Annotated in this window: 206 protein-coding genes, 1 tRNA gene and 1 pseudogene (2 of these 208 cut by a window edge); 102 read left to right on the top strand and 106 right to left on the bottom strand. The window is 64.2% G+C overall.

Annotated elements, in window-relative coordinates; translation table 11 throughout:
* Positions 1-1,225, bottom strand: the 5' portion of a protein-coding gene (locus E4P09_RS12040; RefSeq protein ID WP_137389836.1) for an amidohydrolase. Its footprint begins 443 nt before the window's first position; only the first 1,225 of its 1,668 coding nucleotides appear in the window; its start codon is at positions 1,223-1,225; its stop codon lies off the left edge, out of view.
* Between the two features lie 167 nt (positions 1,226-1,392).
* On the opposite strand from E4P09_RS12040, the gene E4P09_RS12035 reads away from it, so the two are divergent.
* Positions 1,393-2,442, top strand: a complete 1,050-nt coding sequence (locus E4P09_RS12035) for a lytic transglycosylase domain-containing protein (protein WP_170984433.1) — start codon at positions 1,393-1,395, stop codon at positions 2,440-2,442.
* On the opposite strand, the gene E4P09_RS12030 is transcribed toward E4P09_RS12035, so the two are convergent.
* From E4P09_RS12030 to E4P09_RS12015, 4 genes are all read right to left on the bottom strand, one after another.
* A complete protein-coding gene (locus E4P09_RS12030) occupies positions 2,439-3,686 on the bottom strand; it encodes an MFS transporter (protein WP_170984388.1) in 1,248 nt (415 codons plus the stop codon). The genes E4P09_RS12035 and E4P09_RS12030 overlap by 4 nt on opposite strands.
* Before the next feature lie 174 nt (positions 3,687-3,860).
* Positions 3,861-5,021 carry a M20 aminoacylase family protein gene (locus E4P09_RS12025; RefSeq protein ID WP_137389834.1) on the bottom strand — a complete coding sequence of 387 codons (1,161 nt, stop codon included), beginning with the start codon at positions 5,019-5,021 and terminating at the stop codon, positions 3,861-3,863.
* A 171-nt stretch (positions 5,022-5,192) separates the two neighbouring features.
* The gene (locus E4P09_RS12020; RefSeq protein WP_137389833.1) at positions 5,193-5,999 is read right to left on the bottom strand and encodes a PRC-barrel domain-containing protein; all 807 of its coding nucleotides are present in this window, start codon (positions 5,997-5,999) and stop codon (positions 5,193-5,195) included.
* A gap of 90 nt (positions 6,000-6,089) precedes the next feature.
* Entirely contained in the window at positions 6,090-6,695 is a 606-nt protein-coding gene (locus E4P09_RS12015) for a TetR family transcriptional regulator C-terminal domain-containing protein (protein WP_137389832.1), read from the bottom strand.
* Positions 6,696-6,802: 107 nt separating this feature from the next.
* Between E4P09_RS12015 and E4P09_RS12010 the strand changes: the two genes are divergently transcribed.
* Both E4P09_RS12010 and E4P09_RS12005 read left to right on the top strand, forming a co-directional pair.
* Complete coding sequence (locus tag E4P09_RS12010; protein ID WP_137389831.1) at positions 6,803-8,002, top strand: pyridoxal phosphate-dependent aminotransferase; 1,200 nt, start codon at positions 6,803-6,805, stop codon at positions 8,000-8,002.
* A gap of 36 nt (positions 8,003-8,038) precedes the next feature.
* Positions 8,039-9,379 (top strand): aspartate aminotransferase family protein, encoded by a 1,341-nt coding sequence (locus tag E4P09_RS12005; protein WP_205042091.1) that lies wholly within the window; start codon positions 8,039-8,041, stop codon positions 9,377-9,379.
* 18 nt (positions 9,380-9,397) lie between these two features.
* Here E4P09_RS12005 and E4P09_RS12000 read toward each other — a convergent pair whose 3' ends face one another.
* A complete protein-coding gene (locus tag E4P09_RS12000) occupies positions 9,398-11,236 on the bottom strand; it encodes a glycoside hydrolase family 15 protein (protein ID WP_338049004.1) in 1,839 nt (612 codons plus the stop codon).
* Positions 11,237-11,270: 34 nt separating this feature from the next.
* Positions 11,271-12,839, bottom strand: coding sequence for a TerC family protein (locus tag E4P09_RS11995; protein ID WP_137389828.1), 1,569 nt, complete (start codon positions 12,837-12,839; stop codon positions 11,271-11,273).
* A 441-nt stretch (positions 12,840-13,280) separates the two neighbouring features.
* Here E4P09_RS11995 and E4P09_RS11990 point away from each other — a divergent pair, with 441 nt between their 5' ends.
* From E4P09_RS11990 to E4P09_RS11970, 5 genes are all read left to right on the top strand, one after another.
* Positions 13,281-13,601 (top strand): NIPSNAP family protein, encoded by a 321-nt coding sequence (locus tag E4P09_RS11990; protein ID WP_137389827.1) that lies wholly within the window; start codon positions 13,281-13,283, stop codon positions 13,599-13,601.
* 73 nt (positions 13,602-13,674) lie between these two features.
* On the top strand, positions 13,675-14,547 hold the full coding sequence (locus tag E4P09_RS11985; protein ID WP_137389826.1) for a hypothetical protein: 873 nt from the start codon (positions 13,675-13,677) through the stop codon (positions 14,545-14,547).
* A gap of 23 nt (positions 14,548-14,570) precedes the next feature.
* Complete coding sequence (locus E4P09_RS11980) at positions 14,571-15,071, top strand: cupin domain-containing protein (protein ID WP_137389825.1); 501 nt, start codon at positions 14,571-14,573, stop codon at positions 15,069-15,071.
* Between the two features lie 3 nt (positions 15,072-15,074).
* On the top strand, positions 15,075-15,884 hold the full coding sequence (locus tag E4P09_RS11975) for an alpha/beta fold hydrolase (RefSeq protein ID WP_137389824.1): 810 nt from the start codon (positions 15,075-15,077) through the stop codon (positions 15,882-15,884).
* A complete protein-coding gene (locus tag E4P09_RS11970; protein WP_137389823.1) occupies positions 15,881-16,807 on the top strand; it encodes a 3-hydroxyacyl-CoA dehydrogenase NAD-binding domain-containing protein in 927 nt (308 codons plus the stop codon). Before E4P09_RS11975 ends, E4P09_RS11970 begins: the two co-directional genes overlap by 4 nt.
* Positions 16,808-16,843: 36 nt before the next feature.
* On the opposite strand, the gene E4P09_RS11965 is transcribed toward E4P09_RS11970, so the two are convergent.
* The 3 genes from E4P09_RS11965 to E4P09_RS11955 all read right to left on the bottom strand — a co-directional run bounded on the left by E4P09_RS11965 (position 16,844) and on the right by E4P09_RS11955 (position 19,042).
* On the bottom strand, positions 16,844-17,638 hold the full coding sequence (locus tag E4P09_RS11965; protein WP_137389822.1) for a galactosyltransferase Lgt5: 795 nt from the start codon (positions 17,636-17,638) through the stop codon (positions 16,844-16,846).
* Between the two features lie 93 nt (positions 17,639-17,731).
* Positions 17,732-18,523: a galactosyltransferase Lgt5 gene (locus tag E4P09_RS11960; protein ID WP_137389821.1), complete on the bottom strand. Its 792-nt coding sequence runs from the start codon at positions 18,521-18,523 to the stop codon at positions 17,732-17,734.
* Positions 18,524-18,583: 60 nt separating this feature from the next.
* Entirely contained in the window at positions 18,584-19,042 is a 459-nt protein-coding gene (locus E4P09_RS11955) for a DUF3237 domain-containing protein (RefSeq protein WP_137389820.1), read from the bottom strand.
* Between the two features lie 108 nt (positions 19,043-19,150).
* On the opposite strand from E4P09_RS11955, the gene E4P09_RS11950 reads away from it, so the two are divergent.
* The 11 genes from E4P09_RS11950 (at position 19,151) to E4P09_RS11900 (ending at position 29,995) form a co-directional block, all read left to right on the top strand.
* Positions 19,151-19,897, top strand: coding sequence for an SDR family oxidoreductase (locus E4P09_RS11950; protein WP_137389819.1), 747 nt, complete (start codon positions 19,151-19,153; stop codon positions 19,895-19,897).
* Between the two features lie 102 nt (positions 19,898-19,999).
* Positions 20,000-20,755 carry a GntR family transcriptional regulator gene (locus E4P09_RS11945; protein ID WP_137389818.1) on the top strand — a complete coding sequence of 252 codons (756 nt, stop codon included), beginning with the start codon at positions 20,000-20,002 and terminating at the stop codon, positions 20,753-20,755.
* 92 nt (positions 20,756-20,847) lie between these two features.
* Entirely contained in the window at positions 20,848-21,846 is a 999-nt protein-coding gene (locus E4P09_RS11940; RefSeq protein ID WP_137389817.1) for a thiamine pyrophosphate-dependent dehydrogenase E1 component subunit alpha, read from the top strand.
* A complete protein-coding gene (locus E4P09_RS11935; protein WP_137389816.1) occupies positions 21,846-22,823 on the top strand; it encodes an alpha-ketoacid dehydrogenase subunit beta in 978 nt (325 codons plus the stop codon). The genes E4P09_RS11940 and E4P09_RS11935 overlap by 1 nt, the downstream gene beginning before the upstream one ends.
* Positions 22,823-24,007 carry a dihydrolipoamide acetyltransferase family protein gene (locus tag E4P09_RS11930; RefSeq protein WP_170984387.1) on the top strand — a complete coding sequence of 395 codons (1,185 nt, stop codon included), beginning with the start codon at positions 22,823-22,825 and terminating at the stop codon, positions 24,005-24,007. The genes E4P09_RS11935 and E4P09_RS11930 overlap by 1 nt, the downstream gene beginning before the upstream one ends.
* A gap of 27 nt (positions 24,008-24,034) precedes the next feature.
* Complete coding sequence (locus E4P09_RS11925; RefSeq protein WP_137389814.1) at positions 24,035-25,150, top strand: branched-chain amino acid ABC transporter substrate-binding protein; 1,116 nt, start codon at positions 24,035-24,037, stop codon at positions 25,148-25,150.
* 61 nt (positions 25,151-25,211) lie between these two features.
* Positions 25,212-26,156, top strand: a complete 945-nt coding sequence (locus E4P09_RS11920) for a branched-chain amino acid ABC transporter permease (protein ID WP_137389813.1) — start codon at positions 25,212-25,214, stop codon at positions 26,154-26,156.
* Complete coding sequence (locus E4P09_RS11915; RefSeq protein WP_137389812.1) at positions 26,156-27,154, top strand: ABC transporter permease subunit; 999 nt, start codon at positions 26,156-26,158, stop codon at positions 27,152-27,154. The genes E4P09_RS11920 and E4P09_RS11915 overlap by 1 nt, the downstream gene beginning before the upstream one ends.
* A complete protein-coding gene (locus E4P09_RS11910; protein ID WP_137389811.1) occupies positions 27,151-27,990 on the top strand; it encodes an ABC transporter ATP-binding protein in 840 nt (279 codons plus the stop codon). The genes E4P09_RS11915 and E4P09_RS11910 overlap by 4 nt, the downstream gene beginning before the upstream one ends.
* Positions 27,905-28,642 carry an ABC transporter ATP-binding protein gene (locus tag E4P09_RS11905; protein ID WP_137389810.1) on the top strand — a complete coding sequence of 246 codons (738 nt, stop codon included), beginning with the start codon at positions 27,905-27,907 and terminating at the stop codon, positions 28,640-28,642. The genes E4P09_RS11910 and E4P09_RS11905 overlap by 86 nt, the downstream gene beginning before the upstream one ends.
* A gap of 21 nt (positions 28,643-28,663) precedes the next feature.
* Positions 28,664-29,995, top strand: a complete 1,332-nt coding sequence (locus E4P09_RS11900; protein WP_137389809.1) for an NAD(P)/FAD-dependent oxidoreductase — start codon at positions 28,664-28,666, stop codon at positions 29,993-29,995.
* A gap of 190 nt (positions 29,996-30,185) precedes the next feature.
* Here the strand turns inward: E4P09_RS11900 and E4P09_RS11895 are convergent, their stop codons facing one another.
* From E4P09_RS11895 to E4P09_RS11820, 16 genes are all read right to left on the bottom strand, one after another.
* The gene (locus E4P09_RS11895) at positions 30,186-31,832 is read right to left on the bottom strand and encodes an FAD-dependent oxidoreductase (RefSeq protein ID WP_137389808.1); all 1,647 of its coding nucleotides are present in this window, start codon (positions 31,830-31,832) and stop codon (positions 30,186-30,188) included.
* A gap of 11 nt (positions 31,833-31,843) precedes the next feature.
* The gene (locus E4P09_RS11890) at positions 31,844-33,622 is read right to left on the bottom strand and encodes a cobalamin-dependent protein (RefSeq protein ID WP_137389807.1); all 1,779 of its coding nucleotides are present in this window, start codon (positions 33,620-33,622) and stop codon (positions 31,844-31,846) included.
* A 5-nt stretch (positions 33,623-33,627) separates the two neighbouring features.
* Entirely contained in the window at positions 33,628-34,440 is an 813-nt protein-coding gene (locus tag E4P09_RS11885) for an aspartate dehydrogenase (RefSeq protein WP_137389806.1), read from the bottom strand.
* A 125-nt stretch (positions 34,441-34,565) separates the two neighbouring features.
* A complete protein-coding gene (locus E4P09_RS11880; protein WP_137389805.1) occupies positions 34,566-35,672 on the bottom strand; it encodes a cis-3-hydroxy-L-proline dehydratase in 1,107 nt (368 codons plus the stop codon).
* 88 nt (positions 35,673-35,760) lie between these two features.
* Positions 35,761-37,035 carry a DEAD/DEAH box helicase gene (locus tag E4P09_RS11875; protein WP_137389804.1) on the bottom strand — a complete coding sequence of 425 codons (1,275 nt, stop codon included), beginning with the start codon at positions 37,033-37,035 and terminating at the stop codon, positions 35,761-35,763.
* A 228-nt stretch (positions 37,036-37,263) separates the two neighbouring features.
* A complete protein-coding gene (locus E4P09_RS11870) occupies positions 37,264-38,445 on the bottom strand; it encodes a YbfB/YjiJ family MFS transporter (protein ID WP_239025147.1) in 1,182 nt (393 codons plus the stop codon).
* A gap of 27 nt (positions 38,446-38,472) precedes the next feature.
* Entirely contained in the window at positions 38,473-39,045 is a 573-nt protein-coding gene (locus tag E4P09_RS11865; RefSeq protein WP_137389802.1) for a biotin transporter BioY, read from the bottom strand.
* 12 nt (positions 39,046-39,057) lie between these two features.
* Positions 39,058-39,708 carry an energy-coupling factor transporter transmembrane component T family protein gene (locus E4P09_RS11860; protein WP_137389801.1) on the bottom strand — a complete coding sequence of 217 codons (651 nt, stop codon included), beginning with the start codon at positions 39,706-39,708 and terminating at the stop codon, positions 39,058-39,060.
* Positions 39,705-40,385, bottom strand: coding sequence for an energy-coupling factor ABC transporter ATP-binding protein (locus E4P09_RS11855; RefSeq protein WP_137389800.1), 681 nt, complete (start codon positions 40,383-40,385; stop codon positions 39,705-39,707). The genes E4P09_RS11860 and E4P09_RS11855 overlap by 4 nt, the downstream gene beginning before the upstream one ends.
* A gap of 40 nt (positions 40,386-40,425) precedes the next feature.
* The gene (locus tag E4P09_RS11850) at positions 40,426-41,517 is read right to left on the bottom strand and encodes an ABC transporter ATP-binding protein (RefSeq protein ID WP_137389799.1); all 1,092 of its coding nucleotides are present in this window, start codon (positions 41,515-41,517) and stop codon (positions 40,426-40,428) included.
* 3 nt (positions 41,518-41,520) lie between these two features.
* Positions 41,521-42,441, bottom strand: coding sequence for a polysaccharide deacetylase family protein (locus E4P09_RS11845; RefSeq protein ID WP_205042090.1), 921 nt, complete (start codon positions 42,439-42,441; stop codon positions 41,521-41,523).
* A gap of 16 nt (positions 42,442-42,457) precedes the next feature.
* On the bottom strand, positions 42,458-43,258 hold the full coding sequence (locus E4P09_RS11840; RefSeq protein WP_205042089.1) for an ABC transporter permease: 801 nt from the start codon (positions 43,256-43,258) through the stop codon (positions 42,458-42,460).
* Positions 43,255-44,151, bottom strand: a complete 897-nt coding sequence (locus E4P09_RS11835) for an ABC transporter permease (protein WP_137389798.1) — start codon at positions 44,149-44,151, stop codon at positions 43,255-43,257. Before E4P09_RS11835 ends, E4P09_RS11840 begins: the two co-directional genes overlap by 4 nt.
* Positions 44,152-44,174: 23 nt before the next feature.
* On the bottom strand, positions 44,175-45,296 hold the full coding sequence (locus E4P09_RS11830) for an ABC transporter substrate-binding protein (RefSeq protein ID WP_137389797.1): 1,122 nt from the start codon (positions 45,294-45,296) through the stop codon (positions 44,175-44,177).
* A 20-nt stretch (positions 45,297-45,316) separates the two neighbouring features.
* Complete coding sequence (locus tag E4P09_RS11825; RefSeq protein ID WP_239025146.1) at positions 45,317-46,090, bottom strand: MBL fold metallo-hydrolase; 774 nt, start codon at positions 46,088-46,090, stop codon at positions 45,317-45,319.
* A gap of 2 nt (positions 46,091-46,092) precedes the next feature.
* Entirely contained in the window at positions 46,093-46,788 is a 696-nt protein-coding gene (locus E4P09_RS11820; protein ID WP_137389796.1) for a cysteine hydrolase family protein, read from the bottom strand.
* A gap of 138 nt (positions 46,789-46,926) precedes the next feature.
* Between E4P09_RS11820 and E4P09_RS11815 the strand changes: the two genes are divergently transcribed.
* The 5 genes from E4P09_RS11815 (at position 46,927) to E4P09_RS11795 (ending at position 51,490) form a co-directional block, all read left to right on the top strand.
* Positions 46,927-47,565 carry a TetR/AcrR family transcriptional regulator gene (locus E4P09_RS11815; RefSeq protein WP_137389795.1) on the top strand — a complete coding sequence of 213 codons (639 nt, stop codon included), beginning with the start codon at positions 46,927-46,929 and terminating at the stop codon, positions 47,563-47,565.
* Positions 47,562-48,305 (top strand): SDR family NAD(P)-dependent oxidoreductase, encoded by a 744-nt coding sequence (locus tag E4P09_RS11810; RefSeq protein WP_137389794.1) that lies wholly within the window; start codon positions 47,562-47,564, stop codon positions 48,303-48,305. Before E4P09_RS11815 ends, E4P09_RS11810 begins: the two co-directional genes overlap by 4 nt.
* Positions 48,306-48,320: 15 nt before the next feature.
* Complete coding sequence (locus tag E4P09_RS11805) at positions 48,321-49,325, top strand: dimethylarginine dimethylaminohydrolase family protein (protein WP_137389793.1); 1,005 nt, start codon at positions 48,321-48,323, stop codon at positions 49,323-49,325.
* Positions 49,326-49,344: 19 nt separating this feature from the next.
* Positions 49,345-50,346, top strand: a complete 1,002-nt coding sequence (locus E4P09_RS11800; protein WP_137389792.1) for an arginase family protein — start codon at positions 49,345-49,347, stop codon at positions 50,344-50,346.
* 127 nt (positions 50,347-50,473) lie between these two features.
* Positions 50,474-51,490: an AI-2E family transporter gene (locus tag E4P09_RS11795; RefSeq protein WP_137389791.1), complete on the top strand. Its 1,017-nt coding sequence runs from the start codon at positions 50,474-50,476 to the stop codon at positions 51,488-51,490.
* A gap of 6 nt (positions 51,491-51,496) precedes the next feature.
* On the opposite strand, the gene E4P09_RS11790 is transcribed toward E4P09_RS11795, so the two are convergent.
* Genes E4P09_RS11790 through E4P09_RS11780 form a run of 3 tightly spaced genes read right to left on the bottom strand, consistent with a single transcriptional unit; the run spans position 51,497 to position 56,899 of the window.
* Positions 51,497-52,570: an endonuclease/exonuclease/phosphatase family protein gene (locus tag E4P09_RS11790; RefSeq protein ID WP_137389790.1), complete on the bottom strand. Its 1,074-nt coding sequence runs from the start codon at positions 52,568-52,570 to the stop codon at positions 51,497-51,499.
* Positions 52,571-52,579: 9 nt separating this feature from the next.
* Complete coding sequence (locus E4P09_RS11785; RefSeq protein ID WP_137389789.1) at positions 52,580-55,669, bottom strand: efflux RND transporter permease subunit; 3,090 nt, start codon at positions 55,667-55,669, stop codon at positions 52,580-52,582.
* 21 nt (positions 55,670-55,690) lie between these two features.
* Complete coding sequence (locus E4P09_RS11780; RefSeq protein ID WP_137389788.1) at positions 55,691-56,899, bottom strand: efflux RND transporter periplasmic adaptor subunit; 1,209 nt, start codon at positions 56,897-56,899, stop codon at positions 55,691-55,693.
* A gap of 126 nt (positions 56,900-57,025) precedes the next feature.
* Between E4P09_RS11780 and E4P09_RS11775 the strand changes: the two genes are divergently transcribed.
* On the top strand, positions 57,026-57,589 hold the full coding sequence (locus E4P09_RS11775; protein WP_170984386.1) for a TetR/AcrR family transcriptional regulator: 564 nt from the start codon (positions 57,026-57,028) through the stop codon (positions 57,587-57,589).
* Positions 57,590-57,593: 4 nt separating this feature from the next.
* On the opposite strand, the gene pbpC is transcribed toward E4P09_RS11775, so the two are convergent.
* The 5 genes from pbpC to E4P09_RS11750 all read right to left on the bottom strand — a co-directional run bounded on the left by pbpC (position 57,594) and on the right by E4P09_RS11750 (position 68,230).
* Complete coding sequence (pbpC, locus tag E4P09_RS11770; protein ID WP_137389786.1) at positions 57,594-59,711, bottom strand: penicillin-binding protein 1C; 2,118 nt, start codon at positions 59,709-59,711, stop codon at positions 57,594-57,596.
* 15 nt (positions 59,712-59,726) lie between these two features.
* Complete coding sequence (locus E4P09_RS11765; protein ID WP_137389785.1) at positions 59,727-65,078, bottom strand: alpha-2-macroglobulin family protein; 5,352 nt, start codon at positions 65,076-65,078, stop codon at positions 59,727-59,729.
* A gap of 78 nt (positions 65,079-65,156) precedes the next feature.
* Entirely contained in the window at positions 65,157-66,080 is a 924-nt protein-coding gene (locus E4P09_RS11760; protein WP_137389784.1) for a DMT family transporter, read from the bottom strand.
* Positions 66,081-66,226: 146 nt separating this feature from the next.
* Positions 66,227-67,429, bottom strand: a complete 1,203-nt coding sequence (locus E4P09_RS11755; RefSeq protein WP_137389783.1) for an ABC transporter substrate-binding protein — start codon at positions 67,427-67,429, stop codon at positions 66,227-66,229.
* Positions 67,430-67,492: 63 nt separating this feature from the next.
* Positions 67,493-68,230: an ABC transporter ATP-binding protein gene (locus E4P09_RS11750; RefSeq protein WP_137389782.1), complete on the bottom strand. Its 738-nt coding sequence runs from the start codon at positions 68,228-68,230 to the stop codon at positions 67,493-67,495.
* Between the two features lie 527 nt (positions 68,231-68,757).
* Here E4P09_RS11750 and E4P09_RS11745 point away from each other — a divergent pair.
* The 15 genes from E4P09_RS11745 to cysN all read left to right on the top strand — a co-directional run bounded on the left by E4P09_RS11745 (position 68,758) and on the right by cysN (position 93,491).
* Complete coding sequence (locus tag E4P09_RS11745; protein ID WP_137389781.1) at positions 68,758-70,839, top strand: tetratricopeptide repeat-containing sulfotransferase family protein; 2,082 nt, start codon at positions 68,758-68,760, stop codon at positions 70,837-70,839.
* 56 nt (positions 70,840-70,895) lie between these two features.
* Positions 70,896-71,468 carry an invasion associated locus B family protein gene (locus E4P09_RS11740; protein ID WP_170984385.1) on the top strand — a complete coding sequence of 191 codons (573 nt, stop codon included), beginning with the start codon at positions 70,896-70,898 and terminating at the stop codon, positions 71,466-71,468.
* Positions 71,469-71,542: 74 nt separating this feature from the next.
* The gene (locus tag E4P09_RS11735; protein WP_137389779.1) at positions 71,543-72,301 is read left to right on the top strand and encodes a hypothetical protein; all 759 of its coding nucleotides are present in this window, start codon (positions 71,543-71,545) and stop codon (positions 72,299-72,301) included.
* Positions 72,302-72,774: 473 nt separating this feature from the next.
* Positions 72,775-78,924: an autotransporter outer membrane beta-barrel domain-containing protein gene (locus E4P09_RS11730; protein ID WP_137389778.1), complete on the top strand. Its 6,150-nt coding sequence runs from the start codon at positions 72,775-72,777 to the stop codon at positions 78,922-78,924.
* A gap of 650 nt (positions 78,925-79,574) precedes the next feature.
* Positions 79,575-81,092 carry an acyl--CoA ligase gene (locus tag E4P09_RS11725; protein ID WP_239025145.1) on the top strand — a complete coding sequence of 506 codons (1,518 nt, stop codon included), beginning with the start codon at positions 79,575-79,577 and terminating at the stop codon, positions 81,090-81,092.
* Between the two features lie 9 nt (positions 81,093-81,101).
* Entirely contained in the window at positions 81,102-82,079 is a 978-nt protein-coding gene (locus E4P09_RS11720) for a 2-dehydropantoate 2-reductase (RefSeq protein ID WP_137389776.1), read from the top strand.
* 374 nt (positions 82,080-82,453) lie between these two features.
* Positions 82,454-83,062, top strand: a complete 609-nt coding sequence (locus E4P09_RS11715; protein WP_170984384.1) for a transcription termination/antitermination NusG family protein — start codon at positions 82,454-82,456, stop codon at positions 83,060-83,062.
* Positions 83,063-83,429: 367 nt separating this feature from the next.
* Positions 83,430-84,878, top strand: coding sequence for a mannose-1-phosphate guanylyltransferase/mannose-6-phosphate isomerase (locus E4P09_RS11710; RefSeq protein WP_137389774.1), 1,449 nt, complete (start codon positions 83,430-83,432; stop codon positions 84,876-84,878).
* 200 nt (positions 84,879-85,078) lie between these two features.
* Positions 85,079-86,392, top strand: a complete 1,314-nt coding sequence (locus E4P09_RS11705; RefSeq protein ID WP_137389773.1) for a lipopolysaccharide biosynthesis protein — start codon at positions 85,079-85,081, stop codon at positions 86,390-86,392.
* Complete coding sequence (locus E4P09_RS11700) at positions 86,389-87,339, top strand: sulfotransferase family protein (RefSeq protein WP_137389772.1); 951 nt, start codon at positions 86,389-86,391, stop codon at positions 87,337-87,339. The genes E4P09_RS11705 and E4P09_RS11700 overlap by 4 nt, the downstream gene beginning before the upstream one ends.
* 164 nt (positions 87,340-87,503) lie before the next feature.
* On the top strand, positions 87,504-88,823 hold the full coding sequence (locus E4P09_RS11695) for an O-antigen ligase family protein (protein ID WP_170984383.1): 1,320 nt from the start codon (positions 87,504-87,506) through the stop codon (positions 88,821-88,823).
* On the top strand, positions 88,726-89,667 hold the full coding sequence (locus tag E4P09_RS11690; RefSeq protein ID WP_170984382.1) for a glycosyltransferase family 2 protein: 942 nt from the start codon (positions 88,726-88,728) through the stop codon (positions 89,665-89,667). The genes E4P09_RS11695 and E4P09_RS11690 overlap by 98 nt, the downstream gene beginning before the upstream one ends.
* On the top strand, positions 89,664-90,527 hold the full coding sequence (locus E4P09_RS11685; RefSeq protein ID WP_137389769.1) for a WecB/TagA/CpsF family glycosyltransferase: 864 nt from the start codon (positions 89,664-89,666) through the stop codon (positions 90,525-90,527). The genes E4P09_RS11690 and E4P09_RS11685 overlap by 4 nt, the downstream gene beginning before the upstream one ends.
* A gap of 121 nt (positions 90,528-90,648) precedes the next feature.
* Positions 90,649-91,554 carry a sulfate adenylyltransferase subunit CysD gene (gene cysD, locus E4P09_RS11680; protein ID WP_137389768.1) on the top strand — a complete coding sequence of 302 codons (906 nt, stop codon included), beginning with the start codon at positions 90,649-90,651 and terminating at the stop codon, positions 91,552-91,554.
* Positions 91,554-93,491, top strand: a complete 1,938-nt coding sequence (gene cysN / locus E4P09_RS11675; RefSeq protein ID WP_137389767.1) for a sulfate adenylyltransferase subunit CysN — start codon at positions 91,554-91,556, stop codon at positions 93,489-93,491. The genes cysD and cysN overlap by 1 nt, the downstream gene beginning before the upstream one ends.
* A 32-nt stretch (positions 93,492-93,523) precedes the next feature.
* Here cysN and E4P09_RS11670 read toward each other — a convergent pair whose 3' ends face one another.
* On the bottom strand, positions 93,524-94,294 hold the full coding sequence (locus E4P09_RS11670; RefSeq protein WP_239025144.1) for a metallophosphoesterase family protein: 771 nt from the start codon (positions 94,292-94,294) through the stop codon (positions 93,524-93,526).
* A gap of 316 nt (positions 94,295-94,610) precedes the next feature.
* On the opposite strand from E4P09_RS11670, the gene E4P09_RS11665 reads away from it, so the two are divergent.
* Positions 94,611-96,020, top strand: a complete 1,410-nt coding sequence (locus E4P09_RS11665) for a DcaP family trimeric outer membrane transporter (protein ID WP_137389766.1) — start codon at positions 94,611-94,613, stop codon at positions 96,018-96,020.
* A 316-nt stretch (positions 96,021-96,336) separates the two neighbouring features.
* Here the strand turns inward: E4P09_RS11665 and E4P09_RS11660 are convergent, their stop codons facing one another.
* Positions 96,337-96,696 carry a septal ring lytic transglycosylase RlpA family protein gene (locus E4P09_RS11660; protein ID WP_137389765.1) on the bottom strand — a complete coding sequence of 120 codons (360 nt, stop codon included), beginning with the start codon at positions 96,694-96,696 and terminating at the stop codon, positions 96,337-96,339.
* 360 nt (positions 96,697-97,056) lie between these two features.
* Here E4P09_RS11660 and E4P09_RS11655 point away from each other — a divergent pair, with 360 nt between their 5' ends.
* The 4 genes from E4P09_RS11655 to E4P09_RS11640 all read left to right on the top strand — a co-directional run bounded on the left by E4P09_RS11655 (position 97,057) and on the right by E4P09_RS11640 (position 102,367).
* Complete coding sequence (locus E4P09_RS11655; protein ID WP_137389764.1) at positions 97,057-97,986, top strand: diacylglycerol/lipid kinase family protein; 930 nt, start codon at positions 97,057-97,059, stop codon at positions 97,984-97,986.
* Positions 97,987-98,086: 100 nt separating this feature from the next.
* Positions 98,087-100,525 carry a glycogen/starch/alpha-glucan phosphorylase gene (locus E4P09_RS11650; protein ID WP_137389763.1) on the top strand — a complete coding sequence of 813 codons (2,439 nt, stop codon included), beginning with the start codon at positions 98,087-98,089 and terminating at the stop codon, positions 100,523-100,525.
* A gap of 91 nt (positions 100,526-100,616) precedes the next feature.
* Entirely contained in the window at positions 100,617-101,048 is a 432-nt protein-coding gene (locus tag E4P09_RS11645; RefSeq protein WP_137389762.1) for a hypothetical protein, read from the top strand.
* A gap of 242 nt (positions 101,049-101,290) precedes the next feature.
* Complete coding sequence (locus E4P09_RS11640) at positions 101,291-102,367, top strand: AbrB family transcriptional regulator (RefSeq protein ID WP_170984381.1); 1,077 nt, start codon at positions 101,291-101,293, stop codon at positions 102,365-102,367.
* A gap of 104 nt (positions 102,368-102,471) precedes the next feature.
* Here E4P09_RS11640 and rnd read toward each other — a convergent pair whose 3' ends face one another.
* Positions 102,472-103,662, bottom strand: a complete 1,191-nt coding sequence (rnd, locus tag E4P09_RS11635; RefSeq protein ID WP_137389760.1) for a ribonuclease D — start codon at positions 103,660-103,662, stop codon at positions 102,472-102,474.
* Positions 103,663-103,850: 188 nt separating this feature from the next.
* Here rnd and aspS point away from each other — a divergent pair, with 188 nt between their 5' ends.
* Together aspS and E4P09_RS11625 are read left to right on the top strand one after the other, a co-directional pair.
* Complete coding sequence (gene aspS, locus E4P09_RS11630; RefSeq protein WP_137389759.1) at positions 103,851-105,629, top strand: aspartate--tRNA ligase; 1,779 nt, start codon at positions 103,851-103,853, stop codon at positions 105,627-105,629.
* 78 nt (positions 105,630-105,707) lie between these two features.
* Positions 105,708-106,814, top strand: a complete 1,107-nt coding sequence (locus E4P09_RS11625; protein WP_170984380.1) for a glycosyltransferase family 2 protein — start codon at positions 105,708-105,710, stop codon at positions 106,812-106,814.
* An 11-nt stretch (positions 106,815-106,825) separates the two neighbouring features.
* On the opposite strand, the gene bcsS is transcribed toward E4P09_RS11625, so the two are convergent.
* On the bottom strand, positions 106,826-107,623 hold the full coding sequence (gene bcsS / locus E4P09_RS11620) for a cellulose biosynthesis protein BcsS (protein WP_137389757.1): 798 nt from the start codon (positions 107,621-107,623) through the stop codon (positions 106,826-106,828).
* A 413-nt stretch (positions 107,624-108,036) separates the two neighbouring features.
* Between bcsS and E4P09_RS11615 the strand changes: the two genes are divergently transcribed.
* From E4P09_RS11615 to spt, 5 genes are all read left to right on the top strand, one after another.
* Positions 108,037-108,573 (top strand): hypothetical protein, encoded by a 537-nt coding sequence (locus tag E4P09_RS11615; protein WP_137389756.1) that lies wholly within the window; start codon positions 108,037-108,039, stop codon positions 108,571-108,573.
* Positions 108,574-108,908: 335 nt separating this feature from the next.
* Positions 108,909-110,729, top strand: coding sequence for a fatty acyl-AMP ligase (locus tag E4P09_RS11610; protein WP_239025143.1), 1,821 nt, complete (start codon positions 108,909-108,911; stop codon positions 110,727-110,729).
* 225 nt (positions 110,730-110,954) lie between these two features.
* Positions 110,955-111,989 (top strand): NAD-dependent epimerase/dehydratase family protein, encoded by a 1,035-nt coding sequence (locus tag E4P09_RS11605; protein WP_137389755.1) that lies wholly within the window; start codon positions 110,955-110,957, stop codon positions 111,987-111,989.
* Positions 111,990-112,032: 43 nt separating this feature from the next.
* Positions 112,033-112,293, top strand: coding sequence for an acyl carrier protein (locus E4P09_RS11600; protein WP_137389754.1), 261 nt, complete (start codon positions 112,033-112,035; stop codon positions 112,291-112,293).
* Complete coding sequence (gene spt, locus E4P09_RS11595; RefSeq protein ID WP_137389753.1) at positions 112,290-113,513, top strand: serine palmitoyltransferase; 1,224 nt, start codon at positions 112,290-112,292, stop codon at positions 113,511-113,513. Before E4P09_RS11600 ends, spt begins: the two co-directional genes overlap by 4 nt.
* Here spt and E4P09_RS25915 read toward each other — a convergent pair whose 3' ends face one another.
* The 7 genes from E4P09_RS25915 to E4P09_RS11560 all read right to left on the bottom strand — a co-directional run bounded on the left by E4P09_RS25915 (position 113,514) and on the right by E4P09_RS11560 (position 120,563).
* Positions 113,514-114,443, bottom strand: coding sequence for a hypothetical protein (locus E4P09_RS25915; RefSeq protein WP_170984379.1), 930 nt, complete (start codon positions 114,441-114,443; stop codon positions 113,514-113,516).
* A complete protein-coding gene (locus tag E4P09_RS11585; RefSeq protein WP_137389752.1) occupies positions 114,430-115,398 on the bottom strand; it encodes a diacylglycerol kinase family protein in 969 nt (322 codons plus the stop codon). The genes E4P09_RS25915 and E4P09_RS11585 overlap by 14 nt, the downstream gene beginning before the upstream one ends.
* Positions 115,395-116,657: a CDP-alcohol phosphatidyltransferase family protein gene (locus E4P09_RS11580; RefSeq protein WP_137389751.1), complete on the bottom strand. Its 1,263-nt coding sequence runs from the start codon at positions 116,655-116,657 to the stop codon at positions 115,395-115,397. The genes E4P09_RS11585 and E4P09_RS11580 overlap by 4 nt, the downstream gene beginning before the upstream one ends.
* 76 nt (positions 116,658-116,733) lie before the next feature.
* Positions 116,734-117,807: an LptF/LptG family permease gene (locus tag E4P09_RS11575; RefSeq protein WP_170984378.1), complete on the bottom strand. Its 1,074-nt coding sequence runs from the start codon at positions 117,805-117,807 to the stop codon at positions 116,734-116,736.
* Positions 117,807-119,030: an LptF/LptG family permease gene (locus E4P09_RS11570; protein WP_137389749.1), complete on the bottom strand. Its 1,224-nt coding sequence runs from the start codon at positions 119,028-119,030 to the stop codon at positions 117,807-117,809. Before E4P09_RS11570 ends, E4P09_RS11575 begins: the two co-directional genes overlap by 1 nt.
* Before the next feature lie 42 nt (positions 119,031-119,072).
* Positions 119,073-119,507, bottom strand: a complete 435-nt coding sequence (locus tag E4P09_RS11565; RefSeq protein WP_137389748.1) for an HIT family protein — start codon at positions 119,505-119,507, stop codon at positions 119,073-119,075.
* A 99-nt stretch (positions 119,508-119,606) separates the two neighbouring features.
* A complete protein-coding gene (locus tag E4P09_RS11560; RefSeq protein WP_137389747.1) occupies positions 119,607-120,563 on the bottom strand; it encodes a metallophosphoesterase family protein in 957 nt (318 codons plus the stop codon).
* 96 nt (positions 120,564-120,659) lie between these two features.
* On the opposite strand from E4P09_RS11560, the gene E4P09_RS11555 reads away from it, so the two are divergent.
* Positions 120,660-121,388 carry a phosphocholine cytidylyltransferase family protein gene (locus E4P09_RS11555; protein WP_170984377.1) on the top strand — a complete coding sequence of 243 codons (729 nt, stop codon included), beginning with the start codon at positions 120,660-120,662 and terminating at the stop codon, positions 121,386-121,388.
* A 4-nt stretch (positions 121,389-121,392) separates the two neighbouring features.
* On the opposite strand, the gene E4P09_RS11550 is transcribed toward E4P09_RS11555, so the two are convergent.
* The 4 genes from E4P09_RS11550 to E4P09_RS11535 all read right to left on the bottom strand — a co-directional run bounded on the left by E4P09_RS11550 (position 121,393) and on the right by E4P09_RS11535 (position 125,966).
* Entirely contained in the window at positions 121,393-122,211 is an 819-nt protein-coding gene (locus tag E4P09_RS11550; RefSeq protein ID WP_137389745.1) for a nucleotidyltransferase family protein, read from the bottom strand.
* Positions 122,195-123,322 (bottom strand): GNAT family N-acetyltransferase, encoded by a 1,128-nt coding sequence (locus tag E4P09_RS11545; RefSeq protein WP_137389744.1) that lies wholly within the window; start codon positions 123,320-123,322, stop codon positions 122,195-122,197. The genes E4P09_RS11550 and E4P09_RS11545 overlap by 17 nt, the downstream gene beginning before the upstream one ends.
* Before the next feature lie 34 nt (positions 123,323-123,356).
* Positions 123,357-125,075, bottom strand: coding sequence for an ABC transporter ATP-binding protein (locus tag E4P09_RS11540; RefSeq protein ID WP_137389743.1), 1,719 nt, complete (start codon positions 125,073-125,075; stop codon positions 123,357-123,359).
* 63 nt (positions 125,076-125,138) lie between these two features.
* A complete protein-coding gene (locus E4P09_RS11535) occupies positions 125,139-125,966 on the bottom strand; it encodes an aspartyl/asparaginyl beta-hydroxylase domain-containing protein (RefSeq protein ID WP_137389742.1) in 828 nt (275 codons plus the stop codon).
* A gap of 132 nt (positions 125,967-126,098) precedes the next feature.
* Between E4P09_RS11535 and E4P09_RS11530 the strand changes: the two genes are divergently transcribed.
* Positions 126,099-127,340, top strand: a complete 1,242-nt coding sequence (locus E4P09_RS11530; RefSeq protein WP_137389741.1) for an aminotransferase class V-fold PLP-dependent enzyme — start codon at positions 126,099-126,101, stop codon at positions 127,338-127,340.
* 3 nt (positions 127,341-127,343) lie between these two features.
* Here E4P09_RS11530 and E4P09_RS11525 read toward each other — a convergent pair whose 3' ends face one another.
* Positions 127,344-128,282 (bottom strand): DMT family transporter, encoded by a 939-nt coding sequence (locus E4P09_RS11525; protein ID WP_137389740.1) that lies wholly within the window; start codon positions 128,280-128,282, stop codon positions 127,344-127,346.
* 216 nt (positions 128,283-128,498) lie between these two features.
* On the opposite strand from E4P09_RS11525, the gene E4P09_RS11520 reads away from it, so the two are divergent.
* A complete protein-coding gene (locus E4P09_RS11520; RefSeq protein WP_239025142.1) occupies positions 128,499-128,972 on the top strand; it encodes an NUDIX domain-containing protein in 474 nt (157 codons plus the stop codon).
* On the opposite strand, the gene E4P09_RS11515 is transcribed toward E4P09_RS11520, so the two are convergent.
* Complete coding sequence (locus tag E4P09_RS11515; RefSeq protein WP_137389739.1) at positions 128,973-129,950, bottom strand: glutathione S-transferase family protein; 978 nt, start codon at positions 129,948-129,950, stop codon at positions 128,973-128,975.
* A gap of 257 nt (positions 129,951-130,207) precedes the next feature.
* On the opposite strand from E4P09_RS11515, the gene E4P09_RS11510 reads away from it, so the two are divergent.
* Positions 130,208-130,807 (top strand): GNAT family N-acetyltransferase, encoded by a 600-nt coding sequence (locus E4P09_RS11510; RefSeq protein WP_137389738.1) that lies wholly within the window; start codon positions 130,208-130,210, stop codon positions 130,805-130,807.
* A 154-nt stretch (positions 130,808-130,961) separates the two neighbouring features.
* Here the strand turns inward: E4P09_RS11510 and E4P09_RS11505 are convergent, their stop codons facing one another.
* From E4P09_RS11505 to E4P09_RS11490, 4 genes are read right to left on the bottom strand one after another with little or no spacing between them, the layout of a single operon-like run.
* Complete coding sequence (locus E4P09_RS11505) at positions 130,962-133,061, bottom strand: hypothetical protein (RefSeq protein ID WP_137389737.1); 2,100 nt, start codon at positions 133,059-133,061, stop codon at positions 130,962-130,964.
* A 19-nt stretch (positions 133,062-133,080) separates the two neighbouring features.
* Positions 133,081-135,954, bottom strand: a complete 2,874-nt coding sequence (locus E4P09_RS11500; RefSeq protein ID WP_137389736.1) for a DUF4159 domain-containing protein — start codon at positions 135,952-135,954, stop codon at positions 133,081-133,083.
* 6 nt (positions 135,955-135,960) lie between these two features.
* Positions 135,961-136,896: a DUF58 domain-containing protein gene (locus tag E4P09_RS11495; protein WP_137389735.1), complete on the bottom strand. Its 936-nt coding sequence runs from the start codon at positions 136,894-136,896 to the stop codon at positions 135,961-135,963.
* Between the two features lie 4 nt (positions 136,897-136,900).
* The gene (locus E4P09_RS11490) at positions 136,901-137,899 is read right to left on the bottom strand and encodes an AAA family ATPase (protein ID WP_137389734.1); all 999 of its coding nucleotides are present in this window, start codon (positions 137,897-137,899) and stop codon (positions 136,901-136,903) included.
* Positions 137,900-138,064: 165 nt separating this feature from the next.
* On the opposite strand from E4P09_RS11490, the gene E4P09_RS11485 reads away from it, so the two are divergent.
* From E4P09_RS11485 to E4P09_RS11465, 5 genes are all read left to right on the top strand, one after another.
* Positions 138,065-138,655, top strand: a complete 591-nt coding sequence (locus E4P09_RS11485; RefSeq protein ID WP_137390282.1) for a DUF1285 domain-containing protein — start codon at positions 138,065-138,067, stop codon at positions 138,653-138,655.
* A gap of 101 nt (positions 138,656-138,756) precedes the next feature.
* Entirely contained in the window at positions 138,757-139,332 is a 576-nt protein-coding gene (locus E4P09_RS11480; protein WP_137390281.1) for a CoA pyrophosphatase, read from the top strand.
* 3 nt (positions 139,333-139,335) lie between these two features.
* Positions 139,336-140,586, top strand: coding sequence for a CCA tRNA nucleotidyltransferase (locus E4P09_RS11475; protein WP_137389733.1), 1,251 nt, complete (start codon positions 139,336-139,338; stop codon positions 140,584-140,586).
* 87 nt (positions 140,587-140,673) lie between these two features.
* On the top strand, positions 140,674-142,998 hold the full coding sequence (locus tag E4P09_RS11470) for a xanthine dehydrogenase family protein molybdopterin-binding subunit (RefSeq protein ID WP_239025140.1): 2,325 nt from the start codon (positions 140,674-140,676) through the stop codon (positions 142,996-142,998).
* Entirely contained in the window at positions 142,998-143,348 is a 351-nt protein-coding gene (locus tag E4P09_RS11465) for a cupin domain-containing protein (protein WP_137389732.1), read from the top strand. The genes E4P09_RS11470 and E4P09_RS11465 overlap by 1 nt, the downstream gene beginning before the upstream one ends.
* A 103-nt stretch (positions 143,349-143,451) precedes the next feature.
* Here E4P09_RS11465 and E4P09_RS11460 read toward each other — a convergent pair whose 3' ends face one another.
* From E4P09_RS11460 to lgt, 6 genes are all read right to left on the bottom strand, one after another.
* Positions 143,452-144,306 carry a transglycosylase SLT domain-containing protein gene (locus E4P09_RS11460; protein WP_137389731.1) on the bottom strand — a complete coding sequence of 285 codons (855 nt, stop codon included), beginning with the start codon at positions 144,304-144,306 and terminating at the stop codon, positions 143,452-143,454.
* A gap of 320 nt (positions 144,307-144,626) precedes the next feature.
* Positions 144,627-145,559 carry a ribose-phosphate pyrophosphokinase gene (locus tag E4P09_RS11455; RefSeq protein ID WP_137389730.1) on the bottom strand — a complete coding sequence of 311 codons (933 nt, stop codon included), beginning with the start codon at positions 145,557-145,559 and terminating at the stop codon, positions 144,627-144,629.
* A 168-nt stretch (positions 145,560-145,727) separates the two neighbouring features.
* Positions 145,728-146,960, bottom strand: coding sequence for a hypothetical protein (locus tag E4P09_RS11450; RefSeq protein WP_137389729.1), 1,233 nt, complete (start codon positions 146,958-146,960; stop codon positions 145,728-145,730).
* Between the two features lie 131 nt (positions 146,961-147,091).
* Positions 147,092-147,889: a peptidoglycan editing factor PgeF gene (gene pgeF / locus E4P09_RS11445; RefSeq protein WP_137389728.1), complete on the bottom strand. Its 798-nt coding sequence runs from the start codon at positions 147,887-147,889 to the stop codon at positions 147,092-147,094.
* A gap of 9 nt (positions 147,890-147,898) precedes the next feature.
* Positions 147,899-149,038 carry a class I SAM-dependent methyltransferase gene (locus tag E4P09_RS11440; RefSeq protein ID WP_239025139.1) on the bottom strand — a complete coding sequence of 380 codons (1,140 nt, stop codon included), beginning with the start codon at positions 149,036-149,038 and terminating at the stop codon, positions 147,899-147,901.
* Positions 148,987-149,820: a prolipoprotein diacylglyceryl transferase gene (gene lgt, locus E4P09_RS11435; RefSeq protein WP_137389727.1), complete on the bottom strand. Its 834-nt coding sequence runs from the start codon at positions 149,818-149,820 to the stop codon at positions 148,987-148,989. The genes E4P09_RS11440 and lgt overlap by 52 nt, the downstream gene beginning before the upstream one ends.
* Positions 149,821-150,046: 226 nt before the next feature.
* Between lgt and E4P09_RS11430 the strand changes: the two genes are divergently transcribed.
* The 5 genes from E4P09_RS11430 (at position 150,047) to E4P09_RS11410 (ending at position 153,441) form a co-directional block, all read left to right on the top strand.
* On the top strand, positions 150,047-150,388 hold the full coding sequence (locus E4P09_RS11430; RefSeq protein WP_137389726.1) for an accessory factor UbiK family protein: 342 nt from the start codon (positions 150,047-150,049) through the stop codon (positions 150,386-150,388).
* Positions 150,389-150,623: 235 nt separating this feature from the next.
* Positions 150,624-151,124, top strand: a complete 501-nt coding sequence (locus tag E4P09_RS11425) for a type III secretion system chaperone family protein (protein WP_137389725.1) — start codon at positions 150,624-150,626, stop codon at positions 151,122-151,124.
* Positions 151,125-151,258: 134 nt separating this feature from the next.
* A complete protein-coding gene (gene proC / locus E4P09_RS11420) occupies positions 151,259-152,074 on the top strand; it encodes a pyrroline-5-carboxylate reductase (protein ID WP_137389724.1) in 816 nt (271 codons plus the stop codon).
* Positions 152,075-152,366: 292 nt separating this feature from the next.
* Positions 152,367-153,080, top strand: coding sequence for a TetR family transcriptional regulator (locus tag E4P09_RS11415; RefSeq protein WP_170984375.1), 714 nt, complete (start codon positions 152,367-152,369; stop codon positions 153,078-153,080).
* A gap of 4 nt (positions 153,081-153,084) precedes the next feature.
* Positions 153,085-153,441, top strand: coding sequence for a tRNA-binding protein (locus tag E4P09_RS11410; protein ID WP_137389722.1), 357 nt, complete (start codon positions 153,085-153,087; stop codon positions 153,439-153,441).
* 18 nt (positions 153,442-153,459) lie between these two features.
* On the opposite strand, the gene E4P09_RS11405 is transcribed toward E4P09_RS11410, so the two are convergent.
* The 3 genes from E4P09_RS11405 to E4P09_RS11395 are packed head-to-tail and all read right to left on the bottom strand — an operon-like array spanning position 153,460 to position 156,049.
* Complete coding sequence (locus E4P09_RS11405; RefSeq protein ID WP_137389721.1) at positions 153,460-154,848, bottom strand: ATP-binding protein; 1,389 nt, start codon at positions 154,846-154,848, stop codon at positions 153,460-153,462.
* Positions 154,849-154,889: 41 nt separating this feature from the next.
* Positions 154,890-155,576 carry a response regulator transcription factor gene (locus E4P09_RS11400; RefSeq protein ID WP_137389720.1) on the bottom strand — a complete coding sequence of 229 codons (687 nt, stop codon included), beginning with the start codon at positions 155,574-155,576 and terminating at the stop codon, positions 154,890-154,892.
* Positions 155,577-155,608: 32 nt separating this feature from the next.
* Positions 155,609-156,049: a MarR family winged helix-turn-helix transcriptional regulator gene (locus E4P09_RS11395; protein WP_428977705.1), complete on the bottom strand. Its 441-nt coding sequence runs from the start codon at positions 156,047-156,049 to the stop codon at positions 155,609-155,611.
* Between the two features lie 329 nt (positions 156,050-156,378).
* On the opposite strand from E4P09_RS11395, the gene E4P09_RS11390 reads away from it, so the two are divergent.
* The 4 genes from E4P09_RS11390 (at position 156,379) to E4P09_RS11375 (ending at position 160,312) form a co-directional block, all read left to right on the top strand.
* Positions 156,379-157,281, top strand: coding sequence for a branched-chain amino acid aminotransferase (locus tag E4P09_RS11390; protein ID WP_137389718.1), 903 nt, complete (start codon positions 156,379-156,381; stop codon positions 157,279-157,281).
* 147 nt (positions 157,282-157,428) lie between these two features.
* Positions 157,429-159,072 carry a L,D-transpeptidase family protein gene (locus tag E4P09_RS11385; RefSeq protein ID WP_137389717.1) on the top strand — a complete coding sequence of 548 codons (1,644 nt, stop codon included), beginning with the start codon at positions 157,429-157,431 and terminating at the stop codon, positions 159,070-159,072.
* Between the two features lie 6 nt (positions 159,073-159,078).
* Positions 159,079-159,492 carry a DUF1489 family protein gene (locus E4P09_RS11380; RefSeq protein WP_137389716.1) on the top strand — a complete coding sequence of 138 codons (414 nt, stop codon included), beginning with the start codon at positions 159,079-159,081 and terminating at the stop codon, positions 159,490-159,492.
* 289 nt (positions 159,493-159,781) lie between these two features.
* Positions 159,782-160,312 (top strand): hypothetical protein, encoded by a 531-nt coding sequence (locus tag E4P09_RS11375; protein WP_137389715.1) that lies wholly within the window; start codon positions 159,782-159,784, stop codon positions 160,310-160,312.
* An 18-nt stretch (positions 160,313-160,330) separates the two neighbouring features.
* Here the strand turns inward: E4P09_RS11375 and E4P09_RS11370 are convergent, their stop codons facing one another.
* From E4P09_RS11370 to uvrC, 4 genes are all read right to left on the bottom strand, one after another.
* Positions 160,331-160,777, bottom strand: coding sequence for a hypothetical protein (locus tag E4P09_RS11370; RefSeq protein WP_170984374.1), 447 nt, complete (start codon positions 160,775-160,777; stop codon positions 160,331-160,333).
* 48 nt (positions 160,778-160,825) lie between these two features.
* Positions 160,826-161,077, bottom strand: a complete 252-nt coding sequence (gene moaD, locus E4P09_RS11365; protein ID WP_137389713.1) for a molybdopterin converting factor subunit 1 — start codon at positions 161,075-161,077, stop codon at positions 160,826-160,828.
* On the bottom strand, positions 161,074-161,658 hold the full coding sequence (pgsA, locus tag E4P09_RS11360) for a CDP-diacylglycerol--glycerol-3-phosphate 3-phosphatidyltransferase (RefSeq protein ID WP_137390278.1): 585 nt from the start codon (positions 161,656-161,658) through the stop codon (positions 161,074-161,076). Before pgsA ends, moaD begins: the two co-directional genes overlap by 4 nt.
* A gap of 74 nt (positions 161,659-161,732) precedes the next feature.
* Positions 161,733-163,697 carry an excinuclease ABC subunit UvrC gene (gene uvrC / locus E4P09_RS11355; RefSeq protein ID WP_137389712.1) on the bottom strand — a complete coding sequence of 655 codons (1,965 nt, stop codon included), beginning with the start codon at positions 163,695-163,697 and terminating at the stop codon, positions 161,733-161,735.
* 262 nt (positions 163,698-163,959) lie between these two features.
* Between uvrC and E4P09_RS11350 the strand changes: the two genes are divergently transcribed.
* The 5 genes from E4P09_RS11350 to E4P09_RS11330 are packed head-to-tail and all read left to right on the top strand — an operon-like array spanning position 163,960 to position 167,335.
* The gene (locus E4P09_RS11350; RefSeq protein WP_137389711.1) at positions 163,960-164,586 is read left to right on the top strand and encodes a 50S ribosomal protein L25/general stress protein Ctc; all 627 of its coding nucleotides are present in this window, start codon (positions 163,960-163,962) and stop codon (positions 164,584-164,586) included.
* Positions 164,587-164,609: 23 nt separating this feature from the next.
* Positions 164,610-165,251 carry an aminoacyl-tRNA hydrolase gene (gene pth, locus E4P09_RS11345; RefSeq protein WP_338049002.1) on the top strand — a complete coding sequence of 214 codons (642 nt, stop codon included), beginning with the start codon at positions 164,610-164,612 and terminating at the stop codon, positions 165,249-165,251.
* A 4-nt stretch (positions 165,252-165,255) separates the two neighbouring features.
* Entirely contained in the window at positions 165,256-166,353 is a 1,098-nt protein-coding gene (ychF, locus tag E4P09_RS11340; RefSeq protein ID WP_137389710.1) for a redox-regulated ATPase YchF, read from the top strand.
* 30 nt (positions 166,354-166,383) lie between these two features.
* Positions 166,384-166,848 carry a MaoC family dehydratase gene (locus tag E4P09_RS11335; protein WP_137389709.1) on the top strand — a complete coding sequence of 155 codons (465 nt, stop codon included), beginning with the start codon at positions 166,384-166,386 and terminating at the stop codon, positions 166,846-166,848.
* Entirely contained in the window at positions 166,838-167,335 is a 498-nt protein-coding gene (locus E4P09_RS11330) for a MaoC family dehydratase (RefSeq protein ID WP_137389708.1), read from the top strand. The genes E4P09_RS11335 and E4P09_RS11330 overlap by 11 nt, the downstream gene beginning before the upstream one ends.
* Position 167,336: 1 nt before the next feature.
* Here E4P09_RS11330 and mtnA read toward each other — a convergent pair whose 3' ends face one another.
* Both mtnA and E4P09_RS11320 read right to left on the bottom strand, forming a co-directional pair.
* Entirely contained in the window at positions 167,337-168,434 is a 1,098-nt protein-coding gene (mtnA, locus tag E4P09_RS11325; RefSeq protein ID WP_137389707.1) for an S-methyl-5-thioribose-1-phosphate isomerase, read from the bottom strand.
* Between the two features lie 4 nt (positions 168,435-168,438).
* Entirely contained in the window at positions 168,439-168,984 is a 546-nt protein-coding gene (locus E4P09_RS11320) for an adenine phosphoribosyltransferase (protein WP_137389706.1), read from the bottom strand.
* 153 nt (positions 168,985-169,137) lie between these two features.
* On the opposite strand from E4P09_RS11320, the gene E4P09_RS11315 reads away from it, so the two are divergent.
* Together E4P09_RS11315 and E4P09_RS11310 are read left to right on the top strand one after the other, a co-directional pair.
* Positions 169,138-169,371, top strand: coding sequence for a hypothetical protein (locus E4P09_RS11315; protein ID WP_137389705.1), 234 nt, complete (start codon positions 169,138-169,140; stop codon positions 169,369-169,371).
* Between the two features lie 107 nt (positions 169,372-169,478).
* Positions 169,479-170,192: a hypothetical protein gene (locus E4P09_RS11310; protein WP_137389704.1), complete on the top strand. Its 714-nt coding sequence runs from the start codon at positions 169,479-169,481 to the stop codon at positions 170,190-170,192.
* Between the two features lie 54 nt (positions 170,193-170,246).
* Here E4P09_RS11310 and E4P09_RS11305 read toward each other — a convergent pair whose 3' ends face one another.
* The 5 genes from E4P09_RS11305 to petA all read right to left on the bottom strand — a co-directional run bounded on the left by E4P09_RS11305 (position 170,247) and on the right by petA (position 174,355).
* Positions 170,247-170,453 (bottom strand): hypothetical protein, encoded by a 207-nt coding sequence (locus tag E4P09_RS11305; protein WP_137389703.1) that lies wholly within the window; start codon positions 170,451-170,453, stop codon positions 170,247-170,249.
* Positions 170,454-170,619: 166 nt separating this feature from the next.
* Positions 170,620-171,504 (bottom strand): S-methyl-5'-thioadenosine phosphorylase, encoded by an 885-nt coding sequence (locus E4P09_RS11300; protein ID WP_137389702.1) that lies wholly within the window; start codon positions 171,502-171,504, stop codon positions 170,620-170,622.
* Positions 171,505-171,629: 125 nt separating this feature from the next.
* Entirely contained in the window at positions 171,630-172,481 is an 852-nt protein-coding gene (locus E4P09_RS11295; protein ID WP_239025137.1) for a cytochrome c1, read from the bottom strand.
* Positions 172,482-172,502: 21 nt separating this feature from the next.
* Complete coding sequence (locus tag E4P09_RS11290; RefSeq protein WP_137389701.1) at positions 172,503-173,759, bottom strand: cytochrome b; 1,257 nt, start codon at positions 173,757-173,759, stop codon at positions 172,503-172,505.
* A 14-nt stretch (positions 173,760-173,773) separates the two neighbouring features.
* A complete protein-coding gene (petA, locus tag E4P09_RS11285; protein ID WP_428977710.1) occupies positions 173,774-174,355 on the bottom strand; it encodes a ubiquinol-cytochrome c reductase iron-sulfur subunit in 582 nt (193 codons plus the stop codon).
* A gap of 191 nt (positions 174,356-174,546) precedes the next feature.
* On the opposite strand from petA, the gene E4P09_RS11280 reads away from it, so the two are divergent.
* The gene (locus E4P09_RS11280; RefSeq protein ID WP_137389699.1) at positions 174,547-175,017 is read left to right on the top strand and encodes a tRNA (cytidine(34)-2'-O)-methyltransferase; all 471 of its coding nucleotides are present in this window, start codon (positions 174,547-174,549) and stop codon (positions 175,015-175,017) included.
* Here E4P09_RS11280 and E4P09_RS11275 read toward each other — a convergent pair.
* Positions 175,014-176,843, bottom strand: a complete 1,830-nt coding sequence (locus E4P09_RS11275; protein ID WP_137389698.1) for an ABC transporter ATP-binding protein — start codon at positions 176,841-176,843, stop codon at positions 175,014-175,016. The two genes, E4P09_RS11280 and E4P09_RS11275, sit on opposite strands and share 4 nt — an antisense overlap.
* 342 nt (positions 176,844-177,185) lie before the next feature.
* Between E4P09_RS11275 and hemF the strand changes: the two genes are divergently transcribed.
* The 5 genes from hemF to E4P09_RS25910 all read left to right on the top strand — a co-directional run bounded on the left by hemF (position 177,186) and on the right by E4P09_RS25910 (position 182,668).
* Complete coding sequence (gene hemF, locus E4P09_RS11270; protein ID WP_137389697.1) at positions 177,186-178,082, top strand: oxygen-dependent coproporphyrinogen oxidase; 897 nt, start codon at positions 177,186-177,188, stop codon at positions 178,080-178,082.
* Between the two features lie 135 nt (positions 178,083-178,217).
* Positions 178,218-179,375, top strand: coding sequence for an MFS transporter (locus E4P09_RS11265; protein ID WP_137389696.1), 1,158 nt, complete (start codon positions 178,218-178,220; stop codon positions 179,373-179,375).
* 96 nt (positions 179,376-179,471) lie between these two features.
* The gene (locus E4P09_RS11260; RefSeq protein WP_137389695.1) at positions 179,472-180,644 is read left to right on the top strand and encodes a hypothetical protein; all 1,173 of its coding nucleotides are present in this window, start codon (positions 179,472-179,474) and stop codon (positions 180,642-180,644) included.
* A gap of 285 nt (positions 180,645-180,929) precedes the next feature.
* Positions 180,930-182,300 (top strand): hypothetical protein, encoded by a 1,371-nt coding sequence (locus tag E4P09_RS11255; RefSeq protein WP_137389694.1) that lies wholly within the window; start codon positions 180,930-180,932, stop codon positions 182,298-182,300.
* Between the two features lie 125 nt (positions 182,301-182,425).
* Positions 182,426-182,668 carry a hypothetical protein gene (locus E4P09_RS25910; RefSeq protein ID WP_170984373.1) on the top strand — a complete coding sequence of 81 codons (243 nt, stop codon included), beginning with the start codon at positions 182,426-182,428 and terminating at the stop codon, positions 182,666-182,668.
* Between the two features lie 422 nt (positions 182,669-183,090).
* On the opposite strand, the gene E4P09_RS11245 is transcribed toward E4P09_RS25910, so the two are convergent.
* Complete coding sequence (locus E4P09_RS11245; protein WP_137389692.1) at positions 183,091-183,270, bottom strand: hypothetical protein; 180 nt, start codon at positions 183,268-183,270, stop codon at positions 183,091-183,093.
* 51 nt (positions 183,271-183,321) lie between these two features.
* The gene (locus tag E4P09_RS11240; protein WP_170984372.1) at positions 183,322-184,176 is read right to left on the bottom strand and encodes a hypothetical protein; all 855 of its coding nucleotides are present in this window, start codon (positions 184,174-184,176) and stop codon (positions 183,322-183,324) included.
* A 682-nt stretch (positions 184,177-184,858) separates the two neighbouring features.
* Here E4P09_RS11240 and E4P09_RS11235 point away from each other — a divergent pair.
* The 4 genes from E4P09_RS11235 (at position 184,859) to E4P09_RS11220 (ending at position 187,066) form a co-directional block, all read left to right on the top strand.
* The gene (locus E4P09_RS11235; protein WP_137389690.1) at positions 184,859-185,038 is read left to right on the top strand and encodes a hypothetical protein; all 180 of its coding nucleotides are present in this window, start codon (positions 184,859-184,861) and stop codon (positions 185,036-185,038) included.
* A gap of 6 nt (positions 185,039-185,044) precedes the next feature.
* Complete coding sequence (locus tag E4P09_RS11230) at positions 185,045-185,233, top strand: hypothetical protein (RefSeq protein ID WP_137389689.1); 189 nt, start codon at positions 185,045-185,047, stop codon at positions 185,231-185,233.
* A gap of 150 nt (positions 185,234-185,383) precedes the next feature.
* On the top strand, positions 185,384-186,337 hold the full coding sequence (locus tag E4P09_RS11225; RefSeq protein WP_137389688.1) for a DMT family transporter: 954 nt from the start codon (positions 185,384-185,386) through the stop codon (positions 186,335-186,337).
* 84 nt (positions 186,338-186,421) lie between these two features.
* Positions 186,422-187,066 (top strand): carbonic anhydrase, encoded by a 645-nt coding sequence (locus E4P09_RS11220; RefSeq protein ID WP_137389687.1) that lies wholly within the window; start codon positions 186,422-186,424, stop codon positions 187,064-187,066.
* A 34-nt stretch (positions 187,067-187,100) separates the two neighbouring features.
* On the opposite strand, the gene E4P09_RS11215 is transcribed toward E4P09_RS11220, so the two are convergent.
* Both E4P09_RS11215 and E4P09_RS11210 read right to left on the bottom strand, forming a co-directional pair.
* Positions 187,101-187,784: a ribonuclease T2 family protein gene (locus E4P09_RS11215; protein ID WP_170984371.1), complete on the bottom strand. Its 684-nt coding sequence runs from the start codon at positions 187,782-187,784 to the stop codon at positions 187,101-187,103.
* 200 nt (positions 187,785-187,984) lie between these two features.
* Positions 187,985-188,395, bottom strand: coding sequence for a hypothetical protein (locus tag E4P09_RS11210; RefSeq protein ID WP_137389685.1), 411 nt, complete (start codon positions 188,393-188,395; stop codon positions 187,985-187,987).
* 809 nt (positions 188,396-189,204) lie between these two features.
* Here E4P09_RS11210 and E4P09_RS11205 point away from each other — a divergent pair.
* A complete protein-coding gene (locus E4P09_RS11205; RefSeq protein WP_137389684.1) occupies positions 189,205-189,444 on the top strand; it encodes a DUF2188 domain-containing protein in 240 nt (79 codons plus the stop codon).
* Positions 189,445-189,534: 90 nt separating this feature from the next.
* Entirely contained in the window at positions 189,535-190,395 is an 861-nt protein-coding gene (locus E4P09_RS11200) for an SDR family oxidoreductase (protein ID WP_137389683.1), read from the top strand.
* A 75-nt stretch (positions 190,396-190,470) separates the two neighbouring features.
* Here E4P09_RS11200 and E4P09_RS11195 read toward each other — a convergent pair whose 3' ends face one another.
* Both E4P09_RS11195 and E4P09_RS11190 read right to left on the bottom strand, forming a co-directional pair.
* Positions 190,471-190,803, bottom strand: a complete 333-nt coding sequence (locus tag E4P09_RS11195) for a hypothetical protein (RefSeq protein ID WP_137389682.1) — start codon at positions 190,801-190,803, stop codon at positions 190,471-190,473.
* A gap of 179 nt (positions 190,804-190,982) precedes the next feature.
* The gene (locus E4P09_RS11190; protein ID WP_137389681.1) at positions 190,983-192,386 is read right to left on the bottom strand and encodes an aminotransferase-like domain-containing protein; all 1,404 of its coding nucleotides are present in this window, start codon (positions 192,384-192,386) and stop codon (positions 190,983-190,985) included.
* 111 nt (positions 192,387-192,497) lie between these two features.
* Between E4P09_RS11190 and E4P09_RS11185 the strand changes: the two genes are divergently transcribed.
* Positions 192,498-193,361, top strand: coding sequence for a DMT family transporter (locus tag E4P09_RS11185; RefSeq protein WP_137389680.1), 864 nt, complete (start codon positions 192,498-192,500; stop codon positions 193,359-193,361).
* Between the two features lie 118 nt (positions 193,362-193,479).
* Entirely contained in the window at positions 193,480-194,748 is a 1,269-nt protein-coding gene (locus E4P09_RS11180; RefSeq protein ID WP_170984369.1) for an MgtC/SapB family protein, read from the top strand.
* A gap of 9 nt (positions 194,749-194,757) precedes the next feature.
* Here the strand turns inward: E4P09_RS11180 and E4P09_RS11175 are convergent, their stop codons facing one another.
* From E4P09_RS11175 to E4P09_RS11155, 5 genes are all read right to left on the bottom strand, one after another.
* Entirely contained in the window at positions 194,758-196,065 is a 1,308-nt protein-coding gene (locus E4P09_RS11175; RefSeq protein ID WP_137389678.1) for a TRAP transporter large permease, read from the bottom strand.
* Positions 196,066-196,071: 6 nt separating this feature from the next.
* A complete protein-coding gene (locus E4P09_RS11170; protein ID WP_137389677.1) occupies positions 196,072-196,611 on the bottom strand; it encodes a TRAP transporter small permease in 540 nt (179 codons plus the stop codon).
* A gap of 35 nt (positions 196,612-196,646) precedes the next feature.
* On the bottom strand, positions 196,647-197,768 hold the full coding sequence (locus E4P09_RS11165) for a C4-dicarboxylate TRAP transporter substrate-binding protein (protein WP_137389676.1): 1,122 nt from the start codon (positions 197,766-197,768) through the stop codon (positions 196,647-196,649).
* A 23-nt stretch (positions 197,769-197,791) separates the two neighbouring features.
* Positions 197,792-198,700, bottom strand: coding sequence for an alpha/beta hydrolase (locus tag E4P09_RS11160; RefSeq protein WP_137389675.1), 909 nt, complete (start codon positions 198,698-198,700; stop codon positions 197,792-197,794).
* Between the two features lie 145 nt (positions 198,701-198,845).
* A complete protein-coding gene (locus E4P09_RS11155; RefSeq protein ID WP_137389674.1) occupies positions 198,846-200,084 on the bottom strand; it encodes an acetyl-CoA acetyltransferase in 1,239 nt (412 codons plus the stop codon).
* A 114-nt stretch (positions 200,085-200,198) separates the two neighbouring features.
* On the opposite strand from E4P09_RS11155, the gene E4P09_RS11150 reads away from it, so the two are divergent.
* Together E4P09_RS11150 and E4P09_RS11145 are read left to right on the top strand one after the other, a co-directional pair.
* The gene (locus tag E4P09_RS11150) at positions 200,199-201,032 is read left to right on the top strand and encodes an SDR family NAD(P)-dependent oxidoreductase (RefSeq protein WP_137390275.1); all 834 of its coding nucleotides are present in this window, start codon (positions 200,199-200,201) and stop codon (positions 201,030-201,032) included.
* A gap of 30 nt (positions 201,033-201,062) precedes the next feature.
* Entirely contained in the window at positions 201,063-202,043 is a 981-nt protein-coding gene (locus tag E4P09_RS11145) for an amidohydrolase family protein (RefSeq protein ID WP_170984368.1), read from the top strand.
* Positions 202,044-202,064: 21 nt separating this feature from the next.
* Here E4P09_RS11145 and E4P09_RS11140 read toward each other — a convergent pair whose 3' ends face one another.
* The 3 genes from E4P09_RS11140 to E4P09_RS11130 form a co-directional block, all read right to left on the bottom strand.
* On the bottom strand, positions 202,065-202,733 hold the full coding sequence (locus E4P09_RS11140) for a TetR/AcrR family transcriptional regulator (RefSeq protein WP_137389672.1): 669 nt from the start codon (positions 202,731-202,733) through the stop codon (positions 202,065-202,067).
* Positions 202,734-202,747: 14 nt separating this feature from the next.
* Positions 202,748-204,349, bottom strand: coding sequence for an AMP-binding protein (locus E4P09_RS11135; protein ID WP_137389671.1), 1,602 nt, complete (start codon positions 204,347-204,349; stop codon positions 202,748-202,750).
* A gap of 68 nt (positions 204,350-204,417) precedes the next feature.
* A complete protein-coding gene (locus E4P09_RS11130) occupies positions 204,418-205,260 on the bottom strand; it encodes an SDR family NAD(P)-dependent oxidoreductase (RefSeq protein WP_137389670.1) in 843 nt (280 codons plus the stop codon).
* A gap of 245 nt (positions 205,261-205,505) precedes the next feature.
* Between E4P09_RS11130 and E4P09_RS11125 the strand changes: the two genes are divergently transcribed.
* The 4 genes and pseudogenes from E4P09_RS11125 to E4P09_RS11105 all read left to right on the top strand — a co-directional run.
* On the top strand, positions 205,506-206,414 hold the full coding sequence (locus E4P09_RS11125; protein WP_137389669.1) for an arginase family protein: 909 nt from the start codon (positions 205,506-205,508) through the stop codon (positions 206,412-206,414).
* 254 nt (positions 206,415-206,668) lie between these two features.
* Complete coding sequence (locus E4P09_RS11120; RefSeq protein ID WP_170984367.1) at positions 206,669-207,982, top strand: LysM peptidoglycan-binding domain-containing protein; 1,314 nt, start codon at positions 206,669-206,671, stop codon at positions 207,980-207,982.
* A 106-nt stretch (positions 207,983-208,088) separates the two neighbouring features.
* A tRNA-Gln gene (locus E4P09_RS11115) sits at positions 208,089-208,162 on the top strand.
* A gap of 527 nt (positions 208,163-208,689) precedes the next feature.
* Positions 208,690-208,812: pseudogene (locus E4P09_RS11105) on the top strand (VOC family protein); the annotation flags it as partial.
* Between the two features lie 51 nt (positions 208,813-208,863).
* On the opposite strand, the gene E4P09_RS11100 reads toward E4P09_RS11105, so the two are convergent.
* From E4P09_RS11100 to E4P09_RS11055, 10 genes are all read right to left on the bottom strand, one after another.
* Entirely contained in the window at positions 208,864-209,658 is a 795-nt protein-coding gene (locus E4P09_RS11100) for an SDR family NAD(P)-dependent oxidoreductase (RefSeq protein ID WP_137389667.1), read from the bottom strand.
* A 78-nt stretch (positions 209,659-209,736) separates the two neighbouring features.
* Complete coding sequence (locus E4P09_RS11095; RefSeq protein ID WP_137389666.1) at positions 209,737-210,540, bottom strand: SDR family NAD(P)-dependent oxidoreductase; 804 nt, start codon at positions 210,538-210,540, stop codon at positions 209,737-209,739.
* Between the two features lie 153 nt (positions 210,541-210,693).
* On the bottom strand, positions 210,694-211,464 hold the full coding sequence (locus E4P09_RS11090) for an SDR family NAD(P)-dependent oxidoreductase (protein WP_137389665.1): 771 nt from the start codon (positions 211,462-211,464) through the stop codon (positions 210,694-210,696).
* 49 nt (positions 211,465-211,513) lie between these two features.
* Positions 211,514-212,338: an aldo/keto reductase gene (locus tag E4P09_RS11085; protein WP_137389664.1), complete on the bottom strand. Its 825-nt coding sequence runs from the start codon at positions 212,336-212,338 to the stop codon at positions 211,514-211,516.
* A gap of 25 nt (positions 212,339-212,363) precedes the next feature.
* Positions 212,364-213,107 carry an SDR family NAD(P)-dependent oxidoreductase gene (locus tag E4P09_RS11080; RefSeq protein WP_170984366.1) on the bottom strand — a complete coding sequence of 248 codons (744 nt, stop codon included), beginning with the start codon at positions 213,105-213,107 and terminating at the stop codon, positions 212,364-212,366.
* A 37-nt stretch (positions 213,108-213,144) separates the two neighbouring features.
* A complete protein-coding gene (locus tag E4P09_RS11075) occupies positions 213,145-214,257 on the bottom strand; it encodes an LLM class flavin-dependent oxidoreductase (protein ID WP_137389662.1) in 1,113 nt (370 codons plus the stop codon).
* Between the two features lie 322 nt (positions 214,258-214,579).
* On the bottom strand, positions 214,580-215,890 hold the full coding sequence (locus E4P09_RS11070; RefSeq protein WP_137389661.1) for a TRAP transporter large permease: 1,311 nt from the start codon (positions 215,888-215,890) through the stop codon (positions 214,580-214,582).
* On the bottom strand, positions 215,887-216,447 hold the full coding sequence (locus E4P09_RS11065; protein ID WP_137389660.1) for a TRAP transporter small permease: 561 nt from the start codon (positions 216,445-216,447) through the stop codon (positions 215,887-215,889). The genes E4P09_RS11070 and E4P09_RS11065 overlap by 4 nt, the downstream gene beginning before the upstream one ends.
* Before the next feature lie 69 nt (positions 216,448-216,516).
* Positions 216,517-217,659: a C4-dicarboxylate TRAP transporter substrate-binding protein gene (locus E4P09_RS11060; protein ID WP_137389659.1), complete on the bottom strand. Its 1,143-nt coding sequence runs from the start codon at positions 217,657-217,659 to the stop codon at positions 216,517-216,519.
* Between the two features lie 108 nt (positions 217,660-217,767).
* Complete coding sequence (locus E4P09_RS11055) at positions 217,768-218,910, bottom strand: C4-dicarboxylate TRAP transporter substrate-binding protein (RefSeq protein ID WP_170984365.1); 1,143 nt, start codon at positions 218,908-218,910, stop codon at positions 217,768-217,770.
* A gap of 315 nt (positions 218,911-219,225) precedes the next feature.
* On the opposite strand from E4P09_RS11055, the gene E4P09_RS11050 reads away from it, so the two are divergent.
* Entirely contained in the window at positions 219,226-220,131 is a 906-nt protein-coding gene (locus E4P09_RS11050) for a LysR family transcriptional regulator (protein ID WP_137389657.1), read from the top strand.
* A gap of 70 nt (positions 220,132-220,201) precedes the next feature.
* Here E4P09_RS11050 and E4P09_RS11045 read toward each other — a convergent pair whose 3' ends face one another.
* Both E4P09_RS11045 and pdxR read right to left on the bottom strand, forming a co-directional pair.
* Positions 220,202-221,407, bottom strand: coding sequence for an MFS transporter (locus E4P09_RS11045; protein ID WP_137389656.1), 1,206 nt, complete (start codon positions 221,405-221,407; stop codon positions 220,202-220,204).
* A gap of 260 nt (positions 221,408-221,667) precedes the next feature.
* Positions 221,668-223,080: a MocR-like pyridoxine biosynthesis transcription factor PdxR gene (gene pdxR, locus E4P09_RS11040; RefSeq protein ID WP_137389655.1), complete on the bottom strand. Its 1,413-nt coding sequence runs from the start codon at positions 223,078-223,080 to the stop codon at positions 221,668-221,670.
* A 90-nt stretch (positions 223,081-223,170) separates the two neighbouring features.
* Between pdxR and E4P09_RS11035 the strand changes: the two genes are divergently transcribed.
* The 4 genes from E4P09_RS11035 (at position 223,171) to E4P09_RS11020 (ending at position 225,179) form a co-directional block, all read left to right on the top strand.
* Complete coding sequence (locus E4P09_RS11035) at positions 223,171-223,590, top strand: cupin domain-containing protein (protein WP_137389654.1); 420 nt, start codon at positions 223,171-223,173, stop codon at positions 223,588-223,590.
* Positions 223,591-223,609: 19 nt separating this feature from the next.
* Entirely contained in the window at positions 223,610-224,065 is a 456-nt protein-coding gene (locus E4P09_RS11030) for a carboxymuconolactone decarboxylase family protein (protein WP_137390273.1), read from the top strand.
* A 214-nt stretch (positions 224,066-224,279) separates the two neighbouring features.
* Entirely contained in the window at positions 224,280-224,726 is a 447-nt protein-coding gene (locus E4P09_RS11025; RefSeq protein ID WP_137389653.1) for a VOC family protein, read from the top strand.
* A 21-nt stretch (positions 224,727-224,747) separates the two neighbouring features.
* The gene (locus E4P09_RS11020) at positions 224,748-225,179 is read left to right on the top strand and encodes a hypothetical protein (protein ID WP_137389652.1); all 432 of its coding nucleotides are present in this window, start codon (positions 224,748-224,750) and stop codon (positions 225,177-225,179) included.
* Positions 225,180-225,231: 52 nt separating this feature from the next.
* On the opposite strand, the gene E4P09_RS11015 is transcribed toward E4P09_RS11020, so the two are convergent.
* The 4 genes in view from E4P09_RS11015 to E4P09_RS11000 are tightly spaced (at most 49 nt apart) and all read right to left on the bottom strand, a layout consistent with a single transcriptional unit that may run on beyond the window.
* Positions 225,232-226,521, bottom strand: a complete 1,290-nt coding sequence (locus E4P09_RS11015) for an alpha-hydroxy acid oxidase (protein ID WP_137389651.1) — start codon at positions 226,519-226,521, stop codon at positions 225,232-225,234.
* A 12-nt stretch (positions 226,522-226,533) separates the two neighbouring features.
* Positions 226,534-228,390 carry a TRAP transporter large permease gene (locus tag E4P09_RS11010; protein ID WP_137389650.1) on the bottom strand — a complete coding sequence of 619 codons (1,857 nt, stop codon included), beginning with the start codon at positions 228,388-228,390 and terminating at the stop codon, positions 226,534-226,536.
* On the bottom strand, positions 228,387-229,010 hold the full coding sequence (locus E4P09_RS11005; protein ID WP_239025134.1) for a TRAP transporter small permease subunit: 624 nt from the start codon (positions 229,008-229,010) through the stop codon (positions 228,387-228,389). The genes E4P09_RS11010 and E4P09_RS11005 overlap by 4 nt, the downstream gene beginning before the upstream one ends.
* A gap of 49 nt (positions 229,011-229,059) precedes the next feature.
* A protein-coding gene (locus tag E4P09_RS11000) for an AMP-binding protein (RefSeq protein ID WP_137389649.1) crosses the window boundary here: on the bottom strand, positions 229,060-229,501 show its 3' portion. Its footprint extends 1,097 nt past the window's final position; 442 of the gene's 1,539 nt are visible here — the last part of the coding sequence; its start codon lies beyond the right edge, outside the window; its stop codon occupies positions 229,060-229,062.

The following is a 229,501-nucleotide window of genomic DNA, read 5'->3' as shown; positions in this document are numbered from 1 at the left end:
CTCCCAGTTCCCGGAACCGGGGAATATCGGCTGGGTCGATGATCTCGATATGCTCGATACGGTGGCGGCTGTCGCGCGGGCCCACGGTGCGGCGGCCAGCCTCGTAGCCATCGAGCGTGCGCCGGACGGCAGCATCGCCGATCGCATGGACGGCGATCTGCAGCCCGCGCCGGTCGCATTCGGCAACGACCGCGTTGAACTGCTCGGCAGAGAACAGCGGCGCCCCGGTGGTGTCCGGCCGGTCGGGGTAGCCGTCGAGCACGAACGCAGTCCAGCTGTCCAGGACGCCATCCATGAAGATCTTCACCCGGCCGGAATGGAGCCTGTCGGTGTTGAAGCGACGCTGCATTTCGGATGCCTCCTCCAGCGCGTCAAGCGACCGCTCGGGGCGGAGGTGGAAGGGGATCTCCACCCGGCAGCGGAGGCCGCCGGCTTGATGGATCTCGTTCAGCAGCTCGAGCTGATAGAGATTGCCATCCATGTTGTGGATGCTGGTGATGCCGAGGCTCGCGCAGTAGTCGAGCCCTTTCTGAAGCACGGCGATGTCCTGGGCGCGTTCGGCAGAGGACGGCAGCGGCGCCGGGTCGCGGCCCGTGGTGAGGCCGAGATTGTCGCGGCCGGCGGTGGGGCTGAGCGCGAAGACCGGCTCGATGGCACCCCATTCCCTGAGCTCGCCGGTGGCCAAGCCGTCGCTGCCCATGACCACCTCGCTGCCGATGCCGACATCGCGGCCATGGAGAAGGCCGGCCTGTTCCAAGGCCATGGTATTCGCCCACATGGTGTGGGCATCCGGCGCGACGATGGCGAAGGGCCTGTGGCTGATGGCCTTGTCCAGGTGATGGCGGGTGATCGGCTCATGCTCGCCGATCATGGTGTAATTGGCCTGCCGTGCGATCAGCATGAACTCGCCGGGGCGGGTGGCCTCGTAGGCGCGCGCGGTCCTGACGAACGCGTCCAGTCCCGAGACGTGCTCGAGCGACAGCTGGCCCAGCGTCGCGGCGCCGGGAAACAGGTGCATATGGCTCTCGACGAAGCCGGGCATGACGGTTGAGCCCCTGGCATCGATCACCCGCGTTTCATTGCCGCGCAGCGCAGTCACCTGGTCGTGGGTTCCCACGGCGGTGATGCGGCTGCCGGAGATGGCAATTGCTTCCGCGCGCGGGGCGGAGGCTGCCATGGTGAGCACCTTGCCGTTGGTCAAGATGATGTCTGCGTATGAGGTCATGCTGATCTCGTGCCCGTTGCTCCCGCTTGAGCCAAGCCCATTCCGGAGATTTTGTCGAGGATGCACGCGAAAATCCGGATCAGCTTCAACCATCTGCAAAGTATTGCTATTCTATTATTGGTTCAGCGTAACATGGTTGGATGATGCGGCCTGCGGCTCACATCACGATGGTTCTTGCGGTCGGGGGGCTGCTGAGCACCGCGGTTGCGCGTCTTGATGGGCAGGCCTTCGCGCAGCAGCAGGCTGCCCCGGGTGCGGCCATGCAAGCTGCCGTGCAGCCGGAGGACGGGCTTGCGCCCAAGGCGGGGCAAGCGGTGATCGCACCGGATGCAGATCTGTCTCCCGTCGAGCCTCCGATTCCAGCAGGCAAACCGGCGCCTGCGAAGGCTAAACCGCCCGCGAGCCATGACACCATCTGCGGCCTAATTGAAAAGGCCGCGGTCGAGCACAGGCTGCCGATCGAATTCTTCACCAGGCTGATCTGGAAAGAGAGCGCGTTTCGCCCGAATGCGACCAGCCATGTGGGGGCGCAAGGCATCGCCCAGTTCATGCCGGGCACCGCGGCGGAGCGTGGCTTGCAGGACCCCTATGACGTGCATCAGGCGATCCTGGCTTCGGCCCATCTGCTGCGGGATTTGCGGGCGCGATTCGGCAATCTTGGTCTCGCGGCGGCAGCCTATAACGCCGGCCCACGGCGGGTCGACGACTGGCTGGCCGGAGCAGGCGGGCTTCCCTACGAGACCCGCGATTACGTTGCTGCCATTACGGGGCGCGCGGCGGAGGACTGGGCCGACGCCGACCGCAGCGACCGCGCCCTACCGGACCGCTACGGATCGCTGGATGTGAAGGCCATGGCCATGGAAAGGCCGGCGGCCAAGCCACAGGCTTCTTGCCTCGCCATTGCCAAGAACCTGGGCCGGGCCAAGCCCGCGCCCACGACCCTGGTGGGTGTGACCCAGCGGCGGGCGCCCTGGGGTGTGCAGGTGGCCGCGCATTTCTCGCAGGCGCGCGCGCTGGCGAAGTATGGTCAGCTTCAGCGCCGCTATTCCAAGGTGCTTGGCGGCATCCAGCCTATGGTGGTGCGCGAACTCAACCGCAGCCGCGGACGCCGTGCCATGTTCCACGTGCGGCTGCCGGCGGATAGCCGCGCCCAGGCAGACCAGCTGTGCGCAACCTTCCGCACCGCCGGCGGTGCCTGTGTGGTCATGCGAAACTAGTGGTGGTGCTTGCCGCGGAAGCCCATGACAGTGGGGATGCCCAGCACCAGGGCTATGCCGCATACCACGAAGACAAGGGGCGAGAGGTGGTGGTCAAGCAGGCTGCCGAACACGACCGGCGCCACCAGGGAGCCGATGTCAAAGCCTGAATAGACAATGCCGAACACTTTGCCGAACCCGCCGGCCGGCGCTGCCCGCCGCACCAGCACGTCGCGCGAGGGCATGGTCACGCCCGAGGCGAACCCGGACGCCGCGATCAGGGCAATGATGGCAACCGGATGCAGGCCCTGGTGCGCCACGAGAAAAATCAACGCCGCTGATACGGCTAGGCCGGCCATGGCGATGACGTGGTGGCGGTTGCTGCGGTCGGCGAGCACGCCGCCGAGCATCACGCCGCCGGCTGTGCCGGCCTGGTACCCCGCCACGGTGACGGTCGCCAGGGCAAGGGCCATCCCGTAGCCTTCGGTCAAGGCGCTGATGGCAAAGTTCTGAATGCCCGCGCCGGCGAAAGCACTGAGCACGAAAAACAAAAAGGCGAGCAACACCACCGGCATCAGAATGATGTGCCAGAAGTGGGCGGGGGCGGGTTCCGGCTTTCCGGTCGCGCTGACCTTATCGGACGCGGCGGGCTTCCGCCGGGCCGATCCCTCGGTGGTGATGGCTGCCCTGTTGAGAATGACCCAGGCGCTGATCACCAGCCCTAGCAAACCCACCGCGATCAGGCCGGCGCGCCAGCCCCACATCACCCCGATGGCGCCCACGAAGATCGGCGAGGCGCCGAAGCCGATGTTGCCGGCGATCACATGGGCAGCAAAGGCGCGGCCGAGGCGCTCGGGCCGGACCCGATGACTGAGAATTGAAAGATCGGCCGGATGGTAGACGCTGTTGCCGATACCGGCGAGGAGGGCGAGCGGCAAGAGCATGTAGTAGTTCGGCATCAGCCCCATGAGCGCCACGCTGGCAGAATGGAGGGTGATGCCGGCAATGAGCAGACGATGGGCACCGAAGCGGTCGACGAGGACACCTGCCGCGACCTGGCCGAGACCGGAGGTCAGATAGAAGCAGGTGAGAATAAGCCCGAGATCGACGAAGCTGACGTTGAACGCGTCGCGCATCATCGGAAACAGCGGCGCGAGTGCGAGCTGCAGTATATGGCTGGTGAAATGGGCGGAGGCCACGGTACCGATGATGCGGATATCGCGGCGCGATCCCGCCGCCTTGCCGGCTGAACTTGCAATGCTCACGCTAAGGTCGCCTTTTCGCCAGACTTGGCGTAGAGAAAAAAGCCATAGCTTACCTGGGGCTCCGCTCAGCGGAGACCGTCGTCGACGGCTGCATCAAAACGCCTATTGTTTAAGCAGGTCAACGCTGTGGGTCTGCGTCTGGTTCAGACCTGCTATGCGCATGCGCGCGAGGCGTTACATTCCCGACTTCAGATATTCCCGTACCAGACGTGCCCAGAAGGATGCGCCGATCGCCAGCGCCTCATCGTTAAAATCGTAAGTCGAGGTGTGCAAGCGCGGGCCATTGCCGATCCCGAGCATGAAATAGCTGCCCGGCCGCACCTCGAGCATATAGGCAAAATCTTCGCTATAAGGAAACGGCTGGGTCAGGTCGATCACCCTGTCCGGGCCGGCATGGCGGAGCGCAACATCGCGGACGAATTCGGTCTCGGCCGCCGCGTTCGATGTGACGGGATAGAACTTCTCGTACTGGATGTCGGCCACCACGCCGAAGCTCTCCGCCTGTGCCCTGCTGAGCGCAACCAGCCGCTGCTCAATGAAGGCGCGCATCTGCGGACTGAAGGTGCGGATGTCGACGGTCAGGGTCGCATCGTCCGGAATGACATTGCTGACCGTGCCGGCGTGAAAAGTGCCCACGGTCAGCACGGCGGGCTCCTGAGGGTCGCGGTTGCGGGACACGATGCTCTGCAGCGCCACGACCAGGGTTGCTGCCGCGACGATGGGATCGGCGGCCAGGTGCGGCATGGCGGAATGCCCACCGGCACCGCGCATGGTGATGGTGGCAAGGTCGGATGCGGCCATGATCGGCCCCGGCTTGAACATGAAATGGCCGAGCGGGACGTTCGGCATGTTGTGGAGGGCGAAGACCGCGTCACAGGGGAAGCGCTCGAACAGACCTTCCTCCACCATGCGCTTGGCCCCGGATATATGCTCTTCCGCCGGCTGGAAGATGAGATGGAGCGTGCCGGTGAAAGGGCGAGCTTGGGCGAGGTAGCGGGCTGCGCCAAGCAGCATGGCCGTGTGCCCGTCATGGCCGCACGCATGCATCTTGCCCGGTACTCGGCTGGCGTAGTCAATGCCGGTTTCCTCCTGGATGGGCAAGGCATCCATGTCGGCACGCAAGCCCAAGCTGCGCGGACTATTGCCGTTGCGCAGCGTGCCGATCACGCCGGTGCCGCCTATGCCGCGGGTCACTTCGTAGCCCCACTCCTCCAAGCGGGCCGCAACGAAGGCGGATGTCTCATATTCCTCGAAGGCCAGCTCGGGTTGCTGGTGCAGGTGGCGCCGCATAGCCACCAGGTCGCGCTCAAAGCCTTGGATCTCGGCCAGAATCATCGGGAAATGCCTGTCGAAACGTAGGACGGGCGCGGATGGCACTCCGGCCGGCCCGACGCTGCTCGTCTCAGCAGCCTCGAATGGCCGGCCAGTATAGTGCAATGCGGCCGCAGCGCCAGTGTTCGACAAGGCGAGCAGGAGGTCTTTGGAGAGACCCCCTGTGCATCCAGTCTAGTTGCTGATCGGCAGGTTAGCCATCTGGTCCTTGGGCACGCTGACGGATTTCTTGTCCTCGGAGAGTTTCAGCACTTCCACGGGGATGACCACCTCCTTGGCGCCTATGCCGAGGAACCCGCCGATGTCGAGGGCAATCGCCACCGGCTTGCCGTCGGGCGTGCCCAGCACGTCCTTGACCGTGGAGATCGTCTTGCCATCCGGGTCATGCACCTCCATGCCCTTGAGCTTGCCGATCGGCAGGTCCAGCGAGCTCACCACCACATTGGCGTCGTCGAGCTGCACCAGCGGCGTCGGTGCCGGCGCGCTTGCCGGCTGCTGCGAGGCGGCATCCTGGTTTCCGGCTGCGGCGTCCTCCGAATCGGGCAGACCATCGCCGTCACTATCAATGATGATGACCGGGTCCACCGCGTCTGCGGCGTCGTCGGTCAGCTCCACGGGCTCGCTGGCATCCGCCGCGCCATCGCCGGTCTGCTGCGCTGCGCTTTGCCCGGTGGATCCTTCCGATGCATCTGGCTGCGTAGCCGGGGTGGCCGCGGGCTGCGCGGGCGCCGGAGCTGCCGGGCTTGCTGCATCGCTGCCGGCAGGCTGATTCGTGGTGGTGCTCGACTCAGCGGCATCCTCCAGCTTCTTGATGGCGTCCTCCAGCATCTGGATGGTGCTTTCGGTGTTGCCAGCGGATTCGCCCGAAGTTGCCGCGGGCGGCGCCGCGCTGGTCTGGGCTGCGGCCGTTTGCGTGTAGGCGAGGGACGTCGAGGTGATCAGCGCTGCAAGGGCTGCCAATGGCAATCGAGAGGTCTTCATAAGCCATGCTCCTGGGTTCGCGACGAGAAGAGTATTGCCGCAAACCGTTCAAAATTTCTATCATAGATTGTGTTTAATCACTTTACATCTTCAATAAATTGAATCGGCCCAGGCGTGGCAGAGTTGAAGGGCCTCCTCGATGCTGAAGGTGGCGGGGTTGAGGCAGCGTTCGAGCCAGAGGCCGTCCATGAGCGCGGAAAGGCCGATGGCGGCGAGGCGGATATCGGCAATCGGTCGCTTGCAATGGCTGGCATTTTCAAGCAGCAGGCTTTCGAGAAAGGCGCGGAACTCCCCGTACGTCCGATCGTGGGTCTCGGCCAGGATCTTGGAATCGCCGATCATGCCCCAGAACACCACCCACGCGCGAAAGGTGCCCTGATCGAAACTGGGGGCGGCAAGCGTGGCGGTGAAGAAGGCATTCAGCCGGTCGCGCGGCGCGGGTGCCGCCTGGGCGACTGCATCCTTGGCGGCATCCAGCAAGGCCATGGCAAGCGTCTCATAGGCCTGGGCCACCAAGGCATCCTTGCTCGGATAGTGATGGTTGATCAGACCGATGGAAATGCCTGCCTCGGCGCTGATCTTGCGCACCGACAGCCCGGCATGGCCCTGCTCGCCGAGGCATTTGAGGGTGGCGGCGATGAGGGTCTTGCGACGTTCTTCCGGGAGCTTGCGTTGGAACTTGCTGCGGCGGGCCATGTGCGCGTGAAACCTGTGCGTTTTGGGACTAAAATATTGAACGATCGTTCAGGAGTGGACTATATGGTAGATACGGTTTGAACCACTATAGCGGAGAGCCTGAAAACATGCGCTTTTCATCATTTGTCGAGCGGATCGGCGGCGAGGGCTCGGAAGCTTGGGCCATTCACAGCGCGGCATCGGCGGCGCGCGCCCGTGGCGAGGACGTGGTCATGCTGAGCATCGGCGATCCTGATTTCGCCACGCCGGACATGATCAGCGATGCGGCAGTCGCCGCGCTGCGGGATGGCGACACCCATTATGCGGAGATCTTGGGACGCGAGCCGCTGCGGCAAGCGGTGGCGGCCCAGCACCGGCGCATTAATGGCCAGGCCGTCGGGCCGCAAAACGTGATCATTCTGGCCGGCGCGCAGAACGGTTTGTTCGCCGCGAGCCTGCTGCTGACCCAGCCCGGCGACGAGGTGATCTCGCTGGAGCCGATGTATGTGACCTACGAGGCGAGCATCCGTGCGTCCGGCGCCACTCTGGTGCCAGTCTCGCAGCCCGCGTCCCGCGGCTTCCGGCCCGATCTCGCCGCCATCGAGGCGGCGGTGACCGAGCGCACCCGCGCGATCTTCATCGCCAATCCGAACAACCCGACGGGGGTGGTGCTCACCCGGGAAGAGCTGGAGGGCATCGCGGATATCGCGCGGCGCCATGACCTGTGGGTGGTGTCCGACGAGGTCTATGCGGCGCTGACCTTCGAAGCGCCCCATGTGGGCATCGGTGCGCTTCCCGGTATGGCCGAGCGCACGGTGACCATCGGCAGCCTGTCGAAGTCCCATGCCATGACCGGTTGGCGGGTGGGCTGGATGGTCGGCCCGGAAGAGCTGATCCGGCATGCGGAAAAGCTTGCCCTGTGCATGCTTTATGGTTTGCCTGGGTTCATTCAGACCGCCGCCACCAAGGCCTTGAACGAGGGTACGCAGGAGGTCGCCCGCATGCGGGAGATCTATCTGCGCCGGCGCGACCTGCTCTATGGCGAGCTCAGCGTGCTGCCCATGCTGAAGTGCCTCAAGCCGCAGGCCGGCATGTTCCTTATCGCGGACGTGCGGGAGACCGGCATGAGCAGCCGCGATTTCGCCTGGGGCCTCTACAGCGAGATGGGGGTTGCGGTTCTCGACGCCACCGCTTTCGGGAAGAGCGCCGAGGGCTATCTGCGCATTTCCTATACCGTTGGCGAGGACGAGCTGCTGGACGGATGCCGCAGGATAAAGTCTTATCTTGAAAGGCTTGAGAGGCGCCCCAGCCTGGTTGTGGGCGCATAACGGGGACGCCGCCAGATGACCGCTCAGGAAAAACTCGTGACCCGCAGCCCAAGCAGCTTCGGCGTGGAAGGCCTGCCAAAGATCGCCTATGGCCGCGGCAGCTATCTCTATGACGTGGATGGCAAGCGCTATCTCGACGGGTCCGGCGGACCGGCGGTCTATGCGATCGGCCATGCCAACGCGGAAGTGAACGAAGCGATCAAGGCGCAGCTCGACAAGATCGCGCATGGCTACCGCTATCTCTTCACCAGCGATGCGGCGGAAGAGCTTGCCCATATCGTCCACGAGCTGACCGGGTTCCGCAACATGGTGTTCGTGTCCAGCGGTTCGGAAGCGGTCGAGTCCTGCCTCAAGATCGCCCTGCAGTACTGGGCGGCGAAGGGCAAGATGAGCAAACGGCGCTTCATCGCCCGCGAGCGGTCATGGCACGGCAACACCCTGGGTGCCCTGTCGGTCTCCGGTTTCCGGGCCAGGCGCGCCGCATTCGAGGGCAGCCTGATCGACGTGTCCCGCGTGTCCGCCGCCAATGACTACCGGCGGCCGGCCGGGGTGTCCTCGGACGAGCTGGCCGGCTATCTCGCCCGGGAGCTGGAGGACGAAATCCTGCGGGTGGGCGCGGACAAGATCGCAGCCTTCATCTTCGAGCCCGTGGTGGGGGCTGCGGGCGGCGTGGTGCCGGCCCCGCGGGGCTATGCTCAAGCGGTTGCCGCCGTGTGCCGCAAGCACGACATCCTGGTGATTTCCGACGAGGTGATGTGCGGGTCGGGCCGGGTCGGCACCTGGCGGGCGCTGGAGCATGACGGGGTGATGCCCGACCTGATGTCGGTGGCGAAGGGGCTCGCCGCGGGCTATGTGCCGCTGGGGGCTTCCCTGTACAGCGACCATATCCACGAAACGATCGTGAGCGCCCATGGCGGTGCGCAGACCGGCCACACGTTTACCGGCCACACGGCGGCGTGCGCGGCGGGCGTGGCGGTGCAGAAGCTGATCAAGCGCGAGAACCTGGTGGAACGGGTGCGGGTGCGCGGGGCGACGTTCCAGGACGAGCTGCGGCGCGCCCTTGCCCACATTCCGGAGGTGGGCGACGTACGCGGCCGGGGCTATTTCATCGGCGTGGAGCTGGTGGAGGATCCGGAGAGCAAGCGGCCGTTCCCGCCGCAGCTGAAGGTGCATGCGGATATCGGCAACACCGCTTTCGCCAATGGATTGATCTGCTATCCCTGCACCGGCAATGTCGACGGGGTTGCGGGCGACACGGTGATCATCTCGCCGCCCTACAATGCCAGCGACGCGGAACTGGCTGAGATCATCGACATGTTCACCCGCTCGGTGGAACAGGCGATCGGCCGGGCCCGGCAGGCGGCGCGTGCCGCCTGACGGCTGCTGTTGGAGCCCTCAAGCCTCGACCTTCTCGTGCGCCGGGCGCGCCGGCGCGTCACGCTTGGCGCGCTGCCTTGCCGGGCCATAGGCGTGAGACAGATTGAAGGCGGTATTCACCAGTCCGACATGGGAGAAGGACTGCGGGAAATTGCCCACCAGCCGACGGCGGCGAGGATCGTATTCCTCCGCCAGGAGACCGACGTCATTGCGCAACCCGCATAGGCGCTCGAACAGCGCGCCGGCGTCATCCAGCCGTCCCTGCATGGCATAGGCATCCGCCAACCAGAAGGAGCAGGCGAGGAAGCAGCCTTCTTCGCCGCCGACCCCGTCGTTTACATGGTCGGTGGAGTAGCGCATGACGAAGCCGTCCTCAATCAGCTCCTGCTCGATGGCCGCCACCGTGCCGAGCACCCGGGAGTCTTTCGGCTTGAGGAAGCCGACCTGCGGGATGAGCAGCAGGGAGGCATCCAGATTCTTGCTGCCGAAGCTCTGTACGAAGGTGTTGCGCTTCGCATCGAAACCCTTAGCGAGCACCGCTTCGCGGATTTCGGCGCGGACCTGGCGCCAGCGATCGACCGGCGCATTGAGTCCGCGCTCGTCCGCCGTCTTGATGCCGCGGTCGAAGGCCACCCAGGACATGATCTGGGAATGGGTGAAGCGCTGCTTTGGCCCGCGCACCTCCCAGATGCCGTGATCCGGCTGCTGCCACACCTTCTCCAGGTGATTGAGCAGCACCTTCTGGACCCGCCATGAATCCTCGACGAAAGTCAGCTTGGCCTTGTAGGCGGCATGCAGGACATCGAGCAGCTCGCCGAACACGTCCAGCTGCGTCTGGCCGGAAGCACCATTGCCGATACGCACGGGCCTGCTGTTCTCGTAACCGGAGAGCCAGGGGATCTCGTTTTCCGGAAGCCAGCGCTCGCCGCCTATACCGTACATGATGTGCAGCTGCTGGGGGTGGCCGGCGGCGGCGCGCAGCAGCCATTGGCGCCAGGCTTCGGCCTCTTCCCGATAGCCGGCGTTGAGCAGGGCGTAGAGGGTGAGGGTGGAATCACGGATCCAGCAGTAGCGATAATCCCAGTTGCGCGCACCGCCGATGGCTTCCGGCAGCGAGGTGGTCGCGGCGGCGACAATGCCGCCGGTCGGCTGATAGGTGAGCAGCTTCAGAGTGATCAACGAGCGGATGACCGCCTCGCGCCAATATTCCGGGATATGGTCGACCCGGGCGCGGGCCGACCACTCCCGCCACCAGCGGGTGGTCGCTTCCAGGCTCTCCTGGCGGTCCGGCACGAAATGCGGGGTCTTGTGAGAGTTGTGGTAGGAGAGGGTGAAGGGCACATAGTCGCCCTCGCGCACCGTGAAATCCGCTATGGTCTTGAGGTCATGGCCGCGCAGGGCCACCGGGGTGTGCAGCGCCACCGCGTCGGGGCCGGCGATGGCGCTCAGGCCATAGTCATGCCGCCTGACCCACGGCACGGCCTGGCCATAGTTGAAGCGCAGCACGAAGTCCATGTGGATGTCCACGCTGCCGCGCAGACCTTTGACCAGGCGGATGACGTCGACCTTTGTCTCGTCCGTGGTCAGCGGCATGAAGTCGTAGATGGCCACCGCTCCGCTCTTGGTCTGGAAGGTAGTTTCAACAATGGCGGTGTCGGGCAGATAGCGTCGTGTGGTCTTCTTCACCTCCTCGATCGGGCACAGCGACCAGTGGCCATTTTCCTTGGTGCCGAGCAGAGCCGCAAAGCACGCGGCTGAATCGAACCGTGGCAGGCAGAGCCAATCTATGGAGCCGGTTCTGCTCACCAGGGCCGCCGAGATCATGTTGCCGATGATCGCGTAATCCTCGATGAGCATGGCCATTCTCCTTCCGTTGGGTTGTGCGGCCGTTCTATTCAGGCTCCGGAATGCGGCGGATGCGAACGAGACCGATACGGCGCCCGCCGTCCATCTCCACGATCTCGAAATCGAAGCCCTCGGCCGAGATCTTCTCGCCCTGCTTGGGCAGATAGCCGACCTGCCAGAGCAGGAAGCCCGCCAGGGTCGAATAGCGGTCGTCTTCATCGGTGAGGTCGACATCCAGCACCTGGCTGAGGCGATGGATATCGGTCTGCCCGTCCACCAGCCACGAGCCGTCCGGCTCGGTTTCGAAGCGCGGCCCGATCTCGCCTTCCTCCGGAAAGCCGCCGGTGATGGCTTCGAGCACGTCGGTCGGGGTTACCACCCCTTCCAGAGAGCCATATTCATCGAACACCATGGCGAGCTGCACCGGGGAGTCGCGCAGCTGTTCCATCACCTGCAGCACGTTCATGCGGTCATGCACGATCAGCGGCTCGCGCATGGCCCGTTCGAGATCGATCTCGCCCTTGTTGACGATGGCGCTGAGCAAGTCCTTGGCGAGGGCGATGCCGACCACATTGTCGATGTCGCTATGGGCAATGGGGAAGCGCGACCGGCCGGAATCCAGGATCTTCCGCTTCAGCTCTTCCTGGGGCGAGCTCGGGTCGAGCCAAATCACCTCGGTGCGCGGCGTCATGATGGTGCGCACCGGACGCTCGCCCAGGGTCATGACGCCCTGCACCATGGAGCGTTCCTCCGGACCGAACAGCTCTTCCACATTGCCGGTGGACGCGAGGGCCGCAAGCTCCGCGTCCGCATCCGGCTCCGGCTTGCCGCCGCCGAGCAGGCGCAAGACGGCGGCCGCCGTTCGGTCGCGGACATTGATGGTCGTGGCGAGGCGCATCTTGTTGCGCCGGGCGAGCTGGTTGAACGCCTCGATGAGAACGGAGAAGCCGATGGCGGCGTAGAGATAGCCCTTGGGGATGTGGAAGCCCAAGCCCTCGACCACGAGGCTGAAGCCGATCATCAGCAGGAAGCCCAGACACAGGATGACCACTGTCGGATGGGCGCTGACGAAATTCATGAGCGGGCGGCTCGCCAGCATCATCAGCACGACGGCAATGATCACCGCGATCATCATGATCGACAGGTGATTGACCATGCCGACGGCGGTGATGACCGAATCAAGCGAGAATACGGCGTCGAGCACGATGATCTGGACGATCACCTGCCAGAGCTTGGCCCGAACCGGCGTTTTGCGCTCTTCACCGTGATCTCCCTCCAGGCGCTCGTGCAGTTCGGTCGTGGCCTTGAACAGGAGGAAGAGGCCGCCCACGATGAGGATCAGATCACGGCCCGACAGGCCGAAGCCGAAAATGGTGAACAGCGGCCGGGTCAGGGTCACCATCCAGGAGATGCCGGCAAGCAGGCCCAGGCGCATGAGCAAGGCCAGCGACAGGCCGACGAGGCGGGCCTTGTCCCGTTCGTCGCGCGGCAGCTTGTCGGCGAGGATGGCAATGAAAATGAGGTTGTCGATCCCGAGGACGATCTCGAGAACGATCAGGGTGCCGAGGCCGAGCCAGGCGGTTGGATCACTTATCCAATCGAAATTGAAGTCCACGAGACGTTCCTTTCAGGCCTCAGGCCTTGGCAGCGGGTCAGGTGCGCGGGTAAGCGCGCAACGCTTGACGCGAGGCGGCTTCTGCCGCCCAGGTGCCGCGGCGGAGCCGCATCTGGCGTGGGGGAACGCAGCCGGGCTGCGTGACTGCTATCGGGCTCGGATGGTTGGGAGGGATCACTCATTGCCGTTTGGGCCGATATCGATCAGGTCGACCGGTCCAATGTCAATTAAAGCCTCAATTTTCTGGATGATGATGCGGGTATCATTAAGATATTGCAACGTTCTCCCCTCGCGCTGGTTCCTTTGGACCTGCGTCGTCGCACACTTCTCGAAAAAATGCTGCTGGACGGGCAAGGTTGCAGCCTGGTCTGGCCATCGCACCAGGAAACGGATAAGCAGCGTCCCCGATCATAGTGCACGCTTGTTGGAAGGGCTGGGATCATGATCTTCGACCATCGAGTCTATACGATACGCGCCAACCGGCTCCATGATTTTCTGAAGCTGTATGAGAGCGTGGCGCTGCCGATGCAGCGGAAGTACCTCGGGGAGCCTTACGCCTTCTTCTATTCGGAGGTTGGGCACCTCAACCAGGTCACCCACATCTGGAAGTACGAGAGCGCAGACGATCGCCAAGCGCGCCGAGACAAGATGGCGGCGGACCCGGAATGGCAAGCCTATGTGCGGCAAGTGGCCGAGCAGCAGCTTGTGGAGAAAGCGGAGAATCAGCTGTTGCGGCCTGCGCCATTCATGAAAATCCGGTGACGGTTCGCGTTTGTCCTTTACCATTGGCCCCCTTAAGTGCATACACTTTTGTCGGCAAAGCAGTGCGGAGCCGATGACCAAGATCTGTCAATTCGTTCTCGAAACCGAGCTGGGCGATATACCGCTGGTCTGCGACGAGGCCGCGGCGCCGCGCACGGTTGCAGCCCTTCACCGGAGCATGCCCATGGAGGCGCAGCTCCATACGCCCAAGATCGCCGGCAGCCATATCTATTGGCACGCGCCATTCGTGTGCGATGTCGAGGGATCGAGCCATGTGATGGACATGCCGGCGGGCGCGTTCTTCTATTGGCCGGAACGGCAGTTCCTGGAGATCTCGTTTGCGCCGTTGCAGGCGGAGACGGCGACGGTGACGCCGCTTGGACGCGCCGAATGCCCGGTCGAGCTGGTTGCGGCTCTCGGCGAACGGGTGCGCTTGACGCAAGGTCGTGTCATCAACACGGTGCGGCTGACGCCCATAGGTGAAGCTCTGGCTGGGGTCGAGGAGACAGCAGCCTCGCCTCTCGCCGCGCTCCGCTCGGCCATGTGGGCCCGAATGCCGGATGAAGTCGCGGCCCTGCCCAGCCGGCGGGGCATCATGCATCCGATCGGGCCGATGATCTATGCAGAAGCGGATGCGCGCAACCTGCACGAACTGCTCTGGTGGAGCCGGGAGGCGCTGCAGCGTGAGGATGCGGCTGTCGTTCGAAGCGGTGCGGCGTTGGCGGTGGACAAGGCCGCCACCCGCCTGCGCAATTTCTGCCATTTGGACGAGAGTGCCACGGCGCTCGATGCCATCGCCTGTGCGCTGCGTGACAAGGGCGCGCCGGTCGGGCCGGTGATCGACGACGCCATCCTGATCGTGGGCCGGCTTTCAGCGTGGCTTGACCTTATGATCCGGTGGAACGACCTCAACGAAGCGATCACCGCCGAGCCGGTGGCCGGGTGATCGCGCTGTCCAAGGAGGGAGACATGGCTCAAGAAGCGCAGTCGAGGTTCACGAAGGGTTTGGTCCTGCATGATGATGATGGCGATTCCTACTGGCAGCCGGTGCCGGCCAATGGCTATGTGACCGTCAAGCTGACGCCGGAGAACTGGGACGGACCGTTCTCCGTCGGGATCCAGGTGGTGGCGCCCCATTCCTATATCCGCAAGCACGCCCATGACCGGAACCTGGAGGTGCTGTTCGTCTGGGGCGGCAAGGGAAGGGCCATTGTCGGGGACGAGGAGCACCCGATGCGGCCGGGCACGCTGATCATGCTGCCCAAGAACGTGGAGCACAAGTTCATCAACGACGGCGACGAGGACCTGAAGCTGCTATGGACCATGTCGCCGCACGGGCTCGAGGATTTCTTCCGGCAGATCGGCCGTCCGCGCAAAGCGGGCGAACCGGCGCCGGCAAACTTCCCGCGGCCGGCGAATGTGCACGAGATCGAGCGTAATACGGTGTTCGCAGATCCCGTCGAGGACTAGTCGATGGCCTTCAACCTGCGCCTGCCGGAGGGCGGGAAGATCGCATACGAGGTCGCGGGAGACGGCCCGCCGCTGGTGCTGGTGAGCGGGCTTGGGGGACGGGGCTCCTTCTGGCGCCCGGTGCGGAATGAGCTTGCGCGCGCGTTCACGGTAGTGACCTACGATCACCTGGGCACGGGCCGTTCAAGCCGCGTTTCCGGACCGTTCAGCGTGGCCGGCATGGCAGCAGACCTTCTTTGCCTTTTGGCCGAGCTCGGCTGCGACAGGTCTGCGCTGGTGGGACATTCGACGGGCGGCGCCATTCTGCAGGAACTGGCGCTGGCCCGGCCGGAAAAGGTGGAGCAGCTGGTGTTGTCGGCCACCTGGGCGCAGCCTTGTGTCTATTTTCGCGCGCTATTCGACAGCCGGCTCGCGGTGCTCAGGGCGGCAGGCTATGACGAATATCGGCGCATGGGTGCCTTGCTGCAATATCCGCCCTACTGGATCCGCGCCAATGAGCAGGCGTTCGCCGCCGAGCTGGAGTCGGCGCTGCCGGCCAATGTGGCGCAGGAAGAGGAGATCACCCAAGCGCGGATCCAGGCGGTGCTGGCCCATGACCGGCTCGAGGATCTGGCGGGTATCGACGCGCCGACCCTGGTGATCGCGGCGGCGGACGACATGATCGTGCCTGCCTATCACAGCGAGATACTGGCAGAGCGCATTCCGCGGGCGAAGCTCGCGCTCTTGCCGCGCGGTGGTCATTTCATGCCGCACACCGAACCGCGCGCCTATCTCGACGCACTGTTTTCCTTCCTGCCCGAGAGAGCTTCATGAGAGACGTGCGCACGATTGGCGTGGTTGGCCTCGGCCTGATCGGGGCGCGGTGGGCCGCGGTATTCGCCCATGCCGGACTGGATGTGGTGGCGCAGGATGCCGATCGCGCCAGGTGGGATGCCTTCGAGGCCTCGTGCGGAGAGCTGTTCGCCGAGATCGAGGCTCTTGCCCCGGCAAAATGCCCGCGCGGCCGCATCACCTTCACTGCACGCCTGGAGGACGGGTTCCAGGCGGTGGATTTCGTGCAGGAGAACGCGCCGGAGACGCTCGACCTCAAACGGCAGCTGTTGCGAGACATTGAGGGTGCGGTGGCCGCTGACGTGGTGATCGCCTCGTCGTCATCCGCGCTGCTGGTGTCGGATATGCAAGCAGACTGCACGCGGCCCGAACGGGTCGTGCTCGGCCATCCCTTCAACCCCGCCCATCTCATGCCGCTGGTGGAGATCGTGGGGGGCCAGAAGACAGCGCCCTGGGCGGTGGAGCAGGCGCGGCAAGTGTATGAGGCCTGTGGCAAGAAGCCGGTGGTCCTCTCGCGCGAGATCACCGGCCACATCGCCCTGAGGCTGATGGGGGCGATGTGGCGGGAGGCTTTCTATCTCATCCGCTCAGGGGTCGCCACGGCGGCCGATATCGACCGGGCCTTCTGCTACGGCCCGGGGCCGAAATGGACGCTGCAGGGGTCGTTCGTGTCAAATCACCTTGGTGCGGGTGGCATCGAGGAATTCCTCATGAAGTATGGGCCGACCTATGAGGCGATCTGGTCCACGCTGGGCGATGCCGAGCTTGATCCTGAGACCCGAGCAGCGGTCATCCGGCAGACGGGGGATATCGTAGGCGGCCGTAGCGAAGAGGAATTGAGGGTGCAGCGCGATGCCGGCCTCATTGCCATCCTCAAGGCACAGGCGGAAAACGGCGCGCTGTGAAATGGCGCGCCAGAGGTAGCGACCTGGCCGGAAAGGTCAGGCTGCCTTCAGCTGGGTCTCGGTCTCGAGCTCAAGCATGCGCCCGAGCGGCGATGACGGCGGCACGACGGGATTCTTTTCTCGAATCAGCTCGTTCCAGAGATGGACACAGCAGCTGCGGGTGGTGACAAGCTCGGACAAGGCGAGGTCGGGGTCCAACAGCAGCGAGAAGTGCCAGTAGCTGACCGGGTAGAAGATATCGATAGGCTGCGCCAAATGATCCACGCCAAGCTGCTTGGCGAAATGTGTGATCGCAAGAGGGCCGATACTTCCCCATGTGAGGGCGGGCAGCCCCGGATGCCGCCTCAGCCGCTTGGCCCAGCGCAGACGCCGCTGTTTGGCGCGCGACAGCCACGGCGGTATAAAGCCAGGGTCTTCGGAAATGCTCAAGAGCGTCTGCAGCAATTCCGATTGGGGAGGCAGCGCCAAGACGGCGCCGTTGATGAAGCGAATATCCTGATAACCGAAGACGTAATCGTTGCGCGGGATCGGCTTTAGGCAAAAGACATCACAGTCGGCATAGAGATCGGCCCCATTGCGCAGTAGCCGGTAGCGGAAAATGTCAGAGAAAAGCGCGTAGCTCCCCGATTGCTGATGCTGGACAACTCGGTCACGCGGGACGATCTCGTTCGCATCTCGCAGGACGATGCCGGGGGGTGTGTCGGCGGGCTCGTCATAGACGTGGAGTACCACCGGATGCCCGACGGTGAGAAAGGACCTCAAACACGCAGTGGCCACCGGACCGAGCTTGGGACCGATCCAAAATGTGTGCACAACGGGGAGCGCCGCCATTCCATTGCTCATGAGCTTCGAGAATCGTCGCTCATCTTATGAAGGTTATTTTTTGTGACAACCCTCGATAGTTGAATCGCTTCGACAGTCTACCTAGGCCGCGTTCAGTTGAACGTCTGCGCGCAGAGCCAAGATACGCCCGAGTGGTGAGGAGCGCGGGATATGTGGCATTCGGCGCCGGAGCACTTCGTTCCAAAGGTGGATGCAGCGTGTGCGGGGGGTGACCAGATCTTCAATGGACAGTTCCGGATCGCAGAGCAGTGAGCTGCACCCGGGACTGACGGGATAGAACACATCTACAGGCAGAGCGAGATGGTGCACGCCGAGCCGCTTGGCGTAGTGCGTGAGGGCATTGGGGCCGAGACTTCCCCACGGCAATGCGGCGGGAAGCCTGCGTATCCTTGCGCGGGACGATAATGCCAACCGCCATCGCTTCGAGCGGGGAAGCCAGGGCGGCACGAAATGCGGCTGCTCTGTGATGCTGATCAGGGTCGCCAGGAGCGATGAATCCGCTGGCAACGCCAAGACAGCATTGTTGATGATCGAGTCGTCCTGCAAGCCGAAGATGTAGTCGGCCCGGGGTATCGGGCGCAGGCAGTAGACATCGCAATCCGCATAGAGTTCAGCGCCATTGCGGAGCAAGCGGTAACGGAACACGTCTGCGAAAGGCGAGATGCTGCCCTTGCGATGACGGAAGAGGCGGTCACGGGACAGGGTCTCGCTAGCGTCTCTCAGCTCGATGCCGGCAGGCACGTCCGGCATATTTTCATAGACGTGCAGGATGACGGGGTGGCCGACAGCGAGGAACGATTTCAGACACGCTCTGGCGAGAGGGCCCAGAGACGACCCGATCCAGAGCGTGTGTACGGTGGGAAGATCAGGCATGTGGCAATTCTTCATCGAATCAGCGGCTGGAATTGCATGCCTATGCCACCATTTGGTGTATTAGAGCAATCGATACACTTTATAGGTAGGGCCCTGCGGTGGCCGGTTGCCGGTGGCCACGGCGACCACACCATTGAGCCAGGCATAGCGGCGGTCGCCGGTCTCGAAGGTCAGGGCGGTGCGGAAGTAGTATTCCGAGGGGTCAACATTCTCGCCACGGGCAAGCCGAGCCATCACTTCGGCCGGACCGTGTCGGCGGCCGATATATTGCATATAGATCAGGGCGCCATCATCGGTTCTGAGGACACCACGCACGTCGATCTTGGTCATGCCGTCCGGCTCGATGAAGATGGAGTCGGCGCCGCCGGGGAGAATTTCGCCCTTGAGCCTGGGGCCCTCGAACCGGCCACCGGTGATCACCGTGAACCGGCGCTCGCCGGCTTCCGTCTTGCCCACCGAGAGCGGGGCGTTTACACCGATGCGCATCTCGAACAGAAATTCTGTTTGGATAGGATCCATAAGACCTCCTCCTTCAAGCCCGCTATTCATCGGCGGGAAACGCCCGTTCCACAACCCTGTTGTTGGTGGACAGGGAAGGCAGGCCATTTTTGGAACAAGGGATGAGCAATGAACTATCGCAGCGCTTTGGTGACAGGGGCTTCCAAGGGTATCGGGCTTGCGATCACGCGGAAGCTGCGGGCTCTCGATCTGGAGGTGTTCGGGCTGGCACGCGATGGCGCGGCTCTAGACCGGCTCGCAGCGGAGCTCGGCATCCGCCCGATCGTGGCTGATCTGGAAAAAACCGACAGCATGCTCGAGGCGGTGAGAGACTTGGATGTGGACGTTCTCGTCAACAATGCGGGGCTGATCACGGCGGTGAAGCCGCTGCAGGAGATCAGCCCGGGGGATGTCGCGCGGATGATCGCCGTCAATCTCACGGCGCCGCTGCAGCTGACGCAGGCGGTTCTGCCCGGAATGATCGCGCGCGGGCGGGGCCACATCTTTAACCTGACGACGACGGCATCGAGATACACGCTTCCCGGATCGGCCCCATATGCGGCGGCCAAGGCTGGCCTCTCCCATGCCGGAACGGTGCTGCGCTATGACCTTGCCGGGACAGGCGTGCGGGTGACCGAGATCAGCCCGGGGCGGGTCGAGACCGACATCTATCTCGAAAGCTTCGGCGGCGATCGCGACAAGCTGAAGTCATCGCTCTATCAATCGCATCGGGCCGTGCAGCCGGAAGATGTGGCCGAGGCGCTGGCCGCGGCCCTTACCCTGCCGGAGCGGGTGGACCTGAGCTTCATCGAAGTGGTGCCGACGGATCAGGCCTTCGGCGGGTTCGTGTTCCCGGCGCGGGGAAAGGCCGGCTAACGGCGGCTGCTGGATGGATATCTCATCAGGCTTGACGGAACCAGCCTGCATCGGGATGTTCAATACGTAAATTCGCCCCTTCGCGAGGTGGCAGCGCAGCCGATGACAAGTTCAAGCCAGACGAGATCTCGTGTTCCTCGCCGTGCGGACAGTGCCGAGCGTGTCTACCGCGTGATCCGCAGCCTGGCGATGGACTTCCGGCTCAGGCCGGACGAGCGGATCAACGAGGTGCAGCTGGCCCGGCAGCTGGATGTGAGCCGCACCCCCGTGCGCGAGGCACTGAACAGGCTGGCGAGCGAGGGCTTTCTCGGATTTCAGCCAAACCGCGGTTTCTTCTTTCGGGCGCCCGATATCGACATCCTGCTGAAGCTGTTCGAGCTCAGGACCGTCATCGAGCAGGGCGGCTTCGCCCTGGCCTGCGCCCGCGCCAGCGATGAGGCGATCGCCGGGGTGGAGGCGTTCTGGAGCCAGGCATTGGAACGCTACAGACATGAGGATGCGGACGAGATTCTGGCGCTCGACGAGCAGTTCCACATGCGGCTCGCGCAGCTCGCCGGGAACGAGGAGATCGTCGGTGTGCTGGAGAGCGTCAACGCGCGGATCCGTTTCGTCCGGCGCATCCAGATCGCCCACGGCAAGCAGCATCCGAAGAGCGTGATCGAGCACACCCGGATCGTGGAGGCGCTGAAGGCGCGCGATGCCGAGGCCGGCAAACAGCTGCTGCAGGGGCATATTTCGCTTACCGTGGACGATGCGACGGTGGTGATGAAGGAGGCTTTCTTCAAGCTCTACGCTGAGACGGCGAACGGCTCGGAGAGCCCCGAGCAGACGGAGCTGGGGCGCAGCCCGGTTGTGTGAGTCGGCTAATTAAATGCACATGTGTCGACACTTTTGCTTGACGATCGGCCAGCCTTCTGCTGCGATAATTCGCAGTGGAGGATTGGAGACCAATGGGTGAGGCGGCTTCTCTCCCGGCGGGCCTGCGCAATGCGCCCGACCCGGAGCTTCTGCTCGACATGTTCGGCAAGATGGTGCTCGTCCGGCGGATGGAAGAACGGCTGGGCGAGTTGCACAAGCAGGGCCGGACACGGGGACCTATTCATCGCTGCGACGGGCAGGAGGCGGTCGGCATCGGCGGCACGGCGCCGCTGCGGGCGACGGACACCGTCACCAGCACCCATAGGGGACACGCCCATTACGTGGGCAAGGGCCTTGATCCGCACCGCATCGTGGCGGAGATCTTCGGCCGCGCCACCGGCTATAGCCGCGGCAAGGCCGGCCATATGCTGATCGCCGACGTGGAACAGGGTATGGTCGGCGGCAACGCCATCGTCGGCGCCGGCATTCCCCTGGCGCTTGGCCAGGCGCTGGCCCATCAGCTGCATGGCTGCGGCGAGGTTGCGGTGACCTTTTTCGGCGATGGCGCGGCTCAGGCGGGCATCTGCCACGAGGCCATGAACATGGCGGGCCTGTGGAAGCTGCCGATCGTGTTCATCTGCGAGCATAACGAATACGGCTTGACCGCCCATGCCCGTTACCAATCGGCGGTGGAGGACCTGGTGGTGCGCGCCGCCGGATACAACATGCCGGGCGTCAAGATCGACGGCAATGACGTGCTCCAGGTCTATGACACGGTGAGCGAGGCGGTGGAGCGGGCGCGCGCCGGCGAGGGGCCGACCTTCATCGAGGCGAAGACCTACCGGCTGGTGGGCTTCTCGACCAGCGACATGGGTGGCTACCAGCCCCAGGACGAGATTGATGCGTGGCGGCCGCGCGACCCCATCCTGCGCACGCGCAAGCTGCTGCTGGACCTGACCGGCGAGGCGCGGGTGCGCCAGGCGGAGGAAGAGGCTGTTGCCGCCTGCGACAGCGCCTTCGAGCAGGCCCTTTCCGACCCGCTGCCCGATGCCGCCGAGGCCGATGTGCCGGAATTCGTGGAGACGCACTGATGGCGCGCATGCGGTATGCGGAGGCGCTGCGTGAGGCGCTGCGCAGCGAGATGCTGCGGGATCAATCAGTCGTGCTCTACGGCGAGGACATCGGCATCTATGGCGGCGTGTTCAAGGTGACGCGCGACCTGCAAGCCGAGTTCGGCGATCTTCGGGTGCGCGATACGCCGATTTCCGAGCAGGCGATGACCTATATGTGCGTGGGCGCGGCGATGAGCGGGCTCAAGCCGGTGCTGGAGATCATGTATGCGGATTTCCTGCCGCTGACGCTGGATGCCCTGATCAACCAAGCGTCTGTCCTGCCCTATCTGTGGCCGGTGCAGGTGCCTATGGTCATCCGCACGCAAGGCGGCGGCGGCTCGGGTGCCGGAGCCCAGCACTCGAAGTCGCTGGATGCGCTGGTGGCGCATATTCCCGGCATCAAGGTGGTGAGCCCGGTGACCCCCGCCGATGCCAAGGGCCTGCTGACCGCCGCCATACGCGACCCGAACCCGGTGGTCTTTCTGGAGCACAAGCTGCTCTACAACAGCGCGGGCGAGGTGCCGGACGGTGACCATGTGGTGGAGATTGGCAAGGCGCGGATGGTGCGTGAGGGCAGCGACGTCACGCTGATCGCCAATTCCAAAATGGTGCTGGAGGCGGAGAAGGCGGCGGAGGCGCTGGCCGGCCGCGGCATCTCGGCCGAGGTGATCGACCTGCGCAGCCTGCGGCCGCTGGATACGGAAACGATCATCGCCTCGGTGAAGAAGACAACGCGGGCAGTGGTGGTGAATGAAGGCTGGCGCTTCGGCGGGTTTGGGGCCGAGGTGGCGGCCACGATTTCCGAACAGGCCTTCGAATATCTCGATGCGCCGGTATGCCGGATCGGCACCTTCGACACGCCCATTCCCTACAGCCAGCCGCTGGAGACTGCTGTCCTGCCGGATGCCGAGAAGATCGTCGCCGGTGTGCTGGCCATGGACGGGAGGACCGGCTGATGTCGGCGGCCGGCGGCAAGGGGCTGCATGACGTGACCCTGGTGGGCGCCGGCGGTGAATACATGGATTCCGCCGTGCTGGTGGAATGGACCGTGAGCCCCGGCACGGCGGTGGGCGAGGGCCAGGTGCTGGCGGTGGTCGAGACGGCCAAGGCCGCGACCGAGGTCACCGCGCCGACAGCGGGCGTGGTGCAGGAACTGCTGGCCAAGCCGGGCGAGGAGATCAAGGTGGGCTCCGTGCTGGCCCGGATCGCCAATGGCGCCGAGGCTCCGGCGGAAGCGGCGCCGGCGGCGCCCATGGTTCAGGCGCAAGCACGAGAGGAAAGCTCAGGGCTTGCCCGCCGTCTGCCCAAAGTGTTTGCCTCACCGCTGGCCAAGCGCATTGCCCGGGATCGCGGCATTGACCTGACCGGTGTCAAGGGCTCCGGCCCCGGCGGCCGCATCCGCCGGGCGGATGTTGAGGCCCTGCTCCCACCCTCCGCCACGGCGCAGCCGCAACCGCAGCCAGCAACGGCGACTTCGCCAGCGGTAGGAGAGGGCTACCGCCGGGCCATGGCCAGCCACATGGTGCGCGCGGCCGCCATTCCGGCCTTCACGGTGGGCATGGATATCGACGGCGGCAAGCTTCTGGAAGCCCGGGCCCGCATCAAGCAGCAGGGCGGCCGCGCCACGCTGAATGACCTGATCATAGCCGCGGTTGCGCGCATTTTGCGCCATCACCCGCGCGTCAACGCGCAGTGGGACGGCAAGGGCGTGCTGTTCAACGCCGACATCAATATCGGCGTTGCCATCGCCACCGACCTGGGTCTGGTGGTGCCGGTGGTGCACCGGGCCGACAGCCTGGGCCCGGAGGCCATTGCCCAGCGCATGGCCGAGCTGAAGGTGAAGGCGCAATCGCAACGGCTCAGCCCCGCCGATATCACTGGTGGCACCTTTTCGATCTCGAATCTCGGCAGTTTCGGGGTCACCGCATTCACGGCCGCGCTCAACCCGCCGGCGGCCGCGATCCTCGCCGTTCCCGCATTCCGCAATGTCACCCTGTTCGAGGGCGGCCGTCTCGAGACACGGCCGGTCGCGCATTTCAGTGTGACCGCGGATCATCGCGTGCTCGACGGGGCCGACGTCGCCCGCTTCCTGGGGGACTTGAAGAACGGCCTAGAAGGCGGGAATGTCTTGTCAACGTGAGTTGCTTCTCGAATAGGGAGACAGGGAATGAAAAGGACGATCGCTGGTATCGTCGCCGCTTTGCTGCTGACGGCCGGCGCCCAGGCCGAGGAGCTCGGCGTCGGCGCGGCGGCCCCCATCACGGGGCCGCAGGCCTATTTCGGCACGACGCTGCAGAACGGCATGCGGATGTATTTCGACGAGGTGAACGCGGCCGGCGGCATCAACGGCAACACCTTCGTATTCCACGGTGAGGACGACAAGGCCGACCCGCGCGAGGGCACGCTGGTGGCGCAGAAATTCTGCGACGACGACTCGATTGTCGCGGTGCTGGCCCATTTCAACAGCGGCGTGGCTCTGCCAGCCCTGCCGATCTATTCCGACTGCGGCATGCCGCAGATCAACATTGCGTCGAACCCGGCGATCACGCAGCAGGGCTTCGAGCATATCGTGCGGCCGATCGCCAACGATTTCGCCCAGGCCGGCTTCCCCGCGCAGTATGCGCGCGAGACGCTGAAGGCGGAGAAGGCCGCGGTGGTGCACGACAAGCAGGCTTTCGGCCAGGGCGTGGCCGAAATCTTTTCGGACAACTTCACCAAGGCAGGCGGCACCGTGACGTCGACCTCTTCCGTGAACCCGACGGACGTCGATTTCACCGCGCTGATCACCCAGCTCAAGGGCCAGCAGCCGGACGTGGTCTATCTCGGCGCGGTGATGCCGCAGCTGGCGCTGTTCGCCAAGCAGATGAAGGAGCAGGGCCTGAACGCCCGGCTCATCGTGCCGGATGGCGGCTATACGCCTGACCTGATCAGCCAGGCGGGCAAGGATGCGGCCCAGGGCGTGCTGGTGTCGTTCCAGGTGCCGCCGATGGACTCGACCGAGGCGCTGAAGAAGTTCGCCGCGGACTACAAGGCGAAATTCGGCCAGGACGTCGGCGCCTATTCTGTGTACGGCTATGTCGCCGCCCAGGTGCTTGGCGAGGCGGTGAAGCTGGCCGAGGAGCCGACCCGGGAGGGCATCCTGGCGGTGCTGCATGACGTGAAGTTCGACTCAGCCCTGGGGCCGATCGAGTTTACGCCGGAAGGCGAACTGACGACTGCTCCCATCTTCCTCTATGAAGTCAAGGACGACGGCTTCGTCCTGGCGGGCAAGAGCGGCAGCTGATCATTGATCGGGGTGTGGCCGCAGTCGGCCGCACCCGCCCACCTCGTTCGATGCGGTATCAATGACGGGACTGATCCTTCAGCAGGCCGTGAACGCCCTGACCATCGGCGCGATCTACGCGCTGATCGCGCTTGGCTATACCATGGTCTATGGCGTGCTCCGCCTCATCAATTTCGCCCATGGCGAGATGTTCATGCTCGGTGCCTATGCGGCGCTGATTTTCGTGATTTTCTTGTTCCCGCATGGGGCGGGGCTCTTCGGGGCGCTGTTCATTTTCATTGGTGCGTTCATTGCCATCGGGCTGATTGGCGTCGCCATCGAGCGGGCGGCCTACAAGCCGCTGCGGCACAGCTCCAGGCTCGCACCCATGCTGAGCTCGCTCGGCATCTCACTGGCCTTGCAGGCGGCGGTGCAGCTCGTGGCCGGCCCGCAGCCGATCGGCTTTGCCACCCTCTTTCCGGCAATCCATCTCCAGTTCGCCGGCGCCAATATCACGACGGTGCAGATCGGCATCATCCTCTGCGCGCTGCTGTTGATGTTCGCGCTGAACCGCTTCGTGTCGAGCACACGGCTCGGCATCAATGTACGGGCGGTCTCCGAGAACATGCGCACGGCCCAGCTGCTCGGCATCGATATTGACAAGGCGATCAGCCTGATCTTCTTCATCGGCCCCGGTCTGGGCGCCATCGCCGGCATTCTGTATGCCAGCTATTACGGGGTGATGACGCCCACCATGGGCGTGATCGTCGGCCTCAAGGCGTTCACCGCGGCCATTCTCGGCGGCATCGGCAGCATTCCCGGCGCCATGATCGGCGGCTTCGTGCTGGGCTTCCTGGAGGTGTTCGGCACCGCCATGCTGCCGATCCTGACCGACGGCTATCTCGGTACCGAATATCGCGACATCTTTGCCTTCGCTGCCCTCATCCTCGTGCTGCTGTTCAAGCCCTCTGGCCTGCTCGGCGAGCGGGTCTCGGAAGAGACCATGGTCTATAAGAGGGACTTCTGATGAGTGCCGTGAGCTCGTCCGCGACCAAGGCGCCGGCCACGTCCACCAAGGTGGTGGGCTTCGCGCTCATCCTGGCGGCGGTGGTGCTGGCGGCCTGCGTGCCGTTCATGCCGAACTACTACGTGCGCGTGCTGGACAGCATCCTGATCTATGTGCTGCTCGGCATGGGTCTGAATATCGTCATCGGCTATGCCGGCCTGCTCGATCTCGGTTTCGTGGCGTTCTACGCGATCGGCGCCTATACCTATGCGCTGCTGGCCAGCCCGATGTTCGACCTGCACCTGCCCTTCCTGGTCATCGTGCTGATCGCCTGCGTGCTGGGGGCCATCGCCGGCATTCTGCTGGGCATACCGGTGCTGCGGTTGCGGGGTGACTACCTCGCCATCGTCACGCTTGGGTTCGGCGAAATCATCCGGGTGCTGATCAACAATGCCGACCGGGTGACCAACGGGCCGAAGGGCATCGCCGCCATCGACCGCATCAACCTGTTCGGCCTGACGATCTCGACGCCCAAGGACATCTTCTGGCTGCTGCTGGTGACCTGCATTCTTGTGGGTATCGTGGTCTGGCGGCTGCAGAACTCGATCCTCGGCAAGGCATGGATGGCGATCCGCGAGGACCAGGATGCGGCGCGCGGCATCGGCATCAACACCACCAATGCCAAGCTCGCCGCGTTCTCGATCAGCGCGGTGATCGGGTCTATCGCGGGAGTGATCTTCGCGGCGTTCCAGCGCTTCGTGAGCCCGGAGAGCTTCACCTTCCATGAGTCGGTGCTGATCGTGCTGATCATCGTGATCGGCGGCGTCGGCAATATTCTGGGGGTGATCGCGGGTGCGTTCATCCTCATCCTGCTGCCGGAGCTTTTGCGCGACTATGCGGAATACCGAATGCTGCTGCTCGGCCTGCTGATGGCGGTGCTGATCATCGTGCGGCCCCACGGGCTGGTGCCGCGCAGCTTCACGCCGGCCAGCCTGTTCTCGTGGTTGCGTTTCCGATGAGCCTCGTTTTCCGAAATGTCAGCAAGCGCTTCGGCTCGGTGATCGCCACCGATGACGTGAGCCTGACCTTCGAGCCCGGACTGATCTACGGGATCATCGGGCCGAACGGCGCCGGCAAGTCGACGCTCATCAACATGGCGGCGGGCTCCTATACCGTCACCAGTGGTGAGATCCTGCTGGACGGGATGCCCGTGCACACGCTGAAGAAATATCAGATCAGCCTGGCCGGAATTGCCCGCACGTACCAGAACATCCGCCTGTTCGAGCAGATGTCGGTGATCGACAATCTGGAGGTCTGCCTCTATCCGCGCGACGTGAACGGTGTGTGGAAGGAGATCTTCATTCCCGGCTATGCCAAGGCGCGGCAGGCCGGCCGGCTCGACCATTGCCGGGCGCTGCTGGAGCAGTTCGCGCTGGCGGACGTGGCTGACCTGGATGCGAACAGCCTGCCCTATGGCCGGCAGCGGATGCTGGAAATCGCCCGGGCGCTGGTGCGCAAGCCGCGGGTGCTGCTGCTGGACGAGCCGGCGGCGGGGCTCAACCATGGCGAGACGCTGGAGCTGAAGAAGCGGCTGGCGGCGCTGCGGCGTCCGGACCTCATCCTGATCGTGGTCGAGCACGACATGGATCTGGTGATGACCCTCTGCGACCGGGTCATCGTGCTCCATCATGGCGCCCTGCTCGCCCAGGGCACCCCTGCCGAGGTGCAAGCCAACGAGCAGGTTCAACAGGCCTATCTGGGTACAGTCGATGACATCGAGTCCATCCGAGCCGTTGCTCAAAGTCGAAAAGCTGAACGCGGGCTACGGGTCAACGCGGATCCTGTTCGACATTGACCTCCAGCTGATGCCGGGGGAGATCGTGGTGGTGCTCGGGGCCAATGGCGCGGGCAAGTCCACCCTGATGAATGCCATATCCGGCATGTGCACCATTCATGGCGGCCATATCAGCTTCCAGGGCCGGGAGATTACCGGCTGGAAGGCGCACCGGATCGTGGGAGCCGGGCTGGCGCATGCGCCGGAGGGCCGGCAAATCTTCCAGCGGCTCACGGTGGAGGAGAACCTGCAGGCCGCGTTCATCGACCGGGGCCGCAAGAGCTTCGGCGAGATCAGGGATGAGGTCTATGACCTGTTTCCCGTGCTGCGGGAGCGGCGGCATTCTCCGGCCAGCCGCATGTCCGGCGGCCAGCAGCAGATGCTCGCCATCGGGCGGGCGCTGATGGCCCAGCCCACGCTGATCCTGCTGGATGAGCCTTCGCTGGGGCTGGCGCCGAAGCTCATTCACCAGATTTTCGAGATCATCCTCGATCTCGCCAAGAAGGACATTTCGGTTGTGCTGGTGGAGCAGAACGTGCGGCTGGCGCTGGAGGTGGGCGACTATGCGTATGTGCTGGAATCCGGCCATTGCCGCCTGGAGGGGGGCGCCGAGAAGCTGATCTCGGACCCGAGCCTGGCGGAGCTTTACCTGGCTGGCCACAGCCACCTTTAACCCGATCGCGAGACTGTCGCCATGCCGCGGCCCATCGACCCGAACGTGCCCCACCACTGGCGCAAGATCTCCAGGGAAAAGGAGATCCTGCGGCCAGCGCTCGGCGGGGATGTGGATGTGGAGTTCGCGGTGCTGGGCGGCGGCTTCACCGGCCTTGCGGCGGCACTGGAGCTGCGCAAGGCGGGGGCCCAAGTGGTGGTGCTCGAGCAATCGCGAATCGGGCAGGCAGCATCGGGCCGCAACAACGGGCAGGTGATCCCGCATCACTCCAAGGCGGCGCCGAGCGAGATCCGCGCCGTGCTCGGCGAAAAGCGGGGCGATGCCTATAACCTGATGGTGGCCAGCGCGGCGGAGACCGTGTTCCGGCGGATTGCCGAATACGGGATCGCCTGCGATGGGGTGCAGCAGGGCTGGATGCAGGCCTGTCACAGCGAGGCGGCCCTGGCGCGGGCGCGCGCATTCGTAAGCGAGTGGCAGGCGCTGGGTGCGTCCGTGGCCTTCGTGCCCGGCGACGAGTTGGCGGAGCGGGCCGGCACGCGAAACTATGCCGGCGGCTGGCGGGCGACGACGGGCGGGCATGTCAATCCTTATGCCCTGGTGCTGGGGCTGGCGCGGGCGGCGGAAGCGGCCGGCTGCACCATCTATGAGCAGACCCAGGTGGTGAAGCTCAGCCCGGACGGGCTCGGCCCGGACGGGGAGGGCTGGCTCATTCAATGCGCCAATGCGGCGGGCGCGGTCAGCGGCCGGGTGCGGGCCGGCAAGATCATCATCGCCACCAACGCGCTCACCGGCAATTTCTGGCCCGACCTGGCGCGGGTGGTGATCCCGGTGCGCGTGTTCCAGGCGGCCACGGGGCCCATCTCCGGCAACCTGCTGGGCACGGTGATGCCGGCAAACATGGCGATGTCGGACACACGCCGCGACATCCGTGCCTATCGCCGGGATGCGGTGGGCAGCCTCGTCACCGGTGGCACGCACACGGTCTGGCAGGATGCGGAAGCGCGGGGCAAGCGCAAGGTGGCCCGGCATCTCTATGAGACCTTTCCGCAACTAAACGATAGGCCGATCCAGGAATACTGGGAGGGCGTTCTGGGCGTGGTGCCCGACCGGCTGCCGCGCATGATGCGGATCGGCAAGAACGCGCTGTTCGCGGGGATCTATTCGGGGCGCGGCGTGGCCTTGAGCCAGCAAGTGGGCGCGCTCGCCGCGCGTCTGCTGACCGACCAGACCACCGAGGATGAGAGCCCCGTGCCGGTGACGCCGTTGCGCACGGTGCCCTCCCACGGCATCGCAGTGCAGGTGGCGCGCTTCATCCATCCGCTGCACCGGATCCAGGACCGGTTGGACAGGTAGGCGCAACGGGCCAGGAAGTTAGCGTGTGCCGTGTGGCCCTGGATGGCCCGGTCAAGCCGGGCCATGACGATTTCCGCAATTATATCACTAGTTTACGTCATTGCCGCGCCTGACGCGGCAATCCAGGGGCCAAGTGGGAAGACCCCACCCCGGCGCTTCGCGCCGAACCTCCCCTGGGAGGGAAGGAATGTCACCGATTGTCGGCCAGCAGGCTCTTCCCGCAGATATAGCCCCAGGTCATGCAGGGCCCGATGGTGGTGCCGGCGCCGAGCGCGCGCGTGCCGATGGGGTTGGCCATGGCATTGCCGGCGCAGTAGAGGCCAGGGATCACGCTGTCATCGACGCGCAGCACCTGGCCGCGGGCATTGGTGCGGGCGCCGCCCTTGGTGCCGAGCACGGAGCGGTTGAGGCTCAAGGCGATGAAGGGCGGCTTTTCGATCGGGGCCATGGCAGGGTTCGGATATGGCCCTTTCCCGCCCTTGCTCTTGTAGCGCTCCCATACGGTTTCGCCGCGGTGGAAGTCCTCGTCGTGACCTGCGCGGGCGAAATGATTGTAGCGGGCAACCGTAGCCTCGAGCGCATCGGTCGGCACGCCGATCTTGCGGGCAAGCGTGCGCAGGGTGGGCGCCTTGCGGATCCAGCCCTTGTGCTTCAGCGCATACCAGCGGAACGGCAGGGAGCGCGTGAGAAAGGTGCTGTCGGCGATCACCCAGGCGGGTAGGTTGGCCGGCTTGCCGGTGGCGGGGTCGCGGCGATCCAGCGCCTCGCCGAGATTGTAGTCGTACTCGCTGGCGAAGCGCACGCCCCGGGCATTGACCACGATGGCGCAGGGCTCGGCCTGAAAGGTCATGGGCAGGCCGTGCAGCTTGCCTTCATAAATGGTGGGCAGGCAGGGGTGCACATTGGCCTGGTCCATGCGGTCCAGCTTGGCGCCGGCCCGCTTAGCCATCAGCTGGCCATCGCCGGTGTTCGCACGGGGGCTGCCGATGCGCTCGGCGCCGCCCGGGAAATGCTGTTCGAACAAGGCGGGGTTCCATTCGAAGCCGCCGGTGGCGAGCACCACCCCGCGCCGCGCCTCTATGGTGATGCCGTCATCAAGCTTCACGCCGATCACGGCCCCGGTGTCGTCCAGGACGAGGTCCTTCGCGCCGATGCCAAGGCCGAGCCGGCAGCCATGGTCGATGCAGCCCTTCAGCAGACCGGTCATGAGCGCCGAGCCCTGGCCGCGCGTGTCGGTGAGCACGCGCTCGATGAGCACCGGCAGCCGCTTGAGCCCAGCCCGGATCGGGTGATGGTAGGGGTCGAGCGCGATCATGTCGCCATAGGTGAAGATGTGCGGCAGGGTCGAGCGTCGGAGCTTGCCGGCCAGCGGGCCGAGAATGCGGCGGGACAGGGCATAGGGCGAAAGCATGCGGCCCTGCGCCTTGCCGCCTTCCCGCTCGGCCATGGGGTCTGGTTCGGACAGGAGCTCGAAGCGCAGCGGTGTCTTGGCCTCGAGAAACTGGAGCAGGTCCGGTGCATTGCGCACAAAGCTTCCCCACAGCTCGGCCTCATGCTGGTCCCAGCCGGCGGGCGAAGCGGAATGGAGATAGGCCAAGGCTTCCTCCTCGCTGTCGGGGATGCCGGCCGCCTTGGCGTGATGGTTGTTGGGGATCCAGGTGCCGGCGCCGGACATGGCACTGGTGCCGCCGATGCGATGGCTCTTCTCCAGGATTAGCACCGAGGCGCCGCCATCGGCAGCGGTCAGAGCGGCGGCCAGCGCGGCGGAGCCGGAGCCGACCACGACGACGTCGAAACGGGTGCCGTCCTGCGGCGTCCAGAGGACATTTGCGGGCATCTTGTGAAACTCTACTCCCGTGATGCGGCCGGGCTCTCGCGTCGGCGCGCGGCCAGGTCCGACAGAAAATCGCGAACCGTGCTGCAGGGCTGGGCGCCGAGCTGGCGCAGCTCCTGGGCGACGTCGCTGGGCAGGTCGCTGCCGGTGTCTTCCAGAACCTCGTTCAGCCGGCCGCCCACATAGATGGGAATGGCCAGGCCGCGCCGGGCCAGCTCGCCCTTCAGGTTCTGCACGAAGCTGAGCGCGACCCCGTTATAGGTCGAGATGCAGACCGCCTGGGCGCCCGCCGCCGCGCAGGCTTCGGCAAGCTTGGCCGGCTCGACGCTGACGCCGCCGTCGACGGGCTCCACCGCGATGCGGCGAAGCATGGTCTCGATCAGCCGCTTGCCGTAGAAATGCACGTCGGTGGCGCCGATCACCACAACCGGCGCGGTTTCGGTGAGGGTCTGCCGGTCCGCCGGCGGGACTTGGGCCAGCTCTTCGTCGGCCAGCTCCTCGATCTCGTCGACGAAGGCCGAGGCGATCTTTGGCGCTTCGGTCGCTGGGTCGGCGTACCAGGCCTCCAGCCGGCCGGGCCCGATGCGGCGCATGGCCAGAAGCAGTTCGGCCGGATCTTCCATATTGATGCCGGCATCTGTGAAGGCGCTGAGCGCCCGGGCCATAAAAGACCGCGCCCGCGCCTCCAGGGGCTCGACCAGCGCGGCAGCGGCTTGATCGTCGATGAGCGGCATGGCCAGGGGCAGACGCTCGGCCAGGCGGTGGGCGGCCATGTGGGCGTCGACAATCTCGCCGACATCGGGGATGCGCTGAGCCTCGGTGACCGGAATGGGGGTGACCGCATGGCCGGTGGGTGCGGTGAGCTGGCCAATCATGTCGATCATGATATAGCTGCACAGGGCGGCGTAATTCTCGGCGATGTCGGCCCGGTAGAGGGTGGTGTTGCCGTAAAGCATGGTGCCGGGCGTTGGATTGGCGCGGGCCAGCGCCATCTTGAAGGCCAGCCGCTTCACCGGGTCGGTGAAGGTGTGGCCGAAGCACTGGCCGAGCGGCAGGCCCATCAGGTCCTCGACGATCCATCGCTCGATCATGGCGCAGCCGAGAGCCGTGCCCATGTCCTCCACCCAAGCGGCATAGCCGTCGTCCAGGTTGGAATGCACGAGGATCTCGACCGACTGGCCCTTCAGCAGGCCCAGGGCCTCGACGGTGGCGAGCGTGGTGCCGACATCGTCGTGCCAGTCGGGCAGGCGGAAGGTGAAATATTGCGATAGGTTGCCGATGGTGGTGGCGCCGGCGAGCAGGGCGGCGCTGGTGTTCTCGACCGCAGCCGGCATGCCCAGCACGAAGTCGCCGAAATGGGGCGCGACCGGTGCCATGGCGGTGAGCGCCATGAAGTCTTCCGGCTTGTCCAGGATCAGCCCGGTGCCCTTGCGGCGGCGCGCTCGGTCGCGGCGGGCATAGCCCATGCTCCAGTCGAGGCAGATGCCGTAGCGGTCAGGCGCCCAGCCACCGCGGGCGTCCAACCGGTCATGGATCTCGGCCCAGGCACGCTTGCTGGCCTCCAGCGAGCGATAGCCGATCTGGGCATGGAACATGAGCCGGCCGGCAGCCATTTCCCGGCGTTTGAAGGCGAGCTCGGAGGGCAGGCCATGCTTTTCCAGGAAGGCCGAACGGCCGACCTGAACATCGCCCGCAAGTTTGATGCCCGCGTTGAAGGCACCGAGGCCGTCGATGGCGCCTTCGGGGAAGATCTGCTCGCGATCAAGAACCGGGCCGCTGATGTCTCTACTCATGCACGCTACTCTAATTGGGCAACCAAGATGCGGACGGCCTGCTCGGCGCTCAACGCTGCAAGCCAGGAGGTCTTGGGGTTATCCGGCATGGGCCTGTTGCTGATCTCGAAGCGCAGGCGGCCGAAAGCACCCTCAGCCACAATCTCGTGCATATTGCCGTCGGCCTCGGGATCAGCCACCATCTCGACCCGCGTCGCGTCGAAGCCGAGACCGGCGAGGGCGACCGCGGCGGTCACATTGGCGTTCTTGGGATAGGTGAGGGCGGCTTCCCGCGCCGAGCCGCTGAAGATGGTGCGGGCTTCCTTGATCTCATCCAGCGCGCATTGCTGCTCGGCCGGAGTGCCGCGCCAGGCGAGTGGCGGCTTGCGGCCGATATAGACGACCCGCTCTAGGCCGGCGAGGCGCGCGGCGGCTAAGGCATCGAGCCCGCCGATCGCGCCGGCGATGGTGGTGTAGCGCGTATTGCCGGCGGCCGCGGCCTCGTCCAGGGCGGTGCGGAGACCATCGTCAGCCAGCGCGCCGACGGAGACAATGATGAGCGGAATGCCAGCTTTGAGGATCGTCGGGCCATGCTCGCGCAAGCCGCCATGGCCGGCGCATTCGACCACCAGCTGCGGGTTGGCGGCGATAAGCGCCTCCGTGTCGACGAGAGGCGTGAGACCTTCGGGGAGATGTCGGGCCGAACCGCGCGGCAGCAAAGCCCAACGTATGGCCGCATGGCTGTCCTTCAGCCGTTGCCACAGGCTCGCGCCTATCGCGCCAAAGCCGATGAGCGCGAGGGTTACGGATCTCTCAGCCCTGGTTGACGGCGGGGCCATGTTGCCTCGGATAGTCTGCTTGCGGATAACGCCAACATCTTGGCACTGGGCCCGTCAATTGTCCACTGAACTGTAGACACTTATGCCGTCGAGATGGACATGATTGGTGAGGTCCAGCGCGAAGGTCAGTCAATCACGTGGATGGGCGTACCGAGCACATCGAGGAGAGGCAAGACGCCCAGGCCAGGCTTGTCCGATGCCGTCATACGCCCGCCGACCCGTTTCGGCGCGCCTTCGGCAATGGTCTTGGTGCCGTAGCTGTTGAAATCGGTGGCGGAGAACAGGAACTCCTCCGGCGTCGACCGGGCCAGATGGGCGATGGCGGCGGTGACGATATCGCCGCCCCAGGTGTCCTCGATGGTCATGGCGACCCCTTCAGCCACGCAGAGGTCGCGGATCTGGCGCGCCTTGGTGAGGCCGCCGACCTTGGAGATCTTGAGGTTGATGATATCCATGGCGCCGTCCTGCAGGCCGCGCAGCAACATGGGCAGGCCGTCGATCACCTCGTCCAGCACGAAGGGCAGGCTGGTGCGGCGGCGGATGGTGAGGCTTTCCTCGTAGGACTTGCAGGGCTGCTCGATATAGACGTCCACATCGCGCACGCCGTTCACCACCCGCGCGGCCTCGTGCATGGTCCAGCCGGTATTGGCATCGGCCACCAGCACGTCGCCCGGCTTCAGCATGGCGGCGCAGGCCTTGATGCGGGCAATGTCCTCATCGGCGTCAGGGCCGCCCACCTTGAGCTGGAACTTGCGATAGCCCTCGTCGCGATAGGTCTTGACCTTGGCGGCCATCTCCTCCGGCGATTGCTGCGAGATGGCGCGGTAGAGGGCGATATCTGCCTGTTCGCCGCCGCCGAGCAGCATATAGACCGGGAGACCCGCGACCTTGCCGAGAATATCCCAGCAGGCTATGTCGATGGGCGACTTGACGTAAGGGTGGCCGCGCATGGCGGCGTCCATGGTGCGGTTGATGGTGGCAAGCTGGCGCGGGTCCTGGCCGATGAGCGAGGGGCCGAGCTGGGCGAGCCCGGCGCGGACGCCCGCGGCATAGGCCGGGAGATAGGCGGGCCCCAACGGGCAGGCCTCGCCATAGCCGGTGATGCCAGCATCGGTCTCGATTGCCACTACGGTTGCGTCGAAGACCTCGACGAAATTGCCGTTGGACCAGGCATAGCGGCCTTCCCGCAGCGGCAGGTCGACCTGATAAGCGGAGATGCGCGTGATCTTCATGAGACAGATGCCTCATTGCTGAGATCACGCACAGTCGCGCATCAGGACCGTCCTGGCAAGCGCCTCCCGCTGGACCGGTCAGGGGTGGCTATGCCATCGCCTGAACGCGGTTGGTGGAGCGGCCCTGCTGCCTCTGGCCATGGCCGTGGCGCGCGGGCTGGGCCTGCGCGGGGCGCCGGTTCTGCACCGGTCCGCGGTTCCGCTGCTGCGGGGAAGGCGCAGCCGCGGGTTCACCAGAAGTGTGGTCGCGCTCGGCGGGGATGGTGCGGCGCGTCACCTTCTCGATGGCGCGCAGCAGGTGCTGCTCGTCAGGGGCGCAGAACGATACCGCCATGCCGCTGGCCCCGGCGCGGGCGGTGCGCCCGATGCGGTGGACATAGGTTTCCGGTACTTCCGGCAGGTCGTACTGCACGACCAAGGTGATGCCGTCGATATCGATACCGCGGGCGGCAATGTCGGTCGCCACCAGGATCGGCGTCTGGCCCGACTTGAAGCCGGCAAGGGCGCGCTGGCGCTGCGGCTGGCTCTTATTGCCATGGATGGCGGCGGAAGCGATGCCGGACTTGTCCAGGCTCGCCACCACGCGGTCGGCGCCGCGCTTGGTGCGGGTGAAGACCAGCACCCGCTCTGCCGACTTGCCACCCAGGATCTGGGTCAGCAGCCGCGTCTTGTGGCTGGCGGCCACATGGACGACCTTCTGGTCGATGCGTTCGGCCGGGGTTGCCGCAGGGGTGACCGCCACCCGCTCCGGGTTATCCAGAAGCTCGGCGGCGAGGCCGGCGATCTCCTTCGGCATGGTGGCCGAGAAGAACAGATTCTGCCGCTCGGCCGGCAGGTTGCGCACGATGCGCCGGACGGCGGGGATGAAGCCGAGGTCCAGCATGTGGTCAGCCTCGTCCAGAACGAAGAACTGCACCGCGTCGAGCCGCAGGGTGCCCTGTTCCGCATGATCGAGCAGGCGGCCGGGCGTGGCGACGATAACGTCCACACCACGCTGCAGTGTCTGGGCCTGGCGGCCGAAGCTGCTGCCGCCGACGATGACCGCCACGCGGATGCGCAGGCTCTCGCCATAGACCTGGAAGCTCTCAGCGATCTGCTGGGCGAGTTCGCGAGTGGGGCTCAACACCAGCACCTGGCTCGAGCGGTTGCGCAGGGGCTGCCTGCGCTCGGCGAGGCGTGTCAGGATCGGCAAGGCGAAGGCGGCCGTCTTCCCGGTGCCGGTGGCGGCGATGCCAAGCAAGTCGCGGCCGTTGAGCAGATGGGGAATGGCCTGGGCTTGGATCGGCGTCGGCTGTTCATAGCCTTGACGCTCCAATGTCTTAAGGATGGGAGCCGGCAGGCCGAGTTCGGAAAAAGTCGTCAAAATTCAAAGCTTTCTTGATGCTGCGCAACGGCACGGCCGTTTGGGGGCCGATCTGATGGCGCAGTTACCGGGCACGCCCCGCGTGATCCGGGCGGACATGGTGATTGAGAATGAGATGCCAGGGCAGGACGAAGGCCGCTGTTGCGGGGAAGTCGTTCACGCGGCCGAAGCACCGTGGGGGCAAATCGCTGCCCGTGGCTCCTTAAGTGGAATGCTGCGCTGCAAAAGTCAAGCAGCGATTGTGGACTTGAGCGGAGGCTGTAGCCAAGCGGCCACGGCACCGGCCATCAGCAGCGCCGCTGAGATCCACAGGCCGGTATTCAACTCGCCGGTCGCGTCGGAAATAATGCCGATGGCCACGGGGCCGGCCACCTGGCCCAGGCTGAAGCTCACGGTCATGGCGGCGATACCGGAGGCCCAGGCTTCGCTGGGATAGTTGGCGCGCACGAAAATGGTGGTGGCGGCGACCACGGTGAAGAAGGCCATGCCGAAGATGATGGCCGAGAGGAGAAGGCCGAGCAGGTTCGGTATCACGAGCGGCAGGGCGGCGCCGATGCCCACCAGCAACATCATGAGAGCAAGCCCGCGGCCGCCCTTCATGCGGCCGACGACGCCGGACCACGGGCTGGTGCCGAGAATGGCCGATAAGGCGATGACGCACCAGAAAGCGCTCTGCAGCCAGGTGCCGCCGCCGATCTGCCTGATCCAGGCGATCATGAAGGTCATGTAGGCGATGTAGCCGGCTCCGAACAGGAAATAGCCGGAGAGGGCGAGCAGCATCGGCCGGAGCGCGGCGTGCCGAGAGGGGCCGGCGGTTCGGGTTGGTCGGGGCTCGTCCTCAGGGGCGCCAATAATGACCCAGAGGGCGAAGATCGCGCCAAGCCCGGCGAGCAAGAGCCAGGCGGCGGCCCAGGAGCCGGGCCCCTGCATCGCCATGAAACCGGGTATCACCGCGCCGGAGATCAGGATGCCGATGCTGGGCCCGATGTAGAAGACGCCGAGTGCCCGGGCCGGCGCAGGCGTGTGGTTGGCAAATTGCGAGGCGCGGGTGCCACCGGCGACCAGGGCTATTGCGGCGCCAACGCCTGCTGCGAGGCGCGCCAGGCTGAGCAGAGTGAAGTCGGCGGTCAGGCCGGACACGGCCATGGCGATTACGGCGGCAATCGTGCCGCCGATGGTGCTGCGCCGCTCACCCAGGCGATTGGTGACCTGGCTGGCGACGACGGCCCCCAGCAGATAGCCCAGGGCGTTGATGGTGTTCATCCAGCCCGCTTCCGCATAGGACCATGACAGGCTGTCGCGCATGTCGGGCAGCACGAGCGCATAGGCGAAGCGGGCGATCCCCAGTCCGGCCGCCGGCGCCATGGCCAAGGCGAGCATGCGGCCGATGATCAGGCCTCGCGACGTCATGGGATCGGTCGCCATGGTGTTCGGCACTTACTTGAGGTCGAGCGGATAGGCGCGTCGGACATTGTGGGCGATGAGGGCGGCGAAGGCGGCCTTGACGAGGTCACCAGGAATGAACACGAGCACGCCAGTCAGCGCCTTCTCGAAGCCGATGCCGGTGACCAGGGCGAGCCAGGCCACACCGCAGGCATAGAGCACGACGATGCCGCCGATGACGCAGGCGAGGAAAATGAGGCCGATATCGGTCCACACGCCTGAGCGCCCGCCCGCCCGCCGGCCACGGCTCCAGGCCTTGCACAGCATGCCGGTGACGAAGGCGGCAATGATCCAGCCGAAGATGAAGCCGGCGGTGGGGCCCGCGAGTGCGCCCAGGCCACCACTGCCGCCGGCGAGCACCGGCAGGCCGATCGCCACCAGCAGCACCACAAGCACATGGGCGAGGGCACCGCGGATGGGGCCGATCATGGCGCCGGCCAGCATCGGGCCGAGGGACTGCAACGTAATGGGCACCGGCAGGAACGCAATGGGAATGCGCGGGGCCAGACCGAGCGCAACGGTGATCGCCGCGAACAGGGCGATCAAGACCACGTCACGGGTATTCATGGGCGGAAATCCTCAAGCATTGTCGTCTCGGCGGGTGGGAAGCGGTGTGTTGGCAGCTCGGGCCGGCGGGTAGGAACGGGCATCGATCGCCGATGCTATATCATCGGCCGCCTTCAGCACATGCACGATGAGCGGCACCAGCAGGGCGAGGATGTTGCGCTCGAGGCCCCGCGCGGCCTGGGCCTCCCGGATCGCGCGGGCTTGGTCGAGGATCACCGGAATGAAACGGAAAACCAGGGAGATGGCGAGCGCGGCATGGGCGGCGTTGACCAGACCGAGCCGGTCAAGCGGGGCAAGTGCCCCTTCGATCGCCTCCAGGAAGGCGGAGACCGGCGTGGTGAGGGTAACCGCATAGCCGGCGAAGACGAGGGTGGCCAGCCGCAAGGCAGTGGCCACGGCACCAGGCCAGGAGACGAGCAGTCCGGTTATCACAAAGAGGAAGGCGATGATGATGAGCGGTGCCGTCAGCTGCTGCCTGAGGCGCGCGAGGGTGGCGCCGCTCGCCATGACGAGGATGAGGCTTATTGTCAGGGCGAGCGCCAGGATCAACAGGACATCGGTCGTGAAGAGCAGCAGGCCGAAGAGGCATAAGGCAGCAAGCTTCCAGCCGGCGTCGAGCCGGTGCAAGGGCGTGTCGCCAGGCACATAAAGTGAGCCGATCACTGGAAGCGGTCCTGGTAATAGGTCAGCGCCGTGCGCGCGTCGGCATCGCGCACCACGGCGCCGTCTTCCAACACAAGCACCCGCTCGAAACGACTGAGCAGTTCGAGGTCATGGGTGGCGACAATGGCCTGTTCGGGCAGGGTGGCGATCACGTCGCGTACCCGGTTGCGGTTGCGCAGGTCGAGCCCCGCGGTCGGCTCATCGAACAGGATGGTGGCGGGCGCCATGGCCAGCACCGCGGCCAAGGCGACGAGCTGCTTCTCGCCACCGCTGAGCAGATGGCTGTGGCGTTCGGCCAAATGGCCGATGCCGAGCCGGTCAAGGGCGGCTTGCGACCGCTCGGGCAGGTCCGGTTTGGGTATGCCGATATTGCGCAGGCCGAAGGCGATGTCCTCCGCGACGATGGGATAGACGATCTGATTGTCCGGGTTCTGGAAGATGAACCCAACCCGGCGGCGCACGGCGCGGCCCTCCTTGGCGGTGTCGAGATCATCGACCAGTACACGACCATGGTTCGGCGTCACCAGACCGTTGATCAGGCGGAGCAAGGTGCTCTTGCCCGAGCCGTTGAGACCGACAACCCCAATGCGGTTCTGTTTAAGGATAAGATCGGGGATTTCCAGGGTTTTGCGCCCATCCCGCTCCACCACGACCTGCTCGAATCGCACCACCGCCATGGCCAGGCTTATACAGCCGGGCAGGCGGCCAGAGGAAAGCCTAATCGCGCACGGCGACGCCCGCATCCACCGGCCATTGCAGGCTAACCGCATCGCCGAGCGCGAAGCTTCGGTCGGCGCCGAAGGATGGCTGCATGGCGATCATGTCGCCGAAAGCGGTGTGCACCACGAACACGAAATTCGCGCCGGAGAAAATGGCCGAGGCCACCTTGCCCGTGATGCTGTTGCGGTCGCTGGCCGCCGCGGCCTCTGCCGGCAGAACCTCGATGCGCTCGGGCCGCAGAGCCACCACCGCCGCGCCGCCAATCGGCTCGTCGTGCAGGGCGCGTGCCCTTATGGTCTCGCCACCTTCGGTGAGCGCGAGGAAGTCGCCCTCGCGGCCCGCCACCTTGCCGGTGAGGAAGTTCGCTCGGCCGAGGAAATCGGCCACGAAGCGGGTGGCCGGCGCGTCATAGAGGGCTTGCGGCGCGCCCACCTGCTGCACCCGGCCTTCGTTGAGGATGACGATGCGGTCGGACATGGTCATCGCCTCCTCCTGGTCGTGGGTGACATTTATGAAGGTCATCCCCAGCCGCTCATGCAGGGCCTTCAGCTCGAACTGCAGCTCGGCCCGCAGCTTCTTGTCGAGGGCCGAGAGCGGCTCGTCCAGCAGCACCACAGCCGGCTCGAACACCAGGGCCCGGGCCAGCGCCACCCGCTGCTGCTGGCCGCCGGAGAGCTGCTTGGGCAGGCGATCGGCGAAGGCGGTGAGGTGGACGAGGTCGAGCACGCGGCTGACCGACTGGGTGGCCTCCGCCTTAGGGATGCGGCGCAGCTTCAGGGGATAGCCGACGTTCTCGGCGACGGTCATGTGGGGAAACAGGGCATAGCCCTGAAAGACCACGCCGAAATTGCGCTTTTCCGGAGAAATTCGAGTGATGGGCTGGCCATCGAGCAGGATCTCGCCTTCCTCCGGCCGCACGAAGCCGGCCACGGCCATGAGGATGGTCGACTTGCCGGACCCGGATGGCCCGAGCAGGCTCAGGAACTCGCCGGGCGCGACATCTAGCGAGACGCTGTCGATGGCGAGCAGCGAGCCATAGCGCTTGGTGACGCGGCGCAGGGAGACGCTGTGTTGCTTCGTTGCGTTCATGGCCTACGGGCTCGGTAGAGGCACGAGATGGGCGACGGGCTCGCGCCAATAGGGCATGCGGTCGACGCGGGGCGTCCAGGCGCCGGTCTCGCGCAAATGGTTCACATGGGCGGCGATCTCGGCCAGGGGCGCGAACCAGACCGCGCCGCGGCGCTGCATGTATTCGATGAGCTTCACCATCTCGGCGGCGCGGGCAAGACGGCCGGAGACGAACGGATGCCAGACGCTGATCCACAGACCGCCGTGATCGAAAGCGGCATCGAATTCGGCGCGGAACACCTCGAAGGCGCGCTCCGGCGAGCGGATCGGCATCTGGTAGCCGAATTCCTTCATGGAGACGTATTGCGGCCAGTCGTCGAGGGCGAGGTCGGAAGGCAGCTCCACCAGTTCGCCTGACGCCCCTTTCAGGATATAGGGCACCTCGTCGCCGAGCAGCGAGGCGTCGTAGGTAAAGCCGTGCTCGATGAGCAGGTCGAGCGTGTGTTCGGAAAAGGCGTAGGACGGCGCGCGGTAGCCGACCGGGGGCTTGCCAGTGGCCTTGGCGATAGCCTCGATGCCTCGTTGCAAGATCTCCAGCTCATGCTCGCGGGAGAGCAAGTTCGGCTTCTCGTGCAGCCAGCCATGATGGCCGATCTCGTGGCCTTCCCTCACCAGCAGCTCGATCGCGGCCGGGTAGGTCTCGACGCACCAGCCGGGTACGAACACCGTTTGCCTGATGCCGAAATGGCGCCAGATCTCGACCAGCCGAGGAATGGCCCGCTCCGGCCCGTAGCGCAGGATGGAGGAGGTGGCCACCCGCCGCATGGCGGTATCGCGGTAGTTGAGGTGCAGCAGACTTTCCGCGTCCATGTCGAAGGAGAAGCATACCGCGCAGCGGGCGCCGTTGGGCCATGGCGGTGGATTGTCGATCAGCTTCAGGGCCATGAGTGCTCTCAACGGTTCAGGTTTGGGTGCGTGTCTTGCGCAGCGAATAGATTAAGGCGAACACCACGCCGATCACGGTTGCGGCCATTAGCAGCGAGGCGACGGCGGCCACGGTGGGGTCGACATTCTCGCGGATGCCGTCCCACATGCGGCGGGGCAGGGTGTAAACGGCGCGGGTCGAGATGAACAGGGTGACCACGATCTCGTCCCAGGAAATGATGAAGGCGAAGATCGCGCCGGTGACCACGCCGCCCTTGATGTTCGGCAGGATGACGTCGCGCAAGGTTCGCAAGGGCGAGGCGCCGAGGCTGCGCGCGGCCTGTTCCAGCCGCGCATCGAGCAGGGCGAGCGACGTCGTGACGGTGATGACCACATAGGGCAGGGCGATGATGGTGTGGGCGATGACCACGCCGAGCCAGCGATCATAAAGATTGAGCGCGACCCAGGTGCGGTACATGGCGAGGGCCGCCACCACCGGCGGCAGGATCATCGGCAGCAGCACCAGGGCGCCGAACAGGGCGACGAGCCGGCTGCCGATGCGCCAGAGGCCCACGGCGCACAGGGTGCCGAGCACCGTGGCCAGGATGCTGGCAGCCGCCGCGATGGAGAGGCTGTCAAGGAAGCTCGACAGCCAGCCGGGATCGCTGAACAGCGCCTGGTAGTGGCGCAGGGACAAGTGCTCCCGCGGCAGGCGCACGAAGCGCGATTCGTTGAGTGACACGGGCACGGTGATCAGGCCCGGCAGCAGCAGGAACAGCCCCACCAGCCAGGCGAGACCGGAAACCAGGACCATGGCGCGGCGGGACAGTTCCATCATGCCGCTCCCAGCACTTTGCGCAGATTGGTGACCTTGCCGATGAGATAGAGCAGGGCGGCGGTGGCCAGCAGCAGCACGACCGAGAGGGCGCCGGCGAGCGACCAGCGCAGGGTCTGCAGCACCGACACGCTCACATATTCCGACAGCATGACCACGCGGCCACCGCCGAGGATCGAGGGCGTGACGAAGAAGCCCAGGCCGAAGATGAAGACCAGCATGCCGGCGCCGAACACCGCCGGGAAGGTGGTGGGAAGATAGACGTCCACGAAAGACCGCCAGGTGGAGGCGCCGACGCTGCGCGCCGCCATCATCAAGCGTGGATCCACCGCCCGCATGGCGGCATAAAGCGGGAACACCGCATAGGGCACGAGGAAATGCACCATCCCGATGATGACGCCCGCCTCGTTGCGCACCAGCGGCAGGGGCGAGCTGATGATGCCAGCGTCGATGAGGCCGCTGTTGATGAGGCCGTTGCTGCGCAGAAGGATGAGCCAGGACAAGGCCCTGACCAGCACCGAAAGCCAGAACGGGATCAGCACGCACAAGGTGAGCAGCATCCGCTGCCGCTCGCCCATATGGGCCATGGCGAAGGCCACGAGATAGCCGAGCACCAGCGAAATGGCCGTGGTGATCGTCACGATGCGCAAGGTGGTCCACAACATGGAGCGGATGCCGCTCGATGTCGTGATCTCGCGGTACCAGTAGAGGCTGAACTCGCCGTCCTGATCGAAGGACAGGCCGACGAGCCAGGCGAGCGGCGCCAGCAGCAGCAGGATGATCAGCAGGATCGCCGGGGCGATGAAGCCGTAATAGGGGTTCATTCTATGCGGGCCTGGCGCGGCTTGGTGGGCCGCATGGGCGATGGCCGCCGGGCTGACGTTCCAGCCCGGCACCTATCCATCACGCGCGGATGAGCTCAGCTCGAAATGCCGTCAAGCCATTTCTCGACGGCCAGATCATAGTTCTTCTCGTACCACTCCTCGTTGCGCATGATCTGCTTGGCGAGGTTGGTGGGATAGCCCGGATCGAGCCGGCGCAGGTTCTCGGGCAGCATCTCCGAAGCCTTCGGGTTGCTGGGACCATTGCCCAACAGCTCGAGAAGCTTGATCTGCCGCTCAGGGATTAGGATCGACGCCAGGAACTCGTTGGCGACCTTCGCCCCTGCGGGATTGCCCTTCGGGATCACGAAGGCGGCGGGGCAGAACAGTCCCTGGTCCCATGTCCAGGTGACTTCCCCGTCGGTGTCGCGCTCGAGAATGCTGGAGCGCGTGTTCCAGATGTTGCCCATGACGACTTCCTCGTCCATGAACAGCTGCTGGCTGCTGGCGCCGGATTCCCAGTAGATGATGTTGTCCGCGAACGACTTCGCCTTCTTGACGGCGCGGTCGATATCGGCGGGATAGAGCTGGTCGGGTGGTACGCCGTCGCCCAGCAGGCAGGCTTCCATGGCGCCCATCTGGTACTTCCACATGGTGCGCTTGCCCGGATATTTTTCCACGTCGAAGAAATCCGCGTAAGTTGGCGGCTTGTCCGGGAACATGCTCTTCTTGTAGGCGATCACGAAGGAATAGGTGTAGTTGGCCACGCCCTGCGGCCAGGCCCAGCCGTCGCGCACCATGGATTTGTCGACGATGGAGTAGTCGACGTCTTCCAGCAGGCCCTGGCTGCCGAGCTGGTTGCACAGGAAGCCGTCGGCATCGCAGACGTCCCACACCACCTTGCCGCTCTCGACCATGGCCTTGATCTTGCCGGCCAGCGGCGTTGCACCGTCCACGACCACGTTGATGCCGGTATCCTTGGTGAAGGGCTCGCCCCAGGCCTCGCCCATGCCCTTGACCGCGTCGCCGCCGAAATTGGCCAGAACCAGCTCCTTGGCCTGGGCCATAGCCTCGCCCGGCGACATGATGCCGGTGGAGGCCACCACCGGGGCCACGCCGGCTATGAGGCACAGCTGAACGAAATCGCGGCGGCTCATGCGGCCGGCGGTCACCTCGGACCGAGCGATCTCGACGAGGTCTTCGTTGAAGCGTTTCGACATATTTCCCTCCTCCTACTCCGTCACAAAGGCGTAGGTGCCACTTTCGGGCAGCCCATCTGCCGTCGTCCCCTCAGGTAATCTTCTATAAGCACCTGCATCCGCGCGCGATCGAAATCGTTGCCATGGCCGCCGTGGACGCGGTTCGCATCGAGCTGCTCGAGGCGGATCATGGTCGCTTCGTAAATCGCGGGATCGGAGCGGGGCAGGTCATCGAGCAGCTGACCGTCATAGAGCGCATCGCCTGAGAACAGGGTGCCGGTTATCTCGTCAAACAGGCCGATCTGTCCGGGCGAATGGCCGGGCAGATGGAGAACGGTGAAGGCGCGGTCACCGAGGTCGATGCGATCGCCCTCGCCCAGCAGCCGGGTGGCCGGCGCCGCCTTCACCGTGAAAGCGGAAAGTGCCCACCCGTCGTGCGGGATGGCGGTGACCGCATCTTCGGTGCTGCGAAAGAAGGAGGCGAGATGATAGTGATCGTCGCCTTCCAGCGCAGGGGCATCATCCGGGTGGATGGCGCGGTTGGTGAACTCATGCATGCCACCGATGTGATCGATATGACCATGGGTGGCGACGGCGAGGATGGGGCGGTCCATGTCTGCCCTCAGCGCCTCGCCGAGAGCGGCGATGCCCATACCGGGATCGATGATCAGGTCGAGGTCGCGGCCGCGCACATACCAGATATTGGCGCGGAACCAGCGGTGGACGGCAGGCTCGGTGAGCAGGTCGAGGCCGGGCTCGACATTTTGCCGGCTGAACCATTGGCGGCGGACGGGCAGCGGGACGATAGTGCTCACGGTCAGGCCGCCTCCTGCCGAAGCTGCGCAAGACACGCCTCCACCTCGGCGACCGTGGCCACCGCGCCGAGCACGCCGCCTTCGACCGTCATCAGGTAGACGGCGGCCTGATGCGCCTTCTCGTCGCCGGAGCCACAGGCATCCTCGACCATGAGGCATTGGAAGCCGCGGTCGTTCGCCTCACGGATGGTGCAGTGGACGCAGCAATCGGTGGTGATGCCGCAGACGATGAGATGGCGGATGCCACGCGTCCGCAGGATGATCTCGAGATCGGTATAGGTGAAGGCGCCATTGGCGCTCTTGTCGACCACGATCTCGTCCGACAGTGGGGCGACGTCGGCGATAATCTCGGAGCCCGGCTCACCGCGCACCATCACGCGCCCCAGGGGGCCGGGGCGGCCGACGCCGCTGCCGCTCCAAGCACCGCGCCAGGCTTTGTGGGGCGGCAAGTCTGCCAGATCGGGCCGGTAGGCCTGGCGGGTGTGGATGATCGGCAGACCCGCCGCACGCGCCGCCGCTAGCAGGCGCTGCACGCCGGGGATGGCACGGCGTACGCCGTCGAGCTCACCGCCGATCGCGTGGAGGTAGCCGCCCGGCTCCAGGAAATCGCGCTGCATGTCGATGACCACCAGGGCCGTGCCGCTGCGCGACAGCCCGTCATAGGGAAACGGATATGGCCTGGACGCGATGGTGATCACCTGCAGTACCTCTTCTGCCGCCCAACTCTTTCAGAAAAAAGTTTGGTGTCAAGTTCATGTTTGGAGTTGACTACAAAAACCGTTTGGGGGATCGAAAGCGCAAGGCGCGAAAAGCGGGGCACGAGGCAGAAAACCAGAATGGCAGGCCTACGCGAACGGCACCAACGCTTACGCTGCGAGAAGATACTGGATGCGGCCATCGCGCTATTCAGCGAGCGCGGCTATGAGGCCACCCGCATCACCGAGATCGCCGAGCGGGCGGCGGTGGCGCCGACTACGGTCTATAACTATTTCGCGACGAAGCGGAACATCGTCATCGCGATTGCCCGGCGGCATGTGCGGCTGGCCTTGCCGGAGCGGCGGCGGCTGCTCAAGAGTCCTCCGGAAGATCCACTCCAGGCGATCTCAGCCTATGAGGACCTGCTGGCCATGCAGAGCACGCGGCTGCTGACCAAGGAGTGCTGGCGGGTGATCTTCGGCACGCTCTATGAGCATCCCGGCGGCGAGGCGCATCGCACCCAGCTTAGCCTGAACCGGCTGGTCTATCGCCATTACCAGCGCTTGATCCGCCATTTCCAACGGCAGGGCAGCCTGCCCTCGGATCTCGATGTGAACGCCCTGGCCAGTCTGGTCCTCGCCATAGGCACATTTCACTGGATGCAGTTTCTGGCCGATGATGAGATCACGCTGGAGCAGCTTCGCTCTACAGTGAACGGCCAGCTTGCCATCGTGCTTCGAGGATTGGGGAAGCTTCAGGGACAGCGGGGGGCATCATGACGGATTTGCTGGGACGGCGGGCAATGGTGACCGGCGCGGGGAGCGGCATTGGGCGTGCCTGTGCCGTGGCGCTGGCGCGGGGCGGCGCGGACGTGATCGTGCAGGACATCAACGGCGAAACGGCGACAGCGGTCGTGGCCGAGATTAGCGATGCGGGCGGTAAGGCCGAGGCGCTGGCCTGTGATGTGGCCGACGAGGCGCGGCTGGCGAGTGCCATCAGGCGGGCCGGTCCGGTGACCATCCTGGTCAACAATGCCGGTGTGCCTGGCTACAACGCGCCGCTGGAGGCCATCGACCGCGAGGCCTATGACCGGATGATGAACACGCATGTGTGGGGCGCCTTCGCCGCAACGCGCATGGTGCTGCCCGGCATGAAAGAGACCCGCTGGGGCCGCATCATCAATATCGCCTCGAACCGCGGCCAGGTGGGGTTCGAGCGCTCGTCCCATTACAGCGCGGCCAAGGCCGCGTTGATCGCGCTGGCCAAGTCGTGGGCACGGGAGCTCGCGCCCGACGGCATTCTGGTCAATGCCATTGCGCCGGGAGTGGTGCGCACCGCGATGACACTGTCCTATGGCGAGGCGGCGGTTGAGGAGGAGGCACAGCTCAATCTGCTGAAGCGCTGGGCGGCGCCGGAGGAAATCGCCGCCTGGGTGCTGGTGCTTGCTGGCCCGACCGGCGACTTCATGACCGGCCAGTTAATCTGCCCCAATGGGGGCGACCCCATCGTGGGTATCTGAAGGGAGAGGCGTTTCATGTCTGCCATGACCGAAAACGAATGGCGTTACAACCAGCTGATCCAGCTGTTTCCCTCGGAGCCCGAGCCGCCCTTCGAGGAGCCGGACGAGCAGCGGCGGGTGTGGGGCCGCGCCTGGGGCTGCTCCAATGACGTGGGCAAGCTGCGGGTGGTGCTGATGCATCGGCCGGGCGACGAAGTGAAGGTGGTCGATACGTCGAAGCGGCTTGAGAACGGCGCGTTCGGCGACGTGCAGGCGGGGTGGTACTGGCGCGGCAACGAAGGGCCCGACCTCGCCGCCATGCAGGCGCAGCACGATGCCTATGTGGCGGCGTTGCGGGCGGAAGGGGTGGAGGTGGTGTTCATCGACCGGGCCGAGCCGGGCCGGATGAAGACCTGCTATACCCGCGACAGTGTGATCGGCATTGGCGGCGGGGCGATCGTCACGCGCATGGGACCGCGCATCCGCCGCGGCGAGGAGCTGTCCGCCACCCGCACGCTCGCCAAGCTGGGATGCCCGATCCTGCGCACCATATCCGGCAACGGCATCATGGAGGGCGGCAGCTTCGCCTGGCTGGACAAGAAGACGGCGGTGGTGGGCCTGTCCTCTCGGGTCAACGAAGAGGGCGCGCGGCAGGTGGAAGAGGTGCTGCGCACGCAGGGGGTGACGCTGCTGCGGGTGCACCTGACCGGCTATCGCCTGCATATCGACGGCACGTTCATGATGCTGGCGCCCGACCTGGCGCTGGTGAACCCGACCATCGTGCCCTACTGGTTCCTGCAGGAGCTGAAGGCGCGCGGGATTCACGCCATCGAGCTGCACCACACGGACAATCCGTGGATCATCAACAGCCTCGCGGTGGCGCCGGCTAAGGTGATCGTGCCGGAGGGCATGTCCGACTACACCCTGGAGGCCATGAACCGGCATGGGGTGGAGCTGATCACGGTGCCGTTCGGCAAGGTGTGCGCCGGCGGCGGCGGCCTGCATTGCTCGACCGCGCCGCTCATTCGCGATGATGTCTAGGGTTGTTGGAGAGGAGCATATGACAGACGACGTTTTCGCTGCTCGCGCGCAGGAGATGCAGAACTGGTACTGGTGGGGCATTCCCACTTTCTTCAAAGCCCCATGGAATGCGGACCCGGCAGCATCCGACATCGCGCTGGTGGGGGTGCCCCATTCCTCCGGCAACGGCTCGACGGAGCGCGACCAGCATTTGGGTCCACGGGCGGTGCGGCACGTGTCCGGCCGGTTCCGGCGGGCGCACGAGGCGTATGGTTTCCGGCCGTGGGACGCGTTCCGCATCAATGACCTGGGCGACGTGCCACTGCCCGAAGCCATGGTCAATGATGTGAGCGTGGTGCATATCGAGGAGTATTTCACGCGGCTGAACGAAGCTGGCGCGCGGCCGGTGTCGATCGGCGGCGACCATGGCATCACCGGGCCGATCTTGAAGGCGATGGGCGGCAGCAAAAGCCGGGCGACGGACGGACGCAAGCTGGCGCTCGTGCATTTCGATGCCCATCGTGACGATTACGCGTTCATGGGCCATTGGCTCGGCAATAAGCGCTCGGCGGCCCATTGGGCGGCCTATTCGGTGGCGGAGGGGCATGTGGATGCCTCCCGGTCGATCCAACTCGGCATGCGCGGCAATCCGCTCAAACCCCTGGAGGGCTCGGTCAAGAGCGAGATCGGCTACGAGGTGCTGCCGGCGGACCACCTGTTCGCGCAAGGGATCCAGCGCACGATCGAGCAGGTGCGCGCGCGGGTGCAGGACCAGCCGATCTATATCACCTTCGATCTCGACGTTCTGGACCCGGCGGATGCACCGGCTGCCTCCAACCTTGAGGCGGGTTATCGGGGTTTAAGGGCCCATGAGGCGATCGAGATCCTGCGCGGCTTACGTGGCCTCGACGTGATCGGCGCCGATATCGTCTGCTATATCCCCACCAAGGACAGCCCGAACCAGATCACCGGGCTCACCGCCAGCGTGGTGATGTTCGAGATGATCAGCTTGATTGCCGATTATCTGCGCAGCCGGCGGTGAGCAGGCGGGCTACCGGGAAGCAAAGTCGGCATTTCGTTTACGCATTGCAGCGGGAGCCGGTCCTGTTTCTGCCCTCATCCCGCTATAAGGGACGGGCTCGGCTGCCCCATCACTCGGATTCCAATCGGTGCTCGCGACGACCAGACCCACTGCCTATGACATTGCCTCCTGGATCCTTGCGGCCGCCGTTCTTCTGGCAACGCTCGCCCTCCATCTGGTCGGCGCCCTGCTCGCGGGTCTCCTGGTCTACACGGTGGTGCATGCGGTGGCGCCGTGGCTGCAGGCGCTCGGCGTCAAGCATCGGCCGGGCAAGATCGTGGTCCTGCTGCTGGTCTTCGTGCTGACGACGGTGCTGGTGGCCATGGCGGGATTCGCGCTGGTGCATTTCCTGCTGGGCGGGACCAATGGCCTGCCGGAGCTCATGCAGAAGATGGCCGACATCGTCGGCACGGCGCGGTTGCACCTGCCGGAATGGCTGCGGCCCTATCTGCCGGAAACGGCCGAGCAGATGGAGGCTTCCATTTCGCAATGGCTGCGCAGCAATGCCGGCCTGCTGCAGCGCTGGGGCGAGGACTTCGGCCGGGTGCTTCTGCGCATCCTGTTCGGCATGATCATTGGCGGGTTTATCGCCGTCAGCGAGGTGGTGACGCCGGTGGCGCCGCGCCCGCTGGCGAGTGCTTTCCAAGAGCGCGCCATTCTGTTCAGCCGAGCGTTTCGCCGGGTGGTGTTCGCGCAGATCCGCATCTCGGCCATCAACACGGTGCTGACCGGCATCTATCTCGCAGGCGTCCTGCCGGCCTTCGGCATCCATCTGCCGCTGCTCAAGACGATCATTGCCGTGACCTTCATCGCCGGCCTGTTGCCGGTGATCGGCAATCTCATCTCCAACACAGTGATCGTCATCGTATCGCTGAGCCTGTCGCTTTACGTGGCGGTGGCCTCGCTGGCCTTCCTGGTGATCATCCACAAGCTGGAATATTTCCTGAATGCCAGGATCATCGGGGGGCAGATCCATGCCCGCGTGTGGGAGGTGCTGCTCGCCATGCTGGTGATGGAGGCGGCGTTCGGCGTGCCCGGGCTGGTCGCCGCGCCCATCTTCTACGCTTATGTGAAGGACGAGCTGGTGGAAAGGCAGCTCATTTGAGCGCCACTATTTCTTCGGCGTGAGCCAGTAGATCGCCTCGAAGCCGAGATGGTCCGACAGCTCGCGGCCCTTCGGCTTCTCGTCGTAGTTCCGGGTCATGTAAACCGGCGTGATCGTGTAGTTGTTGCCGGGAATGATCATCTGGTGGTCGTTGGTGAAGCTCCAGATCTGCTTCTCGCTGGCGATGGGTCCCAACACACATTTCGGCTTGGTATCGAAGCAGAGCCGGCCGGCGTCTACTGCGCCGGTCTGCTGGATGAGGTAGTCATAGCGTTCCGGCGGGCGGCGGATGTTCATATCGCCGGCGAAAATGGCCGCACGTGGCCGTACCAGTTCATCGATGAAAGCGGCGATCGTGTCGGTCTGCCCCTTGTGGGCTTTGAGCCGTTCCTTCTCGGACGCCTCGGTGCGAATGTTGGAATCCATGTGCGTGGTGATCATGTCGAGCGGCTTGAACGGCCCGGGCAGCGCGATCCGCACATGCATGACCGATTTGTTGGCCAGGCAATCATTGCCCGAGCAATTGTTGCCGAACACGTCGGTGTTCTTGGCCATGATGGGATAGCGGCTGAGCACGTAGAGGCCGCTGTTCACGTAATGGGTCGAATTGGTGCTGGTCCCTTCCGAGCGCATGCGGATGACCTTGTCGGTCGAGGCGCCGTTACGCTTGCCATAGGTGCGCCGGCGCCCTGGCCCTTTCGCCACATAGGGATAACCGGCATTCTTGATGAGGCTCTCGCTGCGCGAGGTGAAGGCCTCCTGCAGGAAGACCACGTCCGGGGCGGTGCCCTCGGCCATGCGGCGGGCGAGATCCTTGCCGATATAGGCAAGCTCCTTCTGCGAGTCCGCGCGCAGCGGCCAGGGCAGATCGTTCACGTTGTAGGTCAGCACGCGGATAGCGAGGGATCCGGGCGGGGGCGCCGGTGGCGCCGGCTGAGCCGCCGTCGCGGCCGTGACCGCGACCACTGCCGCAATGAAGGTTGCAATCCCCAGCCTTAGTCCGTGCAGCGACATATGACACCCCTTGCGCAGCAGAGTGCCGATTTTGGCCGGCCCGCCTTCCGCGCGCAATGCAATCATGGCCGCAGCTCAGGATGCCGGCTGTGCGGAGGCCTCCCCGGTGGCTGGTTCTTGCCGTTCGCTTGGCCTCTGCTTGGCAGAAAGGTAGGTATAGAACATCGGCACCACGAAGAGCGTGAACAGCGTGCCGATGGACATGCCGGTTGCGATCACCAGGCCGATGGAGAAGCGCGCGGCAGCCCCGGCACCCGTGGCGAGCAGAAGCGGCACCACGCCTAGCACCATGGCGGCGGTGGTCATAAGAATGGGCCGCAGCCGCACCTTGGCCGCCTCGCGGATGGCCTCGCGCCGGGACAGCCCCGTGCGGTCGCGCAGCTCATTGGCGAATTCGACCATGAGGATGCCGTGCTTGGTGATGAGGCCGATCAGGGTGATGAGGCCAACCTGCGTGTAGATGTTGAGGGTGGCGACGCCGAGATTGAGCGGCACCAGGGCGCCGAAGATCGATAGCGGCACCGACATCATGATGATGAACGGATCACGGAAGCTCTCGAACTGGGCGGCAAGGACCAGGTAGATGACCAGGATCGCCAGGCCGAAGGCGATGGCGAGGGTGTGGCCCGCCTCCTTGGACAGGCGCGACTGGCCGGCATAGTCGATGAGGAAATTGGACGGCATCTCCTCGCGGGCGATCTGCTCCAGGGTGGCGAGACCCTCATCACTGGTCACGGTCGGCATGGGCAGCGCCGACAGGGTGGCCGAGGTCAGCTGGTTGAACTGTTCGATCGCCTGCGGCGCGGCGAAGGTCTCGACCTTCACCAGCGCAGAAAGCGGCACCATGGCGCCGTTGCTGGCGCGCACATAGTATTTGCCCATGCTCTCGGGGTTCAGGCGGTCGATCTGCGGCACCTGCGGAATGATGTCGTAGGAGCGGTTGTCGAAGTCGAACTTGGCCACCGAGCCTTCGCCGAGCAGCACGTTGAGGGTGGTGCCGATATCGCGGGCGGACACGCCGAGGGCAGTCGCCCGGTCACGATCGATCGACACCCGTGCGCGCGGCGAGGTGTAGGAGAGCGAATTCTGCACCACGATGAACTTGCCCGAGGCTTCCGCCTTCGCCTTGATGGCCTCGGCAACCTCCCAGACCTGGGCGGAATCGCCGGTCGAGCGCACAATCATCTGAATGGGCATGCCGCCGCCGGTGCCGGGCAGCGAGGGTGGCGCGAACACGAAGGCCTGCACGCCGGCGCTCTTGTCGATGCGGCCTTGCACCTCCGTCTGGATATCCTTCTGGGAGCGCTCGCGCTCATTCCAGGGCTTCAGGGTCCAGACCGCGAAGCCACCGCCACCACCGGTGTTGCCAATGATGTGGAAGGTGGTCTCGACCTCGGGGATGTCGCCGGTCATGCCGCGGAACTGATCGAGGAAAGCGGCGGTGTAGTCGGCGGTCGCGTATTGCGGCACGTTCACCAGGGCGAACATGGCGCCGCGATCTTCCTGGGGGGCGAGCTCGGACGATGTCTTGGTGTAAAGGAACACCGATGTGCCGAGCAGGGCGGCCACGATGAACAGGGTGACCGGCCTGTATTTGAGCGAACCGGCAAGCAGGCGCTCGTATCGGTCGGCCAGCCTGGAGAACAGCCCGTCCACGATGCGCTGGAAGCGACCGGGCCCATGGGTGCCGTGGGCTTTCAGCAATCGCGACGACATCATGGGCGACAGGGTGACGGCGATGACACCGGAGAGGATCACCGCGCCGGCCAGGGTGAAGGCGAATTCGCGGAACAATGCGCCGGTGAGGCCCTGCGTGAAGCCGATCGGCGCATAGACCGCCGCCAGGGTGATGGTCATGGCCACCACCGGGCCGAAGATCTCGCGCATGCCTTCGATAGCCGCCGGAATAGGCTTCAGACCCTCCTCGATGTGGCGGTGGATGTTCTCCACCACCACGATGGCATCGTCAACCACGAGACCAATGGCGAGCACCATGGCCAAGAGGGTCAGGGTGTTCAGCGAGTAGCCGAGCATATAGAGGAAGAAGCAGACGCCGATCAGCGACAGCGGAATGGTGACCACCGGGATGACGACGGAGCGGAACGAGCCGAGGAACAGCAGGATGACCGCCACCACGATGAGCACGGCTTCGCCAATGGTCTTGAACACCTCGTCGATGGAGGCGTCAATGAACTTGGTGGCGTCATAGACCAGGTTGGCTTCCATGCCGTGCGGCAGCTCCGACTGGATTTGCGGCAGCTCGTCTCGCACCCGCTTTGCGGTATCCAGCGGGTTGGCATCGGGGCTGGCGAAGACACCGATGAACACGCCGGGCTCGCCGTTGAACGCCACCTTGACGTCGGTCTGGTCTGCCCCGAGCTCGACGCGTGCCACATCCTTCAGCCGTACGACCTGGTCGCCATCGTTCCGTAGCGGCAGCTGGCCGAAGGCTTCCGGCGTCTGTAGAGTGGTTGCGGTTTCCACCGCGTAGGCCACCAGCTCGTTCTGGGTCTTGCCGGGCGCCGAGAGGAAATTCGCGCCCTGGACGGCGTTGACCACATCGCTGGCGGTGACGTCGCGGGAGGCAAGCAGCACCGGGTCGAGCCAGATGCGCATGGCGAAGGTCTGCTCACCCAGGATCTGGGCGTCACCCACGCCATCGATGGTCGAGAGCCGCGGCTGGATCACCCGGGTGAGGAACTCGGTGATCTGCGGCGGGCTCATCTCGGGCGAAGAAAAGGCCAGATACATAAGTGCGAATTGCTGGCCGGTGCCCTTGGTGATGATCGGGTCCTCGGCGTCCTCCGGCAGCTGGCGGCGCACCTGCTGGACGCGCGAGATGACCTCGGTGAGCGCCTTGTCCGGGTCGGTGTTGAGCCGCATGTGCGCGGAAACCGTGCTGACGCTCGGCCGGCTCTGGGACGTCACATAGTCGATGCCCTCCGCGTTGGACACGGCCTTGGCAACGGGCGTGGTGATGAAGCCCTGCATCAGCTCGGCGCCGGCGCCGGGATAGGTGGTGGTCACGGTGATGACCGTGTCCTTGACCTCCGGATATTCACGCAGGGCGAGGTTGAGGATGCCCTGACCGCCGAGCAGCAGCAGCATCAAGCTGACGACGATAGCCAGCACCGGCCTGCGGATGAAGATCTCGGAAAAGTTCATGACGCTCTCTGGCGATCCCCTTTACTGCGATTGGGCAAGCTTTGCGGGATCGACGCTGTTGTTGATGGTGACGATCGATCCGTTCTGGATCTTGTTCTGGCCCGAGGTGACCACGAGCTGGCCCGGCTTGAGCCCGGAGACGATCTCGACGAGCCCGGTGAGCCGCCGGCCCGGCTTCACGAAAACCTGCGTTGCCTTGTAGGTGAGCTGTTTCTGGTCGTCGGTCGTCGCAGCCTGTGCGACGATGCCAGAGCCCTGCTGGCCACCCTCGCTCACTTCAGGCTGGCCGGCCTTATCATCCGTATCCGGCTTGCCGGCGGCGGTCGGCTCCAGCGTGAACACGTAGTCGCCATAGAGGCTGGTCACCAGGGCTGTCTGTGGCAGCACGATCGTGTCCGGCTGCGGCGGCAGCTCGACGCGCACCTGCAGGAACTGGCCCGGAATGAGCTTGTCGTCGCGATTGTCGGCCTCGGCCCGCACGAGAATCAGGCGGCTGTTCTCGTCGACCTTGGGGTTGATGCCGATGATGCGGCCCTCGTGGTCAAGGGATTGCGCATCCGGTCCGAAGCGCACAGCCTGGCCAAGGCTGAGCTCGTCAGCGCGCTGTTCGGGAACGGTGAAATCCACGTACATGCGGTCGAGATCCTGCAGCGTGGCCACGACGGTGCCGGGCTGGACATAGGCGCCAACGTCGATCTGGGGAATGCCGATGACCCCGCTGAAGGGGGCTTTCAGCGCCTTTTGCTGGATAACGGCCTCAAGTCGGGCAAGCTCCGAGCGCGCCGCGTTGACCTCGCGCTCCGCGGCCTCGAGGTCCTTCTGGGCCGCGACGCCCTTGGTGCGCAGTGACTTGATCCGGTCAAACTGGGCCTCGGCGGTTTCGAGCGCGGACTCGGCGCCGGGCAGCTGTGCCTGCTCCACATCATCGTCCAGCTGAATCAGCACTTGCCCGGCCTTGACCCGGTCGTTGGACTTGAAATTGATGGCGCGAACCACACCGGTCGTCTCGAAGGCCAGGTCGACACCCTGGACGGCCTTGGCCGAGCCGATGGCATCGATAGCCGGATGCCATTCCTGCGGGGTGACGGTGGTGGCTGACACGGTCGCCGTTTTCACCGGCATGTTGGCGAAGAATTCCGCGATCTTCTGATCGCGGAACATGTTGAAACCGATGAGTCCGCCGCAAATCAGCAGCACCAGCACGATTGCTATGATAAAACGCTTGACCATAAGGCTACCAAGCCGTCCCTGAACCTGTACGACCACCCCTGCGGTTCGTTGACCGCGGTAGGCGGCTAATATATGTACTGTCTGGACGGTAAATCAATAAATATCTACCGGTTGGACGGTACAGAAATGACAGTGAGTGAGACGGTGAAGCGGCCGCGGGGCCGGCCCAGTTCGAAGGCGCAGATCCTCGACGCGGCGGCAGCCGTGGTGGCGGAGGTCGGGGCCAATCATCTCACCCTGGAGGCGGTGGCCGAGCGCGCCGGGGTGAGCAAGGGCGGGCTGCTCTATAACTATGCAACCAAGGACGCGCTGCTGCAGGCCATGGTGGAGCGCTTCGTGGACGAGTGCGTCAGCCGGCGCGAGGCGCTGGCGGCCGAGCTGGGCGGGGACAAGCGCGGCGAATTACGTGCGCTGCTATTGGCGCGTTGCAAGGGTGAAGAGGGGGCGCGGAAGATGGCGCACGGCATGTTGGCGGCCGTTGCGGAAAATCCGCGGCTGCTCGACCCGGCGCGGGAAGCGCAGGCCGACGTAACCCGGATCCTGCGTAATGCCGATAATCCGGTGGATGCCGCGGTCGCCTGGCTGGCATTGGAGGGGCTTGCCTTTCTCGACCTGCTGGATGTCTGTCCGTTCAATGCCGAAGAGCGGGAGCGGATCGTCGACCGCGTCATGGCGATCGCCGACAGCTGACGGCCTATTCCAGGAAGACGGTGACCGAATCGCTGTGACCGGCGGCATCGATGACGGTGAGGGTGGAGAAGCCCGCATCCTTTGCCTGCCATGTGCCGGTGCGCCGCCGCGCCGCTTCGGGCAGCGGTCTGCCGTTCACCAGCCAGCGGAAGGGCGGCACACCGTTCTGGATCTTGAGCGCCAGAGGCTGTCCGGCATCTTCAGAACCGATTCCAACGTCAATTCGCGCATTGCGAGGCGGATAGACGATCAGCGGCGGCGCCTCGACGCCGTTGCGGGTGGCGGGGATTGCGTTGCTCGCGGTGAAATGTTGCAGCGACAGGGGCAGCTCGGCGGTACTGGCGGGATAAGCGTTTTTCGGCCGCGCGAGGGAGAGCGGCATGGCGCCACCGACGCGCGCGAAACCATCGAATAGCAGTGGTGCGGCAAGCAGGCGGCCGGACAGGCCCGGAATTGCGGTTCCATCGGCACGGCCAACCCACACCCCCAGCACATAGCGGCCATCGAAGCCGACGGACCAGGCATCGCGGCAGCCATAGGACGTGCCGGTCTTGTAGGCGAGCCTGCGGCGCGGCGCTCCATCCGGCGGTGGCGTGCCGCGCAGGATATCGGCCACATACCAGGCAGCCGGCGAGCTCAGCACCGGGTCGGGCTGCTCGGTAGAGGCTGTGGCGGGCGCTATCTCCTGAAGCGTCACGGCATGGCCGCCACGGGGCAACGCGGTGAATACGGCCACCAGGTCTTCCAGGGTGAGACCGAGGCCGCCCAGCGCGATGGCGAGCCCCGGGGGCTCGGTTCCCGGCAGGGCCGGCGATATGCCAGCGTTGCGGAGACGCGCCATGAGCCTGAGCGGACCCACGCTGCTCAACAGCGAGACGGCCGGGATGTTCAAGGACATCTGCAGGGCTTCGGCGGCGGTGACGGTGCCCTGGTAGCCCATATCGAAATTGCTGGGCCGGTAACCGTCGAAGGCGGACGGCTTGTCGTCGATCAGGGTGCTCGGGTGGATCAGCCCATCCTCGAAAGCAAGGCCGTAGATGAAGGGCTTGAGCGCCGATCCGGGCGATCGCACCGCCCGGGTCATGTCGATATAGCCCTTGATGGTCTCGTCGGCGAAATCGGGCGAGCCCACGCGGGCGAGGATCTCACCGGTGCGATAATCGGCCAGCAGCATGGCCACGGAAAGGGGCGGGGCCAGCCGCGCCAGCGCATCCCGCGCCAATTGCTCCAAGGCGGCCTGCTTGTCGCGGTCGATGGTGAGGCGGTGGACGGCGGCTTCGGGATCGAGGCGGCGGGCTGCCTCGGCACTATGGGCCGCGAAGGCGGGGAAAGGGTGGCGCGTGACGCCCAGGCGCTGCCGCTGCGCGGCCTGCGCATCGCTCACCGACAACGCCCCGGCCGCGGAGACGCGGGCGAGCACCCGGTCACGCGCCCTTCTGGCGGCTTCGGGGTGAAGATCCGGCCGCCGCGCCTCGGGCAGCTGCGGGAGAGCGATGAGCAAGGCGGCCTCGGCCGGGCTTAACCGGGCCGGCTCCTTGGCGAAATAGGCGAGGCTTGCGGCGCGGACGCCCTCGATATTGCCGCCATAGGGCGCCAAGGTCAGATAGGCTTCGAGGATCTGCTGCTTGGTCAGCCGCCGCTCCAGCTGGAGCCCCCGGGCAGCCTGCACTAGCTTAGCCTTGAGGGAGCGCTGGCTGCGCGGCTCCAACAGGCGCGCCAGCTGCATGGTGATGGTGGAGCCGCCGGACACGATGCGGCCGTTGGCCACCAGCTGGATGACCGCGCGCAGGACGGCGCGCGGATCGATGCCGGGATGGCTGTAGAACCGCTTGTCCTCATAGGCGAGCAGCATGCGCAGGAAGAGCGGATCGACTGCGTCCAACTGGATGGGCAGGCGCCAGCGGCCGTTCTCGACGGTGAAGGCGCGCAGCAGCTTGCCGTTGCGGTCGAGCACGAGCTTGGAGATCGCCTTGTCCTGTGGCATGGGCGGCGGGAAACGCCGATCGAGCCAGTCAAGACCGGCAACAGTGACCGCCAAAAGCGCGGCAGCCAGGCACCCGGCGAGCGCCCAGGAGCGGGGCCGCAACCACTTGCGGCCAGATTTGATCGGGCTCACGGTCATCGACATCGCAGGGCGCTATTGCGCCGGCTGAACCTCCACGCGGCCCTGATCGGTCCAGGCGGCAAGCTCGGGCCGATACATGTCCTCAACCATCGCGGCCGGGTGGATGTAGCGGCCGGGGGTCACCGCGCGCACCACATAGGCCAGGGTGATGTCGCGGTCGCTGTCCTGGCTGCGATCGAAGGCGGCAACGAAGCGGTCGCTGCGGAACTCCACATGCGCCGCGTTCACATTTTCCGGCAGCCAGTCGAAGGCGCTCAAGTCAGCGCTGCCGACCAGGCGCGGATTGTCGATCTCGAAGCCGGCCGGCAGGCGATCGACCACCAGCACGCGCGAGGGCAGCTCGTTCTCCTCCGTCACCTCCAGCACCACAACGAAGCGGTCGTTCTGCTTGGCGGTGTCGACCGAGACCTCGTTGCCGGCCATGTCGTAATAGGTGCGTTTAATGGTGAAGCCCTTGCCGCCCGCCGGCGGGGCCTGATCGGGAATGCCGGTGACCGTCAGCACCGCATCGACCGCCTGGTCCGACCGGTTGGCGATGCGGATGGGGTGCATGGCGATTTCCGATTGCTCGTAGGAGCCGAACAGACTGCCGCGCACCGGGCTGCCGCCAAGCTCGAGGTTTAGCCCGTCGGATGCACCCATGAGGCCGTGCGCGGCGAGCAGCAGCCAGGCTTCCTCCTGGGTGCTGGTGCGCTCCGCCTGGGCTCTCAGCGCGGAGACCCGCTGCACCAGCGCCTGATCGATCGGCAGCGGCGGCCTCACCTCCAGCATCAGGGCGAGCACACCGGCGGCATCGCGCAGCGCGGAGCCGTAATCGGTGCGGGGATTGAGCTCGTTCCGCGCGGCGGCCACATCCTGCGGCAGCGCCGCAACGGCCGCCGAGAAGGCTTGGGTGGCCCGCTCGCGCTCGCCGTAGAGCGACAGCGCCGCCCCGAGCTGGGCCTTGGCCAGCGGCGTCTGGAAAGCATCCAGCTTGGCGTCCGCATAGTAGCGCAGATCGCCAATGGCCGCCCGCCGGTTGCGCGCCAGCACATAGAGGGCATAAGCCGTGGCCGCTCCGCCGCTGTCGAGATCGGTCGAGTAAGAGAGGCTGTTCTGCAGGTTGTCCAGGGCCTGGCTGAAGGCCAGATCAGGCACCGCATAGCCGGCCTCGCGGGCGCGGGTCAGAAAATCGGTCACGTAGGAATCGAGCCACAGGTCGCCCGAGCCGGGGGACCATAAGCCGAAGCTGCCGGTGGAGGACTGGTTCGTGAGGATGTCGCCGATGGCTGACGTGATGCGCTTCGCCGCGCCACCGTCCTTGGCAACTCCTACCTCGCTGGCCAGGGCATTGAAATAGAGCAGCGGCAAGGCCCGGCTGGTGAGCTGCTCCGCGCAGCCATAGGGATAACGGTCGAGCGCGAGGAGCAGCGAGGGCACATCCAGGGCGGCGCTGCGCATGACGCTGAACTGCACCGAGCCCGTATTGCCCACCGTGCCGCGGAAGATATCTGGCCCTATGGACAGGGTGCCGTCGCGGGCGGGTATGGCCTCAACCAACCGCCGGCTGGTGGGGGCCAGGCCCGGCTGCACGGGGACGAAGAGCTCTTGCTCCAGGGCGAGGCCGTTGCCGTTGAGGCTCAAGGTGACGATGCCGAGGCCGATCTCCGCGCCCTTCAGGCGAGCATGGACAAGCTTGCGCTCCCCGGCAGCGAGGCTGACGGTCTGCTCGGCGCTCGCGTCATCCACGGTGATCTCGTTGGTGGACGTGATCTGCAGGCGGTAATCGCCGGCCGGGCCATCGGTGTTGGTGATATCGATGGCCACTTGGGCTTCGTCATTCGGAGACAGGAAACGGGGCACGCTGGCTGAGACCACCACCGGATCGCGGATGATCACGTCGCGGTTGGCCTGGCCGACGGCGGTCTTGCTCCAGGCCACCGCCATGAGCCGTGCGGTGCCGTTGAACTGCGGGATATCGAAGCTGATCGGCGCCGTGCCATCCGGCCCGACCTTGACGATGCCGGAGAAGCTCGCGACCAGCGGCTGGGTGGGCGGGCTGCCTTCGATGGTGGCACCGCCCGCGTCGCCGCCGGAGCGGACCGAGCCGGGCGCGGCCGACATGCTGTCGATCAGCTGCCCGTAGATGTCGCGCAGATCCATGCCGAGCCGGCGCTGGCCGTAGTACCAGTCGTCGGGCGAGGGCGGCTGGTAGCGGGTGAGGTTGAGGATGCCCACGTCGACCGCCGCCAGGGTGAGGTACACCTCCTCGCCGGCGGGGGCGCCGGTCACACGTGCGGTGATCTGCAACGGCTGCTTCGGCCGCGTGGTCTCGGGCGCATCGAGGGCTACGGTGAGGCGCCGGTCCGACATGTCGGCCGAGAGCCAGGCGAGGCCGATGGCGCGCGACGGCATGCGCGACTGGGCAACATCCGCCGGGCGGTAGAGCGAGGCGGTGACATAGGCGCCCGGCCGCCAGGACGCATCCACCGGCAGCTCGACCACGGTGCCCTCGCTGCCGACCTCCACCGCTTTCATGGTGATCAGCCGATCGCTCATGACGGCAATGGTGGCAATGCCGGGGAAGCGCGGGGTGATCTTGAGCCGCGCGGTATCGCCGTCGCGATAGGCCGGCTTGTCCAGCGAGACCTCCAGCAGATCCGGCGTCTCGGCGGTGGCCGCCTCCACATACCAGCCGGCATCGAACTCCACGCTGGCCGCCGCATCCTGGAGCGCCGGAGCCGTGACCTCCAGGCGATAGCGGCCCCAATCGACCTTGGCCTCGATCAGGGCCGGCCGGTCCGCGGGAACATCCACGGTGCCGTTGGCCACCAGCTTGGTGAAGGTCACCGGCTCATAGTTCCAGCGACCGTCGGTCATATACCACTGGAAATTCTTCTCGATCTGGTAGAGCGACCAGCGCGCCCCCTGCACGGCCGCGCGCTGCAGGCCGGGGGTCAAGGCGATGACATCGAATTGCGCGGTGTCGCCCTCGCCAACATTGCCGCCTTCAAAGCGCGGCTTGATGCCGAGCACCGGCGTCTCCGGCTGGAGGGGCCGGGAGAAGATACGCTCGATGGCGCGGCCGCCCGGCTCGCGCAGACGCAGGGCGACGTCGGCCTGAAGCAGGTGGGTGGTGGTGGGCAGATCGCCTATGGTCACGTCCACGGTCGCCTTGCCGTCGGCGTCGGTCTTCGGCAGGTCGGCCAAGGGCCGGCGCACCGGCTCCACCTTCTCGTCCGCCAGGCCGAAGCTATAGCCGGGATAGTCCGCGAGGCCGGCGGCCGGCTTCAGGGTGAGATCGCCCTCCAGGGAGAGCTCGGCTGCTGGCGCGCCATAGAGGAAGCGCCCGGCAACGTCGACCGGAAAGGACTCGTCGGGCTTGAGCGGCGTCGTGGCTCCGGTGAGCTCGAGTTCGAGCCGGTCGGGGATGAAGTCTTCGACCAGGATCGTGGTCTGTGCCAGGGCCGGCGCCTTCGGGTCGACATAGGCCTTCACCTGCCAGCTTCCGCGCATGGCATCATTCGGCAGCGTGACATCGAGGGCATGGCCGCCTTCGCCGCCATCGGCCACGTTGGCACGCGAATGCTCGACCCCGTCGGGCCGCTCGGTGATGAGGGTGAGCGGCAGGCCGGTGATCGCCTGTGCCGTGGCGTCGCGCATGAGAGCGGCGATGTGCACCGTCTCGCCCGGACGGTAGATGCCGCGCTCCGTGTAAAGGAACACGTCGGTTGCACCCGGCGCGTTGCGGCCGGCCACGCCACGGTCGGACAGGTCGAAGGCCGGTCCGGTCAGATCGATGAAGCCGAAATCGCTGTCGCCGAACGAAGCCGTGACCAAAGCAGGTGCCTGGCCGGCGGTGCCGCGCGTCATGCCGGCCGCGAACTGAGCATGGCCATTGGCATCGGTGCGAGCCTGGCCCAGGACCTCATTGTTGCGCGCGATGAGCCGCAGCTGCACACCATCGAGCGGCTGGGCGGTGGACAGCGACCGCGCGAAGACATGCAGACCATCGGTACCGGAGGCGCTGGCAAGGCCGATGTCGGACACCACGAACCATTGGGTGGCCTGGGAATTCCAAGGGCGATCGGATGCATTGCTCGGCCGAGCCCTGAGCACATAGACGCCCGGCTTGCGCTCCTTCAGCACCTCGGTCACCGGAAAGCCGGTGGTCACCTCGCGATTGAGCTGCGTCTGAGTGCCGAGCTTGCCGGACCAGATCTTCTCGCCCTGCTTGTCCTCGATATCGGTGGCCTGGTAGCTGTCGAGTTGGGAGAGGAAGGTCTCGCCGACAATGGCATTGGCGAGACTGCGGTCGCCGATGCGGAACAGCTCCAGCTCGATCTCCGGCGTGTTGACCGAAACGACAGGTATGGTCTGCGCGCCCAGGGGCGGCAGCACGAAGCTCTTGCCGGAGAAGCGCACGGAGGGCGTGCGGTCGCGCACATAGATCTCGAAGGTGGCGGGCCGATCGAGCACTTCGTCTACGACCGAGGGAATGCCCGCGCGCAAGCCCACCCGGTAGCGCTCGCCATGCTGCAGCCCATCGATGCAGATCTGGCGCTCCTCAACCTGGACTTCGCCGGGGCCCTTTTCGTTGACGGTGACGAATTTGGACATTCCATCCTCGACCCGTGCCAAAGGCTCGGAGAAGCGGATGCACAACCGGGGCGACAGGGCATCGGAATCCACCGTGTAGTCCACCACCCGGAAGCCCTGATCGCGCCGTAGCTTGTCATAGGCGGCCTGCACGGATGGCGACGCGTTGAGCGCAAGGCTCGCCTTGTAGGCCTCGATCGCTGGGCGATAGAGCTGGCGGCGCTCGAGCGCCCGGGCCAGCGCAGCCACGGCCTCGGCACGGAGTGCCGCGTCGGGTGCTGTCTCGAACGCATTCAGCGCCGCTGCGGTCGCGTCCTGTGGCAGCCGGTAGCGCTCCTCGTAATCGTCGGTCTGCAAGGCGAGCAGCGCATTCGACAGGGCGATCCACACGGGCGTGTTGCTCGGGTCCTCGCTCAGGGCCGCGCGGAAGGCATTGATGGCGCTGCGCTGATCGCCCTGGGCAGCGGCGCTGAAGCCTCGCTGCTCGGCATTGGCGCGCGCCTCGTCGGTGATCTGGCTATCCGCCTCCAGCGCCTTCAGGTAGCGCTGCGCCTCATCCGCGACGCTGCCCGGCAGAAAGGAGAGGATCTTGGCTTTATCCTCCTTTGACAGGGGCGTTGGCGTGGCCGCTTGCGGTGCGGCTGTGGTGGCCGGTGGCGGCGCGGCTGTGGGGGCGGCTTGCGGTGCGGGCGCTTGGGCCTGGGCCAGCACCCCTGGAGATTGTGCCGGCGACAGCCAGAGGGCGGCAGCAACGGCGATAGGCACAAACAGACGCGACGCGAACATAGGATCCCCGCATGCACAAGCTCGAGGCGCTTGGAGCCGGCTCTAGTTTCCCCCGAAGCCGGCTGCAAGTCCAGTTGGTTAACGTTGGGTTACGGGACTGGTGCGGGTGACCAGGAAGATGCCCAGGCCGATCAGTGCGACGGTGACCAGGAGCAACGGACTGACCGGTTCGTCCAGCAGGAGTGCGCCGCCCGCAAAGCCAATCACCGGGACGAGGAAGCTGAAGGAGGCAAGCTGCGAGGCGGGATAACGCACCATGAGCCACAGCCAGCCGATATAGCTGGCGAAGACGACCACCACGATCTGGTAGAGCACAGACAGCCAGACCAGCGGAGAGGGTGCGAAGATTCCGGGTTCGGGAAAGATCAGCAGGGCGAACGGGGTGAGCAGGGCGGAAATGCCGAGCTCGTAGAGCAGCGTCTTTTCCGGGGCGATGCGCGACAGCCGGCCGGCCTTGAACAGCACGGACTGCACGCCCCAGAGGATGGCGGCGATGAGGATCATCAAGTCGCCGAACAGCTCGCGCAGGCTGGGCAGGGTGAGGCCCTCATAGACCGCGAGCGCAAGGCCGGTGAAGGCGAGAATGAGGCCGAGGCACTTGGTCCTGGTCAGCCGCTCCCTCGGGATGAAGAAATGGGCGCCGATCGCCACCACGAAGGGCGACATATAGAAGAACAGGACCCCGCGCGACACGGTCGTGTAATTCATGCCCCAATAGAACAGGATGAACTCGATCGTGAAGATCACGCCCATGAAGGTGCCGACGCCGAGGCTGCCATCCGCCTTCAGCACGGGAATGCGGCGCCAGGCCATCCAGGCCAGCATCAGCACGCTGCCGCCGATCGAGCGGATCGCCGTGAGCCATATGGGGGAAATTCCGCCGACCGCGATCTTAACGGCCACCTGGTTGAGGCCCCAGCTCGCGCAGATCAGCAGCATCAGACCGCAGGCGAGGGTGTCGAGGCGGTCGTGCCGGTGCGGTGTCAAAGCGGCTTGGGACATGCGGGGGACCGAAACAGGAGGGCGGACACACGTGCTCTCTAGCAGTCCCGCAACCGCCAGGCCACAGGATTAGCGGCGGCACCGTCGGTGCCGCCGCCGTCGCGACATGTTCAGCCGCTCACCTCAGGCCGTTTTCGCCATCGCGGCTACTGGCCGAGGTTGCAGCCGCCCTCATCGAGCGGGCGGAACGCCTTGTCCGCGGGGATGGTGGCGATGAGCTTGTAGTAGTCCCAGGCGCCGGACGATTCATCGGGCTTCTTCACCTGGAACAGGTACATGTCGTGGATGGCTCGGCCGTCCGGGCGGACGGTGATGGTGCCGAACAGCTCGTCCTGCAGCGGCCCTTCCTTCAGCTTGGCCATGACTGCCTTGGCATCCTTGCTGCCGGCCGCCTTGATGGCCTCCAGATAGTGCAGCACGGACGAGTAGACGCCGGCATGCACCATGGTCGGCTTCGCCGGGCCACCCGCCTTCTGATAGCGGTCAGAGAAAGCGCGGGTCTTGTCGTTCATATCCCAATAAAACGCTCCCGTCAGGTTGAGGCCCTGGGCTGCCTGAAGGCCGAGCGCATGGATATCGCTGATGAACACGAGCAGGCCGGCCAGGTTTTGCCCGCCTTGGACGATGCCGAACTCGGAGGCCTGCTTGACGGAGTTGATGAAGTCGCCACCGGCATTGGCAAGGCCGATGACCTGAGCGCCCGACGACTGCGCCTGCAGCAGGTAAGAGGAGAAGTCCTGCCCCGGGAAGGGATAGCGGGTCGAGCCGAGCACCTCTCCGCCTGCCTCCTTCACGCGTTCCGAGGTATCGCGCTCCAGGGCATGGCCGAATGCGTAGTCCGCCGTAATAAAGAACCAGGTCTTCAGGCCCTGCTGGATCATGGCGGTCGCCGTGCCCTGGGCAAGGGACCAGGTGTCGTAGGTCCAGTGTATGGTGTTGGGCGAGCAGTTCTTGCCGGTCAGGTCGGAGGTGCCGCCGCCCGACACGATCACCACCTTGTTCTTCTCGCGCGTCACTTCCGCGACTGCGAGCGCCGTGGACGAGGTGGGCAGGTCGAAAATGGCATCCACGCCTTCCTGGTCGTACCACTGACGGGCGATGTTGGAGGCGATGTCCGGCTTGTTCTGATGGTCGGCCGAAACGAGCTCGACCTTGAAATCCGGGTTCTTGGCCAGAAAATCCTCGATGGCCATGCGAGCGGCGACAACCGATCCCTGCCCGGTAATGTCGGAATAGATCCCCGACTGATCGTTCAGGACACCGATCTTCACCGTCGTGTCCTGCGCGAGGCTGGTGCCGGTGAATACCGCCAGGGCCGCGACGGCGCCCAGCATGGTTCTCAGTTTCATTTCTCACTCCTCCCTTTTTTGACTTGGTCGTGACCATCACTTGGTTAGGGCATCGCGCGGATCTCAGACGCCCAGGTAGCGGTGCAGCTTTTCCGTGTTCTGCTCGATTTCCGCATTCGGGATCATGTCCACCACGCGACCCTGCTCGACCACATAGTGACGGTTGGCGACGGTGGCGGCGAAATGGAAGTTCTGCTCGACCAGGACGATGGTGAAGCCGCGCTGTTTCAGCTTGTTGATGGTGACGCCGATCTGCTGAACGATGACAGGCGCGAGGCCCTCTGTCGGCTCGTCGAGCAGCAGCAGCTTGGCCCCGGTTCTGAGAATGCGGGCGATGGCCAGCATCTGCTGCTCGCCGCCCGATAGCTTGGTGCCTTGGCTGTTCAGCCGTTCCTTGAGGTTGGGGAACAGCTGGAAGATCTCTTCCGTGCCGAGGCCGCCTTCCTGGATGACGGGCGGCAGCGTGAGGTTCTCTTCGACGCTGAGGCTCGCGAAGATGCCGCGCTCCTCCGGGCAAAAGCCGATTCCCTGCCGCGCGATGATGCGCGAGGGCTGGTTGATCAGCTCCTTGCCTCTGAACTGGATCGAGCCGCGGCGTTTCCTGACGATACCCATGATCGACTTGAGCGTGGTGGTTTTGCCCGCGCCGTTGCGGCCGAGCAGCGTTACAACCTCGCCCTCGCGGACATCGAACGTCATGCCATGCAGGATGTGGGACTCGTCGTACCAGGCTTCGAGACCGTGGATCGCCAGCATCACATCGGTCCGTGCCTCGGCCGGCCGTTCAATGACATCAAGCATGCATCGCTCCCCAGGTTAAGTTTTTTTGATGCTTTGCCGGTCCTAGCACAATTCCGCAACAAGTCCTACGGCGAGCGTCCACGCGCATGGTGCTGCGGCGAGCGAAGCCCTGTCAACTTAGCCTTTGGGCGGGTTTGGATCGGCTCCCGAGAACTCCACCAAGCCTTCGAAACGATCAATTTTACGGAAGAGACGATCTTGCGTGTGGTTGGGAGGGCATGCCGGGGCGTCAAGGTGCTGAGCTTTTGCTGCGCGCCTCGCCGACGAACAATCCCATGCTCGGGATGGACCGTTTTCCGTGATCAGGACACAATTCTGCCGAAGAACATAAATCTGGTAAGCAAAGGGTGAATGCTATATGACGGCACCCTTGAGTTTGCGACCCAGACGGGGAGATACACGTGACCGTACGTAATCCTGAACCAGCGGCTGCCAAGGCCGTTCAGGCGAAGGGCAGGGTACCTGGAAGGCAATCTCCGCTGCCCCCACCTCAGCCGGGCAAGCAATGGGTCTCGGTTCAGGGGGCCTTGAAAAGTGCAGTCGCGCTTTACTCGTCAGGCAAGCTGGCTCAGGCTGAAGATCTGGCCCGACAGATCATCGCCGCCCGGCCCAAGATCGCCGACGCCTACAACATTCTCGGCGTGGTGCTGCATCGGCAGGGGCGGACCGATGAGGGCATCAAGGTGCTGAAGCAGGCGATCAGCCTCAACAGCAATGCCTCCAACTATTATTCCAATCTGGGGGAGATGGAGCGGCAGCGAGGCTACCTGGATGCCGCCCAGATTTCGCTCGAACGCGCGATCGCTCTCGATCCCAAGGCACATCAGGCCTGGAACAATCTCGGCATCGTTCACTTCGACAAGCGGGATTTCGCCAAGGCCGAGGAGGCCTACCGGAAGGCCATCGAAGCCAGACCCGATTATGCGGAAGCCTTCAACAATCTGGGCAACGTGCTCAGGGTGCGGGGAAAGCCGGACGAGGCGATCGAGCAATATGAACGCGCGATCGAGCTGAAGGCGAACTATCCCGAAGCCTACAACAACATGGGCACTGTCCTCCGAGACATGATGAAGTTCGAGGAGGCGGAGTTCTCCTATCGTCGGGCCATCACTTTGCGGCCTGACTACCTGGATGCCCACAACAACCTGGCAACCCTGCTCGTCGCGCTCGACCGGACGGATGAAGCGCTGCGCGCCTTGGGCGAAATCCTGAAGAAAAAGCCGGACCACGTTCCGGCGCTGATCAGCGCCGCGCGGGCCCAGTCGCGCCGCAACAACGTCGCGCTGGCCGAAGCGGCGGTGAAGCGGGCGCTCAAGCTCGATCCCAAGAATTCAGAGGCGCTCTGTGTCTATGGGCAGGTCTGCCACGACGCTGACCGGTACGACGAGGCGGTCAAGGTGCTGGAACAGTCGGTGGCCAGCAAGCCGGACAATGTGGAGGCGCTGAACCTCCTGGGCATCGCGCTCAAGTCCGTGGGCCGGATGGAGGAGGCGAAAGAGGCGTTCGCCAAGGCGCTGAAGCTGCAGCCCCTCGCGATCGGCGCCTATTCCAATCTGGTGGATCTGGAGAAGTTCACGCCGGACCACCCGATGTTCGTGGCCATGACCAACCTGATGGACAAGGTGAAGAACCCGGAGGACGAGCGCTTCATGGCGCTGCATTTCTCTCTGGGCAAGGCCTATGACGACATCGGCGACGTGGAGAAATCCTTCTATCACTATCGGCTCGGGACCAAGCTCCGCCGCGCGAAGCTGAACTACAACGAAGCGGAGGTGATGAAGTTCTTCGACCAGATCCGCGACGTGTTCAGCGCGGAGTTCTTCGCCAATCGGCCGTTTGAGGGAAATCCGTCCCCCGTGCCGGTGTTCATCGTCGGCATGCCGCGCTCGGGCAGCACCTTGACCGAGCAGATCCTGGCCAGCCACCCGAAGGTCCATGGGGCGGGCGAGATCAAGACGCTGACCCAGAGCCTCGGTTTCCTGCGGCAGAAGTTTCCGAACCTACCCCGCTATCCCGAGATGGCCCGGCGCATGAAGCCCAGCCAGTTCGCGACCGTTGCGGAGCACTACCTCGGCACCGTGAGCCGGCTCTCCGCAGGAGCCGAGCGCGTGACCGACAAGCTTTTGACCAACTACTATTTCGCCGGCTTGGTGCACGCGCTGTTCCCGAACGCGAAGATCATTCACACGATGCGCGACCCGGTGGATACCTGCCTGTCGACCTTCACCAAGCTGTTCAAGGACGACATGCCCCACTCATATGACCTGGCCGAGCTGGGCCGCTATTACAGAAAGTATGAGGAGCTCATGGAGCATTGGCGGAACGTGCTTCCGGCCGGCATCATGCTCGATGTGAAATACGAGGACGTGGTGGCCGATGTGGAGGCGCATGCGCGCCGCGTTGTGGACTTTGTCGGCCTCGAATGGGATGATCAGTGCCTGGCCTTCCATGAGTCGAATCGGCCGGTGAAGACGGCCAGCGTCTCGCAGGTGCGTAAGCCGATTTACTCGAGTTCGGTGGAACGCTGGCGCCGCTACGAGCGCCATTTGGGTGAGCTGCTGGAAGCGCTGGGCTATGACGCCGACGGCGTGCGCAGGCTTCCCGCTTGAGGCGGGGCCTGTCTTGCCCCATGGGCGGTGTCTTGAACAGGAGAGGGAGTTTTTCCGTGGTTTCGATTGCCCGTTTTCGGTTGCTGTCTCAACAGGCCCGCAGGAGCGGCATGGGCTTCGCCGTCGGCGCTGCGGCCGTGGCAGCGGCCTTTTGCGCGCCTACCATGGCACAGCAGCAGCCTGCTCAGAACGGTACTGCGACAAAGGTGGAAAAGGCCTTCGACGGCTGGCTCGTCACCTGCCTCGAGAATGCCAATGGCAAGCGCTGTTCAATGCGCCAAACCCGCGTCATGCCAAAGACCAAGCAGGTCGTCTTCGCATGGACGGTGGTTGCCGGTCAGGACAAGAAGCTGGTCAACGTGCTTACGACGCCCACCGGGGTCTCCCTGCAGGACGGCATCCGGCTGTCGCTCGGCCAGTCCGAGCCGGTGCAGGTGAGCTACAGCGCGTGCGGACCCCGGATCTGCCAGGGCACGATGCCGCTGGACGACGCCTTGCTCCAGCGTTTGGAGGGTAATCCTAAGGTCGCCGTGAACTTCGTTCTAGCGAACAAGCGCCTGGTCCAGACGGAAATTGACCTGAAAGGTTTCAGTAACGCATACGCCTATATGACCGATCAGCTCAATTAGATCGACGGTCGAGAAGAGCCTTCACTTGATCTTTCGACCTCGATTCATCGTCGTCGTTCTTTTGGGTTGAACCGATGAACAAGATTGGGCGTGGCGATGGACCGCGCTGGGACTGGGACGAATCGGTGATGGAGCCACGCAGAGGCGAACCGATGCGCGATCCCTTCCAGACACCTCAGGCGAACCGCCCCCAGGCACCTCGGGTTCCGGCTGGCGGCTCGCGCAAGCCGAATGTCAGCCCGAAGCTGATCGCGCTGGGGGGTGGAACGGTGGTCGCGCTGCTGGCCGTGGTGGTGGGCGCGTATTTCCTGTTCGGGGGCGGTACCACGATTCCGACCGGCGGCGACAGGTCGCCGCGCTCGATCGTGCTCGAGCCGTCGGAGAAGGTGCTCTTTTCCGGCAAGGCGGCCGAGATCAAGGCGGCTGCCGGAAACACGATCGAGCAGCGCGCTGCAGGTTCGCAGAACTCGACGGTGGTGATTCGCTCCACGAACCCGAATGCGCGGCCCGTGAACACGACGGAGGGCGCCTTCGTCACCGTGCCGCGCGCGCTGATGCAGGAGCTTGCGGGTAAGCGGGTTCGCTTCACGGTTTGGGTGCGGGCAGCGGAGCAACGGCCGAGCAGCCGTTTCGCCCTGGCTTTCACTTCCGGTACCGCCTTCTCGAGCGGCTGGATCGTGTTCACGCCAACCCCTAGCTTCGAACCTTTCACCTTCGATGTGATCTTCCCGAAGGAGCCGGCGGCCGACGGCTATATCGGACTGTGGTCCGACATCAGCGGCCAAGGCGGCGGCATCGAGCTGCGCCTCGTGACGGAGCAGCCCGTCTCATAACGCGTTCATAGCGGCAAAATTGTGCAGCAGTTCGGGCGCCTCTGGCGCCCGTTTTCGTTTGCGCGGTCCGCTGGCCGGGCGAGCAGGGTGATTCCGCCGTCTTCCCACGGCTTCTCCTTCACCTGGATATCTGCAACTTATAAGTGTTAAACAAAACAGAGCACGTATAAATAGTTTTACAACTGTTTAGGAAATTTTGAATCAAAGTAATCCGGTTCGAAATCGGTCAGTGAAGAGAATCGACGCGGTGTACTGACGGCCGATTGTGGCGCCCAATCCTGGCATTGTGGCGCTGCTTGGCGTTTGAGCGCGCGGCAGGTCATCAGGATGTTGTAATCGGGCAACGCTTCGACTGCATCTGCCGCATTTTAGACGTTCTTGCGCCATTTCGGTTGATGGGTCTTAGCCGTTTGGTTAGCTTCACGATCGAATACCTAGGTCACCAGGCTCAGTAGGCCGTGGGGGGAGAACAGATGAATTCGAAGCTTGTACGGGGACTTCTGGCGAGTGCGTCGCTGATCGGGATGGCGGTCGGGGCCGTCACTGCGGCGAACGCGGCGGGCCAAACGATCAACGCCAATGTGCCTTCCTTCACGAACAACGCCAACAACCTGGACTTCATCGAGATCACCAACACCGGCAGCGTTGATGGCGATGTGGTCAACAACGGTCAGATCGGTACGGTCGTCATCAACGACATCGGCATCGAGAATGACGGGGTCGTTGGCGGTTCGATCATCAACAATGGCTTGATCGAGGCCAGCGAGATCGGAATTCTGAATACCGGGGTTGTCGAAGGCGATATCGTCAACAGTGCTGGTGCGACGATCAACGCTGGGACAAATTTCGGCTCGGGTTCGCATTTCGCGGCTGGCATCATCTCCTTCGAGACCGGGGATGACGGGCAGACCATTGTGAATGACGGTATCGTCAACGTCGATGCCATCGGCACCAACGACAATAATCTGATTGCCGCTGTAGGTGTCGCTGCGATCGGGCTGACGACCGGCGACTACAGTGCGGTCGTGGACAATAACGGCGACATCTTCGTCGATGCGGTCGCGGTCGATGACGCAGACTCGGCTGCGGTTACCGCCATTGCGGGTGGCGCGTTTGCCGGCGCTCTTTCGGGCGGCAATGCAGATGCGGTTGTCGATAATGCCGGCACGATTGACGTCTCCGCGGCGGCCCACGAAGAAGCGGGTGCGGCCGGTAATGTGGCGAACGCGCTGGCTCTCGCCGTCGGTCAGGGCTCGATCGCGATCGGTGCCGAGGATGCCAATGCCGACTTCCTCAACGCCGCTGGCGGCGAGCTCCTGGTGAGTGCTGACGCCACGGCGAACGAGAATGCGATCGCCGGTGCGATCGGTGCGGTCAATGTTGCGGTCGCCGGCGAGAATGCTGACTCGTTTGTGGATAACGATGGCACGATCGATGTTGTCGCGAACGCCATCGCGTCCGGAGTGGGGGCAAATGAGGCTTCGGCTACAGCGCTTGCGTTTGGAGTGGGCGGAATCCAGGCCGCTGTTGGTGGCGATAGCGGAACGGCTCAGTTCGACAATGACGGCTCGCTCAATGTCGATGCCAATGCGACTGCGGGCGACGCAGACGAGGTGCTGGCCGTAGCGGCCGGTGTCGGCTGGGTTCAGGCTGGCGTCGGCGGGGACACCGGCTCGGCGATCATCAACAACACGTCGCCAAACTCCTTTACGGTCGATGTCGATGCCATAGCCGGCGCCACGGCTGCAGGCGTCCCAACTGATCCGACAGCCACGGCGGTGGGCATCGGGCTCGGCTCACTGCAGTTTGCGGGCGGCAATGACGCTACGGCTCTGCTGAATAACTCCGGTTCGGCCAGCGTGGATGTGCTGGCGGATGCCCAGGCCACCCAGCAGGCCAATGCCATCGGGCTCGGCATCGGCGCAATTCAGTTCGTGAGCGCAACCCACATCGCCAATGCCTCCATTCTCAATGGCGGCAGCTTCGACGTGGGCGTGACGGCCAATGCCTTTGCCTCCGGCGGTGCCTTCCCCGATGCGACGGCGGCTGCCATTGCCGCTGGCGGGCTTCAAATCGTCAGCGGCGAGGAGGCGAGCGGCCTTCTCGACAATGACGGCAGCTTCACGGTGAATGCTCTCGCCAATGCGGAAGCGGTAGGCGCCGATTCGGATGCCTTCGCGCTGGCACTGGGTGCTGGGATGGCGCAGATCGTCACCGGCGAGACGGCGACCGCCTCGATCGACAACGGGACGGCTGGCAGCTATTTCGTGAGCGGCGTGGCGAACGCCACTGCGGCTGAATCGGCCACGGCCGCCGGCATCGGGCTCGGCTACCTCCAGGTCGCAGCGGCCGAGAATCTGGCCACGGCCGAGTTCAACAACGACGGCGACTTCGATGTTCTCGGCGACGGCTTTGCGTCGGCCACGGGTGTCGGTGGCGAGGCCTTTGCCGCCGGCGGCGCCATCGGCGGTGCGCAGGTGGCCATCGGCGCCGGCATGACGCCAGGGGACGCCCAGGCACTGTTCTCGAACAACGGGACCTATGACGTCGTCGGCGTGGCCACCGCGATGGCGACGAACGACTTCGGCGATGCCTCGGCTATCGCTTTCGGCGCCGGCAACATCCAGCTGGCCGTAGGCGACAACGCCATTGCTTCGATGATCAATGGCACTGCGGGCGCCTACACCGTGGACGTCGACGCTTCGGCTGTTGCTGACGACGACGCGTTCGCCCTTGCCCTTGGCGCGGGCTTCGCGCAGATCGCGGCTGCCACAAATGACGATGCGCTCATCGATCTGACGAACGACGGGTCGATGTCGGTGGATGCCGACGCCTTCGCATCCGGCGGCGATACGGTCATCGCGGCTGGTGTTGGAATCGGCGGTCTGCAGGCGGCAATCGCGCCGGACGACGTGGCCGACTCGAGCTTCGTCAACAATGGCTCCTTCTCGGTTGACGGAAGCGGCGTTGCGGTGGCCGATGGCACTGGTGCTGCCAATGCGATCGGCGTAGGCGCCGGTGTTGCTCAGATCGGCCTGGGTGAAACGGCGATCAACAATTTCGCCAACGGGACCGACGCGAGCTTTGTGGTGACGGGCTTTGCCGATGCTGACGCGGTTAGCTCCGCCACCGCCTTCGCCCTCGCTGCGGGTGTCGCTCAAATCGGGATCGGGACGGACGACTCCTTCGCCGACGTTGTCAATGACGGCTCGATCGACGTCGATGCGGTTGCCGATGCGGATGCGACCGGTGCCAACGGGACCGCTGCTGCGGCCGCTCTTGGAATCGGCGGCTTGCAGGTTGCGGTCGGGATCACTGGTGTTGCCGATGCGGCCTTCGTGAATAACGGAACCTTTGCGGCGAACGCTGTTGCGAACGCAACGGCAAACGGGGCGAGCGGTTCGGCCACGGCTGCCGCCATCGTCGCTGGCTTCGCACAGGTCGCGGCTGGTAGCGAGCTAGCCATTGCCGATATCGATAATAGCGGCACCTTTACGTTCGGCGCCGATGCCAATGCATCCGCGGGAGACTCTGCGAATGCTGTGGGCTTCGGTATTGGAATGGCCCAGGTGGCGATCGGTACCGACGAGGCCGATGCGTTGATGTACAACGGCACGGCCGCGAGCATCGATGGCGATATCGTGGCTAATGCCGCCGGTGGGACCTTCGCGGGCGCGACGGCGGTTGGCATCGGAGGGCTGCAGCTTGCTCTGTCCGAAGATGACGCCTATGCCGAGTTGATCAACGACGGTTCGATCGACGTGGTCGCTTCGGCTGTCGCGAATGGCGGAACCGGGAGCGCTGCGGCGCTGGGTGTGCTGATCGGCCATGCGCAAGTGGCGCTGGCGGCAACCGGCAGCGGCACGGCCGCCGTGTCGATTGTCAACAACGGCGTCGTGAACTATCTCGCCAGCGCGGAAGCGGTGGCGGACGACACTGCGACTGCCAGCGCGCTGGCGATCGGGTTCGCCCAGGTCGCGGTTGCAGAGACGGCCTCGGCTTCGCTCGAGAATACCGGCGAGATCTACGTGGATGCCGACTCTTACGCGGAAGCCGACGCTGCCTTTGCGGGAGCCGCTGCGATCGGCGGGATCCAGGCGGCAATCGCGCCGAACCCGGCTTCGGGAGGCGCCGCCGTCTCGTTCACCAACTCCAACATCTATGATGTCGGGGCGGTGGCCGAGGCGCAGGGAGCGACAGCTGCAACGGCTTCGGCCAGCGCGGTTGGCCTCATTCAGCTGGCGGTCGGCAGCACGGCCACCTTCGAGAACTCCGGTAGCTATAATGTAGAGTCCATCGCTATCGCCGAGGGTGCCGGGAACGCAAACCTCGCAAGTGCCGGCGCGACTGGTTCGTTCATTCTCGGTGCGGATCCGCAAGGGGATGACGGGTTCAACGTCGACTTCCTCAACAGTGGCGATTACACCGTCAGCGCCTATGCGCGGGCCGGGGAGCTCTCGAACGAAGTCGGTGTTGCGGCGGCCACGGCGGCGGGCCTGGTGGTTGCCGGAACGGAGACGCACGGCATCATCGAGAACACCGGGAACTTCCTGGTGGCGGCTGAGGCGGTCGGCACGACTTCGACGGCCAACGCCCTCGGAATCGGTGTGTTCGCCGATAGCTTCGACGGTGAGATCTACAACAGCGGCCTGATCGATGTGGTCGCCATTGGAGAGAACGCCGCGGCGGCCGGTATCGTGGTCCAGACGGCTACAGGCACCGCACCGTCCTTCATCGTGAACGACGGCGGCACGATCATCGCCCGCACCCTGTCCAGCGTGAAGGCGTATGAGGAGAGCACCGACTTCTTCCACCGTGGCGTGGCGATCGATGTTGCGAACACCAATGCTCCGGTATCGATCGATCTCCTGGGTGGCGATGACTATGGTGCGATCTACGGCCATATCTTCATCGGCGACAATGACGAGGTGAACGTCTCTGAGGGTACCACCTACTTCAGCGGTATCATCAACCCTGACCAGGCGACCGTCGGCGACCTCAACCTGCTCACGGGTGGCGAGCTCATTCTGGTGAACGACCGGATTGACGGTCCCTCCGGCGCCTTCGTCGAGAACTACGCGCAGCAGGCCGACAGCATCCTCGGCTTGAACATCAGGCCAGACTCGGCACCTTTCATCGTGGCGGACAACGTGACGCTGGATGGAACCGCGCTGATCCTGCCGGAGGCGGGGCTGTATGCCGACACGACCATCTATGAGGACGTGATCGACAGCGCGACACCGATCGTCGGCGAATGGGACAACGTCGCCTCCGTATCGCCGCTGCTGCAGCCGGTGTTCGTTGACGATGGTGCCAACAATCTCGACCTGGTCGTCGAGCGTGTGGCCTTCGGCGACGTTGCCGGGCTGAGCAAGAACCAGAGCAATGTCGGTGACGGCATCGAGAACGTCTATGACGACCTCCTTGCCAATCCGGTTGTGAACACGCCGTTCGATAATCTGGTGGCCAATCTGTTCACGCTGGATTACGGGCAGTATGCGAATGCGCTCAATCAGCTCAGCGGTGCGGAGTATGCCCAGCAGATCCAGTCGGCCCTGTGGTCCTTCCGGCTGCTGAACAACGTAGTTGGCGAGCGGCTGCGGATGGTTGGTCCGAACGACAACTGCGCGATCGCCAGCTACCCGACAGCAGCCGCCGAGGTGGGTGGCAGCGCGGTGGCGCCGGCAGCCGATCTCTACGTCCCTGCACCTGCGGTGGTCTGCGCACCGTCGAGGGCCTCGATCTGGGCACGGGTGACCGGCCAGTGGTCCTCGGATGACGGCGACTCCAATGGGCCGAAGTATGATCAGGATACCTATGCGGTCTATGGCGGTATCGATTGGGGCTTCGCTCCGACCTGGAAGGTTGGTGTGACGGCTGGCTACATCTCGGCCGACATGGACTTCAAGCGGAACTCCAACAAGATCGACTACGACGGCCTGCAGGTCGCGGGTTACGGTGCTTGGGATAATGGAGTGAACTACGCTCATGGTATTCTGGGCTACGGGCACTACTCCAACGACTCGCGCCGGAATATCGCGATCGGCGTGAACACTTGGGATCCATTCGGCCAGAAGCCTTTCGGGACGCAGCCTGAGGGCATCACCGACCGCCTCAAGGGTGATTGGAATAGCGACGTGCTGTCGATCTACGGCGAAACCGGTTATCGCTACTGGATGACGCCGACGGCGAGCCTGACGCCCTTCCTGTCGCTCAACTACGTAAAGGTGTGGAACGACAGCTTCACGGAAAGCTCGGCCACCGGCTCTGGCGCGAGACTGGACGTGAAGAGCAATGACGGGGAGTCGTTCAACACGCAGCTAGGTGCTCGCTTGGCCACCCAACTGCCGATGGGCGCGGCAATTATCGCTCCTGAGCTGCGGGTGGCTTGGCAGCACGAGTGGCTCGACCGGTATCAGACGGCTTCGGCGAGCTTCGCCGCAGCGCCCGGGTCGAACTTCTCGGTGTACAGCACGCGTGAAGGCCGCGACTTCGCGGTGGTGGGCGCCGGCGCCACGATCGGGTTCACCGAGGCGCTGGACTTCACGGTCGACTATGACGGCCGGTTCAACAGCAAGCACGAGGACCACTCGGTGGTTGGCCGTGTGACCTACAAGTTCTGATCTCGATCAGACTGGACGCAGAGGGGCGGGGGAGCGGCATAGTCCGCTCCCCCATTTTGTTTCGACCGTCTATCGCTCGTCATGTCCCTCCGCCCGAGGCTTCTGCACACTTGCCGCGCAACCAAACCATGCATCGGCGTTCCAGGCCCGCTCGGCGCAACGCCCAAGACCGGGTCTAAGGACCCTGCCTTCAGTCGCCGGCGCCGTGGCCTCTTGCACCGGGGGCTCCATTCTCTGTTCCCGGCCCACGGGGCGGCGAACAGCAGTCTGCCCCGAGGTTGCTTGACATTTGTGCTCTGCAGCGCCGCGCTTGCAGGCTTACGCGAGAGCCTCTAACGTGCTGGCCCTGAGATCGCTCGGGCACTGCGTGCGGCCACCATCCGCGGACCGGTGACGTCTGCGGGGCTCTTCAGCGAAGAGCAGCCCGGGCCGATCCGGCGGGGACGCATGAGATGGAAGCGATGTGCCGCCTAAGGGGCGATGAGCGCCCGGGCTTGCGGCAGTGTCATGCTTGACGCAAATTCCGCGAGGCACACAAGGGAACGAGGCGCCAGACAAGCGCGAGTGGCTTTTTTGCCAGCGCCTTGCAAAACGCGCAATGATGGAGAGAACTGTCGCAGATGTCAGATGCAGCATTAGGCGCGCGCGCGATGTCGATTTCGGAGCTGCTGGAGCTTGGGGCGGACCTGGCCCCGGCTATTGGCGCGCCAGATCGCGATGATCTTAACTATGCCGGGCTGCGGGCGCATATCCGGGCCATTGGCCACCAGCTCGCAGCGCTTGGCGTTGGCGCGAACGAGCGGATTGCCATTATTTTGCCCAATGGGCCGGAAATGGCCACCTGCTTCCTTGCTGTCGCAGCGCATGCGTGCGCCGCGCCACTCAATCCGGCCTATCGCGAGGAAGAACTCGACTTCTATATTTCCGATCTGCGGGCGCGTGTGCTGATCGTGGCCAAAGACATGCCGACACCGGCTCGGGCGGTGGCCGAACGCCATGGCTGCCGTGTGGTGGAACTCATTCCCTCACCAGCGGCGCCCGCCGGCATGTTCACGCTGGATGTGACCGGCGCAGCGCGGGCGCCTGCCCAACCGGCATCGGCCGATGCAGAGGCCCTGGTGCTGCATACGTCCGGCACGACGTCACGGCCAAAGATCGTGCCGCTGACCGGCGCCAATCTGACGGCATCGGCAGCGCATATCGCCGAGACGCTGGCGCTCACTCCGGGAGACCGGTGCCTGAACATCATGCCCTTGTTCCACATCCACGGACTGGTTGCTGCCGTGCTCGCATCCCTCCGGGCGGGCGCGTCGGTGCACTGCACGCCGGGCTTCGATGCCCTGAAGGTGTTCCGCTGGTTCGATGAAGTCAAACCTACGTGGTATACGGCAGTGCCGACCATGCACCAGGCAATATTGGCGCGCGCCGGCCGAAATCCCGACGTGGTGGAGAGGCTCAAGCTTCGCTTCATCCGCTCGTCGTCCTCGTCACTGCCGCCGCAAGTCATGACGGAGCTCGAGGCGACCTTCAAATGTCCGGTAATCGAGGCGTATGGGATGACGGAAGCCTCGCATCAAATGGCCTCAAATCCGCTGCCACCGCGGCCGCGCTATCCCGGCAGCGTCGGTATCGCGGCGGGGCCGGAGGTGGCCATCATGGACAGCGAAGGCCGGCTGCAACCCGCTGGAACGGAAGGCGAGATCGTCATACGCGGCCCCAATGTGACAGCCGGTTACGAAAACAATCCCAAGGCAAATGCCGAGGCTTTTGTGCATGCATCCGGTGGGCGCTGGTTCCGCACCGGGGACCAGGGGGTCATGGATAGCCAGGGTTATTTGCGCATCACCGGTCGCATCAAGGAGATCATCAATCGCGGCGGTGAAAAGGTGGCGCCGCGAGAGGTGGACGAGGTGCTGATGGATCATCCGGCGGTTGCCCAGGCCGTGACCTTCGCCATTCCCCATCCCAAGCTGGGCGAAGAGGTCGGGGCGGCCGTGGTGCTGCGGGAGGGCATGGAGGCTACGGACCAGGAATTGCGCAATTTCGCCGCCCAGCGCCTGGCGGATTTCAAGGTGCCGCGGCGCGTGCTGCTGCTGGATGAGATTCCCAAGGGTGCAACAGGTAAATTGCAGCGGATCGGCCTGGCCGAGAAACTCGGGCTGGCGTGAGGTGAGCTCATGAAGATCTGCATCTACGGGGCCGGTGCCATCGGTGGCTATCTTGCGTTCGCACTTGCCGAGGCTGGCGTGGATGTGTCAATCGTCGCCCGGGGCGGGCACCTCGAGGCGATCCGCCAAAATGGGCTGCGCCTTCGCAACGGCGACCAGGACCGCACGGTCAAGCTCATCGCCACTGACGAACCGGAACGGCTCGGCCCACAGCACTACGTGATCATCACACTGAAGGCTCACTCCGTGCCCGCGGTCGCAGAGCGGGTCACAACGCTGTTCAACGAGCAAACGGCAGTTGTCACGGCGGTCAACGGTTTGCCTTGGTGGTACTTTTATCGTCACGGTGGGCCGCTGGAAAATACACGCTTGGAAAGCGTCGATCCGAACGGGGTCCAATGGCGGCTGTTCGGTCCGGAACGGGCGATCGGATGTGTGGTCTATCCGGCAGCGGAGGTCGAACAGCCGGGCGTGGTGCGCGTCATCGACGGGGACCGCTTCGCCCTTGGCGAACCGTCCGGCGAAAGCAGTGAAAGGATGTTGGGCCTGGCTGATGCGCTGAAGGCCGGCGGGCTCAAGGCGCCCGTCAAGTCGCGCATCCGGGATGACATCTGGATCAAGCTCTGGGGCAATCTCAGCTTCAATCCGGTGAGCGCGCTCACCACGGCGACCCTCGAGGAGATCTGCCGGTTTTCGGAAACGCGGGCGGTCATCCGCGCAATGATGGTGGAGGCGAGAGCCGTCGGCGAGGCCATTGGCGTGCGCTTTGCGATCGATGTGGACAAGCGCATCGCTGGCGGCGAGGCGGTCGGGGCACACAAGACATCGATGCTGCAGGACCTGGAGCGTGGGCGCCCCATGGAAATCGACGCGCTGGTTTCGGTCGTCCAGGAAATCGCGCGGAAAGTCGACATCCCGACCCCGATCATCGACGCCGTGCTCGGCTTGATCAAGCTCAGGGCTATCAAGGCAGGGGCCTATCCCTGAACTGACGAAGATTTGGGAATGGCTGCCAAATTCTTGTAAGTAGACAGTCGATTCAAATCTGCATGCTCGATTAGGAACGCCAGGGACCGAATGAGACCTAGGCAATTCTACCATGCAGCATTAATTAGTGCACGTAGGACAGCTGGAAATAATCAGTTTAGAGAATAGATAAATTCAGCTTCGTGATCTAAGTTTTCCAAGCTTTATCCACTGCTGTACGGCGCTGGTTGACAGTATAGCTTCTTTAAGCAAGTCTAAATCAGTCGGTTTGAATTTCCTGACATGGGACGAGAGTTCCGTCCGCGCTGCTGGCGATGGGGGCTATGGCAGCGTCTGCTATACGCTGGCAGTGCGGACGGTACGGGGGAGGCGGCATGTCGGTTCGAGAGACCTATCGGCCATATCTGCGCCGCGAAACTGGTTGGGGCCTCATTGAGGCCGCTGGCGCGCAGTTGTTTCATTACGCCACAGGTGAGACCACGCTGAATTTGCGCTGGTTCGCGGTGGAAACCGCGCCGCAGCGGGAGGCGTTCGCCTATCACAACCTGCTGCAGAGGAATGTGATCACCTTTCTGCCACAACGGTTGCGAACGGTGCGCCACGCGCGGCGGCTGCAGACGGAGAAGGTGGCCTTGTTTCCCGGCTACATTTTCGTCCAGCTGGATCTTGGACAGCACCGCTGGCGCGACATCAACCGAATACCTGGTGTCCGTCAGATCCTCACCAGTGGGGGAAAGCCCGTGCCGGTGAAGATTGGCGTGATCGAGAGCCTCATCGAGTCCAGCGACGATCACGGCATCATCTATTTCATGGCGGACGCGCGCTCAGCGGGACGGGTTCGTCTGGTCGCCGGTTCATGCGCCGCTGAGCTCGGGGTATTGGAGGATCTCGATGACCACGCACGTGTCGGCTTCCTGCTGAACTTGATGAACCGGCAGGCGCGGAGGGCTGCTCCGGCCACAAGAGCAGTGCGGGCGTACTGAGCATTACCGTCGGCGAAGCAGCACTTGTCTTGGCAGGTTTGATTTGCGCGGGTGAAAACGTCTTCACCCTGGCGGCGGAGCTTTGTGCAAGGGGGGTGAAACTGATGTGTTATTCAACTGCCGCACAGGGCGGCTCATCTCGGTCGACGGCAGGCATGCCACGGGAGCATGCAGGCGGCTCAAGCACCTTTACAAGTGCCGCCTGCGGAATTTCCCGACATCGATAAAACACACTTGAAGAATTAGAGATATGCGCCGATACCAGAACGCTCCAGAGATGCGCTTCGCGGGCATGAGCCGCCGGGCACTATTCGGTTATGCCACCGAGTTTGCTCACTCGGCCATCGAGCGCGTTATGAGGAGCGACATGGACGAGCGCATCGTATCGCCGATACTCCTGGCTGGAGGATCCGGAACCCGGCTGTGGCCATTGTCGCGCAAGGATCATCCGAAGCAGTTCGTCACTCTGGTGGGCGAGACGTCGCTCTTTCAGCAGACCTGCGCGCGGGTTCAGCGTGCGCCGTTCAAGGCGCCTTACATCCTGGGCAGTGCCGATCACCGGTTTCTCATTGCCGAGCAGGCCCTGGAGTCCGGCCTCGATCAGGCAACCGTGGTGCTCGAGCCGGTGAGCAGGGACACGGCGCCGGCAGCATGCGTGGCGTCGCTGCTCGCCGCTCGCGAGAATGCCGACGCGCTGGTCCTGCTGCTGCCCTGCGATCATCTGGTTGCAGATGATGAGGAGTTCTGCGCTGCGGTGATGGCCGGCATTCCAGCTGCCAAGGCGGGCCAGCTGGTCGTGTTCGGTGTTGCGCCAACCCGGCCGGAAACGGGATATGGGTATATAGAACTGGTGCCGTCGCCCACGCCGCTTCCAGGGTTGCCACGTCCGGTGGCGCGGTTCGTTGAAAAGCCCGCGCGGGAGGTGGCGGAGGACTACATCGCCAGCGGCCAGTTTCTGTGGAACGCCGGGATATTTCTGTTCCGGGCGGAGACCATGCTGCAGCATTTCGAGGCGTTGCAGCCGGAAATTCTCGATGCGTGCACGGATGCCCTGGCCAGCGCGGTGATCGATCTCGACTTCGTCCGCCTCGATTCAGAGGCCTATCAGCGCGCGCCGAAGGTTTCCCTTGACTATGCCGTCATGGAGAAGATCGACACGATTGCCTGCGTGCCGCTTGAAACCGGCTGGAGCGATTGTGGCGCTTGGACCTCCATCTACGAGATCGCGGTGAAGGACGACGCCGGCAATGCCAGTCGGGGCGACGTCATTCTCGAGGATACCCGCAACTGCCTGGTCTACAGCGACGACGCCTGCGTCGCGATGCTGGGGCTTGACGATGTGGTGACCATTGCCACCCAGGACGCGGTGCTCGTGGCCTCGCGCGAGCGGGCCGGCGACTTGAAGCCTCTGGTCGAGCGTCTGCAGCAGCAGGGGCGCCCGGTGGTGACCACACATCCGCGCGTGCATCGGCCGTGGGGCTGGTACGAGACGCTCAGCCTGGACATGCGCTACCAGGTCAAATGCCTCATGGTGAAGCCCGGCGGGCGCCTGTCCCTGCAGAGCCATATGCATCGGGCCGAGCATTGGGTGGTGGTCTCCGGCACGGTCGAGGTGGTGCGGGGCGAAGAGACGTTCCTGCTGACCGAGAACGAGTCGACCTACATTCCCACCGGTACTCGCCATCGTCTGGCCAATCCGGGGCGAATCCCTGCCTTTCTGATCGAGGTGCAGTCGGGCTCCTATCTCGGCGAGGATGACATCGTTCGATTTGACGACGTCTATGGTCGCGTGCCGATGGCCATAGAGAAAGACTGAGTCGGCGACGGCAGCCAGCCGCCAAGCTGGTGCGGAGCGGTTCTTCGCGCGGCAACACGTCGCTTGAGAGCGGTCGAGGGCCCGGGACTTCCCGGAGAGGAAGTCATCTCGCGCGCTTCGGAACCCGCAAGACACAATGCGTTCTGACCGCCCCACCGGGCGATGATTTCGGCGACATATTCTGATCGGGGAGGATAGCCATGCGCGTGCGCGCGGGGCCGGCGGCTGTCGGCGCAATACCGTTAGGCCGCTTCTTTAGCCAGGCTCTATTGTGCCGCCTGTCTGGTGCTCTGGCGGGCTACCTGACTATTCTGCTGCTGGCCGCCTATACCGCACCGGCCGATCTGGGGTGGTTTGCGACAGCTCTGGCTGTGGCGATGCTCGCGTCCGCAGGGGCCGGGCTGGGACAGCCCGTGGCCGTGCTGCGTCTCATCCACGGCGAAGGCTGCAAAACCGATTTCGAGCCCAGCCTCGTGGGTGCATCCGCGATCTTGAGCCTGGCGGGCGCGTTCTCGGCGGGTATCGCCGTCGCCGTCGGCGGCGAGCTCCTGACGGCCTGGCGTCTCGTGTCTGCGCCACCTGGCCTGCTCCTTTGGACGGGCGTGGCCGCTGCTGGTCTCGCCGCTCTCGAATGGTCGTCCGCGGTGTTGCGCGCGCAGCAGCGATTTGCCGAGGCGCTCGTGCCGCGGGAGGTTTTCTGGCGCATCGCCAGTCTTGCAGCGATCGTCATCTGGCTTCTGCTTGGCGAGCCGGTGACTGCCGTGCATGCCGTATCCACCATAGCCGTGATGCTGTGGCTGGGCATGATCTGGCAGTGGCGCCTGCTGGCGAGTTGCCTGATGCCCGGTTCCTTCATGCGCGCCGCGGCCAAATGCGCTGGCCTCTTGCGGTCGAGCCGGGATTTCTGGATCACGGCGGTGTCAGCGCCCTTGGCCAATCACCTCGGCCTCATCGTCCTGGGATGCGCGCTTTCAATCGAAAGCGCCGGCGTGTTCTTCCTGCTCGACCGCACCGCACAGCTCTTGGTCTTCGTCCTCACTTCGCTCGGGGCAATCGCGACTCCGATGATGGCGCAGCTGCGCAAGGCTGGTGAGCTCGAGCGGCTGCGCGTGGTGTTCATGTCCACGTCGTTCTACAGCGGTGCCGCGGCGCTTGGCTTGTTCGCGCTGCTGGTGCTGTTTGGTCCTTCGCTGCTCGCAGTAGCCGCCCCGGGGCATGAGGCCGCCTATCCGCTTTTGCTCCTGCTGGCCCTCGGACAGGTGGTGAATGCCGCCACCGGGCCAGCCGGTTCCCTGCTGCTCGTTGCGGATCACGAGCGGCTGGCCATGCGGCTTGGCCTGCTCTTCAACTGCGCCGGGGTGCTCCTGACCGGGATCTGTGCCATTGGCTTTGGACTCCCCGGCGCCGTGCTGGCCAGCACCGCTATCCTGGTGGCCCGTTCGGTCGTGACCTTCGCCTGCTGCCTGCAGATCCTTGGGCTCAGGCCGCTGCTCAGAATGGAGCGGCAGCTATGACGAACGCGCGAGGGCGGCTGCCGGATTTCTTCATCGTGGGGGCGATGAAGGCGGGAACGACCACGCTGTACGACTGGCTGCGCCGCCATCCCGATCTGTTTCTGCCGGACGAAAAGGAGCCGTTTTATTTCCTGTGGCCGGACGGGGTCGCGCGCTTTCAGCTGCCGACCGCCTCGCGCTTGATCACAGCGGAGAACTGGATGGTTATCCGCACCGAACACCAGTATCGAAGCCTGTTCGCGCGTGCGGGCGCAGATCAGCGCATCGGGGAGGCCAGCACGTTCTATCTGCCGGATCCCGATGCCGCCGCTCGCATCAAGTCCGCCTGCCCGGATGCGCAGATCATCACCATTCTGCGTGATCCAGTCGAGCGGGCGCATTCGGCCTACTGGTTCCAGCAATCGCTGGGGCTCGAGCCGGCAGGGTCGTTTCGCGCGGCGATCATGGCGGAGCTCCGCGGCGAGCGCGAAGACTGGCTCTATGGCTGGCGCCATGTCCATTGCGGCCGCTATGCCGCGCAGATCGAACGCTATTTCCGCCATTTCGGCGAGGAGAGGGTGCTTGTTCTCAAGTTCGAGGACCTTCGAGCGGATGTGCGCGCGGTCGTCCGCCGTGTGCTGACGTTTCTGGGCGTCAACAGCCAGATCCTGCCGGAATGCGCGCCGGCGGCGAATGTCACGGCCATCCCAAGATCAGGGCCGATGCGGCAGGTGAAGTTCCTGTTCTCGCGGCCCAACCCGCTCAAGGATACGGTCAAGCGCGCTGTGCCTCGCCCTCTGCGTCGCCGGATAAGGCAAACAGTGTTTGCCGCCGTCGACAGATATTCCGCAAGGCCACCGGCACTCGTTGCGGCGGACCGCGCGCTTCTGCAGGACTTGTTCGAGCCGGAGCACAGGCGGCTCGAATGCCTGCTCGGCCGCCGGTTTACGCAATGGTCTGCCGCGTGAGGGCCGCAGTTTGCAGCCCGACACATGCTGCCCTCGCCAGTGGGCTGGCCGGTGCCGGCTATGGCCCGCCAGGCCGGCGCGGCGGTTACTGGCCAAGCTGGCTCCGGTGGCCGGGCCCGCCCTTGCGCGTGACATTCAGTATCGAACGCAGACGGCTCACCGGAATGCCAGCCCAGCTGGCGCTCGGCCTGCTCACATTCGCGCTGGGCGGCACCTTTGCGCCAGCGCTGCTTCCCTTCGACGAGCCGCGCGCGCTCAACTACATGTTGATCTTGCTCGCGGCAGCCCTGCTGGCGATCGCGCGGCTGCTGCGGCGACCTCGCGCCCGCGCCGCGCGATGCGGCGGTGCAGGATGGCTGCTGCTGAGCTTCCATCTCTATGTACTGCTGATCACGATAAAACAGGCGGGGGAGGAGGGCATAATCATCAAGGCGGTCGTGTTCTGCTGCGTCTGCGGCTGCGCATGGCAGGTGGCCCGGCTGCTGGAACCGGACGAGTTGCTGGCTACGCTCTTCTGGTCGTTGTGTCTGGTGGTCGGTGCGTCCACCGCCCTGGCCATTGCGCGGCCCGACATCGCGGTCATGCCATTCGTAAGGGGCGATGCCTGGACCGGACTTTACGGCCAGAAGAATGCCTTTGGCCGGCAGGCGGCGCTGCTTGGGCTGGTCAGCCTGTTCATGCTGTTGCGGCACGGGGGCGGGCGCCTGCTGCCCCACCTGGCTTTGATAGTGGCGGTGGTCGGCCTGCTCGCGTCCTTATCCCGCACGTCTCAGGTGCTGTTCCTGGCGGGCGGGTGCGCGGTGCTGATCCTGAACGTGCTACGCAGACAGGCGTGGGGCGTGCTGCTGGTCGGCCTGCTTGGCGGACTTGCCTTACTCGAAGCACGGTTGATCTGGGCCCCGGCCGTGTTTGGCATTTCGCCGGAGGGTATGGTGGTCGCCGACTACCTGGTCGACCTCACCGGGCGGCTGCCGATCTGGCAATTCGGCTGGTGGCTGTTCATGCAGCAGCCGGTGTGGGGCGCGGGCTTCGACGCCATTTGGAACTATGGCGGGGGCAGTGCGATCTATCACGCGCTCGGCTGGCGCGTGACCGACAGCCACAACGGCTATCTCGACGTCCTCGTCCAGTCAGGTCTGGTCGGCGCTGCTCTCTATGGCGGAGCGCTGGTTCTGGCAAGCGCCCGCGCCTTGCGGATCACGCTTTCCGGCCAGCCCAAAACCGTCGAGCAGGCGTTGATTGCGGTCTTCCTGCCCCTGCACTGGCTGATCAACATCACGTCCAGCCAGGTCATGGAAATCCTCAGCCTTTGGAATTTTCTGTGCCTCGTCTTGTGCTTCGCATCGGACTGGCATCGTCACGCCCATCGCCAGGAGAGCCATGCCCATGCCACGGTTCAGCATCGTGATCCCCTGCCGCAACCGGCACGACCTGTTGTTGCGCGCCATAGCGTCGGTCGCGTCCCAGAGCTATCCCGCTCATGAAGTGATCGTTGTCGATGACGGCTCGTCACCGCCGCTCACGGATCTGGTCGGCGATTTGCCGCTGTGCCGGGTGGTGCGTTCGGTGCGGGCCGGCGCCGCGGCGGCCCGCAATCAGGGGATCGATGGGGCGCGGGGCGATCATGTGGCTTTCCTCGATTCCGATGATGTGTTTCTGCCGGGCAAGCTCGCCAGCGTTGCCCAAGCGCTTGCCGATGATCCGGCGGCGGTCGTCTATTCGCGCGTTGCGATGGACTATGGTCATGGCCTTCTGGTGCCGAAGCCGACCCGCCCGCTTATGGGGGGCGAACGCATGCCCGAATACCTGCTCGCCGAGAACGAGCTGATCGCGACGCCGTCGCTGGTGGTACCGACCGCGCTGGCGCGCGCGGTACTCTGGGACGAAAGCCTCGGCTACGGTGACGACAGCGACTTCATCATTCGGCTGTGGTGGCGGGGGGCCAAGTTCCGGTTCATCCCGGACGTCTTGGTCCGCTGCGACATGGCCCATGGCATGGCGCATCTTTCCGGCGGCGGCGATGCCACCCGCATGGAGCGATGGCTCCGAGACATGCGGGAAGTGCTCGGGCCAAGAACCGAGCTTTGCTACCGGGCGACCCATCTCCTCGCGCTGCGCGGACGCGTGCTGTGCTGGGCAGCCATCCGCGATGCCAGCAGGGCCGTGCTCGGCGGCCATGTTATGCCGGCCGCGGTGGCGGGCAGCATTGCGCGCGGCCTGTTGCCCACGCCGATCTATCGCTTCGCGCACCGATGCTGGCTGCGGCGCCCCGGGCGGCGGCCAACCGGTTTGCAGGCCGCCGACACCATGGGGGCTGCGGTGCAATGAAGCTGCCCGTGGTGATGGTCGGCAGCCTGCCCATCGTCCGCTTCGATCGGGCGCAATGGGCCGCATATCTCCTGGAGGAGGTGCAGATACGCCGCCGGCTGCTTCAAGAGGGAACGGCGTCGGGGAGGTCTGCCGCAATTCCCCTGTTCTTTACCTCGGCCAATGGGCATGTGCTATCGCGCGCTGCGGCGGACCCGGCGTTCCGCGCCTTACTGGCAGAGGCCGACGGGATCGATGCGGATGGCATGCCGCTTGTGCTCGCCTCGCGCGTGCTGAGCGATCAGGCCCTGCCGGAACGCTGCGCCACGACGGACTTCTTTCACGACTTCGCCGGATTGGCGGAGCAGCACGGCGTGAGCTTCTATTTGCTTGGCGGTGAGGAAGCGGTCAATGCGGCCGCGGTCGACGCCGTGCAACAGCGCTATCCGCGCCTGAGGATCGCGGGCCGGCACCATGGCTATTTCCGCCGCGCTGAAGAGCGGCGCCTGGTGGACGAGATCAACCGTGCCGCTCCCGACATGCTGTGGATCGGCCTCGGCGTACCCAAGGAGCACGAATTCGTGTCACGTAATCGGGCATTGCTGCGGCAGGTCTGCCTGATCAAGAGCTGCGGGGGCCTGTTCGACTTCCTGTGCGGCGCTCGCTCACGGGCGCCTGCCGCCATGCAGCGTACAGGCTGCGAATGGCTCTATCGGCTTGTGCTGGAGCCGCGTCGGCTTCTGCGCCGCTATGCCCGCACCAATATCCATGCCGTGTGGCTGCTGCTCACGGGAACCGTGACACCCCTCACGTCAAGTCAGGACAAGGCCGCATTTCGAGGAAGGATATCCTGCCTTGACGAGGATATTCTGTCCCTATAGGTGCAAGCTGGATGAGAGGCCGGAGCGGCCCCCTCGCACTGCCACTCACGTGCTGGCGCGCGACGCAGGCTGTGATACGGTCGTATATGGGCCTGTTCCAAGAAAAGGCACCCGGGGTTTCATGACGGCACTTCCCCAGCACTTGCGGCTGCTTGAGGCGGAATCAATACACATCGTTCGCGAGGTCGCGGCTGCTTTCGAGCGGCCGGTCATGCTTTATTCGATCGGCAAGGATTCGTCCGTCCTGCTGCATCTGGCGCGGAAGGCCTTCTTCCCGTCCAAGATCCCGTTTCCCCTCCTGCATATCGACACCACCTGGAAATTCCGCGACATGATCAGCTTTCGCGACCAGGCGGCAGAGCGATACGGGTTCAAGCTGATCGTTCATACCAATCACGAAGCGATCGCCGCGGGCATCAGCCCTATCACCCATTCCTCCGTGGTCTATAACGACCTGATGAAAACCAAGGCGCTGCGGGATGCGCTGGCTGCGGGACGCTTTGATGCGGCCATTGGCGGGGCGCGGCGCGATGAAGAGAAAAGCCGCGCCAAGGAACGCATCTTCTCCATCCGCTCGTCCGCGCAGCGCTGGGACCCCAAGGCGCAGCGGCCGGAACTCTGGCGGCTGTTCAACACGCGCCTGGCGCCCGGCGAGACCATGCGCGTGTTCCCTCTGTCCAATTGGACCGAGCGTGACATCTGGCAGTATATCTACCGCGAGGACATCCCCATCGTTCCGCTGTATCTCGCCAAGCCCCGGCCAGTGGTGCGCCGGCAGGGGGCGTGGATCATGGTGGACGACCACCGGCTGCCGCTCGAGCCGGGGGAGGCGCCGGAGATGCGCTGGATCAGGTTCCGCTCGCTGGGCTGCTACCCGCTGTCGGGGGCGGTTGAATCGCGCGCGGCGACCTTGCCCGAGATGCTCTTGGAAATGCAGACGAGCCGGGTTTCGGAGCGCCAGGGGCGGCTGATCGACACGGATCAGGTGGGCTCCATGGAGAAGAAGAAGCAGGAGGGGTATTTCTGATGGCGCAAGTGCTGTCCGCGGCCGAGACGGCCGAGGCGCTGCTCGCCCGGGTGCTTGCCGCGGAGGAGCGGAAGGGCCTGCTCCGCTTCATCACCTGCGGCAGCGTGGATGACGGCAAGTCGACCTTGATCGGGCGGCTGCTCTATGATGCAGAGCTGGTGCTGGAGGATCATCTCGCTGCCCTGGCGAACGAAAGCGTGAACCGGGCGGTGACCGAAGACGGATTCGATTTCTCCCTGCTGGTGGATGGCCTGCAAGCCGAGCGCGAGCAGGGCATCACCATCGACGTCGCTTACCGGTTCTTCGCCACCGAAAAGCGGAAGTTCATCGTGGCCGACACGCCGGGCCACGAGCAGTACACGCGCAACATGGTGACCGGCGCCTCCAATGCGGAGCTGGCGATCATCCTGGTGGATGCGCGCAAGGGCATTCTGACCCAAACCCGGCGGCATGCCTATATCTGTGCGCTGGTCGGCATCCGCGATGTGGTGGTCGCGGTCAACAAGATGGACCTGGTCGGCTATTCGGCCGAGGTGTTCACCCATGTGGAAGACGAGTTCCTCGCCTTCGCTCAATCCATCGCCATTCCGAATGTGAGGTTGATCCCCGTATCGGCGCTGAAGGGCGACAACATTGCCAGGCCGTCGCAGCATATGTCCTGGTATGATGGGCCGACCCTGCTTCAGCACCTGGAGACCGTGGCGGTGGATGACGAGCGGGAGCGGGCGGCAACCCAGCCCTTCCGCTTTCCGGTGCAATGGGTCAACCGCCCGGATCTCGATTTCCGCGGTCTGTCCGGCACCGTCGCTTCAGGAACGGTGCGGGTCGGGGATCGGGTTGCGGTTGCCCGCTCGGGGCGCGAGAGCACGGTGAAGCGGATCGTGACCTTTGACGGTGACTTGGCCATGGCCCGGGCGAGCGATGCGGTCACGATCGAGCTCGGCGATCATGTCGACGTCTCGCGCGGCGACGTGTTGGTTCCGGCCGGCGCCGCAGCGGGGGCCGCCCCGGCTGTCACCGACCAGTTCCAGGCCCATCTGGTGTGGATGGCAGCGGAAGAGATGATCCCCGGGCGGTCCTATCTCCTGCAAATCGGCCATGAGGCCGTGCCCGGCTCGATCACCGAGCTCAAGCACCGGGTGGATGTCAACACGCTGGAGCGTGCAGCTGCAAAGACCCTGGGGCTGAACGAGCTGGCTGTCGTCAACGTGGCGCTGGACCATCCGGTCGCCTTCGACCCCTATTCGGCGAACCGGACGACCGGCTCGTTCATCCTGATCGATCGGCTGACCAGCACCACGCTCGGCGCCGGCATGATCGACTTCCCCCTGCGGCGCGCCACCAACATCGCGTGGCAAGCCTTCGACATCAATCGTGCCGCCCGCGCGGCACAGAAGCGGCAGGCGCCTGCCATTCTCTGGTTCACCGGGCTTTCCGGTTCCGGTAAGTCGACCATCGCCAACCTCGTGGAAAGGCGGCTGTTCGCGGAAGGCCGGCACCTCTATGTGCTGGACGGCGACAACATTCGGCACGGCCTCAACAAGGATCTCGGCTTCACGGAGGCGGACCGTGTCGAGAATATCAGGCGGGTGGCCGAGGTGGCGCGGCTCATGGCCGATGCGGGCCTGCTCGTGCTGGTCTCGTTCATCTCGCCGTTCCGGCGCGAGCGGCAGATGGCCCGGGAAATCGCCGGTGATGTGCCCTTCGTCGAGATCTACGTGGACACACCGCTCGAAATCTGTGAAGCGCGCGATCCGAAGGGGCTCTATAGCAAGGCGCGCGCTGGGGCGATCGCCAACTTCACCGGCATCGACTCGCCTTACGAGCCTCCGGAGGACCCGGAGGTCGTCATTCATGGCGGCGTCGGACGCCCCGAGGACCACGCCGAGTTGGTGATCGCGCTGGTGGAGCGACTGCAGCGGTCTGGCGAGTTTTAGGTCCAGAGTGGGGCGGCTGCGGCCAACAGAGTTCAGAGAAAACGGACCGAATCACCTTCCAGGACAGCGCAGCTGAGCTTGCCGGTGAGATAAGCGCCTGTATCCACGTTGATTCGGTTCTTGCGCTGCTGAGGCGTCTCGACCGGCGTGTGGCCGTGCACGACCACCTTGCCGAAATCCATATCGCTGTGCAGGAAGGCGTCGCGAATCCACAGCATCTCCTCCTGCCTCTGCCGGTCGAGCGGCACGCCTGGCCGGACGCCCGCATGGACGAAGAAATACTGTCCGATGGACAGATACACCGGCAGGTTGCGGAGGAAGCTCAGGTGGTGCGGCGGCATCTTGGATGCCAGCTCCTTCGCCACGGCTTCGGCCTGGGACATGTCACGCGTCCGGCTCACATCGACCCCATAGGAGGCAAGGGTCTCGAGGCCGCCGTTCTGGCGCCAGAACTCGAGAGACGCAGGTGATTCGAGGAAGTCGAGCATCAGCTGCTCATGGTTGCCCCGCAGGCAGACCCGCTGCCATCCGGGCGGCGGCGGTGTGCTGAGCGCCTCGACGACCCCGTAGCTGTCCAGGCCACGGTCCAAATAGTCGCCAAGGAAGATCTCGACATGTTCCTCAGCCGGATTGGCCCGGGCATCCTGGCGAATACGCTGCCAAAGGTCTTTCAGCAGGTGAAGGCAGCCGTGAATGTCGCCCACCGCGTAGATTCGCACGCCGGGCGGCAGCATCTCGGCGTGCTTCCGTTGGGTGCGCCCAAACAGATCGGCTAGAAATCCCGCGACAGAGCTCGATGCCATTCTCATGCTCTCAGTGGGCCACGCAAGGGTGACCCCCCAACATTGTGTAAATGATTGTGGTCAGATGCGCACCACCGGTGGAAGCGCAGACGCCACCTCCCACGCGGAAATGCCGGCCAGAAAGACGCCAGTTATATTGCGACGACGGCCTGTGACGGCAAGCCACTCGTAGGTTGTGACATACACGCCACAGTCCTGGCAAAACAGGAGATTGGCTGCCCTGGTTCAGTATTGCACACTTGTGCATCAGAACTTCCTTCGCGATAGTGCAGCAAATAAGCCTAACGTCCTATTCGAGAGAGATGGGGGAATTCCAATGACGTCTAAAAACATCGGCCGCGTGTTGCTCGGGGGGGTGGCGTTGGCCGTGCTGAGCACTGGCGCTCAGGCTGATGAGTTGAGCCAGCTGAAGGCCCAGCTCGAAGCGCTGCAGGCGCAAGTGAATCAGCTGGAGGCCCGTCCGGCTGCGCCCACTCTGCCCGAGGGTGCCAGCTGGATCACGTTCAGGCGCGGTACCGAGGCTACGGCCGATTGGAATACTGCGCGCGCCGGTGACTATATTCCGTCGAGCAGCGGCGTGACCATTGCGATTACGCCATCCGCTGATCTGCCCGCTCCGGTGCATGAGGTGACGATCTCTGGTTACGTCAAGGGCGACGTGATCTACGACTTCGACCAGGACTTGGGCGACCTCTTCAGCTATACCGCGATCAACGGCCGGGATGATCAGGAGCACATCCGTCTTCATGCCCGCCAGACGCGTTTCAACATCAAGTCGAAGTCCGATACGGCTATCGGCCAGATCCGGACCCTGATCGAAGGCGACTTCTTCTCCGGCGGCTCGTTTGGCAGCACGGACTGGCGTATGCGTCACGCCTGGGGTGAATGGGACATGACCCCGAACTGGACGTTCGGTGCTGGTCAGACGTGGACCAACTTCATGTCGCCGTTCACAGGCATCACCACGGTGGACTTCAACGGTGACATCGGTCTGATCGGTGCTTCGCGTAACGCGCAGGTTCGTCTGGCTTGGCATGATGGGCCGATGCTCTTCGCGGTTGCTGCCGAACATCCGCGCGACAGCTGGCTGCTGACCGACTTCGGCAATTCGTCCAGCAACATTCCGGACTTCACGGCGCGCTGGCAATATGATGCGCCCGGCGGTCACAAGTTCCTGATCTCCGGCGTCCTGCGCAATTACCACACAGACAGCTCGCTGGGCGGCAGCTCTGAAAGCGAACTGGGCTGGGGTGTTCAGGGTGCTGTGAACATCAATCTCGCCGACATCGCTACCCTGACCACAGCGGTCATCTATGGTGACGGTATCGGTGGCTATATCTTCGGTGCGAACCGGGGCGCCTATTACGATGGCTTCACCGGTGATATCGAAACCATCGAGTCCATGGGCATCTTCGCGGGCTTGATCTTCAATGTGACCGACACGACCAGCATCAACCTGGGCTGGGGCTATACCGATCAGAGCCGCAGCGATCTGCTCGATGCGAGCTGGGTGACCGGCCGGTATGACCAGAACGTCGACATCATGTCGGCTCACGCCAACATCATCTGGCAGCCGGTTCAGCAGCTGCGGCTAGGCTGGGAAGTGATGTGGGCCGAGCGTCAGCGCACGGTGCCGGTGTTCGACCCGGCCGGAACGCTGGTTGACGCTGGCACACGTACCGACGACGCATTGCGTGCTCAGTTCGGTGCCTGGTTCTACTTCTAAGACCACAGTACATTCGCAAGAAGGCCGGCTCGTTTGAGCCGGCCTTTTTCGTTGGGGCCTTGGTCAGGCCGTACAGGTTTGGCGCTTCGCTGCCTTTCGGAACGGCCGGAGCCGCACGCATAGACGCGGGGGTGCCGGTCTGTCGGCGGGTCCTGAGAGGATGCTCAGTCAGCGAAAGAAATGGAATCTGCGGCGCGCCTGCAGGCATTCTTACCGGCAGTGCACCGCTCGGGTGGAGCACCCGGCCCGGTCTTCGTCGACCGGGCGGCCTTCAAACGCGATCACGGCCCTGCCGTGATCGCAAATCCACCCTTTGTCAGTTGACGACTTCGACGACCACGCGGGCAACACCCGACCGGATCATGCCGAGGGCGCGGGCGGCGCCACGGGAGACGTCAATGATCCGCTTTTTCGCGAACGGGCCGCGATCATTGATACGGACGACGACGGAACGTCCGGACTTGCGGTGCGTTACCCGAACTTTGGTGCCGAATGGCAGCGTGCGGTGCGCTGCGGTGAGTGCGTTCGGGTTGAAGCGTTCGCCATTGGCCGTGCGGCTGCCATGGGAATAATAGGACGCCATGCCTTCCTGGCGTGCTTCCACAGGGTTGTGTGCGCCCAATGTGAAACTGATACAAGCCGCCGTAGCGACAAGAGCGAGAGCGGCTCTTCTCATGCGCAGTCCTTTGCTGTCATGCGGAGTGTGATCCCCCAAGCGTCAATCCCCCGGCGCTCCAGTCCCGCAGCGCCGCAGCAGCTCATGGCGGCTGCCGCGACTTGTGAACAGCGCAGATGAGGCCATATTGTGGCGGCAGCTTCGGTGGAACGCCCGCGCTATTGCCTGAGCGGCGGCAACCGGCGGTGAAGGCGCCTGCTCCCTGGCCGAGACCTGCCGAGGAGCTGCTTGGGCCGGCGCGACGCCTAGCCGCGCCCAAACTGCCGTGTAGCGCCTGAAGGCTTTTGCCTCTAGATCCTTGCGTTCGAAAACCGGTGTCGGGCGGTTCCTGCTCCGGTGGCGGCCAGGAGCCGGTGTCGCATGTGGAGCTATGTTCTCGTCAACCGAACGGCCGGGACGGTCTTGAGCCTGGGCGAGGAGCGGATCCGGTCCGTGCTGGTCGAACTGCTGGCAGCCGCACCCGGTCGTCCGGAGCTTCTGTTCGTCGACTGCGCGGAGTTGATCCGCATGCTGGAGGATGTGAAACACGGCACAGCGGATCAGACCGTGATCATTGGCGGGGGCGACGGCACCGTGTCGACGGCAGCGGGCATTCTTGCCGGCAGCAACATTGCCCTTGGGGTCCTGCCTCTTGGGACAATGAACCTCCTCTGCCGGGCCGTGGGCCTGCCCCTCGATCTCGCCGCGGCCGCAGTGGCGCTGCTCGAGGCAGCGGCCGAGCCCGTCGATCTCGGCACCGTCAATGGCCGCGTCTTCGTGCACCACGTATCGCTCGGCTTTCATCCGAAGATGGTGTCGCTGCGGAATGCGCGGGGCTATCGATCGCGGCTCGAAAAAATGTGGGCTTCCTTGTTGAGCTGGGCGCAAGTGGTGCGGCAGCCGCCGTCGATCGCCGTGCAGGTCCATGCCGGCGTGCGCGCCCAGCCGCTGCGCATGCGCACGCCGGCGCTCATCGTGACAAACAACCGACTGCTCCGCAGCCTTGGCAGCCTGCCGCAGCCGGAGCGGCTGAACGGAGGAACGCTGGAGCTGCACATTGCCAAGTCGGACCGGACGCTGGACGTGATCAATATGTCGTTAGCCGCGCTGACCGGGCGATGGGACGACACGACGCTCTTCGAGACCCGCGAGGCCGCCGCCTGCCGGATCAGCCTCAACCGGCGACGGGTTTCGGCCTCAGTCGACGGAGAGTTAACAGATCTCCATACGCCTCTGGTATTCGAGAGCCTGCCGGGTGCGCTCAAGCTGCTGCAGCCGCCGCGCGCCGAACGCGTTGCCGTAATGCGATGATCCGGCGGAATACGTGCCCGGTGCATTGAACCGCCAGCCTGTCGACATTACCCTTTGTTCGGGGCGGCATTATCCTCGTAACGGTATATTCGGGGTTTACATGAATTTTCAGGAGCGATGGCCTCAACCCTCCAGTCTGAAGCAGGCGCTTTTGGCGCGCCTGGTGCTGGGGCTGGGTGTTTCGCAAGAGCAGGCGAGCTTGCGGGACTGGTTCCAGGCGACGGCGCTCACGGTGCGGGAGCTGCTCACTGCCCGTTGGCACGAAACCAACCGCCAGGTGCGAGACCACGGCCTGAAGCAGGTGTCCTATCTGTCCATGGAGTTTCTGCTGGGGCGCGGTCTGCAGAATGGCTTGATGGCGCTCAATATCCTTGACGAATGTCGGGAAGCCCTGGCGGAATGCGGGGTGCGTCTTGAAGATCTGATCGAGCTGGAGGTCACCCCGGCGCTGGGCAATGGCGGCCTCGGGCGCCTCGCTGCATGCTTCCTCGATTCCATGGCGTCGCTGGGGCTGCCCAGCATTGGCTATGGCATCCGCTACGAGTTCGGCATGTTTCGGCAGGAGGTTATCGACGGCTGGCAGATCGAGCGGCCGGACGACTGGCTTGCCGACAGCAATCCGTGGGAATTCATGCGGCCCGAGCGACAGTATCTCGTGCGCTTCGGCGGGCGGGTGGTGCACGAGGGCAACCGCGTTCACTGGCTCGATGGCGAGGCCGTCTATGCCATCGCCTATGACACGCTGGTACCGGGCCATGGGCATTACGCGGTCAACACGCTGCGCCTGTGGGGTGCGCGGCCAGTGGAGCCCATGGACCTCGCGACTTTCAATCGCGGCGCCTTCATGGAGGCGCTGTCGCCGCAGCTGCGGGCCCGCACAGTGGTCCGGGTTCTCTATCCGGATGACAGCACGATCGAGGGACGCGAACTGCGGCTGCGGCAGGAGCACTTCTTCGTATCGGCCTCGATCCAGGACACGCTGCGGCGCTTCCGGGCCGATTACGACGATTGGGCACTGCTGCCCGACAAGATCTCGATCCATCTCAATGACACGCACCCTGCGCTGGCGCCGGCCGAGCTCATGCGGCAGCTGGTCGACGAGCACCTGCTGGCGTGGGACGACGCGTGGGACTTAGTCACGCGCGTGCTGTCCTATACCAACCATACGCTCATGCCGGAGGCGCTGGAGATCTGGCCCTGCGACATGATGGGTCGGCTGCTGCCCCGACACCTTCAGATCATCGAGGAGATCAACCGGCGCTTCGGCCAGCAGGTCGAGGCACGTCCGGGCGACAATCAGCCTGACCTGTTCGCCAAGGTTTCGGTGATCCAGGAGGACGGAGAGCGGCGGGTCAACATGGGCCGCCTATCGGTGCTGTCGAGCCATAAGGTCAACGGTGTATCGAGGCTACACAGCCGGCTGGTGCGCGAGCGGCTGTTTCCGGAATTCGCCGAGCTGTTCCCGGAACGCTTCGCGAATGTCACCAACGGCATCACCCCCCGGCTGTGGCTCAACTTGGCGAACCCGAAGCTCGCTACACTGATCAACGAGACCATCGGGGACGGCTGGCAGCGGGATCTCAGCCGGCTTGCGGATTTGCGGCCAAGCGCGGAGGACGACGCCTTCTGCGGGCGGCTGGCGGACATCAAGGCCTTGAACAAGCAGCGCCTGGCCAAGCTGATCGCGCATCGTGTCGGGATCGAGGTGAACCCTGCCGCCATGTTCGACGTGCAGGTCAAGCGCATCCACGAATACAAGCGGCAGCTGCTCAACCTGCTTCACGTGATTGCGCGGTGGAACGCCATGCGCGCCGCCCCGGAGCAGGACTGGCCGGCGCGGGTCGTGATCATGGCGGGAAAGGCGGCGTCCGCCTATCATATGGCCAAGCTGATCATCAAGCTGGCCCACGATATCGGCCGCCGCATCAATAACGACCCCGTGACCGGCGACCGGCTGAAGCTGGTGTTCCTGCCGGATTACAGTGTGTCTCTGGCGGAGTACATCATCCCGGCGGCCGATCTGTCGGAGCAGATATCGCTGGCGGGCACCGAGGCGTCTGGCACGGGCAACATGAAGCTGGCGCTCAATGGGGCGCTCACCATCGGCACGGCGGACGGGGCGAATGTTGAAATCGCCGAGCAGGTGGGGCCGGAGGATATCTTTATTTTCGGCATGAGCGTGGAGGAGGTCGCGGCGCTGGATGCATCCGGCACCTATTCTTCGCGCGAGATCTATCGCAATAGCCAGCAGCTGCAGGAGGTCATCGATCAGCTGGGGGCGGGCCAGTTCTCGTCCGATCCCGCATGTTTCTGGCCGATCGTCGACTCGCTCTTGGATGGGAACGACCATTTCAAGCTGCTGGCGGATTTCGACTCCTATTGGCAGGCGCAACGGGCGGTGGACCGCGCCTGGCGCGACCAGCCTGCATGGCTGCGTAAAGCGGCCCGCAATATCGCGGGAGCAGGGCGGTTCTCCAGCGACCGCTCGATCAGGGATTATGCATCCCGTATCTGGAATGCGGGATATCTGCCGGCCTAACTCCGCTGCGACACGAGTGAAGCATTGCGCTCTTTCCGCCTGATGCTAGGTTGAGGCCTCATATCGGGGCTCGAAGCCAGTAAGGAGGGGGATGATGCGGAGGGTTTTGGCTGTAGCGCTTGCTGCCGGGGTCGCTGGAGCCGCGCTGAGCGAGCCGGCCAGCGGGAGCAGCGCGGGCGACGTAATCGCCGGGATCGCGATCGGCGCGGGCGTGGTGGCCCTCGGTGCGGCGGCGGCCTCGTCGGCTCAGCGCTATCACAACGATCCGTATTATGATTATAACCAGGGGCTTTCTCCGGAAGGCAATGCCATTGCCGCGTGCAGCCACAAGACATGGCGCGCGCTCTACCGGGATGGCGCGCAAAAGGTGACCATCAGAAAGGTGAAGGACGCGCGTTTCCAAGGGGGTGGCGAGTGGCGCGTCAAGCTGCGGGTCGAGGCGCGATACAAGCGCCACAGGGACATGCTGGACGTGGTCTGCCATGTGGTGCACGACCGCGTCGTCAAATTCCGGTACGCCTGAGGCTCCTGCGCGTGCGAACGGCTTAGTCGGGGCGTAACCGCCGCGTATGCGGACGGCCCCGCAAGTCTCGCGGACCGTGTACGGGCGTTGAACAAAGGCAGCGCCATTTTGGCGCGGCGGGCCTCCCATCGATTTACCCGAGGCAACAATAGGGCCATACAGGGTGGTGCCGCTCGCTTCGGGGCTCTGCTGTGCGGCGGCGTAACATTGGTCCTGTTGTGCCTACCGCCTTTAGCCGTCTCTTGTCTTCCGCCTGGTTACGGATTCTGCTGACCGTTCTGGTCGCTGCAGCAGGAGGCGGCATTTTTGCCCTGATCGGCTTGCCGGCGCCATGGCTTGCCGGCGCGATGATCGCCACCATGGCGCTGTGCCTCGGCGGCTTTCCAGCACGAGTGCCGCGCATCGCAAATGCGGCGGTGTTCGTGCTGCTCGGCTTGTCCATCGGTTCGAGCGTGGATTGGGAAACGCTCGCGCTCATGCGCAGCTGGCCGGCGAGCCTTGCCATCCTGGCCGTGACCATGCTGCTGGTGACGCTGGCCCTGCAAACCTATTACCGCAAGGCCTATGGGTGGGATCCACGGACCAGCTTCTTTGCTTCCGTGCCGGGTGCCTTGTCCAGCGTGGTCATCTTCGCGGTCGAATACCGCGCGGATGTGCTGCGCGTCACGGTGGTGCAGTGTGTGCGCCTGGCATTCCTGGTGGCGTTTCTGCCGCTGGTCATCACGTTCCTGGCCGTGCCAAGCGGGGCGGCTACGGAGATGCCGGAGGCGACCCATTCCATCGCCGAGCTTGGCCTCGTCGTCGCCTGCGGTATTGGCGGCGCTTGGCTGTTCGACCGCCTGGGCATCCCCGCCGGGCTGCTGCTCGGGGCCGCGGCTGCCAATATAGCTCTGCATCTGGGCGGGGTGGTGGAAGGCAGCTTGCCGGCCTGGCTCTTGGAGCCCGCCTATGTGGTGCTCGGCGCAATCATTGGCGCGCGTTTTTCGGGCATTACCGCAGGCATGGTGCTGCAGTCGGCCGGCGCGGGGATCAAAGGCTGCCTTCTCGCCTCGATCATTGCCGTCATAGGCGCGCTCACCACATCCTGGGCCACGGGGCTGCCCTATCCGGAAACCCTGTTGGCCTTCGCGCCGGGCGGTCTCGATGCCATGACCATCCTGGCGTTTGCCCTTGGGCTCGACCCGGCCTATGTGGCCGCGCACCAGGTGTTCCGATTCCTGCTGATGACCATCGCAATGCCGCTCGTCTCGCTGTGGCTGGGGCCGGCCAGCAAGAAGACGGCGTGCTCGGCGACGCGACCTGCCGATCACCAGGATTAGGCTAGCGCGCTTCCGCTGTTCTTCGAATCGCGGAACCGCTCTAAGTCTTTGCCTGGTCGCATTTTCTTCATGCGAACCGGTATCCACTTCGCTCGAAAATGCTTCTAGCCGCCGGATGCGCTATCGAGTACGCGGCTACGGCTGAGCTTGTCGCGCGGCAGGATGCGCGCTTCGCCTCTCTCGAAGACGATGGCCAGCCGGCCGTGCTTTATCCCGAGGGCGACGTCGCCGAAGATAATGCGGCGCCAGCCGTGCAGGGCGGGCACATCGGCACTGTCATCGGCGGCGATCGCATCGATATCGCTGCTGGTGGCGATGAGCTTGGGGGCAACGCCCTCCGTCTGCGCCACCACCTTCAGCACCAGGCGCAGGATATCGCCAAGGGCGCCGCTGCTTTCCCGGGCGGGGGCCTCATCCATCCGCGGGAGCGATTTGAGATCGACCGCCAAGCCGCGCGCCACAGCGGCGAGCAGTCCAGCGCCGAGGCGACCGTCGGCAAAGCCCTTCGGCACCGCGCGCAGCGCTCGGAGGTCCTCGAGACTCTTGGGCGGATGCTGTGCGACTTCCGCCAGCGCATCGTCCTTCAGGATACGGCTGCGCGGGATATTCCGCTCCTGCGCCTCGCGCTCGCGCCAGGCGGCGATCTCCATGAACACGGCCTGGCCGCGCTTGTCCCGCGCCCGGAATTTCAGCCGGCGCCAAGCGTCGGCCGGATCTGTTCGATAGGTCGACTCGGAGGTGAGGATCGCCATCTCCTCGTCAAGCCAGCTTTCCCGGCCGGAGGCGTCGAGCTCCTTCTTGAGCTTCTTGTAGACCGTGCGCAGGTGAGTGACGTCGGCCAAAGCATATTCGAGCTGGCGGGTAGACAGCGGCCGGCGACTCCAGTCGGTGAACCGCGAGCTCTTGTCGATGGTGGCGCCCGCAAGCTTGCGCACGATGTTCTCGTAGCCCACCTGCTCGCCGAACCCGCAGACCATGGCGGCCACTTGGGTGTCGAAAATCGGCTTGGGTACGATGCCGGCGAGATAGACGACGATTTCGATGTCCTGGCGGGCCGCATGGAAGACTTTGAGCACGCCCTCGTTCTGCATCAGGGTGAAGAACGGCTGCAGGTCGAGCCCGGGGGCCAGCGGATCGATGATGACGGCGCGCTTGCCGCCCGCCATCTGCAGGAGACACAGCTGAGGCCAGAATGTGGTCTCGCGCATGAACTCGGTGTCGACCGTGACGAAGGTCTCCGAGGCGAATTCGTCGCAAACGGCCTTGAGATGGTCTGTGGTGGTGATGATTTCCATGGATGTAGCCTAAGATGCGGCGAGTCTATGCACTGTTCAAGCGCTTATGCTGCAACGCCGCAAGCCACGGCCGCCAGAACGGTCTTCGCGCCTTGACAAAGCCGGAGCACCGTGCGCTTTTCCGCGGCTGATCGACCGTTTGCGCTGGGAGGATCCCTCTCGCGCGTTCAGCTTTGGACGAACCGCCCATGCACCAGTATAGAACCCATACCTGCGGCGCGCTCCGCGAAAGCGACATCGGCGCTCGGACAAGGCTGTCCGGCTGGGTGCACAGGGTGCGCGACCACGGCGGGCTTCTGTTCATCGACCTTCGTGACCATTACGGCATCACGCAGATCGTGGTCGATCCCGATTCGCCGGCGTTTTCCCGGGCTGAAGAGCTGCGCGCGGAATGGGTGGTCCGCGTGGACGGCCTCGTGCGCGAGCGGCCGGGCGACACGAAGAACCCGGCCATCGCCACCGGCCAAATCGAGGTGTTCGCAACCGAGATCGAGGTGCTTTCGGCGGCGGCCGAACTGCCCCTGCCGGTGTTTGGCGATGCGGAGTACCCGGAGGAGACGCGGCTGAAATACCGCTTCCTCGACTTGCGCCGCGAGCGCCTGCACCGGAACATCGTCAAGCGGAGCCAGATCATCTCCTGGCTACGACGGCGTATGATCGAAGACGGGTTCACCGAGTTCCAGACGCCCATTCTCACGGCTTCGAGCCCGGAAGGCGCACGCGACTTCCTGGTGCCCTCGCGGCTGCATCCCGGCAAGTTCTACGCGCTGCCGCAGGCGCCGCAGCAGTTCAAGCAGCTTTTGATGATCGCCGGCTTCGACCGCTATTTCCAGATCGCACCGTGCTTTCGCGACGAGGATGCGCGCGCGGACCGCTCGCCCGGCGAGTTCTATCAGCTCGACATCGAGATGAGCTTCGTCACCCAGGAGGACGTGTTCCAGGCGGTGGAGCCTGTGCTGCGCGATTTGTTCGTCGCCTTCGGGGAAGGCAAGCCGGTGACCCAGACTTTCCCTCGCATTCCTTATGCCGAGGCGATGCGGAAATACGGCTCGGACAAACCTGATCTGCGCAATCCCATCGTGATGGAGGCGGTCACCGAGCAGTTCGCTGGGTCTGGCTTCAAGGTCTTTGCCAACATGATCGCCAGCGATCCGACGGTCGAGGTTTGGGCGATCCCGGCGAAGGGCGGCGGCGCCCGCGCCTTTTGCGACCGCATGAATGCCTGGGCGCAGAGCGAGGGGCAGCCCGGCCTCGGCTATATCTTCTGGCGCGAGGGCGAGGAGGGCGGCGCCGGGCCGGTCGCCAAGAACATCGGACTGGAGCGGGCCGAGGCGATCAGGACCCAGCTCGGGCTTGGGGTTGGGGATGCCGCGTTTTTCGTGGCGGGCAAGCCGAAGGTGTTCACGAGTTTTGCGGCGGCGGCCCGCAACAAGATCGGGCGGGAGCTCAACCTCGTGGAGCTCGATCAGTTCGCCTTTTGCTGGATCGTCGATTTCCCCATGTTCGAGTGGAACGAGGAGGAAAAGCGCATCGACTTCTCGCACAATCCGTTCTCGATGCCGCAAGGCGGGCTCGAGGCGCTGAACAGCAAAGATCCGCTGAGCATCAACGCCTTTCAGTATGACGTGGTATGCAACGGGGTCGAGCTTTCGTCCGGCGCGATCCGGAATCACAAGCCCGAGATCATGCGCAGGGCGTTCGAGATCGCCGGCTATGACCAGAGCGTGCTTGAATCCAAGTTCGGCGGCATGTTGCGCGCCCTGCAATATGGCGCCCCGCCCCATGGTGGCATTGCGCCCGGCCTCGACCGCATGGTGATGCTGCTGTGCGGGGAAGAGAACCTGCGCGAGGTGGTTGTGTTCCCCATGAACCAAAAGGCGGAAGACTTGCTCATGGGCGCACCCTCGGACGTCACGCCCCAGCAGCTGCGGGAGCTGCATATCCGGCTGAACCTGCCCAAGGGCTAGGTTTGCTGCGTTTGCGGCCGCCCTTGACCTTCCCCGTCACTGCACGCAATGATTGTGATTGCATGGGGATATGCTTGGATGATTATAGAACATGCCATTGGGGAATGGCGCGATCGGCTGGACACTTCGCTGCGAGGCTCGCGCGCGGTCAGCAAACGGCTGAAGTGGGCTTTCCGCAAGAGCCCAGGCGGCCTTGCGGTGCGCCGCGCGGCACGCCGCCTCGGGATACAGCGGTCCGCAAGGGAACTGCGTCCGGTCAAGGTCCTGCCGCCGGCCGCTGCCGATGCGGTGACCGTGGTTGCGTGCATGCGCGACGAGAGCGTGCGCTTGCCGGATTTTCTACGCCATTACCGCAGCTTGGGCGCTGACCGGTTCATTCTCATCGACAATGGCTCCCGGGATGAGAGCCGCGACATCGCGCTCGATGCGCCGGATGTCGAGCTGCTGCTTGCGCATGGGAGCTATGCCCGGAGCCGGTTCGGCATAGATTGGGTGATGGCGGCGATCAGAAAGGCCGGGCTCGGCCGCTGGTATGTGGTCGTGGATATCGACGAGCTGCTGGTCTATGACCAATGCGAAACGCACGGGCTGCCGGAGCTTGCGCGGCATCTGGAAGCGCAGGGGAGCGATGCCCTTCCCACCATGATGCTGGACATGTACGGCCCGCTGCCGATCGCCAAGACCCGGCTCATGCGGGGCGCTGCCATGATCGATGCCTGCCCGTTCTTCGATACGGACTATGTGGCCGATGACCGCGCTGCCTCTCGCTGGGACACGCGACAGGAGACGATCCAATATCGCGGCGGTCCGCGGCTGCGTGCTTTCTCAACCGCCGAGAAAAGGTTCAACGGCAAGCTGGCCAAGACGCCCTTCATGCGCTGGGACCGGGCCACATTGTATCTCGATCCGCATGTGGCTTACCCGCTGCGCCGCAATCTGGCGCCGATACGAGGGTGCCTGCTGCATTTCAAGTTCCTGGACGATTTCCACCAGCGCGCGCTCGAGGCGGTTGCGCACGGGCAGCACTGGAACGGATCCTCCGAATATCATCATTACCGCCGGATCATCGAAGCCGAGCCCGATCTGTCGCTCGTCTATGACGGTTCCGCGCGCTACAGAGGGTCGCAGAGCCTGGTGCAAGCGGGACTGATGCCGCCCATTGGCTGGGGATACCCGTCACAATAGGGGAGCTCCCGTCAAAACCGGACGCCGACATGGACCGCGCCATAGGCGGACGGATCATCGAGGCCAATGTCGATCTGGCCGCCTACCTCACCGCTCAGGTAAGTTGCCTCCGCACCCCATTCCGTCAAATCGAAGCCGCCCACGAACAGGCCGGCACGGCCGTAATCATAGCCGCGCCCGCCGAAGCCGGCGAGATCCAAGCCGATCTCCATGCCTGAAGGCCAGCGGTAGCGGGGGCGGAGCTGGGCCCAATATTCCTCGACGCCGGTCACATAGCTGCCATTGAAACCCACTCCCCAGCCTCCGGTCGGGGCGCCAATGGCGCCGTCGAGGGCCAGCTTCAGGTCGTAGTGATCACCCGCGAGGTCTGAGCCCGGGTCCTTGGGAGACATCGTATAGTGGCGATAAGACGCGCCGACGAACCCGGCCAAGCGCCCCTGCCCGAAGGCAAGCTGGTATCCGCTCTCGACCTCAACGGCGTAGGCTTGGCTGTTGATGACGACGTCCTTGATCGGCGGCAGTACCACATTGGGATCAATGAGGTCGGTGCGGTACTTGAAGGCGAAGGTTTTCGCCCATACCCGGATAATGGGACCGGTGTCGTCGAACGTGCCCATGGGTAGGGCAATAAGACCCTGATACGCAAATATGCCCGTATCGCTGGCACCCGCGCCGCTCAGGGAATAATATTCGCCGGCGGTAGTCTTGGCGACCATGAGCAGGCCCAGACAGATCGACGAGAACAGACCAGTCAGCCAGAGGCTCGAAACAAACGAGCGCGCGACCCTTTGCGCCGGTGGGACTCCCATGACTGCCCCGTTTCCTGATCCTTCGTGCTGGACGCATTATCGTTAAAAATTCATTTCGATTTCTAGCTTTTGCTTTAACTCATCATCAATAATTAACGTCATGTGGATAAATAAAATCCGAACTCTGATCTTGATTTATCTCAGCCAGCTGACATTGTTGTGCCGGGCGGGGGTAAAAGCTGGTGCCATGGTCTGCTTTACAGGGCGGGACCATTGAGTGGAGGGGTTTGTCTTCAGCCGAGCTCAAGTTGCAGATGGTCCGGTCTTTGCATATCGCACCGGCATCAGCATGACGTTGGGCGAGCGGCCCCGTTCATGACAGACATTAACTTTTACGGTTTGGCTGGCCAGCCCGCCGGCCGGAGTGTTAGATGCCTTTGGCGCTTTCCGGTGGGCAGAAATGGAGCGCGACCATGAGTGGCCTCACTCCGCTGAATGCCGAGGGACGCTTGGCTAGCGCCATTCGCCAGGCGCGGCTCGCACAGGCGGATCATTTGAACGCGGTGCTCGACATCCGCGATGCCAAGCAGCTGCGCCTTTCGACCCTGCAGGCCGATCTGACGGAAATCACCACCGGGTCTGAAGCGGCCGCTTCACTCTTCGACCTCGTGCTCACCCAAGGAGAGCCCCCGCGACTTTGGATCGACGGCACCACCTACGTGGTGATGGAGCCCGACCCGCGCAGCTACCGCTTCATTCGCGAGGGGCAGGACACGCGCGAGATATTGCTCGAGACGCGCAAACGCGCGGACATGGTCGAGCATATCATCCAATACATGGCGCACCGAATCGTCGAGAGAGAGCGCAATCTGGTCGCGCGGCCGGAAAGAACCGCCACCGTTGCGGGCTATAGCGGCCTCACCCTCATCGCCACCTGGTTCGGGGGCTTCGTACTCGGGGTCGTTCTGCTGCTTGCCGCGGGCTTGGGCCTAGGATTTCTGCGCCTTTGAAGCCCTGGCGACCTGTTTCGTCGCAAGCCTTAGCAAAATCGTAACATTCTGAAACAGCTTTTGATTTGGTGAAGATTTGGCTCCTTGGTACCTATGGGGCCAAGAGCCACGCGAGCGGGGGGCTCTTAATCGTCTATTACCCCTTCTTAAGCTTAATGCTTAGGATTCGCTCGATCATGCGGCTGCCGATCGGGATATCGGCATGTCTCGCTGCACGATCGTAGCGGAGCGGGGCGGGTGAAAATTGATCCGCCGAGCGTGGGCTCGGTGGATCGAAATTCGGGCGGGATGACGTGCTGAAAATTGCCGATCATGGCACCATAGCCGGGGGGACTGTGGCAGACGCAGTAGGGGTTGTCGAAGGACGGGATCTGCTGAAGCCGACGCCCCGTTCAAACCACGATCTGCCCCAGAGATGCGGTGACTTCTCCACCTTGGCGGAAGGGCTCGACTATGCGGCCCGGGGCGTAACTGGCTTCAACTTCTATTCACCGCGCGGCCGCCTCGAGCATGTCGTGCCCTATGCACTGCTGCGGGAGAGAGCGCTGCGGACGGCGCGCCGGCTCGGCTCGCTGGGATTGAAGCGGGGCGACCGGGTGGCCGTCGTTGCCGAGACCGGGCCGGAGTTCATGGAACTGTTCTTCGGCTGCCAGTATGCAGGGCTCATTCCCTGCCCCATGCCCTACACCATGTATATTGGTGGCCGTGACGCCTATGTGGGGCGGGTGGCAGGCATGTTGCGTGCGGCTTCGGCCGCGGTGGCGGTAGGCCCGGCCGAGCTGTGCGATTTCCTCAAGGAGGCCGCCGCGAAGAGCGGCACGGCGCTGGTGCTCAGCCATGGAGAGCTCGCCTCGCTGCCGGCTTCGGATGCGGAGCTGCGCCCGTTCACCGCGGATGAAGACGCCTACATCCAGTACTCGTCCGGCTCCACGTCGGATCCCAAGGGTGTGCTGATCAGCCAGGCGGCGATCTGCGCCAATGCCCGCACCACGCTGCTCAACGGCATGAAGATTCGCCCGAACGACCGGGCGTTCTCCTGGCTGCCGCTCTATCACGACATGGGGCTGGTGGGCTTTTGCCTCACGCCGCTCATGGGGCAGGTGACCGTCGACTATCTGGCGACGCCGTCCTTTGCCCGCCGGCCGGCGCTGTGGCTGCAGCTCATGTCGGAAAACCGCTGCACCATCGCCTTCAGCCCGAGCTTCGGCTTCGATCTGGCCGCCCGCCGCATCAACGGGCAGGCCGCCGAGCTCGACCTGTCGAGCTGGCGCATCGCGGGGATCGGCGGCGACATGGTGCGGCCGGACGTGCTGGCGTTTTTTGCAGCCAAGCTGAGCGTCGCCGGCTTCGACCCGCGGGCATTCATGCCCTGCTACGGCATGGCCGAGACGACGCTGGCGATTGCCATTTCCGATGTCGACGAGCCCATCCTGGTCGACACGATCGACGTGCACCAATATGAGCATGCCCGGAAAGCCGTGCCGGTGGCCGGCGCATCGGCCGGCATGCATGGGCCGAGGCGCAGCTTTGTAGCCTGCGGGCGTCCGCTGCCGGGCTTCAACGTGGAATTGCGCGACGATGAGGGCCGCGTTCTGGGTGCGCGGGAGATCGGCCACGTCTGGGTGCGCGGCGAGTGCATGATGAGCGGCTATTTCCGCAATCCTGGCGCCACCGCCGCGGTGATGGACAGCGCCGGCTGGCTCGCGACCGGCGATATGGGCTATTGGCTGGACGGGCAGATCGTTATCACCGGCCGCAGCAAGGACCTGATCCTGCATAATGGCCGGAACATCTGGCCTCAGGATATCGAATGGGCCGTCGAGCAGCTGGATGGGTTGCGCGGGGATGACGCCGCTGCCTTCGCGGTGGAGAGCGAGACGGGGGAGGACGAGATCGTGGTGCTCGTCCAGTGCAGGCTGCATGGTGCAGAGGAGCGGGAAGAGCTCCGCCGCCGTGCCGAGGCTGTCGTGCGGCAGACGGCCGGTACGGAGTGCACGGTGGTGCTGGTGCCGCCACGCAGCCTGCCCTTTACCTCCTCCGGCAAGTTGTCGCGCGCCGGCGCCAAACGTAAATATCTGGCTGGCGAGCTGTTCGATGTGGCCAGGGCCGCTTCGCCGGTGAGCGAGGGGCGGGTGCACGCGGTGGCCGCGGAATAGGGCCGCGAGCCGACGAGAAACGGGATGGTCTGTTCCCGCTGTGATCTTTGGTTTGAGCGTGATCTCTTCCGAAAACCGGTACCCACTTTTCGGATCACGCTCGAGTCTTTGGTTGAGCGTGATCTTTTCCGAAAACCGGTACCCACTTTTCGGATCACGCTCTAGATGGAGTTGACCGCCGGATGAGAGCCCGACAGGGACGGCTCCATACATTCGGCAGATCCGATGCTCGAACGAGGACAGAGGACGTCGGAAGACGCTGCGGTTCGTCGGCCAGGGGCGGACGGCGCCGGAGTTGTCGCCATCACCGGCGGCAGCGGTTTTGTCGGCGGCCATTTGGTGCCACATCTGCTGCGTCGCGGGTATAGCTTACGGCTGCTTTTACGGGATCCCCGGCGGCTGATGGTGTCCGTGCCGGGTTTGGCGGAAGCCGGCTCGCATAACATGTCATTCGTTACCGGCGACCTGACCGATGCAGCGGCGGTGGCGCGGCTATGCGATGGGGCCGCCGGCTTGATCCACTGCGCCGGATTGCTGGCGGGCCGTGATCGCGATGCCTTCGCGCGGGTGAACATCGAGGGCACCGTCCGGCTGACACGCGCGGCGGCCGAGGCGGGGGTGCGGCGGCTGGTGCTCATGTCATCACTGGCGGCGCGGGAGCCGGCGCTGTCGGATTATGCCTGGAGCAAGCGCGGGGGCGAGGAGGCGGTGGCGGAGCTAGCCGGCGGCATGTCCTGGCTGGCGCTGCGGCCACCGGCCATCTACGGGCCGGGCGACCGCGCGACGTTGCCGCTGGTGGACCAGCTCTCTCGACGCCGGTCGCTGATTCCCGGCCATCCGGAGGCGAAAGTTTCGCTGATCCACGTGCGCGACGTGATTTCCGCCATCGACCATGTGCTGGCGGATGCTACGGTCGAGCGGGTGGCCTGCGAGATCGACGACGGCAAGCCGGGCGGATACAGCTGGCGCGAGCTCAAAGGGGTGGCCAATGGTCGCGGAGCGGGCGGCTGCGTGTTCATTCCCCGGACGGCTATGGCGGCGGCGGCCTGGGGCTGCGAGATATGGTCGAGGGTGGCGGGCGGGCCGCCGATGCTGAATGCCGGCAAGGTTGCGGAGCTCTATCACCGGGACTGGGTCTGCCGGAACAATCTGCTTCAGGAGCTCTCGCGGTGGCGGCCACAGGTGCCGTTCGCGCAAGGGTTTGCGGAGACGCTCGGCTGGTACAGGCAGGCCGGCTGGTTGTCGCAGGCGGCGGCCTAGGATAGAAGGCCAGCGGCATAAGGAGAGCGTGGAGCTGGCAGTCATGGTCGAAAGCAAGGAGCAGATCTTCGAGGAGCTCAGCCGGCTGATCGCGCCCTTCAACATCAAGGGCGTTCCGATCACTCCGGCGACGGACATCGCCGCCGACCTCAATATCGACTCGGTTGCGGTGATGGATTTCGTCATGGAAATCGAGGACCGCTTCGACATCGACATTCCCCTCAACCTCTTGGCGGAGATCCGCACCATGGACGAACTCACCCAGGTTGTGCGCGAGCGAATAGAGCGGGGCGGCTCCGCATGAGCGATCTGTTCGACAAGTACCGGGATATTGCCGGCAGGCACCGGCAAATGATGGCCATGACCGGCGGCGACAACGCGGTGGGGTTGGTGATGGAGCGCATGCTTTCGCCGACGCGCGCCGTCATCGGCGGGCGCGAGACCATCCTGGCCGGCACCAACAATTATATGGGCATCACTTTCGACCCGGACTGCATCGAAGCCGGCAAGCAGGCCCTGGACGCCTATGGCACCGGCACGACCGGCTCACGCATCGCCAATGGCAGCTATGGCATTCACCGGGAGCTGGAACAGGAACTGGCCCGCTTCCTCAAGCGCAAGCATTGCATTGCGTTCACAACGGGCTATCAGGCCAATCTCGGCATGATCGCCGGCTTGGCCGGGCCGAACGACACGGTGTTTCTCGACGCTGACAGCCATTCCTCGATCTATGACGGCTGCACCCTGTCGGGGGCGCGACTGGTGCGCTTCCGGCACAATGACGCGGAGGACCTGGACCGGCGGCTGACGCGCCTCGCCAATTCCGGCGAGGAGAAGGGTGGCCGGCTGGTGGTGCTGGAAGGCATCTACTCCATGCTCGGCGACCGGGCGCCCCTTGCCGACTTCGTGGAGGTGAAGCGGCGCCACGGCTTTGCGCTGATGGTGGATGAAGCCCATTCCTTCGGCGTGCTCGGCGAGAACGGTCGTGGGTTGCAGGAAGAGACGGGGCTGGAGAGCGAGGTCGATTTCGTGGTCGGCACATTCTCGAAGAGCATCGGCGCGATCGGTGGCTTCGGGGCAGGCGACCACCCGATGTTCGACGTGATCCGCTATGCGTCGCGGCCCTATATGTTCACGGCTTCATCATCCCCATCGAGCGTCGCAACCGCCACCGAGGCGGTGCGCAAGCTTGCTGCGGAACCGGAGCGGCGCGAGCGGCTCAGGCGCAACGCGGCGCGGCTGCACGAGAGCTTCCGCGATCTGGGCCTCGAGCTGGGCTGCCCCGTGCCGAGCCCGGTCATTGCCGTCCGTGGTCCCGACGAGCCCTCGACAATCGCCATGTGGCACAGCCTGCTGCGGGCGGGCGTCTATGTGAATATCGCCTTGCCGCCGGGCACGCCGGGCAAGGCCTGCCTGCTGCGATGCTCCGTCTCCGCAGCGCATACGGAGGAGGACATCGACAGGATCGTGGCCGTGTTCCGGGACGTGGTGGCGCAGCCGCGGCTAGCGGTTGCGGGGGAGTGATTAGCGGAAGCCACCCCGGCGGTAGAGGCGCGGCATGAGGCTGAGGGCGGCAAGCAGTGGATGGCGGCGCTGCCACTCGGTGAGATCGACCTTCACCTTGGAATGCCGCTCGATTTTCCAGGCCAGATAATCCGCACCGCCCTGGAACGTGAATGCGGCCTTGGCCAGCCGCAAGCCTGCCAGAAGCTTGCCGCGCGCCCGGCGACGCGCCCAGCGCCTGGCAGTATCGGCTGGCATCTGCCTCATCGGAGCCGTGGCCGGCGCAAGCAGGCTTGCCATGCGGTACCATTCCTCATCGGCGGCAATGATCGCGGTGCCGCGGTCACCAGGCTCGGGACGCAGCTCCGTCCGGTAGGTCTCGCGGAACGCATCCTGCCACGACACGACCGGATTGTCCGTGCTGACGGCAGCAAGCAGCCTGGCTTCGCCAACCATGGTGCTGACAGCTTGAACGACAGCATCGGTGATACGGTCGCGGACTGCCTGATCGCGCACCCAGACCAGGGCACAGGGCTGGGCAAAGCGGGCCCAGAAATAGGGATTATCCGTGGAGGGCGCGACCCAGGCCTCGAACAGGCCGAGCGGCATGGCCGCATATTTCGCGCGGAAGCGTTCCGTCCCCAAGGCGGTCTCGAGGTAATAGACATTGGGGGGCAGCAGCCGGCAGCCGAGCCGGCTGAGCGGATTGCGGCTCACGTCCCGGGTGGTCTCCGTCAGCACGTAGAGGTCGGCCAAGGTCTCGCGCGGGTCGATGCCGCGCAGGCACGAGCCATAGGCGAGGACTGCGAGCACGCCCTCTCCGTGGCGGGAGCGCGCGGTTTCGGCCAAGGCCGCGATCGGCTCCGGCACCGGACGGCTGAGTCGCGTCGCCACGAGATTGCGCAGGCTGCTATGGCTGGTCGCGTGCACCCGTGCCCTACCCACAGACATATTCGAGCTCGATGCCGGTCTCTATCCGCAACGGCCCCTCCGTCGGCGCTTCGAAGAACTCGCCGTCGATGAGGAAGATACCGGAATGCTCGAGCTCGACCAGGTTCGCCGTGAAGCTCACACAGCCGGGCGGCGGAACGGCATCCTCCTTCTTCGCATACATGATCGGCATGATGTTCCGCAAAAGTGGCGGCGGTGGATAGCAGATCGCGGTGCCGCGCAGGGGTGCGACGCCTGTTCCCCAGAACGGGCGGGACCGGAGGACCAGGCGGTCGAGTGTGGTGACCAGCAACAGCAGCTGGTCGCCGGATGCCTGGAGCGTGCCATCCGCGAACACATCCATGGGGTAAGCGCGATCGATGCGAGTGAGGTCGTCCGGGGCAGGCGCGGAGAGCAGGAACCTGGAAATGGCCCGCAACAGCGTCATGGCCGGGGCGATCTGCCCGCCAATGCCGCGGCCATTGAGCTGGCTCTGGGTTTGGCGCGCGGCTTCCGCGAGGGCGCCCGCGCCAAGGAACATGCCGTGCTGGGGGCCGCAATTGGCGGGATTGGCGGCCCGCAATGTGCAGCGCCGTTTCACTGCGGTGGCCCGGGCCAGGCGGTCGGGCACAAGCATCATCTCGGCGATCTGCCTGATGCCGCGGATACGGAAGCCGACATCGTCCGCATTCATGTTGGTGGTGCCGTGCGGAAGGAGGGCGAGCCTCGGCAGCTTTGGAAAGGGCGACTGCTCACCCAACAGCGTCTGGATCGCCTGGACGGTGCCGTCGCCCGAACTGATGAACAGGGTGTCGACGCCGGCCGCGGCCATGTCCTTCAGCACGTCGGGGAGCATGGCAAAGCGGTCGAGAACGCGAACCTGGACTTGCCGATAGCCGGCCAATTCGTGGGCCAGCGCCAATCCCTTGCCAGAGCCGCGAGCCGAAGCAGGGTTGACGATCAGGCCCACGGTCATGGCGAGGTGACCGGCTTGCGCATCCAGGAGACGAGCGGGCCGTCGCGGCGGGCCGCCAGTAGGGCCTGCGCCAGCTGGATACCGTGCAGGACGAGGCAGATGATGGTCCAAGCGGCAACCGCCAGCAGGCCCAGGTCGGGCCGGCCCACCAGGACCGAAGCGGTGAGGATGACGAGGTTGGGGTTGCGGCGGGCGGTCACCTGGCGGAACAAGGTGTCGATGGGCCGCCAGATATGGATCTCGAGGCCCAGCGCCTTTATGGCGATGCCTTCCATGATCCGCTGCAGGACATAGCCGCCGAAAATCAGAACCAAGGTCCACAGCAGCACGCCATCGGCGAGCGGCAGCCCGGCAGCACCAAGCCCAAGGCCCCAGGCAATGTACCAGAAGGGCGGGTGGACGAGGTCGATCCCGTGGTCGAAAATGTCGCCCCACTTGCTGGAGGTCAGCGTGACCCTGGCGAGCTTGCCGTCCACCGTGTCGAGGAAGGTCATCATCCATGCGGCGGCAAGGCCCAGCGCGAAGTGCCCCTCGAGGAACAGGAAGAATGCCGCGACCACCATGGCCGCGCCGAGGGTGGTGATCATGTTCGGCGTGACCCCAAGCGGGGCGATCCAGCGTGTGACCCAGAACGCAGGCACCGGCCAGAGGTGCTTGGTGACGATGTCGGTGGCGCCTTTGTAGGTTCCCATGAACATGCGCCACTCGACCGCGCGCGCGTTGGACCGGCTCACGGTCAATGCATAGGGCACCTCGCGCTTGCGCAGGGCAGACCAGAACGTGACATCAAGGTCGGCCGGAGCGCCGCGCCGGATCCCGGTGGGTGAAGCGGCCGGCTCGCTCGTGCTCTCCAGCGCCTGCTCGACGGCTGCGGCATCGCCGTGGGTGAGATGAACCGCAAGCGGCCGCATCCTCTCGGGATCCTGGGTGAGTATGAAATCGGGATGCTCGGCCAGATATTGGACCAGCGGCTGGTCGATGGCCGCATCGGCGCGTACGGCAATGACCGGCCCCGAATGGGTGGCGAGATCATCGGCCGTGATCACCCGGGTGATGCCGGCGCGGCCGAACTGCCGGATAAGCCTCGCCGCCGGGGTGAGGCCGAACAGGGCCACATCGCTCGCACCCAGCAGGCACAGCACCGGGCCAGCTGCGGATCGGGCGCTATCACTGGCCTTCGCTACCGCATCGCGGCTGTGGGCCGATGATGAGACCGTATTGCCCTGATTTTGCGCCGGGACGGATGCGGAAACGCTCATGCCGGAGCTTGCGTCCTTGTTGTTGTCGGATGGCCTTCAATACAATTCTTCAGTGATTCCGGACAAGATGCGCCGGTCACAGCGCTTCGGCCCGACTGATCATCACGCCGGCGAGGGTGGCAAAGATCAAGGGCGGCATCCATGCAGCCATCCAGGGGGGCACCATGCCGAGCTCGCCGAGCGTGACGGCCAGTCCATCGACGATGAAGAAGGCGAAACCGAGGCCAACCCCGATGGCGAACATTGCGCCCAACCCGCCGCCGCGCTTGAAACGGACGGAAAGGGGCACGGCGATGGCGATCATCAGCAGGGCCGTGACGATGCCGGTCATCCGTTTCATCAGCCAGGTCTCGTAGACTTGGGTGGGCCTGATGCCGAAGCCGGCATTCTCGATGAAATATTCGAGGTCGCGGGCCGACATCTCCTCAGGATCGCCGGAGCGGGAGCCTGCTGCCGCCGGCCGCATGAGGCCGCTATAGATCATGCGGTCGAGCCGGTTGGGCGGCAAATCCTCCTGATAATACATGGTGACGTCGCGCAGCTCCCACCGCCCGTCCACCAGTTCGGCGCTGCCGGCCATGATCTGTTCCTGCAGGATGCCCTTGGCGTCACGGCGGAAGATGATGACGTCGCGCAGGACCGTGGCCTGCGGGTTGCTGGTTCCGGCCCGGAGAATGTCGTTGCCCGAGCGCATCCAGATCGGATCGCCCTCGCCGACCTTCAGCTTCTTCTCGCCATAGTCGCCGATGCCCCAGGCGTGCAGGGTCGGAGCCGCCATGGGGATGGCATAATTGTTGAGGCCGAAGCTGAGGGCGCCGATGATCAGCGCGATCGGCGTGAGCATGCCGATCAGCCGCAGCTGCGACACACCCGTACCCCAGACCGCCACCAGCTCATTGGAGTTACTGATCTCAGTGAGCAGCAGCAGAGCGGCCAGAAGGGCGGAGATGCCAATGAAGCTCGACATGATGGTGGGCAGGCGCAGCAGCCCATAATAGGGCACAGCCCAGGCGGTCGCGCCTTTGAGGGCCAGAATGTCATTCACGTAAGTGATGACGTCGAGCGTCACGACGAAGAGGGACACGCCGATCAGGATCATGGCGAACCTGACCGTGAACATCCGCGTGAGCATCCTGGCGAGGGTGCCCATCAGCTGCGCTCCGCGGCAGGCTTTGCGCGCCTCAACCGGTTGCGGATCCAGTCTGCGAAGCGGTCGACGAAAGGCTCGAGCCATTCGGACGGCACGGTGAAGCAGGCGCGGTAATAGCGATAGCCGGCGAACACGGTCAACAGAGCGAAAGGCAGCCACAGGGTCAGGTAAGGCGATGCCCGGCCGACCTGCACGATGACGGCGCCCTGCTCGATGATCTCGTGATAGGCGATGAGGATGATGAGGGCCACGCCGAAGCGATAGGCGCGCATGCCGCGCCGGCGGCCCAGGGCGAAAGGCACCGCAAGAAAGGTCAGCACCGGAATCGACAGGATGTTCACCAGGCGCTTGTGGAGCTCGGCCCGCATCCGGGCGGGGGTTGTTCCCGAAGGCACTGCCGTTGCCGGATCGATCAGCTCCGGAAGGGTAAGCTCACGCTCGTCTTCGCCGCGGCTGCGGAAAAGGTGCTCAGCCGCGCTGCCGAGCGGCGTCTCGCCCACTGAGAATTTTCCGACCACCTGCCGTGGGGTGGGGTCCGCCGGGTTGCGGTCCGGCCAGCCCTCGACGCGCAGACGGTGGCCCTGCTCGAGGCGGAGCACCGGGCGCACCTCGCCCGGCACATCGACCAGCTGTCCGCTCTGGGCCGTTATGGTTTCGCTGCCGCGCGCGCCCAGGTCCTCGAACAGGAAGATGCGCTCGAACTTGCGGGTGCCGCGCTCCAGCTTGTCGAGGATGAAGGTGCGCTGGCCCGCCTGCATGAAGACGCCTTCCTCGGCCAGGTAGAAGACATCGACATTCTTCACCGAGAACAATACCGCGCGATAGGCATAGCGGGCATGTGGCTGAGCCCAGCCGAAAATCACGAGCGAGGCAAGCATCAGGCCGACCGCAAGGATTACCACGGGGCGCACCAGTTGGTGCAGGCCGATGCCCGCGGCCAGGAAAGCATCGAGCTCGCTGTTGCGCGACAGCTTGTTGAAGCCGAACAAGAGGCCGAGAAAGAGGGCGGCGGGCACCGCCAGCCCGAGATAGTGGGGCACAAGGTAGGCCAGCATCTCGAACACGATGGCGAAGGAATTCTTCTTCCCCAGGGTGAAATCGAGCAGCCGCACCAATCGCTCGGCGAGCAGCACCATGAGCCCGATCGCCATGGCGCCGATCAAGGGGCCCGAAATCTGGCGCAATATATATCGCGAGCCGATGAACATATGCGCTGCATCCATCGCGAGCGGCGCGCTCGCGCTATTCCTTCATCGCGCGACCGGTTAGTGCTCTGCCCAACAAGCCTTGAGCGCGTCGACCAGCTTGTTGCGCAGCGCGGCATGCGGCGTGACCGCCGCACCGAGATCCGGCACCGCGGGCCAGCCCTTGTCGGCAAAGCTGACGCCTTCGAAACTCTGAGGCGCCTGGTAGCGCGGCAACACGTGAAAATGCACGTGAGGGTCAACCATCATCAGCATGAGGTAGTTGATCCGGTCATAGGGGCGGAAGGCCTTGAGGCTTGCCTCGATGTCGCGCGTGGCTATGCCGAGCTCGGCATAGGCCGGCGGAGGCAGGGCGCCGAAGGCCGTCTCCTCGCCTTTGCGGGCTAGAACCAACGCGCCAAGGGTCGCCTGCGCCGGGCGCAGCAAAACGCACCAGTGCTCATATTCCTTGATCAGGGTGTCTGGGAAACCGAATTTGATGATCGTCGCGTTCACTGGCCCACCATTCCTATGCGCTGCGCAGGCAGACCATACCGCCTGATGATTGTTCTGGCGAGGGACAAGGTGCCGTAGGCACGCAGCCGGGGCCGTGCGTCAGCTGACCGGAAGCAGCACCGGATCGCGGGGCTGCTCGGCCGCAGGGTTCATGTCCAGGCGGAAACTCTCGGTCTCGTGGAAGCGGCCGCTCGCCTCATCGAAGCTGCGCACCGTGACACCGCACTGCCATTGGCCCTTTGCGCGGCTGATGCGATAGCAGTACCAGGCGGCGGGTGGCTTGCCATGGCGGCCCAGCGCCGAAGCCGATGGCACGCCCACCACCTGGACGGGTCCGGTCCGCGAGAATACCTGGCGCAAGGAATGCTCGTGATTATGGCCATGCAGCACGAGCTCGGCGCCCTCCCGCTCCAGGACGTCGCGCAGGGCGGCGGCGTCCTCCAGGGCCTTGCGGGGCGAGTTCATGCCGGGCAGCGGCGGATGATGGATCAGCACCACGCGGAAGAAGCCGCGTTCCTTGAGCATGGGCAGGATTTCGGCCAGCCTGTGGATCTGGCGGGCACCCAGCATGCCCGAAGCGACCAGCATCGGGGTGGGCACCGCCGTCGAAAGCCCGATGAGCGCCACGTTACGCCGGGTTCTGATAAAAGGAAACGGCGCATTGTCGATCTGCTGCTTGCCGAGCGACAGGTCTCCGGTGAAATAGTCCTGCCACAGCCCGAGGCCCTTCTCCCAGCGAACCGGCACATAGGCATCGTGGTTGCCCGGCACGATGGTAACGTGGTCGGGCGTGCCGAGGCTTGCCAGCCATTGGGCGGCCGCCCTGAATTCCGACCGGGTGGAGATATTCACCAGGTCTCCCGTCACGGCCACGTGATCCACTTGGGCGCGCCTGATGTCCTCCATCATCGCATCGAGCACCTCGCGGCGGTGAATGAAGCGGCGGCGCCTGATCCAGGACTGGTGTCCGTAGAAGCGCTTCGTGGCGAGGTCCTTGAGGCGCGGGGCCTTCAAGGGTGCGAGATGCGGGTCGGACAAGTGCGCCAGGGTGAACATTCAGTTAATAGGGCCGGCTGAATGGCGTTGACAGGTGGGCGGTGCGGTGCGATCTCAAGGCCGATTTTCCGGTGGTTGTATCAGAAAGGTAGCCCAGTGAAAGTTCTCATCCTTGGCGCGGGCCAGGGCAGCCGGCTACTGCCGCTCACCGAGGACATTCCGAAGGCGCTGCTCGACATCGGCGGCAAGCGTCTGATTGCCAGGCAGATCGAGGCCTTCGTCTCATGCGGCGTCAGAGAGTTCGTCGTCATTACCGGCTATGCTGTCGCGAAGATGGAACAGGCTCTCAACGAAATCGCCGCGAGCCTCTCGGTTTCGATCAGGACGGTCTACAACCCTTTCTATTCCGTTGCCGACAATCTGGCCAGCTGTTGGATGGCCCGGGCCGAGATGGATGGAGACTTCATCCAGGTGAACGGCGACAACGTGTTCGCCGCCGACATGGTGGAACGCCTGCTTTCCGCCCCTGCCCATCCGGTCACCGTCGCCGTGAACCACAAGAGTGCCTATGACGCCGACGACATGAAGGTGGTGCTCGACGGCGGCCGTCTGGTGGATGTCGGCAAGACCCTCCCGAACGAGCATGTGCACGCGGAGGCGATAGGCTTCTACATCTTCCGCGGCAATGGCGGGGCGCTGTACCGCCAGGTACTGGAGCGGCTCATGCGCGAGCCTGCTTCCCTCAAGCAATGGTTCCCCTTCGCCATCGGCATGCTCGCTAAACAGGTCGAGGTGCGCACGGTTCCTGTTTCCGACGTGCAATGGTGCGAAGTCGATTTTCCCGCTGATCTGGAGCATGCCCGGCGGCTGGTAGCATCCTGGTAGGTTCTCAGGACGACAGGGGCCTTGCGCGCTTGGAGAGGATTGCCTCGACCAGCTGCTTGTCGGCTGGCTTGTCCACGTCTATGGCCGCCTCGGCATAGGGCATGAGCACCGGCCGCGCGGTGATGCCAAGTCGGCGGGAGGCCTCAGCGAAGGCGCGATCAAGGGTCAAGCGGCCCAGGCCATAGAGGAGCAGGGGCCTCACGCCGAAGGCGCCGACCAGGCGCAGCGGCTTCTTGCGTAGCTGGTCCAGCTTGTCCCAGAAGGCGAGAGCCTTCAGGCCGGCTTGCGTGTTCACCGCGAAGAGGTTGCAGCCGGAGACGCGGTCACCTGCGAAGTCGAGAAATGTCCGCTGCGAGGCCGGGTAGGCGGCGAGAATGGTCTCGGCGGTGGCGAGGCCCGCGGTGATATCCGCGCCGGAGCTGGCGGACGCCTCGACGAAGTGATCGAGCATTGCCTGATCGAGCAAGGGATGATCGGCCGTGGTCACCAGCAGCGGCAGGCCTACCGCTCGCCGGCTGATGGTATCGATCACCGAGGCCGGCGCACTGCGGCTGGAGGGAGTAATGCGAATCTCAGCTCCTGCCTCAGCTGCGAGCGCTTGCGCAATCTCGGGCCGGTCGACGGAGACGGTGACGGGCCCAAGCTGCGAGCAGCTTCGCAGCGCGTTCAGCACCCGTACGAGCATGGGCACGCCGCCTACCGGAATGGCGCATTTGTGGCTGACGCCGAAGGCCTTGGCCATGGGGTCATCGGGTCCGCGGCCGGCGGCCAGCACCAGCACTTCGTATTTGGCGGCGGCGCGGGGCTCAGAGGTTGCGTTCATAGATGCGGTAGGTCTTGTAAGGCTTGGCGCCGAGCAGCTCGATCATCCGCCGCATGGCGACGTTGTCCTCCAGGATCCAGGACAGCTCGGCCCGGCAGGTGCCCCGGCTGGTGTGATAGCGGCGCACCGCGTCGATGACCGCGAGGGCAAGGGCAGAGCCGATGGCGGTCGACTGATAGGCCTTGCGCACCCCCATCAGCGGCATGCGCACCGCTTCGGGACGGCGCAGCGCGCGCCAGGCAAGCCGGGCCCAGCCGAAGGGCAGCAGCCTTCCGTCGAGCCCTTTGAGCCAGATATTGACGTCCGGCAGGCTGACGGCCATGGCGGCCGGCACGCCCTGATATTCGGCGATGGCCACATAGCCCTCCCTCACCAAGAAACGCAACTGGTTGCCGAGGTGGCGGATCTCGGCGGCGGTCATGGGCACGAAGCCCCAATTGTCCCGCCACGCATCGTTGAAGATGTCGATGATGGTGTCCAGGTCCTGGAACAGCCGCTTCTTTGAGAGGGGCCGCACTTGCAGATCGCCGGATTTCCGCGCCTTGTCGAGCAAAAGCTCCATCGAGCGCGGCATGGGCAGCCGGGCGTCATAGTCATAGGCGATGACGTCCTTGGCCTTGCGGTAGCCGAACGCCTCGATCTGGCTGGCATAGTAGGGCGGGTTGTGCCCCATCATCACGCGTGGCGGTGTCTGGAAGCCGTCGATCAGCAGCCCGGTCTCCTCGTTGACGGAAAAGCTGAACGGGCCTTGCACCAGCTCGGTGTCACGCGCCTTGAGCCAGGCCTCGGCCGCGGCGAACAGCGCGGCGAACACAGCGGGGTCATCCACGGCCTCGATGAAGCCGAACTGGCCGGTATTTGCGGCATAACGCTCGCGGTGCAGCCGGTCGACCTGGGCGGAGATGCGCCCCACGGCCATGCCCTCGCGCAGGGCGAGGAAGAGGCTTGCCTCCGCGTGCTCAAAATAGGGATTCTTGCCGGGGCTCAGCACTTCCCGCCGCTCGAGGGCGAGGGGTGCGATCCAACAGGGGTCGTTGCCCTGGATCAGCCGAGGCACCTCGATGAACTGGTCGAGATCGCGTGGATCTGCGACGGTACGGATCTCGATCATTGACTGTAAGGGCGACCTCGGCTGACAGCGATAATCAGGCGGGCATCGGCGCGTTCTTTTCCGTCTCGATCGGGGCGACCTGGCCCGCCGCCACTTGATAGAGCCTGGTGGCGATCGATGTCCATGCCGGGCGATGGGTGATCGCCACGATGGTATAGGCGCCGCCCAGTTCTCCGATGTTTCGGCATATCTCAAGCTCGGTCTCCGGATCGAGGGCGCTGGTGACCTCGTCCAGGATCAGGAGCTTGGGGTCTATGACCAGGGCGCGCGCAAGCGCAATGCGCTGGCGCTGGCCGCCCGACAGCCTGGTTCCGCGCTCGCCGACCACGGTGTCGATGCCGTCCGGCAACTCGTCGACGAACTCGCGAGCCCCTGCCTTGGCGAGAGCCGCGATAATCTTCTCACGGGAGATCGCCGGGTCTCCCAGGCTGATATTGTCGGCGATCGTGCCATGTAACAGGCTGATTTCCTGCGGGACATAGCCGATCATGCTGCGCCAGGCGGACAGCTTCACCTCGGAGAGCGGCACACCGTCGACCAGGATGCGGCCTTCCTGCGGCTCATAAAGGCCGATGAGCAGGTCGATGAGGGTGGTCTTGCCCGCGCCCGACGGGCCCTGCAGAACCGTAATCTCGCCCGCCGGTATGGTCAGATCGACGTGCTTGGTGACCGGCCGGTCGCGATAGGCGAAGGAGACGTTCTCAAACACGACACCCTGCCTGAGGGCCGGCAGCTTGGTGCCGCGGTCCGGCTCGCGGTGGGCCGCGGTCTCGTCGATCAGTTCCTTCACGCGCCAATAGGCGCTCTCCAGCTCGACAGCCGTCTGGTAGTTCTGCTGAATCTTCCCTGTGATCGAGACCACCTGGTAGAACAGGATGCCCATGACAACCAGTTCGGGCAGCGGTACCGCCCAGAGATCGGCGGCGACATAGACGCTGGCGCCGAGCATGATCGCGATCAGCACTTCCTCGCCATAGGTCAGCCCCTGTTTTGCCAGCACCTTCTTCACTAGGGCCCTGCGCAGGCTGCGGATCTTGCTCGCGAACAGCGCCGCAAAGGGCTGCTGGCGGTTCATGCTCTTGAGCGGCTTGATGTTGTTGAAGGCATCCGAGACGTAGGTCACCAGTTCGGACGTGCGGTTGGTCTGCCTCAGCCCCGCCCGGCGGGAGAGCCTTACCAGTGCACTGAGCGAGCCGATCAATATGGCGCCCACGGCGATTCCGGTCAGGGCGAGCTTCCACGAGATCAGTACGGCCACCACCAGGTAGACCACGCCTTGCGCTAGGAAGGAGACGAAACGGGCCGCGGTGAAATAGGCCTCACCGGAGCGGGTGGCGTCGTTGCTGATCGCATTGGCGATCCGGCCCACGCGCTGATCGACGAAATAGCTCCATTTCGCCGCCATCAGCTGTTCAAGGAGCTGGGTGCGCACATTGGCCGAGACATCGGCCACCGATATGCCGGCATAGGACAGGGCGATAAAGGCGAGCACGGCCTTGATGATCAGAGTGACCGAAACGATGGTGACGAGATTGCCGAGCGTGGGCGCAATACCGGCCGCATCCAGCAGGTGGGACACGAGCTGGTTCAGGGTCGAGCTATTGCTGCTCGTGCCCCCGCCGATCTGCGAGATGGTCGGCAGCAGGGTGCCGAAACTGATGGCTTCGGAGAGGCCGGCGAGCAACAGGCACGACAATACGAGGCCGGGCCTGGTGCCGCGCGCGGAGAGAAAGATCTTGAGGACGCTCAGCATTTTCGTGGCGCATCCAGCCACGAAGTCCGAGGCTTAGTCAACGTCGGATTGTAGCCGCGGCAATTAGCCGTGCGCCGGCTCGCTCAACTTCTCCAGGTTGGCGTCCGCCCGGCGCGTCGCCGCCTCGAAGCGCTCCTCGAAGCTCTGCATGTTCTTTTTCGGTTCCTGGTAATAGGCCGTCAGCTTCAGGAGCCGGACGAAGCTCGCATTCACGACACGGCCCCAGAAGCGCATGGGCCGGTCGAAATCGAACAGCAGAATCACGCGCTCCTCGTCAGTATCGTTCCAGACCTCGTGCTCGTAGGTATCGTCGAAGACGAAGATCTCGCCTTCGCGCCAGATGCAGATCTCGTCAGCCACCCGCAGCCGGCAGCGCTCGGCGTCCTTCGGCACGATCAGCCCGAGATGGGTCCGCAGGATACCTTTCGAGACACCGCGGTGCGCGGGGATGTGATAGCCGGGGGCCAGGATCGAAAACCATGCAGTCTGCAGATTGGGCACCTGCTCGAGCAGTCGCGTGGTCACCGGGGTCTTGGCACAATTCTTGGCGAGCTTCTCGCCAAACCCGAACAGGATGAAGGTGCGCCAGTTGTTGCCCTTGGCGATGCGCTTCTGGTCGGGCGACACTTCCTGGAAGGTCGGCACCGCCTCGCGATGCTTGAGGACCTCGGCGATCTCGTCCCGGATCACCTCCCAGTTATCGGTGAACTGCTTGAGGAACGGGAAATCTGCCGTGTTCATCACCGGCTTGTCACCGACCAGGGACTGGCTGGCGAGGAAGTCCGCCAGCCCGCGGATCAGGCGTTTCCCGAGTTGCTTGACATGCCGGCGGCGCTTTTGTTTCAGCCTGCTGACAAGGCTTTTGCCTGCTTCATCACTAACACTGACCATGTGACTCAAGACCCTTGGGCCGCGGACAGGAAATCACCTGTCATTGGACGCCCGGAGCATGTATGTGTGTCCACCGGGTGTGATCGCACAATTGTAGCGGTTTGTGCAGATTTATAAAGGTTCTGTAAACAGATGTGGGCGCGGACTCAACTGAAAATCGGCTGGCGCGACCTATTGGCGGGGGTGAGGCACGGGCTTTTTCCCGCAGACCGGGAAAAAGCTTCGCGGCAGGTCGAGAGCTACTGGTCCGATGGCGGCGGAACCATGGCCGCCTATTCCGTCCGCTCGGGCTTTCACCTCCTGCTCACGGCGCTAGGGCTGCAGCCTGGCGACGAGATCCTGTTCTCTGCGCTCAACGTGCGGGGCATGGTGCGAATCGTCGCGTGGCACGATCTGGTGGCGGTGCCGATCGACCTGGAGATCGCGCATATGGGACCATCGCTGGACCGCCTGCGGCGCGCGATCACGCCGCGCTCGAAGGTTCTGGTGGTGGCGCATCTGTTCGGCACTCACCTGGAACTCGACCCGATCTTCACCCTTGCCCGGGAGCACGGCCTGCTGGTCGTGGAGGACTGCGCGCAGGCTTTTGCCGGCCGTCGGTATCCTGGCCATCCCAAAGCCGATGTCTGCATGTTTTCGTTCGGGCCGTTGAAGACCGCAACCGCGCTCGGGGGCGCGCTGATCAAGGTGCGCGACCCCGCCTTGCTTGAGCGCATGCGCGCGATACAGGCGGGCTGGCCCGTGCAGCCGGAGAAGGCACAGCTGAAGCGGGTGGCGCAGTTCGCCGGCCTCAAGATCATCACGTCGCGTCCGGTGATGGGCCTGATCTACCGCTTCTTCCATGCCCGCGGCCGGGACTACGAGGACGCCGTCAGCGAGCGGGTGCGAAACGTCGCCAATCTGAAGAAGCGGAAGTTCCTGGAGTATCAGCCCTCATACGGAATGCTGGCGCTGATGGACCGCCGCATACGCACCTTCCGCGAGGAGGTGCTGCAGGAGCGTACTGACCGGGGCGAGCGCCTGCGCCGCTATATCGGCGACGCGGTGGTGATGCCGGGCCGCGCCAACAGCTATTGCGATTATTGGGTGTTTCCGATCCTGGTGGATGATCCGCGCACTTTCATCGAGGAATTGCGGGCGGAGGGGTTTGACGGGGCCAACCTGCCGCGGTCGCAGGCGGTGCCGGCGCCCGCCGATCGGCCGGAGCTCGAGCCACGCATCGCGGCGCAGGCGCTGTCGGACCTCATCGTTCTGCCGTGCTACCCCGGCATGTCGGATGCGGAGCTCAAGCGCCAGGCCGACGTGGTGCGGCGAATCGCAGCCAAGGTGGGCACGGCGCGCACCTCGGCCTATCGGGACGCCGTGCCGCAGTGAGCTTCAGACCTTCGGCGGTTCGGCTGGCTTGGGGGCCCGAGCGCGCGGGTTGGTGACCAGTGCCACTCCGATGGTCGCGATGATCATGCCGAACCAGGCGATCAGCGGCATGGTCTCGCCCAGCAGCACCCAGAGCTGGATGGCCGCGACCGGCGGCACCAGGAAGAACAGCGCCGAGACCTTGGACGCCTCGCCGCGTCGCACCAGGATCAGCAGCAGGGTTATGGCGATCAGCGAGTTGGCGATCACCAGATAGGCGAGCACGCCGGCGAGCGGCAGGCTCCACTCCACATGCATGTCGCCCAGGAACCAGGCGATCGGAAACATGGTCACCGCAGCGACAATGCATTGCACCAGATTGGCCGTGACCGGGTGGTGGTTGGAGCCGAACCGCTTCTCGTAGAGTGTCGCCGCGGTGATCGCCAGCAGCGCGCCAAGGGCGGATGCAATGCCGAGCACGGACGTCGCCTCGACCGTTGCACGGGAGGCGATCACCACGGCGGCGCCAATCGTGCCGAGCACCAGGCCGACCCAATGCAGCACCGTGACCCGCTCGGCTGTTGACCACGGCGCGAACAGGCCGACCAGAATGGGCTGCAGGGCCAAGATCAGGGCCAGGGCTCCCGCCGAGAGGCCCAGGGCGACGCTCCAATAGCAGAGGGAGAAATAGAAGACCTGCAGCAGCAATCCTGTTATGGCGAGGTGAAGCCATTGCCGGCCGGTGCTGGGCAATGGCGGCCGCATGATCAGGAACACCGGGCCGAGCACGACCACGATCAGGAAGTAGCGCAACAAGAGCAACATGAACGGATCGGCATATTGGATGCCGATCTTCATGGAAGGATAGCCGCCAGACCACAGGAGCAGGAAAATGACGGGTGCAAGCGTCAGCCACACCGGCTTGGTCGCGCTCTCGCTGGTCGTGCTGGAGGGGGCCGTCATGAATGTAGGCAGGGCATAGGGTGACTCGTGAGACCGCAGATGCATTCGCTTCAGCGGTCGTTCCCAATCGCGTTCTTGACCTCAGCCGAGCCGTGATGCAGCACGACGGGCAAGGCCCCACTCTCACTACGCCGGCCGCCGGTGCGCAAGCCGATTTCTACCGTTGCATAGCAGGGTTGCGCGCAGGCAGGATCTGGCTCCCGTCGAGGATCCTCAATGGCCACTCTGCCAAGACCGCTGGCCCGGATGCTGGCGCGTACTGTCATCCATCCGCTCCACCGCCTGCGGCGGGGGGCGACGCTCGGCGTGCGAGTCCTGCTGGCGGACACGGAGCAGCGCGTGCTCCTGGTCCGGCACACCTATACGCCGGGATGGATGCTGCCGGGGGGAGGGGTCGAGCCTGGCCAGACCTGCCTCGATGCCGTGCGCTGCGAGCTCGACGAAGAGGTTGGGGTGACCTTGTTGGAGCCGCCGCGGCTGGTCGGCATCCTCGCCAATTTCGCCTCGCAGCCGGGCGATCACGTGGCGCTCTATTACGCGCATCAGTGGAAGCGGCGGCCGGTTACATCTCCGGAGATCGCCGCGGCCGACCTGTTTCCCTTGCGCGCCCTTCCGGCTGAGACCTCGCCGGCGACGCGACGCAGGGTTGCGGAATATCTGGGCGAAGCGCCGGTCGCGGAGCACTGGTGATCAGGGATCGATCCTGATCGACCGGTCGATGAACTCCAGCTCCGGCCCCAAGGGAATGATGCCGGTCGGATTTATGGTGCGGTGGCTGCCGTAGTAATGCAGCTTGATCTGGTCGATATCGACCGTCTCAGCCACGCCCGGCACCCGGTAGAGCCTTTTCAGATAGGCGGAGAGGGCATGATAATCCGCTATCCGGCGCTTGTTGCACTTGAAGTGGCTGAAATAGATGGCGTCGAAGCGCAGCAGGGTGGTGAACAGGCGCCAGTCGGCTTCGGTGAGGCGGTCGCCGACCAGATCGGGCTGGCGCGATAGCCGATCCTCCAACCAGTCCAAGGTATCGAACAGTGCGGCGAAGGCTGCTGCATAGGCGTTCTGGGTGGTGGCAAAGCCGGCGCGGTAAACGCCGTTGTTCACCGTTTCGTATACCCGCTCGTTGACCGCATCGATCTCCTGCCGGAGCGGTTCCGGATAGAAATCGCGCGTGTTGCCGGTGAGATCGTCGAAGGCCGAGTTGAACATCCGGATGATCTCGGCCGATTCGTTGCTGACGATGGTGCCGCGCTGCTTGTCCCACAGCACCGGTACGGTGACCCGGCCGGTGTAGTGGGCATCGGCCTTGCGGTAGACCTCGTAGAGGCGCCGGGTGCCGTTTACCATGTCCGGCAGCGTGCCGGGCCGGTCGGAGAAGACCCAGCCTTCCTCCAGCATGAGCGGATCAACGATCGAGAGGGAGATGTGCTCGGTCAATCCTTTTAGCTTGCGGAAGATCAGCGTGCGGTGCGCCCATGGGCACGCGAGGGCCACGTAGAGGTGGTAGCGGCCGCTCGCAGCAGGGAAGCCACCGCTGCCGCTCGGCCCGGGCGCACCATCGGCCGTAACCCAATTGCGGAAAGCCGAGGCCTTGCGCTCGAACGAACCGCCGGTCGACTTGGTGTCGTACCAGACGTCCTGCCACTGTCCGTCAACCAGCATGCCCATCACGCCACTCCTATAAGTTCTTTACGGACTACCGCCCTCATGATATGAGCGCATTTCCAGTCGACCAAAGGCTTGTCCATGCTGCGCATGATGCCGGTGACATTGCGACGACGATCCGAGGCCTGCGCGGAAAGACCGCGCCGGCATCAATAATCCGTCGCGTCCGGCACAAGCATCCACGTTAATCGTTGTCCTGGGATGCCCCGTGCGGGGGGCGCGATGCTTCCCGCAATTGTTCTGCCATGGGCGCGCCGGACATGAATGCTCTGACCCCTATCATTCTCAAGCCGTTTGGACCTTCCGATCATGCTGCGGTCGAGGCGCTGCTCGACCGTGCGTTCGGCCTTGGGCGCCAGGCTAAAACCTCGTACCGGCTGCGCGAAGGCGAGAAGCCGATCGACGAATTGTGCCGGGTGGCGTGGTTTGCTGGCGAGATCGTCGGGTCGATCTGGTATTCGCCGGTGAAGATCGGGCCAGCGGGAACGGACGCGCTGCTGCTCGGGCCGCTGGCGGTGAGCCCGGACCTGCAGAACTGCGGCATCGGCATGAAGCTGATGCAGTCGACCCTGGCGGATGCGGCGGCCCTGGGCCACCGGCTGGTCATCCTGGTGGGCGATGCACCGTATTATGCGCGGGTGGGCTTCTCCAAAGTGCCGGAGGGGCGGCTGACGCTGCCCGGACCAGTCGATCCCAACCGGCTGCTCTATCGCGAACTGGTGCAACATGCGTTTGATGGCGTGAGCGGCCTAGTGCTCGGGCCCAACCGGTGGCGCGCAGTCCGGGAGCCCTCGGCGCTGGCCGTTCCGGCTCAGGGCGGCCAGGTCCATGCGGACGGGTTTTCGCATGTCGAGACCTGAAGTTGGGCCTGTCATGTCCGGCCACCGAGCCGGGGGTATCCGGCGCCGTATTAGCTTGCGCTTTCCCTTGGAGCCCTGGATTGCCGCGTCAAGCGCGGCAATGACGACATGGATGTCGGGACGGGGCACCGGCTGATGTACTCAAGCGAAAAGCCTAGCGGCCTTCGCGGTACCAGGTGAGGCCCATCACGGCGAGGAGCAGCGCCAGCGCCAGCAAGGTGGAGAACAGCGGCACCTCGGTGACCTCGCGCAAGCGATAGGCGCCGTTGTCGCGCAGCCCGAGCCAGCCTGAGCCGCTGGCGACGCGGCCCTCCGCCACCTTACGCCAGCGTGGCACGCTGATGCTTTCGCCGGGATTGTCCGCCAGCCAATAAATACCGCCGCCGGTTGCGTCGGTCACTGGCTTGAGCTTCTCCTCCGTGGCGGCGATCTCGGCGGTTTCCTTGGGATCGGGGCTGCCGACCGCGGCCACCGCATCGATCTTGCCGTCGGACAAGCGATGCAGGCCGACCTCGCTGACCGGGACTTCGCCGCGCCACAGGCCGGGCTCGATCTCGCTCAGCTTGGCCGAGCTTTCCGCGCCCGAGGGGGCGCGCACGGTAACGTCACTCACCGTATCGGCCATGGTGCGGCGCTCGATAATGAGCCGGTTGCCGTCATGCCGGCCGATCAGCGCCTCCTCCTCCAGATCCGGCTCCTTCATCAGCCAATGGGCAAGCCGGCGCAGCAACTCCGACTGGGGACCGCCGCCGTCATAGCCGCGCGCCCATAGCCAGGCATGGTCGGAAAGCAGCTGGGCGACCCGTCCCTCCTGATAGCGCGACAGGATCATCAGCGGCTTGTTCTGCGGGCCTGACATCAACGCCTCGCCACCGGTCTGGTCGACATCGATCAGGCGGAACCAATGGCCCCAGTTGGGCGGCGACTGTTCCGAACCGGGCAGGTCGCGGGTGACCGGGTGGCGCTTGCCAGCTTCGGTTATTCCCGGCCGGAACGGCTCGATCGTGACACCGCCGGTCGGTGCGCTGGGCAGCACGGTCGACAACGGCGAGCGGTAGAGGCTGAGGGGCGAGGCATAATCCGGACCGGCCGCCAGCAGCACGGCGCCGCCGCGCTCCACATAGGACACCACATTGGCGAGATAGATGGCGGGCAGCACGCCGCGGCGCTGGTAGCGATCGAAAATGATCAGGTCGAAGTCATCGAGCTTCTCGGAGAACAGCTCGCGCGTCGGGAAAGCGATCAGCGACAGTTCGCCGATGGGCGTGCCATCCTGCTTCTCCGGGGGGCGCAGAATGGTGAAATGCACGAGATCGACAGAGGCGTCTGCCTTGAGCAGGTTGCGCCAGGTGCGCTCGCCGGGATGCGGCTCGCCCGAGACCAGCAGCACGCGCAGGCGGTCGCGCACGCCTTTGGTTTCCACGATCGCGCTGTTGTTCTGCAGGGACAGCTCGTCCTGCAGGGGCGCCGCGGTGAGCTCTGTGAGGGTGGGACCGCCGCGGGTGAGCGTCAAAGGCAGCTCGACCGTCTGGCCCACCGGCACGGTCAGGCCGTTCATGGCCTCGCCATTGACGGTCACCGCCACGTCCACCTGGCCGTCTTGCGGAATATCACGCCCGGTCTGCTCGATGCGGAACTTGATGATCTGGCGCTCGCCGACGATGCCGAACCGGGGGGCCTGCTCGATGACGATGCGGCGGTCGCGCTCGTCACGATTGCCGGTGATCAGGGCATGAATGGGGCCGTTATAGCCCTGTCCCGTCGGATCCTGCGGAACGTCATGGGCTTGCCCGTCGGTGATGAGGATGGCCCCGGCGAAGCGGTCGGGCGGGATTTCGGAGAGTGCGGTGCTGAGGCCGCTGAACAGCTGGGTGCCGCGCTCGGCGCTGGTCAGGCCGGACTGGACGGTGACGGTGCGCAGCTCGAGGTTGGGCAGGCTGCGTGTCGCCTCGTTCACGGCGGCTGCGGCGGCCTGGGTGCGGCCGCGCCGTTCACCGATGTGCTGGCTCTGGCTGTCGTCCACCACCACCACGGCAATATCGGTCAGCTGGTCGCGCTCCTCGCGCCGGGCGGAGGGGTTGAGCAGGGTCGCCACCAGCAGCGTCAGCATGGCCAGCCGCAGCAGCGCGCCGCGGGCGCGCGCGAACAGGGCGAGCAGCACCAGCACGAGGCCGAGGCCGCCGAGCATGGCGATCAGCCATACCGGCGCCAGGGGCGACCATGAGAACGCGAGATCGAAAGGAAGGCCGTTCATGCGGAGCAAAAACCTTTCGTCACTGGCCCAGCCGCTCCAGCAGCGCCGGCACATGCACCTGGTCGGCCTTATAATTCCCGGTCAGCACATACATCACGATGTTGACGCCGCTGCGCAAGGCCATCTCCCGCTGGCGAGCGCCACCGGGAACCGCCGGGAACATGGGCTGGCCATCGACATTCAGCGCCCAGGCGGCCGCATAGTCGTTGGCGCCGATGATGACCGAGGAGACACCGTCGAAATTGGCGGAGCCTTCGGGCGTGGCGCCGCCACCCGCTTCCACCCATAGCTGACCGCCGGCCCAGCGGCCGGGAAAGGTCTGCAGGAGGTAGAAGGCCTTGGTCAGCACGTGCTCCGGCGGCACCGGCGTGAGCGGCGGCACGTTCACATTGGCCAGAATGCGCTGCAAAGCCTGGGTGGCTGGGCTGACGCCGCCCGCAAGGCTTTGCACGTTGCTCTGATGATCGCGTGTGTCGAACAAGATGGTGCCGCCGTTCTTGAGGTAGGCGTCCACCCGGGCGGAGGCTGCGGGCGACAGCGCCGGCGCGTCCGGCAGCACGGGCCAATAGAGCATGGGGAAGAAGACGATGTCGTCGCGCTCGATGTCCACGCCCACGGGCGGTGCCGCTTCCACTGCGGTGCGCTGCATCAGCACCTCGGTCAGGCCGGTGAGCCCGGCTTCGCTGATCTGATCGACCTCGGAATCGCCGGTGCGGACATAGGCGAGCTTGGTGTCGAGGGATGACTCCAGGGCGAAGGCCTGGTTGGGCACGGCATTGTCGTTCGTCTGCGCCTGCAGGTCGGAAGGCGCTGTGAGGCACAGGAAGCCCAGTGCGAGCGCTGCGCCAGGCTTGGCGAAGCGCGACCGCAGCTGCCCGAGTGAGCCCGACAGGAGCAGCACGGCAAAGGCGTCCAGCAGGAACAGGATCAGTGCCAGCACCAACAGCGGCCCGGCAAAGGAAACGGTCTGCGCGGGCTGGTAGGTTCGGAGGGCGATGCCGGTCGGCAATGTGCCGATCGGCGTGAGCTGCGGGGCGTCTTCATAGAGGTTGAGCGCCCGGGTGCGGCTGTCGCGGCCATAGAGCCCGGCCGGATGCTGGGGCCCGGGCCGGGTCTCGTCGAACGCGGCCAGGGGGATGGGCCGGGCATCGGCGGGTGGATCGACCAGCTCGCCGAAGCCGTTGAGGACGCGGATCGGCGCCAGCGCCCCGGCGCCGGATGCGGCGGTGCTGTTCTCGCCTTGGCCTTGGGCGGCCCGGTTGCTTTCGGGTGCCGCGCCGGATGCGACGCTGCCCGGGGCCATATCGAGGATCCGCCGGAGCATTTCCACGAACACACCCGACAGGGGCAGATTGGACCAGTCCGCGTTGGCGGTGACATGGAACAGCACGATCAGCCCGTTGCCGCGCCGCTCGGCGGTGACGAGCGGCGTGCCGTCGGCAAGGCGGGCCCAGACTTTCGCGCCGAGATCAGCGGTCGGCTGCGCCAGCACCTGCTTGGCCACGGTGACCTCGGGGCTGACCGGGATGCCGGCAAACGGGCTCTGCTCCTCGAAGGGGGCGATGGGCTGCGGCTCCTCCCAGGTCAAGGCGCCGCCGAGGGCACGGTCGCCTTCGCGCAGCTCGACCGGCACCAGGTCGTCATGCCCGGCCGCAAGCCGCGGGCCGGCGAAGCGCACGAGAATGCCGCCGCGCTCGACCCAGTTGCGCACGGCGTCACGGTCACCGACCGGCAGCTGGCCGATATCGGCCAGCATCAGCATGGACAGGCCGCCTTGCAGAGCCGTGCTCAGATTGGTGCTGCCGGTTTCCGTCGCGATGCCGTCGCCGATGGTGCGCAGCTCCGCATAAGGTTCGAGCGCGCGGGTCACATAGTAAAGCGGAGAGAGCAGCGGCTGGTTGGCCTCGATCGAGCCTGCCGCATCCAGGCCGACGATCTTGCGGCTCCAACGGTCGTCGAGGAGGTAGACGGCACCGGCACTACGCTCGCCGCGAATGTCGATACGCGCCACTTCGTTGCGAAGCTGCAGCGGCAGTTCCATTGTGGCGGTGGCGCGGGTCTCGCCATTGCCGAACCGCAAGATCTGCTCGGCGAGGCTGCGGCCGTTGCCGGCAAGCGCCCGGGCGGTGACGGTCTGCTCGCCGGCGGCCGTCGAGCGGGCGGCGGCGATTGCGAGGCCCTCGCCGGCCAGCTGCGGCGCGCCGACGGCAAGCGACGGCTCACTGGCCGGGGGCACCAGCGCCCTCACTTGCGAGCCGCCGCCCAGGGCGCGCAAGGCCGACGCGAAGCTCGATGCATTACCGTAGTCCAGCCCGTCGGAGAGCCAGAGGATATCGAGCGGTTGGTTGCCGTCGAAGCCTTCCGCCAGCCGGCGCGCGAGGCCCATGCGATCGGGGATGAGCGCCTTGGGCTGCAGGGTGCTGATCGTCTCGGCCACGTCGGCCGCTGCCTTGGTCTCGAGCGGCGGGGGCGCATCCTTGGGGGTGGTGGTGACCAGCAGAACGGGCTGGTCCAGCTCGCGCGCCCGGTCGACCGCCTCGGTGGCGGTCCGCAGCCGCGCCGGCCATGCCTTCGCCGCGGCCCAGCCATCGTCCAGCACGATCAGCAGGGGGCCATTGCCGCCGACACCTTCCGCATTGCGGTTGATCATGGGCCGGGCCACCGCAAGGATGAGGCAGGCGATCAGCAGCATACGCAGCAGCATGAGCCACCACGGTGTCTTGTGCGGAGTCTCCTCTTTGGCGATCAATCCGAGCAGGAAGCGGATGGGCGGGAAGCTCACCCGTTCGGGGCGCGGGGGCGTCAGCCGCAGCAGCCACCAGATGATCGGCAGCAGCAGCAGTGCCCACAGGGCGGCCGCGGTCTGAAAGGTGATGGCGCCGATCGTCAGCATGGAGCCCTACCCTCCGGTCAGCATATTGCCCGAGAGCCGCCCGTAGAGCGGTAGGATCGCCCGCTGCGGTGGCTGGTCGGTGTGGTGCAGGGTGAAGCTCCAGCCAAGGCGTTGCGCGAGTTCCCGCAAGCCCGCGCGATGGGTTTCTATGCGGGCCCTGTAGGCGTCACGGACGCTTTCCGTGCGTCCAATGATAAAGCGCAATGGGCCGCCGCCGGTTTCCTCGAATTCTTTGCGGCCGGTGTAAGGCAGGTTTTCCTCGGCCGGGTCGAAGATCTGGACCAGGTGACCGCGCACGTCGCGCGCGGCGATCGAGGAGATGCTTTCCCGCAGAGCATCGAGCGGAACCAGGAAGTCGCTGATGAGGATGACGTTGGAATAGCGCGGCAGGCTCACCTGTGGCAGCCCGCTCTCGGCAAAGGCGCCATGGGGCAGTCCGCTGGCCTCCTGATCGGCGCCCGTCGCGATGGCCGCCAGCCGTTCAAGGCCGTTGCGGCTGGCGACCGGATGACGACCGCTGCCGAGAATGCCCACGCGCTCGCCTGCCGACAGCATAAGGGCCGACAGGGTCAGGAGAACGAGCAGTGCGCGCTCGCGCTTGGTGGTCGAGGCGAGCCTGGAGCGAAACGCCATGCCCGGGGCAGCGCTGGCCCACATCCACACCGTGTTGGCTGCTTCCCATTCGTTCTGGCGGATATAGAGCTGGTCGGAGCGGGCGGACTTGCGCCAATCAATGCGAGAGGCTTCCTCGCCGGCACGATAGCGCTGGAACTGCCAGAAGCTCTCGCCGCTGCCCGGGCGGCGGCGGCCGTGGAAGCCGAGCATGACGGTGTTGGCGATGCGATCGGCCTGGACCAGCAGGGCCGGATAGGCCTGGGCCAGATGCTGCGCCTCGTCGACCGGGACCTTGGTGGGGCGATCTGCTGTCCAGATGGGCGCCAAGCTTCTATCCCAGCATGCCGCAGAGCCGCGAGATCACACCGTCCACCGTCTGGCCGTCGGCCCGGGCGGCGAAGGTCAAGGCCATGCGGTGGCGCAGCACCGGATTGGCGAGCGCGATCACGTCATCAACCGAGGGGGACAGCCGGCCGTCCATCAGGCAGCGGGTGCGCACGCCCAGCATCAGCGCCTGGCTCGCGCGCGGGCCGGGGCCCCAGGCCACCGTCTCGCGCACGAAGTCGTCTGCATCGGGGCCGGGCCGCGCCGTGCGCACCAACTTGAGGACTGCGTTCACCACCGAATCACCTACCGGGATGAGCCGCACCAGCCGCTGCAGTGCCTGGAGTTCTTCGGCGGTCATCACCGGGTCAGGCAAAGTCTCGGCCGGCCCGGTGGTGGCAAACAGCATGCGCCGTTCAGCCTCGAGGTCCGGATAGGGCACGTCGATCTCGAGGAGGAAGCGGTCCAGCTGCGCTTCAGGCAAAGGATAGGTGCCTTCCTGCTCGATCGGGTTCTGGGTGGCCAGCACGTGGAAGGGCCGGGGCAGGTCATGGCGCTGGCCTGCCACCGTCACGTGCTTTTCCTGCATGGCCTGCAGCAGGGCCGATTGCGTGCGGGGGCTCGCGCGGTTGATCTCGTCGGCCATCAGCAGCTGGCTGAACACGGGCCCCTTGATGAAGCGGAAGTGGCGGGTGCCGGTATCGCTCTCTTCCAGCACTTCCGAGCCGATGATGTCGGACGGCAGGAGATCCGGCGTGAACTGCACCCGCTTCTCCTGCAGGCCCAGCACGTGGCCGATGGTCTCGACCAGCTTGGTCTTGGCCAGGCCCGGCAAGCCCACCAGCAGCCCGTGGCCGCCGCTGAGGATCGCGGTGAGGGCCAAGTCGATGACCGGCTGCTGGCCAAAGATCACCCGGCCGATGGCGTCCTTCGCCCGCGCCAGCCGCTCGCCAGCCCGTTCGATGTCTTCGACCACCTTGTGGTCGGCTTCGTTGATGCTCTGCATATCAATAACTATAGTTCTTCCGAGACGTGACGATAGCCTGCCGGACGGATGTCAAAAAAGATTTCACAGACTGTGTCCGGAATTGAGTGTGGACCCTGACCGCGCCCGGAGAAAGGCGACTGGAATCAAATGGACGTGAGAGGTGAAAAGGTCGCGGCAATGAACATGGCGGCTGCCGGCGATGCCAGCCAGCCGATGCGCGGGCTGAAGGAAGCGAAGGCTGCCACCAAACGCGGCCTGCCGCCGGTGGACAAGTGGAACCCGGAATTCTGCGGCGACATCGACATGCGCATCGCTGCGGACGGCACCTGGTACTACATGAACTCGCCAATCGGGCGGAAGCCGCTGGTGCGGCTGTTCTCGACGCTTCTGCGCAAGGACGAGGACGGCAAGACCTATCTCATCACCCCGGTGGAGAAGGTAGGCATCACGGTCGACGATGCCCATTTCGTGGCGGTGGCCATGACCGTGGAAGGGGCGGGTGAGACGCAGGTGCTCCGCTTCACCACCAATGTGGAGGACGAGGTGATCGTGGATGATGCCCACCCCTTGCGCTTTGCACGGGAGGAGGGCACCGACGGCCTCAAGCCATACGTGCTGGTGCGCGGGCGGCTGGAGGCGCTGGTGGCACGCCCGATCTTTTATGATCTGGTGGAACGCGGCTGCACCCGCGAGGTCGAGGGTGTATCGTGGTTCGGCGTCTGGAGCTCCGGGCGCTTCTATCCCATGGCGCCGGCCGCCGAAATCGGCCTTTGATCACCGAAGAGAACAGCTGCGTGACCGAACTCGCGTCCCGTTTCACCCTGGGCGAAGTGGTGCTCCTGGCGAGACGCCGGCTGCGCCCGTTGAATGATCCGATGGCAATCGACCCCGCGCATCCTGCAGCGCGCGGCGATGGCGACCTGCAGGGTGGCTTCCGGCCGCCCGCCGACCAGGCATACCGCCCGGCGGCGGTGCTGATCGGGCTGCTGGACCGGGACGGAGAGGCCAATGTGCTATTGACGCTGCGGACGGAGCACCTGTCGAGCCATGCCGGGCAGATCGCCTTTCCCGGTGGCAAGATGGAGCCGACCGATCCCGGGCCCGCGGAAACCGCACTGCGCGAGGCGGAGGAGGAGACCGGGCTTGCGCCGCGCTATGTCGACACGATCGGGCTGCTCGACCCTTATCTCACCGCGACCGGATACCGGGTGGTGCCGGTGGTGGCCGTGATCAAGCCCGGTTTCAGCCTGGCGCCGGACCCGCGCGAGGTGGCCGACGTGTTCGAGGTTCCCTTGAGCTTTCTCATGAACCCGGCCAACCACCAGCGGCACGAGCGGATGTGGAAGGGTGAGCTGCGGCGCTATTACGCCATGCCCTATTTTGAGCGCTATATCTGGGGCGCGACCGCCGGCATCCTGCGCAACTTCTACGACCGGCTCTACGGGACTTAAGCCATGACGCCTCCGGTGCTTTCACCGCAAGACCATCCCTGGCTGAGGGATGAGCGCTTGCAGGCGGTGTTCGACGCGCTGGAGGCGGAGAGCGGCAAAGCGCGCGTGGTGGGGGGGGCCATCCGCAATGCACTTTTCGGCGAGCCGGTGGTGGATGTGGACCTTGCCACAACGGAAACACCGGAGCGGGTCATCGACCTGGGCATGCGGGCGGGCCTGCGCAGCGTGCCCACGGGCGTGGCGCATGGAACGGTCACGGTGATTGCGACGTCTGGCGACGGGCCAAAGGCCTTCGAGGTCACCACCCTACGGCGCGACGTTGCCACCGATGGCCGGCATGCGGAGGTGGCTTTCACCGACGACTGGGCGCAGGATGCGGCCCGGCGCGACTTCACCATTAACGCCCTCTACTGCGACCGGCATGGGAAAATATACGATCCGTTAAGCATATATGAGGATTTGCTAAAAAAAAGAATCCGGTTCGTGGGCGATCCGATAGCGCGCGTCCGCGAGGATTACTTGAGGATCTTGCGGCTGTTCAGGTTCGCCGCCCGGTATGGTCCGGACGGCATTGATCCCGCAAGCCTTTCCGCCTGCGCGGCCGAACAGCAGGGCCTTGCCAGGCTCTCGCCGGAGCGGGTGCGGCAGGAATGGCTACGGCTGATCGTGGCGCCGTGGAGCCTCCCGGTGGCCGGCACCATGGGGGAGCTTGGAATTCTCGCCCATTTTCTCGGCCCGGTCATATCGGTGGAGCGCCTGAAGCGGCTTGGGAAAATAGAGTCGTTTCTGGGACTTGAGCCCGACTTCCTCCTGCGCAGCTTTAACTTGGCAGGTGGCGACAGCGCGCTCGTGATGCGGTTGAGAGACAGGTTGCGGCTCACCAATGACGAGCGGGAGCGGCTTGAGCGGCTGGTGGCGGCGGGCCCGGTGACGCCGGGCTTGCGCCCCAATGAGCGGCGGGCGGTGCTTTACCGGCTGGGTCCGCAGACCTTTCGGGATGCGGTGCTGACCGCCTGGTGCGGCGGGAATAGGCCAACCGAGGATGAGGTCTGGCGCGAGCTGTTCCTGCTGCCCGAGCAATGGCCGATTCCGAGTTTTCCTCTTCGCGGCAGCGATCTGCTGGAGCGCGGCATCAAGCCCGGCCCCGAGTTCGGCGGCTTGCTCCGCGCGCTGGAGGACTGGTGGATCGCATCCGACTTCGCGGAGAGCCGGGACGAATTGCTCGCACGCATAGGTGCTTTGCGCCAGGGTTGACGTTTCATTGGCGTAAGACCCTTGACCGCCGATAGGTCGAAGCGCGAACCTTTGATGTCTGGACAGATCCACGCCAGGAGCTTCATCTTGAAATTCGCAGTCGGACAAGCGGTGCGCCGCCGCGAGGACGAGCGCTTCCTGAAAGGCGCCGGGCGCTATCTCGACGATATGGTGCTGCCGGACATGGTCCATGCCGCGGTGGTGCGCTCTCCGCACGCGCACGCACGCATTCGCGGCATTGATTTGGGCGATGCCCTTGCCGCGCCGGGTGTGGTCGCGATTTACACTGCCGCGGATGTGCAGGCGGCCGGCTTGGGCATCCTGCCGACCGTTACCGGCATCAGCGGGGTGGACAAGGACGGCATCCGCCATCCGCCCCGTTATGCTCTGACCGGCGGTGTGGTGAAACATGTGGGCGACCCGGTGGCCTTCGTGGTCGCCGGAACGCGCCAGCAGGCCCGCGATGCGGCCGACCGGGTGATCGTTGAATACGAGGACCTGCCGGCGGTGACCTCGACGGCGCGAGCGCTCGATGCGGATGCGCCGCTGGTCTGGCCGGAGTTCGGCACCAACCGCTGCTATCGGTTCCACAAGGGCGATCGGGCGGCGACGGATGAAGCCTTTGCCCGGGCGGCGCGGGTGGTCAGCCTCGACCTGGTCAACAATCGCTTGGCGCCGGCGGCCATCGAGCCGCGGTGTGCGATCGGCGAGTGGGACGAAGCAGCGGAACAGTACGTGCTGTACGTGTCGGGCCAAGCCGTGCACAGCCAGCAGAGCCAGATGGCCGGCCATGTGTTCAAGACCGATCTGTATCGGATCCGGGTGGTGGCGCCGGATGTGGGCGGCGGTTTCGGCGGCAAGAACTTCGTCTATCCCGAGAACGTGATGGTGATGTTCGCGGCCCGGCAGCTCGGGCGGCCCGTCAAATGGGTAGCCGACCGGGCCGAGAATTTCATGGCCGAGATCCACGGCCGTGACCACGTGACCCATGCGGAGCTGGCGCTGGACGAGACTGCGAAGATCCTGGGCCTCAGGGTCAAGACCATGGCCAATATGGGCGCCTATCTCTCAAGCTTCGGCCCCTATATCCCGGCGGTGTCGATGATGCGGCCCACGGGCGGCAACTATGCCATTCCGGCCATCGATCTCGAGGTGCATGCGGTGTTCACCAACACCGTGCCGGTCGATGCCTATCGCGGCGCCGGCCGGCCGGAGGCGGCCTATGTGATCGAGCGGCTGATGGACGTGGCGGCATTCGATCTGGGCATGGCACCGGAGGAGCTGCGGCGGCGCAATTTCATCAGCACCTATCCCTATACGACCGCACTCGGTTCGGTGATCGACTCCGGCGATTTCCAGGGCACGCTCGATCAGGCTCTGGCGCTGATCGATTGGAACGGCTTTCCCGCGCGCAAGCAGGCCTTGCGCGCGGCAGGCAGGCTGCGCGGCCGCGGCATCGGCAGCTATCTGGAAATGGCGGTGGGGAACTCCAGCGAAGAGCCGGAGATCCGTTTCGATGAGGACGGAGGGGTGACCGTGCTGGTGGGCACCCATTCGACCGGCCAGGGCCACGAGACGGCCTTCGTGCAGATCATCTCGACCGAGCTCGGCATTCCAGCGGAGAAGATCCGCTATGTGCAGGGCGACACTAACCTTATCCCGACGGGCGGCGGCCACGGGGGCTCCCGCTCGCTCGTTCTGGGCGGCAGCGCCGTTTACCTCACCGCCGGGGAGATCCGCGAGAAGGCGCGGCTTGCCGCCTCGCATCTGCTGGAGGCAGGGGTTGGAGACCTGGTGTTCGAGGACGGGCGCTTCACCATCGCCGGCACTGACCGCTCGATCCATATCCTCGATATCGAGCGGCAGTTGCGTTCGGCCGAGCGGTTGCCCGAGGGGGTGCCATCCACGCTGACCACGCGCATCCGCTATGACGGCAAGGCCGTGAACTTTCCCAATGGCTGCCACATCTGCGAGGTGGAGATCGAGCCGGATACCGGGCGGGTGCTGGTCGACCGCTATGTGGTGGTGGACGATTTCGGCCGCATCGTGAATCCGCTGATCGCGGCCGGCCAAGTGGTCGGAGGGTCAGTGCAGGGGATCGGCCAGGCCTTGCTCGAAGAGATCCGCTACGACCACGAGGCCGGACAGCTCCTCTCCGGAAGCTTCATGGATTACGGCATACCGCGGGCCGACGATGTCTCGGACTTGGCGGTGGCCTTCAACGAATCCGCACCGACGCCGACCAATCCGCTGGGGGTCAAGGGCGCGGGTGAGGCAGGCGCCACCGGTGCGCCGCCGGCGGTGGCCAATGCGGTCATGGATGCGCTAAAGGAATTCGGCATCCGTCATCTCGACATGCCGCTGACCCCGGAAAAGGTCTGGCGCGCCATTCACATGAAGGACAATCACTGATGCAGTTGATCAAGCTCGAACGGACGGGACCGAACGCGCCGACGCCGGAGCCGGGGAGGCCGGCCAAGGTCATCGCCGGAGATCCAACCACTACCACCTGGAACGTGGTGGACGACAGGGACGGCGAGCTGGTCGCGGGGTTCTGGGAGGCGCAGCCGGGGAAGTGGTCCTTTACCTGCGAGGCTTGGGAATTCTGCCATATCATCTCGGGCGAGGTGACGATCACGGCGAACGGACAGGCGACCACGCTACGCGAAGGCGATGCGTTCGTGATGCGGCCAGGCCTCGAATGCACGTGGGAGGTGACCCGCACCGTGCTCAAGCACTATGTGATCGTCGGGGACGCGTAGGGGCGGAATTCCCGCAGCGCGGCTCGGGGCTATCGGCACCCCACCCGGCCGCCTCACGGCGGCCGCCCTCCCCTGGAACCAGGGGAGGGATCGTTGCGCGGCATCAGTTGCTCGCGATGTGATCGTTGACGAACCGCACATAGCGGCGGGTATAGCCGATCGACTTCCAGGACCACATGTTGCCCGGTCCGGCATTGTAGCAGCCGATGGTTGCGGCGACGTTCTGCTTGGCCTTTTCGTGGCACATGCTGAGATAGTGGGTGCCCAGGCGAATGTTGTTCTCCGGCACCTCCAGCCATTTAATGAGCGCGGCTCCGGACAAGTTCGCAGCCGCAAGGCCCTTCTCCCGCGCGATGCCGCGTGCCGTTGACGGCAGAAGCTGCATGAGGCCGACTTCGCCCCGGCTCCCACGTGCCTTGGGATTGTAACGGCTTTCCCTGGTGATCACGGCATCGATCAGGGCCAGCGGCAGGCCCGCCGGCTTGATGCGGCCGGCAACCGGCAGGAACTGGGCACGGCGGGCGCTCAGGCCATCGGGCGCGGCTTTCTCCGCCTTCTCAGTGGATTGATCGGTCTTGGCTGAGGGTGCATCCTTGGTGTTGAGAGACGATTTTCCGGATGCGGGCTTGGCGGAGGCTGTCTGCGCCTTGCTCTTGGCGTGTTTCGCGGTGGATTTGGACTTGGCCTTAGGCCGGGTCTTCGGCGCGGCCGTCGACTTGCGCGCTGCGGCAAGGATGAGCTTGGGCCCGTCACCCGCGGCGGTCGCGACTGCCGGCTTGGGGCGGCCCGGAGGCGTTTCCGTGGCGGCTGCGGAACGGGGTGCAACGGTCAGCTGGATTCCGCCGATGAAATTCTGCTGCCATTTCGAGGAGCCAAACTGATCAGCCCTCGCGATTGATGCGCCTATGCCAGTAAAGAAGATAATCGCGGTGAGGGCAAAGATTGCTCGTGAAAGCATACAGCTTTTCTCCCAGGTATTGGAGCGCTGGCAGAGCAATCCGCGCAGTTAAGCTTACCGCGCAGCCCGGATATATCGGATTTCCCAAAATGAAACCTTCTGCCCCGCTCGGAGTTATTTAGCAGTTTTACGTCGGGGCGACGAATTGATGGGCTGATGCGGCGAGAGCACGACGACAATGAGGATTTTTACGGGCGTGCTTAGGATGAATATCCCAACCTGGGGGTGCTAAGAGTGAAAATTCCTTCACTAACAGTCAGTTATGGCTAAATGTGAACGCCTCGCATTTGCCATAATCGTTAACCCGTTGGCTTATTTTTTCAATCGAATAGGCTGGAAACCGATTCTTCCCGGGCCGTTCGTGCCACGGCTTCGCCCAAAAGCGGAGCGATGGTGATCACCCGCATATTACGCGACACGCGGACGGCTTCGGTTGCCTGGATGGTATCGGTGATCACCAGCTGTTTGAGGGCAGATGAGCCGACGCGGGCGACAGCCCCGCCGCTCAGCACCCCGTGGGTGATATAGGCGGACACCTCCTTGGCCCCCCGCTCCATGAGCGCTTCGGCCGCGTTGCAGAGAGTGCCGCCGGAATCGACAATGTCGTCGAACAGGATGCAGATCCGGTCCTCGACGTCGCCGATGATGTTCATAACCTCGGATTCGCCCGGCCGGTCGCGTCGCTTGTCGACGATGGCCAGCGGGGCATTGATGCGCTTGGCAAGGCCGCGGGCACGCACCACGCCGCCCACGTCGGGCGAGACCACCGTGATCTGGCTGACGTCGAACCGCTCGACAATGTCGCGCACCATTACGGGCGCGGCGAAGAGGTTGTCGGTCGGGATGTCGAAAAAACCCTGGATCTGACCGGCATGGAGATCCACGGTTAGCACGCGGTCGGCGCCGGCGCGGGTGATCATATTGGCAACGAGCTTGGCGGAGATCGGCGTGCGCGGGCCCGGCTTGCGGTCCTGCCTGGCATAGCCGAAATAGGGGATGACCGCCGTTATGCGCTGTGCAGAGGCGCGGCGGAGGGCATCGATGATGATCAGCAGTTCCATCAGATTGTCATTCGCCGGGAATGACGTGGACTGGATCACGAAAACGTCTTCGCCGCGGACGTTCTCCTGGATTTCGACGAACACCTCCATGTCAGCAAACCGCCGCACCACGCATTTGGTGAGCGGCAGCTGAAGATAGGCCGCGATGGCTTCGGCAAGAGGGCGATTGGCGTTACCCGCGACCAGCTTCATGAGGAATATCCCAGAGAAGGGCTCAACCAGGATGAGTGGTGAGCGGGCTCTATAACAACCGCTCTTCTGGCTGTAAACTCCGCACAGCCCGGACTGCCGTCACCATAGCACCAATCCCGCGCACACGCTGCGGCGGCGGGGCCTGGGCTGGCCCGCCGAAGGGCGCGGCTAGCGCAACTTGTTCACCAGCTCGAAGATGCCGATGCTGGCTGCTTCCGCGGCATAGTCAGCCGTCAGTCCCCATTTGCCGTCAAGCGAGCCCGCCGGCACCTGGTTGGCCTGCTTGATCGAGCCGAGCACCTTGCCGCCCGGGTCCTTCACCGTCCATTCCAGCGATACCTGCTGGGCGCCGCCGGCAGGTGGGGCAACGCCGACCTGTCCCTGGATCACCAATGTGTCGTCGCCGGGGGCATCCTTCAGCGGCCAGCCGGCGGATCTCAGGATCTTGCGGAGCGAGGCAGCCAAAGCATGGTTGCCATCGCCCGGGGCACCGGTGACCGCGGCGACGGCAACGCTGCGGATGGCCTTCTGCCCGGGTTGGCTTGGTTTCGTCTCCGGTGCTGGCTGTCCCGCATCAGGCACCTTGGCGATCTGTTGCTGCTGTGACGCGTCTGGCCCCTGGATGGTTTCGCCTACGGTCTCTGGAGGCGGAGCCGCCAGACTGGGCAGACCGGCAGCCGCAAGATCCTCCTCCGTAATGTCGCCGCGGGCGCGGCGCATGGCCAGCTCGTTCGGTCCCAGCATCGTGAGATCGATATCTTTCGCTGCTCCGGGGCCGGCGCGCACGAAAGTCTCGACCGGTGGCGGCAGGCCAGCGGTCTGGGTGAAATAGCCGCGCTCGCCGAAATAGGACGACAGGCTTTCGGCCATGTGAGTCGCCACCCGCCTCAGCATGAAGCCGTCAACCTTGCCCCAGCTTCCTTCGGCGGGATTGGGAGGTGGCGGGGGCGGGGTGGTGCCGGGCTTCGGCGTGGCGACGAATTCCTGGCCCGAAATCGTGCTCTTGTCCGCGCCACCGTTCCAGCCGGTTACATCCCAATTCCAGCTGACGGCGGTGCGCCCATCGACCTCGCGCGCGGACACCACCCCGGATAGGCCGTAGATGCCTTGGCCCGGAGCCGCATTCACCAGGGCGATCTGCCGGCGAAAGGTCTCAGCCGCCAGAGCTTGCAGGAACTGTTCGTCCTTTCCCTCTGGCAGCCCGGAGAACGAGACCACCGTGACCCGCGGCCAATCCGCAGCATCCTGCGGCGCCGCCAGCGCATTCACATCCTTGGCGAAAGGCTGCTGCCCTCCGGCGCACCCGGCCAGCCAGAAGGCCGCGAGCAGCAGCGCCATTCCGGCGGCAAGCCGATTGAGAACGCGGCCTGAGCCAAACATCTGCCGCTGACCGACTGTCAAACGATCCCCTTCTCCAGAGCCTGGGCGTTAATGCCTACGCCCAAGCTGACCCGGCTGAATAGTTCACGCAACCGACGATTTTATGGCCTCGCCGGACGGTCATGCGCCATGGCACGATGGCCACACCTGACTTACGCGGGCCGGTCCTGGCCGACGAAGACTTGCGGGCCCAGGGTGATGGCGGACAGCTGCCGGCCATAGTCGGGCTCGCCCCGGTGGGTGGCGCGCCGGAAGCTATAGAAATGCTCCTCATCCCGATAGGTGCAGCGGTCGATGCGCTCAACCGACGCGATGCCGGCCCTTCGCAGCCGATCCTCAACATAGGCGGGCAGATCGAGCATGTGGTGGCCATCTCGGCCAGACTGCCTGAAGAACCGGGCATTCTCGGCGGAGGCATCGACGAAGGCCTGGTATCGTTCCGGGCCAACTTCATAGGATTTGCCGGAGATGGCCGGGCCGACGGCGGCGCAGATGTCTTCGCGCCGGGCGCCAAGGGCGATCATCGCATCGATGGTATTGTCGGTAACGCCGTTCAGCGCCCCTTGCCAACCGGCATGGGCTGCGCCGACCACCCGGCCCCCGCGGTCGGCGAACAGCACGGGGACGCAGTCGGCGGTGGTCACGGCCAGAGCGATGTGCGGCCGGTTCGTCACAAGGGCATCACCACGCGGCAATCCGGTGGTGCCCCAGGGTTCCGTAACCGTAATGACGTCGGCGCTGTGATGCTGATAGGCGGTGATCAGCTCGTGCGGCAGAAGGCCCAGCGAAGTTGCCACGATCTCCCGGTTGCGCAGCACGGTCTCGCGGTCGTCGCCGGAGCCCAGGCCGCAGTTCATGGTGGCGTAGATGCCCTTGGAAAAGCCGCCGATCCGGGTGAAGAAGCCGTGACGGATTTCGGGGATTTTGACCAGGTTTTTCGCCTCGATCATGATGCCTCTTCACTGGAAGGGATGGGGGATGGGCAGTGTCGGGTGGCAGGCGGCGAGCACCTTGAACAGTGTGCCCATGTCCATCGGCGTTTCGTGGCCCGCCAGGCGACGGATTGCCGAATCGATTGTACTGCGCTGCTTGGCATCGGCTGATGATTTCAGCCGTTCTGCCCGTTCGGTCAAGCCCATAGCCTTGAGATAGCCGGCTTGGCTGATCGGCCCATAGGTGCAGGCGCCGGCCCGCTGCAAGGCCTGCCGCAGGATGGCGAAGTTCACGTGCGCGGTGAGATCGCTCCTGCCCGGCTGATCAAGGGGGGAGACGAAACGGTGCTGGCGCAGGGCCTGCAGCGTGTCGCCGTAGCCGCCCTCATGTCCGTAATCAATGATCAGCGCCGCGCCGCCTTCGGCTGCAAGCCGGCGGCCAATCGCCTCGGCCATGGCCATCTGCGCCTCAGAACATTCCACAATGGTGCCTTCCGGCGGGCGCTCATGGGGCAATGCGGCCGGTGGCGGCGGAGGGGCCGGCGCAAAGCCGAAGGCAAGCTGCGCGCGCTCGTTGAGCCCGACGAAACATTCTGCCCATCGACCATTGCGGAAAACATACTGCCGCACCGGGAGGGCGTCGAAAAACTCGTTGGCGACGACGATGGCCGGCCCAAGCGGCACGTTGTGCAGGTTCTCATGCCAGGCGACATGATGGCCGTCGAGGCGCGTGGCCTGGATTTGCCGAAGTGTCGGACTGGTCTCCACCAGATCGACGGCGATAGTGTTGCGGTCGAGCCCGGTCAGCCTGGACGCGACCCGCAGCAGGTCTGCCATCAGCGTGCCGCGTCCCGGCCCCAGCTCGATCAGCCGCAGCGGGATGGGGCTGGCCATCGTCTGCCAGACATGGACGCACCACACCCCGATCAGCTCGCCGAAGACCTGGCTGATCTCCGGTGCGGTGGTGAAATCGCCGGTAGCCCCGAACGGGTCGCCGCTGTTGTAATAGCCGTGAACCGGATGGCTGAGGCACAGGCTCATGTACCGATCGAGCCGGATCGGTCCCTCGGCAGCGATCATCCGCTTCAGGATGGTTTCGAGCGGTGCTTCCCTGGTCACGTGGCAGCCTGCTGCGCGGGCATGCGGAATGCGCGGATCATCAGCCATGCGCCAACCAAGACCATCGGCAGCGACAGCAGCATGCCCATGGTGGCCCAGCCGCTGAAGAGATAGCCGATCTGCGGATCGGGCATGCGGAAGAATTCGACAATGATGCGGGAAATGCCATAACCGGCGGTGAATGCGCCGGCGACAAGGCCGGGCCGGGTGAGGGCGCGCCGGCGGTAGATGAGCCACAAGATCAGGCCGAAGAGGACGAGGCCTTCCAGCACGCCCTCATAAAGCTGGCTCGGGTGGCGCGGCAGTGGCCCGCCGGTCGGGAAGACCACGCCCCAAGACACATCGGTCACCCGCCCATACAGCTCGCCATTGATGAAATTGGCGATCCGGCCCAGGAACAGCCCGATGGGCACGCCCGCCGCGGCGAGATCGAGCATGGTGAAGCCACTGACCTTGCGCCGCCAGCCGAACAGCAGCACCGCGGTGATCACGCCGAGAAAGCCGCCGTGGAACGACATGCCGCCATGCCAGAGCTTCACCGCTTCCAGCGGATCATTGGCGAAGAGCGGGAAATCATAGAACAGGACATAGCCGATCCTGCCGCCCAAGATCACGCCGAGCGCCGCCCATAGGAACATGTCGTCGATGTCGAGAGGCCGCAGCGGCGCAGCGCCGTTCCACAGATGCGGGCTGATCACCAGACGCCGCACGAACCACCAGCCGAACATGAGCCCGGCGATGTAGGCCAGCGCGTACCAGCGGATCGCCAAAGGGCCGATTTCGATCGCAACCGGATCGATCGCCGGAAAGGGGATCGCATAGAGCGGCATCTGAGACTCCAGTGCGAGCGCCGGTCGCGGCGCCTGCAAGCATGTCACGGGACCATTGGCCGGTCGGTATCGCGAAGTCAATGTGACCGGGCGCCATGGTTGCGGCCCACCTTGCTTCGACTTGAACGAAGCGCAGGACGGAACTAGATCATTGCGGATGAATACCGGCGACAGGGCGTGCGGCCAGCCGTGTGCGCCTGGAGCCCAACCAGATTAGGAACGCGAGATGACCAATCCGTCCAGCAGGATATTCGACGAGATGGCCCGAATGTTCGGGACGGCGGCAACCGCGGCGCAGAGCTTGCGCGGCGAGTTCGACACGATGATCCGGTCGCAGGCCGAACGCATTCTGAACGGCCTCGATATCGTGAAGCGGGAAGAGTTCGAGGCTGTGCGCGAAATGGCACGGCTTGCCCGCGAGGACAACGAACGGCTGCAGAGCCGGATCGCGGCGCTGGAAAAGGTCGTCGCCGATCTTCAGCCCGCGCAGGCCGCATCCCCGACGCCCGCGGCGCAGGCACGTAAACCGAGGACGCGCAGCGCCAAGCCGAAATCTGCCGAAGGCTGATTATTGTCCTGCCAGTGCGGCTTCGCGTTTGCTGTTGATGAATAAGGGCGATTAACCTATTCGGGCGTGCGGCTGTGGATCGCGGGGTCGTTTGTGGCGCTGATACCTTGCGCGATTCCACAGTCTCAGTCACCGTCTAACTGTAGCGGTTGATTTGATTCGCAGTGCGAGATCTGGTGTTCGTCTCGGATCAATCAGTGTGCTGGGTCAGATCAACAGCCTAGGGGAGAAGCTGATGGTGGCTGTTCTTACGCTCAGCAATGAGCAGATCAATCCTCTGGATACTCTCGAGCGCGTTGCTGCTGCCCATGAATGGTCGGTCGACCGCAGCGGCGAAGACGAGATCAATCTGCTGATCCAGGGCGCCTGGACAGACTTGCATATCTGCATCAACTGGCGGGACGATCTCGAGGGCCTGCATCTCGCCTGCGGCTTCGACCTCAGGGTTCCGGCCAACCGCCAGGACGAGGTTGCCAAGCTCATCGCGCTCATCAACGAGCAGCTTCTCTTCGGGCATTTCGACCTTTGGAAGAATGAGGGCACACTCATTTTCCGCAATGGATTGCTGCTGTCCGGCGGCGTGGACGTCACGGAATCTCAGTGCGAAGCGCTGATCGCCCTTGCGCTTGAGAGCTGCGAGCGCTTTTATCCAGCCTTTCAGTTCGTAGTCTGGGCTGGCCAGTCCGCAGGTGCCGCGTTGGAGGCTTGTCTGCTGGAAACTCAGGGCGAGGCGTGATCGCAGGCGCAGGACTGTCCGGTGCGGCTCGAGGGAGCACCCCTCGGGCCCGATGAGACAGAAAGGCGCTGTGCCAGATGGGGCCAAGCCGGCCGTCCGCTCCCGGATTGCGAGCCATGCAGAAGGGAGGGTGCATGAGTTTGCAAGGCAAGCTGATACTGGTTGGCGCCGGCAAGATGGGCGGAGCCATGCTTCAGGGCTGGCTCGCCCGGGGGATTGCCGCCGAGCAGATCGTGATCCTCGATCCATCGCCGGCACCGGAAATGACCGCGCTGATCGCAAGCCACAGCCTTGCGCATAATCCGCCGCTGGGCAGTATTTCCGATGTAGCCGTGCTGGTGCTGGCGGTGAAGCCGCAGATCATGGCGGACGTCCTGCCGGCGCTCAAGCCATTGGCCGAGCAGAAGCCGCTGGTGATCTCGGTGGCAGCGGGGAAGAGTATCGGATTTTTCGAGCGCACGTTCGGCGCGGATGCGGCGGTCATCCGCGCGATGCCCAATACGCCCGCGGCGATCGGGCGCGGCATCACGGTCATCGTTCCGAACGCCAATGTGTCCGCAGAGCAGGTGGCTCTTTGCGAGGAGCTTCTGTCGGCGGTTGGCGAAGTTGCAACGATTTCGGACGAGACTCTCATGGATGCCGTCACTGCCGTTTCGGGCTCCGGGCCGGCCTACGTGTTCTATCTCACGGAATGCCTGGCCGAGGCTGGCGCCAAGGCAGGTCTGCCGGCCGATTTGGCGATGACCTTGGCGCGGGCGACGGTGGCAGGCGCCGGTGAGCTGATGCGGGTGACCGGCAGTCCGGCGGCGACCTTGCGCGAGAATGTCACCTCGCCAGGCGGGACGACCGCGGCGGCGCTGGCGGTGCTCATGTCTGCGGACGGGCTGCGGCCGGTGCTCGACAGCGCTGTGGCCTCCGCCACCCGCCGCTCGCGCGAGCTTGCGGGCTGATATTTGATCGGTCGGAACGGACCGGGTCCCAATCGACTTACTCGGTAAGCGAGGCGGCCCTGGAATACTGACAGGAATTGCTATGGCCAAAGAGAGATCTGATAACGGCGACCAGAAACCCAAGCGGACCCGGAAAGGCGGATTGCGCGAAGGACGTGCCAGCGGCCGGGCCGCCCGGGCGGCGTCTGCGCGGCGCGCCGGCGAAGAGGCTCGGATGGAAGCCGAACCCTCGCCGCGCCGAGGCAGGAGGACCGAGAGAGCGCGGACGGAAGCGCAACCGGCGGGCCCGGAGATGCCGGGGAACGAGGAGCGCCGGCGTGTCATCGATGCCACGATGCGGCTGGCCGCGGATCAGGGCTGGACGGCATTGTCCATGCAGGACATCGCCCGCGAGAGCGGTGTTGCGCTGCCGCGGCTCCGCGCCCGCTATGCGACGAAGGGCGCCATTCTCGCCGATTTCATCAGGAGCATCGATCAAGCGGTTCTGACGCGTATCGAGCGCGAGGCGGCAGGTGGTGAAGCGGCAAGCCCGCGGGACCGCGTCTTCGACGTGCTGATGATGCGTCTTGAGGCGCTGGAGCCCTACAAGGCCGGACTGAAGGCGATTTTCCGGGACGTAGCCAGCACTTTCGACGGGCTGCCGGAGCTGTTCGTGACGCAGCTTAACTCCAGGCGGTGGATGCTGGCGGCCGCGGGCGTCCGCACGCATGGTCTCGACGGCGCCATGAAGGCGGCAGGCCTCGGCCTGGTCTATGGCCGGGTGCTGCGCGTATGGGTGGACGAGGAGGATCCGGGTTTGCCCAAGACCATGGCCGAGCTCGACAGACAGCTGCGTCGCGGGGCCCAGACCCTGAACCGGCTGGATGGGCCGATCGCCATGGTCGGCGCGACGATGCGGCTTGCCTGTTCCGTCGGGCAGCAAGTGCTCAACCTCGGCAAGGATTATAGGCGCGCCAGACAAGAACGGCGGCAGCAAAGGGCCGGCGAGGCGAGGGCGGCAGGTTGAGGTAATGATCGGGGGACCCGTTGCTTCTCAGATCACCTTCGATGATTTCCTGAAGGTGGACATTCGCGTGGGCACCATCGTGAGTGCCGAACCGTTTCCGCAGGCACGCAAGCCGGCCTACAAGCTGCTGATCGATTTCGGCGAGCCGATCGGCAGGAAGAAGAGCTCGGCCCAGATCACGGTTCACTACACCCTGGAGGAGCTGGTGGGCCGGAAAGTGGCCGCGGTGGTGAATTTTCCGCCGCGGCAGATCGGACCGTTCCTGTCGGAGGTGCTGACCCTCGGCTTTGCCGACACCAATGGGGACGTTGTACTCGCCAGTGTCGACAAGGACGTCCCCAACGGCAGCCGGCTATTCTGAAGCCGGCGCCGGTGATCCCTACCAGACGGGCGTCTGCACCGTCGCGCGCAAGCCGCCCATGGGGCTTTCGCTGAGCGAGATATCGCCGCCATGGCTGCGGGCGATGTCGCGCGCGATGGCCAGGCCAAGCCCGGTGCCGGTCTCATCCTGATTGCGTGCGTCGTCCAGCCGGAAGAAGGGCCGGAACACCTCCTCTCGCTTGTCGGCCGGAATGCCGGGACCGTCATCGTCGACGATTATCGTGAGATGACGGTCATCCAGGTTGGCCGAAATGGTGATGCGGTTGGCGTGTTTGGCGGCGTTGCCCACGAGATTGGAGAGGCAGCGCTTGAACGCATTGGGCTTGACGGGCGCCCAAAGCTCGTCCGGCACGGTGACGGCGACCTCGCGGCCACGCTTCTCGCCGATGCGCGCAACCGACGAGATGATGGAGGCGATATCGGCATCGATCGAGCGCTCGCCGCCATCGCCGCGCACGAAGGCCATGTAATCCTCGAGCATGCGCTGCATCTCGTCGGCATCCCGCTGCAGCTCGCGGATCTGCGGGGAATCCTCGCAGCAGGCCAGTTCCAGCTTGAAGCGGGTGAGAATGGTACGCAGGTCGTGGCTCACCCCGGCCAGCATCGCGGTGCGCTGCTCCACATGCCGCTCGATCCGTTCGCGCATGTTGTTGAAGGCTTGCGCGGCAATCTGCACTTCCGCTGCGCCCTTGGGCTGGAACGGCGGCACGTCGCGGCCCATGCCGAAGTTCTGCGCCGCTTCCGCCAGCTGCATGATCGGCCGGATCTGGTTGCGCAGGAAGATAATGGCCACGAACATCAGCACCAGCGACGAGCCGACCATCCATAGAAGGAAGATGTGGGTGTTCGAGGCATAGGCCCGGCTCTGATTGGTGAGGATCCTGAAGGTGGTGCCAGGTTCCACCTCGACCCTTATGTCCACATATCCGGAGCGGCCGACCGTATCGAGCCAGAACGGCCGTCCGACATAGCGGGCGAGATATTTCGACAGCTTCATATCGAGCAGCGAGAACAGCGGCTTGTCGGCGGGCGGCGGCAGTGGCTGGCCCTCGGCAATCGTCAGCCCGAGGTCGAGCGTGTCATTGGCGAGCTTCAGCAGGTGCTGGGTGTTGGCCGGCGTCTTCGGGTAATACTCATAGAGTTGGACCAGAAACGCGATCTCGCGGGCAACCGAGCGCGACAGCTGCTTGGTCACTCGATCCCAGTGGCGCTCCATGAAGATGAACGCCATGATCGATTGCAGCAGCACGATGGGCGTGATGATGATGATGAGCGAGCGCGGATAGAGCCGCGCCGGCAGGTGGCGCTCGAGAAACCGGTTGAAGCGCCAGTAGAATCCCGGCTCGCCGGTGCCGGCTTGGTTGTAGCCGCTGCTGACCGATACCATGGCTGCCTCTGCATCCTTCCCCGATCAGGACCGCCGTGGGGTCAGTCCGTGTACAGGATGTAGCCCGAGCCCCGCACGGTCTGCAGATAGACGGGGGTTGCCGGGTCCTTTTCGATCTTCCGCCGCAGCCGGTTGATCTGCACGTCGACGGCGCGCATGCTCTCGCCGGAGCTGCCGCCGGCGAGCTCGGCCCGGCTAATCGGCTCTCCTGGCCGTGCTGCGAACATGCGCAGGAGATCACGCTCCCGTGTCGTCAATTTGACGGTCTGCCCGTCGCGCCTGAATTCACCCCGCTGCGGGTTGAACGTGCAGGTCCCCATTGTAATCTCGGTGCGCTGCGGTGCAACCTGGATCTTTCGCCGCAAGATATTGCGGAGGCGGAGCAGGAGCTCGCGCGGCTCGAACGGCTTGGGCAGATAATCATCGCCACCGCTGGCCAAACCCTCGATGCGGTCGCCACTCTCGGAGAGCGCCGAGAGGAACAGCACAGGCACGTCCGAGTTGGCGCGCAAGGCGCGGGTGAAGTCGATGCCCGACTCGCCCGGCATCATCACATCCACCACCAGGAGATCGAATGTGAAGGACGTCATGGCGGCGCGCGCTTCTTCGGTGTTGCCGGCTGCGGTCACGCGGAAGCCATTCGTGGTCAGGAACGACTTGAGCAACTCGCGGATGCGCCGATCATCGTCGACGACGAGTATATGGGGCGCTTCGTCTCGCACTGTCATTTCCGGTATCGATCAGCACGGAGCCGACGCGGCTACCGCTCCGGCCTGATCAGGTGAGCCACATGGTCGCGGTCTTCCGGGTCGATCAGATGAAACAGCAACTTTTCGCCGCCTGAGCCGCCGTCGTCAACCGCGCTCATCGCCCGCCGGATGCGCTCGATCTGAGGCGCCAGCAGCTCCAGGCGCAGCTTGTTGCCCTTTTCGGTGAGATAGAGCAGGCGCTGGCGCCGGTCCTCTTTCCCTTCCTCCTGGTAAACATAGCCTTTCTCGATCAGCTCGCGCAGCACGCGGCCGAGGCTCTGCTTGGTGATGCGCAGGATGTCGAGCAGCTCGGCCACCCTGATGCCAGGATTGCGGCCAACAAAATGCAGGATGCGGTGATGGGCACGGCCGAAACCAAAGTCGCGCAGGATCTCGTCCGGGTCGGAGACGAAATCGCGATAGGCGAAGAACAGAAGCTCGACCAGCTTCACGACGCGCGCGTCTTCAAGGGTCGCGGGCGTTATCCCATCTATACCATTGTCGACGTGAACTATGGTAACCTCCAGCGGTTAGGGACCGGCATGCGAATTATGTCAGCCATATTGACATATTTCGCATCGATTGTTACTCGTGAAAGACGTTCTGAGAAATCTTTGTCGCATTTTCCAGGCCGAAGATGAAGTTTCGTTCCCTGGAGCCCGGCCCCCGAGGACTACGGCTGCTGTTGCTCTGCTGGAGAGCGTGAGGCTGCCGTGAGGGAATGGGGAGTGGTTGCAGGTCTGCCTCGGACCTGGCGCCGCATGATGGAAGGAATTAGGCGATGAGCGTGTTACCATTCGACCAGCGAGAAGGCTTCATCTGGTTCAATGGCGCGCTGGTACCCTGGACCGAGGCCAAGCTTCACGTACTGAACCACGGACTCCATTACGCGAGCTGCGTGTTCGAGGGCGAGCGTGTCTATGGCGGCGAGATCTTCAAGCTGGCCGAGCACACGGATCGCCTGTTCGAGTCCGCGCGCATCCTGGATTTCGAGATCCCCTATACGCGTGAGCAGATCAACGATGCCTGCCGGCAAGTGGTGGCGGCGCAGAAGTTCGTCGATGGCTATGTGCGGCCGCTGGCCTGGCGCGGGCCGGAGATGATGGGGGTGTCGGCTCAAGCCTCGCGGGTCCAGGTGGCGATCGCCTGCTGGGAATGGCCGTCCTATTTCGACCCGGCGCAGCGGCTGAAAGGCATTCGCCTCGACATCGCCGAGTGGCGTAGGCCGGATCCGCGCACGGCGCCGTGCAAGAGCAAGGCTGCCGGCCTCTACATGATCTGCACTCTTGCCAAGCATGCGGCCGAGCGCAAGGGCTATGCGGACGCGCTGATGCTGGACTGGCGCGGCCAGGTGGCCGAGGCTACGGGCGCCAATATCTTCTTCGTCAGGGATGGCGCGCTGCATACGCCGACGCCGGACTGCTTCCTGGACGGCATCACCCGCCGGACGGTGATCGGGCTGGCCAAGGACCGCGGCATCAAGGTGCATGAGCGGGCGATCATGCCGGAGGAGATGGCGGGCTTCGAGCAGTGCTTCATCGTGGGCACGGCGGCCGAGGTGACGCCGGTGTCGGAGATCGGGCCGTACCGGTTCACGGTCGGCGAGATCACCCGTACGCTGATGGACGCGTATATGCACGCGGTGCAGCCAAAGACTGTGGCCCGGACGGCGGCCGCGGAGTAGGCTTCCGCTCTCATGACCCTTGATTTGGTGGGCGCGTCCAAGGGGCGCGCCCAAGCCGTTTGACGGCCAATTTGCCCATGACTGTTGTGCGTTTGGATAGTAGGATCCTCGCAAGAGGAATTCGGTCCAGGCACGTGGGAGGGGAAGATGGTCGGGGCACTGTGTCGGCTTGGTGCGTGGCCGCACCTATGGCTGGCGCTGTTCATATTCGGACTCGGCGGGGCGGCCGCGGCCGAAACGACCAATACGCGGGTTGCTGCGGAAATCCAGGCCATCATCGACGGTGGTGGGGTGAGCGTCGGCATTGACGACAACGATAAGCGTCTGTTCGACGTGTTCACCTATTACCAGGAGCGGGATTACAAACCGCTGTGGGTGCGCGACAACGGGCCCAAGTCGAAGGCGCGCGACTTTCTCGACATCCTGCGCGCCGCGGAGGAAGACGGACTTGATCCGCGCAACTACCTGATCGGCGAAATCACCGCCCGCATGGAGGCGAGGGATAGCAAGACACTGGCTGCGCTCGACCTGCTCCTGTCGCGCGCCTTCATCGACTACGGCAACGACCTTAGCGTGGGGCGAGTGGTGCCGGACCAGATCGGCAAGGACACTCATCTCAAGCCGCATGGGCCCGGCGCCTTGACCCTGCTGGACGGCGCCGAGCAGGCGGAGGATATCGGGCCTTACGTGGACAGCCTGGCGCCGCCTTCGGCCAATTATGCCCGCCTGAAGGAGGCACTTGCCCTCTACCGCGACATTTCCTATCGCGGCGGCTGGCCGAAGATCCCGGATGGCAAGCCGCTGAAGCCGGGCATGACCGACAAGCGGGTGCCGCTGCTCCGCGAGCTGCTGATTGCGACTGCGGATCTTTCCGCATCCGCCCCGGACATGCACGAGCTTTATGACGGCGCCATCATCGACGCTATGAAGCTGTTTCAGGAACGGCACGGCCTGACCAGTGACGGGGTGATCGGGCCGGACACCCTCGAGGCCTTGAACGTGCCCGTGGAGGACCGTATCCGGCAGATCGTGCTCAACATGGAGCGGCGCCGCTGGATGCCGGACGATACCGGTAAGTTCTACGTCTTCGTGAACCTGGCGGACCAGTATCTCAAGGTGGTGGACGGGGAGAAAACCATTCACGACGCGCGGCTGGTGGTCGGCAAGCCCTATTCGCGCACGCCGGTATTCACCCAGAACATGACCTATGTGGTGTTCAATCCCTATTGGAACGTGCCAACCAGTATCGCGGTCAACGAATATCTGCCGAAGCTCAAGGCCAACCCTTATGCCCTGGCCAGCCAGGGGTTCGAGGTGCTGCGGGGCGGGCAGGTGGTGGATTTCGGCAGCGTGCCTTGGCGCAGCTATGGGCGCGGCACCTTTCCGGTGATGCTGCGGCAGAAGCCGGGCGCCAAGAACGCGCTGGGGCAGCTCAAGTTCATGTTCCCCAACCCTTACAACGTCTATATCCACGACACGCCGGCCAAGAGCCTGTTTGACAGGGACAGCCGCTATTTCAGCCATGGCTGCATGCGGGTGGAGAACCCGGTCAAGCTCGCGGAGGTGATCCTCGGCCATGACGATCCGAGCTGGACGCCGGGCCGCATCGCGCAGCAGCTGAAGGTCCAGAAAAACGGTGTCGCCAAGCTCAAGACGCCGGTGCCGGTTTATGTGACCTACATCACGGCTTGGGCCAACAAGGACGCTTCCGTGCATTTCCGCAAGGACGTGTATGGCCGCGACGAGGAGCTATTGGTCGCGTTGCGCAAGGTGGGCGATGTGGTCAATTGATGGGGCATGCCTCTTCATCTGATCAAGCTCTGTGTCGGCTGCGACAGCATTGAGGACCTCGCCCAATGGCAGGCCGAGCGCCTGCGGCGCGGCGAGGAGGTCGGCCACACCACCCGGATGTTTCCGAAACGCTGCGAGGAAGTGCTGGCGGGCGGCTCGCTCTACTGGGTCATTCGCGGGGCGATCATGGTGCGGCAGCCGATCATCGGTCTGCGCAGCCTAACCGATGGAGATGGCATCGAGCGCTGCCGGATCGTGCTGGGCAACCAACTCGTTCCGGTGCGGCCGACCCCGCGCCGCGCCTTTCAGGGCTGGCGCTATCTCAAGGCGGAAGATGCGCCCGCCGACCTTGCGAACACGGCCGATGCGGATGTGCCCGACGGCATGCGCCGCGACCTGCGCGAGCTCGGGCTGATCTGATCGAGCGGGCGCCCGTCAGCGCCCTTCCGGCCGCGTGCCGCCCAAGTCTGATCTCTCCCATATGAACGCAGAACATACAGGTCGCTGTGGCTGGTTTGCATCCGCTCCGGCCCGATCTCATCAGTATTCAAGCAAAAAAACAGCCGCGGACTGTTGTGTTGCCTGAGTTATTATCGAATTGGTAGCCGGAAGTTAACTGAAATACTATTATACAATCGGGGAAATATAACTTAGAAGTGTAAAGTATGGTCTTAAATTGCTGGGTGTCTTTTAAAGGTGAGCTGTTGCAATGGTTAATACCGTACAGATCGAAGAACTTCAGCAAAGAATGGACGTGGAGTATACTGAGGAGACGATCATAGAAACGCGGCCGGTCCGTCCAACAGAATCGGCTTCGCCCTTCAATAGCGAGGCCCATCCATTCGGGCCGCCACCAGCTTATGGTGAATTTACGTCGGTGGGCCCGTTCGAACCGCCACCTGCATACAGTGAACATGCTTCCCCGCAAGAGCTGTTCCTTGGACGAGGTCCCGAGCCGTTGCCGTCTGGCCCTCCTCCCGCTTACGATGCGCCCGGGGCAGATTTGACTGCTCGGGACTATGTCAGGATGTTCGGACGGCCGCCCTCGTATGGTGAAGCGGTGGGCGATCATGGAATGTCAGGCATCCAGAAGGCGTTTTTGGCTGCTGGTGCAGCCGCCGCTGGCGGGTTGGCGGGCGCGGGTGCCTTAGCGTATCATCATTATGCCAATTCACACGGGAATTTGGATGCCAACGAGCCGCAACATCACGTTTATCCGCACGATGCGGCCCACATCTGATTGATACCCGGCGCTCGGTCACGGCGCCATGTAGTCTCGCGCCTCGCTGGTGACGGCCACGTCGATGGAGGTCGGCGTATAGCTCACGGTATAGGTATCGTGGATGATGGTGGCGACATCGCCGAAATCGCCGGGCGCCTGCACCAGCGGTCTGTCACCCCAAACGAGGTTCACCCGTTTGCTGCGGTAGACATATTTCTGCACCGTCAGTGAGCAGATGTTGGCCGCCTCGCAACTGAAGCCGTGGCGCTGGAAAAAGTCCGCGCTGTAGGGCACGCCCTCGGCCCTGCGCAGATCGCCCAGGGCAAAGCGCATCGAGCGGCGCTTGTCGTCCACGGTGCCGATGATGTAGCGCTCGAACACTTTCTCGCGGAGATACGGATCATAGCCGCCCTCGAAGGCGGTATAGGTGGTTTGTGTACACCCGGCTAGCAGCGCGGCAACGGCCGCCGCGGCGGCGGCCATGGCTGGCAAGCGCCCATTGAGCATAGCTATCCCCATCAGTGTCTTGCGTCACCCGCCAGTGACAGGCGGGAAGAACGCAATCTCTCTCGCACCTTTGATTGGCGTATCCAGCGGTACCATCGACTTGTCGACGGCGGCGCGGATCACCCGCAAATCCCCGAAGGCGTGGGCATAATTTTGGTCTTTTTCAGCCAACCATGCAATGGCATCCGCGACGGTGGTGACTTCGGCCGGAAAACTGAGCTCCTCCTCCGCCTTGCCGACGCGCTCGCGCACCCATGCGAAATAGAGCACTTTCATTGGCCGCCGTCCTCCATCACATGGTCGAGGCCGGCCTTGAGATAGTCATAGCCGGTGTAGAGCGTGAGCAGCGCCGAGATCCAGAGGCCGACCAGCCCGGCCGTGGTGGTGAAGGGCATTACCCTGTCGCCCGCGGCGCCGGCGATGAGCAGGGCGATGGCCACCATCTGCAGTGTCGTCTTCCATTTCGCCAAACGGGTGACCGGCACCGAGACGCGCAGCTCAGCGAGATATTCGCGCAGACCCGAGACGAGCACCTCGCGCAGCAAAATGATCACCGCGGCGACGACGTGGACCCCGTCGATGGTGCGCACTGCCGTCAGCATGAGCAGCACGGCCGCAACCAGCAGCTTGTCGGCGATCGGATCCAGCATGCGGCCAAGGGAGGATTGCTGCGACCACAGCCGTGCGAGGTAGCCATCGAAGAAATCGCTGATGGCCGCCACAATGAACAGGCCCAATGCCAGCCAGCGCGCTCCGTCGCCCTCGATGAAGAAGCAGGCGACGATGAGCGGCACGGCGGCGATCCGCCCGAATGTGAGGAAATTCGGGAAATTCAGGATCTGATCGCGCCGGCGCATGGCCGCTGGTGATTTGCTACTCATCGCACCGTGTGAATCCGAAAGCGTCATTGGTGACGACCTCGCCCCTTGCGTCACTTCTGTCCTTCATGAAAATAGTCATAGATCGTCCGCGCCAGGGCGGTGCTGACACCGGCCACCGCCGCAAGATCTGCGACACTGGCGCGGGCGACCGAGCGGGCCGATCCGAAGGCGCGCAGCAAAGCACGTTTGCGCTCCGGTCCGATACCCGGAATTTCGTCCAGTGGATTGGCTCCCATCGCTTTCTTCCGCCGCGCCCGATGGCTGCCGATGGCAAAGCGATGAGCCTCGTCTCGTAACCGCTGTACATAGTAAAGGACAGGATCCCTGGTTTCCAACATGAAGGGCGGCCGGCCCGCCATGTGGAAATGCTCGCGACCGGCATCGCGATCCGGTCCTTTTGCTACACCCACAACCGTCACGCCGTTCACGCCCAGCTCTTTGAGCACGGCCAGCGCCGCAGAGAGTTGGCCCTGACCGCCATCGATGAGCACCAGGTCGGGCCAAGCCGGCAGGTCCTCCAGCGCGCCCGCGGCATCCGCTTCCTCCGCATCGCCTTCATCCAACGGTCCATCCACATCGAGGGCGGCGGACTCCTTCATCAGGCGGCTGAAGCGGCGGGTGAGCACCTCGCGCATCATGGCGTAGTCGTCGCCGGCGGCATCCAGGTTGCGGATATTGAACTTGCGATATTCCTTTTTGATGAAGCCGTCGCGGCCCGCCACCACCATGGCGCCGACGGGGGACGCGCCTTGAATGTGGCTGTTGTCGTAGACTTCGATGCGGCGCGGCGGCTGATCCATGCCGAAGGAACGGGCAACACCCTCCAGCAACCGGTTCTGCGAGCTGGTTTCGGCCAGCTTGCGGCCGAGCGCCTCGCGGGCGTTGCTGACCGCGTGGGTCACGAGTTCGCGTTTCTCGCCGCGCTTGGGCACCGCGATCGACACCTTGTGGTCGGCGCGGGTGGCAAGCGCCGTCTCGAGCAGCTCGCGCGAGGGGATCTCGTCGCTGAGCAGGATCAGCCGCGGGCAGGGCTTGTCGTCATAGAACTGGGCGAGAAAGGATTCCAGAACTTCACCCGGCTCGACGTCCTTGTCCGCGCGCAGGAAATAGGCGCGATTGCCCCAGTTCTGGCCGGAGCGGAAGAAGAAAACCTGGATACAGGTCTGGCCGCCCTGCTGGAACATGCCGAAGGCGTCCGCTTCCTCGACCGTCTGCGGATTGATGCCCTGATGGGCGGTCACGTGGGACAGGGCGGCGATCCGGTCGCGGTAGCGGGCGGCCTGCTCGAAATCGAGCCGCTCCGCCGCTTCCTCCATGGCGCGCGCCATCTGCTGCTTCACGAGCTGGCTGCGGCCGGAGAGGAAGGTCACGGCGTTGTCGACCAGCACGGCGTAGTCGGGAGCGTCAATATAGTTGGTGCAAGGGGCACTGCAGCGCTTGATCTGATAGAGCAGGCAAGGGCGCGTGCGGTTTTCGAACACGGAATCCGAGCAGGAGCGGATGAGGAAGGCCTTCTCCAGCGCGTTGATGGTGCGGTTCACCGCGCCGGCCGAGGCGAAGGGGCCGAAGTACCAGCCCTGGCGCGTGCGGGCGCCCCGGTGCTTGGTGATCTGCGCCACCGGGTGGTCGCGCGCGATGAGGATGTAGGGGAACGACTTGTCGTCGCGCAGCACCACGTTATAGCGTGGCCGGTGGCTCTTGATCAGATTGGCTTCGAGCAGGAGCGCCTCCGCCTCGGTGGCGGTGGTGATCAGCTCCATGCTCGCGGTGAGCGAAATCATCGCGGCGATGCGGTTGGTGTGGCCGCCCAAGCGCGTGTAATTCTGGAGGCGTGCTTTCAGGCTGCGGGCCTTGCCCACATAGAGCAGGGTGCCTTCTGCGTCGAACATGCGATAGACCCCGGGCCGGGTCGGCGCGGTGCGGACCACCGCGCGGATGACCTCCGGCCCAGTTCGTACGGGGCGTGTGGCCACCTCGCCCGGTGCTGCAATGCTTTGGTTCACTTCGCTGTTCATTCGACGGAGCAAGGTTTGCTTTGCGGATTCGCTGCTCCCAATATGGCGGTTCGCGCCCGTACCGCAAACCTCCCAGTGGAGAATGAAATCACATCGAAGCGAGGGCGCCGGGCAAGGCCGGCATTGCATCGCGCCCGCTTAGCCGGTATAAGCCCCGCATCCGCGCAAGGCCGGGCGCCGTTCACCCCTGGAGGAAGCCCCGCGCGCGTGGGAGGCCGCCTCGCGTGGCCTCGTTTTGTTATGGACGTTCAGGAGAAATCTCATGGCGCAGACACATGCATTGACTGCCGTCGTGCGTGACCGGGCCGGCAAGGGGGCCGCTCGTGCCGTACGTCGTCAGGGGCGGGTTCCCGGCGTGATCTATGGTGCGAAGCAAGAGCCGCAATTGATCTCGCTTGCCTATAAGGACCTCATGAAGGAAGTCGAGACCGGCCGCTTCCTGTCGACGATCTACACGCTGGACGTGAATGGCGACAAGGTGCAGGTGCTGCCGCGGGACGTGCAGTTCGAGCCGGTACGCGATTTTCTCATCCATGTGGACTTTCTCCGTGTCGCCAAGGACTCCCACATCACGGTGGCCGTGCCGGTGGTGTTCGCCAACGAAGAGCGCTCGCCCGGCATCAAGCGCGGCGGTGTGCTCAACATCGTGCGGCACGAGATCGAGCTCGATTGCCCGGCCGACAACATCCCGGAGGAGATCACCATCGATCTCACCGGCACCGATATCGGCGATTCCATCCATATCTCCGCGGTGAAGCTGCCGGAAGGCGTCAAGCCGACCATCACCGACCGCGACTTCACCATCGCCACCATCGCCACGCCGGCCGCCGGCGTCGAGGAGGCGGCGGAGGAAGGCGCCGAGGGCGAAGGCGAGACCCCGGCCGCATAGGCTTTTGGGTTGCAGGGGCTTGGATGACGATGGTCATTATCGTCGGCCTGGGCAATCCAGGCCCCAAATACCAGCACAATCGGCATAATATCGGCTTCATGGTGGTGGACGCGATCCACCGCCGGCACGGCCGTTTCGGGCCGTGGCGCAAGCGGTTTCAGGGCGAGATCTCGGAAGGCGAGCTCGACGGCGTCCGCGCCGTGCTCCTGAAGCCGCAGACCTATGTGAACGAATCCGGCCGCTCGGTGGGCGAGCTCCTGCGCTTCTACAAGGCCGAGCCCACGGACGTGGTCGTGTTCTACGACGAGCTCGACCTGGCGCCGGGCAAGCTGCGCATCAAGCTGGGCGGCGGTGCGGCCGGGCATAACGGGATCAAGTCGATCATCGCTCATATCGGGCCGCATTTCACACGGGTGCGGGTGGGCATCGGCCATCCCGGCGACCGGGATCTGGTGCTGGGCCATGTGCTGGGTGACTTCGCCAAGGCGGACGCGGCCTGGCTCGACCCGCTGCTGGATGCGATCGCCGAGCACGCGCCGCTGCTGGTGACCGACAAGCCCGAGACATTTCAAAACCGCGTGCATACCGCGCTCAAGCCGCCTGCCGCCCCGGCGGGCGAGAAGGGCAAGGCGGATACGCGCGCGGACATTGCCGAGAAGGACTGATTTCATGGGGTTCCGCTGCGGTATCGTCGGGCTGCCCAATGTGGGCAAGTCGACCCTGTTCAACGCCCTGACCCAGACGGCGGCGGCGCAGGCGGCGAATTATCCCTTCTGCACGATCGAGCCGAATGTGGGCGACGTGGCGGTGCCCGATCCGCGGCTCGAGAAGCTGGCTGACATTGCGAAGTCGCGGGAGATCATTCCGACGCGGTTGACCTTCGTCGACATCGCGGGGCTGGTGCGTGGCGCCTCCAAGGGCGAAGGGCTGGGCAATCAGTTCCTCGCCAATATTCGGGAAGTGGATGCCATCGCTCACGTGCTACGCTGCTTCGAGGACGAGGACGTGACCCATGTGGAGGGCAAGGTTGATCCCTTGCGGGATGCGGAGATCGTCGAGACGGAGCTGATGCTGGCTGATCTCGAGAGCCTGGAGCGCCGGCGGGTGGCAATCGAGAAGAAGGCGAAGTCAGGCGAGAAGGAAGCGAAGGCGGCGCTTGAGCTGATCGACAGGGCGCTCGTGCTGCTGCGGGAAGGAAAGCCCGCGCGTCTCGCCGAGGTGCCCGAGGACCAGGCCGCCGCGTGGAGAGGCCTGGGGCTCATCACCACCAAGCCGGTGCTCTATGTGTGCAATGTGGAGGAGGCATCGGCGGCTGCGGGCAACCAGCACTCCGCGAAGGTTTTGGAGAAGGCGGCGGCGGAAGGGGCGGGGGCCGTGGTGATCTCGGCGCAGATCGAGTCCGAGCTCGCCCAGCTCGACGAGGCGGAGCGCCAGGATTATCTGGCCGAGCTGGGCCTCGACGAGCCCGGCCTCAACCGGCTGATCCGGGAGGGTTACCGGCTGCTCGACCTGATCACCTATTTCACGGTGGGACCGAAGGAGGCGCGCGCCTGGACGGTGCGCAGATCAACCCCGGCACCCAAGGCGGCCGGCGTGATCCACAGCGATTTCGAGAAGGGCTTCATCCGCGCCGAGACGATTGCCTATGACGACTACGTTGCGCTCAACGGAGAGGCCGGGGCGAAGGAGGCGGGGCGCATGCGGCTGGAAGGCAAGGACTATCTGGTGCGCGATGGCGACGTCATGCATTTCCGCTTCGCAACTTGATGGTTCCAGCAGGACGGTTCGGGAGGTGTGATGGCGGAGCTCTATTATGAGGATTTCAGCCCCGGCCGGGTGTTCCAGTCGCGCGTCTACGCGCTGACGGCCGAGGAGATCAAGGCCTATGCCCGAGAATTCGACTGGCTGCCGTTTCACGTGGACGAGGCGGCGGCGGACGCGAGTATTCTGGGTGGGCTGTGCGCCAGCGGCTGGCATGCCTCCAGCATCATGATGCGCCTGATCGCTGACACCTATATCGACCGCGCCGCGGGCATGGGGTCGTTCGGGGTCGAGGAGTGCCGCTGGATCAAGCCGGTGCGGCCCGGTGACTATCACCTGCGGGCCGAGGTGCTGGATGCGCGCGTGTCGGCCAAGCGGCCGGAGATGGGCATCGTGACCGTGCTGTGGCAGCTGTTCAACAGCGAGGGTGTGCTGGTGGTCGAGATGCGCGGGGTCAACTTGTTCAAGACGCGTGCGTCAGAGGTTGCCCATGCTGGTTGACTTCTACGAGGACCTCAAGGTGGGCGAGCAGCTGCGCGTCGGCACCTACCGCTTCACCGAAGAGAACATCGTGCGCTTCGCCAGCCGGTTCGACCCGCAGCCGTTCCATCTCTCGGAGGAAGGGGCGCGCGGCTCGATCTTCGGCCATCTCTGCGCGTCGGGCTGGCATACCGGCTCCGCCTGGATGTACTGCAATGTCAGCTATCAGGACGCCTATAAAGCGCGCCACAAGCCGCCGCGCGGCCGCTGGCCGGAGGTTGGTCCTTCGCCCGGCTTCCAGGAGATGCGTTGGCCGCGGCCGGTCTATGCGGGCGACGAGGTCACCTATACCGCCACCCTGCTGGACAAGCGGCCGCTCGCCTCGCGCCCGGGCTGGGGCATGATGAGCCTGCAGGTGATCGGCCGCAATCAGCGGAACGAGGAGGTGATCTCCTTCAAGGTGCGGATCCTGGTGGAGATGTTCGGCCGCGGCGAGGACGCGGCTTAGCTCACCCCTTCCGCTCCGGGAACAGCGATAAAAGCCCTTCGGCACTGGCGGGGCAGATGCCGCGCTCGGTGACGAGGCCGGTGACGAGGCGGGCCGGGGTCACGTCGAAGGCATGGTTTGCCGCGGGGCTGCCCGGGGCTGACACCTGCACGGTGACGATCTGGCCGTCGCCGCTGCGGCCGGTGATGTGGGTCACCTCCGTGGCTGCCCGTTCCTCAATAGGGATTTCGGCGATGCCGTCCCTGACCGTCCAATCGATGGTGGAAGAGGGCAGGGCCACGTAGAAGGGCACATCGTTGTCTCGGGCGGCGAGCGCCTTCAGATAGGTGCCGATCTTGTTGGCCACATCACCCTGGGCGGTGGTGCGGTCGGTGCCGACGATGCAGAGATCCACCTTGCCATGTTGCATGAGGTGGCCACCGCTGTTATCGGCAATGATGGTGTGCGGCACGCCATGCTGGCCGAGTTCCCAGGCGGTGAGTGCCGCGCCTTGATTGCGCGGCCGGGTTTCGTCCACCCACACATGGACGGGAATGTCTGCATCATGGGCCATGTAGATGGGGGCGAGCGCGGTTCCCCAATCGACGGTGGCGATCCAGCCGGCATTGCAATGGGTGAGGATATTGACGGTCTGGCCGGGCTTGGCCGCGGCGATGTCGCGGATCAGCGTGAGGCCGTGCTCGCCGATGCGCCGGTTGGTCTCCACATCCTGGTCGCAGATATCAGCCGCCTTGGCGAAGGCCTCCTCGATCCGGATCTCCCGCGGGCGGTTGCGGATGGCGGCCAGCATCTCATCGATGGCCCAGTTGAGATTGATGGCGGTGGGGCGGGTGCGGCGCAGGCGGGCAGCGGCGGCTTCCAGCGCCTCGTCGGAGGGATCATGGGCGAGGGCCAAAGCGATGCCGTAAGCGGCGGTGGCGCCGATCAGGGGGGCGCCGCGCACCTGCATGGTTTCGATGGCCCGCGCAGCGTCCTCGAGCGTTCCGAGCTCGACGATCACGAATTCATGGGGCAGCCGTGTCTGATCGATGATCTTGACCGCGCCGCCGGCCTGGTCCTCGCGCCAGATCGAGCGGTAATGGACGCCGTTGACCTTCATGCCGCTATTCGCCCTCGAAGGCGACCAGGGTGTGCACTTTCAGGCCGCGTGCGGCGATGCGGTCCGCACCTTTGAGGAAAGGCAAGTCGACCACGAAAGCCGCGGCCACCACCTCTCCGCCGGATTCCTGCAGAAGCTCGATGGCAGCGGTCGCCGTGCCGCCGGTGGCGATCAGATCGTCGACCAGCAGGATCCTGTCGCCCCTGCCGACCGCGTCGGCATGGATCTCGACCGTATCGACGCCGTATTCGAGCTGGTATTCCTTGCCGATGGTCTTCCAGGGCAGCTTGCCCTTCTTGCGGATGGGCACGAAGCCAACCCCGAGCTCGCGCGCCACCGCACCGCCGAGGATGAAGCCGCGGGCCTCGATGCCGGCCACGTAATCGATCTGCTCGCCGATGAACGGCCAAATCAGCTCGTCGATGGTCGCCCGCAAGCCGCGTGCATTGGCAAAGAGCGTGGTCACATCGCGGAAGATGATGCCCGGCTTGGGATAATCGGGGATCGAGCGGATCAGGCTTTTGATGTCCGTGTTGCTGCGGACGTTCATCGTTCACGCTTCCTTTCACGGCTGCTGAATGTGGACCGGGAGTGTCGGCTGTCTGCTTAACAGAAACGGTACCATCTGGCGACTATAGGCATATCGTTATCTGCAAGGCTGGCAAAGGCTTTCCTTCCCGCAACAATCAATCGAGAGGCCGTTATGTCCGATCAGCGTGAGGTCATCGTTACCAATATCCGGATGCCGTTCTGGTCGATGGTGTGGTTTCTGATCAAGCTGGCGGTGGCCTCTATTCCAGCCTTCATCGTTCTATGGACGCTGACGATGCTGGTGCTGTTCCTCTTCGGGCTCGCAGGCCTCGCCTGGCTGCCGTTCTCGCACTTCTCGTTCTTTCATTGGGACGGCGGCAGCAGTGGCCCGGGGCAGGGAATCTGACAAGAGCAATTTCAGGTTGAATGTCATAGATATGCCGGATAGCCGCCGCCAGTTCGCTGCAATTTTTGCAATCATTGCGTGTGATCTCGGGTTGTAGAGGTGCTCACATGACGCGGGTTGCAGAATCCACAATGGTACGGTCCGTAAGCGAGCCGTCGCTGGCAAGGCCGCTGCTTGCCACTGAGCGGCCTGTTTCCGCGGGAAATTTAACTGGTCTGCTTGCCGATACGGCTGCGGATGCTGGCAGGCTATACGATTTCGGACCGTTCACGATGCGCGTTTCCGATTTCTCGAAGCTGGACAAGTTTCGGGAGCACATGGCGGAGTTCGGAAACGTGCAGGGGTTGAAATACGAAGCTTTTCTGAAGGGCCTGCACGCCGCCGATCCGCGACTGCACGAGCAGCCTAACCCTCTCAAAGAGGTGTTGGGGAACTGGGTCAATGAGCTTGCCGGAGAACAGATCAGAGAGGCCAAGGCATATGCAAGAGAGAACTTTCTTGGCGTGGTCCAGGAAAAGACGGATCGCGGCGCATGGACAGACCTCAACGTTACGCATCTGAGCGAACGCTTGGCGGAGCTGGCGGCCGACAGTTCCGGGGGGCAGCCTCACGGCTCCGGTTTTCAGCTCAAGCCATGGCATCTCGCACCAGCGCTTGTGGGCGGCGCAGCCCTCGGTGGCGCGGGAGCGTGGGGGCTCAGCCAGCTGATTGCGGCGGAGCACTCTTCCGGTGAAGCAAATGGCGAGACCGGCGCGGTCATATCAGACCAGATTGCCGATCCCGACCATCAGTATGTGGTTCCACATTGGGCAGACCTTTGAAGCGGCGAGCGCCGCTTCAGCGGAGCTGCTTACCTCAATTCGCGTATGGCCGAACTAGGATGTGTGGTGATAGTCGGCGGCTGGGGAATGGAAGTAAGTATCTGTCTTGGCGCCCGAATAATCTGGATTATGCCAGATTGAGTCGTGCTGGTCCTCATTGTGGCTCATGATGCCCCAAACCGTCAAACCGGTCGCGACGGCTCCAAGAGCCCCGCCGATGCCGAGCCCGATAGCACCAGCCAAATAGGGGGATACAGGCATTTAAAAATCTCCTAAATCTACTGATCGTATTGGATCTATATATGCATGATCTGATGAACGCGATCATCATCTCAAGAGATATCAGTATTTGTGTCACCTTATCTAGACCAAAAGTGCTAAAGCATTCTTTATACAGCTGCTTGAATAATACTTTATATTTGTGTAGCTACTGAGCAATGGCTTTCGCCAGTACTCTGCCCGCTACCGCGTCGAGCTTGGTCACCAGCGCCGGATCGCGTGCGTCGGGCGCAGTGATGATCGCGTGCTCCAGCGCCCGGTCGGAGCCGATGGGGCAGGGCTCGTGCTCGCGCGGGAAATCGCGGGCAAGGCGCGCAACCAGCCGGCGCGCCTTTTCACCATTCTCCGTCATTACCTTGATGATCTGGGTGATGTCAACGGTGCCGTGGTCGGGATGCCAGGAGTCGAAATCGGTCACCATGGCCACGGTGGCGTAGCAGATCTCGGCCTCGCGGGCGAGCTTGGCTTCCGGCATGTTCGTCATGCCGATCACGTCGCAGCCCCAGGCGCGATAGAGCTTGGATTCGGCAAGGGTCGAGAATTGCGGCCCCTCCATCGCCAGATAGGTGCCGCCGGTGTGGTGCGGAATGGCTTCGGCCCGTGCTGCCGCCGCCACGCGCTCGACCAGTCTTGGGCTCACCGGCTCGGCCAGGGACACGTGCGCCACGCAGCCCGCACCGAAGAAGCTCTTGGGCCGGGCGAAGGTGCGGTCGATGAACTGGTCCACCAGCACGAAGGTGCCGGGCGGCAGGTGCTCGCGAAACGAGCCGCAGGCCGAGACCGAGACCAGATCGGTCACCCCGGCTCGCTTCAGCACGTCGATATTGGCCCGGTAGTTGATGTCGCTTGGTGAGAGGCGGTGGCCCCTGCCGTGGCGGGGCAGGAACACCACCGTGAGCCCCTCGACCTCGCCGATGGTGAGGCTGTCGGACGGCTCACCCCAGGGGCTGGCGATCCTCTCCTGGCGCGCATTGGTCAGCGGCAGGTCGTAAAAGCCGCTGCCGCCGATGATGCCGAGAACAGCTTTGGTCATGGGCTGGTCCTCACTCGTTCAAAGCCGATAGCGTTCGTGAATGTCGCGCAAAAAAATTCCCCTCCGGCGCAGGCCGAGAGGGGATTGAGCGACGAGGCCACCGCAGGCATGGTGAGAGGCGGCGGTCAATGTTGTCCGATGCGTGACCAGATGCGCTGCTTGGTGAGATAGAGCAGCACGCTGAGGATCGCGATATAGATCAGCACCTGGAACCCGAGCTCCTTGCGCTGCTCCATCTTCGGCTCAGCCGCCCAGGCGAGGAAGGCCGAGACGTCGCGGGCCATCTGCTCCACCGTCGCCTCGGTCCCGTCCTGATAGGTGACCTGGCCGTCATTCAGCGGCTTGGGCATGCCGATCCACGGGCCCGCGGCGAAATAGGGGTTGTAGGATCCGCCGGGCGGGCCGCTGCCGGCGATCTCCGGCGGCGGGTCCTCGTAGCCGGTCAGCACCGAGTAGACATATTCCGGACCACCGATGCCGTGGAAGAGCTGGGTCAGGGTGCCATACCAGCCGGGACGCGCCTTGGTGATCAGCGACAGGTCCGGCGGCAGGGCGCCGCCATTGGCCGCGCGGGCCGCTTGCGGATTGGGATACGGGTCGGGGAAGCGATCTGACGGCAGCCCGGGACGCTCGAACATGTCGCCGTCCTCGTTCGGGCCTGCCTGGATCTGATAGCCGGCGGCGATCGCCTTCACCTGCGCCTCGGGAAACTCCGGGCCGCCAGGCTCGCCGAGATTGCGGAAATACAGGAGATTCATGCTGTGGCAGGCGGCGCAGACCTCCTTGTAGACCTGATAGCCGCGCTGCAGCTGGGCCCGGTCGAAGGTGCCGAATGGGCCCTCGAAGGAGAACGAAACGTTTTTCGCCTCCCGCTGGCCCTCGGCGGCGAAGGCCGGGGCAGCCAGGGCAAGGCCGAGACCTACGGCGATGGCTGTGAGCAGGCTGCGGGCTCGCATCGTCATGAGTTTGTGTGACATGGGGCTGCTTTCAACCATCGATCACTCGGCGGGTTGCGCTTGGGTCTGGCCGGCCTTGCTGCCGAGCACCGATTCGGAAATGCTCGCGGGCAGTGGCTTCGGCGTCTCGATCAGGCCGACCAAGGGCAGGATCACCAGGAAGTGCAGGAAATAGTAGGCGGTGGCGATCTGGCCTATGGTCACCCAGATGCCCTCCGGCGGCCGCGAACCCACATAGCCGAGCACCAGACAGTCGATGACGAGCAGCCAGAAGAACTGACGGTAGATCGGCCGGTAGTTGCTCGACCGCACCTTGGAGGTATCGAGCCAGGGTACGAAGAACAGCACCAGGATGGCGCTGAACATCGCAATCACCCCGAGGAGCTTGTCCGGGATCGAGCGCAGGATGGCGTAGAAGGGCAGGAAGTACCACTCCGGAACGATATGTGCCGGGGTCTTGAGCGGGTCGGCCATCTCATAGTTCACCGCATGCCCGAGATAGTTGGGCAGGTAGAACACGAAGAGCGCGAAGACGAACAGGAACACCATGATCGCGAAGGCGTCCTTCATGGTGTAGTAGGGGTGGAAGGGCACCGTATCCTGGCTGGACTTCACCGCGACGCCGGTGGGGTTGTTGTTGCCGGGCACGTGCAGGGCCCAGATGTGCAGAACCACGAGCCCCGCCAGCACGAAAGGCAGGAGGTAGTGCAGGGCGAAGAAGCGCTGCAGGGTGGGGTTGTCCACGCTGAAGCCACCCCACAGCCAGGTGACGATCGACTCGCCGAAGAAGGGTATGGCACTGAACAGGTTGGTGATGACCTTGGCGCCCCAGAAGCTCATCTGCCCCCAGGGGAGCACGTAGCCCATGAAGGCGGTGGCCATCATCACCAGGTAGATGATCACGCCGATGATCCACAGGACCTCGCGCGGCGCCTTGTAGGAGCCGTAGTAGAGGCCGCGGAAGATGTGGATATAGACGGCGATGAAGAAGAACGAGGCGCCGTTGGCATGCATGTAGCGGATGAGCCAGCCGTAATTCACGTCGCGCATGATGTGCTCGACGCTGTCAAAGGCGAGCCGCGTGTCCGGCGTGTAGTGCATGACCAGCGTCACGCCGGTGATGATCTGGAGAACCAGGAACACCGCGAGGATGCCGCCGAACGTCCAGAAATAGTTCAGGTTGCGTGGGGTGGGGAAGGCGAGTGCCTGGTCATGGGCCAGGCGGACGATCGGCAAGCGCTGATCGAGCCATTTCTCGATGCCGGTCTTCGGCTCATAAGTGGATGGTTCGCCGCTCATCTGAGCCAGTCTCCTCAGCCGATCGTCACTTTGGTGTCAGTGGTGTAGGTGTAAGGGGGGATGTGCAGGTTTTCCGGCGCCGGCCCCTTACGGATGCGTCCGGCAGAGTCGTAGTGCGAGCCGTGGCACGGGCAGAACCAGCCGTCAAAGTCGCCGGCCTGCCCGATCGGCACGCAGCCCAGATGGGTGCAGACGCCGATCTGGATGAGGTATTGCTCCCTGCCGTTCACCACGCGGTTCTCGTCGGTGGCCGGGGCGCTGTCGGGGTCAGGCAGGTTTGGATTTCGCGCGATCGGATCGGGGAGCTGATCGATCGGGACGGCTTTCGCCTCCTCGATCTCCTTCGGCGTGCGATAGCGCACGAAGATCGGATTGCCGCGCCAGGTGACGGTGATGCTCTGGCCTTCCTGCAGCTGGGAGAGATCAACCTCGGTGGAAGCCAGCGCCAGAACCGATCTGTCCGGGTTCATCTGATCGATGAGCGGCCATGCCACCGCGCCGGCTCCCACTGCGGCAAATGCGCCCGTGGCAATGTAGAGGAAGTCGCGCCGTGTCGGTTCTTGTTGAGTTTCGGTTGCGGCAACCACTGATCTCAACCCCCTGAGTAACCCGATGGAATGGATGGGCGGCAACGCCATTCAGCAAGCATGTCTGCGACGGATCCTAGAATCCTTCTCAGACAGGACGTCTTTTGGCACCGTGCTCTAGGATTGTCCAGTCATGGCGCGTCCCGGCAAAGTGTCGCATAAGGAGGGCATGTTCCCTCGTATGAATTCCGCCTGTCAGCATGGTCGACATCGCCCTTTTCCAGCCTGACATTCCGCAGAATGCAGGCACGATACTGCGGCTCGGCGCCTGCCTGGGCGTGCGTGTGCACATCATCGAGCCTGCCGGCTTCATCTGGAGCGAGCGCAGCTTCCGCCGGGCCGGGCTCGATTATCTCGACCGGGCGCCGGTTAGTCGGCACGCTTCTTTTGCGGATTTCACAGACTGGGCGGGCAGGCGACGCCTGGTGCTGCTAACCACCAAAGCCGAGCGCAACTACCTCGACGCGCGGTTTCGCGAGGACGACATCCTGCTGCTCGGGCGAGAGACATCGGGCGTCCCCGATGCGGTGCATGAACGGGCGGACCTGCGGGTCACCATTCCCATGCGGCCCGGCTTTCGCTCGCTGAACGTGGCGGTCGCCTGCGCCATGGTGCTCGGCGAGGCGCTGCGCCAGACCCGCTATCATGAGCCTGGCGCAGCGCAGGGTTAAGCATCCGCCAGGAAACCGCCGGACTGCCGCTGCCAGAGCTGGGCATAGAGGCCGCCGCGCCGGAGCAGGGCTTCATGGCTGCCCTCCTCGACGATATGGCCGCGGTCGAGCACGATCAGCCGGTCCATGCGCGAAATCGTGGAGAGGCGATGGGCGATGGCGATCACCGTCTTGCCCTCCATGAGCTGATAGAGCTGCTCCTGGATCTCGGCCTCCACCTCGGAGTCGAGGGCGGAGGTCGCCTCGTCCAGCACCAGGATCGGCGCGTCCTTGAGAATGGCGCGGGCGATGGCTACCCGCTGGCGCTGACCGCCGGACAGCTTGACCCCGCGCTCGCCCACGTGGGCCGCATAGCCGCGCCGGCCCCGCGGATCCTCAAGCCGCAGGATGAAGTCGTGCGCCGCCGCCAGCCGGGCGGCACGCTCGATCTCCGCCATGGTGGTCTCGGGCCGGCCATAGGCGATGTTGTCGGCCACCGACCGGTGCAGCAGCGAGGTATCCTGCGAGACGACGCCGATCGCCGCGCGCAGGGATTCCTGCGAGGCCAAGGCTATATCCTGGCCGTCGATGAGGATGCGCCCGGCCTCCAAGTCGTGGAAACGCAGGAGCAGGCTGACGATGGTCGACTTGCCCGCGCCGGAGCGCCCGATCAGGCCAACCCGCTCGCCTGGCTGCACGGTGAAGGACAGATCGTCGATGATGCCGCCCTCCTTGCCATAGTGGAAGCGGACGTGCTCGAAGCGGATCTCGCCTTGGGTGACCACCAGCTCGCGCGCATTGGCAGCATCGGTGATCTCGAACGGTCTCGAGATCGTCTCCATGCCTTCCTCGACCCGGCCAAGATTTTCGAACAGGTTGGTGATCACGGTCATGATCCAGCCGGACATGTTGGTGACGCGCACCGTAAGGCTCGTGGCGAAGGCGATGGCGCCCACGGTGATGGCATTGCCCTGCCAAAGCCAGAGCGCCACGCCGGCGGTACCCGCGATCAGCAGGCTGTTGATGACCGTGAGCGAGAAGTTCATGGCGGTGATGCCACGCAGCAGCGCATAGAACTTGGCCGTGTGATCCTGCAGCGCGTTGCGCACATACTGGTCCTCACGGCTCGCATGCGCGAACAGCTTCACGGTCATGATGTTGGTGTAGCTGTCAACGATGCGGCCGGTGAGGGTCGAGTTCGCCTCCGACATGAGGGTGGCGCGCGTCTTCACCTTCGGCACGAAATACCAGAGGACGAGGACATAGGCGCAGAGCCACAGCAGGATCGGCACGACCAGCCGGATATCGGCCTCGGCGAACAGCAGAAGGGCGCTGCCCACATAGATCACCGCATACCAGACCGCATCGGCAAGGCTGATGACGCTCTCGCGCAGGGACGGGCCGGTCTGAATGATCTTGTTGGTGATGCGGCCGGCGAAGTCGTTCTGGAAGAAGCCCATGGACTGGCGCAGCACATACCGATAGGTCTGCCAGCGGACCAGATTGCCGAAATTCGGCTGGACCGCCTGATGAACCAGCAGCAGATGCAGGCCCTGCGCGACGGGCCGGGCTATGATGACAACCAGCGCCATCCACAGGAGCTCGGTGCCGTAGTCGGCAACCAGCGCCTGAGGGGTGGTGGCGCGCAGGATATCGATGATGCGGCCGAGATAGTCGAGGATGCTGACCTCGACGATGGCCACGGCGACGCCTGCCACAAGAATGGCGGGCAGAGGCCAGCCGCACTGTCGCACGAAATGCCAGATGAAGCCTAAGAGCCGGTCGGGCGGACGGCTGACATCGACCGGGCGAAATGGATCAATTGAACGTTCGAAGAAGCGAAACACGGGTGGGCTCCGGAGCAGATGGCTTGAGACAATCGAACCCGCGCGGGGCTCGGTTTGGCCGGCTGTCCGGGACGTGGTGCTCGCCCTTTTTGGATCAGCCTGCCATCGTCATGGTTGCGATGGACATGGACTTTGTGACCTCTGGTCGGTTGATCTGGTCCTGCGCAGCATAGGTTGCAACAGGGGAGCCGGTGTCTAGCAGAAACCGCCCGAAATGCAAGCCCCCATATGCTTGCCTGTCCCGTGCCCCTTTCCGTGACTGGACATGACGGCGGCTTTGGGCATTGTGCTCGCGGGCCGTGCACCACGGCAATTCACGACTATGGCAGACGACGGGCAGACATGACCACCGAAACCGCCTTGCTTTCCCCTGATGAGCTCAACCGGCGCAAGACAGCCGCACGGTCGTGGTTCGAGCAACTGCGGGATACTATTCATCGCCGGCTGGAAGCGCTGGAGGATGAAAGCGGCGACGGCGGCTCGGGCCAACCGGCCGGCCGGTTCGAGCGCAAGGCATGGTCGCGGGAGAACGGCGAGGGCGGCGGCGGAGTGATGGGGGTAATGAAGGGGCGACTGTTTGAGAAGGCCGGTTGCCATGTCTCCACCGTCCACGGCGCGTTCTCGCCGGAGTTCCGCCGGCAGATTCCGGGTGCGGAGGAAGATCCGCGCTTCTTTGCCACCGGCATTTCGCTGATCGTGCATCCGCTGAACCCCAACGTGCCCACGGTGCATATGAACACGCGCTACATCGTGACCACCCGGAGCTGGTTCGGCGGCGGCGCCGACCTCACCCCGGTGCTGGGACGGCGCCGCACCCAGGAGGATCCGGACAGCATCGCCTTTCACGAGGCCATGCGCCGGGCCTGCGCGCCCCATGACTGCGCCGACTATCCGCGCTTCAAGGCGTGGTGCGACGAGTATTTCTTCCTGCCCCATCGCAACGAGCCGCGGGGCATCGGCGGCATATTCTTCGACAATCTCGACAGCGGCGATTGGGCCGCGGATTTCGCCTTCACCCGGGACGTGGGCACCGCCTTCATCGATGTGTATGAGGCAATCGTCCGGCGCAACATGCATCTGCCGTGGACGGAGGCCGACCGGCGCGAGCAGATGGTGCGTCGGGGCCGCTATGTGGAGTTCAACCTGCTCTATGACCGCGGCACCACGTTCGGGCTCAAGACGGGCGGCAATGTCGAGGCGATCTTGTCGTCGCTGCCGCCGCTGGTAGCCTGGCCGTAAGGCCACGCCTTGACCCCAAGCGGGTTGGCGGCTTGCCGGCAACACCGCGGGGCGAATTGAACCATCGTTCAGCAATGCCGTTGCGCCGGGCCTTGTGAACAGGCATCACCTTCCCAGACCAGGAGGGAATGCCCGATGGAGACCTTTGCCGGCCTCAACCGTTTGCAATGGCGCACGCTCGTTGCGGCGATTGCCTGCGTGACGGTGTTCGACGTGACGCTAGGGCTGAGCTTTCCGCTGTTCTCGCTGATCCTCGAGCATCGCGGCCATCCGGCAAGCCTGATCGGGCTCAATGCCAGCTTCGGGCCGCTGGGCGTGCTGGCGGCGGGGCCGGTCATTCCGCATCTGACCGCCCGGTTCGGCTCCAAGCGGGTGGCGCAGGTGGCTTGCGTGCTGGTGGCGCTGACCCTCATCAGCTTCAAGCTCACGGAAAGCCTGTGGTTGTGGTTCCCCCTGCGCTTCCTGCTCGGCTTTCTCGCCTGCGTCCTGTTCACGGTCTCGGAATCGTGGATCGTGCGCACCGCCGAGGGACCCTATCGCGGGCGCATCACCGCGATCTATGCCAGCATCCTGTCCGGTGGCTTCGCGCTGGGGCCGGCCATGCTGCCTTTCACCGGCTTTCAAGGCTGGGCGCCGTTCCTGATCGGCGCCGGCATCATGTTCGTGGCGATCATTCCCATCAGCTTCGTGGGGATCGATGATCGGCTGCGGCCCACGGAGCGGCCGGCCTCGTTCTTCGCCTTCTTTCCGCAGGCGCCGGTGCTGCTCGCAGCGGTGGGCGCCTTCGCGCTCCTGGATGCGGCCGTCATGGCGCTGTTGCCGCTCTACGGCCTCCGCCACGGATTGCCGGTCGCCACCGCCACCCTGATGCTGACGGTGCTCATCGGCGGCAACCTGCTGCTGCAGCTCCCCATCGGCTGGATCGGCGATCACCTGCCCAAGCGCCTGGTCATGCTGGGCTGTTCTGTCATCACGGCGGTTGCGGCCCTGCTCTTGCCCTTTGCCATGGGAACGGCGCTCATGTGGCCCCTGCTCGTGCTGATCGGCGCCTGCGGCTTCGGCATCTACACCATGGCCATCGCGATCCTGGGCGAGCGCTACACCGGCCCCACCCTGGTGGCGGGCGCCGCCGCCTTCGGGGCGATGTGGGGCCTCGGCGGCATGATCGGCCCAAGCCTCGGCGGCTGGGCCATGGTCCTATTCGGCCCGGACGGTTTGCTTTTTATTGTGGCGATTATCTTCATGCTTCTTTCATTGGTCATGATGTCTCAGGCACGTAAAAGTAATTTTTAAGTCTGTCGAGAGAAATAGGCTGTTGTCTTTTGACCCTATGGCCTGTGTGGGCTTATTCTACCTTAGGTTGTGAATGATAGCTTGAGGATCGGTCCCATGGCAGTTAGCCCTACCGTAATGGAAGAGCTCGAAGAAGGCCTTGAGCAGGTGAGTTCAAGGCTGGAGGGTAACGCAAACAGTCTGGAGGCCAGATTTATTCCTGAGGGGAACACCTTTGCCCCTGAGGGGAACCCCTTTGCTTCTGAAGCGAATCCCTTTGCTTCTGAGGCAAACCCCTTTGCTTCTGAAACTAACCGTTTCGGTGGGGGCAGCTTTTCTGGTTCTGATGCCCACAGCTCATCAAGCTGGACGGAGGCAGAAGATTTACGAAGCACCGCGAGTTCGGGTTCCGGCTATGACATGCCCCCGGATGAACCTTTGGGTGGGGGCGGCTTTGGTGGTGCTGATGCCCACAGCTCACCAAGCTGGGTGGAGCTAGAGGATGCACGAAGCACCGCGAGTTGGGATTCCGGCTATGACATGCCTCGGTCAACCACGAGCGAGGAAGATGCCCGGTTATATGGAGATAACTGGAGCGATGCGGGCTCCGAGATACAGGTAGGAGACGACTGGCAGAGCTTTGCGAGCCGGCAGAGCTCGGGTGACGCGCACGCTCTGCAAAAATCAGAAGAGCTGCCGCATTCACCATTAGACGCACGACCTGCGCATGACACATCGCATAATGGCGGCGTCCCGATGCTACAGAGAGCAGAAGAGGTGCCGCATTCACCGTTAGACGCACGACCGGCGCATGACACATCGCATAATGGCGGCGTCCCGATGCTTCAGAGAGCACAGGAGCTGCCGAACTCACCGTTAGACGCGCGACCGGCGCATGCCTCATCGCATAGTGGCGATCTTCCGACGCTTCAGAGAGCAGAAGAGCTGCCGCATTCACCGTTGGACGCACGACCGGCGCATGCCTCATCGCATGGGGGTGGACACGGTGCAGCCTGGGCCGTTGGCGCCGGCGCGGCGGGCTTGGCGGGCGCGGCAGGCGTGGGCCTTCTGGCGGCCCATGGCCACAATGTTCGCAATGCTGCTGGACAGGGTGATAGCGGCAAGCAAGACGGCCATCCCGCCGCAGGGCAGACTGATGCCGGGACACATGATGCCCATAGCCAGCACGACACGCCGGCCAATGCCGGGCATGGGGCCCACTGGGATGGCAGCCCCACTGATGAGATAGCCAGGCTGGCACATCAAATCCACGACATGCCGCATCTGTAAGTGACGCTCGCGGCCGAAGGTGCGACGGGCCCTGCTGGCAAAGGCGGGCGCTCGTCGCACCAATATTCATCTCGGGTGCAGCCCTGCGTTTTTCTTAGAGGCATCTAAAATGCTTCATCTGTGCTATTGTTTCTCCAACTCAATAAAAACGTTCTCTTAATCCTGCCGGCGGAATTACAACCATATGCTTTTGACCTCTTCTTGCGCGTGCGTTATTCTACCATAGATTGTATTGAGTTTTGGTGGTTGGCGTGTTTCGCCCCCCGGATTTGAGGGATGAGTTCGATGGCATTCAGTTGGCTTGCAGGCATGGCGGAGAGCGCAGTATCGGTCGCGAAGGGACTCTTTAGCAGCGGAGGGACATCACTTTTCAGGGCTGCTGAAGGCGCCGCCAGCGAAGCCGGCGCCTTCGAAAACGCCGCTATCAGTGCCGAAAGAGCTGCCGGGGGAGGGTTCCTCAGGGCCGGAGAAACCGCGCTCAATAGCGCCGAGAGAGGGGTCTTCAACGCCGAGGAAGGCGTATTCAACGCGCTCAACAACGCCGAGAGAGGGGCCTTCAACACCGAGGAAGGCGTAGTCAACGCGCTCAACAACGCCGAGAGAGGGGCCTTCAATACCGCGGAAGGAGCCTTCAATACCGCCGAGACGAGGGGCTTCAACACCGGGGAACCAACCCTCGGAACTCCTCTCAAGGCCGGGGGAGGAGCCTTCACTCCCCACGCCGAGGCAGGCGGCAGTTTCGAACGTGGGGCCGCGTCCCAAGGCTATAATCCCCATGTCAGTCCCCAGGAGTCTTGGCGGCAAAGCCCGGTGCACGAGCTCAGGCCCGCCACGGAATTGTCGCACCAAGAGGCACCCTTCACCAACAACGCTACGCCATACCGTCCGGCAAACGCGGGCGCCATACACGCTGAAAACACTGCCCATCTATCCTTCATGGACAAGTTCTGGGCGGGGGCAAAAGATCCGATGACCTATGTCAAGGCAGCGGGCGTGGCGCTTCCACCAGCGCTGATGACCGCACCCATGCTCCCGCATCTCGTGGACTGGATCAGACAGGAGATGCACCCGGAAGATGCCAAGGCGGCCCAGGACAAAGCTACCGCGGACGCGGCTATTCATGAGGTGCTTCGATCCACACCGCCCAATCAACTGCAAGCAGGCGCGCAGCTGCTGGCCGAATACGAGCAGGCAAAGCTCGTTCCGCCCGGAACGACACAGCGGTTCGTCGATGAGTTCCACCTCAAGCCTGTCGGCGGCGGCAACACCGACGCGGGCGGGCACGGGCAGTCCGGCGATGGACAGGCCGTATATGACGGCCAGGTTGCGGCGGGTCACGGCGGCCAAGGGTATGGCGGCCAGACCGCGCATGCCGGTCAGGGGTATGGTGGCCAGGGATATGGTGGCCAAGGATATGGTGGCCAGGGATATGGTGGCCAAGGTCATGCCGGCCAGGCTGCACATGGCGGCCAAGGCTTGAGCGGCCAGGTCGGTCAAGGCCAAGGTGGGCAGGCTCTCCACGGCGGCCAGGGTGCTCAAAATATTCACGGCGGGCATTTGCCACCCGATGCCAGCCATGCTGGCTACGAGCATAGCGCCACTGAAGATATCTCCAGGTTGGCACACGCGATTCACCAGGACTCTATGCACATCTGAGCAGTGCTACGGTCGATCGGGTTCGTCGGACCCGGACAGATAGCTGGATTTGAGCAGATAGGAACATGTCATGCCATTCTTAGCACCACTCGCTATGGAGGCTATCGGCGCCCTCGGCTTGGGCGGTGCTGCTCTGGGTGGCGTTGCCGCTGAAGGTGCTGCTGCCCTCGGTGTTGAAGGTGCTGCTGCACTTGGTGCCGAAGGTGCTGCCGCACTTGGTGCCGAAGGTGCTGCTGCACTTGGTGCTGAAGGTACCGCTGCACTTGGTGCTGAAGGTGCTGCCACACTTGGCGCTGAAGGTGCTGCTGCGGAAAGTGCCGGATCGAATTTCCTCGGCAATCTCATTGGGAACAACCCGCTCGATATAGCCTCCAATGCGCTGCAGATGATGCCTCCAGGGCCCGGCGGACCCATGAGCATGCCCAGCATGCCTGGCGCCATGCATCCCAACGCTCCGCTAGGCCAGTCTTATCCTGCGCATGGACAAGGGGGTCATTTCTATCCACAGCCCGCGCAAGTCCAGGGGCAAGCGGGCCATTTCTACCCGCAGCCCACCCAGGCATATGAGCAGGCGGCGGCCCACCCCTATGCGCAGATCTCGCGGGCCTTTGGGGGGGCGCCTCAGCCCCACACGCCCATGTTCGAAGAGATTCATACAGGATCAACTCACGATCCAGGCAGCTATACTTCCGGATGGCACTATATCTGAAATAAAATATACATAGATATCGATTATGATTAAATATTATAAAGAATATTGCGCGGTTTTCTGGAGGTTATTATGGGTTTTCTAGCAGATGCAGCCAAAGCCGTCGTCGGTACCGTCACTCATGTTGTCGAAGGCGCGGTGCATGGCGTTGCCAACGCAGTAGGTAATATTCCTGTAATAGGAGATGTGGCCCATGCTGCTGACAGTGTCGTGCAGGGTGTAGGGGACGCGGCCAATCACCTCGTCGGCGCCGGAAGCCAAGTGGCAAATGCGATTCCAAACATGCTAAACATGTCTCCCGTGGGCGGCCTTCTAAACATGTCCCCCTTGGGCGGTCTTCTCCACACCGGCCCCGCCGCTGGTCAGGCTCCGACTGCGCAACCTGCGGTCGGGCAGGCAGCGGCTGCGCAGCCTGTGGGCGGGCAGGCCCCGCTGCCTCCCGGCCTCGGCAGAGGGCCGGACGGGCATATCTACGCCTTTGATCAGAGCGGGCAGCCTCATCCGGTCACCATGGGGCAGGACGGGCATCCCTACGCCCTCGATCAGAATGGGCAGCCTCATCCCCTCGCCATGGACCAGGCTGGGCAGGTTCATATCATGGATGGCCCCGGGCCAGGAATGGAATCGGCACAGGGACAAGACTACGATCAGGGGCAACAGCTCCACGCAATGGGCCGGCTCGGGCCGTCGGAGATGCCGCAGCAGGAACAGGGAATGGGCCAGCTCGGGCCGTCGGAGATGCCGCAGCAGCAACAGGGGTATGGTGAGCAGGGGTATGGTCAAGAAGCCCGTGGCGGCTATGAAGGCCGTGGTGGCTATGAAGGCCGTGGTGGCTATGAAGGCCGTGGTGGCTATGAAGGCCGTGGTGGCTATGAAGGCCGTGGTGGCTATGGAGGCCGTGGCGGCTATGAAGGCCGTGGCGGTTACGGAGGCCATGGAGGCCATGGCGGGGGCGGCCATGGAGGCCATGCCGGCGCCGGCCATGTCCAACAAGGGCCTGGGCCTGTAGTGCAGACGCAAGGCTATGGAGGTCATGGCGGCGGCCATGTCCAACAGGGGCCCGGGCCTGTGGTGCAGACGCAAGCCACGGTGCATGCGGGCGACCTTCAGGGCCACGGCGGCAATGCGGAGGCGCCCATCCAGCAGGAGCCCATGCCTGTGGCGCACGCACACGGCGACTGGACCGCGTGACCATCGCACGCGCCGGCCTTGGCCATCTAAGTGCTCTTTTTTTATGTTGACGACAAAGGAAGATTATCATGGCTACAGTATTACCGATTGGAGATAGGCCGGTTGAGGCCCAGGAGGTCCAGGCCGGCCCTGGTCATTTCTTCCCGGGCATGGTGAACAACACCGGGCCAGCGTACATGCCGCAGGAAAGCCACGGGTTTCCTCATCTCAACCATGGCGGCCATGGGCCAGTCATGCCGCAGCATGAACATGGGTTTTCGTATGGAGGCCACGGCGGACATGGCCCAGCCGTGCAGCCGACAATTGACCCCCCCGCGCCAAAGCCTGGCGCGATCGACACGCCTCTTAGCCACCACGACAGCGGCACGCCTCTCCCACCGGACGAGACCGTCCATGCACACGTATCTCACGGCGACTGGACCTCGTGAGCCATTCTCAGGGCCGGCTCCATGTCGGCCCCCTTTTTCAGGCCGCTATTCCGCCGTATTCAGCGCAAGATTGCCGGATTGGGTGCCGTCTCTCCTGACCTGACAAACATACCCAAGGGGATGCGGCAATGTCCTTTCGCCTAGACGGAATTTGCCATACTGGCTTCGGCTCCGACTCACCTGACATCAGCGCTGCCTCGCCTGGCTTCCTTGCAACCGCATGGAAGATCATGTCCGCGATTTTCCTGCCCAGGCTGCATTCGGTGCGCCACCTGACCCACTGGTCGCGCGATGCGGTGGACGCGGGGCTGATGGACGCGACCCCGGCCAAGCCCATCTGCACCGAAGGCGACTCGGAATGTCCTCAAGTGGTCCTCGCCAGCACGCTGGACACCATCGGGGCCTGGTGATCCGCGATGGACAGTCTCAATGTCTTCCAGCGCGCCCTGCGCTTCATGTCCGGCCTTTTTGGCGGGGACAGGGGAGGCTATGTCCCGGTATCCGATGAGCAGTCCATCATCGGGACGGCTGCCGGGGCTCCTCAGAACGACGACGACATCGTTCAGTCCGCACCCCTCAAGGAAATCGCCGAACCGCCCTGGTAGCGCGGCGTCGCGGCTGCCGGCGCGTGACATTCATCAAGAACGGGATTGTCTGCGCCCGTCATTTCCAGCACACTTTGGAGAAGGGGTCGGCACCATCGTGCCGGCCATTTTCGTTGCGTGCCTGTGGCCGCGTTTGGCTGGAGAGAGAACATGGCCCAGGTGGCATCGCCGGGCGGCGGTCGTGCAGGGCTCAGCATCGAAGGCGTGGCCTTCGGCATGGCTCTGGTGGTTTTCGCCGGGACCCTGTGGAGCTTGCAGGGCCTGCTGGTCCGTCTCATGGACAGCAGCAATCCTTGGCCGATCCTGCTCGTCCGCGGCGTGGTTCTTGCGGTGGCCACCGTGCTGATCCTGTTCATCCTCGGCAACGGGCGGGCATGGCCGCTGGTTCGCGGGGCCGGTTGGCGCGGCCTTGCGGCGGGCCTGGCGCTCGGCGCTTCGGGCAGCTTCTTCGTGGTGGCGCTGAGCTACACGACCATTGCCAACGCAGTGTTCATTCTGGGGGCGGGACCGTTCTTTGCCGCCTTCCTCAGCCGGTGGATCCTGGGCGAGTCCGTACGGCGCCAGACCTGGATCGCCATGGGCTTCAGCCTGCTGGGGGTATTCCTGATGGTGTTCGACGGCCTGGAAGGCGGCGGCATCATGGGCAGCATGCTGGTCCTGTTCTCCAGCCTCACCTTCGCGATCTACAGTGTCATCCTGAAGACGGTTCCCGGCGTGGACATGAACCCCGCCGCCCTGCACAAGGGCTGGACCGAAGCGGCGATCGCGGCTTCGGTGCTGCTCGTGGCATCCTGGTGGCCCGACCAAAGCGCGGCGGCGAGCCCGGTGGCGATGTCGGCCAAGGACATCCTGCTCAGCTTGGGCATGGGGCTGCTCTTGGCATCCGGCATGTTGGTGTTCACGATCGGCGCGCGGCGGCTTTCCCCGGCGGAGATGACGCTGGGATCGTTGACCGAGCTGGTGCTCAGCCCGGTCTGGGTGTGGATTTTCGTGCACGAAGTGCCGGACGCCCTGACGCTCGTCGGCGGCGCCATCATTATCGGCGCGATCATCTATCAGGCCGCCAGCGGGGCACGGCGGCCAAGGCCGCCCGTCGTGGTGTGATCGCGCGTCATGAGCGGTTGCAGGTTGCGGAACCCACCTGCTTGCGCGTAAGGAAGACGCGCAGCATGCGAGAGGTACTTTGCCGTGGACGATCTGCTGAGAGGATATCGAGATTTTCGTACGCAGTCTTGGCCAGAGCTCAAGCCGCTGTTCTGGTCGCTGGCCGCCCGCGGTCAGGCCCCGAAATCGCTGGTGATCGCGTGCTCCGATTCGCGGATCGATCCCCAGCTGATCTTCCGGGCAGCCCCGGGCGAGATCTTCGTGGTGCGCAACGTGGCCAATCTGGTGCCGCCCTATCAGCCGGACGCGGAGTATCACGGTACCAGCGCCGCGCTCGAGTTCGCGGTGCGCACCCTGAAGGTGCCGCACATCATCGTGCTGGGACACTCCTTCTGCGGCGGTGTCGGCGCGTTGCTGAAAGGGCCGGATGGCAGCTTCGATTTCGTCTCGCACTGGATGTCGATCGCCGAGCCCGCGCGAGAGACCGCGCTGGCGTCCGCTGCACAAGGGGTGGACGAGGAACAGGTCCAGCGCCTCTGCGAGCACGAGGTCATCAAGGTTTCGCTGAGGAACCTCCGCACCTTTCCCTGGGTCGAGGAGCGCGTTCAGGCGGAAAATCTCAAGCTTCACGGCATGCTGTTCGACATCGAGACAGGCAATCTCGAGGTGCTCGATGCGGCAAGCGGAACGTTCGCGCCGCTGGCCCTGGAGAACGTCCCTTTCCGATGATCGAGGGCCGAAAGGCGGCCGCGCGCGCGAACCGTTACTGGACGTTGCGCGTGCGGGCGGCCGGCAACACGATCAGTTCGGCTCGGCATTGTCGCCGATCATGCGGGCAGGGCATGGGCTGGCCGTCGCGGCTGTAGCAGATTCTGACGCTGCTGAGCCGGGCGACGTCGCGACGGTTGCCGCAGTAGACGCCGACCATGCTTTCATCCAGGCCGGGATTGGCGGCGACAAGCTCGTTGCGCAGCTCCTCCGGCGTGGTGAGGACGTTTTCGGACGGCACCTGGTATTCCGCCGGAATGGTGATCTGGCCATAGAGATTACGAATGAGGCCGAAATAGTCGGCCTGTGACAGGCCCGAGCAGGTTCCATGCCGCCGCCACTCGTGAATGATGAGCTGCTTCGAGGGCATGATGTCCATCATCTGCTCGATCATTGCGTCGGGGACCCACGTGTCGGAGGTCTTGCAGAACTCCGGCCAGCCTCGCTCGAATTGTGGCCATAGCCCATGGACCACGAAGGCGAAGGGACGTTCGGCGTTGCACTGGGCCGCATCGCGCGCTGCACCTTCGCCGGCGCAATAGCTGGGCGACCAGGAGAGCACCAGGGCGTAATAGTCGAAAGTGCCGGGCATCTCGCCGCGCGGGAAGGCAGGTCCTGCGGCGCCGGCCACGAGCAAACTGATGAGGATCGCTGCCAGATATCGGGTGAGACGGATCATGGACGAGTTCCCCATGGCAGGGTTGGAGCCGGCGGGGGGATCCGCACGAGTAGGCTGGACTATGAGCGATGTGCCGAGCGTCCGCAAGGCTGATTATCACGCATCGGTGAGGGACGCGCTGATAAGCTTAACGACTTGCGATGCCATAGAGATGGCGCACGGGTGAGTTCCGCATCGGCCGTGGCGGCAGATTTCGCCGATCATACGTGATTGCCGATGGCGGTGTTATCCTCCTGCCGGCTTTCGACTGCCCCGGTCCTCCGGCGCTCGATCTCGCGGTTGACCCTTTTCACCGCGGCCGAGAGAATATCGCGCCGCATCTTCGAACCCGCTCCTTCCGCCGGCTCGGGGCGCGCTGCTCCTGAATCGCCAGCCTTGGGCGCCATACCCGCGCCCGGCTGGGCAACGCCTCCCCTGGCAGCGCCCGGTTGGCGCTGCTGGCGCAGGCCAGCGCCTCCGGCCGCGCCGTCGCGAATTTCCCGCAGTTTTTTCCTAAGCTTCAGCAGATCGGGTGAGTCGATGAGACGCAGTTCCGGAAAGTGTGTCTTATCGAGCAGCTTCACCTCTTCTTCAGACAAATAGCGCCGTTCGGTCTTCCTGCTGCGGGCCATATGCCATTATCCTCCGGAATCGTAGGTGGCGTGCCGGCACTTCTGCCCGTGGCCGGCGCGTTCGACAGTGCTAACGCCGCACGCGCGACGTGGTTGCGAGGCTGTCGCCGCATCTCACGCGGTCGGTGGCGACGACTGTCGGCATTCCCTCCATAGGGGTGGCATCCTAGTACCGAACCTTCGCAGCAAATCGAATTCCACATCGGAAATGGTGAGCTGAGGCAAAATGCACGTTGCTGAAAACTACCCCAACTACTAGTTGTATATCCGCCATTTTAGTTGCCAGGAGCGTCAAGCTATGAATTTCAAAGCCTTATTCTGCGGATGGCTTGGTTCTGGTGCCGTTGAGGAGCCAGTGGGGTCCTACGGAGGAACCGAACACTTGCTCCGGAGCGAGTCTTCGTTTTCATTGCAGAGCAATGGTTTGGACAAGGTCTCGTTATCTGAATTCCATCCCGATTTGCGTGATACTTTTTCGTCGGCCCTGCCTGGGATCAAGGAGTCTGTAGTAGATATGAAATCATTTTTAGACTACATCACAATTTCGCACTAATGTTTCGATTGGAATAAATAATGAAGCTGTCTGATCTGTGTTGCGTGTTTGGTAATAAGGAGCATGAAATTCCTATTACCATACCTGTTAACGAACTTCCTCCGGAAGTGTTGAACTATTATTATCAGGAATCACCGTTGGCACATGGCGCTCCGTCGGAACCGCTCGTCTTGTTTCATCCTGCTTAGCCGATTGCCGCGGAACTGAGGAAAGCGTCTCGCCGTTTGGTCTATCGCAACACTCGCGAGGTAATCCCATGACGCGCATCACCTATGAGGTCGTCGAGCATGATGGCGGCTGGGCCTATAAGCTCGGCGACGTGTTCTCGGAAACGTTCCGCACGCGTGAAGAGGCGCTGGCCGCAGCCCAGCGGGCAGCACGCGAGCAGGAGATGCCCGATGAGTCCAGAGTGATCGAGTATGAGGACAGCAAGGGCCAGTGGCATCAGGAGCTGGCGCGGGGCGACGACCGTCCGGAGACGGAGGTGAAGAGCTGATCGCTCTCGCGGAACGGAGATTTGCAACCATCCACCATGGCTTTGTGTTCCCCGGGACAGCGAACTAGCCCCATCAGGTGAGACAGAGCCATGGATGCGCATTTTCCGACGCCCCCGTTCGACACGCCGCCTCAGCCGGTGCCGGGAACGACGAGGGCCATGAACCCGCGGCCCGATCACGGTGAAACCAGCTATCGCGGGTCGGGTCGACTAAACGGCAAGGCTGCCGTTATTACAGGGGGCGATTCCGGTATCGGGCGGGCGGTGGCGATCGCCTTCGCGCGGGAAGGCGCGGATGTCCTCATTTCCTATTTGAACGAGCACGAGGATGCGGAGGATACGGCGCGTTATGTCGAAGAGGCCGGCCGCAAATGCGTGCTGGTGCCCGGCGATCTCTCGAACGCCGCTCACTGCCGGCAGGTGATCGCGCGGGCGGTGGAAGCTTTCGGCCGGATCGACGTTCTGGTCAACAACGCGGCCCATCAGATGAGCTTCTCGTCGATCGACGAGATCTCGGACGAAGAATGGGAGCGGACGTTCGCCACCAACATATCCGCGATGTTCTACCTGGTGAAGGCAGCGGTGCCGCATATGAAGCCAGGGGCTTCGATCATCAACACCGCGTCGATTAATTCCGATGCGCCCAATCCGATCCTGTTGCCCTACGCGACGACCAAGGGTGCCATTCAAAACTTCACGGCAGGTCTTGCGCAGCTGCTTGCGGAAAAGGGAATCCGCTCGAATGCCGTGGCACCGGGGCCGGTGTGGACGCCGCTGATCCCCTCGACGATGCCGCTGGAGAGCGTCAAATCGTTCGGCCAGCAGGTGCCGATGCACCGGCCGGGACAGCCGGTGGAGGTGGCGCCGGTCTTTGTCATGCTGGCGTCCGACGAGGCGAGCTATGTCTCCGGCGCGACCATTGCGGTGACCGGCGGGAAGCCGATGATCTGATATGGGCGGGATCCGGGAGCCCGTCAGGGGGCCTCCGAAAGGCAGAAGCCCTCGTGGGCGAGGGCTTCCTAGGCGTTACGGAAGTATGATGACCGGTCCTGGGAAGGCCGTCCACCACGGACGGGAATACCAGTAGCCGCCGTAGTAGTAACCATATCCTGGGCGGCGGACCTTATAGCGCGGTCCGTATCTCGACACGCTATACTTCACCGTCCGCTTTGTCTTGACCTTGCCGTGCTTGGTCGTCTTCTTGACGACCACCTTCTTCGTCGCCACCTGCTCGATGGGAAGGCCGGACAGCGCTGTCGCAGAAGGCGAGACAGGCGCTTGTGGGGCCGCCACCGATACTCCGCCGATCAGCCCGGTCAGGAGCCCGGCTGCGACCAGCGTCATGATTCTAAGCTTCATTGGTGCTCTCCGAGAAAAGAGATCGGGCCGCCAAGACCAGCCCGGCGCTTAAAACTCGAACAACGGGCGCGACCTTTTCCTACTACGGAGTTTCGGTCTTGGCCATCACGGAAATATTTCGATCGTAAAGTATGATGAACGAGCCGGGGGGACGGATACGTTCAGATATCAATCGGCTTTCAGCGCCTTATCGCCATTGCGAGCACCTCGAACAAGCGTTCGTCGTCGGACCGCGCGATGTTGAAGCGCATGAAGCGGTTGGCGGTCCGCGAGAGGCTGAACGCATTGCCAGGCGCCAGCACGATGTTCGCCGCCAGCGCACGGCGCGCGATCTCGGCCGCATCCGCACCCTCGGGCAACATGCACCACAGGAACATGCCTGCTTTCGGCTCGATCCAAGGCGTAATCCCGAGCGCCGCCAGCCGGCCGATCGCATCGCTCATCGCGCGCGACAGGCGTAGCCGCAGCGCTTCCATATGCTTGCGGTAGCTTCCGTCCTTGAGCAGCGTCAGCACCAGCTCCGCCGAGAGGCGGCCGCCGCCGAAAGAGGTCGCGATCTTGAGATCGATGAGGTCCTCGATCCAGTCCCGTGGCGCGGCGATGTAGCCACAGCGCACCGATGCGGAGAGCGTCTTCGAAAAGCTGCCGATCTGGACGACGCGCTGAAGGCCATCGAAAGCCGCCAATCGCGGCGCGGGCGTATGCTCGAAATCGGCGAAGATGTCGTCCTCGATTATGGTGAGCCCCGACTGATCGGCGAGCTTCAAGAGACGATGAGCGGTCACCGGGGACAGTGTCGCGCCCGTCGGGTTGTGGAGCGCCGCGTTGGTGATGTAGAGGCGTGGCCGGTGCTCCGTCAGCGCCCGCGCAAACAGATCGATGTCCGGTCCCGTGGGCGTGTAGGGAACGCCGACGATATTGGCCCTGTGCGCCCGCAGCAGTGCATGAAAGTTGAAGTAGCAGGGGTCATCGACCAATACCGTGTCGCCGGGTTCGAGCAGGAACCGGCACAGGAGGTCGACCGCCTGCGTGCCCGATTCCGTCAGCATGATCTGATCGGGCGATGCCTCGACGCTATGCTCGGCGATGCGCCGGGCCAGAAGCTGGCGCAGGGGGGCGAGCCCGAGCGGCGTTCCATAGTCGCTGAGCGATGCATCATCGGCGCGTGCCAAGGCCCGCAATGCCCGGCGTATGCCCGCCTCCGGCATCCATGAGGCTGGGAGCCAGCCGCAGCCGGGTTTGAGGACATCGTCCTCCGCCGCCAACGACTGGCGGGATACCCAAAGCGGATCGATTTCCCGATCCAGCCTGGGGCCAACCTCGGTCAGCGAGAGCGGTGCAAGGGGACTGGAGACGTAAAAGCCGGACCCGGGCCGCGAGCGGATGACGCCTTCCGCCACCAGCCGGTCATAGGCTTCCACAACGGTGGACGTGGAGACCTGCATGGTCTTGGCAAAGGATCGGATCGACGGCAGCTTCGCGCCCGGCGTCAGGCTGCGTGCCGCAATCCGCTCGCGGATTCGCGTCATGACGGCATCGGCCAACGTGCCCGTCCGTTCGCCTATATCGCTGCGCTCTGTCATCCGTACTGCTGCCGATGCCATAACAGTAAGGGCGAACTGTATTGCATTGTATCTGGCGAAACCAGCCCCTTCCGCTGATAACCGCGTGGCAGAACAGGCGGAGTATGTGCGGTGGACAAGACAGCGCGTGGCTGGATCAATGGATTCCTGGGCGTCCTGATATTCAGTGGATCGCTGCCGGCGACCCGGGTGGCGGTGATGGATCTCGACCCCGTCTTTCTGACCGTCGCGCGCGCGGCCATAGCCGGGCTCCTGGCTCTCGTGCTCCTGGTGATCTTCCGCGAGAGACATCCCGAGCGCGGCGATCTGGTGTCACTGGCCATCGTGGCCTTGGGCGTCGTGGTGGGCTTCCCGTTGCTGACCGCATTGGCGCTCGAACACATAACATCGGCTCATTCCATCGTCTTCATCGGCCTGTTGCCGCTGGCGACGGCGGTCTTCGGCGTACTGCGCGGCGGCGAGCGTCCTCGGCCAGCCTTTTGGCTTTTCTCGTGCCTGGGCAGCGCCCTCGTTGCTGGCTTCGCGATATCGCAAGGCTTTTCGGTCTCACCGGTCGGAGACCTTTTGATGCTGGCCGCGATCATCGTATGTGGACTGGGCTATGCCGAAGGGGCGAAGCTGTCGCGCAAGCTGGGCGGTTGGCAGGTGATCTCCTGGGCGCTCGTCCTGTCCTTGCCGATCATGTTGGTGCTCACAGCGATCACCATCCCGTCATCGCTGAGCCGTATAGGCGGGGCTGCGTGGGTCGGGCTCACCTATGTCTCGCTTTTCAGCATGCTAATCGGCTTCGTGTTCTGGTACCGGGGACTTGCGCAGGGCGGGATCGCCGCCGTCGGCCAGCTGCAGCTGCTGCAGCCCTTTTTCGGTCTGGCCCTCGCTGCGACCTTGCTGCATGAGCAGGTCAGCGCAACCATGCTCATCGTCACGGCAGCAGTCGTCCTGTGTGTTGTTGGGGCAAGGAGATTTGCACGGTAGACTGGAAAGAGAGACGTTTGCGTCGCAAACGCTCAAAACCGCCAGCCCAATGCGGGGGTCACTGCGCAAATGCCTATGTCACCCGGCCGAAATTCGGCCGATCAGATGCTTGCCTGCCATGGAACCGGCTGATCTGCTGTTCCGGCTCGGCCTGGCCTTGGCCGTCGGTCTGCTGATCGGCACCGAGCGGCATTGGCGCGAGCGTACGGAGCCGCCCGGCTCACGCACCGCCGGCATCCGCACCTTCGGGATCGCCGGCTTGCTCGGCGGCAGCACGGCGGCCGTTGCGCAGCAATTCGGGGCGGGCGCCGGGGGGATTCTGCTTATCGGCTTGGTTTTCGTAGCCCATTCGGCCGTGTTCGGCGCGTTCAAGTGGAGGGAGGCGGCCGAGCAGCACGAATTCAGCGTGACCGCCGTGATCGTGAGCCAGGTCACCTTGTTGCTGGGTGCGATGGCCGTGCTGGGCGATATGGCGACCACCGCAGCCGTGGCCATCCTGCTTACAGGTCTGCTGGCCAGCCGGGAATTGCTGCACAGCCTGGTCGCCAGAATGGAGTGGCGAGAGCTCCGGTCGGCCATTCTGCTCCTCGCCATGGCCTTCGTCGTGCTGCCGTTGCTGCCGGACCGGCCGATCGGTCCTATGGACGCGATCAACCCGCGGGAGATCTGGATCTTTGCCGTCGTGCTCGCTGGCGTTTCCTATGCCGGGTACATCTGCGTGAAGATCTTCGGCAGCACGCGCGGTCCGCTCATTGCCGGCCTGGCGGGTGGGCTTGCGTCATCAACCGCGGTGGCGCTGAACTCCGCCCGCCAATCGGTTGGAAATGAGAATATCCGGGTCATTGCCGCCGGCGCCTTGGCGGCGAGCACGGTCTCAGCCCTGCGGGCGATCGTGCTGCTTGCCGTGCTGATCCCAGCATCCCTGGCCGTGCTCGCCCCCATACTCGGGCTGGGCGCCGTCGTGCTTGCGGCATGTGCAGCCTATTTGAGCGTGAAGGGCGGCGAAGCGCAGAGCACGGCCGCCGAGCCGGGCAATCCATTCCGCCTGCTGTCCGTGCTGCAGCTGACGGCGCTGCTCGCGATTGCCATGTTCATCGCGCGGGTGGCGACAAGTTTGCTCGGCCAACGCGGCACTCTTCTCGCCTCGGGCATCATGGGCCTTGTCGATATCGACGCCGTCATCATCTCGCTCAGCCGCCTGGAGAGCGCGGCGGGGTCGGGCGCGACCTTGCATTTCGCAGCCTTGCTTGCGGTGGGGGCAAACATGGTGGGCAAGGCGGCTCTCAGCTTTCTACTGGGCTCCAGGCGTTACGGCCTGATCATTGCCGTCTCGACGGTGCTGGCGCTGCTCGCCAGCGGTGCGTTGGCGGCTCTCGTCTTGTTCTGATCCGGAGATTTATTCGATCAGTCCGGGCAGGAACGTGACGAGACTCGGCAGGGCGATCACGAGCGCCAAGGCGACGGCATCCGCGATGAGAAATGCGACGATTCCCCGGTATATAGTGCCGAGGCTGATCGTCTGGCCGACCACGCTCTTGATCACGAACACATTCATGCCGACCGGTGGCGTGATCATGCCCACTTCCAGGAGCTTGGCCAGGAATACGCCGAACCAGACGAGATCGATATGGCTTTCCCTGAGCACCGGAAGGAGGATGGGCAATGTGAGGAGCATGGCACCCAGCGGGTCGAGAAACATGCCCAGCAGCAGGTAGAGCGCCGCAATCCCGACCAGCAGGGCGAGCGGATCCGCCTGCAGGCCAACCACCGTGCCGGCGATGAGGTCGGCTGCGCCGGAGATGGCCAGGAAACGCGACAGCATATTGGCGCCGACCGCGATCAGGAACAGCGCACCGGTGGTCGTCAGCGTCTCCACGAGGGAAGACCACATCGTCCGCGGTGACAGCGCCCGTCGGACATAGGCAATGATGATCGCGGCGAGCGCGCCCACCGCACCGGCTTCGGTCGCGGTGAACAGTCCCGCGAACATGCCGCCGATGACCACGACCAGCAGGAGCAGGATCGGCCATGTCTCCCGGAGATGCTCCAGCCGTTCGGCCAGAACAGGCGCTTCGGCCATGCGCGGCGCGAGGCCGGGATTGAGCGTGGCCTTGACCCAAATCGTCGCCACATAGAGCGCCGTGGTCAGCAAGCCCATGCCCAGCCCGCCCATAAAGAGCTTGCTGATGGAGACTTCCGCAAACACGCCGAACAGGATCAGCAAAATGCTCGGCGGTATAAGCGCGCCGAGGGTGCCGGCGGCGGCCAGCGTGCCCGTCGCGAGAGCCGGGTCATATTTCCGCGCGAGCATTTCCGGTATCGCGATCCGGCCCATGGCCGCGGCACAGGCAATGCTGGAGCCGGTGACCGCGGCAAATCCCGCGCCGCCGAAGACCGAGGCGATGGCCAGACCGCCGGGCAGGCGCGCGAGCCAGCTTCGGCAAGCCTCGAACAGCCCTTTGGTGAGCCCGGCATAATAGCAGACGTAGCCCATGAGCAGGAACATGGGCACCGAGGACAGCGTCCATTTTGCGGAGAACTCGTAAGGCACCGCGGAGATCAGGCCCCAGGCGGCACGCGGCCCGATCAGCATCCACATGCCCGCAAAGGAGACGCTGATCAGGCTGATGCCGATCGGCACCCGCAGCAGGAGCAGCGCCAACAAAGCAGCAAGGCCAAGCAGGCCGAGCATTTCACCTTGCATGGCCGGTTACTCCGGTGCAGCGCGTTCGCGCCCTGGCTGCTCCTCGCCCAAGCCGCTGGACAGGCCGGCGATGGAGCAGGCGAAGCGGTAGAACAGCAGGAGCGAGAGCAGCCCAAATCCTAAGGGCAGGGCGAAATAGGACGGCCAGATCGGGGCAGAGAGCTCGTGCTCCACGATGAAGGCGCCGATCCGGTATTTCTTCATGGCCTCCACCCACAGTTGCCAGGCGAGACCTGCCGAGACGGCGCCGGAGAAGAGGAGCACGCCGGCGCCCAGCGCGTGCTGCCATCTTGCCGACAGGTGGTTGAATAGGATCTCGACCGAAATGTTTCGGTTGAGCTTCTCGGCCAGCGCAAGGGGAAGATAGGTGACAATCACCATGTAGTAATTGGCGACGATGATGGTGGTGATCGGCAGGCGCCAGTTGAGGCCCACGCGCACGACCACATCGGCCACGATCTGGAGCATCATGAGGACCACGGCGACCGCGCCGATCACGGTCGCGGCGGTCACCATGCCGGCCAAGAGCCGTCCCAGGCGGCGCATGCTGCGATCCTCCCCTCGGGCGAACTGGCGACGGTTCAGTCGAGAACCGACGGATCGACCTTGCTGAAGATTTCCCGGTTATAGAGCTCGCCCACCGCCTTCGCGTCGCTGCGATCGACCTTGGAGGCGAGCGTCTCCCACTTGGCGACGAGCCGCAGCAGCTCCTGCACCTGGGCCTCGGCATCGGCGATGCCATATTGCTCGCGATTGAGCTTGGCCACGGTGGTGAGGTCTTCCTGGCGGAACTTTTGCGAGGCGGCCCTCAGTTCCGGCGAGGGCTCGATGACTTGCACGCCTAGGGATGCCGCGTTGTTCAGATGCGCCATGTTTTCGGCGTAGTAGGCCACGGTCGCATAAGCACTGGCCTCGCCAGCCGCCAGCAGGAATTGGCGCTTCTGCTCGGCGCTGAGCCCGTCCCAGACCTCGCGGTTCAGGTTGAACATGGAATTGCCATTGTAGAGCCCGACCGGCTCGTTCAGCAGGTAATCGGTGACGTCGCCCAGCGACATGGTCTTCAGCGCGTCGACCGTGTGGATGTTGCCGTCGAGATGGCCTTGGCTGATCGCCTCGTAAACATCATTGGCGGTGACGGTCGCGACGGCGGTGGCCCCCATGGCGGCGGCCCAGCGGCCGTAGGGGCCGAAGCCGCGATACTTTCGGCCCTTGAAGTCGGCAGGCACCTGAACCTTCTGCTTAGAGGCGAGGTAATAGGGGCCGATGACCGCAAGTCCGAGGAAAACCTGGTTCTGTGCGGCATATTCCGCAAGGCAAGGCTTGCAGGCGAACATGAACTCGTTGGCCGCTCCGGCCATGACGACCGGGTCGTTCGTCGCGGTCGCAAGGTCGACCACGAGGTTGGAGTTCGGGAACTCCGCGCGATGATATCCCGTCGGCACGAAACCGATTGCGGCAATGCCGTCGCGCACGCCGCTCATGGTCTCCGCAAAGGTCAGGAGCGAGCCGGCATAGACCTTGCCGGTGTAAGCGCCGTCGGTGCGCCGTTCCACCTGGTCGGCGAATTTCTGCATGGCGTGCACCAGCGCGTAGTCGCCCGGCAGGCCAATGACGATCCGCAATTCCTCTGCCTTGGCAGGAGATGCGGCCGCAACTGCCGCGGCCAGCCCGGCGCCCGCCAAAGCGCCAACCCACAGCTTCATCCTTCATCCTCCCAATTGTTATCTTACGAAAGGCCGAGCTTCGGCCGCACCCAGTGCCGCATATGCGCAAGGGCGTCGTCCGCTTCCGGGGCGCGGCCGGCAAGATAGATGTAGGAGTGCTGCATCTCCGGTCCGATCCGGACGGTGACGTCCACGCCCGCCTGTTGCGCCCGTGCGGCAAACCGGTGGGTATCGTCCAGCAGGGTCTCGTGCTCGCCGGTGTGAATGAGGATCGGGGGCAATCCGGTCAAATCGGCGTGGAGCGGATTGGCCAGCGGGTCGTTTGGCGGCGTGTCGCCCAGGAAGGCGCCGACCATGCCGTCGAGGATCGGCCGCTGCACGATCGCGTCCTTATCGGCCAGGCTGTCGAGCGTCGCTCCCTTGAGTTCCATGTCGTACCAGGGCGAGGTGGGCATGATCGCTGCCGGCAGGGGCAGACCCTCCCGGCGAAGCTTCAGCACCATACTGGTGCAGAGATTGCCGCCGGCCGAATGGCCCTCCGAGACGATGTGCTCGGGCCTTATCCCCTGGTCCAGCAGCCAGCGATAGGCCGTGACGGCGTCCTCTATCTGTGCCGGGAACGGATGCTTGGGCGCCAGCCTGAAATCAAGCACCAGGGCGCGGATGCCGACCGCCTTCGCGATATGGCCTGCGAGCTTCCGATCGGTATGCATGGACAGCACCATGAAGCCGCCGCCGTGGCTGTGCATCAAGACCCGGTCGGATGCGCCGTCGTCGGGAATGCACCACAGAACCGGCACGCCGCTCGCATTGTCCTCTTTATAGGTCACAGCTTCCGGCTCGGGCGTGACCTGGTGAAGGCGTTCGAAAACATCCCGCATCGTCTCGAGATCCATGTCCGGATGCGCGGCGCAGCGGTCCGCGAGCGAACGGTACATCATTCTCAGGTGCTGGGATTGTTCGCTGGCCATGGTCTCCTCCCCAGAGGACGAAGAGGCTTCGTGGCCCCCGTTTTGGACAAGTGATACACGGGGTAGAGTGAAAGTCAATGAACGATTATTTATTTATCGACCTCATTTGCTTCACGCAAACCGCTCCTATTTCGCTCGAAATGCTCTAGCCGCCGTCGACCTTGCCCGTGACGAAACACACCGACGCTGTTGCGCTTCCGCCGATATTGAGGGTGGCAGCTCTGCGAGCGCCCTCGACCTGGGTGGGGCCGGCGGTACCGGTCACCTGCTTGTGGACATCGAGAAGCATTCGGACACCGGTGGCACCGACCGGGTGGCCGAGACCGATCAGCCCACCGCTCGGGTTCACGGGAATCCGCCCGCGCTTCGCGATGGAGCCATCTTCGACCGCCCGCCAGCTCTCGCCTGGCGCCGTGATGCCAGCGTGGTCGATGATCATGTATTCGGTCATCGAGAAGCAGTCGTGCACCTCCAAGAGGTCGAGATCGCCCACGCCGCTCAATCCAGCCCGCCGGAAGGCGTCGGTGAAGGTTCCCCTGACATGGGGGAGGACATAGGGCTGCCCTTCGCTCGCGCGGAACTTGTCGCTCAGCAGCATGGTGGCCGTGCGATGGCCCCAACCCTCGATTCGCGAGAGCACATCGGGGCGCTTGCCGTGCCGTATGCAATAGCTTTCGGCGAAGCGCCGCGATGCCAGGAAAACCACCGCGGCCCCGTCGGTGATCTGTCCGCAGTCCTGCCGCCTCACTCGCCCCACGACAGGTGGGTTTTCCTCATCGTCCGTCGTGAAGGCCCTGTTCCCGAAATTCCATTGGCGGGTCTGGGCATAGGGATTGACTCTCGCATTCTCGTAGTTGTTGCGCGCGATTGCGGCGAGATGGTCATAGCGGATGCCATAGCGCCGGTCGTATTCGTCGATGAGCCGGTTGAACATCGCGGGCCAGACCACTTGGGCTTCGGTGGCCTCCCGGCTCTGCCAGCAAGCGGTGCCAAGAAGCTTGGCCCCGGTCAAGCCTGGCAGGTTGCGCATGTATTCGACACCGAGCACGCAGGCGACGTCGTACCGTCCGGCCTCGATCTCCGCGGCCGCCGCGAGCAAGGCGATGCTGCCCGATGCGCAGGCGGCCTCGTGGCGTGCGGTCGGCAGCCCATCGAATTCCGGTTTGATGGCCGCGAAGAAGCCGCCGAGCAGGCCCTGGTCGCAAAAGAGCTCCGCGGCGAAATTGCCGATATGCGCGGCACCGATATCGGCCGGCTGCAAATCCGTCTCCAGCAGGCCGGCATCGATCGTCTCAGCCATCATGTCGAAGAGCGACTTGCCCTCGCGGGCCCAGTTTCGCGCGAAATCCGTCTGCGCGCCGCCAAGCACATAGACACCAGCCATCGGCCGCCTTGCTCCCTCGTTCTTCGCCAGCCTTGACAGGCCGCAAGGATATAAATAAACGATCATTTATATAATGCAATCAGGAAAGGGTCCAAGTTGGCATTTTCAAGCGGAATGGACGCCGGTTCGCGTGAAGAACATGCGACCAAGCAAGACCGTGGAAGGGTTCCGCAAGTCGAAGAAACGCGGAAGCGCTCCGGACCGCGGTTGGAAGGCCGGGTGGCACTGGTGACGGGGGCAGGGCGGGGCATCGGCCGCGCCATCGCCTTGCGATTAGCGGAAGACGGTGCCGCCGTCGCGGTCAACGATATCGCGGCGCACCATGCCGCTGCCGTTCGCGAGGCGATCGCCTCAGCCGGCGGACGCGCCGTGGATGTGCCCGGCGATATCTCCATGATCGAGGGCTGCCAATCCGTCACGCGCGCCGCCGCTGCCGCGCTCGGTCCTGTCGACATATTGGTGAACAATGCCGGGATCGAGCACCGGGCACGGGTTCGAGATCACCGAGCCGAAGACTGGGAGCGAGTGCTGCGCGTGAACCTGCAGGGCCCTTTCCTGATGGCGCAGGCTGCCGCCGACATGCTCGCCGCCTCGGGACGCGGGGCCATCGTCAACATCGCCTCGGCCGCCATCATGGGCTTCTTCGGCCAGCCCGCTTACGACGCCTCGAAGGGCGGGCTACTGACGCTCACCCGGTCTCTTGCCACGGAGCTCGGGCGCGAGGGCGTCCGTGTGAACGCGGTCTGCCCAGGCTTCATCGAAACCGACATGGTTCAAGGCGACCCGGAGATCCGGCAGCTGGGCGAACGCCAGGTCCGCATTCAACCGCTGCGACGCATGGGCCTTCCCCATGAGGTGGCCAATGCCGTGGCCTGGCTTGCCTCCGATGAAGCCAGTTATGTGACGGGCGCGTCACTGTTCGTGGACGGTGGCTGGTCGCGGCGGTGATGAAAAGCCATGTCAGGGGAAACATCGATCATGCAGCCGACCGCATCCGGCATCGACGATCTGATTGACGGCATTGTCGACATGTGTGGCATCTATTTCGATCGCCACGGCTGGCGCGCCTATCTCTCCTGGTTCGCCAGGGAGGTGCCGGCCTATCTCGATCGGTTCGGCCATCGCTTCTGCAGCCTCGCCGGGGTTGCCGAGGACGACTACTGGGAGGCCCTCGCGCGCTCGCCCCTCGCCGCGGCCGAACTGCTCGTCGAGAGGGGCTCGCTGTCTATGGGCGAAGCGGCCTATCTGTCCAGTCTGGAGGCGCAGGGCGTCGCGCTTCAGGTCGTCCACGGTCTCGATGCGCTGCATCCGCAAGCAGGCACCGTCAACGACTGGCTGGCAGGCGTCGCCCGCCGGAGCGATGGCCGCCTGCAGGCCTGGGCGGGCCTGGACATGCGCCGGCCCGCCTTCGCCGCGCGTGAGCTTGAGCGGTTGGTCGCAGATGAGGGCATGGGCGGGGGCACGCTTTGTCCGTTCATTGACGGCGTGAAGCCTGATGATCCGAGCGTGGCGCCCGTTTACGATACCGCCAGGCGCCTCGGCGTGCCGCTGTGGATCCACACCGGCAACCATTTCGCCACCACCCGTCCGGTCGATTTCTGTACGTGGCGCGAGATCGACAGGGTGGCGATTGCCTTTCCCGAGCTTGTCGTCATCGCCGGTCATGGCGGCTGGCCGTGGATCGCCGAGATGGTGGCCGTGTGCCACAGGCATCGAAACGTTTATCTGGAATTCTCGACGCATCGCGGGCGCATGATTGGTCAGCCGGGCGCCGGCTGGGAACCGATGCTGCTGCTGGGCGGCCGGATGATGGTGGACAAGGTGATGTTCGGCGCGACCGAGTGGGTCAATGGCGTGTCGATCCGCGACCTCGCGCGGGAAGTCGCCGCTCTCGACCTCAAGCCTGCGGTGAAGCGGGCCTGGCTCTGCGAGAATGCGCTGCGGCTGCTCAGGCGGTAGGGAAGGGACGTTGGCTGCGGCTCACTCTGGCGGCATGAAGTCATTCACGCCGACGCATCTGAGCGCCATAAGGGCATATTCCCGTGCCAGCTCCTCAACGGTTGCGGGCCCGTCCGGGCGGAACCATTCTGCCGCCCGGATGCACATGTCGCCAATGGCTATACCCGCAATGCGCGCGGACGGCTTGCCGGCAACCTGCGGCAGGATGAAGACGCCGGCATCACCACCCTCCTCAAGCACCCGCTCGATATAGCCGCGCAGGCGCCGCCGGCCCGCCAGGATTTCCGAGAGATAAGGCTCCTCAAGCCCGCGATATTCCTTGTTGCTCGCCAGGGCGTTGATCCGGTAACGGCAGTTTATGGACGTGAGCGCCCGGGCGACTTGGTAAAGGCGCATTTTGGGATCGCCGCTGCCCCGTTGCAGGGCGAGGTGCATTTCCTTTTCCGCCGTGCCCTGCGTGAAGGAAATGATGCTGTAGAGGATCTCGTCCTTGGAGCTGAAGTGATTGTAGATGGCGCCGGGCGTCACCCCGCAGCTTTCCGCAATCTGGCGTATGGTGGTCGTCGCGAAGCCCTGGCGCAGGAACAGCTCTGCCGCCGCCTCCAGCATCCGCTCGCGCGTGCCGGGGTCGTCGGAGAACTCGTTGGCTTCCCAGCTCCCTGCGGCTTTCTTTCTTGGCCTACCCCTCATCTGGCTCTCGTGCGTTAGCCGAATCGTTCCCGGCGCAGCCGAATTCCTTGCGCCTCGCGATCCCACGTGCTGCCATCGACGCCCGCCTGGCGCAGAAGCACCTTTTGAACCTTGCCGGTCGGCGTCGTCGGGAGACTCTCATACATCCGGACGAATCTCGGCACCATGAAATGCGCCATCCGGGCAGAGCAGAAGTCGATCAGCCCCGGCAAATCGATCTCACGTGCGGCCCGAGGCACGATACAGGCCAAGACCTCGTTTTCGCCATGCTCGCTCGGGACGGCGACAACCGCCACGTCGAGCACGTCCGGATGCTGGCTGATCACGGCTTCCACCTCGAATGAGGAGATGTTCTCACCTCGCCGTCTGATCGCGTCCTTGATTCGGTCGACGAAGAAATAGTTGCCTTCGGCATCGCGCCGGAAGGCATCGCCGGTGTGAAACCAGCCATTGCGCCATGCCGCTGCGGTTGCTTCCGGCGCGCCGTCATAGCCGTGATTCATCTGCCAGGGCAGGTCGGTGCGCAGGATCAGCTCGCCCACCTCGCCGATTTCGACCTCGATGTCGTTTTCGTCCACAAGGCGCGCGTCCACCCCGGGCCGCAGCTTGCCGCAGGTTCCCTTCGCAGCGGGGTTGGCTTCGGTGAGGATGGGGCAGGAGGTCTCGGTCATGTTGAAGAGCGAATAGACGGGAACGTTGAAGCGCCGGGTGAAGGCGGCAGCATCATCCATCAGTGGGATGACATAGCACCAGGCGAGCCGGTGTTCGCGTTCCTTCGGCGAAGGCTCCTGCTTGCTGAGGAAGGTGGCCATGGAGCCGAGCAGGGTGCAGCACGTCACCTCCTTGCGGCTGACGAAATCCCAAAAGGCGTCCGTGCGGAAGCCGGACCACAGGGCGATGGAGCCGCCGGACAGCAGCATGGCGTAGGAGCCGATGGTGCCGCCTGCATGGAACAGCGGCAGCTGAACGAGATAGCGCGGCGCGAGGCCGGGCTTCTCGCCGAAGGCGGCGGCCGCCGAGGTGGCCGTGTGGAAATAGCTGCAGAGCACGCCCTTCGAGGGACCGGTGGTACCCGATGTGTAGATGATCTTCTGGGTGTGCCAGGGTTCTATCGGTTCGGCCAATTCACCCGTTCGCTGGTCCTGCCGCAACAGATCGTGGGGGAGCAGTTCGAGGCCAGCAATGGGTTCGGGCATGGCCCTGCCGTGCACCACGACGTGGCGGAGCCGGCCACGGTCGATCTCCGCCAGACGGTCCACGAGCTCGGCGCGCGCCACCATGATTTCGGCGCGAGACGCCTTGATCACGTGCTCGAGCAGCAATCCGCGATACGAAGTGTTGATGGGGACATAAATGGCGCCGAGCCAATTGATGCCGAACCAGACGGCCAGCGCTTCCGGGCAGTTTGGCAGCCAGGACAGCACGCGGTCGCCCTGCCGCACGCCGAGGCGCGCGAGCCCTGCCGCAACCTGGCGCGTCACCTCGAGGGCCTGCGCGTATGTCCATGCGGTATCATCCTCGAACACCACATAGATGCGATCCGGATGATCGCGGGCGCGCTGTTCCAAGACATAGCGCAGGACAGTTTCGTGACGGTCAGGGCGAATAGCGGCCATGGACAACTCCTCCCAAGTTCCCGTGTTCTTGATATTGGCGCGCGGGGCGGCCCCGGGCGCGGGTGCGATCACGCCATCTTGTGTCCGTTCACCAGGTAGGGGCGCCATAGCGGTCGGCCCTTTTCCCGGTAATCGGCGGCGAACCAGCGGGGGTAGCCGTGCAGTGTCTGGCCGCCGTCTATGACCAGCGTGGTGCCCGTGACGAACGCACCATCATCGGAGGCGAGAAACGCGACCGCCGCGGCAATGTCGGCGCCGGTTCCGAACCGGCCGAGCGGCGTCTCCGCCGCGACCGTCTCCGCATAGTTCTCCTCCGACAGCAGCCCCTTTGTCATAGCTGTTGCGATCACGCCGGGAAGGATCACGTTGACCCGAATGCGGAAGCTGCCGAGCTCGGAGGCCATGGTGCGGGCGAGCATCAGGAGGCCGGCTTTCGATGCGGCGTAGGCGGCGAACAGGTCGCACTCGTGCGCGGCGGCGGTCGAGGCGTTGAAAATGATCGCGCCGCCGTTTCCAGCGTCCGCCATCCAGCGGGCGGCCTCCTGCGCGACGACGAAGCTGCCGGTAAGATTGACGTCGATATGGCGCTGCCAGTCTCCGAGGTCCACGGACAGGAACTCGCCATAGCGCCCATAGCCAGCATTCACGAAACAGGCGTCCAGTCTCGCATGCCGTTGCCTCAGCGAGGCGAACATCGCGGTGATCGTCTCCGGCCGGCTCTGGTCGTAATGGGCTGCTTCCACGCGCCGGCCCGCGGCTTCGAGCGCGCCGACCAGCCGGGCGAGCCCGTCTTGATCCCGGTCGGCAATCAGAATATGCGCGCCTTCTTCCGCCAGTCGCCCGGCCGTCGCTTCGCCGATCCCGCTCGCACCGCCGGTAATCAGCACTGTGTGGCCTTCTAACCGCCTCATCCCGCATCCTCCGCTCGCAACTGATCTCGTATAAATGATCGATTGTTTATTTTCAACCGCGGTTAGCGGGAGAGGCAAGCCAGTTCCCGAGATCCGCCATCGAACAGTCTGCCTGTCAATTTCGTTTCGAAATCGCTTGGCGCGGCCTACCACGTCGCCGGCGGCTTTCCAGACCCGTACCGCCGATCGCGAGGTCGAAGGCCTCAGCGCTTGTTACATCAAGGCCTTGTTTTGGAGACCGGACAATGAGCAGATCCGCCCCGTTTGCCATCATTGAAGCGCCGTCTACTTTGGGCCTCTCCACCGATGGCGTTGAATGCTTGTCCGACAGGCTCTTGCAGCTTGGCCTTGCTGACCGCATCGGTGCCCGGCACGCCGGCCGGGTGCATGTGCCGGCCACGAGCCGAACCCGGGATCCTCAAACGACCATCCTCAATGCGCATGAGATTGCAGGATGGTCACCCATGCTTGCTGACGCGGTTGGACCGGTGCTCGATACTGGCGAGTTCCCGATCGTTCTTGGCGGTGACTGCACGATCCTGCTCGGTTCGATGCTCGCGCTGCGGCGACGCGGCCGCCATGGCCTGCTCTTTATCGACGGAAATGCCGATTTCTTTCAGCCTGAGGCCGAGCCCAATGGCGAAGGCGCCTCGATGGACCTGGCTTGGGTCACCGGCCACGGACCGGCCATCGTCACCGAATTCGAAGGCGAAAGTCCGCTCGTCCATTCCGCCGATGTGGTCGCTTTTGGATATCGCGATCACGACGACCAAGCCGCGTATGGCAGCCAACCTTTGCCAGCCGATCTTCTCGCCCTCGACCTGCCCCGGATAAGGCAAATGGGCGTCGAGGCCGCTACGCGTATCGCCATCGATCACCTGACGCGGCCAGAACTCGACGGCTTCTTCATCCACCTGGACGCCGATGTGCTCGATGACGCCATCATGCCCGCCGTGGACTTCAGGATCCCTGGCGGTCTCGATTGGCAAGACTTGGCCACAGTCTTGCGCATGGCCCTGGCGAGCGACAAGGCCGTGGGACTGGAGGTGACCATCTACAACCCAAGCCTCGACCAAACGGGTGATGCCGGCCGCAGCCTCGCCAATGTGCTCGCCGCAGGACTTAACAGCCGAGCGGTCGGTATGCGCATCTGAGCTAGCACGGCGGATCGAGGCTGCCGGTGGTTCTGCTGGTTGGGCCATCAGCGGCGGCGTGACGACACATCCGGGTTTTCCGGCGAGGCGGGGCCCGCCGCTTTCCCGCCCGAGGTCGGAACCCGTGCGCCCCGGAACTGTTGTGCCGTCAAGCAAGCCGGCCTCCGTGCCCGGCGAAAGGCCGTCGCAGCGCGCAGATGAAGCCAGCCGCAGTGTGCGGAGTCAGCGCTCAGGCCAGAACAGGGAGCGTGGATATGGGAGGATGGCTTTCAACCTCCGGGGTGCTCACGGCGTTTTCCGTCGCCCTCCTCGCCGGTGGAGGTGCCGGGGCGCAGAGCCCCTGCGCCGAGGAATACATCATGCAGCCAGGCGACACCTTGTACCAGGTGACGCAGCAGTGTCGGGTCCAGCTGTCGGAACTTAAGGCCGCCAATCCGCAGATCGATGATTTGAACGACATACCCGTGGGGACCCGGCTCAACATACCGGGAGCGACCCGCGGGGGCGACGATAGCGGTCACCGCGATACGGCACCCTCGCGGCAAACCCACCAGATTGGGCCGGACGACACGCTATTCTCGCTGGCGGAACGGTATGGCACGAGCGTCGGTGCTCTGCTCGCGGCCAATCCGGATCTCGACGCGGACGATTTGAGGATCGGTCTTTCGATCCGTATCCCGGGGGTCGCGCCGGACGGGCAGGACGGCCCGATCACCGGGGAACCGACCATCAGCGTCCAGCCGCGAGCGGGCGGGCCCGGGGCGCCCATCACGGTGAGCGGCCGCAACTACACGCCGGGTCGATTGGTGCAGATCGGCGTCGGGCCGCCGGAGTCGGAATGGCGCTCGCTCGAGCGGGCGCGGGTGCAGGCCGACGGCGAGGTGGAAGCCCAGGTGCGGATACCCGAAAACGCGGATCCCGGAGACGAACTCGTCTTTGTGATTCACACCCAAGACGGCCGCACGGAGGTCAGCAGGCCGGTGCAGGTGGTCGAACGGCGCGACCCCGATGCGCCGAACGACGGGGCCGGCATGCGGACGGAAGAGGGACGGCTTGCACGCGGTGCGGAATGCCTGCAGTTGGAGACGCCCGGCGGCCAGACATACAGTCTTGTTGGGGCCGGAGCGCAGTTCCAAGCGGGCGATTATGTGCGGGTGACGGGCAAGACTGCCGAGGTCTCATTCTGCATGCAGGGTGCTGCAACCATCGAGGTCGAAAACATCACGCGGGTGCAGCCCCCGCGACAGGACTCTACGCTGCTGACGCGCGACTATGTCCTTGCGTCCTGGACGGCCAAAGGCTCGTCCTGCCGGTCGCCGGACTTCGCGATCAGCGGCAATGCGGCCGGCGGGCAAGTGATCGAGACGCGCATCAACGGCGAATCGCGGACAGGCTATGTCAGGCTCGGCGAGGATCCGGCCCTCATCTTCGACAGGCCGTATCGGGAGCTCCCGATAAGCGCGCATTCGCCGGATGCCCTGGTGGTGGAGCCGCCGCCGAACGGACCGCTTTCGATCAGCGGCGTCAGGATCGCCGGAGACGGAGCCGTGTTCGTCCGCTGCGGTTAGGCATGTTGAGCACGCGGTCGGCGGGCGCCGAGAACAGGGATTGCAAGTCATGTGCAAGCCGAGGGATTGACGACAGCCTAACCCGTTGATATCTAACGCGCACCCTTGGGGGATCGTCTAATGGTAGGACAGCGGACTCTGACTCCGCCAGTCTAGGTTCGAATCCTAGTCCCCCAGCCACTTGATTTCATTAGACTTTTCGCACCTTTTCTACAGAACAAAACCTGTCGTTCGGGAACTCATTCGCGAATGTTGTTCCTGCTTCGAGCGTCCTAATCGCCGATCGCGCGAGTTCCGGGTCGCGATGCAGGTAGTGAGCACCTAGGGTCGAGCGCACGTCTCTCAAGCTGTGGCCAGTGAGCGTGCCGATTTCGGCTTCGGTGCAACCGACCAGAGGACGCGTGTGACAGCCGTTCCTCTTAGGTCGTCGAAGGTTACACCTTCCATGCCAGCTGCCTTATATGCCTTACCCCAGGAGAGAGCGGAGGCCATTTTCTGTCCACGGTCTGCCGGACGAGTTTAGAAGGATGTGGAGGTCCTTACGCGATGCCGCATCAAGCGCTTTACGAAGCCTTGCTCCCACCAGGATCACACGCGGACGCCTGTCTTGGACTGCTTTAGGGGCGCAAGAGGTCGCCTTGGCGTTGGCCGGTCCAGAGGCCAGGATCAGTGGCAGCTTAGATGTCTATGCGAGCGATCTCGCCGAAACCCAGCGCCGCCTCGAGGAGGCCGGGGGCAAGATCATCAAGCCTGCCTACTCGTTCCCGGGCGGCCGCTTCCATTTCGCCGATCCCGACGGCTATGAGCTTGCGGTGTGGTCAGATAGGTGATGACACGGAGGCGGCGCCCAGCCCGCTCGATGCATAAGAGCCCGCCGGTGCTTATCTCGCTCGCACGCGTCCATCATCCGCAAATGCATATTTCGTGATGGTCCAGCCACCATCGACGGGAAGCACTTGTCCGGTGATGAAGCCGGCGTCGGCGGATGACAGGAACGTGACGGCCGCGCCGATCGCATCCGCATCGCCCGCGACCTTGAGCGGGGTGCCGTTGAGGTAGGAGTCATAAAACCATTTGTTCTTGGTCTGGCGCTCCAGCGTATGGGCCGGCGTCATGATGAGGCCAGGTGCAACCGCATTCACGCGAAAGCCGTGCTCGCCGTATTCGGCGGCCAGTTGGCGCGTTAGGCCAACGATCGCAGCCTTTGCGGCCGAATAGGTGGCGGCGCCGGGAAAACCGACGAGGCCGAAGGTGGAAGCGATGCTGACGATCGAGCCCCCCCGGTGCATATTGAAGCCGATGAAGTCGCGCGACATCCGGAAGACCGTCCGGAAATTGATGTTCATGTACTTGTCGTGTTCTTCGTCTGGTTCGTCGAGAGCTGATTTCGGACTGCCGAGCCCGACATTGTTGACCAGGCCGTCGAGCTCTCCAAAAGCGTCCCGCGCCGCTTGCAGGATGGCCTGCGGAGCCTGATTCTCCGTGAGGTCCTGCGCGAAGGCTTGGACCTTTCCCGTCGCGCCCTGGCTGAGGCCGACGGTTTCGGTCGCCTTGTCGATATCCCTGTCGACCGCCAGCACAAAGGCGCCCTCCTCGGCAAGACGGAGGGCGCTTGCGCGCCCGATGCCCGACCCTGCGCCCGTGACGATAAAGACCTTTTCGTGCAGTCCGCGCATAAGCAGCCCTCTCAGCTTCAGATTCGGGTCCTTGCCCGCGGCCCGACCAGAGCCGCAGCATTCGGGAAGTTCCGCCGGCTATGCGAAGTGATAGCCCGCGGGCGTTTCTTCCACAGGCAGGTCGCGCTTGGTGGAGAGCCAGCCGCCGTCGACCACCAGAACATGCCCAGAGACGAATTTGGCGTCATCCGAGCAGAGATATGCGATGGCGGATGCAATGACCGATGCGTCCGCCGTCACACCCATCGGCGTGCCATTGACGAAGGATCTATAATATTCCGGATTCGATTTCTGGCGTTCCTCACTATGGATCGGCGTCATGATCATCCCCGGCGCCACCGCATTGACCCTGAAGCCGTCCCGCCCGTAATCTGCCGCCATCTGGCGCGTCAGACCGATTACGGCGGCCTTGGTCGCGGAATAGGGCGCGCTGCCGGGATATCCCGTCAAACCGAAGACCGATGCCAGATTGACGATGATGCCACCCTTACGGCGTCGCTCCAGGATGAAGTCTCGTGACAGACGAAACAGCGCCCGCAGATTGACATCCATAAAGCGGTCGAACTCTTCATCCGTGGTCAGATGAGCGGACTTGGCCGCCCCGATGCCGGCATTGTTCACGATGCCGTCCACATCCCCGAATGCTTGGATTGCCGCACCGAGCATCCTTTTTGGGCCGTCGGCCGCCGTGATGTCCTGCTGGAATGCAATGATGCGGCCGCTTCCTTCACGCGCCATCGCGGCCGTCGCGTTCACCGATTCGATCGACTGGTCGACCGCAAGAACCCCTGCGCCTTCTTCAGCGAGGCGAAGGGCACTGCTCTGACCAATGCCCGACCCCGCGCCTGTTATGACGAACGCCTTCCCAGCCAGCCGCTTCATTCATGCCTCTTCCTGTTCCTCCCCGAAATCGGGAGCAGGGCGGAACCGACACATTTTGAAACGAAATGTTTCCCGGGCAGCTAGGCGGCGGTCAACGTTGATTTTAGCACAACGATTGCGCACAGATGTGGGTTCGCAGCTGCTCCTTCCATCCTAATTTGTCCAAAGGCCGCCGGTGGCATTGATCGATTGCCCTGTGAGGTAATCGGCCTGGTCCGAGAGCAGGAAAGCAACGCAATTGGCCACGTCTTCCGGTTCGCCAAGCCGCCGCATCGGTACGGTTTTCGCCCGTTCGCTTGCCGGCGGCAACCCGCGCGCTCTCGCTTCGGCCTCCGCCATGTCGCGCGTCGGCGTGTTCATGATGATGCCCGGGCACACGGCATTGACCCTGATGCCGTGCTGGCCGAGGTCCACAGCCATGGCCTGGGTCATGCCGATGACGGCGAATTTCGACGTGCAATAGGCAAAGTACTGCGGCAGCGCCGTCTTTCCCGCCCAGGACGAGATGTTGACGATGCTGCCCCGACCCGCTTTCAGCATGCCGGGCAGGACCGCCTTGGAGCAATTGAACACACCCCAGACATTGACGCTCATCACCTTGCCGAAATGCTCCGCGTCGGCCTCTATGATGGAATTGCGGTGCGAGATGGCGGCATTGTTGACCAGATAATCGAAGCCGCCGAGCGTCGTGCCCGCGTCTGCCGTCGCGGTGTCGACGGCAGCCGCGTCCGACACGTCGACCACGTGAGCAGCGACCTTGACGCCGGCGGAGCGCGCCAGACCGGCGGTTTCACCGAGTGCGCTTTCGTGCAGGTCGAACAAGGCCAGATTGACGCCTTCCGCGGCCAAGCGCAGAGCGATCGAACGGCCAATGCCCAATCCCGCACCGGTAATGAGTGCGGAGCGTCCGGAGATCTCATACATTAAAAGCACTCCCCCTGCTGTCTTGTGATGAGGCTCGCGACGCTTGCGCTCACGCCGGGTCCCATTCGGGCGCCCATTCCACATTCACGATGCGGCCGCCACCACGCAGCGCGCCGATACGGGCCATCTCTTCCTCGCTCAGAGCAAAATCGAACACGTCGAAATTGGATCGGATGTGCTCCGGCTTCGACGAGCGGGGGATGGCGGCGACATCCGCTTGCTGCAGCAACCAGCGCAGCGTGACCTGGGCGGCGGATTTGCCGTGGCTTTCGGCGATCTCCTGCAGCACGGGGTCGTCCATGACCGCTCCCCGAGCAAGCGGCAGATAGGCGGTCAGCAGCATTCCGTAGCGCCGGCACAGGTCATACACGGCGCTCTGGTTTAGGAAAGGGTGGTACTCGACTTGGTTGGTGAGGAGGTCAGCGCCGTGATCTTCGACGCAAGCACGCATCAGTGCCGTCGGGAAATTCGCCACGCCGATGTTGCGTGCCAGCCCTTCTGATTGGAGCTCTGCCAGTGCGTCCAGAACCCGCCCAAGGTCCATGTCCGGGCTTGGCCAGTGAATCAGAAGCAAGTCCACGAAATCCGTCTTGAGGCGATCGAGGCTTTCTCGCGTGGAATCGAAAATAACCTGGGGGGTGAGATCGCCATACCAGATCTTGGTTGTCAGGAAGATCTCCTCGCGCGGCACGCGCGACGAGGCGATTGCCTGTCCAACTTCAGCCTCGTTGCCATAGCGGATCGCCGCGTCGATGTGCCGATATCCCGTCTCCAGAGCGCATTCGATGGCCGCCAGACCCTCGGCGCCGTTCAGGCCGAATGTTCCGAAGCCGAGCGCCGGGATGCGGGTGTTCTTGATCGTCCTGTAGATCATGATCCGCCCCTTGGCGAATGGCATTCTAGGAGTAGTGGATGCCGCCATTCACGTCGAGAATCACCCCGGCGACGAAGCTTGCTGCGGGAGACAAGAGGAATGCGATTGGTCCCGCCATTTCTTCGGGCGTGGCGAAGCGGCCTAGCGGGAAGGCCGATGGATCGTAGCCTTGACCGCGCATCATCGGTGTGTCGGTCGTTCCGGGCGAAATTCCGTTGACTAGAACGTTGTGCGAAGAGCCGCGCTGCGCGAACCACCGAACGAGAGTGTGAACGCTGCCTTTGGATGCCGAATAATGGGGCGCCGCCCGCAGCCCGCCTGTCCGCCCGGCGAGGGATCCCGTTAGCACGACACGGCCGAAGCGGTTCTCGACCATCGCGGGGAAATAGGCCCGCAGCAGGTTTATGGGGCCCCCGACATTGATCGCCATCACCTCCAGCAGGGTGTCGTTCCAGTCCGCCTCATGCCAATCGTTATAGGGACAGACCGCTGCGAGGTCGACGATGCCATCCACCGGCCCCGTCGCCTTCGCCATCGCATCGACCTGTGCGCGATCGGACAGATCGCAGGAAACGGCGGATACCGTTTGCGAGGAGGCCAGCGGCAGGGCCTCTGCCAGTCCGGTGGGCTTCTGCCGATCCACCAGGATGAGATCCGCTCCCAAGCGCGCGCAGAGCTTGCTTGTGGCGACACCCATTCCTCCGTCCGCGCCGGTGATGAGCACGCGCATCCCGGCAAGGCTGAACGGCAATTCGTCGGCGTTAGCCATGACACTGTCCCTCATATTCCCAGGATCTCTCGTTGGTTCAGGCGGTCGCTCGGTTGAATGTGCTACCTGATCCGGTTGCAGGCTGTGGCGCGGAGGGTACCTGAGACAGCGGTCCCAGCTCCTTCTCGATGCCCGGAATCACCTCGGTGATGAACCGCTCGAGCGAGCGCATGGCGCGGTCGTGGCCGTAATCGCCAAGCTGAAAGTAAAGCGAGATGTGGTTGACGCCGGTCTTGCGTATCTCTTCGACCCCTCGCTGGATGCAGGTCTCGACATCGCCGATCATCTGGCTGTCGAGGATCTGTTCCAGCGTCTGCTCGTTCGGAAACGGGGTATCTCCCATGATCATATGGCCCTTCTGGACTTCTTCCCTGCGGCGCAGGGCCCCAGCGACGCGTAACTGCCAGCGCGCGTTCTCGGCGAAGTCGAGAGCATCTTCGCGGCTGTCAGCGACACAGCAATAGCGGAGGAGGCCCCAATGGAGCGTGTCCGGATCGACGCCTTGCCCCGCCAGCACGTCCCGAAGCAACGGCCTGTTGCGCGCCACCTCGTCGATTGTTTGGAAGCGCCCATTGACGATCATCGGATAGCCCCGGCGTGCGGCCTCCTGATGGATCTGCGGCGCATGGCCTGCAACCCAGATTTCCGGCTTCGAACCATATGGCCGCGCCGAGATATGCGTCTTGGGCAGCCACAGATGCTTGCCTCTGAATTCGACGAACTCCTGGGTCAGCCCCTGCTCGATGATCTCGACGAACTCGGTGAACAGCTCCTTCGACTGGGAGAGGTCAGCTCCGAAGCGCTCGAACTCGAAAGGCTGATAGCCGGTGCCGATACCCAGGACCAGGCGGCCCTCCGACAGCGAGTCGACCATGGCGATTTCAGATACCAGCCTCGCTGGCGAATAGAGAGGCAAGACCAGAATCCCGGTCGCGAGCTTAATGTTCTTGGTCTGTGGCGCGCAATGGGCGGCCATGATGAGCGGCGATGCGCAGATGCCGTAATTGGAGAAATGGTGTTCGGCAAACCACGCCATCCCGATGCCGCCCTGGTCCGCGAGTTTCGTCATCTCGACGGCCTCATGGAGAATCTGGTGGGTTGAGGCGCCGCCTGTGCGATAGCCCATCAAATTGAAAATGCCGAACTCCATGACAGTGCGTCTCCCTTGCTACTTCCCTTTGCCGGCCCGCAGTACTCGTCAGATTGGCGCGGCGTAATGCCGACTGCTTGATTTGGTTCGCGTGACATGAGCAGCACGGCTTGCAGTCAGCCCGGAAGTCCGATCATTTCGTTCCTCAATTGACACTCGCACCAAGATCACCTGCAACAGGAAGGCATGATCACCCGTTGCGCGAAGATGGGCGTTTGTCCCCTCAGGTCTGGTCTTTGGCTCCGGCGTCTCAGGCGGGAGATCGACACGCGCCGATACCGTCTGTGGCCGGACGCCGTCGCTGGCTCGTCGATTGCGTGACTTAGCGGTTCAGCAGGCTAGGCAGGAACAGGATGATGTCTGGAAACACCATCAGGATGACAATGATGACAAGATCGGCACAGAGAAACCACATGATTCCCCGGAAGATATTCGTGGTGGAAGCGAGGTTTCCGACGACCCCCTTGATGACGAAGACGTTCAGTCCAATGGGTGGCGTGATCATCCCGATCTCCAGAAACTTCACCAGCACCACGCCAAACCAGATGAGATTGAGATCGGCAGCCTGGATGATCGGCAGCACGACCGGCAATGTGAGCAGCATCGCGCCGATCGGTTCCAGAAACATTCCGAGCAACAGATAGAGGATCGAGATCCCCAGCATCAGCAGGAAATGGTCCAGGCCCAGGCCAACGATGAGATCGGTGAGGAAGGCGCCCACTCCGCTGAAGGCTAGGAAACGGGTCAACATGCTGGCCCCGATGGAGATGAAGAAAATAGCAGCGGAGGTCACGATCGTCTCGACCACGGAGTTCTTGATCCCAGCGTAGGAGAGCGAGCGCCTTGCCAGACCGATAATAATCGCCAGTGCGGCACCCACTCCGCCGGCTTCCGTTGCGGTGAAGAGGCCGCTGAGCAATCCTCCAAAGACGCCGATGATCAAGAGGGCAACCGGCCAGACGTCGCGCAGGACGTAGACCTTCTCACGAAAGGACGGCCTCTCCTCGAGAGGCGGGGCGAGCGCGGGATTGAGCTTGGCGCGAACCATGATAACCAGGACATAGCCAAGGAGGGTCAAAATGCCGGCGCTGAACCCGCCGACAAAAAGATGGCTGATCGGCGTCTGTGCAAAGAGCCCGTAAATGATGAGCAGGATGCTTGGCGGGATCAGAGCGCCGATGGTGCCGGCGGCGGCGACCGTTCCCGTCGCCAGAGCCGGGTCGTAGCGATAGCGTATCATCTCGGGCACCGCGATGCGGCCCATCGCGGCCGCACACGCAACCGACGATCCGGTCACAGCGGCAAATCCCGCCGCGCCGAAAACGGCGGAGACGGCCAACCCTCCGGGCAGTCGCGACAGCCACAGGCGGGCTGCGTTGAAAAGACCCTTCGTGATCCCTGCGTGGTAGCAGATGAACCCCATGAGCAGGAACATCGGCACCGAACTGAGAGTCCAGTTCGCCGCGAAGCTGTAGGGAATGCCGCGCAGCAGCCCCCACGCCGCCCGGTCTCCTGCCACAAGCCAAATTCCAACGAAGGACACGCTAAGGAGCGCCACGCCGATCGGCACCCGCAGCGCAATCATGGCGACGAGTACGCCCAGGCCGGAAAGGCCGATGTCCAGGTTCGTCATGGGCGAATCTTTGTATCTTCGTCCCTGGTATCGGCGCTGGTGTTGATCTCTGCTTGCCCGAGACCGCTCTTTGCCCCGAACAGATAGATCAGGAACCGATACAGGAGAGTGAGCGCCATCAAGGCGCTTCCTATCGGCAGCAGGTAGTAGGACGGCCACACGGGAATGCGCTGGGCCCGTTCGATGATGAACGCCCCGATTGCATGTTTCGTGCTCGCCTCTTCCCAACCCGCAAAGGCGAGAAAGCCAAAGACGATCGCGGAGAAGAGGCACGTCCAGGCATGGAGGTGGCGCTGCGCCGGGCGTGGCAAGCCTTCGGTGAAGAGCTCGACGGAGATGTGATCGTTCCGCCGCTCTGCCAGCGCCAACGGCAGGAACGCCACCACTACCATGTAGTAGTTGGACACCATGGCGATCGTTGCGGGAACAGGTATGTCGAGGAGGTACTTGCCGGCAACGTCAATGGTGATCTGGGACATCATCAGGAGCACGGCGAGGCCAGCGAGGAAGCTCGTGACATCGATGGTGCGCCCGAGGAGACGGCCGAGTTGAAACATTTTGACGATCTCGAATGCCAATGGCAGATAGGGGCGGCGCGTGCCGCCCCGGGGGCTCGTTTCGCCACGTTAGTTCATGCCATACGTGGATTCATCGATCTTCGAGAAGATCTCGTCCGAGAACAACTTGGCCAGTGACTCTTCCTTGCCGTCCCAGTTAGCCAGAAGACCTTTCCACCGGTTGATCAGAGCCCTGATCTTTTCGATCTTCGCCTTCGTATCCTTGACGCCGTATTCCTCCGAGAACTGGCGTTCGATCACCTTCATGTCCTCTTCGACGAACTTCTGGTTCGCGGCAACCATCTCATCGGTCGCCGGAATAATTTCGATCTTCAGCTCCGAGGCGTTGTCGACATTGTCCTTCGCAACTTTGTAGAAGTTCTGGGTCGCTGCTGCCACGCCGCGGGCGGACGCGTCGAGGAGAACGCGCCGCTGCTCATCGGTGAGGCTGCGCCAGGTGTTGATGTTGATGTTATGCGGGTCGATACCGGAGAAGACCCCGCCGAGGAAGCCGAGCGTCGCGAACTTGGCCACTTCCTTCAACTGGTAGCCCGTCATGTCGGAGACCGACTGCATGGTGCAATCCACGACGCCCTGTGAAAGCGATTCGTAGATCTCGCCTCCGGGAAGCTGGACCTGTACGCCGCCAAAATGTTCGGCCCAGCGGCCGAAATTCGCGGCGCCCGACCGCAACCGTTTGCCGCGTACATCCGCAACCGACCGGATGGGCTTCGAGCATAGAAGGTCGAATGTGGACGTCGACAGAGAGCCGAGATAGACCTGTCCCTGTTGCTCGTAATCCCGCTGACAGTCCTCGCAGTTGAAGAAGATATATTCCATGGTCGCTCCGACCATCACCGGGCCGGGCGCCTTTACCGCCTCACCGGCGGTCGCCAGCATGGAAAGATTGGCGACGAGATTAGAGTTCGGGAACTCGGCCAGGTAATAGGGCGGGTTCACGGTTCCCATGTCGACAACGCCGTCCCGGATTGCCGGTGACGTTTCGGTGAGGCTCGTCAATGCGCCGCCTGGATGGATGGTGAGCTTTATGTCGCTATTCTTGGCGATGTAATCGGCGAACCGCTCATAGGTCACCGAGAGAGGGTGGGTGGTCGGATATCCGTGCGAAAGGACAAGGTCCTTTGCGATCGAGGTTCCGGCGGTAGCGCCAAAGACGAGTGCGACGGTAGTGGCCCATAGTAATTTCCTCATGGCGTTTTCCCTTGTTATTTTATGAGTCGATACTCCACCTGGGCGGATGGTCGAGGAAGCGTTGCGCTGTGCATCACGCCTGGCGGTTCGAAAGTCGTCCGGGCGCGTTCATTTCATGGCGTAGGTCGAGACGTCGATTTTCGAAAAAATCTCGTCATTGTACAGCTTGTAAAGGCTTTCTTCTGTGCCATCCCAGTTGGCCAGCAAAGCTCGCCAGCGGTCAATGAGTCCGCGCGCATGCTCTATTTTGCGAGCGGCGTCCTTGACCCTGTATTCCCGTGTAAATTGTTGTTCGATTACGGCAATGTCCTTCTGCACGAACTCGTTATTGGCGGCGATCATTTCATCTGTAGCCTTGATGATTTCCACGCCCATGCCCGGGGCCTTTTTGATGTTCTCCGCCGAGACCCGATAATAGTTCGCGGTTGCGGCCGCCACACCCCTGGCGGACGCTTCAAGCAGGACCTTGCGATGGTCCTCCGACAGGCCCTGCCAGGTTTCACGATTGACGTTGTGCGGATCCACGCCCGCGAAAACGCCGCCGAGGAAGCCGATCGTGGCCGAGCGGATGACTTCATGGAGCTGATAGCCGGTCAACTCGGAGATCGAGTTCATCGCGCAATCGACGATACCCTGTGACAGTGCTTCGTAGATTTCGTTGGCCGGCACCGACACCTGGATGCCTCCGAAATGCTCCGCCCAGCGGCCGAAGTTTGCTGCTGCCGACCGCAGCCGCTTCCCCTTGACGCCGCCGATCGCTCTGATGGGCTCGCGACAGAGCAGGTCGAACCCTGCCGTCGACAGCGATCCGAGGTAGACTTGGTTCTGCGCGGCATAGTCAGCCTGACAATCTTTGCAATTGAAGATGTATTCCATCGTGGCGCCGGCCATCACCGCTCCGGGCGCTTGGTGGGGCTGACCGGCTGTCACCAGCATCGACAAGTTGGCGATGAGGTTGGAATTCGGAAATTCGGCCAGGTAATAGGGCGTGAGAACCGTTCCGATATCCGCAACGCCGTCTCTCAGGCCGGGGGAGGTTTCCATGAGATTGAGGAGAGAGCCGCCGGGGTGGACCGTCAGCTTGATGTCGCTGTTGTCTTTCACATATGCGATGAAGCGGTCATAGGTGACCGACAGAGGGTGCGTGGTCGGGTAGCCGTGGGCGAAGACGAGTTCCACCGAAGCTGACGGCGTGGTCGCTCCGCCGATGAGAGCCAAGGTGAGGGCGAGGCATGCAAGTAGCTGCTTCATCTGGCGAAATCCTCCCATTATTGTTCTTTTGTGATGCCTGTGACCTGCTAATGGCTTCGCATCGCTGGGTCGTTCGGAACGAGCAGCAAAACCTTTCGTCGCGCATCTTTGGTGGGAGTCTGGGTAGAGCACAGCAAAGGGATCAACGCGGAATATGGCAGAACCAATATGCGCAGTTAGGCCTTTGGCTTCGCGCGAGATGCCCGGCGGCAGGTTTCGAGACGAAAGCGGCGGAGGGGTCTAGCAGGACCGGTTTCGCGCCGCATGGGGTCCGAGACTATTGACGCTGCGAAAAATGCAGGCAACCTCAAGCCTATGAAGCTTGACTGGGATCACATCAAGATCTTTCTCGCGGTGGCTCGCTCGGGCCAGATCCTGGCGGCAGCCACTACGCTGCGGCTTGACCATGCGACGGTGAGCAGGCGCCTGAACGCGCTCGAAGAGCAGCTTCAGGCACGCCTCTTCGAGCGAAGTCCGGTGGGCTGTGTGTTGACGCCGGCGGGCGAACAGCTCCTGCCGATGGCCGAGCGGGTCGAAGCCGACGTGCTGAGCATCGAGGCAGCCGTGGCCGATTCCAATCTCGAGCTCTCAGGCACCGTGAAGATCGGAGCTGCAGACGGTTTCGGGACCTATTTCCTTGCGCCGATGATGGGAGAGATGATCAGAGCGCATCCCGCTCTTAATCTGAAGCTCCTTCCGCTGCCCAAGGATTTCTCGGTTTCCAAGCGCGAGGTCGACATCGCCGTCACGCTTCAGCCCCCGACCGACGGCCGGCTCATTTGCCAGCGCCTGATCGACTATCAGCTCAACCTCTTCGTTTCCGACAACTATGCCAAGCGCGATGAGACCCTTAACGAGCTCAGCGATCTGCGCGACCACATCGTGGTGACCCCGATCCTCGAGTTTACATATCCGACCATGGATTTCTTCCACGAGATCGCCAAACAGGCGCAGACGACCTATGAATGCGCGAGCGTGGCCGCCCAGCTCGAGGCCGTGCTTGCCGGCGTGGGCGTAGGCATCTTGCCCAATTACATGGCGTGGCGGCTTCCCACGCTCCGCCTCGTGCTTCCGCATATCTGCTATAGCCGCACATATTGGCTCGTTTCGCACCCGGATGGGCGGGATGTGGCCCGGGTCGCCACTGCGCGGCGCCGGATCTTCGATACCGTTCGAGCGCATCGCGAGATCTTCTCGACTGCAATTCGGGAACCGACCTGAGCGCCGCGTTCAGGATCAGAGCCAAGCAAGCAGGGCGACCCTCTCGAGCTTCCAGTCCATCATTGCGGCGTCAGACACGGTGTGCACTGCGCGGAAGGAAGAAAGTCAATAGCCCCATCGCTGGCAACCAGGCACAGACTGAGAACACATTGATGATGCCGATCCAGTCGGCCAGCGCGCCGATGGCTGCAGCGCAGATGCCGCCAAGACCGAATGACAAGCCGTAGAACAGGCCGCCGACCAGCCCGACGCGATGTGGCACCAGGTCGATGGCGTAGATCAGGATCGACGCAAAGGCGCTCGAGATGATCAAGCTGACGATCACGCTGAGCACCCCGGTCCAAAACAAATCAGCGTGCGGCAGCATCAGCGCAAATGGCAGCGTACCGAGGATCGACAGCCAGATCACGCGCTCGCGGCCGATCCGGTCGCCAAGCATGCCGCCGGCGATCACACCCAGGGCGCCGACTGCAAGGTAGAGGAACAGCATAATCTGCGAGAGCTGCACCGTGACCCCGAAGCGCTCGATGAGGTAGAACGTGTAGTAGGATGTGAAGCTCGCCGTATAAGCATTCTTCGAGAGCAACAGCACCATCAGAATCGCCATCGCGAAGATGATGCGGCTGCCCGGCAGCAGGCTGCCCTGCGTTGCTTCCGGTGCGTCCTTGGCTTCAGCCACCTGCCGGCGCCGGAACGCCACATAGCGCGAGGCGGTCCAGAACATGAGCACCATGGCAAGCAGTACGACGCCCGAAAACCACCCCAAGCTCGATTGTCCGCGCGGCACCACGACAATCGCCGCCAGCAGCGGCCCTATCGCATAGCCGGCGTGACCGCCGACCTGAAATACGCCCTGCGCGAGCCCCTGGCGCCCTGCCGCAGCGTGACGTGCCATTCGCACGGCTTCCGGATGGAACACGGCCGACCCGACGCCGACCAGCGCCGCCGCAATCAGCACCATCCCATAGCTATGCGCAAAAGCGAGCAGGAGCAGCCCGATCAGAGTCGCCGCCATGCCCAGTACCATCGCGTACGGCCATGGACGGCGGTCGGTAAGATAGCCGAGCACGGGCTGCAGCAGCGACGACGTGACCTGGAAGGCCAGCGTAATCAGGCCGATCTGCACAAAATCGAGCTGATAGCTCTCCTTGATCAGCGGATACAGCGCGGGAATCATCGACTGGACGAGATCGTTCAGCAAGTGCGCTGCGCTCAGCGCCGCCAGAACGGACATGAGCGGGCGCCCGCGGGGAGCGGCTATCGAAACGGAGGTCATGGCAGATCGCTTGGGTTGCCGGTGCCGTCAGGCAAGAGGTTGAATACCCCACATAGCGCAATAGGCGCGTCACGGAAAGCCCAGCCGAAGGCTGCTTACCCAAAGAACCTCCCGATAACTGACGGTCGGGTTACGACCAAAGCGACACTTGAAGATAGATTCTGCGAGAAAGCTTCGCCATTCGCCGAGACTGCACGCCCGATAGCTCTCGTTCGCTCAGGAAGCGCCGCCGGCCGTTTCGGTGCTCCGTCTACAGCTGGTCAGCTGAACCGACGGATGACGTCTAAGAGCCGACCACAGGATCGGGCGAGGTTCCTCGTCGGCGTGGTCGCGACGCCAAGCAGAAGCCCAGACGGGGCGGTCGCAGGCGACGCGTACCATGGCGAAAGAGGCGACGGAGACATGCCGATCGCCGAGAGTTCGCGTGCGACAGCGAGGTCCGACACTGTCCCCGGCAATTGCAGCAGCACGGCCAAGCCGGGTGCGGCAACCTGGCCGACGCCGACCGCTGCTTGAAGACAATCCAGCAACGCCTGGCGCTTGCCGGCATAGGCGCGTTTGGTGCGCCGGAGGTGGCGCATGTAATGGCCTTCCCGCATGAACTCGGCGACTGCCAATTGCACCGCGGGACCAGGCGGCGGCGCGAGGCACGCTGCCACATCCGCAAAGCGCGAGATCAGCGCGATGGGCGCAATCACGAAGCCTAGCCGAATGGTCGGACTGATCGTCTTGCTGAACGAGCCGATATGGACGACGCGCCCGTCCCGGTCGAGCGACGCGAGTGCCGGCGCGGCCCTCCCGGCCAGCTGCAGCTCGCTGAGATAGTCGTCTTCGATGACCCAGGCCTGGTTCGCCGCTGCCCATTCGAGCAGGCGAAGGCGTCGCTCGAGTGACAAGGTAGGACCGAGTGGCGCCTGCTGTCCGGGGGTTACGAGAACGAGCTTCGCGTCGGCGTGATGGCGTAGCCCATGATCGATATCGATACCGTCTGCATCGACGGGGATCGGAGCCAGGGACAGATGGGCGAGTTCAAGCCCCTTCCTGGACCAGGGAAAGCCCGGATTCTCCACCCAGGCGGTATGCCCGGCGAGGCCGAGAAGGCTGAGCGTCAGGCCGAGCCCGCCGCCGAACCCGCCGGTGATGATGACCTGCGATGGTACGCAATTGATGCCGCGGGCGACGGCAAGATAGCCAGCGATTTCCCGCCTCAACTCAAGCTCGCCACGCGGATCGGGATAGAGAGGGGAAGCACTCGCCTCGGCACGGATCGTGCGCGCCCGAATGCGTGCGACCAATGTGGCAGGGAAGGTTTCGGTCGCCGGCACGCCCATTTGGAAGAGTGCAGGTCCCTGCGTCATTTCCAGATACATCTCCAGAAACGAGCCTATATCTGGCGGTGACTCGCTCTTTGTGGCGGCGCGAGGCCGTTGAGCGACGCGCGTGCCGGTCGCCCGCGAGGCCTCGATCAACTGGGCGGCGGCGAGCTTCTCATAGGCGGCCCGCACCGTTCCGCGCGCGACACCAAGCTGGGCGGCGAGATCCTGCCATGAGGGTAGGCGCGCGCCGGGCTCCAGCACGCCACCTTCGATGGCTTTGGCCACACCCCTTCGGATCTGCTCCGACAGAGAAGCCTTGGCCGATCGATCGACATCCAAGTTCAGCAGCTTCTTCATGTCTTCGTGGTACACGATTTCTTGGCATTCTTGGTTCTTTTCTCTGGGCTAGCAATGCGCGATCTCCTGGGTGTCAGAAGGAGAGAACCCGTGAAGATCCGCATCGTCCTCCCTGTTATCTGGATCGCGCTCGCCTCGACCATCGCCGGTCCTGCCGTGGCACATGACGGACAGGCCGAGACGGTCGTGCCCAAGTTCGATCAAGCGCTTCCGAATATTCCCGGCAAGTCGCTGGTGGTTGTGGAAGTCAGTTATGCGCCGGGCGCCGCTTCCCCGCCGCATACGCACGCCAAGTCGGCCTTCATCTATGCCTATGTGCTCTCGGGTGAAATCGAGTCGCAGGTGAATGACGGCGAAACCCGCATCTACAAGCCCGGCGAGAGCTGGTCCGAACCGCCTGGCGCGATCCATTCGATCAGCCGCAACGCAAGCAAGACCGAGCCGGCCAGATTGCTCGCAATCTTTGTCGTCGATTTCAACGACAAGCCGCTCACCACCCCCGTCAAATGAGATCGGAAGGACGCCAATGATGACCAACAGGCTCGACTACAACCAGGTCGCTCCCAACGGCGCCAAGGCGCTCGGCAGCGTCTATGGCTATGTCATGCAGAGCGGTCTGCCCGCGGAACTGGTGATGCTCGTCTATCTGCGGGTGTCGCAGATCAATAATTGCGCCTATTGCCTCGACATGCATACCCGCGACCTCATCAAGATGGGCGTGAAGGTCGAGAAGCTCGCGCTGCTGCAGGCCTGGCAGGAAGGCGGCAGCCTCTTCAGCGAGGCCGAGCGTGCCGCGCTCGCCTGGGCCGAGTGTGTGACGCGCGTCGCCGAGACCGGCGTGCCGGACAGCGCCTATAAGGCCGCGCGGGCAGCGTTCGACGAGAAGCAACTCGTCGACCTCACGATCGCCATCAGCCTAATGAACGGCTACAACCGCATGGCCATCAGCTTCCGGAACACGCCGCGGGCCGTTCTCGAGAATTGAGCCGGACCATCGCCCCATCCTGAGTATCAGGGCGCTGGCGCTGAGGATTTGGAGCGGCTGAGGGCGCAGTTCTCCTGAGAGGCATGGAGAGGATATCCGAACGGCGCTTTCGCCCGGAAGCCTGGCGCGCTATTCAAAGCAGAGGAAGGTGTGTGGGTGAGCCCCCAACTCGTCTTCCCTGAGGCGTCGAAGCACTAACCGAAAGGAGACGGCCATGAAGATCGTGACCAGCCTGAGCTTCCAGGGCCAGTGCCGCGAGGCGTTCGAGTTCTACGCCAAGGTCCTGGGCGGAAAGATCACCGCCGCCATGCCCTATGGCGATGCGCCGCCCGGCATGCCGATCACCGATGAGAAGTACAAGACCTGGCTGATGCACTGCTGGCTCGATGTCGGCGACCAGGCGCTGATGGGCGCCGACATGGACACCGGATGGGCACCCAACATCGATAAACCCAAAAACGGCTTCGACGTCACGCTGCATACCGAGGACAAGGCCGAGGCCCAGCGCTGGTTCAATGAACTGTCTGAAGGGGGCAAGGTCGTCATGCCGTTCGGCGAGACCTTCTGGTCGCCCGGCTTCGGCTCCCTGATCGACAGGTTCGGCGTCCCGTGGATGGTCAACGTCATTCCACCCGCTGACTGGAAGCCGTCACAAGGCTGATCCCACCGAAAGAATTTGCCGGTGGGCAAGTCAGACCGTCGGCGCTGGATGCGTCCTTTGCGGCACCAGCGCTGGCCCGACGCTCGAACGGCGGCGGTGCAGGCTGCCACCCCGAGGGCGGCAGCGCAGATGCGCTTCAGCATGTTCAGAACTCCCATTGAGGATTTGATCAGGAACGGTTTCGTCCCTAATCTGCGGGCCGTATTCGATCCTCGAACACGGTGCGAGTCGGGCATGGCCGAATTTCTGGTCTCTATGCTTCCGCTTTTCATTTATCAGCTGATCATGGCGTGGCCGGCCTATATGCTCGCCCGCAGGACAGAGCGGAACGGAATCCTGTGGGCGATCCTATGCGTTATCCCGCTGATCGGGACCATTTTCTCGATCTGGATTCTTTATACGAGCCTCATCTACGCGCTCGACCGGGTTCAAGGCGTGTCTCCGCGCCTGTGAGGAAAAACGAGCTCAGCTGAACAAAGCCGCCACGCACCGAGAACGCTTGCTCTCACAATCCAACCGAGCTGCGGGTTTTTCGTCTCGGCCGCTCCGAGCAGGCGCGCTCGCGGGCGGTGTCTTTCAGGAAATCGCTCGTCAGGTCGGATAAGGTATTGATCCCGAGCAAGGCCATGTCGCGATCGATCTCTTCCGAGAGCAATTTGTGCGCATGCAGCACGCCGGCTTTTCCCGCTATAGCGGCCGCATAGATGAAGGGCCGGCCCAGAAACACGAATGATGCACCCAGCGCCAGCGCTTTCAGAACGTCCGTGCCTCGGCGCACGCCGCTGTCGAACATGACGGGAACAGCGCCGGCGACCGCGTCGGCGATGTCCGGCAGCACCCGCAGCGGCGACGGCGCGCCGTCAAGCTGACGGCCGCCATGGTTGGAAACGATCAGTCCGTCGACCCCGCAGCCCACAGCGCGCCGGGCGTCCTCGCCCCTGAGCACGCCCTTCAGAACGAGGCGGCCCGCCCAGTTCTCGCGGATGAACGCGATGTGCTTCCAGTCCAGTTGATCCCGTCCCGCGAGATGGTTCGCGACGTTGCGCGCGATGATCGGCGGGCCTCGCTCCACGGATGCGTTCTCGAAATGCGGCATGCCATGCAGCGTCAGCGTGCGGAGGAAGGTGCCGATCGTCCAGCGTGGCCGCACCAGGCCGTGCCAGGCGAGCCGCAAGCTCGGTCTCAACGGCGCCGAAAAGCCGCTGCGGACACCGTTCTCGCGATTGGACACGACCGGCACGTCGACCGTAATCACAAGCGTGTTGAAGCCGGCCGCCGCAATCCTCTCCAGATGGGCCGTGATGACGTCCGTCCTTCCCGGCAGGTAGGCCTGGAACCACGACCCGGGCGCCGCTTTCGCCACATCTTCCATACGAATGAGCGAGGCGCCGCTCATGATCATCGGGATGCCGGCGCGTGCCGCGGCCCGTGCGAGAACAATATCGCCCCGATATGCGGAAAGCGCGCTGAACCCGACCGGTGCTATTCCGAAAGGGGGGCTGTGCGTAACCCCGAACAACGTGGTCTTGTGGCTCCTTCTCGATACGTCCACCAGGGCTCGCGGCAGCAGGGCATATTGCTTGAACGCAGCGCGATTGTCGTGGAGCGAGGCGTTGGTTTCCGAGCCGCTGGCGATATAGCCGAAGATCGGCCTTGGCAAAAAGCGCCGGGCATGCTCTTCGAAATCGTCAAGCGCAAGGATCCCGCGCAGCCGGGCAGGAGAAACCCGGCGCGGCGCTGCGGTTGACCTCCGGGAGGTTGCCGGCAGACCAAAGCCGTTGCGCTCGACCGTCATGCCGCCGCACCGTCAGTCGAAAAGCGGCGGAAGCTCGCCCTGCCCGCCTTCAGGCACGAAAAGCTCATCGATTTTCTCGTTCACCTCGGCGGCCCCAAGCCCGTTCTCGGCACCGCTGTGATGCAGCACCGTGTCGGGGAACAATGCGATCAGAACCAGCATCAGGAGCTGGATGGCCACGAAGGGAATGACCCCGGCATAGATCTGCCCGGTGGTCACCGGCTTCATCTGCTTTCCGGTAACCCGGTCCAGGAAAGGCAGCTTTGGTGCCACGGAGCGCAGATAGAACAGTGCGAAACCGAAAGGCGGCGAAAGGAATGACGTCTGAAGGTTCAGCGACAGCAGAATGCCGAAGAAGATCAGGTCGATTCCCAAGATCGTCGCGGCCGGCGCCAGCAGAGGAATAAGAATGAAGGCAATCTCGAGAAAATCGAGGAAGAAGCCGAGAACGAAGACCAGCAGATTGGTGATGATGAGGAAGCCGATCACACCGCCGGGCAGCGAGGTGAGCAGGTGCTCCACCCAGAGATGCCCGTTGATGCTGTAGAAGGTCAGCGAGAACACCCGCGCGCCGATCAGGATGAAAATCGCGAAGGTGGTCAGCCGCGCCGTCGCCTCTGCCGCCGACTTGATGAGCTTGAAGTTGAACCGGCCGGGATTGCGGTCGAGCCGCCGCTTGACCGCCGCCAGCACCAGCGCGCCCACCGCGCCCATGGCGCCGCCCTCGGTTGGCGTCGCAACCCCGATGAAGATCGTGCCAAGGGCGAGGAAGATCAGCAGCAGGGGCGGCACGAGCACGAAAGTCACCTGCTCGGCCATGGTCGAGATCAGCCGTAGCCCGAGGGCTCGCTCGAACCAGGCCGCCGCTGCCGCGTAGAGGCTGCCCACCGCCAGGACCTCGAGGGCGATCGCCGCCCACGCATTCGCGGGCCCGTAGGTGAAGACCAGGACGATGGAGGCTATGGCGGCCAGCGAAGCGAGGAGGATGCGCCGTGGGCCGAAGAGCCGGTTCAGAAGCGTTGCGGAAAGCGCGATCACGATTGCCAGGCAGATGGTCAGGATGGCGTAGTCCGGGCTGGAGGCAACCTGGGTGAAGCGCATCAGGTAGATTGCGAGCGCGCCCGAATAGACGGCAAGCGCCCCGAGCTGCCGTATGCCGCGGCTTCCATCGGCTTCGCGATGCCCGACCGCTTCGGGCGGCAGGCCGGGAACGGCCGCGGGCCGCATGACCGAGATCAGAAAGATATATCCCGCATAAAGGCCCGCGAGCATGACACCGGGGACGAAGGCGGCGCGATACATATCGCCCACGGACTGGCCGAGCTGATCGGCAAGCACGATCAGCACGAGAGACGGCGGGATGATCTGCGCGAGCGTACCCGACGCGGTGATGACGCCGGTGGCCACGCGGCGCTCGTAGCCGTAGCGCAGCATGATCGGCAGCGAGATCAGCCCCATGGAAATGACCGACGCGGCGACAACGCCCGTGGTTGCCGCCAGCAGCGCGCCGACGAAGATCGCCGCGTAGGCCAGTCCTCCGCGGACCGTGCCGAACACATGCCCCGCCGTGTCGAGCAGATCCTCCGCCATGCCCGAGCGCTCCAACACGTAGCCCATGAACGTGAAAAACGGCACCGCCAGAAGGATCTCGTTCGACATCACCGCGAGCACGCGGCCCGGCATGGCCTGAAGCAGCGGCCAGGAAAGATTGATCGTGTCCGGCGCCAGCGGCGCGAGTTCCACCCCGATGACGAAGAACAGCAGCCCGTTCGCGGCCAGGGTGAAGGCGACCGGATAGCCCATGAGGAGCATGCCGACCATGGAGAGGAACATGATCGGAGCGAGGTTCTGCGCGATGAGTTCGATCATCGACCCGCATCCTCCGGTCCCGGCGCCGCGCCAGGGCCGATAGCGGGCGGCACGGTCTGCTCAGCGATCGGGGCACCAGGCCGGGCCGTTTCGTCCGCGGAAGGCGCGCCGGGGAAGTTGCCGAGGATCGCGACGCACTTGATGATCTCGCTTAGGCATTGCAGCAGCAGCGTCACGAAACCCGCGGCGATGAGCGCCTTGGCCGGCCATACCACGAGACCGCCGGGGTTGAGCGAGACTTCGCCTGAGGCGAAGGAAGCCACGGCATAGGGTACGGAAAGCCACACCATCAGCGTGGCGAACGGCAGCAGAAACAGCACGTGCCCGAGGAGCATCAGCCAGGTTCGGCGGCGGGGCGGCAGCCGCGCCGTGAGCAGATCGACCGCCACATGCTCCTTCTCCTTCAGGGCCCAGGCTGCGCAGAGGAGCACGACCGCGCCGAAGAGATACCATTGCAGTTCGAGCCAGGCGTTGGACGACATCCCGAAGAAGCGGCGCGAGACAGCGTTGGCGGCCGACACCAGGATGGCAACGAGGATCGCCCAGGTCACGAGCCGGCCGATCCGGTCGTTCACCAAGTCGATCGCATGCGAAATCCGCAACAGGCTTGACTGCAGCAAGCTTCCTCCCCCTTCCTGTCGCCCGTCCGGCGCTACTCTTCCGACACGGTCAGATCGATCTTTGCGCGTTTTTCCAATATGGCTCCCGGATCAGACGCTTGCGGATCTTGCCCGATTCCTCCCGCGGCAGATCGTGTCGTATCTCGATGACACGGGGCAGCTTGAAGGCGGCGAGCCGCGTCTTCAGGAACGCGCGGATTGCGTCTGCCTCGAGCTTCGCGTCTTGGCATGGCTGCACCACGGCCATCACGGCCTCGCCATAGGCAGGATCGGGAATGCCGAACACCGCTGTGTCCCGCACGCCGGGATATTCGGACAGGACCCCCTCGATCTCGGCGGGGTAGATGTTCACCCCGCCTGAAATGATGAGGTCGCGCTTGCGGTCGCAAAGATAGAGGAAGCCGTCCTGGTCCACATATCCCATGTCGCCAGTCCTGATGAGCTCGCCGCGCTGCAACGCGTCGCGCTCGGCCTGCCGGTTGTGGTAGGTG

Source organism: Rhodoligotrophos defluvii, from assembly GCF_005281615.1.
Classification (GTDB): domain Bacteria; phylum Pseudomonadota; class Alphaproteobacteria; order Rhizobiales; family Im1; genus Rhodoligotrophos; species Rhodoligotrophos defluvii.
The sequence above is the reverse complement of the archived record's forward strand: the minus strand, read 5'-3'. Positions and strand labels throughout refer to the sequence as shown.

Excerpts from the sequence above, each read along its gene's own strand:
- E4P09_RS12035 (WP_170984433.1), top strand. The coding sequence starts at position 1,393 with ATGGTTCTTGCGGTCGGGGGGCTGCTGAGCACCGCGGTTGCGCGTCTT.
- E4P09_RS12025 (WP_137389834.1), bottom strand. The coding sequence starts at position 5,021 with ATGATTCTGGCCGAGATCCAAGGCTTTGAGCGCGACCTGGTGGCTATG.
- E4P09_RS12020 (WP_137389833.1), bottom strand. The coding sequence starts at position 5,999 with ATGAAGACCTCTCGATTGCCATTGGCAGCCCTTGCAGCGCTGATCACC.
- E4P09_RS12015 (WP_137389832.1), bottom strand. The coding sequence starts at position 6,695 with ATGGCCCGCCGCAGCAAGTTCCAACGCAAGCTCCCGGAAGAACGTCGC.
- E4P09_RS12010 (WP_137389831.1), top strand. The coding sequence starts at position 6,803 with ATGCGCTTTTCATCATTTGTCGAGCGGATCGGCGGCGAGGGCTCGGAA.
- E4P09_RS12000 (WP_338049004.1), bottom strand. The coding sequence starts at position 11,236 with ATGCTCATCGAGGATTACGCGATCATCGGCAACATGATCTCGGCGGCC.
- E4P09_RS11990 (WP_137389827.1), top strand. The coding sequence starts at position 13,281 with ATGATCTTCGACCATCGAGTCTATACGATACGCGCCAACCGGCTCCAT.
- E4P09_RS11985 (WP_137389826.1), top strand. The coding sequence starts at position 13,675 with ATGACCAAGATCTGTCAATTCGTTCTCGAAACCGAGCTGGGCGATATA.
- E4P09_RS11980 (WP_137389825.1), top strand. The coding sequence starts at position 14,571 with ATGGCTCAAGAAGCGCAGTCGAGGTTCACGAAGGGTTTGGTCCTGCAT.
- E4P09_RS11975 (WP_137389824.1), top strand. The coding sequence starts at position 15,075 with ATGGCCTTCAACCTGCGCCTGCCGGAGGGCGGGAAGATCGCATACGAG.
- E4P09_RS11970 (WP_137389823.1), top strand. The coding sequence starts at position 15,881 with ATGAGAGACGTGCGCACGATTGGCGTGGTTGGCCTCGGCCTGATCGGG.
- E4P09_RS11965 (WP_137389822.1), bottom strand. The coding sequence starts at position 17,638 with ATGGCGGCGCTCCCCGTTGTGCACACATTTTGGATCGGTCCCAAGCTC.
- E4P09_RS11960 (WP_137389821.1), bottom strand. The coding sequence starts at position 18,523 with ATGCCTGATCTTCCCACCGTACACACGCTCTGGATCGGGTCGTCTCTG.
- E4P09_RS11955 (WP_137389820.1), bottom strand. The coding sequence starts at position 19,042 with ATGGATCCTATCCAAACAGAATTTCTGTTCGAGATGCGCATCGGTGTA.
- E4P09_RS11950 (WP_137389819.1), top strand. The coding sequence starts at position 19,151 with ATGAACTATCGCAGCGCTTTGGTGACAGGGGCTTCCAAGGGTATCGGG.
- E4P09_RS11945 (WP_137389818.1), top strand. The coding sequence starts at position 20,000 with ATGACAAGTTCAAGCCAGACGAGATCTCGTGTTCCTCGCCGTGCGGAC.
- E4P09_RS11940 (WP_137389817.1), top strand. The coding sequence starts at position 20,848 with ATGGGTGAGGCGGCTTCTCTCCCGGCGGGCCTGCGCAATGCGCCCGAC.
- E4P09_RS11935 (WP_137389816.1), top strand. The coding sequence starts at position 21,846 with ATGGCGCGCATGCGGTATGCGGAGGCGCTGCGTGAGGCGCTGCGCAGC.
- E4P09_RS11930 (WP_170984387.1), top strand. The coding sequence starts at position 22,823 with ATGTCGGCGGCCGGCGGCAAGGGGCTGCATGACGTGACCCTGGTGGGC.
- E4P09_RS11925 (WP_137389814.1), top strand. The coding sequence starts at position 24,035 with ATGAAAAGGACGATCGCTGGTATCGTCGCCGCTTTGCTGCTGACGGCC.
- E4P09_RS11920 (WP_137389813.1), top strand. The coding sequence starts at position 25,212 with ATGACGGGACTGATCCTTCAGCAGGCCGTGAACGCCCTGACCATCGGC.
- E4P09_RS11915 (WP_137389812.1), top strand. The coding sequence starts at position 26,156 with ATGAGTGCCGTGAGCTCGTCCGCGACCAAGGCGCCGGCCACGTCCACC.
- E4P09_RS11910 (WP_137389811.1), top strand. The coding sequence starts at position 27,151 with ATGAGCCTCGTTTTCCGAAATGTCAGCAAGCGCTTCGGCTCGGTGATC.
- E4P09_RS11905 (WP_137389810.1), top strand. The coding sequence starts at position 27,905 with ATGACATCGAGTCCATCCGAGCCGTTGCTCAAAGTCGAAAAGCTGAAC.
- E4P09_RS11900 (WP_137389809.1), top strand. The coding sequence starts at position 28,664 with ATGCCGCGGCCCATCGACCCGAACGTGCCCCACCACTGGCGCAAGATC.
- E4P09_RS11895 (WP_137389808.1), bottom strand. The coding sequence starts at position 31,832 with ATGCCCGCAAATGTCCTCTGGACGCCGCAGGACGGCACCCGTTTCGAC.
- E4P09_RS11890 (WP_137389807.1), bottom strand. The coding sequence starts at position 33,622 with ATGAGTAGAGACATCAGCGGCCCGGTTCTTGATCGCGAGCAGATCTTC.
- E4P09_RS11885 (WP_137389806.1), bottom strand. The coding sequence starts at position 34,440 with ATGGCCCCGCCGTCAACCAGGGCTGAGAGATCCGTAACCCTCGCGCTC.
- E4P09_RS11880 (WP_137389805.1), bottom strand. The coding sequence starts at position 35,672 with ATGAAGATCACGCGCATCTCCGCTTATCAGGTCGACCTGCCGCTGCGG.
- E4P09_RS11870 (WP_239025147.1), bottom strand. The coding sequence starts at position 38,445 with ATGACGTCGCGAGGCCTGATCATCGGCCGCATGCTCGCCTTGGCCATG.
- E4P09_RS11865 (WP_137389802.1), bottom strand. The coding sequence starts at position 39,045 with ATGAATACCCGTGACGTGGTCTTGATCGCCCTGTTCGCGGCGATCACC.
- E4P09_RS11855 (WP_137389800.1), bottom strand. The coding sequence starts at position 40,385 with ATGGCGGTGGTGCGATTCGAGCAGGTCGTGGTGGAGCGGGATGGGCGC.
- E4P09_RS11850 (WP_137389799.1), bottom strand. The coding sequence starts at position 41,517 with ATGAACGCAACGAAGCAACACAGCGTCTCCCTGCGCCGCGTCACCAAG.
- E4P09_RS11845 (WP_205042090.1), bottom strand. The coding sequence starts at position 42,441 with ATGGCCCTGAAGCTGATCGACAATCCACCGCCATGGCCCAACGGCGCC.
- E4P09_RS11840 (WP_205042089.1), bottom strand. The coding sequence starts at position 43,258 with ATGATGGAACTGTCCCGCCGCGCCATGGTCCTGGTTTCCGGTCTCGCC.
- E4P09_RS11830 (WP_137389797.1), bottom strand. The coding sequence starts at position 45,296 with ATGTCGAAACGCTTCAACGAAGACCTCGTCGAGATCGCTCGGTCCGAG.
- E4P09_RS11815 (WP_137389795.1), top strand. The coding sequence starts at position 46,927 with ATGGCAGGCCTACGCGAACGGCACCAACGCTTACGCTGCGAGAAGATA.
- E4P09_RS11810 (WP_137389794.1), top strand. The coding sequence starts at position 47,562 with ATGACGGATTTGCTGGGACGGCGGGCAATGGTGACCGGCGCGGGGAGC.
- E4P09_RS11805 (WP_137389793.1), top strand. The coding sequence starts at position 48,321 with ATGTCTGCCATGACCGAAAACGAATGGCGTTACAACCAGCTGATCCAG.
- E4P09_RS11800 (WP_137389792.1), top strand. The coding sequence starts at position 49,345 with ATGACAGACGACGTTTTCGCTGCTCGCGCGCAGGAGATGCAGAACTGG.
- E4P09_RS11790 (WP_137389790.1), bottom strand. The coding sequence starts at position 52,570 with ATGATTGCATTGCGCGCGGAAGGCGGGCCGGCCAAAATCGGCACTCTG.
- E4P09_RS11785 (WP_137389789.1), bottom strand. The coding sequence starts at position 55,669 with ATGAACTTTTCCGAGATCTTCATCCGCAGGCCGGTGCTGGCTATCGTC.
- E4P09_RS11780 (WP_137389788.1), bottom strand. The coding sequence starts at position 56,899 with ATGGTCAAGCGTTTTATCATAGCAATCGTGCTGGTGCTGCTGATTTGC.
- E4P09_RS11775 (WP_170984386.1), top strand. The coding sequence starts at position 57,026 with ATGACAGTGAGTGAGACGGTGAAGCGGCCGCGGGGCCGGCCCAGTTCG.
- pbpC (WP_137389786.1), bottom strand. The coding sequence starts at position 59,711 with ATGACCGTGAGCCCGATCAAATCTGGCCGCAAGTGGTTGCGGCCCCGC.
- E4P09_RS11765 (WP_137389785.1), bottom strand. The coding sequence starts at position 65,078 with ATGTTCGCGTCGCGTCTGTTTGTGCCTATCGCCGTTGCTGCCGCCCTC.
- E4P09_RS11760 (WP_137389784.1), bottom strand. The coding sequence starts at position 66,080 with ATGTCCCAAGCCGCTTTGACACCGCACCGGCACGACCGCCTCGACACC.
- E4P09_RS11755 (WP_137389783.1), bottom strand. The coding sequence starts at position 67,429 with ATGAAACTGAGAACCATGCTGGGCGCCGTCGCGGCCCTGGCGGTATTC.
- E4P09_RS11750 (WP_137389782.1), bottom strand. The coding sequence starts at position 68,230 with ATGCTTGATGTCATTGAACGGCCGGCCGAGGCACGGACCGATGTGATG.
- E4P09_RS11735 (WP_137389779.1), top strand. The coding sequence starts at position 71,543 with ATGAACAAGATTGGGCGTGGCGATGGACCGCGCTGGGACTGGGACGAA.
- E4P09_RS11730 (WP_137389778.1), top strand. The coding sequence starts at position 72,775 with ATGAATTCGAAGCTTGTACGGGGACTTCTGGCGAGTGCGTCGCTGATC.
- E4P09_RS11725 (WP_239025145.1), top strand. The coding sequence starts at position 79,575 with ATGTCGATTTCGGAGCTGCTGGAGCTTGGGGCGGACCTGGCCCCGGCT.
- E4P09_RS11720 (WP_137389776.1), top strand. The coding sequence starts at position 81,102 with ATGAAGATCTGCATCTACGGGGCCGGTGCCATCGGTGGCTATCTTGCG.
- E4P09_RS11715 (WP_170984384.1), top strand. The coding sequence starts at position 82,454 with ATGTCGGTTCGAGAGACCTATCGGCCATATCTGCGCCGCGAAACTGGT.
- E4P09_RS11710 (WP_137389774.1), top strand. The coding sequence starts at position 83,430 with ATGGACGAGCGCATCGTATCGCCGATACTCCTGGCTGGAGGATCCGGA.
- E4P09_RS11705 (WP_137389773.1), top strand. The coding sequence starts at position 85,079 with ATGCGCGTGCGCGCGGGGCCGGCGGCTGTCGGCGCAATACCGTTAGGC.
- E4P09_RS11700 (WP_137389772.1), top strand. The coding sequence starts at position 86,389 with ATGACGAACGCGCGAGGGCGGCTGCCGGATTTCTTCATCGTGGGGGCG.
- E4P09_RS11695 (WP_170984383.1), top strand. The coding sequence starts at position 87,504 with ATGCCAGCCCAGCTGGCGCTCGGCCTGCTCACATTCGCGCTGGGCGGC.
- E4P09_RS11690 (WP_170984382.1), top strand. The coding sequence starts at position 88,726 with ATGCCACGGTTCAGCATCGTGATCCCCTGCCGCAACCGGCACGACCTG.
- E4P09_RS11685 (WP_137389769.1), top strand. The coding sequence starts at position 89,664 with ATGAAGCTGCCCGTGGTGATGGTCGGCAGCCTGCCCATCGTCCGCTTC.
- cysD (WP_137389768.1), top strand. The coding sequence starts at position 90,649 with ATGACGGCACTTCCCCAGCACTTGCGGCTGCTTGAGGCGGAATCAATA.
- cysN (WP_137389767.1), top strand. The coding sequence starts at position 91,554 with ATGGCGCAAGTGCTGTCCGCGGCCGAGACGGCCGAGGCGCTGCTCGCC.
- E4P09_RS11670 (WP_239025144.1), bottom strand. The coding sequence starts at position 94,294 with ATGGCATCGAGCTCTGTCGCGGGATTTCTAGCCGATCTGTTTGGGCGC.
- E4P09_RS11665 (WP_137389766.1), top strand. The coding sequence starts at position 94,611 with ATGACGTCTAAAAACATCGGCCGCGTGTTGCTCGGGGGGGTGGCGTTG.
- E4P09_RS11660 (WP_137389765.1), bottom strand. The coding sequence starts at position 96,696 with ATGAGAAGAGCCGCTCTCGCTCTTGTCGCTACGGCGGCTTGTATCAGT.
- E4P09_RS11655 (WP_137389764.1), top strand. The coding sequence starts at position 97,057 with ATGTGGAGCTATGTTCTCGTCAACCGAACGGCCGGGACGGTCTTGAGC.
- E4P09_RS11650 (WP_137389763.1), top strand. The coding sequence starts at position 98,087 with ATGAATTTTCAGGAGCGATGGCCTCAACCCTCCAGTCTGAAGCAGGCG.
- E4P09_RS11645 (WP_137389762.1), top strand. The coding sequence starts at position 100,617 with ATGATGCGGAGGGTTTTGGCTGTAGCGCTTGCTGCCGGGGTCGCTGGA.
- rnd (WP_137389760.1), bottom strand. The coding sequence starts at position 103,662 with ATGGAAATCATCACCACCACAGACCATCTCAAGGCCGTTTGCGACGAA.
- aspS (WP_137389759.1), top strand. The coding sequence starts at position 103,851 with ATGCACCAGTATAGAACCCATACCTGCGGCGCGCTCCGCGAAAGCGAC.
- E4P09_RS11625 (WP_170984380.1), top strand. The coding sequence starts at position 105,708 with ATGATTATAGAACATGCCATTGGGGAATGGCGCGATCGGCTGGACACT.
- bcsS (WP_137389757.1), bottom strand. The coding sequence starts at position 107,623 with ATGGGAGTCCCACCGGCGCAAAGGGTCGCGCGCTCGTTTGTTTCGAGC.
- E4P09_RS11615 (WP_137389756.1), top strand. The coding sequence starts at position 108,037 with ATGAGTGGCCTCACTCCGCTGAATGCCGAGGGACGCTTGGCTAGCGCC.
- E4P09_RS11605 (WP_137389755.1), top strand. The coding sequence starts at position 110,955 with ATGCTCGAACGAGGACAGAGGACGTCGGAAGACGCTGCGGTTCGTCGG.
- E4P09_RS11600 (WP_137389754.1), top strand. The coding sequence starts at position 112,033 with ATGGTCGAAAGCAAGGAGCAGATCTTCGAGGAGCTCAGCCGGCTGATC.
- spt (WP_137389753.1), top strand. The coding sequence starts at position 112,290 with ATGAGCGATCTGTTCGACAAGTACCGGGATATTGCCGGCAGGCACCGG.
- E4P09_RS25915 (WP_170984379.1), bottom strand. The coding sequence starts at position 114,443 with ATGTCTGTGGGTAGGGCACGGGTGCACGCGACCAGCCATAGCAGCCTG.
- E4P09_RS11585 (WP_137389752.1), bottom strand. The coding sequence starts at position 115,398 with ATGACCGTGGGCCTGATCGTCAACCCTGCTTCGGCTCGCGGCTCTGGC.
- E4P09_RS11580 (WP_137389751.1), bottom strand. The coding sequence starts at position 116,657 with ATGAGCGTTTCCGCATCCGTCCCGGCGCAAAATCAGGGCAATACGGTC.
- E4P09_RS11575 (WP_170984378.1), bottom strand. The coding sequence starts at position 117,807 with ATGGGCACCCTCGCCAGGATGCTCACGCGGATGTTCACGGTCAGGTTC.
- E4P09_RS11570 (WP_137389749.1), bottom strand. The coding sequence starts at position 119,030 with ATGGATGCAGCGCATATGTTCATCGGCTCGCGATATATATTGCGCCAG.
- E4P09_RS11560 (WP_137389747.1), bottom strand. The coding sequence starts at position 120,563 with ATGTTCACCCTGGCGCACTTGTCCGACCCGCATCTCGCACCCTTGAAG.
- E4P09_RS11550 (WP_137389745.1), bottom strand. The coding sequence starts at position 122,211 with ATGAACGCAACCTCTGAGCCCCGCGCCGCCGCCAAATACGAAGTGCTG.
- E4P09_RS11545 (WP_137389744.1), bottom strand. The coding sequence starts at position 123,322 with ATGATCGAGATCCGTACCGTCGCAGATCCACGCGATCTCGACCAGTTC.
- E4P09_RS11540 (WP_137389743.1), bottom strand. The coding sequence starts at position 125,075 with ATGCTGAGCGTCCTCAAGATCTTTCTCTCCGCGCGCGGCACCAGGCCC.
- E4P09_RS11535 (WP_137389742.1), bottom strand. The coding sequence starts at position 125,966 with ATGGTCAGTGTTAGTGATGAAGCAGGCAAAAGCCTTGTCAGCAGGCTG.
- E4P09_RS11530 (WP_137389741.1), top strand. The coding sequence starts at position 126,099 with ATGTGGGCGCGGACTCAACTGAAAATCGGCTGGCGCGACCTATTGGCG.
- E4P09_RS11525 (WP_137389740.1), bottom strand. The coding sequence starts at position 128,282 with ATGACGGCCCCCTCCAGCACGACCAGCGAGAGCGCGACCAAGCCGGTG.
- E4P09_RS11520 (WP_239025142.1), top strand. The coding sequence starts at position 128,499 with ATGGCCACTCTGCCAAGACCGCTGGCCCGGATGCTGGCGCGTACTGTC.
- E4P09_RS11515 (WP_137389739.1), bottom strand. The coding sequence starts at position 129,950 with ATGGGCATGCTGGTTGACGGACAGTGGCAGGACGTCTGGTACGACACC.
- E4P09_RS11510 (WP_137389738.1), top strand. The coding sequence starts at position 130,208 with ATGAATGCTCTGACCCCTATCATTCTCAAGCCGTTTGGACCTTCCGAT.
- E4P09_RS11505 (WP_137389737.1), bottom strand. The coding sequence starts at position 133,061 with ATGAACGGCCTTCCTTTCGATCTCGCGTTCTCATGGTCGCCCCTGGCG.
- E4P09_RS11500 (WP_137389736.1), bottom strand. The coding sequence starts at position 135,954 with ATGCTGACGATCGGCGCCATCACCTTTCAGACCGCGGCCGCCCTGTGG.
- E4P09_RS11490 (WP_137389734.1), bottom strand. The coding sequence starts at position 137,899 with ATGCAGAGCATCAACGAAGCCGACCACAAGGTGGTCGAAGACATCGAA.
- E4P09_RS11485 (WP_137390282.1), top strand. The coding sequence starts at position 138,065 with ATGGCGGCTGCCGGCGATGCCAGCCAGCCGATGCGCGGGCTGAAGGAA.
- E4P09_RS11480 (WP_137390281.1), top strand. The coding sequence starts at position 138,757 with ATGGCAATCGACCCCGCGCATCCTGCAGCGCGCGGCGATGGCGACCTG.
- E4P09_RS11475 (WP_137389733.1), top strand. The coding sequence starts at position 139,336 with ATGACGCCTCCGGTGCTTTCACCGCAAGACCATCCCTGGCTGAGGGAT.
- E4P09_RS11465 (WP_137389732.1), top strand. The coding sequence starts at position 142,998 with ATGCAGTTGATCAAGCTCGAACGGACGGGACCGAACGCGCCGACGCCG.
- E4P09_RS11460 (WP_137389731.1), bottom strand. The coding sequence starts at position 144,306 with ATGCTTTCACGAGCAATCTTTGCCCTCACCGCGATTATCTTCTTTACT.
- E4P09_RS11455 (WP_137389730.1), bottom strand. The coding sequence starts at position 145,559 with ATGAAGCTGGTCGCGGGTAACGCCAATCGCCCTCTTGCCGAAGCCATC.
- pgeF (WP_137389728.1), bottom strand. The coding sequence starts at position 147,889 with ATGATCGAGGCGAAAAACCTGGTCAAAATCCCCGAAATCCGTCACGGC.
- E4P09_RS11440 (WP_239025139.1), bottom strand. The coding sequence starts at position 149,038 with ATGGCTGATGATCCGCGCATTCCGCATGCCCGCGCAGCAGGCTGCCAC.
- lgt (WP_137389727.1), bottom strand. The coding sequence starts at position 149,820 with ATGCCGCTCTATGCGATCCCCTTTCCGGCGATCGATCCGGTTGCGATC.
- E4P09_RS11430 (WP_137389726.1), top strand. The coding sequence starts at position 150,047 with ATGACCAATCCGTCCAGCAGGATATTCGACGAGATGGCCCGAATGTTC.
- E4P09_RS11425 (WP_137389725.1), top strand. The coding sequence starts at position 150,624 with ATGGTGGCTGTTCTTACGCTCAGCAATGAGCAGATCAATCCTCTGGAT.
- proC (WP_137389724.1), top strand. The coding sequence starts at position 151,259 with ATGAGTTTGCAAGGCAAGCTGATACTGGTTGGCGCCGGCAAGATGGGC.
- E4P09_RS11415 (WP_170984375.1), top strand. The coding sequence starts at position 152,367 with ATGCCGGGGAACGAGGAGCGCCGGCGTGTCATCGATGCCACGATGCGG.
- E4P09_RS11410 (WP_137389722.1), top strand. The coding sequence starts at position 153,085 with ATGATCGGGGGACCCGTTGCTTCTCAGATCACCTTCGATGATTTCCTG.
- E4P09_RS11405 (WP_137389721.1), bottom strand. The coding sequence starts at position 154,848 with ATGGTATCGGTCAGCAGCGGCTACAACCAAGCCGGCACCGGCGAGCCG.
- E4P09_RS11400 (WP_137389720.1), bottom strand. The coding sequence starts at position 155,576 with ATGACAGTGCGAGACGAAGCGCCCCATATACTCGTCGTCGACGATGAT.
- E4P09_RS11390 (WP_137389718.1), top strand. The coding sequence starts at position 156,379 with ATGAGCGTGTTACCATTCGACCAGCGAGAAGGCTTCATCTGGTTCAAT.
- E4P09_RS11385 (WP_137389717.1), top strand. The coding sequence starts at position 157,429 with ATGGTCGGGGCACTGTGTCGGCTTGGTGCGTGGCCGCACCTATGGCTG.
- E4P09_RS11380 (WP_137389716.1), top strand. The coding sequence starts at position 159,079 with ATGCCTCTTCATCTGATCAAGCTCTGTGTCGGCTGCGACAGCATTGAG.
- E4P09_RS11375 (WP_137389715.1), top strand. The coding sequence starts at position 159,782 with ATGGTTAATACCGTACAGATCGAAGAACTTCAGCAAAGAATGGACGTG.
- E4P09_RS11370 (WP_170984374.1), bottom strand. The coding sequence starts at position 160,777 with ATGGCCGCCGCCGCGGCGGCCGTTGCCGCGCTGCTAGCCGGGTGTACA.
- moaD (WP_137389713.1), bottom strand. The coding sequence starts at position 161,077 with ATGAAAGTGCTCTATTTCGCATGGGTGCGCGAGCGCGTCGGCAAGGCG.
- pgsA (WP_137390278.1), bottom strand. The coding sequence starts at position 161,658 with ATGCGCCGGCGCGATCAGATCCTGAATTTCCCGAATTTCCTCACATTC.
- uvrC (WP_137389712.1), bottom strand. The coding sequence starts at position 163,697 with ATGAACAGCGAAGTGAACCAAAGCATTGCAGCACCGGGCGAGGTGGCC.
- E4P09_RS11350 (WP_137389711.1), top strand. The coding sequence starts at position 163,960 with ATGGCGCAGACACATGCATTGACTGCCGTCGTGCGTGACCGGGCCGGC.
- pth (WP_338049002.1), top strand. The coding sequence starts at position 164,610 with ATGACGATGGTCATTATCGTCGGCCTGGGCAATCCAGGCCCCAAATAC.
- ychF (WP_137389710.1), top strand. The coding sequence starts at position 165,256 with ATGGGGTTCCGCTGCGGTATCGTCGGGCTGCCCAATGTGGGCAAGTCG.
- E4P09_RS11335 (WP_137389709.1), top strand. The coding sequence starts at position 166,384 with ATGGCGGAGCTCTATTATGAGGATTTCAGCCCCGGCCGGGTGTTCCAG.
- E4P09_RS11330 (WP_137389708.1), top strand. The coding sequence starts at position 166,838 with ATGCTGGTTGACTTCTACGAGGACCTCAAGGTGGGCGAGCAGCTGCGC.
- mtnA (WP_137389707.1), bottom strand. The coding sequence starts at position 168,434 with ATGAAGGTCAACGGCGTCCATTACCGCTCGATCTGGCGCGAGGACCAG.
- E4P09_RS11320 (WP_137389706.1), bottom strand. The coding sequence starts at position 168,984 with ATGAACGTCCGCAGCAACACGGACATCAAAAGCCTGATCCGCTCGATC.
- E4P09_RS11315 (WP_137389705.1), top strand. The coding sequence starts at position 169,138 with ATGTCCGATCAGCGTGAGGTCATCGTTACCAATATCCGGATGCCGTTC.
- E4P09_RS11310 (WP_137389704.1), top strand. The coding sequence starts at position 169,479 with ATGACGCGGGTTGCAGAATCCACAATGGTACGGTCCGTAAGCGAGCCG.
- E4P09_RS11305 (WP_137389703.1), bottom strand. The coding sequence starts at position 170,453 with ATGCCTGTATCCCCCTATTTGGCTGGTGCTATCGGGCTCGGCATCGGC.
- E4P09_RS11300 (WP_137389702.1), bottom strand. The coding sequence starts at position 171,504 with ATGACCAAAGCTGTTCTCGGCATCATCGGCGGCAGCGGCTTTTACGAC.
- E4P09_RS11295 (WP_239025137.1), bottom strand. The coding sequence starts at position 172,481 with ATGTCACACAAACTCATGACGATGCGAGCCCGCAGCCTGCTCACAGCC.
- E4P09_RS11290 (WP_137389701.1), bottom strand. The coding sequence starts at position 173,759 with ATGAGCGGCGAACCATCCACTTATGAGCCGAAGACCGGCATCGAGAAA.
- E4P09_RS11280 (WP_137389699.1), top strand. The coding sequence starts at position 174,547 with ATGGTCGACATCGCCCTTTTCCAGCCTGACATTCCGCAGAATGCAGGC.
- hemF (WP_137389697.1), top strand. The coding sequence starts at position 177,186 with ATGACCACCGAAACCGCCTTGCTTTCCCCTGATGAGCTCAACCGGCGC.
- E4P09_RS11265 (WP_137389696.1), top strand. The coding sequence starts at position 178,218 with ATGGAGACCTTTGCCGGCCTCAACCGTTTGCAATGGCGCACGCTCGTT.
- E4P09_RS11260 (WP_137389695.1), top strand. The coding sequence starts at position 179,472 with ATGGCAGTTAGCCCTACCGTAATGGAAGAGCTCGAAGAAGGCCTTGAG.
- E4P09_RS11255 (WP_137389694.1), top strand. The coding sequence starts at position 180,930 with ATGGCATTCAGTTGGCTTGCAGGCATGGCGGAGAGCGCAGTATCGGTC.
- E4P09_RS11235 (WP_137389690.1), top strand. The coding sequence starts at position 184,859 with ATGTCCGCGATTTTCCTGCCCAGGCTGCATTCGGTGCGCCACCTGACC.
- E4P09_RS11230 (WP_137389689.1), top strand. The coding sequence starts at position 185,045 with ATGGACAGTCTCAATGTCTTCCAGCGCGCCCTGCGCTTCATGTCCGGC.
- E4P09_RS11225 (WP_137389688.1), top strand. The coding sequence starts at position 185,384 with ATGGCCCAGGTGGCATCGCCGGGCGGCGGTCGTGCAGGGCTCAGCATC.
- E4P09_RS11215 (WP_170984371.1), bottom strand. The coding sequence starts at position 187,784 with ATGATCCGTCTCACCCGATATCTGGCAGCGATCCTCATCAGTTTGCTC.
- E4P09_RS11210 (WP_137389685.1), bottom strand. The coding sequence starts at position 188,395 with ATGGCCCGCAGCAGGAAGACCGAACGGCGCTATTTGTCTGAAGAAGAG.
- E4P09_RS11205 (WP_137389684.1), top strand. The coding sequence starts at position 189,205 with ATGACGCGCATCACCTATGAGGTCGTCGAGCATGATGGCGGCTGGGCC.
- E4P09_RS11200 (WP_137389683.1), top strand. The coding sequence starts at position 189,535 with ATGGATGCGCATTTTCCGACGCCCCCGTTCGACACGCCGCCTCAGCCG.
- E4P09_RS11195 (WP_137389682.1), bottom strand. The coding sequence starts at position 190,803 with ATGAAGCTTAGAATCATGACGCTGGTCGCAGCCGGGCTCCTGACCGGG.
- E4P09_RS11190 (WP_137389681.1), bottom strand. The coding sequence starts at position 192,386 with ATGACAGAGCGCAGCGATATAGGCGAACGGACGGGCACGTTGGCCGAT.
- E4P09_RS11180 (WP_170984369.1), top strand. The coding sequence starts at position 193,480 with ATGGAACCGGCTGATCTGCTGTTCCGGCTCGGCCTGGCCTTGGCCGTC.
- E4P09_RS11175 (WP_137389678.1), bottom strand. The coding sequence starts at position 196,065 with ATGCAAGGTGAAATGCTCGGCCTGCTTGGCCTTGCTGCTTTGTTGGCG.
- E4P09_RS11170 (WP_137389677.1), bottom strand. The coding sequence starts at position 196,611 with ATGCGCCGCCTGGGACGGCTCTTGGCCGGCATGGTGACCGCCGCGACC.
- E4P09_RS11165 (WP_137389676.1), bottom strand. The coding sequence starts at position 197,768 with ATGAAGCTGTGGGTTGGCGCTTTGGCGGGCGCCGGGCTGGCCGCGGCA.
- E4P09_RS11160 (WP_137389675.1), bottom strand. The coding sequence starts at position 198,700 with ATGGCCAGCGAACAATCCCAGCACCTGAGAATGATGTACCGTTCGCTC.
- E4P09_RS11155 (WP_137389674.1), bottom strand. The coding sequence starts at position 200,084 with ATGGCTGGTGTCTATGTGCTTGGCGGCGCGCAGACGGATTTCGCGCGA.
- E4P09_RS11150 (WP_137390275.1), top strand. The coding sequence starts at position 200,199 with ATGGACGCCGGTTCGCGTGAAGAACATGCGACCAAGCAAGACCGTGGA.
- E4P09_RS11145 (WP_170984368.1), top strand. The coding sequence starts at position 201,063 with ATGCAGCCGACCGCATCCGGCATCGACGATCTGATTGACGGCATTGTC.
- E4P09_RS11140 (WP_137389672.1), bottom strand. The coding sequence starts at position 202,733 with ATGAGGGGTAGGCCAAGAAAGAAAGCCGCAGGGAGCTGGGAAGCCAAC.
- E4P09_RS11135 (WP_137389671.1), bottom strand. The coding sequence starts at position 204,349 with ATGGCCGCTATTCGCCCTGACCGTCACGAAACTGTCCTGCGCTATGTC.
- E4P09_RS11130 (WP_137389670.1), bottom strand. The coding sequence starts at position 205,260 with ATGAGGCGGTTAGAAGGCCACACAGTGCTGATTACCGGCGGTGCGAGC.
- E4P09_RS11125 (WP_137389669.1), top strand. The coding sequence starts at position 205,506 with ATGAGCAGATCCGCCCCGTTTGCCATCATTGAAGCGCCGTCTACTTTG.
- E4P09_RS11120 (WP_170984367.1), top strand. The coding sequence starts at position 206,669 with ATGGGAGGATGGCTTTCAACCTCCGGGGTGCTCACGGCGTTTTCCGTC.
- E4P09_RS11100 (WP_137389667.1), bottom strand. The coding sequence starts at position 209,658 with ATGCGCGGACTGCACGAAAAGGTCTTTATCGTCACGGGCGCAGGGTCG.
- E4P09_RS11095 (WP_137389666.1), bottom strand. The coding sequence starts at position 210,540 with ATGAAGCGGCTGGCTGGGAAGGCGTTCGTCATAACAGGCGCGGGGTCG.
- E4P09_RS11090 (WP_137389665.1), bottom strand. The coding sequence starts at position 211,464 with ATGTATGAGATCTCCGGACGCTCCGCACTCATTACCGGTGCGGGATTG.
- E4P09_RS11085 (WP_137389664.1), bottom strand. The coding sequence starts at position 212,338 with ATGATCTACAGGACGATCAAGAACACCCGCATCCCGGCGCTCGGCTTC.
- E4P09_RS11080 (WP_170984366.1), bottom strand. The coding sequence starts at position 213,107 with ATGGCTAACGCCGACGAATTGCCGTTCAGCCTTGCCGGGATGCGCGTG.
- E4P09_RS11075 (WP_137389662.1), bottom strand. The coding sequence starts at position 214,257 with ATGGAGTTCGGCATTTTCAATTTGATGGGCTATCGCACAGGCGGCGCC.
- E4P09_RS11070 (WP_137389661.1), bottom strand. The coding sequence starts at position 215,890 with ATGACGAACCTGGACATCGGCCTTTCCGGCCTGGGCGTACTCGTCGCC.
- E4P09_RS11065 (WP_137389660.1), bottom strand. The coding sequence starts at position 216,447 with ATGTTTCAACTCGGCCGTCTCCTCGGGCGCACCATCGATGTCACGAGC.
- E4P09_RS11060 (WP_137389659.1), bottom strand. The coding sequence starts at position 217,659 with ATGAGGAAATTACTATGGGCCACTACCGTCGCACTCGTCTTTGGCGCT.
- E4P09_RS11055 (WP_170984365.1), bottom strand. The coding sequence starts at position 218,910 with ATGAAGCAGCTACTTGCATGCCTCGCCCTCACCTTGGCTCTCATCGGC.
- E4P09_RS11050 (WP_137389657.1), top strand. The coding sequence starts at position 219,226 with ATGAAGCTTGACTGGGATCACATCAAGATCTTTCTCGCGGTGGCTCGC.
- E4P09_RS11045 (WP_137389656.1), bottom strand. The coding sequence starts at position 221,407 with ATGACCTCCGTTTCGATAGCCGCTCCCCGCGGGCGCCCGCTCATGTCC.
- pdxR (WP_137389655.1), bottom strand. The coding sequence starts at position 223,080 with ATGAAGAAGCTGCTGAACTTGGATGTCGATCGATCGGCCAAGGCTTCT.
- E4P09_RS11030 (WP_137390273.1), top strand. The coding sequence starts at position 223,610 with ATGACCAACAGGCTCGACTACAACCAGGTCGCTCCCAACGGCGCCAAG.
- E4P09_RS11025 (WP_137389653.1), top strand. The coding sequence starts at position 224,280 with ATGAAGATCGTGACCAGCCTGAGCTTCCAGGGCCAGTGCCGCGAGGCG.
- E4P09_RS11015 (WP_137389651.1), bottom strand. The coding sequence starts at position 226,521 with ATGACGGTCGAGCGCAACGGCTTTGGTCTGCCGGCAACCTCCCGGAGG.
- E4P09_RS11010 (WP_137389650.1), bottom strand. The coding sequence starts at position 228,390 with ATGATCGAACTCATCGCGCAGAACCTCGCTCCGATCATGTTCCTCTCC.